The organism is Paenibacillus sp. Negev47 (assembly GCF_058313655.1).
Genome location: NZ_CM177754.1, coordinates 1,268,774 through 1,499,459 on the forward strand (window position 1 = coordinate 1,268,774; position 230,686 = coordinate 1,499,459).

The following is a 230,686-nucleotide window of genomic DNA, read 5'->3' on the forward strand; positions in this document are numbered from 1 at the left end:
TGCCGAAGTGGAGCGAGGCGAGGAGATCCCTGCTGGTGTGACACAGGAAGAGACATATCCCGCGGATGATGTGGAGTGGAAGAATCTGTTCCTGGGGACGATCGTGGATCAGACCCCATTCCGCAAGGTGAAACTGTGTATCGTTCAGCGAGAAGATACACTTGATGCCATTGCAGATCGATACCAATTGAGCACGAGGGAACTTCAGTTATATAACCGATTATCTGAACAGGTTGTGGAAGAAGGTCAGATATTGTACATTCCTTAATCCGTAGTTAAAAGCCTTCGTTAGGACCCGTGATCCCCTTGAGGATTGCGGGTTTTTGCATTATTCGTCCTAACCCTGCATTCCAGCGCTCTTTTCCGCTGCTGTCAGGTTGACTATCCCGCACGAGCAAGGTATGATGTGTGTATGTTTTTTGAAGAACAACGTGGAACGGGAGTAGTAGACAGTATGACCTATCAGAGAGTGGAATTGTAGCGCTGTGAGATTCCGCAGGAACCAACTGATCGAAGTCGCCCGGGAGTTGCCTGTTTGAATACAAGGGATGAATGAGATTTATCGTCATCATTTATTTCTGAGGTAGGATGGGCCGGTCGCAGCCGTTATCTGCTTGAAGTGTCACGTCATGTACAGAGGGTGAAGTCTATCTTGCTGTCAGCGTGAAACAAAGGTGGTACCGCGAAAGCTAACCTTTCGTCCTTTGATGGATGAAAGGTTTTTTTTGTTTTTTTTGGCGAAGATGATAAGTAACGGAGGAATGACACATGTCTGAGGAAAAAAAATCAGCTGCAACAGAAATGCCGACCACTTACGATCCAAAGGCGGCAGAGGATAAATGGTACTCCACCTGGATGGAACGTGGATATTTCAAAGCCGGTCAACGTAAAGATGCCGAGCCCTACACGATTGTTATCCCACCCCCGAATGTGACCGGGATGCTGCACATTGGGCATGCGCTCGATTTTACACTGCAGGATATACTGATCCGTACGAAACGGATGCAGGGCTATGATGCACTGTGGCTTCCGGGTTCCGACCATGCAGGCATTGCTACCCAAACCAAAGTGGAGCAGAAACTGCGTGAAGAAGGTCTGACGCGTTATGATCTGGGACGTGAGAAGTTTCTGGAGAAAGTATGGGACTGGAAAGATCAATATGCCACTACCATTCGTCAGCAATGGGGCAAAATGGGGTTGTCGCTTGACTACTCCCGTGAACGTTTTACGCTAGATGAAGGTCTGTCCCAAGCGGTTCGCAAAGTATTTGTTCAATTGTATGAAAAAGGCCTTATTTACCGAGGCAAACGGATCATTAACTGGGACCCGGTGAACCGGACAGCTCTGTCTGACATTGAGGTTGAATATAAAGAGGTTCAGGGTCACTTGTACCATCTGCGTTACCCCCTCAAAGACGGAAGTGGCTACGTTACCGTGGCAACAACGCGTCCTGAAACGATGCTGGGCGATACAGCGGTTGCTGTACATCCGAAGGATGAGCGCTATGCAGATATGATTGGTAAAGTACTTGTACTGCCTATCATTGGGCGCGAAATTCCAATTATCGCTGATGATTATGTGGATAAAGAGTTCGGAAGTGGTGCCGTTAAAATCACGCCTGCGCATGATCCGAATGACTTTGAAGTAGGTCTTCGTCATGATCTGCCTCAAATTACGGTGATGGATGAGAGCGGCACAATGAATGCAGAGGCAGGCAAGTATCAGGGACTGGATCGCAGTGACTGCCGCAAGCAGATTGTTGCTGACTTGAAAGAGCAAGGCGTATTGATCAATATCGAAGATCACACGCATCAGGTTGGACACAGTGAGCGTACTGGAGCTGTTGTTGAGCCGTATCTGTCTACCCAGTGGTTTGTTGAGATGAAGCCACTTGCAGAGAGAGCGATTAAGAAACAACAGAGCGGCGAAGGGGTTAATTTTGTTCCGGATCGTTTTGAGAAAACCTATCTGAACTGGATCGAGAACGTTCGTGACTGGTGTATTTCGCGTCAACTGTGGTGGGGACATCGTATTCCTGCCTGGTATGATGAGGAAACAGGTGAAATCATCGTATCTGCTGAAGACCCGACGACGCTGCCAGAGAATGCCGGACGCAAGCTCAGACAGGATGAGGACGTTCTGGATACATGGTTTAGCTCCGGATTATGGCCATTCTCCACATTGGGCTGGCCGGAAGATACGGAAGATCTGCAACGTTATTATCCGACAAGTGTACTTGTGACAGGGTATGACATCATATATTTCTGGGTTGCACGTATGATTTTCACTGCATTGGAATTCACCGACGAGATTCCGTTCAAGGATGTGCTGATGCATGGTCTTGTTCGTGACGCAGATGGACGCAAAATGTCCAAATCATTGGGGAACGGTGTAGACCCGCTCGATGTGATTGAGAAATACGGCGCAGATGCGATGCGTTACATGATCTCAACCAGTAGCACGCCAGGTCAGGATCTGCGTTTCCGTTGGGAACGGGTGGAGCAGGCTCGTAACTTTGCCAACAAGATCTGGAATGCTTCACGCTTTGCATTGATGAATCTGGAAGGATTCACCTATGAGGAACGTGACATTAGCGGAGAGCTTGGCACAGCGGATTATTGGATTTTACACCGTCTGAACGAAACTTCTCGTGATATTACGCGTCTAATCGAAGCGTATGAATTTGGGGAAACGGGCCGTGTGCTGTATAACTTTATCTGGGATGATCTGTGTGACTGGTACATTGAGTTTGCGAAACTGTCCTTCTACGGAGAAGATCCGATTGCCAAGAAGAAAACACAATCCGTGCTGGCTTATGTACTGGATCAGACGATGCGCCTGATTCATCCGTTTATGCCATACATCTCCGAAGAGATATGGCAGCATCTGCCTCATGAGGGAGAGACCATTACGCTGGCTTCCTGGCCGGTATATGATCCTGCACTTGAGAATCCAGAGGCTGTTGCCGAGATGAACCTGCTCATGGACACCATTCGTGCAGTTCGGAACATTCGTGCAGAAGTGAACGTGCCGATGAGCAAAAAGATCGAGTTGATGGTCAAAGCAAACAGTGCTGAGACGTCCAGTATCATTGCGCGTAACAGTCACTACATCAAACGTTTCTGTAATACGTCCGAGTTCGATAGTGGGCTGGAGCTAAGCTCACCGGATAAGGCAATGACTGCGATCATTACGGGGGCAGAGCTATACTTGCCACTGGCAGGTCTTATTGATATCGAGCAAGAAGTGGCTCGCCTGGAGAAAGAGTTGCAGAACCTTGAGGGCGAAGTACTCCGTGTGGAGAAAAAGCTGGCGAATGAAGGCTTTGTAGCCAAAGCTCCGGCCAAGGTTATTGAGGAAGAGCGCGCCAAGCAAGCAGATTATTCCGATAAACGGGATAAAGTGATTGCACGAATCAAGGAACTGAAAGGTTAATATATCTGGGTCGGATGGAGAGTTGTTATGCCATCCGGCCGCTTTTTTCAATCAAACTCGGGACCGAAGGTGAATCAGATGACGCAATTAGACGGGACAGATGCAGCAGCTCCTTTACTTACGTATAACGAGGCCGTGGACTGGATCAATGGCCTTATTCCTTTTGGCATTCGACCTGGATTGGAACGAATCGAGAGTCTGATGTCCATGTTGGGCAATCCACACCAACGTCTCAAATTTATTCATGTCGCGGGAACGAACGGCAAAGGTTCGACTTGCGCTTTTTTGACGTCAGTGCTTCTTCAGGCTGGATATGATGTGGGCACCTTTACGTCCCCTTATATCACCAAGTTTACAAACCGTTTTCAATACAACGGTGAGGATATTCCCGAAGAGATCCTGCTTAAGCTCTCGAATCGGTTGCGCCCGCTGGTCATGGAAATGGCCTCCACTCCGCTTGGATCACCAACGATGTTTGAGGTGTCCACGGCTCTCGCGCTTCTGTATTATGCAGAAGAGTGTTACCCTGACGTTGTGGTATGGGAGACGGGGCTAGGGGGAAGGATGGACGTAACGAATATTGTTGCACCTGTTGTGTCCGTCATCACCAACATTGGTATGGATCACACGGATGTGCTTGGAGATACGATTGAGCAGATTGCCTGGGAAAAGGCAGGGATTATCAAGCCGGGAGTACCCGTTGTGACCTGCGCGACTCAACCCGAGGCTGTGAAGGTAATTCAGGAGAAAGCACAGCAGTCTCAATCAACCTTGTATTTGGCTGGAGATCAATTCTCTTATCATAGACTGGATAGCAATGAGAGCGGACAATCATTTCATTTTACAGGCCCGTTTCGTGACCTGGACGTTCGCATAAGCATGCAGGGTTCACATCAATGTGACAATGCAGCGGCCGCACTAATGGTGCTTGAATTGCTCAGACAATACATGGCATTTATGCTGGATGACAACGATATTGCACTTGGACTGGAGAATGCCTTCTGGGCAGGAAGATTCGAAAAAGTCGTCGATGAACCCCGAATTGTGCTCGATGGAGCACATAATCCGGAGGGGGCAGAGTCACTGGCCAAGAGCATTATGGATGTATATCCTCACAATAAGTTAATTTTGATGATGGGTATGTTGGCGAATAAGCATCACGAAGCGTATTTGCAGCATATACTGCCACTAGTGGATACGCTGATCCTGACCGAGCCAGATTTCCGACGCAAAATGGATGCAGCCGAATTGCTGCAGATTGTCGAACGGGTACGTCCCGCCATTGCGAAGCAGGAGCTGGAAATCATCGTCGAGCCCGAATGGGCAAAGGCACTTGATCTATTGAAGTCACGGACGGAAGCGGAAGATCTGGGGGTGGTCTCCGGCACACTGTACCTGATTGCGGATGTGCGGGCAGCCCTTTTGCATCAAACCGATTCTGAAAAAGGTTGGTGAAAGTTTTGTTAAATACATCGGAACACGTTCATTTTATAGGGATTGGCGGATATGGCATGAGTGCCATCGCAAGAGTTATGCTGGAAATGGGATATACCGTTACCGGATCGGATGTCGCTTCACAGGAGTTGACCGAGAAGTTGGCAGCCAAGGGAGCGAAAATATATATCGGACATACCGCAGAGCATGTCACTGGAGCAGACCTGGTTGTCTACTCTACGGCAGCGCCTGCAGATAATGTGGAACGGGTAGCAGCTGCAGAGCTGAACATTCCGATTCTGCATCGTTCCCAGATGCTTGCACGTTTGTTGAACGAACGTAAGGGCGTGGCTGTGGCCGGAGCCCATGGTAAAACAACAACCTCATCCATGATTGCACTTGTTATGGATAAGTGTGATACGGACCCGACATATATCATTGGCGGAGAAATCATGAATGTGGGCACCAATGCGAAGGCCGGTCAAGGTGATTGGGTTGTCGCTGAGGCGGACGAGAGTGATGGTTCATTTTTGCAGTACCATCCATGGCTCGGTATTGTAACGAATATTGAGGCAGATCATCTGGAGAATTACAACAGTGATTTTGAAGAACTCAAAAAGGCTTATGTGCAGTTCCTGAGCCAGATTCGTCCGGAAGGAACAGCCATTGTGTGTTCTGACGATGAGAATGTTCAAGCGATTTTGCCAGAACTCAAGTCACGGATCACGACTTATGGTATCGACCGTTCTGCGGACTATACGGCAACGGATATTGTACTGGGCGATCGCCGGATCTCCTTTACGATGAACCATCAGGGTGTTGCTATGGGCACGGTGGAGTTATCTGTTCCTGGTAAGCATAACGTGTATAATGCGATGGCTACTGTGATTACCTGTCTGGAAGCAGGTATTCCGTTTGAGAAGATTGTGGCGGCCATCATCCAGTTCCACGGAGCCAAACGCAGATTCCAGGTATTGGGCGAGGCACGTGATATGCTGATCATCGATGATTATGCTCATCACCCTACCGAGATTGAAGCGACCATTAGTGCGGCCAAAGCAACGGGCAAGCGCATTATTGCTGTATTCCAGCCACAGCGTTATACGCGGACATTCTTCCTGCTGGATGCGTTCAGTCGTGCTTTTGCGGAAGCGGATGAAGTGCTTATTACCGATATCTACTCTCCTGCGGGCGAAAAACAGATCGAAGGGGTAACCTCAGCAAGACTGGTTGAACTGATCGTTCAAAACAGTAATGCTTCTGCGCGTTATCTCCCAACGAAAGAGGAAGTTGTAGCTGATTTGCAGCATCGTCTGCAGCCAGGAGATCTTGTGATCACGATGGGCGCAGGTGATATTTGGAAAGTCGGCGATACCCTTGCCAAAGGATTGAAATAAATCAATTCAGAAAACGCCTGTCTTCGATAAGAAGCAGGCGTTTTTTTTGCGTTGAATGGAATGTCTTCTCCCGTTTCTGCATATAGCTGATATAAATGGGACAAAGGAGAGGGTACGGGTGAGTAATGCTAGAATGACGTTTCGCTTCGGGGATCATGAGTCGGACAAGCCTGAAAGTAAGAGGATTTCCGCGTCCAGTCCATTGGTGACGTTGAGTGAAGAATTACCGCACAATCATACGCTATCGCCTAAGCAGATGGATACAACCCCGTCCTGGACGCCAGAGGATATCCCCGGAGACTGGGGAGAGACGGTGCTGACAAGCTCTACTGTACCTGAACCTGAACAACGGATGAGCCCTGATTCGAACTTCGATGAGGCCCATTATCTTGGGGACCGATCAGGTTACGGTTATCATAATCACATTGCAGATCCGGATGAAGAGCGTCGCGATCTGTCCAATACCCATGATGATCAAGGACACGACTGGCTTGCAGATTCCGAGAACTATTCCTATAAGCGGAATCGCCCTCCAAGGGGCTGGAAAATGATTGGCTCTGTTACCGGGGCACTCGTTACGGGAGCACTATTTGGCATGGTTATTCTTTCATTTTTTAATAAAGAAGGAGCCGCGAAACCAGGTGATCTTCTTCCCGTCAATCAGGCAGTTTCCTCCGTGACAGACCAGGAGGGGGTTGCAGGAACAGAGCAGCAGCTTCAGGCAGCTGCGACTGGCAGCACGTATTATGCACTTCAATACGGCGTGTTTAGTTCACCCGAACGAGCTGAACAGGCCAAGCTTGAGTTGGCTCAAGCAGGTATAGCCGCAGGTTCTGATCCTGAAGATGGTAATCGGGTATATGCGGGTATTTCAGCTGATCGTGAAGAGGCCAAGCTACTTAGCACCAGGCTTAAAGCTCAAGGAGTCGAACTGTACGTCAAGGAGATCGTAAACCCTGAGATCAATCCGGCCATATTCGGTGGCAAGCAAGAGGATGTACAGCTTTTCTTTACAAACAGTTCTGCACTAATCGAACAACTATCAACCTTGTCCATTCAGCAACTGGGACAGTCTACCCCAGTAGCAGTCCCAACAGAAATGATGACCGCAATTCAGAATAAGCACGAGTCATGGTTGACCGGTTTGAATAGTCTTTCACCCGGCCTGACCGCAGAGGTACAACCTATTATTGGCGGAATGGAGAAATCGATGAACCGTGCAATTACGGCTATCGCGGAGTACAATAAAAACCCGGATGATGTGCACATGTGGTCTGTACAGTCCGATCTGATGGAATACGTACTGCAGCAGAAAAAATGGCTCGAAGCGATAAAGCAGTAACATGCTCTTTCCCATAACAACGCTTGGAAATACCTGTCCGGCAAGGAACTGGAAATAGTTCCCCTTGCCGGATTTGTGTTTGTATTGACGTACAAAACCCCGTATAATAATGTGGGTGTCAAAAAATGGCGAGGGAAGATTACCGATGAAAAAAAACTTCGGCATGTTATTGCTGTTTCTATTGCTCGGCTGGATGGCCGGAGCGTGGATCGCCAAGGCACTGCAGCCTGTTAAGGCAGTAGCCTTTCTTACGAAAGCCACGACCATACGGTGGTCGCCACAGGCTGATCTGGATATTATCAGTTACGATATTTCACTTCAATTTCAAATGAGCCTTCTGAGTCTGATCGGTATTATTGCCGCTGTGTGGCTGTATCGCAGACTGTAGGAGAATGACGAGTTATGACGAAAAAAATAAACCAGTGACATCTATTATCGTGATAAGGACAGGATGTTGCCGTAGCATAAGGAGCCGTTCATGATGAATAACACTCAGCAGCGCCCTATTATTCTGGCCTCCACATCGCCTCGGCGCAAAGAACTGATCGCATCACTCCACCTAGCGTTTGATGTAATACCAAGTCATGCCGATGAAGATACGCCACCAGAATGGACACCTGAACAGACGGTACAGGAGCTTGCTTTGCGCAAGGCGCTTGCGGTGTATCGCGGGCTAGAAGGCCGTGAGCAGGAAGCGATTATTGTTGGTAGTGATACCGTTGTTGTTCTGGATAATGAGATTCTGGGCAAACCCGTAGACGAAGCCGATGCTGAGCGGATGTTATCCCGGCTACAGGGCCGTGTACATCGGGTGTTTACCGGTGTCGCTTGTATTGATGCGGGTAATGGACAGTCTGTAGTTCATTATCGCCAGACCGATGTAACGATGAAAGAACTTTCGGATGCGACGATCCGTGCCTATGTGCAGACTGGAGAGCCTTCGGATAAGGCAGGGTCTTATGCCATTCAGGGCATTGGCGCTACACTGATTGACCGTATTGAAGGATGTTATTTTAATGTGGTTGGCCTTCCCCTATCCTTGCTGAGTGATATGTTGGATGGGTTTGGCGTCCATGTGTTGCCGCGAACATGAATGAAGCCAATTGACGTTTTGAAATGAAAAGAGGGAACATATGGAGTCGCCTCAATACATGATGCGCGACATCCCCCAGGAAGAACGCCCGAGAGAACGCATGATGGAATACGGGGCGGGCGCCTTAAGCCATGCTGAATTGCTGGCGATTTTACTTCGAACAGGCACAAGACAGGAATCCGCAGTGCATATGGCACAGCGGATTCTGGCCGAAGCGGGTGGCATTCGCTCGTTGATGGATCTGAGTCTGGAAGAATTGACCGCAATGAAAGGGATCGGCAATGCCAAGGCTGTGCAATTGAAAGCCGGTATTGAGCTTGGGCATCGAATTGCCAAGAGCAGACGCATACAGTCGACTTCAATTCGTACACCGCGTGATGCAGCCGATATCCTAATGGAACAATTGCGTTACTTGCAGAAAGAGCATTTTGTGTGTCTCTTTTTGAATAGCAAAAATCATATTATTGCCCAGGAAACACTCTCCATGGGCAGTCTTAACGCTTCGATTGTACATCCGCGTGAAGTGTTCAGGGCTGCCATCAAATGCAGCAGCGCGTCGATTGTGTGCGCACACAACCACCCGAGTGGTGATCCTACGCCCAGTCCGGAGGATATCCAAATAACCAAGAGACTGATTGAAGCAGGTGCTATTGTCGGCATTGACGTGCTTGATCATATTATTATAGGAGATGGAACGTACGTAAGTTTGAAGGAGAAGGGCTTAGTATAATATAATGGTTGGCGTTGATGTTTTCCTATGAATGTTAACGGCGTGGTCCGTAAAAGATAGGTTCACTTTACAAATGCAAAAAAAACAAATGCGAATATTAGCTCCACGTGTTGCGTGGGAATGAAAATTGTTACGCTCTGGATTAGCATAGAGCGGCTATATGAGGCAGAAAAGGAGATTATGTTATGTTTGGTGGTTTTACGAAAGATTTGGGTATTGACTTGGGGACGGCAAATACGTTGGTTTATGTACGAGGGAAAGGAATTGTGGTGCGCGAACCTTCGGTTGTCGCTATACGGACAGATACTAAAAGCATCGAGGCAGTAGGCGAAGCCGCCAAAAAAATGATTGGACGTACACCAGGTAACATTCGTGCCATTCGTCCAATGAAAGATGGCGTTATTGCCGATTTCGATACAACGGCAACGATGATCAAATATTTCATCCGTGAGGCGCAAAAGCAACGCTCCATGTTCCAACGTCATCCGAACGTGATGGTATGTGTACCATCCGGGATTACTGCAGTAGAACAACGTGCGGTTGAAGATGCAACAAAACAGGCTGGAGCACGTGAAGCCTATACGATTGAAGAGCCTTTTGCAGCTGCAATTGGTGCAGATCTGCCTGTATGGGAACCAACGGGTAGTATGGTTGTCGATATTGGTGGCGGTACAACGGAAGTGGCTGTTATCTCTCTTGGCGGTATTGTAACGAGCCGTTCGGTTCGTGTAGCAGGTGACGAGATGGATGAATCCGTGATCCAGTACATCAAACGCCAATACAATCTGATGATCGGTGAGCGTACATCGGAGCAATTGAAGATGGACATCGGATCAGCAATGCCATTGGAGCAAGTAGAAACGATGGAAATTCGTGGACGTGACCTTGTAACAGGTCTTCCGAAGACGATTACAATTACTTCGGATGAGATCAGCGAAGCGTTGGCTGATACAGTGAATGCGATTGTTGAAGCAGTAAAAGTAACACTGGAAAAATGCCCGCCTGAACTTGCTGCCGATATCATGGATCGGGGTATCGTTCTTACAGGTGGTGGGGCGTTGCTTCGCAACCTGGACAAGCTTCTGGCTGGTGAGACAGGAATGCCTGTCATTGTGGCTGAGAATCCGCTGGATTGTGTAGCGATCGGAACAGGTAAAGCGCTAGAGAATATTCATTTGTTCAAAAGCAGAAGCAGTTCGGCAGTTCGTTCCAGACGTTAATTGGTATTAGCCTAACTTGGCATTGCGACCAAGTGGCAAGGTATCGCTATAGAGGACCCGGTTAACCCCGGGGATGAGCTATTACCCGCTTAACAGGGGAGGATCAGCTGATATTCTCGCAGGGACTACAGGTCTGACAGTCTCCCCGCCGGGCATGGCTCGGAAGAGAATAATGGATGTTAGAGGGTGTTCGAACTGTTTAAACTGCTTGGCAACAAAAGACTTTTTGTTTTGCTGGTGGGCCTTGTTACATTTATCGCGTTAATGGGCTTTACGCTCAGTCCGCGAACCACTCTATCCTGGCCGGAGAAATTCCTGAAGGATTCAGTTGGATTTGTACAATACGTATTTTACAAGCCCGCTTCCTATGTAGCGGGCTTTTTCAAAGATGTAGCGAACATGCGTACGGTATATGAAGAGAATGAAGAGCTTCGCATCGCAATGGGCCACTATACGCGGGATCGCCTGAAGTACAATGATATGGAACAGGTGAACGAGCAGCTTCAAAAAGCACTGAATTTCACGCAAGAACAGAAAAATCGGTATAATTATGGTTCACGAATTGCCCAAGTTATCAGTGCCAATTCGGATCCGAACAGCAGAACTATTAATATTGATATCGGTGAGAATGCGGGAATTAAGCCGGGTATGGCCGTTACCTCGCAGGAAGGGCTGGTTGGCGTGATCAGTCATGTCAGCTCATATACATCAACGGTTAATCTGTTAACGTCGATGGACGCCAATGATCCAACATCCAATGCCATTGCAGCAACGGCAGTAGGTAAAGAGAAAGTATTTGGTATGATTGAGAGTTATGATCCGAAGACGGGCATGCTCAAGATGACCAAGATCTCAGAGGATTCAAACATTAAAGACGGTGATGAGATTATCTCCTCCGGAATCATCAATAACTTTCCGAAGTATATGCGGATTGGGGAAGTGAAGAGTGTCGAGAAAAGTGAATATGGTTTAACAAAAACAGCTACAATTGAACCATATGCAAGCTTCCTTGACTGGAAAGAGCTAATTGTCATTATTCCACCTGAGGTAAAAGAATAATGGTGACGCGCAAGCAAGTCTTGTTCCTGTTACTATTCGTTTTATTCATTGCGGAAGGCACGATTCTGCCGCTGCTCATTCCTTCCGGCTGGCACATGCGTATTGCTGCCAATCTGGTCTATATCGCAATTTTGTTTATCGCTGTATATCACCATCGGCACACAGCTTTAGTGCTTGGCATATTATTTGGACTATTACATGACGTCGTATTCTATGGCGAGATGATTGGACCTTACGGATTTTCAATGGGTTTATCGGCATACATGATGGGACTCATTTTTCAAGCACCGCGTGCACCACTGCCGGTGATGGTGTCGGTTGTCATTTTGGGGAGTCTGCTTAATGACACCATGCTATTCTTCCTGTACAAGCTCTTCCAACTTAACCACGTGACCTTTGACTGGGCATTGCTTGAATACATGATTCCTAATTTGTTCATTCATTTTGTGTTTGCCTTGATCATTTATGTCCCGCTTCGGAAACAACTGGAACGGATCGGCAAGAGACGGAGCAAGACAGAAGAAGCTTCCTAAATACATTTATGGAGCGCAAAGCAGGAACTTGGGGCCCCGGGCACGAAATGTAATGAGATGGGAGGGACAGGCTTATGACGGTAAAATCGAATCACGTAACGATTAAAGGCATCCGAGACGGCCTGGTTTTCCTGTTGGACGATCAATGTGAATTCGAGGAATTGCTCTATGAGCTCCGCTATAAGCTGGAACACAGCCATCAAAATATTTTGACCGGACCAATTGTTCATGTGGATATCAAGTTGGGTGCCCGCGAAGTGACAGAGGACCAGAAAGAAGCAATCCTCGATATATTGAAGCAAAAAGGGAATCTGCTTATTCGATCCATTGACTCACCTGCACTCCAACCGGAGGTTAAAGGACCGCCGCCGATTGTGACCATGAGTGGTATGGTGCGTTCAGGTCAGGTGCTTCATCATGAAGGAAATCTCCTGTTTCTTGGGGATATCAATCCGGGGGGCACAGTGACGTGTACCGGAGATATATATGTGTTGGGTTCACTCAGAGGTATGGCTCATGCCGGAATTGGCGGGGACGAAGAAGCGATCATTGCCGCTTCGGTATTTGCACCGACGCAGCTGCGGATTGCGGATATCATCAGTCGTCCTCCCGATGAATGGGAGAGCCGAGAGACCGGAATGGAATTTGCTTACTTACAGGACAATCAGATGCAGATAGACAAAATGAGCAATATCGTTCGGTTACGCCGAGATTTTAATGTGTTTAAAGGAGTGTAGCTCATGGGAGAGGCGATCGTGATCACTTCGGGTAAAGGCGGCGTGGGTAAAACAACCACCTCGGCAAACATCGGGACAGCGCTGGCGCTGCTCGGCAAAAAGGTTTGTCTGGTAGATACCGATATCGGCCTTCGTAATTTGGATGTCGTGATGGGACTCGAAAACCGTATTATTTACGATCTGTGCGACGTTGCAGACGGCCGCTGCCGTCTGAATCAGGCTTTGGTCAAAGACAAGCGTTTTGAAGAATTATACATGTTGCCTGCGGCGCAGACGAGAGATAAGAACTCCGTGTCCCCTGAACAGGTAAAGGATATTATCCTTGAATTAAAAAAAGATTTTGAATACGTCATTATTGATTGCCCAGCCGGCATAGAGCAGGGCTTCAAAAATGCGGTAGCAGGAGCAGATCAGGCCATCGTGGTCACTACACCGGAAAATGCTGCAGTACGTGATGCGGATCGTGTCATCGGCCTGCTGGAGAGTTCGCACATTCAATCACCGAAGCTGGTGGTGAATCGAATTCGCAATAATATGGTTAAATCGGGTGACATGCTGGATATCGATGGTATTTTACAAGTACTTAATATTGACCTGATTGGCATCGTACCTGATGATGAACTGGTCATCAAAGCAGCCAATTCAGGAGAACCTACGGTCATGAATCCGGATTCGCTTGCGGCGATTGCGTATCGTAACATTGCACGACGCATTTTGGGAGATACGGTTCCATTGATGCAACTGGATCAGAAAAAGGGAGCTTTTACTCGTTTCAAAAAGTTCTTCGGAATGGGTTAATTCGTTTAGATGCACTTATTCATTATCTGATTACACGACAGCCGTGGCTCATAGCCCGGCTTTTTTTGTTACCTGCCGACAGGCTTGTTCATATTATCAACCGCCTCTTCATAGGATGTAGTAAACAAGCCTCGGCGGGAGGACATTCCATGAATACGAAACTCAGAATCAAGCAGAGAAGAGAAGAACGCATTCGGCGACTGATGGACGGTGCGACTGTTGAAGTCTTACAGGAGCAAAAAGTAGGTTCGCTATTGGACAAGAATGAGATCATACAACGGAAGCCGTTTGCGTCTGGTGAGGAGACACAGGAAAGAGATCCGGAATGGCTGTGGAAAAAAGAGAATGGTCATTTTGTTCCAGGGGAGCAATCGAGATTCAACTTATTTAAGTCATTTCTAAAACGGACAGTCATCAGCGCTTTGATATTTGGCGGAGTATGGGGGCTGTTTCAATTGGATACGTCATGGACGGCATCAACTAAAACGGTCATTGCTGATGCACTCCATCGGGATATGAATTTTGCCTCTGCGGCGGCATGGTATGAACGGCATTTTGGAGGGACGCCTTCGTTTCTTCCGGTTCTTGGACATACAACGGATGCTGTCAATGGTTCAGGCATTCGGCAGTTACTGGATAGACCGATCTCAGGAACAGTGGTTCAGCCATTTGCGCTGAGCATGAAAGGAATTGAGATCGTTCCAGATGATGCAGGTGCTGAACTTATCCAAGTTTCCAGTTCGGATGCAGGGCGTGTCATGGAGGTTATCGGAGATTCGACAAGCGGGTTCACGGTGGTCATTAAGCATACAGGTAATGTCACGGCAATATACGGTCGACTGAACGAAAGTGAAGTGAACGTGAATGACTGGGTGGAAACGGGGAATCCAGTGGGGAGTCTCAAGGCTACGGGTGGTGAACAACCGGCAACGCTTTATTTTGCGGTCAAAGAGGGTGAGGAGTACGTAGACCCAGCGGAAGTCGTTGCCCTTGATTAGGGTGTGGGGAGTACGTATTACGTTTCATCCGTTTTTTGTAATCATCATGTTGGCCTCACTTCTCACCGGACATTTTATTGAGCTTATTACGTTGTTCGCCATCGTATTCATTCATGAATGTGGACATGCTGCGGCTGCGGCTCTTCTGGGCTATCGTGTCTTGTCGATCCAGATGCTCCCTTTTGGAGGAGTTGCGGTTATCGAAGATGGAGGTACTATCACGGCCTACCGGGAAATCATGATTGCTCTGGCAGGCCCATTACAAAACATGCTGATGGTTGGCGTTGTTTTGCTGTTGCAGTATGGCAATCTGGGCGATCCTGTTTTTCTCAGCTATATCATTCAGGGGAACCTGCTCATTGCCCTCTTTAATCTGCTTCCTGTACTCCCACTGGACGGAGGTAAAATTGTTCAGGCACTTGTCAGTCTGTGGGCACCCTACTATACAACATTAATGTGGACTTACAGAATTAGCATCCTGTGCAGCGCAGGAGTTATTTTGTATGCGATCAGCCGATGGCTGACCGGAGACTACGGCCTGCCGCTCAACATTCTGTTAATCGGCCTTTTTTTGTTTTATTCCAACCTGACGGATTACCGAAATGTGCCCTACCGCTTTATCCGTTTTCTGATGAATCGAGAGGGCGCGTTCGCCAGGCATGCGGCTACTGGCAGTTTGGCCCAGCCAATAATCTCATTTCCGGCGAAACCTTTGGACACTATTTTGCGTCTATTAAAGAGAGAAAGATACCATATGGTATACGTGATGAACAGACAGGGTCGAATTATGGCTGTCTTGACTGAGCAACGGATTATTGGTTCCTATTTTCAACAAAATGGTGATAAATTGTAGTGTTCTGGTGGACCAGTTCTGAAATGGGTTAATACATGTACAATGAGAATTATAAAGATACTGAAATGGATGTGGATGAATTGAATTGTCTTCTAGAGGTGAAGCCATGAAACAAATGATTGTACATAATGAACATAACCTCATGCAAATGGCGCTTCTGGAAGAAGGCAAAGCTGTGGAATTCACGGCAGAGCGTACACGTGAGCGTGGACTGCTGGGTTCCTTTTTCAAGGGACGGGTAGTGAATGTGTTACCGGGTATGCAGGCTGCTTTTGTGGATATCGGTCAGAAAAAGAATGCGTTTCTGTATGTGGACGATGTGTTGCATCCCCATTTGGAGAAGCAGCCCAAGGTGAAGCCTTCCATTTCGGAGTTGCTGCGTCCGGGTCAGGAAGTCATTGTTCAGGTTCTGAAGGAACCGGTAGGAGGCAAGGGAGCCCGGGTGACGACTCATTATTCACTGCCGGGCCGCTGGCTTGTCTACATGCCTGTTGCTGACTATGTGGCGGTATCCAAGAAAATAGCCCGTGAGGGGGATCGTTCCCGCCTTAAGGCACTTGGAGAACAACTGAGACGGGATGAAGAGGGGCTTATTATCCGAACCGTATCCTCAGAAGAACAGCATGAAGCCATTCAGGCAGACTTGGAAACATTACGTGCGCAGTGGTATGTGATTCGTGAAAAAGCAGACAGTTTGCCTTCGCCAAGCCTCTTGCATCGGGATCATAGCATGGTGCAGCGAATCATCAGAGATGTCTATACACCAGGCAGTGACGAAGTCATCACCGATAGCGAAGGACAAGCCCATGAGGTAAAGGCGTTGCTGGAAGAGATTAGTCCGGGGCATCAGCCGAAGGTACAAGTATATCGGGGAGCAGAGTCTATCTTTGCTGCTTATGGTGTCCAGGAGCAGTTGAACAAAGATTTTGCCCGGAAAGTGTGGCTGCCCGGAGGCGGATATATTGTCATTGATCACACCGAAGCTCTAACTGTCGTGGATGTGAACACAGGCAAATACACGGGAGCTGGTGGTGACAGTCTGGAAGAGACCGTGACAGAGACCAACATGCAGGCAGCAGTGGAGATTGCCCGTCTGATGCGCCTGCGTGATATCGGTGGTATGATTATCGTCGACTTCATTGATATGGAGGAAGCCTCGAATCGGCATGAAGTGGCGGCAACCTTGGAGGGTGAGCTCAAGAAGGATCGGACCAAAGCCTTCGTAATGGGGTGGACCAAGCTGGGCCTGCTTGAACTGACACGCAAGAAAGTCCGGGAAGAGAGTACGTTGCCCTATGTGGAGCCGTGTTCTTCCTGTCATGGTACGGGGAAAAGATATATTTCACCTTTGCATTGATTTTTGATATACTGCGTGATATAATCTTCAAGTATGTGTTTAGCCTATTGGTCTTGCACATGCTGTAACCGCACTGGCCGGGTATAAGAACAGTTCCGCAAGGACACTGTCACCTGAGAACGGGCGAGTCTGAGACATGAGGAGGTGCAAGGCAAATGTACGCAATTATTGAAACAGGCGGCAAACAGTACAAAGTCCAAGAGGGCGATGTTCTGTTCATCGAGAAATTGACTGCGAACGATGGCGAAAGCGTAACGTTCGACCGTGTCCTGGCTGTATCTAACGATCAAGGTTTGACAGCAGGTACACCATTGATTTCCGGAGCTACTGTAACGGCTAAAGTGGAGAAACATGGCAAAGGACAAAAGGTTATCGTATACAAATACAAACCTAAAAAGAACTACCATGTGAAGCAAGGTCACCGTCAACCGTACACTAAAGTAACTATCGAAAAAATCAAAGCGTAAAGAAGGTGCGATAAGTGATTATCGTTCAAATCTTTCGTGATGAGGACGGGAACATCGAACGCTTTTCCATCGAAGGGCATGCTAATTTTGCCAAGCGGGGAGAAGATATCGTATGTGCCGGGGTATCCGCTGTTACAGTGGGTACGGTGAACTCGATTGAAACATTGACTGGTGTCGAAATGGACGCCAAGATGAAGAATGGCTTTTTAAGTGGTTCTTTACCTTTGTTAGAGAGAGGGGAAACTTGGTCCCAGGTACAATTGTTACTCGAATCCATGGTGGTTATGCTCTCTAATATTGCAGAGTCATACGGGAAGTATATTAAAATACAGCAATTCAAATAATCAAAGAAGGAGGACAACCAATCATGTTGAAATTAAATCTTCAGTTATTCGCATCGAAAAAAGGTGTAGGTTCCACGAAGAACGGACGTGACAGTAATGCTCAACGTCTGGGTGTTAAACGTGCTGATGGTCAAACTGTAACTGGTGGTAGCATTCTCGTTCGCCAACGCGGAACGAAAATTCACCCAGGAACTAACGTTGGCATCGGTAAAGATGACACTTTGTTCGCGAAAATCGACGGCGTTGTAAAATTCGAACGTTGGGGACGCGATCGTAAAAAAGTAAGCATCTACCCTGTTAATGTTGCTCCTGTAGCAGCTGCAGTAGAAGCGTAATATCGGCATTCCGCCTAAGGAGCCTTCGGCATTTTTGCCGGAGGTTTTTTGTATTCACGGTTATTCGATAATGAACTGGCAGAAAAGACATGTTATACTTGGTTACGGTGGGTTTAGACCAACCGAGTTTTGTAGAACGGGGAGAAGCCATGAAATCTTGGAAAAGAGTGCCGTGGATTGCGGCATGTTCACTTCTGATTCCTTTGGTTTTCGTTATGTTGTATCCGGCGATGATAATCTCGAGCGTCGTGTGCGCATTGTGGTCCGTCGCAGTATTGTTCATTTCTGTGAATGCGATGAAGAAACAGGCGGAGGCGGAGCGCAGAACCATCATACAATCCATGGAAAAGACAGCAATTGCTTCATTAAATCATCATCGACACGACTGGATGAACGACCTTCAGGTGTTATATGGATATCTTCGGCTGGGCAAACTTGATAAATCCCTGCAATGTGTGGAAAGAATAAAAGAGCGGGTAACGGAAGAAAGTCGAATCTCCAGATTGGGTATTCCTTCCCTCGTATTTTATCTTCAGTCTTTCCGCGCCAGTGGAATAGCGCTGGAATTGCATGTGGAAATAGAAGATGAGCTGCAGCTTAGTGCTCTGGTCTCTCCCGAGGATGGCGAGTCACTTACCGGAGCGATTGCAGATGCAATCAGGGCCTATCAATATGGCGGCGGCCGGTCGTCTTGGGGAGAGGTTCGCAAACTGACCTTAAATTTCGGACAGGATCATGGAGATGTGGTTGTCCGACTGGATGGGGATCAAACACCCGATCCGGAAACACTGCGGCAGCTTACTGCCGTACTCAAAGGAAAAAAAGTCAGAACGGAGCAACTTCCGTCTGAGGATACGTTTATACAATTCAGAATGCCGTGTGGAATATAGGAAGAAGGGGTTAGCCGATGTTTGTAGATAAAGCGAAGATTTATGTAAAAGCCGGAGACGGAGGGGACGGAATTATTTCGTTCCGTCGTGAGAAGTATGTACCAAACGGCGGACCTGCCGGGGGCGATGGTGGCAGAGGAGCTGACATCATTTTCCGCGTGGATGAAGGTTTACGGACGTTGATGGATTTCCGTTACCAGCGTCACTTCAAGGCCCCTCGTGGTGAGAAGGGACGTAATAAAAGTCAGCATGGTGCAAACGCTGAGAACATGATTGTGCGTATTCCACCAGGAACTATCATTTTGGATGAAGACAGTGGAGAAGTACTGGCGGATATGACACGTCACGGTCAACAGGTTGTTATTGCTCGTGGTGGTCGGGGCGGACGAGGTAACATCCGATTTGCCACACCGAACAATCCTGCACCTGAACTTGCCGAGAATGGTGAAGAAGGCCAGGAGCGTTACATCGTATTAGAGCTAAAGGTTATGGCAGATGTTGGTCTGGTTGGTTTCCCGAGTGTCGGGAAATCCACATTGCTTTCTGTCGTTTCGTCAGCCAAGCCAAAGATCGGTGCATACCATTTCACGACAATTACTCCTAATCTGGGTGTAGTTGGTGTAAGCGAAGGTCGTAGCTTCGTTATGGCCGATTTGCCTGGTCTAATTGAAGGTGCGCATGAAGGAATCGGACTGGGACATGAGTTTTTACGTCATGTTGAGCGTACCCGTATTATTATTCATGTCGTGGACATGTCGGGTTCCGAAGGACGCGATCCATTTGAAGACTGGCAGAAAATCAATGATGAATTGAAACTATACAATCCGCTTCTCGCTGAGAGACCGCAGGTTGTAGCAGCGAACAAAATGGACATGCCAGACTCGGAAGCGAACCTGGAGCAATTTTTGGTGCAAGTTCGTGAGGTGCAGCCGGATATTGAAGTGATGCCTATTTCATCTCTGACTCGTAAAGGGATTCAAGAGCTCTTGTATCGTGCCGCTGATCTGCTGGATCAGATTCCGGACGAGCCAGTGGTTGAAGAGGTGGCAGACGTATCCGAACGTAAAGTGTACAGCTTGGACAAAAAAGAGGACGATGGGTTCCGTATTGTACGTGAGAATGAAATGTTCATTGTTGAAAGTGCCAAGATTGATCGCATGATGAAACGGATGCAACTGAACTCGCATGAGGCTATACTGAAACTCGCACGTACACTGCGCCATATGGGTGTGGATGCTGAGTTGCGTAAGCGCGGAGCTGTAGAAGGCACCATCGTGCGCATCGGAGACTTTGAATTCGAATTTGTGGAAGGCAGCAGTTACTACTAAGTAGCCGTCTTCCGTGGAGACAGATAGATATATGAACGCAGAGAAGTGGGAAGTTGACCCGCGGCTCTGCGTTTTTTTGTTTTTTCCTGAATGGGAGAGGGATTAACTTGTATACTGTGAGGAACGTATTTCAAAAAATAGGCATGTCATGTATTGCCCTTTTGGCGTAGATCCTATATAATGTCCACTATATGAATACATGAGTCTTTGAGGAGAGGACGTTCTGTGAACGAACGCTATTACTTAGTACGGGAAGATATTTTACCAGAGGCTGTGGTGAAGACCATGCAGGTAAAAGAACTGCTGGCTTCCGGTGATGTGAAAACAGTGCATGAGGCGGTTGAACAGGTCGGATTAAGCCGGAGTGCCTTTTACAAGTACAAGGATGGAATTCATCTGATCAACCAGCTTGAGCGCGAGAGAATTGTAACGATCTCCATTGATCTGGAGCATCAGTCGGGGATCTTGTCTCGTGTGCTTGGACATGTGGCTGGTTATGGGGCCAATGTACTTACAATTAATCAGAGTATCCCGCTTCAGGGAAGAGCCAATGTTGTCATTTCAGTGGAGACGACACATCTTCACGGCGAAATTGGAGAAATGCTGGATCGGATGCAAGATATGCCTGGCGTGAGACGAACGCGTATTGTAGGCCAAGGTTAATTAGGCTTTATCATACAGGGCTGAGAAACAAGAATAGACATTAGGGGGTAGATCATTAGTGAAACCGGTAAAAATCGGGCTGTTGGGTCTGGGAACTGTCGGAACGGGAGTCGTTCGCATTGTGGAAGGGAATCAGGAGGATCTGAGCAGTCAGGTTGGATCACCGATTGTCATCGAGAAGATCGCCGTAAAAAATACAGAGAAAGAGCGTGTCATTGCTGTAGACCGCGCCAAGCTTACTGAAGATCCTTGGGAAGTCATTCGTCATCCGGATATTGATGTTATCGTTGAAGTCATGGGCGGCATTGATCAGACGAAGGAGTATATTCTTGAAGCGTTGGAGCGGGGGAAACATATCGTAACAGCGAACAAAGATCTCATGGCCCTGCATGGTTCAGAAATTTTGGCGAAGGCGCAGGAAAAACAATGCGACGTGTTCTATGAAGCGAGTGTTGCGGGAGGTATTCCGATCATTCGTACCCTGATTGAAGGTTTCTCTTCTGACCGGATTACCCGTATCATGGGGATTGTGAACGGAACAACGAACTTTATTTTGACCAAAATGAGTCAGGAAGGCGCATCCTATGAAGAAGTGCTGGCCGAGGCACAGGCGCTGGGATACGCTGAAGCGGATCCAACCTCGGATGTGGAAGGACTTGACGCAGCCCGCAAAATGGCGATCTTGAGTACGCTCGGTTTCCGCACCAATGTGGAGTTGAAGGATGTAACCGTTAGAGGGATATCCTCTGTAACCCGTGAAGACATCACGTATGCCAGAAGACTTGGCTATGAGATGAAGTTACTTGGTATTGCAGACCGTGTTGGCGATGAGATCACGATTAGCGTTCAGCCGACTATGGTTAGACAAAATCATCCGATTGCTTCAGTCAATGGTGTGTTCAACGCAGTTTATGTACACGGTGAAGCTGTAGGCGAGACCATGTTCTACGGTGCGGGTGCGGGAGAACTGCCAACGGCAACTTCTGTTGTAGCTGACATTGTGGCGGTTACCAAAAACCTTAAACTTGGCGTGAACGGTCTCAAAGCGATTGTGCCTTATAAGACGAAGCGACTGCAAAGCGACGAGCAGATCATGTCGAAAAACTTTATTTTGTTGCATGTAGATGATAAAGCCGGTGTACTGGCACAAATTACACAAATTTTCGCAGAATATGATGTCAGTCTGGCTTCGGTTGTTCAACAGCCGAATGAGCATAACCCGGATGCCGAGATCATTATCGTTACACATAATGCAAGTAAGGCAAGCATGGATAAGGTCTTAAAACATTTTGAATCACTCAGCGTTATTCGCCGCATTAAGAGTGTTTATCGGGTGGAAGGATAATTGTCCGTATTCCATACTGCATCTCAATTATTTAAGTTATAACGTACAATTTAATTATATCCGGTTCAACAGGTCATCATTTCAGATTATTAAAACATAAAGGAGTTTACCCACAATGAGATATCAAGGACTTTTGCAAACGTACAGAGAGCACCTTCCGGTTAATGAAAATACACCCCTGCTTACGCTTCAGGAAGGAAACACACCTTTGATTCATGCAGAGAATCTGTCTGAGGAACTCGGTTTGAATGTTTACTTCAAATACGAAGGTTTGAACCCTACGGGTTCTTTCAAAGACCGCGGCATGGTTATGGCTGTTGCCAAAGCGATGGAAGAGGGCAGTCGCACAATCATGTGTGCATCCACAGGTAATACATCAGCAGCTGCAGCGGCCTACGCCGCACGTGGTGGTCTCAATTGTATCGTGCTGATCCCGAATAACAACATTGCACTGGGTAAACTGGCCCAAGCCATGATCTATGGAGCTAAGGTGATTGCGATCAATGGTAACTTTGACCGTGCGCTGGAGATTGTGCGTGAGATTACAGCTAAACATCCGATCACGCTTGTGAACTCCGTGAATCCGTTCCGTATTGAAGGACAGAAGACAGCAGCGTTTGAAGTTATTGAACAACTTGGCGAAGCTCCTGACGTTCTGGCTATTCCGGTCGGTAATGCGGGCAATATCTCAGCGTATTGGAAAGGTTTCAAAGAATATAAAGAGGCAGGCAAATCCAGCACGCTGCCACGCATGGTTGGTTTTGAAGCCGAAGGTGCGATGGCTATTGTCAAAGGTGAGCCGATCCTTGAACCTGAAACGGTAGCAACAGCGATTCGAATCGGTAATCCCGCGAGCTGGAAAACGGCAGTAGCTGCAGCTGAGGAATCGGGTGGACAGATTAATTATGTAACGGATGAACAAATCCTGACAGCTTATCGTACGCTTGCTTCTCGGGAAGGCATCTTTGCTGAACCAGCATCTGCAGCTTCCCTTGCCGGTGTATACAAACTGAAGAGTGAAGGGTACTTTAAAGGCGGAGAGACTGTGGTTTGTGTACTGACAGGCAATGGCCTGAAAGATCCTAACATTGCAATTAAAACGGTAGCGACTGAGCCGCTTGTTGTTGAAGATACGGAAGAAGCGGTAATGGCGGCTATTGCACAACTGGAGCAGCAATCTGTATGAGTTTGCGAGAAAAGGTAACCGTAAAAATACCTGCAAGCACAGCCAATCTCGGTCCGGGGTTTGATACCCTGGGCATGGCATTGTCTTTGTATGCCTGGTTGGAAATGAAGCCTGCCGAGCAGACGACATTTCATCTTCACGGCAATCATTTGACAGGTCTGCCTACGGATAAAACGAATTTGATCTATGAAGTTGTACAGATGGTATTCCAAGAAGCAGGGGTATCCGTGCCTGAATTGGAGATTTCCATGTATTCCGATATTCCACTGACACGTGGGCTCGGGAGCAGCGCATCTGCCATCGTTGGTGCGCTGGCAGCAGCGAATGCATTAATCGGCTCTCCTTTATCTGATGCCAAGCTCCTGGATATGGCCACATCCCTCGAGAAGCATCCAGACAATGTAGGAGCCTCGTTATATGGTGGTATTATTGCAGCTGCTTGGGATGGTGAGCGGGTAGATCATATTCGCATTGAACCACACCAAGATTTGCAGGCTTTGGTTATTGTACCTGAATTTCAACTGTCTACTTCCAAAGCAAGAAATGTGATTCCAGAGCAATTTGGCATGTCTGATGTCGTGCATAACATTAGCAGATCCTCGCTGCTCGTTGCAGCTTTGGCAAGTGGACGACTGGACATGATTCAGAAGGCGATGTCAGATCGAATTCACCAACCATACCGGGCATCATTGGTACCGGGCATGGCTGAAATACTGGAACATGCCGTTGATCATGGAGCTTTGGGAGCTGCCCTGAGCGGAGCTGGACCGACCGTGTTGACTTTGGTCGATCGTCATGACACCCGCAAAGCGGAATTGGAACACTATTTGCTGAACACCATGGAGCAGGAGGGCATATCTGCTTCTGCACTGTGGCTCGATCCGGATCTGGACGGTGTAACCGTGCTGCCTGATCAAGACGAACGTCCTTTTTTGGACAGAATCAAAGGGGAAGTTAATGTATGAAACGAATTGCAGTATTACCTGAAGGCTCAGTCTCTCATGAGGCAATTGATTTCCTTTTCAACGGAGAACCGTTAGATTTGCTTCATTCCAAGCTGATTTCGGACGTGTTTCGAGCAACGGATAGCGGGAATGCACAATACAGTGTTATTCCGATTGAGAATACCATTGAAGGCTCCGTTAGTCTTCATATGGACTGGCTTGTGAATGAAGTGGATATTCCGATGCAAGCAGAGTGGGTATACCCATCCATCCAGAATGTTATTGGACATGGCTCGGAATTTAAGACAGAGAGTGGCGAGTATGACTTTGGTAGAATCACCAAGATTATGTCTCACCCTGTGGCTATTCCACAGTGTCAGAATTTTATTCGGCTGCATTCGCCTGGGGCAGACCTCGAAGGTGTGAACAGTACAGCTGAAGCTGTTGAAATTGTGAAAAAAAATCCGGGTAAGGGCTGGGTGGCGATCGGTACAAAGCTTGCTGCTCAGAAGCATGGCTTGGACATTATGGCTGAACGGGTTACAGATCATGACAACAACTACACCCGTTTTGTGCTCATCGGCCATGAACCTGTGAACATTCCACGTGAACCGGATCATGTAAAAACCAGCTTGCTGGTGACGTTGCCAGAAGATGCACCGGGTGCGTTGCATCAAGTATTGTCGGCTTTTGCATGGCGGAAGCTGAACTTGACCCGTCTCGAATCTCGTCCAACGAAGAAACGATTGGGGAGTTACTATTTTTACATTGATGTTGTGGAAACGGTCGATTCGGTATTGCTGACCGCAGCCATGGCAGAGATTGAAGCATTGAATTGTCAGGTGCGCGTTCTGGGTAGTTATCCTTGTTATACATATCCTTCGAGGTAATCGACCTGATGGTGGTTGGGAATGTTAGAAGGTTGTCATAAGTCGGGATAGAATGAGCGAGTAATGGCTTGTCATTTGGTGTACAATGGACGGGTTAATAGCGTTTCGGAGTTTAGGGAATGGATATTTTATGGAGGTGCAGTCATCCGTGGCAGAGCAATGGATCTATTTGGATGGTCAGTATGTGACCAAGGAGAACGCAACCGTTTCGGTATATGACCATGGATTTTTGTATGGAGACGGGATTTTCGAAGGTATTCGGATCTATAACGGAAACATTTTTAGATGTAAGGCCCATCTGGATCGTTTGTATGATTCGGCGAAATCCATCAGTTTGAATATCCCGCTGTCTATTGATGAGATGCTGGAAGTGATGGCCGAAACAGTACGACGTAATGATATGCGTAACGGCTATATTCGTCTTATTGTATCGCGTGGCCCTGGTAATCTGGGATTGGACCCGCTACGTTGCCCTAAGGCATCCGTAATCATCATCGTGGAGCAATTGGCGATCTATCCGGAAGAAGCGTATCTTACAGGGTTGAAAGCAGTGTCCGTATCCCAACGCCGGAACATTCCGGATGCATTAAATCCAAAAATTAAATCATTGAACTATCTGAATAACATCCTGGTTAAAATTCAATCCAACTATTCAGGTGCCGGTGAAGCGATTATGCTGAATTCCCAAGGGTACGTTACTGAGGGTTCAAGTGATAACATCTTCATCATCAAAAATGGTGTAGTATACACGCCTCCTTGTTATCTCGGAGCACTTGAAGGGATTACACGTCAAGCCATTATCGATCTATGTGGCGAGCTTGAGCTTGAATTAAAAGAAATTCCATTCACCCTTCATGATGTGTATATTGCAGATGAAGTCTTTTTCACCGGGACAGCTGCAGAAGTTATCGCCGCATACGAAGTGGATGGAAGAACGATTGGTACGGGTGTAGCAGGTCCGATAACGCTGAGACTGCTGGAAGCATTCCGCCAGATCGTTGACAAAGATGGCTACAAAGTGTGGGAATCTTAAGTTTGAATTGAATAGCATAGGGAATAAGAATCCTCCTTGTCCGATAAAATTCAGCATACCTGGTGTATGAGGATTTTAGAGACAGGAGGATTTTTTTTGTTTAGTTGATGTCATTAGCCCGGTTTCTGCATAGGATGTAGTAACGGTATGGGCGAATGTACTGCCCAAGTATGACGTCTAGGAGGTTAGTTCCCTGTGAAAATACACATGGTGAAAAAAGGCGACACATTATATCTGCTGTCCCAAAAATACAATGTAGCGCTGGACAAATTGATTGCGGCTAATCCGCAAATCACAAATCCCGACAAGCTGGACATTGGTATGAAGGTCAAAATTCCTGCAGAGCCAGTAACACCGAAGCCTGAAGGCGTGCTTCACAGTCACAAGGTTCAGCAAGGGGATTCGTTATGGAAGTTGTCACAAGCTTGGGGAGTTCCTTTGAAAGATATGATCAATGCCAATCCACAGTTGAAAAATCCGAACGCTCTGCTGGTGGGGGAAACAGTTTATATTCCATCTATGCACGCACAAGGAAACAACGCATCTAATTCGGGTGCCAGCAACATCGCTGCTCATGAAAAGTTGTCGCCTGAAGGTAAGGAATACACGGGAGTAAAAGAAGAGCCTGCACCACCGGTACCTGTCGCGCCAAGTCCTCCTCCGGTATCAGAGGTTCCAGTACCCGTCCCACCGCCAGCTAACCCGGTAATGCCGAATGTAATGCCAGAACTGGAGATACTGCCACAGTTGCCTGAGCTTCCTGAAGTGAAACCTGAAAAGGAAAAGCACAAAAAGGAAGAGGCTAAACCCGAAGTTCATGTAAAACCGGTAGCAGAAACCATGGAATACACAATGCCCAATCTTTCACCTGAAATTATGCCTTTGCCAGTAATGCCTAATACCAAGTCTCCGGTTGAGGTTGCACCATCAACGAAAAAGCCTTGTGGTTGTGGTAATAAATTGCATCATGCGCCAGCGGAGCACCCTTATGTTCAAATCCCGGTACCTGCACAAGAGGTGTACGTTGTTCAGCAAGACATGTACACGGCAGGAGCGAGCAACAATGCGCCATTTCCAGGTATTCCGGAAGTGAGTCCTTATGGTGGCAGTGATCTGCCGAACAGTCCGTGGACTGGGGCGGAGCAAAGCCATAACCACAACAACGTTATGCCAAATGTGTTCGCAGGCATGCAAAACAATTCATTTCCAATTGCACCAGCTGCCCATGTAAACAGTCCATTCCCAACCTATACAGCACCTAGCCATATGAATCATCAGCCACCGTTCATATCTCCGTATTCGATGCTTCCGTACCCGCCATGCGGATGTGGTTCACATACACACATGCCTCAGTATACTTATCCTACTCATGGTTATCAGGATTCGGCTTGGAATATGTACGGTCCTTCGTATGGTATGCCACCTGAAATGTCCACATCAACGATGCCGCATCAGCCCATAGAGTATGCTTATCAGAATCCATATCCTACACAGAACATGGTCCCTCCGTCCCCGCTTGGTGCTTTTGGTGATTTGTACCCTCCACAGGGCCAAGGCAAGGGTGGTAAAAAGGAGGGACGTGACGACGCTAACTTAAGTCAGGTAGCAATTGATGAGGCTGGAGCGGATTCGGAGGCAAAGTCCAAGCAAGACGGGAATAAGCCGGCAGCTGCGAAACGCAGAACAAACAACAAAGCTCCTCTGAAGAACAAATCCAAGGTATCCGTGTCCGGAAAAACATCCAGAGAAGGTGCAACATCTTCCAACCAATGGAAATCCAATAAAAAACGTCGTAATCCATGGATTCAAAACTAACCTAATGGATTGCAATTGGTGAAGTAGTAGGTACTTGTTATATCAGGCGAGAAGCCAGCTTTGTAAGAAAGAGCTGGCTTCCCGTTTACCTGGGTAGACATTGAGTTTCACATAACGGAGATAAAGTGTTCAGGACTGCTGGAGAGCATTTTGTTGCGAAAGTATTGTAAACCCTTTCAGAAGTGTGTTAGAATATTTGTACCCTATGAGCGCACCATTATGATAGGACAAGGTAGGGGATATTAGTGGCGGTTTTAGATAATGCAAAACTATTAAAGAAAAAATGAAAAATAACTGTTGCATTAGATTCAGCCATATGATATATTATTTAAGTCGCCGCTGAAACACACGGCTGACACGGGAAACACAATGAATGATGAAAAAGAAGTTTGATCTTTGAAAACTGAACAACGAGTGAGTAAACATTCTGCTTGCAGAATGAACGCGAAAGTTTGAAACAAGCCTTGGCTTGAATCGACTGGAGCAAAAATGAGATTTTTAATCTCGTCAGATTCAAAATGAGCTTATCGCTCTTTTCAAATATTTGAGATGAATTTCATAGCGTTTAACCACGCTACTGAAATTCATCTTTATTGGAGAGTTTGATCCTGGCTCAGGACGAACGCTGGCGGCATGCCTAATACATGCAAGTCGAGCGGAGTTGATAGGAAGCTTGCTTCCTGGATACTTAGCGGCGGACGGGTGAGTAACACGTAGGCAACCTGCCCTCAAGTTTGGGACAACTACCGGAAACGGTAGCTAATACCGAATAGTTGTTTTCTTCGCCTGAAGAGAACTGGAAAGACGGAGCAATCTGTCACTTGGGGATGGGCCTGCGGCGCATTAGCTAGTTGGTGAGGTAACGGCTCACCAAGGCGACGATGCGTAGCCGACCTGAGAGGGTGATCGGCCACACTGGGACTGAGACACGGCCCAGACTCCTACGGGAGGCAGCAGTAGGGAATCTTCCGCAATGGGCGAAAGCCTGACGGAGCAATGCCGCGTGAGTGATGAAGGTTTTCGGATCGTAAAGCTCTGTTGCCAGGGAAGAACGCTTGGGAGAGTAACTGCTCTCAAGGTGACGGTACCTGAGAAGAAAGCCCCGGCTAACTACGTGCCAGCAGCCGCGGTAATACGTAGGGGGCAAGCGTTGTCCGGAATTATTGGGCGTAAAGCGCGCGCAGGCGGTCATTTAAGTCTGGTGTTTAATCCCGGGGCTCAACCCCGGATCGCACTGGAAACTGGGTGACTTGAGTGCAGAAGAGGAGAGTGGAATTCCACGTGTAGCGGTGAAATGCGTAGATATGTGGAGGAACACCAGTGGCGAAGGCGACTCTCTGGGCTGTAACTGACGCTGAGGCGCGAAAGCGTGGGGAGCAAACAGGATTAGATACCCTGGTAGTCCACGCCGTAAACGATGAGTGCTAGGTGTTAGGGGTTTCGATACCCTTGGTGCCGAAGTTAACACATTAAGCACTCCGCCTGGGGAGTACGGTCGCAAGACTGAAACTCAAAGGAATTGACGGGGACCCGCACAAGCAGTGGAGTATGTGGTTTAATTCGAAGCAACGCGAAGAACCTTACCAGGTCTTGACATCCCTCTGACCGGTACAGAGATGTATCTTTCCTTCGGGACAGAGGAGACAGGTGGTGCATGGTTGTCGTCAGCTCGTGTCGTGAGATGTTGGGTTAAGTCCCGCAACGAGCGCAACCCTTATATTTAGTTGCCAGCACTTCGGGTGGGCACTCTAGATAGACTGCCGGTGACAAACCGGAGGAAGGTGGGGATGACGTCAAATCATCATGCCCCTTATGACCTGGGCTACACACGTACTACAATGGCCGGTACAACGGGCTGCGAAATCGCGAGATGGAGCCAATCCCAACAAAGCCGGTCTCAGTTCGGATTGCAGGCTGCAACTCGCCTGCATGAAGTCGGAATTGCTAGTAATCGCGGATCAGCATGCCGCGGTGAATACGTTCCCGGGTCTTGTACACACCGCCCGTCACACCACGAGAGTTTATAACACCCGAAGTCGGTGGGGTAACCGCAAGGAGCCAGCCGCCGAAGGTGGGATAGATGATTGGGGTGAAGTCGTAACAAGGTAGCCGTATCGGAAGGTGCGGCTGGATCACCTCCTTTCTATGGAGAATCGTTTCCTGTAACGGAAACATTCAAATAAGCAGGTTCACTGAACCTGCGACCGCAATTCATTTCGGTCCTTCACCTTGGTGTGGATGAAATGAATAGCGAAACCACTCACTCGTTGCTCAGTTTTGAGAGCTCAAACTCTCAAACAGCTTGCTTTTGCATGGAGCTTGTTCTTTGAAAACTAGATATCGAAACGAAAGTAAATGCGAATTAGAACATTCCTTTTTAGCTGAACTTGTGTTAAAACAAGTTTCAATAAAAACGGTAGTTAATTGCTTTTGCGATGGTATTGAATGGGAGTGACTTTTGGCTTTGCGCAAGCAAAACAAGGGAAGCGAGCAGTCAAAACCGGAGCAATATGGTTAAGCTACTAAGAGCACACGGAGGATGCCTAGGCGCTAGGAGCCGATGAAGGACGTGGCGAACAACGAAACTGCCTCGGGGAGCTGTAAGCAAGCTTTGATCCGGGGGTGTCCGAATGGGGAAACCCAGCTGGGGTAATTTCCAGTTACTCACAACTGAATACATAGGTTGTGCAGAGGCATACCAGGGGAACTGAAACATCTAAGTACCCTGAGGAAGAGAAAACAATAGTGATTCCGTCAGTAGCGGCGAGCGAACGCGGAGAAGCCCAAACCAGAGAGCTTGCTCTTTGGGGTTGTGGGACGTCTCACATGGAGTTACAAAGGAACCGGTTAAGCGAAGAGGTCTGGAAAGGCCCGCCAAAGAAGGTAAAAGCCCTGTAATTGAAAGTTGGTTCCCTCCGAGACGGATCCCGAGTAGTGCGGGGCACGTGAAACCCCGTATGAATCCGGCAGGACCATCTGCCAAGGCTAAATACTTCCTAGCGACCGATAGTGAAGCAGTACCGTGAGGGAAAGGTGAAAAGCACCCCGGAAGGGGAGTGAAATAGAACCTGAAACCGTGTGCTTACAAAAAGTCAGAGCCCGTTTTAGGGGTGATGGCGTGCCTTTTGTAGAATGAACCGGCGAGTTACGTTCCCGTGCAAGGTTAAGGTGAAGAGCCGGAGCCGCAGCGAAAGCGAGTCTGAATAGGGCGACTTAGTACGTGGACGTAGACCCGAAACCGGGTGATCTACCCCTGTCCAGGGTGAAGGTGCGGTAACACGCACTGGAGGCCCGAACCCACGCATGTTGAAAAATGCGGGGATGAGGTGGGGGTAGCGGAGAAATTCCAATCGAACTCGGAGATAGCTGGTTCTCCCCGAAATAGCTTTAGGGCTAGCCTCGGAAAACAGAGTCGTGGAGGTAGAGCACTGATTGGGTGCGGGGCCCGCAAGGGTTACCAAGCTCAGTCAAACTCCGAATGCCATAGACTTACTTCCGGGAGTCAGACAGTGAGTGCTAAGATCCATTGTCAAAAGGGAAACAGCCCAGACCATCAGCTAAGGTCCCCAAGTGTGTGTTAAGTGGGAAAGGATGTGGAGTTGCACAGACAACCAGGATGTTGGCTTAGAAGCAGCCATCATTTAAAGAGTGCGTAATAGCTCACTGGTCGAGTGACTCTGCGCCGAAAATGTAACGGGGCTAAACACACCACCGAAGCTATGGCTTGATACGATGTATCAGGGGTAGGGGAGCGTTGTATAAGGGTTGAAGGTGTACCGTAAGGAGCGCTGGACATTATACAAGTGAGAATGCCGGTATGAGTAACGAAAAGATCAGTGAGAATCTGATCCGCCGAAAGCCTAAGGGTTCCTGAGGAAGGCTCGTCCGCTCAGGGTAAGTCGGGACCTAAGGCGAGGCCGAAAGGCGTAGTCGAAGGACAACAGGTCGAAATTCCTGTACCACCGTAAGCCGTTATGAGCAATGGGGGGACGCAGTAGGGTAGTGACGCGGACTGATGGATGTCCGTCTAAGCAGTAAGGCTGATGTGTAGGCAAATCCGCACATTGTAAGGCTGAGCTGTGATGGGGAGTGAAAATTACAGTAGCGAAGGTCATGATCTCACACTGCCAAGAAAAGCCTCTAGCCAGGTGATGGTGCCCGTACCGCAAACCGACACAGGTAGGCGAGAAGAGTATTCTAAGGCGCGCGGAAGAACTCTCGTTAAGGAACTCGGCAAAATGACCCCGTAACTTCGGGAGAAGGGGTGCCCCGGTAGTGTGAATAGCACGAGGGGGCCGCAGTGAAAAGGCCCAAGCGACTGTTTAGCAAAAACACAGGTCTGTGCGAAGCCGTAAGGCGAAGTATACGGGCTGACGCCTGCCCGGTGCTGGAAGGTTAAGGGGAGTGGTTAGGGAGCAATCCCGAAGCTGTGAACCGAAGCCCCAGTAAACGGCGGCCGTAACTATAACGGTCCTAAGGTAGCGAAATTCCTTGTCAGGTAAATTCTGACCCGCACGAATGGCGTAACGACTTGGGCGCTGTCTCAACGAGAGATCCGGTGAAATTTTAATACCTGTGAAGATGCAGGTTACCCGCGACAAGACGGAAAGACCCCATGGAGCTTTACTGCAGCTTGATATTGAATTTGGGTACGATCTGTACAGGATAGGTGGGAGCCTTTGAAGCGTGAGCGCCAGCTTGCGTGGAGGCAACGTTGGGATACCACCCTGATCGTATCTAGGTTCTAACCTGGTACCGTAATCCGGTGCGGGGACAGTGTCAGGTGGGCAGTTTGACTGGGGCGGTCGCCTCCTAAAGAGTAACGGAGGCGCCCAAAGGTTCCCTCAGAATGGTTGGAAATCATTCGAAGAGTGCAAAGGCATAAGGGAGCTTGACTGCGAGACCTACAAGTCGAGCAGGGACGAAAGTCGGGCTTAGTGATCCGGTGGTACCGCATGGAAGGGCCATCGCTCAACGGATAAAAGCTACCCTGGGGATAACAGGCTTATCTCCCCCAAGAGTCCACATCGACGGGGAGGTTTGGCACCTCGATGTCGGCTCATCGCATCCTGGGGCTGAAGTAGGTCCCAAGGGTTGGGCTGTTCGCCCATTAAAGCGGTACGCGAGCTGGGTTCAGAACGTCGTGAGACAGTTCGGTCCCTATCTGTCGTGGGCGTAGGAAATTTGAGAGGAGCTGTCCTTAGTACGAGAGGACCGGGATGGACGTACCGCTGGTGTACCAGTTGTTCCGCCAGGAGCACCGCTGGGTAGCTATGTACGGAAGGGATAAACGCTGAAAGCATCTAAGCGTGAAGCCCCCCTCAAGATGAGATTTCCCAGTATGTAAGACCCCTTGAAGACGACGAGGTAGATAGGCTGGGGGTGGAAGTGCAGCAATGCATGGAGCTGACCAGTACTAATCGGTCGAGGGCTTATCCAATAGCAAGTTTGAAATCGCAACTTTCGTTTCGAATCTAGTTTTCAGAGAACAACAACTCTGAAATGTAAGCTAAGCTATGCGTTTGGTGGCGATGGCGGAGGGGTTCCACACGTACCCATCCCGAACACGACCGTTAAGCCCTCTAGCGCCGATGGTACTTGGACCGCAGGGTCCTGGGAGAGTAGGACGCCGCCAAGCGAACTCTTTCATCATACATAGAATACAGGCTCTGCATGTGGACGTTGTACGATGAGTTGCATTTGCACTGCAAATGCATATTATTCCCTGATAGCTCAGTTGGTAGAGCACTCGACTGTTAATCGAGTTGTCACAGGTTCGAGCCCTGTTCGGGGAGCCAGTAAGGCCCGTTGGTCAAGGGGTTAAGACACCTCCCTTTCACGGAGGTAACAGGGGTTCGAATCCCCTACGGGTCATATAGATGGAGGCTTAGCTCAGCTGGGAGAGCATCTGCCTTACAAGCAGAGGGTCGGGGGTTCGATCCCCTCAGCCTCCACCATATAACTTATTTTTATAACGACGCGGGGTGGAGCAGCCCGGTAGCTCGTCGGGCTCATAACCCGAAGGCCGCAGGTTCAAATCCTGCCCCCGCAATTATACTTTCCTTTGAGAAAGTGATCTGGAACCGTGGTGTAGTTGGCCTAACATGCCTGCCTGTCACGCAGGAGATCGCGGGTTCGAATCCCGTCGGTTCCGCCATTTTTATATTTATTAATACCGTATGCGGAAGTGGCTCAGCGGTAGAGCATCGCCTTGCCAAGGCGAGGGTCGCGGGTTCGATTCCCGTCTTCCGCTCCAATATTTGCGCCCTTAGCTCAGCTGGATAGAGCGTTTGACTACGAATCAAAAGGCCGGGAGTTCGAATCTCTCAGGGCGCGCCATTATAACTTCAAATTTGCCGGCGTGGCGGAATGGCAGACGCGCTCGACTCAAAATCGAGTGGGAAACCGTGGAGGTTCGAGTCCTCTCGCCGGTATATATAACGGGATGTAGCTCAGCTTGGTAGAGCACCTGGTTTGGGACCAGGGGGTCGCATGTTCAAATCGTGTCATCCCGATCTCGAAAAGTACTATCTATAATAAGATAGTACTTTTTTATATTCACTTTTATAAATCGCGATATTGCAAGTTATTTACTATCATGACAAACTCTCCAAAATAACATATCCATGGTTCCCCTTCAGACAACAGGTTAGTTTTGCATAAAGCCTCGTTTTTTAGGTCACAATAGGTTTAAAAAGTGATAGAAGGGGTTCATGTGAACACGTTTAACTTCAGAAAACAATTCAAGAGACGTTGGCGACGCTGGAAACGAACACTATGGATGACTACGGCTTTGCTTGCAGTAACGATACTGGCTTACAGCGGCTTGCCTATCTCATCTACGATTGAGCGATTACTGACGACTAATTTTAGTGAAGCAACCACTGTGATGGGACCTGTTACACAGGAAACAAGATCTGAACAGGAAATCCAAGTACTCATGGAGCAACTTGATTCTGATCCGGATCATTTAACGAGTGTGGTTTTGGAAACGCAGTACATCTGTGGAGTGGAGACCGAGCAGTTAGGGAAAATGGCTAGACCACAGTTGAAGATGCTGCTGGTTCAACATCCGGAATGGGTTGCTACCGTTGGAACATCAGACGAGCTACATTTAAAACAACGTGTAGATGACCTTTCACCGCTCTGTAGACAGCAAGCGTATATAAGTATAGATGCCGTAGGTAATCTTAATTTGTACGAGGGTAAGCCAGCAGAAGAGAAGGTCATTCGTACGTTCTTTCAGTTAGATGTTGGGACGTTGGAGAGTTCTTTGCCTGAAGGAGTACTGGAGCAATTGCAGCAGGGTATTCGGATCCAGGATAAAGACGAATATGACAGCGTGATCTCTACGTTCAGTGACTATGCAGTGGACGAAGATCATCATTTAATCCGCAATGGCGGGTAACGAGTATCTGACAACACTCAACAAAATACGTGGAGTGTGATAAGGACATCAAAGAGATGTCCTTTTTGTCGTTTGAACTAAAATACATGGAAATTCGAAATAACATGTAAAAAATTCACGAATAAAGGCGAGTAATCAGTTAGACAAAGTTTTTCCTGCCGCAGGGTCTATCTTTTGTTATAATGAAATGAACGATACATATGTTCGCTTTTGTGAGGGAGAGATGGTTTTGCGTTTTTTGGGAATTGACCCGGGGATTGCGATTGTTGGTTTTGGTTTTGTGGATAAAATCGGCAGTAAGGTGGTACCCGTACAATATGGATGTATTCAGACGGAAGCTCATACCCCTGAAGAGGAGCGGTTGCTTCACGTATATGAAGGTATGGTGCAATTAATTGATAAATACAAACCGGACGCAGTAGCGCTGGAGAAACTTTTTTTCAACCGGAACGTTACAACAGCGATGTCTGTCAGTCAGGCTAGAGGCGTCATGGTGCTCGCTGCCGCGCAGAAGGGTTTGCCTATTGCAGAGTATACGCCAATGCAGATCAAGCAGGCCGTTGTTGGGTACGGTAAAGCGGAGAAGAAGCAAGTACAGGAGATGGTCAAAATGTTCTTGCGTCTTCAGGTCGTTCCTAAACCGGATGACGTAGCGGATGCACTGGCTGTGGCCGTGTGCCACGCGCACTCTTATACATTAAATTCCAAGTTGAATGAGGTATTGCGAAAATGATTGATTTTCTAAGAGGACAGTTCATTCATGTAGAGAATGATTATATTGTGCTGGATGTTCATGGTGTGGGGTATCGCGTATTCTGTCCGAATCCATTTGCGTTTGCGAAGCAAGAAGGCGAAATTACGGTGTACACTCACCATCATGTGCGTGAGGATGCGATGTTGCTGTTTGGATTTGTTACACGGGATGAACAGCGTTTGTTCCGTAAATTGATTGAAGTATCTGGTATCGGTCCAAAAGTGGCACTGGGCATACTCGCTGGAGGTACACCAGAACATGTGGTTACGGCGATTTACCAGGAGAATCTTACGTTCTTGACCAAATTGCCAGGCATCGGCAAGAAGACTGCACAACGCATGATCCTCGATCTCAAGGATAAGCTGGACAGCTTTGGTGCGGCAGCATATGCAACAGGTTTGTTTGCTCCTCCATCGGAAGAGTCGGGAAGTGGTTCAGCCTGGGATGAGGCACGTGAAGGTCTCAAGGCACTTGGGTATACTGACAGTGAGCTTGATAAAGTATGGCTCAAATTGAAAAAGGATGTTACTACAGCGGATTCCGTTGATGTGTTGATGAAAAAGGCGCTGCAAATGCTGTTTACGGGATAAGACAATTTGCATATTATAATATAGCTGTAGCCTGCAAAAAAAGGTAGGGATGAACATGGATGATCGGATTATTTCCGCGAACCTGATGATGGAGGACCAAAATGTTGAGTTGAGCCTTCGTCCCCGGTATCTGAATGAATATATCGGGCAGAATCAGGTGAAGGAGAATTTAAAGATATATATTGAAGCTGCCAAATTTCGTAATGAGGCATTGGATCACGTTTTGTTATATGGACCACCTGGACTTGGTAAAACAACACTTGCCAATATTATTGCCAACGAATTGGGCGTTAACTTACGAACTACATCAGGTCCAGCCATTGAACGCCCGGGTGATCTTGCAGCATTGTTAACCAATCTGCAGGAAGGCGATGTCCTGTTTATTGATGAGATTCATCGTTTGCATCGTACGGTTGAAGAAGTCATGTACCCGGCTATGGAAGATTCCGCATTGGATATTATGATTGGTAAAGGTCCAAGTGCACGTTCCGTTCGGCTGGATCTGCCACCATTCACTCTAATTGGGGCTACAACGCGTGCTGGCTTGCTGTCTGCTCCACTTCGAGACCGATTTGGTGTTATCAGTCGCTTGGAATTCTACACGGTTGATGAGCTGGCCTATATCGTCTCACGCTCAACTGAAATTTTGGGTGTGGAGATCATCGGCGATGCTGCGGAAGAGATTGCATTGCGCTCGCGTGGGACACCGAGGATCGCGAACCGTTTGCTAAAACGAGTACGGGACTTTGCACAGGTGCGTGGTGATGGGATTATTACGCAGACACTGGCAGAAGAAGCGCTGCAACGTCTCCAGATTGATCCGCGTGGGCTGGATGATATTGATCATAAGATGCTCAAATCGATGATCAATAGTTTTCGAGGAGGCCCTGTAGGTCTGGATACAATTGCTGCTACGATCGGGGAAGAAAGTCAGACCATCGAGGATGTCTATGAACCGTATCTGCTTCAGATTGGAATGATTCAACGTACACCAAGGGGCAGGATCGTGACAGATCTCGCCTATCATCACTTGGGTCTGCCTGTTCCACCAAGAGACGGGAAATAATCGAGCCAGTTGAATATTCACCACAACCATTGAAATAATTACGTGTTAACCTGATATAAAATGAAAGAAATGCATGGAGAGGAGTCTGATTGTGGGAAAAGCAATACGAACGAAGAATTGGAGTCGTCGATTGAAGGTACTGGCGGCAGCTCTTTTGACAGTAGGTTGTCTACAAGTACCTGCTTATGCAGCAGGAAATGATGGACAGACGATCCGGGTAGCCATGTTTGCGAATTTGGGCAGTACGTATAAATCAACTACACCGCTCATTACGCTTGAATCGACGGGACAATGGAGTATCCAATCAGAGAGTGGCGCTAATTTAAGCCTTCCGACAGGGCAAGTCCGTTTCAGTGCTGATGGATTCCGAGTGAAGGTGTTGGAAACATCGGACTTTAAGGCAGCATCTGCAGCGGCAAAGTTGTTGCAGGCAACCGCGGATAAGCCGTTGTTGTTCACAACCTCTCTGAATGGTAATGCCATCTACCAGCTCTATACGGGCAACTATGCAACAGAGGCACTGGCTGGACAAGCTGTTACACGGGTACAAAAGGTAGCAGCAGCTCAATTGGCTGGTCAGAAGCCAGCTGTAACAGGAAGTAAGCGCCTGTCTGCTGGAACCTATGGTTCGATTCAGGAAGCAGAGGCAGCACAAGCCAACCTTTTGGCAACAGGAGTCAATGCTTATCCAGTCCTTCAATTGAATGGGGGAAGTCAAGCATATTCGGTATGGGTTGGTGAAGCTTCAACGGATGCGGAATTATCCACATTGAAGAACAGTGTGGAAGCCAAAGCTCCGGGGGTAAGCCTTACACCTGTCAAAAATAGTGCAGGGCTAATCATCCGTCAGGATGCAGGATTAAGTACGGATGCACTCAAAACAGCTCCGCATTACACGATTGCAGGTAGTGAATCCAAAGCATTGGTACAAGGAAATGGAAATGGTATCAAAGTCGTGGAACGATCCCAACGAACGTATCGTGGAGATATGGAAATCAGCATCTTGAGCGGTGACCTGGCGTTGGTCAATGTTGTTCCGCTAGAGCAATACCTTTACTCGGTCGTAGGGGCAGAGGTGTATTCCTCTTGGCCTGCGGAGGCTCTGAAAGTTCAAGCCGTAGCTGCTCGATCTTACGCCCTTCAACAGGGTGATCGCTTTAAAATTGCCAATGTGGTGGATACAACACTTAGCCAGGCCTATAACGGGATTGGTTCGGAGAATGATAAAGTATCCAGCGCAGTGGATGCAACGGCTGGAGAAGTGGTCAAGAGCGGTGGTAAAATCGTCGAGGCGGTGTTCTCCTCCAATGCGGGGGGCCAGACAGCTCATCCTTCTGAGGTATGGAACGGCGGAGCAGGTGTGTTCACCAATGTGGTTAGCTCAGGAGATACGTCAGCCCAGGCAGGATTACATACGTGGTACCATGTGCTGCTCAATTCAGGTGTTAGCGGGTATATTCGTGAGGATAACATCAAAGAATTAACGACCAAGACCGAGGCGGGACTGGCGAAAGTGACGGTAACGGCTCAGAATACCAATGTGCGTCCCATTCCGTTAATTCAATCCACTGTTGAACCTGTAGCTAAAATGAATCCAGGCAACGAAGCCGTTGTACTGGCAAAAGTCGCTCAATCCAATGACTATGCTTGGGTGAGAGGACCTTTCACGTCTGCCCAGTTGGTTAAGTCCCTTCAGGGTAAAACGACAGCATCTGTTCCTGCGTCAATCTCAACTTTGGAAGTAACCAAGCGTGGACCTTCCGGAAGAGCACTTGAAGTTACTGCCAACGGACAAGCTATGACGGTGAAATATGCCGATACATACCGCTCTGCGCTCGGTGGATTACCGAGCACTTTATTTGATATTGCAGGGACCGGAAGTTATACTGTATTAGGCGCTGACGGCAAAACAGCCAGTAAAACCGGCTCAAAAGGTGCCTCTGTACTGTCTTCCTCAGGCACAGGAACATCATCCGGTAATGCACTTGTGGTTATGAGTGGTGATGGTCAAGCGAGAGCGGTAACGCAGGGTCAGACCTACATGTTCATCGGTCAGGGCAATGGCCACGGATTGGGCTTGTCCCAATGGGGAGCCAAAGGCATGGCAGATGAAGGGTATGATTACCAGGCAATATTGAAACACTATTATCAAAATGCGACTATTGTTAAGGAATGAAACTAAAATGAATGTGAACTTATATGATTTTGAATTACCAGAGCAATTGATTGCACAGACGCCGTTGCTTGATCGCACGGCATCCCGGTTGCTTACCTTGAACAAAGATAGTGGTGAGATTAATCATCAAACGTTTCCTGATATAATCGACTTTCTGGAGTCTGGCGATACACTGATTCTGAATGATACACGTGTTCTGCCAGCCCGTCTGTTCGGTACAAAAGAAGATACCGGAGCAAAAGCTGAAGTATTATTGCTTAAAAATGTCGAAGGCGACACGTGGGAAGCTCTGGTTAAGCCAGGGAAGAAGCTGAAGGCCGGTTCGGTCATCGTATTCGGTGATGAACTGAAGGCAATCATTAATGAAGAGGGCGAAATGGGAGCCCGTACACTTACGTTTACGTATGATGGGATCTTCCAGGAGATACTGGACCGTCTGGGCGAGATGCCGTTGCCACCTTATATCAAAGAGACCTTGGATGACCGCGAAAGGTATCAGACTGTATATGCCAAGCATGAAGGATCGGCGGCTGCACCTACAGCGGGACTGCATTTTACGGATGAATTATTGGATCAGATTCGTGCCAAAGGTGTTAATGTGGCCTTCATTACGCTTCATGTAGGACTGGGAACGTTCAGACCCATGTCGGTCGACGTCGTAGAAGATCATGTCATGCATGAGGAGTATTACTCCTTGTCACAAGAAACAGCAGACCTGATTAACCGGACCAAAGAGAATGGACACCGTGTTTTTGCGGTTGGTACAACGAGCTGCCGTACTTTGGAAACGGTAGGCAGTAAATTTGAAGATGGATTACTGCAAGCAAGCAGCGGATGGACGAGCATTTTCATCTATCCAGGCTATTCCTTTAAAGTGATCGATGGGATGCTTACGAATTTTCATCTTCCGAAATCCACGTTGGTTATGTTGGTTAGTGCACTTGCAGGCAGGGAACATATAATGCAGGCATATGAGGAAGCCATCCAAGAACAATACCGTTTCTTCAGCTTCGGCGATGCTATGTTGATATATTAATATAACGATTAACTTTTAGAGGATGATTAAAACCAATGGCAGCAATTACGTATGAACATATCAAAACTTGTAAACAATCCGGTGCACGTCTGGGGCGTGTGCATACACCTCACGGTATTATTGAGACACCGACCTTTATGCCTGTAGGTACACAGGCGACCGTCAAAACAATGAGCCCTGAAGAGTTAAAAGAAATGGATGCTCAGATTATTTTGAGTAATACCTATCACCTGTTTCTCAGACCAGGACATGAAATCATTCGTGAAGCTGGCGGATTGCACAAATTCATGAACTGGGATCGTCCAATTCTGACGGACAGCGGCGGATTCCAAGTATTTTCTCTTAGTGAGATGCGCAAAATTACAGAAGAAGGCGTTAACTTCCGCTCCCATCTGAATGGAGACAAGAAGTTCCTTTCTCCTGAGGTGGCAATGGAAATCCAGAATGCACTTGGCTCCGATATTATGATGGCTTTCGATGAATGCCCACCGTATCCGGCTGAATATGAATATGTAAAAAAATCACTCGAAAGAACGAGCCGCTGGGCAGAACGTTGTCTCGAAAGTCACGCTCGTCCACATGACCAAGGTCTGTTTGCCATCGTACAGGGAGGCATGCATGAAGATCTTCGCCGTCAGAGCGCCGCAGATTTGACTTCCATGGATTTCCCGGGGTATGCTATTGGTGGACTGAGTGTTGGAGAACCGAAACATTTGATGTATGGTGTATTGGATTACACATTACCTTTGTTGCCGTCCAATAAACCACGTTATTTGATGGGAGTAGGTTCGCCCGATGCGTTGATTGAGGGATCAATTCGTGGAGTGGACATGTTCGATTGTGTTCTGCCTACTCGTATTGCCCGTAACGGAACAACGATGACCAGCCAGGGACGACTGGTAGTTCGCAATGCCAAGTTTGCAACTGATTTTGGGCCACTTGACCCTGAATGTGATTGCTATACTTGTCGCAACTATTCCAGAGCTTACCTGCGTCATTTGATCAAAGCAGATGAAACATTTGGCCTGCGTTTGACGACGATCCATAATCTTCATTTCTTGCAGAATTTGATGCGTAATGTACGTAAAGCCATTATGGAAGATCGTTTGCTTGATTTCCGGGATGAATTTTTCGATCAATATGGTCTTCATGACAATGACAAAGGTTTCTGATTGAGGTTTTAAGGAAACCTTCGTAACAAGCAATATCTGTATGTATAGTCGATAAGGGGGAGTTTGAATGTTTCAGGGAATGTCTTTAACAGCAACGGGAGCAGGCGGTGGAATTGTATCTTTGATCGTACCTTTGGTACTCATGGTTGCGATTTTCTACTTCTTGATGATTCGTCCACAGAACAAAAAGCAAAAGCAACGGAATTCCATGCTGAGCCAATTGAAAAAAGGCGATAAAATTGTAACGATTGGTGGCCTTCACGGCACGATCGCTGAGATTACGGACGATGTGGTTGTATTGCGTGTAAACGATGTAACTAAGCTTACGTTTGACCGTAATGCAATCAGTACGGCTGTAGCTCGTGACACGGCTGTTGAATAGTTACTGTAACATAGAATAACGAGGGTGCGTTTGTGGCGTATTCCGTAGTAGAGAACCAGTCTCCTTGGAGATCGGTTCTCTTTTTGTTTTTATGAGGGAAGGTCGATGTACTTCACCAGTGAATTAGGAACGATGCGTGTTAACGCCAAACATGCCACCAAGAGCTGAAATGAAGAAGGCACTGAGCAGTTGCAAACTATCTTTCCAATTAAACGAAGCATCCAGTGCGAGAAATCCGATCAACAGCACAAGGAGTCCATATACGATTCCGGTAATCCCTCCGTAGTACCATCCTTTTTCACCAGAGCGTTTGCCTGCCACAAAACCACCGACCAATAACGACAAGCCATGAACAACATAGGTATAGAGCGAGAGGTCCTGTTCCCGCATTCCGCTCATCCACAGAAACAAGGAGAGAATTAATGCTCCGATAAACATCCATACAAAAGCCTGACAGAGGCCTGACAGAATCGGATTGGACACTCGAAACGAAACCAAGCGGCGGATCAATTGCATGAAACAACCCCCTTGTACAAGTTATAAGTTAATACAGTGTATGGTCAAGCCTTCGGACTTATGAACTGAATTTCCATTAAATGAACGGATTATTTCTGCATGAGCATGTAAGGTTCAGGTCAAAATAGGGATTGCACTACAGCTAACTGTAAAAAACTCAGTTTCGAAGGAGGACCCCTGTTGTGAACTTCCCAGATGTCGGATCACATATCTTTCGAACCATTCTCATGTACTTTCTTGTGTATTGTGCTATTCGGGTTATGGGTAAACGCGAGATCGGTAAACTATCCATGTTTGATCTGGTCGTGTCGATTATGCTCGCTGAGATGGCTGCCTTTGTGATTGAAGATATAGGTAAACCTTTGTTTCATGGCATTGTACCTATGCTGACGGTTATCATCGTGCAAATCGGAATGGCCTTTGCCGGTTTGAAGAGTCGGAGACTCCGCTTGATGATTGATGGCAAACCTACTGTATTGATCTCCAAAGGCGTCCTTCATCGGGATGTGATGCGTAAACAGCGATATAACCTGGATGATCTGTTGTTACAGCTCCGTGAACAGAATGTAGACAGTATTGGTGAGGTTGATTTCGCAATATTGGAGACCACAGGTAAGCTGACCGTTTTTCCAAAAAATCAGAATGCTTCTAATGGCAGCAGTTCTTCGAACTCTGACTCAGAAGGATCTTCTTCCAGTAAACCCAAAGCAGGAAAAAATCAAATCGACGGATTTCCAAATATCAAATATGAAGGTCTGCCATTGCCTCTGATTATGGACGGTAAAGTCCAGGATCAGAATCTGGAACTCATCCAGAAAACGAGATTTTGGCTGAAAAATCAGATTCAACAGAATGGAATTCTGGATTTTAAAGATGTATTTATATGTTCCATCGACCACAATGGCAAAGTGTATGTAAGTCCAAAAGGTGATAAAAAATGAATATCATTTGCCAGACCGACGTTTGAACCATGAACCAATAAAAGGAGCACGGGACAGATCATGAAAGTCAATCATTTTGGTCCAGCCCATAACAATGAAATAAACGATAAGTCCGACTAAAGGCGCGAGAAGCATTCGCACCCAGAAAGGCAATATCATGACCGTCTCTTCGTACACAAGCAGGGTCGCTGCTCCCATAATAAACATGCCGGCACCCGTTTTAACCCAATCCAGGATCTTGAAGCGGAACTGTAGTAGTTTACGAACGCTTTGGATATGTAATAGCGTAACCACAGTAGAATTCACACAGATAGCGATAACCGCACCGAAGATGCCATACTCGGGCCGGGAAGCGAGCGTTAAAATTAACGTGACTTTGATAACAGCACCGATAAATGTATTCAGCAGTGCTTTACCTGGACGGTCAAGGGCTTGTAACGCAGCTTGAAGAGGAGCTTGAATATAAATGAATAAAGCAAAAGGAGCCATTAGCTTCAGCATGCTTCCGATCGATGCATCATTATACAGAACAAGACACATCGGTTCGGCAAGCACATACATAAATACAGAAAACGGAGCACCTGTCACAAGTGCCAAGCGTAACGCCTGATGCATTCTTTTGTGAATCAGTGCGCGATCTCCCTGAGCAGAAGCTTCGGACAGTGAAGGCACGAGTGATGTCGCAAGCGATGAGGTTAGTGCGCCTGGCAGCAGTAGCAAAGGGATAATCATGCCTTGTAGTGCACCATACTGTGCTGTGGCGAGTCCTTTGGATATGCCTGCCAGAGCAAGACTCTGGGCAGTAACGATGGTTTCAGCCAGGTAGGAGAGGGAGCCAACCAAACGACCTGCTGTAACGGGAATGGAGATCGCAAGCAAACGCCGAATGAGTCCGGTCTGCGGAGCACTCGTATCTTTTATAACAGGCGTTACTGTGGTTATAGGCTTGGCTGAGAGATTGGACATGTTCTGATGCTTGGCAAGCGGTAACTCTTTCTTCTGTCTGCTGTACTTCCACAATAAGACAAGCATACCGCCGAATTCTCCGACGAGTGCACCGAGCATGGCACCAGCAGCAGCCTGGGCAATACCGTGGGGGAGAAGAAGCCAGGCAAACCAAATGACACAGACGATGCGAATGATGGTTTCGACAATGGATGAAATGGCAGTAGGCATCATGTTTTGTTTGCCTTGGAAGTAACCTCTGTACACGGCAGATACGGCGATAATGGCAATCATGGGACTCATACTAACGAATGTATGATACACCCGCTCATCAGTGAGCACGTACTTGGTCACCCATGGGGCAAATATAATGCACAAAAACATGAATACTACGCCAAGCGTCAGGGTGAAGCTTAAGCTTATTTGCAGGATACGCTGGGGGGAATAACGATTGGCACCGGTGTCAGCTTCGGCTACGAGCTTGGCTACGGCGAGCGGAATACCACCTGTAATTAATGTCACCAGTACGATAAAAAAAGGATAGCTCAATTGGTAGATGCCAACACCTTCTGCACCGATGACTCGTGGCAGCGCTATGCGCGGGATGAAACCAAGTATTCGATTAATTATGCCTGCCGCGAGCAGGATCATGGCCCCCTGGATAAATGTCTGTTTCTTCAAGACTACCCCTCTTTCCCGGTTGAAAGTACAGGTTATCATCATAAACGGGACAAAGCCGTTGTTCTTCATCCTATGCCAGTCCTTTATCTTCTCATGACAACTTGGACACGATTAACAAAAAGAACCATAACCAGCAAGAAGGAATATGATTGGGCGAAGTCGAATGTTGTAATATTGATGCCGCATAAAGGCTTGGATGTACGAAGGGAGGCTCCCCGTTGGAAGAAATGAATGATGTGGAGTTGGAACAGTCAATAGAGATGCTCTGCCGTAGCAAGGCGGAGGAATTAAGGCTTGTCGGTTACGAATATGTCACCAGCAAAGATGTCTGGAATTGCGTCAGTCATAAATATGAAAAACAGGGCATTCCACCGCTTCACCAGCTGGTGAACGACATTTTGTCACTGAAAGCAACAAGCTTTATGAACTTTATGACCGTGTCTGCATACCGGGGGTCCTCTTTCTAGACGAAAGGGATCTTTTTTGTTGAAAATTGACTGCTTTTTACGGCATCGCTATAATAGGAATATTGAGAACGAAAGGGGATCTAGGAACGGCATGAAAAGAATTATCAGTTTCATTCTGGTCGTGCTTGTCACCACAGGAGTAATGGTGGGAACAAGCCCGGAGCTGCTCAAAAATATACGCTTGGGCCTTGATTTAAAGGGAGGCTACGAGATCTTATATGAAGCAGAGCCGCTTGATGAGGGACAACAAGTCACCAAAGCATCACTGGTGCAAACGGCCAAGAGTCTTGAAAGCCGCGCCAATGCGCTCGGAACAAGCGAACCGGAGGTAACTACTGAAGGAAGCAACCGGATTCGTTTGAAGTTGGCAGGGGTTACGGACGAGGCTGAAGTTAGAGCCAAAATGAAAGAACCAGCCGTTTTGACCTTCCGTAGTAAAGCTGAGAATGACAAGGAAGGCGAATACACGAAAATTGAGCTTCGCGGAAATGAATTTGTTGAGAATGCAGCCAAAGTTGTGTTCACTCAATTGAATGAGCCTATGATTGACATTCAAGTAAAAGACAAAGCCAAATTTTCCGAGATTACCAAACGTTTGATCGGACAACCTCTCGCTATTTATTTGGACGATGAGTTGCTCTCTGCTCCAACCGTTAGACAACAGTTGACAGATGGTTCCGCTCAGATTTCGGGTGCTTACACACGTGACGAAGCAAACCAGCTTCGTGACACCATTAACCTGGGTGCATTGCCACTGAAACTTACAGAGAAATACTCACAAAGTGTTGGGGCAACACTGGGTAAGCTTTCTCTGGATCAGACGATTAAAGCTGGATTGATTGGCTCCGTTATCATCCTAATCTTCATGATTGGGCTCTATCGTATTCCAGGTATTATTGCGAGTTTCGCCTTGATCGCACATACATGGCTGGTACTTGCGATCTTCTATATGGGAGAGTTCGTACTTACCCTTCCAGGGATTGCAGCATTTATCTTGGGTATAGGAATGGCCGTAGATGCCAATATCATCACCTACGAACGGATTAAGGAAGAGATGCGTAGTGGCAAGTCGATCTTGTCTTCGGTTAAAGCAGGTGGTAAACATTCCTTCCGTACGATCATTGATTCTAATGTCACTACCATTATTGCTGCTTCGGTTATGTTCTTCTTGGGAACAGGTGCGGTTAAAGGGTTTGCACTCGTGCTGATCTTTGACATTGTCACCAGTATTATCACGAATATTTTCTTCTCCCGCTTCCTGTTGACCCTGCTCGTACGGGGTAACGTGTTGAAGAAGCCTAAGTACTTCGGAGTGAAGGAGAGTGAAATTCGTGCGCTTTAATTGGAATTTTGATTATGTTAAAGGTAGTAAGATTGCCTATACGTTTTCCATCATCCTGACAATTGCGGGTATTATTAGTCTCTTGTCTCTGGGATTGAATTATGCGGTTGATTTCCGCGCAGGCTCCAATGTAGATATCAGTGTATCCAAGTCGATTACTGCTGAGCAGATTAATCCGATTGTCAAGGATATCGGTGTGAACGAGGGTGACGTTACGATTACTCCGGGTTCAGACAGAGTGAATGTTCGCTTCTCCAAAGAACTGGATGAGAATCAAGAAAGTAAGTTCAAGCAGGAATTTACCAAATTAGATCCGGCTGCCTCTTACGAAGTAAATACGGTTGATCCAGAGATGGCAAAGGAACTTGAGCGTAACGCCATCTATGCCGTTCTTATTGCGAGTATCGGGATCATGATCTATGTAGCGATTCGATTTGAATGGCGCTTCGCTTTAGCCGCGGTCGTTTCCATATTCCATGATGCTTTTGTCGTGATAAGTGTATTCTCTCTCTTCCGTCTCGAAGTGAATCTGACCTTTATTACTGCTGTACTTACTATTGTCGGATTCTCCATCAACGATACGATTGTTATCTTTGACCGAATTCGTGAGAATCTGCGTTTTGCCAAAAAGTCTTCTAAAGCAGACTTGCGTGCAATAGTTAATCACAGCTTGTCTCAGACGATGACCCGTTCACTGAATACAACGTTTACGGTGTTTGCTGCATCACTTTGTTTGTTTATTTTTGGTGGTGAATCCATTCGCATGTTCTCGCTTGCGATGGTCATCGGGACATTTTTCGGCGCATATTCTTCAATCTATATTGCAGCTCCACTATGGTTTACACTTAAATCTAAACAAGTCACTAAACCTAAAGTTGAAGCCAAAACATCCAACTAAACACTTTATTGTGAAGCCGCGTCTGCCAGGCGCGGTTTTGCAACTTTATGTACAGAATTAAGGGGGAATATTCATGACCAGAGAACATATCCCATCTGCTCAAGCTGCCACATGGAGCGGTATTGCTGGTAATATGGGACTTGCGGTGATCAAGGCTGGGGTCGGTTATATGGCAAACAGCAAATCGTTGCTCGCAGACGGCTTGTATTCTGCTTCTGAAGCTGGTTCTGCCCTGGCTGGTCTCTTTCCCTCCAAGTCTGTACGCCATAAGAGCAAGGCACGCAGGGAACGGTTTAAAGAACATTCACGTGTTGCTAGACCGGGACTCTCAGTATTGTTATCTGTGTTGATCCTTATGGGCGGCTTGCAGCTTGCCATCTCCGCATTGGGTAGTCTTTCCGGAAGTGAGCCTGAAGCGCCAGGGAAGTCGGTGCTTTTGGTGGCTGTAGCAGCTCTGGCTGTGAAGGAAGCGATTTTTCAATTTCAGTACAGATATTTCCGTAAACGAAACCAGTCTCAGGCGCTGGCATATGCACAGCAACATCGCCGCGCACTTTATTGCTCGCTCACCGTATTAATCGGTATTATCGGTTCGATGACGGGAGAAGAGACGGGTCTGAGCATGCTGCTCTACCTAGACCCCACGGCTGCGTTGATTGCTTCCTGTTTTGTGCTCCACAAGGGTTACAGAATGATTGTGGACACAGTCTATGGTTCACTCGTTCAGGAACTGGAGCAAGAAGAAGCGTCAGATTTCAAAGAGACCGTACAGCGGGTATATGGCATCATTACCATTGAGCACTTGGTTGCACGGGAACAGGAACATGACGTTACGATTGAGCTGGTCATTAGTGTGAATCCGAGGATTTCAATACTGGAAGCACAGGAGATTGCTAATCGGGCGAAGACACTACTGCTAACCCGTTTTAGTCATGTGAAAGAAGTACAGATTCAAGCGATACCTTATGATCCGGGCTATCCTTATAAATCCAATCATGAACTGCCCGATCACGAAGCGACATTAATTCAGTAGTGAAGCGCGGGTCCAGTAGATCAGGAAAGGAGCGTTATCATTGCTTTATTCGCAATACCGGTGGAATACACCGAATATCGATATGGAGGCGGCTGCGGGACTCTCGCAGGCGCTTTCCGTTTCACCCCTTGTGGGACGTTTGCTTGTGAGTCGAGGAGTGCACAATGAGAAGGAGGCAGAACGTTTTTTGCATCCTGATCTGAATCAGATGCATGATCCGTATCTGCTACTCGGCATGAATGAAGCTGTACCTCGAATCAAGCTGGCTTTGGAGCGGGAAGAACATATTTTAATCTATGGTGATTATGACGCCGATGGCGTATCCAGTACATCGCTGATGATCCACCTGATGCGTCATCTTGGGGCCTCGTATGATATATATATCCCTCATCGCTCGAATGAAGGGTATGGGTTGCACAACCATGCGTTGGATTGGGCCCATCAGCAAGGCGTTTCATTGATTATTACCGTGGATACCGGAATCAGTGCTGTTGAACAGATTGCCTATGCGGCAACGCTCGGCATCGAAGTCATTGTGACAGACCACCACGAGCCGCCTGAAATTTTACCGGAAGCTTATACTCTTATTAATCCGAAACTTCCGGGATGTCCGTATCCTTTTAAAGGTTTGGCAGGTGCGGGGGTAGCCTTAAAGCTGGCTCAGGCATTGATCGGGGAAGTGCCCGGTGAATGGATGGAGATTGCCGCTATCGGCACGGTTGCCGATCTGATGCCTTTGGAAGGTGAAAATCGGGTTATCGTCAGTTATGGGATAGAATCTATGCGTGGTTCACGTCTCCCTGGTGTAAGTGCATTGCTTGAAATTAGTGGTGTGGATCAGAGTCAGGTGACTTCGATTAATATTGCCTTCGCCATGGCACCACGTATTAATGCCAGTGGACGTTTGGATCATGCGGGGCGGGCGGTGTCGCTGCTCACAACCGAGAGTCTGGATGAAGCTCATACGCTTGCCGGTCAGCTTGATCTATTGAATCGGGAGCGGCAGCAAGTTGTAGAGGGGATATTACAAGAAGCAACGGCACAGTTGGAACAAAAGATAGAGCTTCGTTCAGGATCAGTTCCAGATGTGATCGTATTGGCTGGTGAGGGCTGGAATGTCGGAGTGGTTGGTATTGTGGCTTCCAAATTGCTGGACCGCTATTACAGACCTACACTTATTCTTGGGATTGATCCCGAGAGTGGCGTCTGCAAAGGCTCTGCGCGCTCCATTGAGGGCTTGGATATCTATGAGGCACTCACAGTCAATAAACACACGATGGACCATTACGGAGGGCATCCGGCTGCAGCAGGTATGACCTTGCATCGGGATCAACTGGAAGAACTTGAGGCGGGCTTGAATGAGTTTGCTGCAACCGTGTTGACCGAAGAGGATTTTGTACCTCAGCGTCTTGCGGATGATGAATGCAGCATTAGTGATGTTCCGCTGAAAGTGATCCAGGAGATCGACAGATTGCAGCCTTTCGGGATGAGCAATCCTTCGCCACGGTTTGTGTTGAGAAGCGTGACTGTGAAGGAAACCAGAACGATGGGACGAGAGAAACGCCATCTGAAACTGGTACTTGAACAGGATGGTCAGCAACTGGAAACTGTCGCATTTGGCAAGGGAGCATTAGCAGAGTTTCTTCTCCCAGGTACCGTAATTGATGTGATGGGAGAACTGTCCATCAATGAATGGAATGGGATGAGAAAACCTCAATTGATGCTTCAGGACATTCATGTTCCTCAGGTCCAAGTGTTTGATTTGCGTGGCAATACCGAGCCGTTGAATGCGATGAAACAGTTCTTGAGCTCATTAGAGGTGCATCTGCGATACAAATCAGGTTCTATAGGTGCTATTGTTCGGAAAGAAACCAATGTTTCCGAGGGAAACTCATTGTATGAACCTTGCCTTTGGGTATATGATAGAAAGGTCGGGTTATTTCCGTGTAATGCTGCTGCACAGCATTATGGACAGGAACAAGTCCGGACGTTATTTGTGTTTGATACGCCGGAAACCCCGGAACAACTTGATGCCATGCTGGTTTTGTTCAGTGGAGCAGAGAATATCATCCTTCTGCACGGATCAGGCAACCGCCGAGATCGCCTTCAGATGCCTTCCAGAGAACTCTTCAAGCGTATTTATATGCAGGTGTTGAAATGGAAAGCTGAACCCGTGGAGGAACAAGAGATTACTCCTGTGCTCAGTCGTCAGTGTGGTTGTTCGCCGCGCATGATTACGATGATGTTGGATGTATTCGAAGAGTTATCCTTCATTACCCGTGATAACGGCAAAATTGCGTTTGTGGATAACCCGCCTAAGCGTGAACTAACCGCTTCGCGTCATTATCAGGCGCTCGAAAGCATGGCCGAGACAGAACAGGTGATGCTGGATGCATCCACGCCGCAACTGACACAATGGATGATATCCCGGATGAAGGGCGTATCTTAGATGGAAGTTTGTGTATTTATTTTAGGAGGAGATTATTTTGGATTTTAAAGATTATATTCGTGTCATTCCTGACTTTCCACAACCGGGAATCAGCTTTAAGGACATTACGACATTGTTGAAAGATGGAGAAATGTACCGCAATGCGATCAATGAACTGAAAGTGATGGTTTCTGATCTCAAAATTGACGTCATTGCTGGACCTGAAGCACGTGGTTTCGTTGTGGGCGCCCCTCTGGCGTACGCTCTTGGTGTCGGCTTTGCACCGATTCGCAAAAGTGGAAAACTGCCTGGAGAGACGATTGAAGTCGGTTATGATCTCGAGTATGGCAAGGATACACTCGCAATGCACACAGATGCGATTGAGAAAGGTCAAAATGTCCTGATCGCAGATGATCTGCTCGCAACGGGTGGAACGATTGCGACTTCCATCAATTTGATTGAACAATTGGGCGGAAAAGTTGTCGGTGCTGCCTTCCTGATCGAACTGTCTGATCTGAACGGTCGTTCTAAATTGCCCGAAATCGATGTATTCACATTGATGAACTATTAAGCTTAAATCTCCACACGCACTGCTGTGATGAAACGTGAATTGCTTTCCCCGTTTCCCGGGAAATAATATACAGCATTAATGATTATCAAAAAGCCTGTTCCTTCATCCGTTAAGGTTGAAGAGAACAGGCTTTTTTTGCTATATAGTGAAAGAATTAATCGGGCGTTTTTTCAGTGATAGGCTGTTTTCTGGAGTCTTCATTCAACCAACCCAGCACTTCAAACAACTTAAACAACAAGCTCATCAGGATTCCAACGATGGTTGCGAGTGCCATCCCTTTTAGATGAACGCCGTAGAAAATAACTTCTGTACCACTCAGTCCGATGACCAGTACAAGTGTAGTGAGAAGTAGATTGGTTGGTTTGGCAAAGTCGACTTTCTGTTCAACCAGAATACGCAGACCGGATGCGGCAATTACCCCGAACAGAAGCAGGGATACGCCACCCATAACGGGTACAGGAATGTTGGCTACAAGCGCCGAGAATGTTCCTGAGAAGGAGAGTACAATTGCAATAACCGCTGCGCCTCCAATAACATATGTGGAGTACACCCGAGTCAGAGCCATAACACCGATGTTCTCACCATAGGTTGTATTCGGGGTTGATCCTACAAACCCGGACAGAATGGTAGATACGCCGTTACCAAGCAGGGAACGATGGAGGCCAGGGTCTTTGGATAGATCTTTGCCTACGATGCTGCTGGTTACAAGCAAATGTCCAATATGTTCTACGATAACCACAAGCGCTACAGGCAAAATGGTGAAGACAACAGACCAGTCAAATGTAGGTGTAGTCACGGTTGGCAGTGAGAGGAAATCAGCGTTTCCAATAGCCTGTTTATCAACCAGGCCCATAGAATAACCAAGGATATAACCCACTACAATACCGATTAGAATATGAATGATTTTGGGGAATCCACGGAATGTTACGGCACCAATGACAGTGATCCCGAGCGTGGCCATGGAGAGTATAATAGGTTTCGCCTGAGGAATCCAGTTGGGATTAGCTACAGGATCGGAATTAATTAATCCGGCCATACCAGCTGCAACAGGTACAAGTTCAAGACCAATGAGGGCAACAATGGCGCCCATAACTGCCGGTGGGAATACCACGTTAATCCAGCCTGTTCCCGCATATTTCACAATAAGAGCTACAAGGCAGAAAACAATTCCTGTTATTATAAAAGCTCCAAGAGCCATGGAGTAGCCGTTCTCTGGATGTGTTTTTAACACTGAAGTGACAGGAGCAATAAAAGCAAAGCTGGAACCCAGATAGGCGGGAATTTTTCCTTTACACATCAGTATGTACAACAGGGTTCCAATTCCGTTCATAAGCAATATCATACTAGGGTCGACACCGAACAGGTTCGGTACAAGCACCGTACTACCAAACATGGCGAACAAATGCTGAAGGCTAAGCAGTGAACCTGAGCCGAGTGGCATCTTTTGATTAACCTGAATTTCGCGTTGCAATGAATTTCATCTCCTTTTCCGAAACACAAACTTTCAATAGATTACAGAGTTTCTCCTAATTAAGCAATAACATTTTTGACGTAGCACCGCGATAGAATTTATATTTTCATGAAATTTCCTTCTATTTCAGCAAATAACGGCAATAATACATAAGAATTAAGAAACATCTTCAATCACTTGTCGCTCTTAGGGGGAAGTACTTAGAAGTAGTGCAGATCATCAATATAAAAATTGGATAAGTACTCTTATTCGTCAGTAGTTGACGGGAAACGGGCGAAGCGTCATAATTATAGGAAATTACTTTTACGGGGAACCTGTGTTGAGACATTGTCACGGGTTCCATTTGGTATAGAAAGGACACGGAACAGATCAGAATGGGCATAGAGCAATTACTCGAGAAGGCTGGGGCATATATCAAAGAACCCGATCTGGTGCGCATACGAGAAGCTTACGAATTTGCTGATCAGGCCCACCATGGACAGACGCGAAAATCGGGAGAACCGTATATTCTGCATCCGCTTGCGGTTGCCGACATTGTTGTGAACATGCAGATGGACACCATCTCCATAATAGCAGCGCTTCTTCATGATGTAGTAGAGGATACTACGGTTTCACTTGAAGAAATCCGCAATCATTTCGGCAATACGTGTGCCATGCTTGTTGACGGCTTGACGAAGCTGGAACGTATTCAGTTTCGCTCCAAGGAAGAACAGCAGAACGAGAACTACCGCAAAATGTTCATCGCCATGGCGCAGGACATCCGTGTCATCGTGATTAAATTGGCCGACCGTCTGCACAATATGCGGACACTCAAGTTTCAGTCGGAAGAAAGCCAGCGCCGTATCTCTTATGAGACGCTGGAGATTTTCTGTCCGATTGCGAACCGGTTGGGTATCTCTGCAATCAAATGGGAAATGGAGGACATCGCCCTCCGTTATTTGAATCCGCAGCAGTACTACCGCATTGCGAACCTGATGCACAAAAAGCGTGCGGAACGTGAGCAATATATTGATACGGTTATGGACGGAATTACGAACAAGCTCGATGAGATGGGAATTCAGGCAGACCTTTCAGGCCGCCCGAAACATATCTACAGCGTGTTCAAGAAAATGACCACTAAAAACAAGCAGTTTAACGAAATTTACGACCTGCTTGCCATCCGTATTATTGTGGATAATATCAAGGATTGTTATGCTACCTTGGGCATTATACACACGCTATGGAAACCGATGCCTGGACGCTTTAAGGACTATATTGCAATGCCTAAGGCGAATATGTATCAATCGTTGCATACAACGGTAGTTGGTCCCAATGGTGAACCAACGGAAGTTCAGATTCGGACATGGGATATGCACCGGACTGCCGAATTTGGTATCGCTGCTCACTGGGCCTACAAAGAAGGCGCTGCGAATGGAAATCATTTTGAAGATAAAATTACGTTCTTTCGTGAAATTCTTGAACTTCAAAACGAGGCACAGGATGCGTCAGAATTTGTAGAATCGCTTAAAATGGATTTCTTCTCTGATCTGGTATTTGTATTTACGCCAAAAGGAGAAGTTATCGAATTGCCGATTGGCTCTGTTCCTCTGGATTTTGCTTACCGAATCCATACGGAGGTTGGTAATCGCACCATTGGTGCCAAAGTGAATGGTCGAATTGTTCCGCTTGATTACCATCTGAAGACAGGCGATATCATCGAAATTTTGACGTCCAAACATTCTTACGGACCGAGCCAAGACTGGATGAAAATTGCGAAATCTTCTCATGCACGAGCGAAGATCAAGCAATGGTTCAAAAAGGAACGCCGTGAAGAAAACGTTGAAAAAGGTCGGGAGAGCTGTGAACGTGAACTGAAACGCATGGGGCTTGATCCTTCTGCGTGGATGACGGATGACAAGTTGATGGAAGCTGCCAAAAAATATGCCTTTAACGATATCGAGGATATGCTTGCGGCTGTTGGATTCGGTGGGATTACCGCTGCACAGATCGTGACCAAAGCAACCGAGAAATTGCGTAAAGAGCAGGAAGAATCCAGTTTGCTGGAATTGAATTCCGAGATGCGCGAGCTGAAGCCAGCTCCTGAACGCAAAAATCGTCCAACCAATGGCATTCGTGTCAAAGGCATTGATAACTTGCTTGTTCGTTTTGCACGGTGCTGTAATCCTGTACCTGGGGATGATATCATCGGTTATGTTACACGGGGACGTGGCGTTTCTGTGCACCGGAGTGACTGTCCGAATATCCCGTCAAGTGCAGATGGAGAAGAAGCAGCTCGTGTTATCGAGGTCGAGTGGGAAGAGAATATTGAAGCCAACTACAGTGTAGATATTGAGATTACAGGTCATGACCGCAATGGATTGCTCAATGAGGTGCTTCAGGCTGTTTCCGAAAGTAAGACAAATATTTCTGCCGTCACGGGACGGACAGATAAAAATAAATTAGCATTGGTGCACGTGACCATTCTGATTCGTAATACGGATCATCTGCAATCCGTTGTAGAACGGATCAAACGGGTGAAAGATGTCTATTCGGTGCATCGGATTATGCAGTAAGGAGCCTGTAAGATGAGGGTGCTTGTACAACGCTGTAAAGAGGCTCAGGTTACCGTGGGAGACGAGCTGACGGGTAAGATCGAATCCGGATTAATGCTGCTCGTGGGCATTACCCACGAGGACACCGAGAAGGATGCTCAGTATCTGGCTGACAAAATTAGTGGGTTACGGATTTTTGAGGATGAGCAGGAGAAGATGAACCTCAGTCTGCTTGATGTAGGCGGTGCTGTGCTGTCTGTTTCCCAGTTCACCCTGTACGGAGATTGTCGTAAAGGGAAACGTCCAAGCTTTGCGGCCGCGGCCCGACCCGAAGCGGCAGAACTGTTGTATGAAACGTTTAATCAACTGTTGCGTGAGAAAGGTATTCGGGTTGAAACAGGCCGTTTCGGAGCGATGATGGATGTGTCGTTTACCAACTGGGGACCCGTGACTTTGATGCTTGAAAGTCCGGTTCGTCAGGAACCACGTGCATAATTTCATGGAGTACAGGCCATAATAAGGGTAATTCGTTGATGACTACTTATTAATCAAAGGAGTATCCACCCTATTATGCGCCAATCTGCAAAAGAAACACGTACGCGTACTGAACCTTTGGTATTCCCTGGCAACCTGTATGAATCATTACAACTTGCCCGTGCGGCTGCTGAATGTGTTGCAACGATCTGGGCACTTCAGGATTCGGACAAAGGGAAGCAAAATCATCTTCCACGATCTTGAATGTTTACACAGATATAAAAAAAGTCCTGGTTCGTTATCGAATCAGGACTTTTTGTTGTGTGTTAATTGTTTTCTAACCTTAACTTGTGCAACTTGCATCAATGAATACAAATGGAGTTGTTATAAATGGCTCTGGTAAGGGTAATAACAAAATAAGGCACAACGGCGTGCCCATGTACTGCGAGACCCGATTCCTAAAGAAAGTTCGAACACGGAAAGGAGAACATACGTTATGAGTAAAGTTGCTTTTTTATTGGCGAATGACTTTGAAGATTCGGAGATGCAAGTTCCGTATGACGAGGTGAAGAAAGCTGGTCACGAAGTGGAGATTATCGGATTAAAAGCCGGTGAGACTCTTAAAGGTAAGGGAGGAAAGGCCTCCTATACTACAGATAAGGCGATCGCTGATGTATCCTCTTCAGATTATGATGCAGTCGTAATTCCTGGTGGATCATCCCCTGAGAATTTGCGGAGTGATGCAAACATTCTGAAATTCGTTACCGAGATCAACAGTGCGAAGAAACCAATCGCAGCGATCTGTCACGGTCCACAGATTCTGGCCAGTGCCAATCTGTTGAAAGGACGAACCATTACGTCCTATCCGCCACTTAAAGATGACATGGTGAACGCAGGAGCAGAGTTCAAAGATCATGAGGCTGTAGTGGATGGAAATTATATTACATCCCGAACGCCTGAAGATGAGCCCGCGTTTGTGCGAGAACTGCTAAAAGTTATTTAACTTAACCAAGTTTAACTGACATAGATGGATGTATCTTAACTACGTTACATCGTGAAGCTTACAAAGTTCGCGTTGCATTTTATTCCGAAAAAGGAGGGTTTGACATGACAAAACATATTCAGGCGTATTTTCGAACCGAAGACGAGGCAGAAGGAGCAAGAACTTCTCTTCAGACGTTCCGTACAGAGCATTTGGAAGTAGGTCAGCTGGATAGTGCGGTTGGCAGAGACACACGTGTGATGGTACCATTGGTGCCATATAATACAGCAGGTGGTGTAGGCACCAACGGGGCAATGGGTGTGGGTGCTGCCCCAGGTGTTCCAGCCAGCGAAAATGTGATCCCTGTGGTAGCCAATGTGGATCGTGATGCAGAACGGGATTCTCGTGACAGAGTGAATGAGGATGGTGACATGCTTGATGCTGCGGACGTGTCCTCGGCCGATTATGATGATCTGCATTATGTTCTGTCTGCCAAAGTAAGGGATGAGGATTATGACGAGATTGTTCATAAGCTTCGTTCCAACCATGCCTATGTGGAAGAGTTGAATTAACGTGTAGATACTTCTTAGTCCTTGCACTGCTTGACTATACAGTCGAGCAATGTGCAAGGGCTTTTTAAGTGTGAGTATATTAAAAAACTTAATTATAAAGCGCTATCATTTTTGTAATATTACTGTAATATTAGTTACATAAGCCTTTAACATAGTGGGCTTATAATAACACACATGACCCCCTTTTTTTATATATCCTTTGAGCCTGCACACCGTGTGCAGGCTATTTTTTTGGATGAGAATGTATATGTTTTGAGGGAAGTGAAGCGAAGTTTACCCCTTTATATAAATTTTTGCTAGAATAGAGAAATGGATTTTGAATAATCTAATGCCGATTTTATTCATAAACATCAGTATGTTCAAGAAACAATTGTAAGTTATATAGAATGCCTCGTTTGAGAAATGACACCTTCATACTATAGCAACAGTGTCCTCATTCGAATGGCTGGTGACAGATTTAAGGGGGAATTAGTTTTGAGTAAGGTTGGAAGAAATGATAGATGCCCATGCGGAAGCGGGAAAAAATATAAGAAATGCTGTCTGGGCAAGGAGGCCTCTGCGGTAGAATCCATACTGCAACTGATATCAACGGAGCAGCCTGTTCAGGAAACCTCGGCTCAGCCGGAGAGCAAGCTGACCCTGACCAAGCTGAAAAAGATGGTGGAGCGCGAACTGAAGTGGGAGCAATCGGCTCACGAACAGCTGGCCCTGCAGCTTATTGAGAACATGAAGGGCCAATATGAACAGGAGTTGATTTTGGAAGCTCTGGTGCTATGGAACGGATATTCTCGCCAGACCCGTCCTACTGTGAAGAAGACAGGCTCGTTCTGTGCCGCAATTGAGTATTTGCTGTCCGAGGAATACGGCTTCAATGTCTCAAAGGCTGAGCTGGCCTCTAAATATGAGGTAACGACAGGAACGATCTCCCGAAAGATTAAGGAGATGTTTAATTACATCGAAGAATACGGTATGGGCGGCGAAACGGACGAGCTGATGATGCTGAACGGCCCAGGCACATCGAAGGAAAAAGCGCAGGCTCTGCTGCATAAGGCGATGGAAGCCAGCTCTACCAAACGCAAAATACAGCTGGCCGAAACGGTGCTGGAGATTTATCCTGACAGCCCTGAGGCGTATCTTATTCTGGCTGAGGAATCGGACAATGAGCAGGATGCACGGGTGTACCTTAAGGCCGGAATCGCTGCTGGCGAACGCGAACTGGGCGAACTGTTCTTTGAGAAGAACAAAGGGCACTTCTGGGGGCTTCATGAGACTCGCCCCTATATCCGGATATGCAAAAGCTACGCCGAATCCTGCTGGTTTGGCGGAGATGCCAAAGAAGCGGCACAAATCCTGGAGCGTATTCTAGAGCTTAATACGGAAGATAATACCGGAGTGCGTTACCTGCTCGCTGCTGTGTATTTGTACAGCAACCAATTGGATCAGGCAGAGCAATTGCTGAAGAAGCATGGAAAAGGTGAAGCCGCTACTGCCTTTGCTTATGACCAGATCATTCTGGAGTATAAGAAGAACGGAATCACCTCCCAGCTCAAAATGCTGTACCGTGCGGCCCGGGGTGTGAACAAGCATGTGCCTGATTACTTGCTGGGTTTGAAGAGACTGCCGCATAACCTCCCTGATTTTGTCGGAAGGGGCGACTCCAACGAAGCAATTGAGTATGTCATTATGCACTCCCGTCTATGGGCGAGCGCGCCGGATCTACTGAAGTGGATGCTGAAACAATAGAGGTAAAAGAAGTCACTAAAAGTTGGAATTCATTGGAGGAATCCAGCTTCTATTAGCAGAGATTTCTGTGGACTCTCTATCCCGTAAGGCGTAGAAGTAATTTTTTTGTGCTGTCTTTTCGTGTTAACCCTTGACTTTAGTACTGCGGTTCATTACAATCAGAAAATAATACGTTGACTATAGTCAATTTAAGTCGTTTCTTGAACTATATTATTGATTTGATGACGGGACCAAGTACTCCGTGCCCACATGACCAGAGAGGAATCCCCAGGCTGTAAGGATTCTCTTGATGAGCGGACGAATGACTTCCCCGAGAACAGACAGCGAACACAGCAGACTTGATCTGTTGACAGTAGCTGGCCTGCGCAGGACGTGCGTTACACGTAGAGCGGAATATCTGCTTGATCCAGGGGAGTTTGACAATCCAGATCATCAGAAGAACCTGAACGGCTAAAGTGTCAGGGTTCCGGAATGTGGGTGGTACCACGGGTGAATGTATATTACACAATCTCTCGTCCCTTTGTTTGCTGTATACAGCGACAGGGCGAGGGATTTTTTTGTTATATAAGTTGATTTAAAAGAAATACACGAAAACGGAGAGGGCAGAAAAAACCTGTAAAAGCGAAGCGTTCGCCTAAAAGCTTTCTGAAAGAAAGCTGCTTCGGAAGCATATGCTATCACCGGATTTTCACATTTAGAATGAAAATTTAAAAAATCTGGGGATAACAGCGATTGTAAGGTTGTTCTGCCCGCGCAGTGATCACGTGTAGAATTTTTAACTTTTACAGAGAAAATCAATGCTGGAGGGATCAAGATGGCTTTTCAAAAACCGACTGGAACGCAGGACTTACTGCCTGGAGTTGTCGAGAAGTGGCAGTATGTAGAAGAAAAAGCACGAGATCTATGTCGACGGTTTAATTACCGTGAGATTCGTACACCGATCTTCGAACAGACTTCTTTATTTGTACGCGGTGTAGGAGAGACTACGGATATTGTTGAGAAAGAAATGTATACCTTTGACGACAAAGGCAATCGCAGCATGACTCTCCGTCCGGAGGGAACAGCGGGTGTTGTTCGTGCGTATGTAGAGAACAAAATCTATGGTGAACCGGATGTGAGCAAACTCTATTACATCGGTCCGATGTTCCGATATGAGCGTCCGCAGGCAGGCCGTCAGCGTCAGTTCCACCAGTTTGGTGTAGAAGCCATCGGTGCGCTGGACCCGGCGATTGATGCAGAAGTGATCGCACTGGGCTACCAGTTGTGCGTAGAGCTCGGCTTGAAGGATGTCAAAGTGGAGATCAACTCGGTTGGTAACTCAACCAGTCGTGCAGAATACCGCGAGACATTACTCGGGTTCCTCAGACCGATGAAAGACAGTCTTTGCAAGGACTGCCAGTCCCGCATGGAGCGCAATCCACTGCGTGTACTCGACTGTAAAGTCGATCAGGACAAATTCGTAGGGGCACCGTCCATACTGGATAGCCTGGATGAAGAGTCTTTGAATCACTTTGCCAAGCTGCAGGCATACCTGGATGATTTCGGAGTAGATTATGCTGTGAATAATCGTCTGGTACGTGGCTTGGATTACTACACGCTGACTGCTTTTGAATTAAAAGCCCAAGGTATTGGAGCGATTGATACGGTTGGTGGTGGCGGCCGATACAATGGTCTCGTTGGGGATATCGGCGGACCTGATCAGCCTGGCATCGGCTTCGGTATTGGCTTGGAGCGCATTCAACTGATTCTGGAACACCAAAACATTGAGGTTACTACACTGGCTCCACTGGATGTGTACTTTGTTGCTCTGGGAGAGGCAGCTGATCGTGAAGTGAACCGTCTGTTGTTCAAACTTCGTCAGTCTGGACTGTCTGGTGAACGCGATTATCTGGGCCGCAAGATGAAAGCACAGATGAAATCAGCTGACCGTTTCAAATCTCGCTATACTGCCATCCTTGGTGATGACGAACTGGAGCGTGGTGAGATTGCCCTCAAGTCGATGGATACAGGTGAACAACAAACCGTGAAGCTGGATGATCTGGTAGCGGCTATACGCGAAGGTAAATAAGCACGAAGTGTAACAATAAGTATAAAACATTCAAGTAAAACAATTGATCCGGCAAAATTGCTGAGGTTCACCGGCGATTCCGACGAATCGGAAAAGTTGGCGGGCAAGAGGCAACATGCCTTTTCGAATACATGGTCTACAAGCAACCGGACTGTTAAAGAGCAGGCACGAACTGCCCACACAGAACGGAAATTCACATAATGAGGAGTTTGGTTATGAAAAGAAGTCATCATTGCGGCGCATTAACACCCGCACACATCGGTGAAACAGTAACATTGAACGGTTGGGTTCAAACCCGCCGTGACTTGGGGGGCGTACTCTTCATCGACCTGCGTGATCGCAGCGGGATTGTACAAGTTGTCTTTAACCCGGCATACTCCGGTGAAGCTCTGCAAATTGCAGATCGCGTACGTAGCGAGTATGTTATCGCTGTAACGGGTAAAGTCGTTAAACGAGATGCAGAGACTGTTAACAAAAACCTGCCTACAGGCGAAATTGAAGTTCAAATTACAGAAATCGAAGTACTGAACGCGGCCAAAACACCGCCATTCTTCATTGAAGATGGTGTCGAAGTCGACGAATCCCTTCGTTTGAAATATCGTTACCTGGATCTGCGTCGTCCTGAAATGTTCGAAACACTGAAACTGCGTTCCAAAGCATCCAAAGTGTTCCGTGACTACCTGGACGGAGAAGAGTTCGTTGAAGTGGAAACACCGATCCTGACCAAGAGCTCCCCGGAAGGTGCGCGTGATTATCTCGTACCGAGCCGTGTGCATGAAGGTGAATTCTTCGCCTTGCCACAATCCCCACAAATCTACAAACAATTGCTGATGGTGGGTGGCGTTGAACGTTATTATCAGATCGCTCGCTGTTTCCGGGATGAGGATCTGCGTGCAGACCGTCAACCAGAATTCACTCAAGTCGACATCGAGACTTCCTTCCTGCAACAGGATGACCTGCTGCCAATGATGGAAGAACTGATGGCCAAATTGCTACGTGAAACGAAAGGTATTGAGTTGGAACTGCCTTTCCAACGGATTACGTATGCGGATGCGATGGGTAAATACGGTTCAGACAAACCAGATCTGCGTTTTGGTATGGAACTGGTTGAAATGAACGATATCGTAGCCAACAGTGGTGTAAAAGTATTTGCTTCTGTCATCGAAAAAGGTGGAGAAGTGAAAGTGCTGAACGCCAAAGGCTGTGGTACATGGAGCCGTAAAGAGATCGATGATCTCGGACCATTTGCTGCACGTTACGGTGCGAAAGGTCTGGCTTGGATTCAAGTGAAAGACGGCGAGTTCAAAGGGCCAATCGTGAAGTTCTTCACGCCTGAAGAAATCGAAGCAGTCAAAGAACGTACAGGTGCTGAAGAAGGCGACTTGCTGCTCTTCTCCGCAGACACCAAAAAAGTGGTTGCTGACGTTCTGGGCGCATTGCGTCTGAAAATCGGCCGTCAACTCGGACTGATCGATGACAGCAAATTCAAATTTGCTTGGGTTGTGGACTTCCCACTCCTTGGATATGATGAAGATGCCAAGCGTTATGTGGCAGAACACCATCCATTCACACGTCCAAAAGATGAAGATGTACATCTGTTCGACACAGATCCGGGTGCCATTCGCGCTCAAGCCTATGACCTTGTTCTCAATGGTTATGAAGTAGGTGGCGGTTCGATGCGTATCTACAAACGTGATGTTCAAGAGAAAATGTTTGCTGCCCTTGGACTCTCACCAGAAGTAGCCAATGAGAAATTCGGTTACCTGCTGGAAGCATTCGAATATGGAACTCCACCGCATGGTGGTATTGCCTTTGGTCTGGACCGTCTTGTGATGTTGCTGGCGGGTCGCACGAATCTGCGTGAAACGATTGCCTTCCCGAAAACGGCAAGTGCAACGGATCTGCTCATGAATGCACCTTCCGAAGTAGATGATTCTCAATTGGAACAACTTCACATCCGTGTAGCCCGCAAACCGGTAGCGGAAAAGAAATAAAGGAGGCATCGATTCTCAATGCTCCATCAATTTTCAAGAACAGAACTTGCGATCGGACCTGAAGGTCTGAACACATTGAAGAATAGTACAGTAGCCGTGCTCGGTATTGGCGGTGTAGGTGGTATTGCTGTAGAAGCTCTCGCCCGCAGCGGTGTAGGTCGCATCATCCTGATTGATAAAGACGTAGTGGACATCACCAACATTAACCGCCAGATTCATGCTCTGACCACAACTGTAGGGCAGAAAAAAGCGGATCTGATGGTGGAACGTGTGAAACTGATCAATCCGGAATGTGATGCGATTGCCTTGAATATGTTTTACACGGAAGAAACGTATGAAGAATTATTCAAATATGAACTGGATTATGTGCTGGATGCATCCGACACGATTATCTACAAAATCCATCTCATTAAAGAGTGCCTGAAACGTAAAATTCCGATGATTTCCAGTATGGGTGCGGCAAATAAAATGGACCCGACGAAATTCCAGGTTGCAGATATTTCGAAAACGACCATGGACCCGATTGCTCGTGTTGTACGCACGACACTTCGCAAAGACGGCATCAAAAAAGGTGTGAAAGTGGTCTTCTCAACTGAAAAGCCGATGAAACCGCGTGCTGATGTTACAGAGAAGATCGTTCCCGAGAATGCACCGGAAATTCGCAAGGCCAAACAGCCACCTGCGAGTAACGCATTCGTACCTCCGGTAGCCGGACTGATTATGGTCAGTGTTGCCGTTAAGGATTTGTTAGAAATTGCAGAGAACAAGCAGCAGTAATATGCTGCCAACAGAACAGCGTGGATGCCGACAAGGCATCTGCGCTTTTTTGTGTGATCATACTTCGAACTCAGAGCAATCGGACGTCAAACGTCCATGATAGCCGAACTACATCCCCGCATAAGTGTCAGAGCTACGTCATGTACTTCAAAGTGAAAACCGTGTATGATATTGATTGCTGCGCGAAATGATGATACATACATAAAGAATTTGCAGCCTGAGAGAGGGGAATAGAACGAAATGAAACACGGATGGATGACCAGACGTCTTGGCATGGAGCCAGGAGACCAGTGGAAAAAGGAAGTTGTGGCGGGAGCCATTTCCTATTTTGCCGTGGTCTATATCGTTATGGTCAATGCTACAATTCTTTCCGATGCCGGAATGCCCTTGCAGGCCGCCATGGTTGGAACCCTGCTAACGTCCATTGCAGGCTGTTTGCTCATGGCATTTGGCGGGAAATCACCGATTATTGTTGTGCCTGGAATGGGGATTAATGCATTTTTCACGTATACACTTGTACACTCGATGAAATTAAGCTGGCAAGAAGCGCTGGCCGTGGTAACCGTTACAGGTATACTGTTTGCCATTGTTGCGTTTACGTCACTATACAAAATGATCAGCGAAGCGATTCCAAAGAATCTGCAGCACGGGATTACGGTGGGGATTGGCTTGTTCCTCACATTCATTGGTTTGCAAAAAAGTGGAATTGTCATCGCACACCAGACCACGTTTGTCGCGATTGGGCACTTCAATGATCCGAATGTCATTACAGCTTGCGTTACGCTGGTGCTTGCCTTGATTTTATTTATACGGAATGTACAAGGTGGACTTCTCATCAGTATTCTGGTCGGGACAGGCCTTGCCTATGTACTTGGAGCAGTGAACCCGGGTGAATCCGTATCAGCGATGGATGCGCTGCGTCAATACGGCGGTTTGTTTGGCGAATTGTCTTTGATGAAGCTGGCTGATGTAGCGTTCTGGATTGCGGTATTTTTGTTATTGCTGATTGTGGTGTTCGAAAATATCGGATTAATTACAGCTCAGACACAGATGATTGGTCGTCCGGAGCGGTTCAAAGGAAGTCTGCGCGCCCTATCGATTAGTACCGTGCTGGCAGGCGTATTCGGAAGTAGTCCTCCAGTTGCCGCAGCCGAGACTACAGCCGGGATTGCGGCAGGTGGACGCACAGGGTTAACTCCGCTCGTTACTGCCGTTTTGTTTGGGGCGACCTTCTTCTTCATCCCGCTGCTCGGTTATATTCCAGACAGTGCGATTGCACCCATTTTGATCATTATTGGTGGCCTGATGGTGCAAGGTGTGAAGGATATGGACTTTGGTGACTTTACAGAGGCTTTCCCAGCATTTCTAATCATGGTCATGATTCCATTTACATATAGCATCGTGGACGGTATGGCGTTTGGATTTATTGCTTATCCACTAGCGAAGCTGGCAGCAGGTCAAGGGAAACAGGTGCCTGTGGTCATGTATGGCATTTCCATTCTCTTTTTAGCCAATTTTGTGTTGCATGGCGTTTTGTAATAAGAGAAGGCAACGTCATGTGAGTTCATACGTATGATCTCTGGTGAGCAGATGGAGAACGGGAGGAACGGGAATGGAAGAGCAGCAACAAACAGGGCAGAATGAACCGAAGGTAGGAAAAAAGGGGTTTAAGGATTTCGTCAAGCTTATCGCTTCTACGAACCCGCCAAAACTGATCCTGATTCTGGCCCTCATCTTAACCCTGATTCAAACAACAGCCGGACTGATCGTGCCATTGATGACCAAAGGTCTAATTGATGGACTTACTACTTCGGCACTAAACAAATCTGTTATTTTGTTATTGCTTGGGGCGTTTGTGATCCAGGCAATTGCCTCGGGCATTAGCATTTATATGTTAAATTACGCCGGACAACGTGTGGTCGCAACGCTTCGTACCAAGCTATGGAACAAGGTATTGTCGCTGCGAATGCCATATTTCGATCGCAATCGCACGGGCGATACCATGAGCCGGATTACGAATGATACAAGTCAGATCATGACGTTGATCGCGGATTATCTGGTTTCCTTTGTATCCAACATTGTCGCTGTTGTAGGTGGCGTGGCGTTACTATTTTACTTGGATTGGGTGATGTCGCTCATTATCCTGAGTCTTGTCCCACTTACGCTGTTGATTTTGTTGCCGGTCGGGAAGAAAATGTACAAGATCTCCAAGAAACAACAGGATGAGATGGCAGGTCTTACGTCCGTACTTAGTCAGGTTATTGGTGAGATCCGTTTGGTGAAGGCCTATGGAACGGAGAAACAGGAATCAGAAGCAGGAGATTCGCGGATTCGTAAAATGTTTGCTTTTGGCTTGCAGGAGGCACGTATCCTTGCGCTGATCGGTCCTTTGTTTACATTTGTCATGACTGCCGTGTTGGTCGTTATTCTGGGTGTGGGGGGAATGCGTGTAGCTTCTGGCATGTTGTCACCTGGTGAACTGGTAGCATTCATTCTGCTTTTATTCCAGGTCATTATGCCAATGGGACAATTCACGACGCTATACTCCCGTTTGCAAAAAGTTGTAGGTGCAACGGAGCGCATACAAGCTATCCTTGCCGATGAGGAAGAGCCGCATGACAGTACCAAGGTAGCTCCAAAAGGAAATGAGACGATTGCATTCCATGATGTACACTTTTCCTATGTTACAGGTGAGGAAGTGTTGCACGGAATAAATCTGACGGTACCTACACGCAAAGTGACGGCGATTGTCGGTCCAAGCGGTAGCGGCAAATCAACGCTGTTCTCTTTGATGGAGCAGTTCTATATGCCAGATTCAGGCTACATTTCATATGGAGGACAAGCGATAACGGATTATTCTTTGGCCTCTTGGCGAAGCAAGATCGGGTATGTATCACAGGAAAGTCCGCTTATGGCAGGCACAATCAAAGACAACATCACGTACGGATTGGATCGTGAAGTCACGATGGATGAGATCCAGCGAGCTGCTGAAATGGCCTATTCTGCCGACTTCATCGACAAACTGCCACAGGGTTATGACACGGAAGTGGGCGAGAGAGGGATCAAGTTATCCGGGGGCCAACGTCAGCGGATTGCTATTGCTCGTGCCTTACTGCGCAGCCCGGATATTCTCATGTTGGATGAAGCGACATCCAGTCTGGACAGCACCTCGGAGTATGAAGTACAACAGGCTTTGTCCAACCTGATGGAAGGCAGAACCACAATCGTGATCGCGCACCGATTGTCCACAGTTGTGGATTCCGATCAGATTGTTGTATTGGAGCATGGACATGTTACCGGAACCGGAACACATGCGGAATTAATCAGCAATCATAAGGTATACCGTGAACTGGCTCAGAAACAGTTCGTGGCTCAGGAAGGTCAAAATTGAAATTTGAGCTAGATCGATTACTCTTTTTTAAAGATAAGGTTCAAATTTGGTTCAACTTCAAACCGTTGTTCATTCGCTCAATACGAGCGAGGGCAACGGTTTTATTCTTTTGCACCCACGTTACTGTAGCTTTTTGCACATCAATATGATATAGTGGGTATCCTTTTGCGTCGTCAGTGATTGGTGATGCAGAGCAAAACATATTCTTAGGAGGTAACTGAAACATGTCAGACAGCTTTCAAAGTGCCTATCAAGAAGAAGAGTACAGGTTAGAGCGAACGATGGAGGAAGTGGACAGTCAGCTGGAACGACTGCAAAATATTCCGGTTTATACCGGCCATGACTTCACAGAACAAGTGCTGGAAGCTGGACGCGAAGAGCGCCGCACCGCCTTGTCCAAGAGCGCGCAGCAACCCTATTTCGGACGCTTGGATTTCGAAGAGCAGGGCAGTGGTGCACGGAAACCGCTGTATATTGGCAAAATCGGCGTAGACCGCGAAGAGGTGGGAGAGCATCCGCTCGTCATCGATTGGCGTGCTCCTGTCGCCAGCCTGTTTTACTCATTTACGGGAGGCGAAGCCTCCGCTACGTATGAAGCCCCGGAAGGGCTTATTGAAGGTCTGGTCTATCTGAAACGAAACGTTGTCATTCGGCAGCGGATATTGGAACGTGTAGCAGATACATATAACCGTGACAGCGACCAGCCAGCGGTATCCGATGAATTTCTCGTTTATCGTCTGGGAGAGAACAAGGATAACAAACTCCGTGACATCGTATCTACGATTCAGGCAGAGCAGGATCTGATCATTCGTGCGGCGAGAAACACCGCATTGATCATTCAGGGTGTGGCCGGATCCGGGAAAACAACGGTTGCCCTGCATCGGCTTGCCTTTTTGCTGTATCAGTACAAGGAGCAGGTATCTGCGGAGAAAATGGTTATTTTTGCACCCAACCACATGTTCCTGGATTACATCTCGGATGTGCTCCCGGAACTCGGAGTAGGGGACATTCAGCAACGGACATTCCCGGATTGGGCGATGAACCTGCTGGGGCTGGAGATGCCACTCGCGGATACGTCGGAGACATTGAACACCTGGTTTGAAACGCCTGATGCACGGCCTGAATTGAATGATGATGTACCTGGACGTTACAAAGGATCCATCCGCTTCATGGAGCTTATTCGAGAGTGGCTCTCGGGCATGGAAGAAGATTCCGTACCGGATATGGACTTCTGTCCATGGGATGGTAAGGTGCTCAGCAAGGCGGAGATCGAGAACTGGTTCGGTCAGGAATACAAGCATTATCCACTGGCCAAACGCAAAGAACGGGTCATGGCGCGTGTTCACCGCTGGATTGAGATGGAACTCAAGAAACCGATGCCAGAAGCTGTGCGCAAAGAACGCAAGAAAAAAGCATCCATCCGTGAGAAAGCCTATGCCAAAAAATGGCCTCAATATGAGCCGCTTACGCTATACAAACAGCTGTTCAAAGCTGTAAAGGGTGGTTCTGTGCCAGCGTCACTCAGCGGGCTTATTCCAAAACTAGTCATGAAACAAACGGCAGCAGATCTGAAACAGGATATCGTCCGTGAAGAGGATTTGCCTGCATTGGTATACATTCATACACTGGTTCATGATATTGAGGGTTCGGAGCGGTTCGATCATGTCGTGATCGATGAAGCACAGGACTTTTCACCTTTTCATGTGGCATTATTGGATCAGTTCGTCAAAGGGCATTCCTTCACCATACTGGGTGACTTGTCCCAAGGAATTCATGAGTACCGTGGTGTTCATGCGTGGGAAGAGATGAGTTCTCTGTTTCCTGAGGAACAGAATGCATACTTTGCGTTGACCCGAAGTTATCGTTCGACGATGGAAATTATCGACTATGCAAATACGATTCTGGAACGTGGCGTCAAGAGTGGGATTACGGCGATACCTGTTTTCCGGAGCGGTGATCCGGTTCGAACATTAGCTTATGGAGGCGAAGGGCGGACCGCGAGTCTTGAAGAGGCTTTGAAGGTGTTAACGGTCAAAGACTATCGAACGGTCTCCATCCTGACCCGTACACTGCATGAAGCAGAGGAACTTCATCGTGAACTTCAGGACGCAGGCTGGGATCTAAACCTGATCGATGGTGGGAAAAAGCAGTACACAGGTGGACACTCCATTTTACCAGTCTATCTGTCCAAAGGGTTGGAGTTTGATGCCGTTATTGTGGCAGACGCAGATCAGAAGCATTATTTGCCGAATGCGGGTGATGCAAAACTGTTGTACGTTGGTTGTACACGGGCCTTGCATGAATTGTGGTTGTTCCACGAGGGTGAACTGCCGATCTATGCGGCTGCAACACATAATCCCGACGGCGAGCCGGTAGCCATTCAGGGTTGGCCAGAGCTTGGTTAGATAAAGTTTGCTTATACAACAAAAGGCATGACGTTTATGGGATAGATCCATAAGCGCTTGCCTTTTTCTGCTTTGTGCGAGAATCCGCTTAATTTTCCGACGAAGAACGACGGGAGCTCAAGTTATGTTACGCTATTTCTCATTCTGGATGAGCGACGGTTCACCAGGAATATACCGACACCAATGAGTAATCCGCCTGCCAATGCAAACCACTGAACGTGTTCTCCCAGCAAAATCCAACTCGACAATACACCAAAGAACGGTGCCAGAAACAGATACGAACTGGTTTGGGCGGGGTCACTATGTTGCAGCAAATAAAACCAGAGTGAGAACTGGATGATGGAGCAAACAAGCGTTAACCAGAGCAGCACCATAACCGAGGTGGTATTCACCATAAAGTGAGGCTGTTCAGTCCATACGCTCAGCAGAAGCAGCGCAGCACCTCCTGCAAGCATCTGATAGGCTGTTAAGACAAAGGTATCGTAGGCATCGCCCCAACGTTTGATGAGTAATGTCGATACTGCAAAGGAGATCGCACCGCCAAATCCAATCCAGGTTCCAGGGTTAAAGCTCATATGCCATCCAAAGGTTAATATAATCCCCACGAAACCGAGCAGAACACCAATCCATTGACTGAAACGGTAGGTCACTCTATATAAGAGAGCACTGAGGATAATGACCAGCAACGGATTGGTAAACGTAATAATGGCCGATTCACCGGATGTAATCCAGTTCATGCTGTAGTAGGCGCAGCCCATCACGCCTGCGGATTGGAACAGGCCAATGAGGATTATTTTCAACCAAGACTGCCACGCGGTAGGTAAAGGACGTTTACGCAGGAACCAGGCCATCAATCCACCAGCCAGTACATAACGTATGCCCATGAGCAGGAAAGGTGGGGCATATACCATGCCGATCTTGCCAACTGGAAAAGAAGTTCCCATGATTAACGTTGTCAAAATGATCAATAGTGTATATTTCAATGGTTTGATGATCCGGGTATCCTTTTCATGACTGGAGCTCATAACGTCTGTCCACTATCTACAGTAATTAGCTGTCCAGTCATGGAGTGCTGTTCAAGCGCAGCACAGATCATGTGTGCGATATCCTCAGGCGAGGCAATTTTCTGCAATAACAGCTCTCCACCGAGACGATGCATTCGATCCTCGTTTCCAGCCCACCACCTTGTAGCAACCGCGCCAGGAACGATAGCATTCACCCGAATATGTGGTGAGAGAGCGTGCGCAAGTGATAAGGTCAGACCGTGAACTGCCGCTTTGGAGACGGCGTAAGGAAGGGAGGAGCCTGAACCCGTACTGCCTGCGATGCTACCCAGATTTACGATAGAACCACCGCCAGCCCGCTTCATATCTTCCGTCACGGCACGAGCACAATGAAACATGCCTTTCACATTTACATCAACCAGTTCATCCCAGACGTCATCTGTAACTAATTCCAGATCGTGCAGGGGGATATGATGAGTGATGCCGGCGTTATTCACAAGCGCAGTGATTGGGCCATGGGTTTCAGTTATTGTAGTGACCATCCGCCGGACATCAAGGTCATCGGCAACGTTGGCTTGAACGGCCAATGCATGACCTCCTGCATCCAAAATATGTTGAACTGTCTCGTTTGCTGCATCCCGTGAGCGGGAATAGTTGACGGCAACCCACGCTCCACGCTCAGCCAGCATCAGACTTACAGCACGACCTATACCTGTTCCACCACCAGTGATCAAAGCAACTCTATTTTTCCAGTATGTCATGCTGAACACTCCTTATCATCATCCAGTCAGCTGACTGGTTTGGGATCTATATGAATTGTAGTCCGGTTTACACATGAAGTATAATGATTGGTAATGAAGTGGATATCATTTTGAATGATGTCAGAGTGGAGGGACCATGGAGAGCGGGGATCTTAGAATATTTCAGTGTGTTGCACAGGAAGGAAACTTGACCAAAGCTGCTTCTAAACTGGGGTATGTGCAATCGAACGTAACGGCACGAATCAGGCATCTGGAAGCAGAAGTGGGTACAACGTTGTTTATTCGTCATAATCGAGGCATGACGTTATCTCCAGCTGGAGAGATGCTGCTGACCTATGCGGATAAAATCATTGGTTTGCTAAATGATGCTTCCAAGGCGCTTCGGGCGACGAGTACACCATCGGGGCCGTTGCGAATAGGGTCTACACAGACGGCCGCAGCGGTACGTTTACCTGAGCTTTTTGCAAAATACTATAAACAGTATCCCGACGTGTCCTTGTCACTGGCTACTGGCAACTCGCAGATGCTTATTGATCAAGTGATTGGGTATGAATTGGAAGGAGCGTTTATTGGCTGTGCCTGTGATCATCCTGATATCGAGTCTATCGATGTATTTGATGAAGAGCTATTTGTAGTTTCGTCGGGTGTGGGACCAGAAGATGAACTTACCCGTAAGCCGATCCTTGTCTACAGCATGGGATGCTCCTACCGACAAACGTTAGAAGAGTGGTTGCTCTCAATTGGGGTAAACCGTCCGGTGATTATGGAATTCGGTACATTGGAAGCGATTATCAGTGGAGTAGCATCGGGGATGGGGATTTCTCTGTTACCGGAGATTGTAATTCGGCAGCAAATTGAAAATGGCAGCCTTCGCAAACATTCGCTCCCCTCCGGCATAAGCCACATGATGACTCGTTTTATTACACGCAAGGATGCGTTTGTCAGCAGCGCGCTTGGTGCATTTATGGCTATGTTACCGCGGGAGTATGATATGATAGAGAGTGGAGAACCATCAGAAGCGTAATTGTACACAAGGCAAGGCAATCCGTTAAGGAAGTGATGAGCAATGGATTTATTTTCGTTTCAACAGGATTCAAAGCCACAAGCTAGATTGCTTGCGGACCGCATGCGGCCAGAGCACCTGGATGAATATATTGGACAAGAACATATCATTGGACCGGGAAAATTACTCCGGCGCGCCATCGAGGCTGATCAGATTTCGTCGATCTTGTTATACGGTCCCCCAGGATGCGGCAAGACAACCCTGGCACATATTATTTCCCAGCAAACACAAGGACAGTTCGTTCGCCTGAATGCAGTGGAAGCTTCCGTCAAGGATGTGCGTGAAGTCATTGAGCAGGCACAAACGAACAAACAGCTGTATGGAACGAAAACCATTCTGTTCCTCGATGAGGTACATCGGTTTAACAGTTCACGTCAGGACGCGTTATTGCCAGCGGTAGAGAAGGGCACGATTATTTTTATCGGCGCGACAACAGAGAATCCCTTTCATTATGTCAATGGAGCCTTGATGAGTCGCTCCACCCTGTTCCAGCTGGAATCGTTGAACAAGGAGCATTCCCTTATTGCAATGCGCAGAGCATTGAGCGATGCGGACAAAGGTCTCGGATTCATGGAACTGCAGGCGGACGATGAGGGGCTTGAGCATATTGCCACGATGGCCAATGGGGATATTCGGCGTGCGCTTAACGCGCTAGAACTGGCTGCGTTGACCACGCCACCGGAGAAGGATGGATCCATTCATATTACGCTTGATGTGGCAGAAGAGTCTATTCGGCGACCGATTGTGAAGGCGGATGAATCGACACAGTATGATGTGCTGTCTGCATTTCACAAGAGTATTCGGGGTTCCAGTGATGCTGCGCTGTTCTGGTTTCTATACGCGGTGGAGAAGCTCGGCATGGACCCGATGACCTTTATTCGGCGTCTGATTGCAGCGAGCAGTGAGGATATAGGACTTGCGAACCCGCAAGCGATGACTCAGGCGATTGGAGCACTTGATGCGTACCGGAATAACGGCTGGCCCGAAGCCAAGCTGAACATTGCACAAGCGATTCTGTTCGCAGTGGAAAGTCCAAAATCCAATGCGGTGTACACCGCCATTTCCAAAGCCATGAACGCCATGGATGAGGTGAAATCGGCAGAAGTTCCGCTTCACTTGCGAGATACGCATTACTCGGGTGCCGTAAAACTGGGACATGAGGGCTATCAATATCCACATAACTATCCAGGGCATTACGTGAAACAGGAATACTTGCCAAAGCAGCTCTCACGCAGAGTATTCTATGAGGCCACGGAGCAGGGTAACGAATCGAAGATTAGGCTGAACCAACAACGACGCAGGGAATTGTAAGATCAGATAGATCACTCGGGAGATGCACATAACATGAAAGAGATTATATATATAGGAGCAGGTGGATTTCTCGGCACATTGACCCGATATGCCATACAGTTAGGGATACCAGCTGCTCATGTTGGGTTTCCTTGGGCGGTGCTGCTAATCAATGCGATTGGCAGCCTTTTTTTGGGCTGGTTTTTTACCATCGCTGTTCCAGGCAAAATATCACCACAACTTCGACTTGCGATTGGCACGGGTTTTACTGGCGCATTTACGACATTCTCCACATTTACACTGGATATTGTTCGTTTATCTGAAGGGGGAGAATGGGCTAAGGCAGCGATTTATACACTCGTAAGTGTGTTGGCAGGGTTGTTGCTCTGTGCGCTGGGAATGAGCCTTGGACAGCGTATGTTGGGATCACGAAGCCATGAGGGTGATGCCTCATGATCCTATGGATTGGTTTTGCAGGTGTGTTGGGCGCGGTTCTGCGTTATAGTCTGGGAAAATGGGTCTCTGGCTTGCTGGGAACGGCTTTTCCGTGGGGAACATGGATTATCAATATCAGTGGTTCACTTCTGCTTGGGCTGTTATATGGGTGGCATCAATCTGCAATGGTCTCAGATGGGATCTGGGTGATCTGGGGAACCGGATTCTGTGGTGCATACACCACATTTTCCACCTTTGGCTATGAGACGGTAGGGCTTATGGGTCGACAACAATACGCCAGAGCGGCGCTCTACGTTGTAAGTTCAGTAGTAGTCGGGGTGTTGGCCTCCTTGGCAGGAGTCTGGTTGACTGCATAACGAACTATTTTTAATTTTTTTGCAAAGAAAAGCAGGAAAAAAGCCATCCTTCATGGTATACATGAAAGACGGCTTTTTTAATAGGGATACACGGTATTGTGTATAATCCGCATTTTAATGGACAAGCTCTATTACTGCATTGCGGGTACAGGTACTTTTTGCACTTGATCGATCGTACCTCCGCCGAGGCATACCTCTCCGTCGTAGAAAACAACGGCTTGTCCTGGCGTAATGGCTTTTTGTTGCTGGTCAAATTGTACATCCACACTTCCATCTTCCTGCCAAGTCAATGTAACACCTTGATCCGGCTGACGATAGCGGAATTTGGCAGTACAACGGAATGGCACATTAGGCATGTGCTCTGCACCAGCAATCCAGTTCACACCTGTTGCGGTTAGACCTGTGGAGTACAGACTCGCGTGGGCATCTCCCTGAACAACAAGCAGTTGGTTCTTCTCCAGATTCTTATCTGCAACGAACCAGGGTTCACCATTGCCGGAACCACCAATGCCAAGACCTTGCCGCTGTCCTAGTGTGTAGTACATCAGACCGTCATGACGCCCTTTGACTTCACCGGTCGCAATATCAACCATGTCTCCGCCTTTGGCAGGCAGATAGTTACTCAGGAACTCTTTGAAGTTGCGTTCGCCGATGAAGCAGACTCCTGTACTGTCTTTTTTCTTGGCGGTATACAAGCCAGCGGCTTCTGCAATTTTGCGTACTTCCGGTTTGGGCAGGTGACCAATCGGGAACATGGCTTTGGACAACTGGTTCTGATTGAGTGCATTAAGGAAATACGTCTGATCCTTGTTGCTGTCCACACCGCGCAGCAGCTTGAACGTACCATCTTCTTCAATCAGACGAGCGTAGTGTCCTGTAGCTACATAATCTGCGCCGAGATCCAGAGCTTTGTTCAGGAATTCACCAAATTTGATCTCACGATTACACATGACATCCGGATTTGGCGTGCGGCCCGACTTATATTCATCAAGGAAATAGGTAAATACTTTATCAAAATATTCTTTCTCGAAGTTGACAGTGTAGTAAGGAATGCCGATCTGTTCACATACGCGGCGTACATCCTCTGAATCTTCTTCAGCGGTACAGTGGCCGAACTCGTCGGTGTCATCCCAGTTTTTCATGAAAATGCCGATGACATCGTAACCCTGCTCTTTCAGCAGCAGTGCGGTAACGGAAGAATCGACACCCCCGGACATGCCAACGACGACCCGTGTATTTTCAATTGTTTTGGACATCGTTATCACCATTTCTATATATAAATGTGTTTCGTTTCTTATTCTAGCATAACCGGACTCAAGATACGATACACCCGGCCAATTTTGGATAGTGTCCACCACAGACGCACATTTTGGAATATCGTCAATCTTTCTTTACCATAAAGCATGCAGATATGTTAACATTAGCTGAGGGTTATGATCGGAATACGGAGGATTAGAAGGTTAAAACTTAGTTCTATGAATCTCTGCTGTGGACAGATCGTGAACCAGACGGTTATGGACCACAGGATAAAATATAAAGTTTCCAATCGTTTCTGAAAATTGAAAGAGGTGACTCCTTTGAAAATATCGACAAAAGGCCGTTACGGCCTCACGATCATGATGGAGCTGGCTGCCAGAACAGGCGAAGGCCCTACATCACTTAAAAGCATTGCTGAGCGCAATCAGCTCTCGGAACATTACCTAGAGCAATTGATCGCTCCACTGCGCAATGCAGGACTGGTTAAGAGCATTAGAGGTGCTTACGGCGGTTATATCCTTGCAGGTGATCCTGCAACCGTGACTGCAGGCGATGTGATCCGTGTACTGGAAGGGCCCATCTCTCCAGTAGACTTCACAGAGGAAGATGATCCGGCGAAGCGTGATCTGTGGTTGCGTATTCGTGACGGCATTGCCGAAGTGTTGGATTCCACAACACTGAAAGACCTGATTACCTTCCAGGATCAGGACAAAAAAGACAGCTACATGTTTTACATTTAAGGTCATTAATTCGCATCACAGAAGACATACTAAAGCCCCCAACTTGGGGGCTTTAGACATGCCAGTAGAGGTAGTTCAAAAAAGTCCACTTTTGATTGCGAACGATGCCTAGCGGCATCATCAGCATCGAAGTTGAAATTTAGCCGAAATGTCCGTTGCTCACGTAGTTTCCCTACGCTCCGCTACTCCATTTCTAGCTTCATTCCATCTTCTCGGTACTGAAAACCAGACTTTTTAAAAACGCATCAATGGGTACTTTGTTCTTCAATTTCTACAGATTATTTTAATTGAGCAGGGCTATGTATTCAGCCGCGGGATTTACAAGATGGTCAAGTGTGAACTTAACTGGATAACTTGTAAATCAGCGACTTTTTAAGGTTTCTATATCAGCTTCCATGCGTAACTGACGGCGATTCAAAATATCGATGCTGTGCTGATGGGTATTCAATTCGGTAGTTACTTTGCGTTCAGAGGCGGAGTGGGAAGCGTCAAGACGTTTCGTAACGGTCAATGTTTCCAGAACAGCTTGTTGAAGAAGCGGAATGTTTTTAGTTTGTTCCTCAATGGCATTAAGTCTGTCATCGACAGTGTCTAGTCTGCTCTCTACTGCACCGAGTCTCTCTTCCATAGCATCGAGTCGGTGGTCTATTTTTTCAAGATGTCCATCAATACTGTCGAATCGTTTGTCCATTTGTTGAAGCTGATTCAGAATCTGCCCGAGAATGGGATCACTCATGTCTCTCTCTCCTTTTTGAAATGGATATAGAACATTATACACGAAGATGTGACAATAGAGCATCCGTTTCAATTTCCAATTTTGACAGTTTGCCATGAGATAGAAATTTAACATATAACGGGGTGAAGATAAATGCAACGAATTTATTTGGATCACGCCGCATCGACACCTATGCATCCACAAGTCGCAGAAGCGATGATGAACGTCATGACAGGGCAATATGGCAACGCATCAAGTATCCATGCCTTTGGGCGTGAAGCCAAACGGACCGTCAGCGGAGCAAGGGATGTCATTGCGGCGTCTTTGGGCTGTTTCCCGGACGAGTTGGTATTTACCGGAGGCGGCACGGAGAGTGACAATCTGGCAATCTTTGGAGCAGTCTCAACAAGACAGGATAAGGGGAAACACGTTATTACGACGGCAATTGAGCACCATGCTGTTTTGCATACGTGTCAGGAATTGGAACGTCAAGGCTATGAAGTAACCTATCTATCTGTTGACCATGATGGACGAATAAGCCTGGATGAGCTGCGAGAGGCTATCCGACCGGATACGGTGCTGATTACCATGATGTATGCCAACAACGAAGTGGGCACGATTCAGCCTATACGCGAGGTGGGTGAGCTTGCCCGTCAGCATGATATTCTGTTCCATAGCGACGCGGTTCAGGCTCTGGGCAGCCAGAATATTTCCTGCAAAGAACTGCCTGTGGATCTGATCAGCTTCTCTGCCCATAAAATCAATGGACCTCAGGGCGTGGGTGCACTCTATGTACGGCGAGGGATTGTGCTGGAAGCTAGAGCTCATGGTGGGCTGCAAGAGCGTCAGCGGCGCGCAGGTACAGAGAACATAGCTGGCATCGCCGGATTCGCAGAGGCCCTCAAAATTGCTTCAGCACATACGGAGACGCATCGTCAGCATGATCTGGAATTACGGAAACTTCTGCTGGATCAGCTCAAAATTCATGTGGGGACGGAGCACTTTCATGTGAACGGGCACCCGGAGTATACGCTGCCAAACATCCTGAATATCAGTTTTCCGGAAGTGTCCACAGAGACGATGTTAATGAATCTGGATATGGAAGGGATCGCCGTTGCAAGCGGCTCGGCCTGTACTTCCGGTTCGCTTGAAGTATCTCACGTGCTCAAAGCGATGGATCTGCCTGAGACTTTTTTACACTCTGCGATTCGATTCAGCTGGGGATTGGGTAATACTACGGAAGAAATCATGATAACCGCCGAAAAAATTGGAACCATTCTTGGGCGATTGCGTAATAGACCCTGAGGGGAACTTTACACATGGAACAGAAGGAGGGAAGAAGTTCCATTTCATCGGTTGGATAGAAGCGGTTTTGATGATCGGCGTCTGATTGCCACTCATCAACTTTGGGCATACCTAGCAATAGCGCCGCGCCTATTTAATGATAAGAAGATGAGGAGGACCCAACGATGAAGCTTCAGGAAATGATCGGACTTGCCGTTTTTGATGTTGAGGACGGGAAGCAGGTCGGTAAAATCCAGGATTTCATTGTGAATGATGATTGGCAGATTGAAGGCATTGAACTTGAGAACAAAGGCCTGTTTACCAATCATGTCAAAATCGTGCAGTGGCAAGACATCGTTGCCTACGGCGAGGATGCCGTCATGATCCGTAATCAACAGGCTGTCCGCAAGACGGGAGCCGACGACATAAAATACACGTACCTCCTCGGTCGGTCTAAATTGAAGGAGATGTCCGTGCTCACCGAAGAAGGTTTGCTGCTTGGACGTGTCTCTGATGTTTATTTTGACCAAGAGTTGGGAAATACAATAATAGGGATTGAAATTACGGACGGTTTTGTGTCCGATCTGATTGAGGGCCGTAAATGGCTGCCATGTACAAGTGATATGTCCATCGGGGAAAGTGCCATTATGGTGCCGCCGCTGAGTGAACAACGCTTGGAAAATGCCATTCATTCTGTTAATGGATAGGTGAATGAATATGAAATGTCCAAACTGTAGTTCCAAAGATATCGGGAAAATTGGTTCCCACCAGTTTTATTGCTGGGGATGCTTTATTGAATTAACGGTGAACGGTGAGAAAATGTCTGTATATCAGGTGGAAGAAGACGGTACGCTGAGTTCCCTGGATGATCTCTTTTTCGGGGACGAGCTGCCGCAAGACTTCCCTCATCTTCACGCTTCTTCTTAATAAGCAGGATAACTTCCTCTATATGCGGTTTCATGACAATCTCTGTCATGGGATGCTGTCATCCATTGTTGGCAGATGTATATAGATGCAGTTACATAATGGTTCGGAAAAGATATGGTTAATTATATGCTAACCCGGACCCCAAGATGCGCTTCCTTCTCTGATGAAGGAGGCGTTTTTTTGGTTCCGGAAAAAATGTGAGGATTGCTGCTTTCCACTTCTGCGCTGTGTTAATAAATATTACCTTTCCTACATATACTGACTCTCAGAGCCAGTCCAAAAGGAGGGATGCACGTGGAGCAATTAACTAAACACAAGCTGTTCCGTTACGCGATCTGGCTGCTGCTCGGGTTGATTATTCTTTATTTTATATGGCTGCTGCGGCCTTTACTGCTTCACATATATGCTTTCCTGAAAACAGTACTGGCCCCCTTTATCGTAGCCCTTATCATATCCTATGTACTCAATCCGATTGTCAGCATGCTGGGAGGGCGCAAGGTGCCGCGTACGATCGCGGTATTGCTCATATATGCCTTTTTCCTGACCTGTATCGGTGTCATTCTGATGAATGTCATTCCGGTATTGATTGAACAGCTGGAAGAACTCAACGAACATATGCCGGAGCTGTCCATGCGTGCCCAGAGTCTGATGAACAATATGGATCACAAATTAATGCCGCCAAGTGTCCGAACAGGCATGAACAGCTGGTTCTTTCAGATGGAGGATCGACTAACTCAGGGAATTGCCGTGCTCATGGACAATATCGGGGCGACCATCAATGTGTTATTCAATGTGTTTATCGTGCCTTTCCTGATCTTTTATATGTTAAAAGATTTTGAGGTATTTGAGCGCACCATTGTGGCGTATCTTCCGCGTTCAAGGCGTAAATCAATTGTATCAGTGATGAAAGAGGTTGATACTGCGCTGGGAAACTACATACGAGGACAGTTTATTGTCTGTGTCATTGTCGGTATCTTTGCCTACATTGGTTATATCGTCATTGATATGCCTTATGCTCTGCTGCTTGCGAGTATCGTGGCTGTATTTAACATCGTGCCCTATCTTGGGCCATTCCTGGGCGCTGCCCCTGCCGTGGTCATGGCATCGACGGTATCATTTAAAATGGTGCTATTTGTTGTCATTGTGAACACACTGTGCCAAGTTCTGGAGAGCAACGTTATATCTCCTCAGGTAGTGGGACGTACGCTGCATCTGCATCCACTGTCGATTATATTTGCGCTGCTCGTCGGAGGCGAATTGGCAGGCATTGTAGGTCTGATTCTGGCAGTGCCCGTTTTTGCCGTCCTGAAGGTTATTGTGCAACACTTTTTCGCCTATTACATCAAACGAAGGACCGACTAAATAGTAGCGTTAAAACATCAAAGAGGCCGCGTTGACACCCGCTTGTGCTACCGATATAATGAGTGTGTATGTTTAGAACATGAAATCGATGATGGAATGAAGTACGCCGAGGGTTCCTTTCCTCAGAGAATAGACTTCTTCGGATCAGGGTGAGCCTGAACTGATGGCTGGAAGAGTCTTGAAAGATGAAGCGGCGGAAAGCTAATTTCGGAGTGCAGGATAACCCTGCCGGGAGCGACCGTTATTTCGCATTAACGAGGAGATTGTTTGTTGATCCGGGCAGCAAGGGATGAACAGCAATAACCAGGGTGGTACCGCGATAACATCGTCCCTGATTATTCAGGGGCGTTTTTTGTGTTTATTTTTACAAAAGCAATGTTGACCAACCGGAGCGAATACGCAACGGACTATTATAATTTAATGGGGGCATCCAGTATGAAAGCCAGTGAAATCCGGTCCAAATGGATAGAGTTTTTTGCAAGTAAAGGTCACAAAATCGAGCCTAGCGCATCGCTCGTGCCGCACAACGATCCTTCTCTTCTGTGGATCAATGCGGGTATGGCACCGCTCAAACCATACTTTGACGGACGGGAGAAACCAGAGAACCCGCGCCTTGCGAATTCCCAAAAGTGTATTCGTACCAATGATATCGAAAATGTCGGCAAAACGCGCCGTCACCATACGTTCTTCGAAATGCTCGGCAACTTCTCCATTGGTGATTACTTCAAGGAAGAGACTGTTACATGGGCATGGGAGTTCCTGACCAGCAAAGAGTGGATCGGTTTCGATCCGGAACGCCTATCCGTTACGGTATATCCGGAAGATGAAGAAGCTTTCAAACTGTGGAATGATAAAGTGGGACTGCCTGCAGAGCGTATCATCAAATTGGATGAGAACTTCTGGGATATCGGTGAAGGCCCATGTGGACCTTGTACGGAGATCTTCTATGACCGCGGCGAAGCTTACGGAAACGACATGAGTGATCCCGAGATGTATCCAGGTGGGGAAAATGAACGTTATCTGGAAGTGTGGAACCTGGTGTTCTCCCAGTTCAACCATAACAAAGATGGTAGCTACACACCGCTTCCTAACAAAAATATTGATACAGGTGCTGGTTTGGAGCGTTTTGCTTCCATTCTGCAAAATGTGGATTCCAACTTCGACACAGACCTGTTCCAACCGATGATTCAGAGAACAGCCGCTCTTGCGGGTGTGAAATATAACGACAGCGTAGAGATTGATGTGGCATTGAAAGTCATTGCGGATCATATCCGTACCGTTGCTTTTGCAGTGGGTGATGGCGTTCTGCCAAGTAATGAAGGACGTGGATATGTCATCCGTCGTTTACTCCGTCGTGCAGTTCGTTATGGAAAAGTACTTGGACTTGACCGTCCATTCCTGTATGAACTGACAACAACCGTTGGTGAAGTAATGGGCATGTACTACCCTGAAGTAGTAGACAAGCAAGAGTTCATCGCTAAAGTGATCAAAACCGAGGAAGAGCGCTTCCACGAAACACTCACAGATGGTCTGGCTATTCTGGCTGATATCAGTGGCACTGCCAAATCCGAAGGGCGCACTGTTATTAGCGGACCTGAAGCTTTCAAACTGTATGATACGTACGGTTTCCCGTTTGACCTGACAGAAGATTATGCCGCAGAGCATGGTCTGACTGTGGATCGTGAAGGTTTTGATGCATCCATGCAAAAACAACGTGAGCTTGGACGTGCTGGGCGTCAAGAGAACGAGAGCATGAAAGTTCAAGGCGGACCACTTGCCGATCTGGAGGTTAAAAGTGAGTTTGTTGGTTATACTGACCTGTTGACGGAAGCAAAAGTGGTAGCCATCGTTGCAGGTGACGCTCTTGTTGACACTGTAGGCGAAGGACAGACATGCCAGGTTGTACTGGACAAGACTCCATTCTACGCAGAAAGTGGCGGTCAAGTAAGTGACCAGGGCTTGCTGCTTGGAGCTGCTGTAACAGCGAAAGTACAAGGTTTGTTCAAAGCTCCGCAGGGACAACACGTTCATCTGGTGACGGTAGAGTCCGGTGAATTGCGTGTGGGTGAAGTTATCCGTGCTGAAGTAGATGCAGCCAAGCGTGGGGACATTATCAAAAACCATACAGCTACCCACTTGCTGCACAAAGCACTCAAAGATGTGCTCGGAACTCACGTAAACCAGGCGGGATCGCTCGTTGAGCCACAGCGTCTGCGGTTTGACTTCTCTCACTTCGGCAGCATTACGCCTGAAGAGTTGACAGAGATTGAGCGTCAGGTAAACGAACAGATCTGGAATCGTCTGAACGTGAACATCGAGCTGAAAGCTATTGATGAAGCGAAAGAAATGGGTGCGATGGCCCTGTTTGGTGAAAAATATGGAGATATTGTACGTGTCGTTCAAGTCGGAGACTACAGTTTGGAACTTTGTGGCGGCTGTCACGTAAATAATACTTCAGAGATCGGAATCTTCAAACTGGTGAGCGAGAGCGGAATTGGCTCCGGCGTACGCCGGATCGAAGCTGTAACTGGCCGTGGCGCATATCTGTATGTGGAAAGCCAGTTGGAACTGCTCAAGCAATCAGCATCGTTGCTCAAAGCGAATGTGGCTGATGTGCCTAAACGGATTGAAGGTCTGAACCAACAACTGAAAGAAGCAGCCAGAGAGACCGAATCCCTGCAAAGCAAACTCAGTGCCATGGAAGCAGGTCAACTGACCGATCAAGTGGTACAAGCAGGAAATACACAATTGCTGGCAGCACGCGTAGATGCTCCGAACATGGACGCGCTTCGCACGGTGGCAGATGAATTGAAAATCAAATTGCCTAACGCCGTACTCGTATTGGGTGCCGCAGCCGATGGCAAAGTGAATTTTGTAGTAGCTGTACCTGCTGAACAAGTAAAACAAGGTCTGCATGCAGGCAAAATCGTCAAGGAAGTCGCGGCAGTATGCGGCGGTGGCGGTGGTGGACGTCCAGATATGGCACAAGCCGGTGGTAAGGACGCGACCAAGTTGGATGAAGCGTTGAAACTGGCGGTTTCATTAGTTAGCCAGTAAAGGACAAGTAAAAAACACAATTGCCTTATCCTTTGTTTACTTGTGGCAGTCAGAATATGTTATTATATAAACAGAAATCAATTCGGCAGGACATGGTCCCCATGTTCATGCAGGAGCGAGGTGTCATCAATGGACTCCATGGATAAGACGGTTAAATTTAATGTGAAAGGTGACGAACAGGAAGCATCATCCAAAGAGATTCTTCTCACGGTTTATGATGCATTGGTCGATAAGGATTATAATCCGATCAACCAGATTGTTGGGTATCTGATTTCCGGAGACCCGGCATATATTCCTCGTCACAACAACGCACGTAGTCTGGTCCGTAAAAAGGAGCGCGATGAGCTGATTGAAGAGCTTGTACGTTCCTATCTGGCCAATCACCGGTAATGTACGCCGCTTCCGCTGTGTTGCAGCTATGCAGGCAGCGGGAAATGAACCGACAGAAGACAGCCTGAAGCTTGAGAAGGCGACTAATCATCGACCTGAGCAGGCTTGAGGATGGGAGAGCATGGATGAAAATATTAGGTTTGGACTATGGGGACCGAAGAATCGGGGTTGCCGCGAGTGACGCCTTCGGTTGGACTGCCCAGGGATTGGAAGTGCTTGAACGCCGCCGTGATGAAGGCGAGTTCGCTCGGATTGCCGATCTTGTTCGTGAGCACGAGATTAGTGAGATCGTAGTCGGACTTCCCAAAAACATGAACGGCACCGTGGGACCGCGCGGTGAGATATGTATTGCTTTTGCCGAACGCCTGCGGGGCGAACTGAATTTACCTGTTCACCTTTGGGATGAACGGCTGACAACCATGGCAGCAGAACGTACGCTGATTGAAGCGGATGTCAGTCGGAAAAAACGCAAGCAGGTTGTGGACAAAATGGCCGCAAGCTTGATTTTGCAAAATTATTTGGATGCCAATAGTAGAAGGTGAGGGGGATCAACAATGGCTGAAGATCAACTGGGTATGGAAGAAGAAGCGGAGATTATTTACATTGCGGATGACGAGGGTAATGAAGAGGAATTCGAAGTCATCATGAAGTTTGAAGTAGACGGTTCGGAGGCCAAGTACATGATGGTTGCTCCGGTTGAACCTGAAGATGGCGAAACGGATGTTTATGCATTCCGTTATGAAGAAGAGGGCGACGATATCAAACTTTTCGTCATCCAAGATGATGCCGAGTGGGATATCGTCGAGGAGACGTTTAATACATTTCTTGCTGAAGATGAAGAGGAAGCGAACTAAATGACGGAATATAGCCGCAAAGACCTGAAATGGACAGATTCACTGCGTCTGGCATTCGGTGCTCATGTGGAGCTCGAGGAAGAGAACGGTAAATCACAACCGTATGACTTGTTGGCTGAGTTCGAAGTGAACGGTCAGCAGTACGCGGTGCTCCGCAGTTCGTTGCGACCTTATGACGAGGTTGAACTTCTGCGGGTATCACCTGGAAGTGAAGACCAGATCATGCCAGAGTTAGTTACGATCGACGATGATGATGAGTGGGAGAACATCTCGGAACTGTATGATGAATGTACACTCCCCATTGACGAAGATTAATCAGCTTCAAATAGAAGAAACCGGGAGGGCGGAGAAGTCCGCTCTTTTTGGTTGTGTAAAGGAGTTGTTTCTTTTTTGAAAGGGAAAGTAATAGTAGTCATACTGCTTATCATTGTAGTTCTTGCCGGAGGCGCGGGCGGATACGTATGGAGTATGATGCGTCCCGTGGAAGCTTCTACAGAACCGGTCGTATTCGAGATTAAGAGTGGATCGGGAACTTCGAAAATCGCGGATCAGCTTCAAGAAGAAGGCCTCATTCGAAGCGGGTTAACCTTCAAAGGGTATTTAAAGTGGAAAAAACTAGGTTCTAATTTCATGGCGGGTACATATTCTATGAATCCTGGCGTGACATATGATGAGATTGTTAGCAAGCTGAGTAGTGGCGAAGTTGTACCGGAGGAAATGGTGAAATTTACGATTCCGGAGGGTTATACTGTTCTGCAAATGGCGGGTAAGCTTTCTTATGAGCATGTTTTAGATCGGGATGAATTCATTAAGCTGGCCAATGATCCTTCGGCCTTTGATGTAGATATCATCAAAGATATTCCAGTGGATGAAGAACTTCGCTACGTATTGGAAGGATATCTGTTCCCGGAAACGTATGAGCTGAAGAAGGGAAGTTCCACGCATGATGTGATGCAACGGATGCTGGAAGAATTCCAGACCAAGATTAATTCCATTCCTGATTTGGAAGCCAAGCTCCAAGAAAAGAACCTTTCCCTGCATGAACTGCTGACGATTGCGTCACTCGTGGAGAAAGAAGTTGTGGTGGATGAGGAACGTGCTCTGGTTGCAGGTGTAATCTACAATCGGATCAATGAGGATATGAAGCTGGAGATTGATGCTACCGTTCAATATCTGCTCGACAAGCCGAAGGAGCGATTGTTTTTCAAGGATCTGAAGGTGCAAAGTCCCTATAATACGTATCTGAACAAAGGCTTACCACCAGGTCCAATAGCCAGTCCAAGTCTTCCGTCCATCGAGGCAGCGCTTAATCCGGAAGCTTCGGAGTATCTGTTCTATGTGACGAAAAAGGATGGTTCGTCCGGACATTTGTTTGCCAAGACGTATAAGGAACATCAGCAAAATATAGCCAAAAGTAAGGCTGCGCAATAAGCGGAGGGGATTATATGAGTAAGAAACATGAACTGCTCGTTACAGCAGCGAATGTGAAAGAGGCAGAAGTGTTGCTTCAAGCTGGAGCAGATGCTCTGGTTATTGGAGATGATCGATTCGGCATGCGTCTCCCAGGCAACTTCAGCGTGGAAGAGACAGCAGAGGTGGTTGCCATTGCAGCCAAATACCAGGCGCGTGTGTATGTATCCATGACTAATCTGATGTCCAACGATCTGCTGAAAGAATTGCCTGAATATGTTCAGGCTTTGGGCAGAATCGGTGTTGATGGTGTGGAGTTTAATGACCCATCCGTGCTGGCTACCATGAAGGAATACGCTCCACATGTTAAGCTGCACTGGAATGCGGAGATGACTTCAACGAACTATGCGACAGCCAACTATTGGGGAACCAAGGGAGCGAGTCGTGTTGTGCTTGCCCGTGAGCTGAATATGGACGAGTTGACGGAAATGGTTCCTTTTTTGAAGGTGGAAGCTCAGGTTCAGGTGCATGGTATGACGAATATTTATCATTCCAAGCGTAGTCTGGTGCAAAGTTATATGGCCCATCAAGGACGGCCAGTCGAGGGACATCTGGGTAAAGAACGTGGATTGTTCCTGATCGAGGCTGAACGCCGGGATGAGAAATTCCCGATCTATGAGGATATTAACGGCACGCACATTATGAGCTCGGAAGACATATGTATTCTCGAAGATCTTCATCTGTTGATAGAGGCGGGCGTGCACAGTTTCAAAATTGAAGGCATGTTAAAATCGCTTGCCTACAATGAAGCGGTTGTGCGTGCTTACCGGACAGCGATTGACAGTTATGTAGCTGATGCCGATGCATATGCGTTCTCTGAAGAGTGGTTGGATGAAGTGCGGAAATTACAGGACCCTGAACGTGAATTGTCGTTTGGATTTTTCTATAAAGAACAAGTGTATTAATAGAAGAGGTGAACAGAATGGAAACAGTGGCGGTACAGCGGAAGTTCTCGGGTAAACGTAACCGTCTGGACAAACCGGAGCTGCTAGCTCCGGCGGGTAATCTGGAAAAACTGAAATTTGCGATCCATTACGGTGCAGATGCCGTATATATCGGTGGACAGGCCTATGGACTGCGTTCCAACGCGGATAACTTTAGCTTTGAAGAGATGCGTGAAGGTGTGGAGTTTGCCAAAAAGTATGGAGCCAAAGTGTTCGTAGCGACGAACATCTATGCACATAATGAGGATGTTGAAGGTATAGAAACGTACCTGAAAAACCTGTACAATGCGGGAATCTCCGCGATTATCGTAGCCGATCCAGCTATTATTGAAGTAGCTCTTCGTGCTGTGCCGGGCCTTGAGGTACATCTGAGTACCCAACAATCCACACTCAACTGGCAAGCCGTGAAGTTCTGGAAAGATGAAGGCCTTCCGCGTGTGGTTCTCGGACGTGAGACCAGCTTCGAAGAGATTGAAGAGATCAAGGCGAATGTGGATATCGAAATTGAAGCCTTCATTCACGGAGCCATGTGTTCATCGTATTCCGGACGTTGTGTGCTCTCCAATCACTTTACGGATCGGGACTCCAATCGGGGTGGCTGTTGCCAGTCTTGTCGCTGGAAGTATGATCTGTTCGAGGATGCGAGAGAGGATACCGTGTGGGTCAGTGAAGAGGACATGCAGATGCAGCAGGCACCTGCGCCATTCAAACTGGGTGAGAACCAGCTTCCCCTATTCCAGGAGCAGGATAATTCATTCTCTATGGGATCTAAGGATCTGTGTATGATTGGTCATATCCCAGAGTTAATTGATGTGGGCGTGGACAGTTTCAAGATCGAAGGCCGCATGAAATCGATTCACTACGTGGCTACCGTGGTTAACGTATATCGTCAAGCCATTGATGCCTATATGGCTGACCCGGAAAATTATGTTCTGAAACCTGAGTGGGTTGAAGAAATGAACAAAGCGGCAAATCGTCCGCTCAATACCGGATTTTTCTATGATACACCAGACCATGAAGATCATATCTATGAACCGGAAGAAAAGGCCGTACCTTTTGACTTCGCTGGGTTGGTCATGGGGTATGATGCTGAAACAGGAATGGCAACCATTCAACAGCGTAATCACTTCAAACCAGGACAGGAGATTGAATTTTTCGGTCCGGGCGGTCACTTTTTCAAACAGATCGTAGGTGAAATACAGGATGAAGAAGGCAACGTTCTCGATGCTGCCCGTCACCCGTTGCAACGGATTAAAATGAAGGTAGATCAACCGGTTTCGTACTTCGATATGATGAGAAAAAAGAAATAGGCTCAAATACCTACATTGTGTCAATATTGTATTATGATTTAACAAAATAGTGTTATAAAATTTACATTTTGGACCTCCGTCTATCGGCATTTGGGGGTCTTTTTTTTATAGAAAAATAGGAATAAAGTTGTAAAATATTTCTGGAATGTGAAAGGTGAAAGAGGAAAGCTGTCGAATACTACATATTTATAGGGGAGAGAAAGAAAAATCCAACAAGTAAATTACTGGCAGGTGAATGGGATTGGTTCAAAAGAAGCAGAAAGACAGTGGGGAACAAGTGACAAAAGCCGAGCAGGTTAATCCTGAGAAGGTTCAGAAAGTGAAGAAAGAAAAAGTAGGCAAAAGCAAAACGACAGGTAGTGGCAAAAGAGGGTTTAAGATTGACCGCAGCAAGCTCAAGCTGGGCTGGATCAAGACTGATTGGGTGAAGAAACAATTGAAAAACCGGGATTGGAAAAACTTTGGGGGGTCTTCTTTCGAACAGATTAAGAAGGCAAATCCGGTTAAATCCGTAGGGGTTAAACTGTTCTTGATCTTCTTTGCGGGAATAATGATTTTTGTAGTGAGTTTGGGTCTATTATCCTATTCGAAAGCCAAGGGTACGATTGAGACCAATGCCTCACGAGCCAATCAGGAGACGATTGATCAGACCAAACAAAAAATGGACATCATTTTGGAGAGATTTGTGGACACATCCACACAGATTTTCTTTGATCCGGAAATGCAGTCCTTGCTACAAAAAATGTCAGATCAAAATCTGACTGCGTATGATACATTCATAAACTCAAGTTCAATCAACAAGCAACTGTCCAATGTTGCATTTACAAATAAATCTATGGAAGCGATTTATTTGGTACCTACGGACGATACAAAGTCCATTATGGGTACAGGTAGCAACAGTTCATCCATGGGCAACATTCGCCAGGAAGCATGGTACAGTGAGTTGATTGAGGCGGGCGGTTATCGTTGGCTTCCAACAGAGGTCAAGGAAGATGGATCAACCCCAACGTTTAAAATTGCACGTTCAATGAAAAACCTGCAGGGAACGACCCAGTCGTATGTTCTGGTTATTGAACTGAAACTGGAAGTTCTGGAGGAACAATTGAAATCGCTTGATCTGGGGCAAGGAGCTATTCTTCAACTGATTGCTCCGGATAATAAAGTGGTTGCATCCTCCATCCCGGATCGTACGGGACAAGATACAGAGCTTGCATTTGTCAAAGAACTGACTGAACCAGAAGGTAGCACGAATACGGAGTATACGGTGGATGATAAATCTACTGAAATGCTGGCTGTATACAGCACGATGGATACATCCAATTGGAAACTGGTTGGTATGATACCTACCTCTGTTTTGGTTCAGGATGCAAAAGGTATTCTGACCCTGACACTGTGGATGGCGCTGATTGATGCAGGTATTGCAGTGTTGATCGGGATCTGGATGGTGCGTATGATTGCTCGTCCACTCGGCAAATTGAAAGATCTGATGCAGGAAGGTGCGAAAGGTAATCTTAAAGTTCGTACCCCATATAGCTCCAAAGATGAAATTGGTCAGCTCTCATCGGCATTCAATCTGATGATGGAGCAGATCACGAAGCTGGTTGAACAAACCAATCGTTCGGCGCAAGAAGTATTGGATACGGCCTCCGAACTGAGCAGTGCATCCAAGAAAACAGCCGTATCTGCTTCTGAGATCGCCGTAGCGACAGAAGAGATTGCAGGTGGTGCAGGCAGTCTGGCAACTGAAGCAGAACGTGGCAATGAATTGACAGATAATATCTCTCGTCAGATGGAGAGTGTAATCGCTGCCAATGAACAGATGGGTGATTCTGCTCGTCATGTAGAGAAGTCCAGTCAGACAGGAACACAACATCTGAATCAGTTAATGACCAAAACCCAGAAGACAGAAGAAATGATTGGTGCACTGGTGAATAAGGTTGATTCCCTGAAAGAGAGTACATCTTCTGTTCTGAAAGTGCTTGAAGTGCTGCAAAACATAACGAAACAAACCAATATCCTATCCCTCAATGCGACCATTGAGGCAGCACGTGCCGGTGCAGCCGGACGCGGATTCATGGTAGTGGCTGATGAGGTTCGTCAGTTGGCGGCTCAATCCAGACAATCCATTGAGATGGTTGGAGAGATTACAGACAAAATCATGACCGAAATGAATGAGACTGTGGATGCTTTGTCGGCAGCATACCCGTTATTCAAGGAACAAATGGATGCTGTCAAAGATACCAACGTCATATTCGCTTCCGTACAGGAGCAGATGGGTGCATTTGTGGAACGTCTAGGTATGGTGACGGGGTCGATTGGAGATTTGAACAAATCTCAAAGTACATTGTCCGAAGCCATGAGCAACGTCAGCGCAGTAGCTGAAGAATCTTCTGCAACGTCACAAGAAGTAGCTTCACTGAGCAGTGAACAGCAAAATATCAGTAACCAGCTGGTCAATCTGTCTGGCAAACTGGAGAACGTGTCCACTGAGCTGAAAGAAACATTGTCACGCTTTACGGTGTAACAAGCCAAGGCTGAAATGAGGAGAACCTGTCCCGCACATGGGACAGGTTTTCTTTATGTTTACCGGATAATTCCAAGCCTAATCAGCAATAATATGTCAAAACGAAAAAAGGTGAGATTTGGATGCATCTCCTGGCAAAACGGCGTATTTATATAGCTTGTATTATTCTAACCCTTATCTTTGGGTTGCTTATATTACGATTGGGATGGGTTCAGATCGTTCAGGTGAATCAGACCATGCCTGGATTTCACCGAACAGTACGTGAAATGTCTGTATTGCAGCGTGAGCGCGGTGTGATGCTTGATCCAGGGCGGGGACAATTTACGGATTACAACGGCGAGGCATTGACCGGGAAGCTGCAATGGGGATTGATTCTTTTTCCACAAGCAGGTCCATTAGAGAAATTACGCAAGTATGGGGCATTAGAAGGCTCCGAGATGAGACAGTTGGCCGCTATATTACATACGGATCTGGATCAATTGAAGAAGGAATGGAATCAGGAGAATATACCTCATTTCTGGACAGCAGGTTCACATCAGCCTGTTCATTTGTCCGAGGCTCAGGTGCAGCGCTTACGTGGTCTGCATCTGCAAGGCGCGGGTATATATCCGATGATGACAAGGTACCTTCATGGGCACACGGGAATGCAGTGGCTGGGTTATGTGGCAGAACAGCCTGAATCTTTCAAAGGACAACCTGGACATCAGGATGAGGTAAGACAGCCTTTTGCCATGAAATCAGGGGCAGCTGGCCTGGAGAGAACACTTGAACCCTTGTTGCGAGGAATTGGCCCTACACTTGTGTCACGTATGGTCTCGGGCGGGGGAGAGATTATACCCGAGATTCAGCCGCGCGTCATCGCACCAGCCAACAGCCATTATCCTTTACGTGTGGAAACTACTGTGGATGGCAAGTTACAGCAAGGGTTGGAGCAGCTGACAGAAGAGTCTGGATTACAAGAAGGGGCTGTTGTTGTGCTGGATGTCGCTAACGCAGATGTTCGTGCCATGATATCCCGCCCTTTCTATCAGCCGCAACATGTGGACCCCAAACAATCAGACTGGGGGAATCGTGCAGTACAGGGAGCCGTACCAGGATCCATTTTCAAAATTGTCACTGCCGCTGCCGCTTTGGAGTATCATGCGGTTTCTAACGGAGAAGAGTTCCATTGTGGTGGCGAATATGGTAAGTATGGACTGTCCTGCTGGAAGGAGCATGGGCATGGGGACTTGAATCTGGAGCACGGATTCGCCGAGTCTTGCAACATCGTATTTGCAGAAACGGCACGCAGGCTTAGTATGGAGCAACTGGAGCAGACGGCAGATCGTCTGGGACTCGCGCGTCCGATTGGCTGGGAGGGTGAGCAGATGGCAGGAATGACGGTGCTGCGACACTTTGATCATGAAGATCACGGGCGAGTCAGAACAGAAGCAGTTTCAACTACGGATGAAGGCGCCAAAATACAGACAGCAATCGGTCAGCGAGATGTCTTGGTCACACCTTTACAAGCCGCGAATCTGATCGTGACATTGTTGCATGATGGGAAGGTTAGTGCTCCGCGTCTTGTTGAGCGAATCCGGTATGCCGATGGTGGCACCATGCTGGAGATGCCTTTGCATGATTCGCCTTCAGCAGCAGGACAGATTGCTCCCGCAACGGCACATACACTGCTGTCCTGGATGGATAAGGTAGTCCGTGAGGGCACAGGAAAATCCCTGCAGCGTGCACGATGGCATGTTGCAGGGAAATCAGGTACAGCTCAGGTACAGAAAATTGGGAAGAAACGCAATCACCAATGGTTCATTGGCTACGGACCGATAGAACACCCCAAGTATGCAGTGGCTGTGCTTGTCCAAAACGTATCGCCTGATAGTCATCATCAGGCGACGGCTATCTTCAAGAAGGTCATGGACTATTTGGCTGAGTCTTCGTGATCCTTCCCAGGAACAGGAGGTTGTACCGTCGACTCGGCAGAATGTGCTGAGGCTGTGTTAACTGGTGAGTCCATGACCAATGGAGAAGACTCAAATTCATCTTTTGGCAAGTGAATCCACTTTTGCAGGTATCCTTGTTGTAACAGTTCTTTCAGAAGAATCAGGAGCACCGGGGATAACACAACACCGGCGAGGCCGAAGATCGAAAGGGAAATCAGCATAAACGAAAGCATCAAATATGCCGAAGATACACCGATCGAGTTCCCCGATATTTTCGGTTCCAACAATTGTCGTGTCAGCATCGTCACTACGAGAATGACGATCAGGCCGATGGCCAGGCTGCTATTGCCTACAATGAACAAGTAGACGATCCATGGAATGAATACAACAGGAACGCCAAGCAACGGTACCAGATCGAAGACTGCGCAGATGGCTGCAATTGTAAATGCGTTAGAAGTTCCCAAAATCAACAAACCTGCATAAATCAATATGAACGTAATGAGCATCATGATCATCTGTGCCTTCAGATACGAGCGGATCGTCTTGAACACGTGATTACGCATGAACTCAATAGCTAACTTCAATGTTTTTGGCGTTTTTGCACGCGCAAACTTGCGCCAGGATTCGATCTCGATACTTAGAAAGAATGCCAGAATTATCGCAATTCCGAAGTTCGTAATAAACGAAGAGAATGAACTGAGGAAGCCGACGACGAACTGTGCTCCGCTAGTTACCCATTTGGACAGGAAGCCGGTTAGCGTTGCAAAATATTCGTTCGCTTTTTCCATAATCCCATCAGGGAGAGCATCTGACTTGTCTTGAATGAACAGCACCAGATTGGTGAATTCACGCTGTATCATTTCAATGTACACGGGGAAATTATCTTGAAGATTGGAAATTTGTGAAATGATAATCAAGCCTACCCCAAAAAATGCAGCGACAATCAGTGCAAGAAACAAAAAGACGGAGATGGCCGCTCCAAGCGTCTTGGGTAATCCTTTGCGATGTATAAATTTGGCCAGTGGTTCGATCATCCAATATACGATGAATGAGAGAAAAACTGGCGCAGCCAATTGATATAATTGACTGAAACTGTACATTATCACATACACGGTTAATACGAGTAACGCGATATCGAAGACGGTGCGCCCGTATTTTTTGTAAAGCGGCAGCATGGACATGGCTCCTTTGCAGGCAATCATTAGAATGTATTTATTGTACACGATAGCTAACTTTTTGGGAAAACAGGATTCAAGAAAAGTCTGAATTATGATAAAATTAAAGGCGGTTTATTTTAGATAGTGTCATTGTGCACCGTAATTCAGCATGAAAAGTGGGGAGCTTGCAACATGACAACGATACTTCATAGTATTCTACTGTGGTTATTGTATCTTTCATTTTTTTACGCCTTTATTCCGAGTTTGATTAGCAGGCTTTTCGGTTTTCGTGTGTTCAGACGGGGGAGAAGTGATACACAGTTTGCCTTAACCTTTGACGATGGGCCTGATCCGTACTATACGCCGCGACTACTTGATCTGCTCCGTCAGCATCGAGCGAAAGCAACATTCTTCGTCGTTGGAGAACATGCGGCGAGTCATCCGGAACTCATTCAGCGGATACATGAGGAAGGTCATCTTATTGGCATTCATAATTATATTCACAAAACGAACTGGCTCATGCGGCCGCGTACTGTTCGTAACCAGATTCAGCGAACAGGTCAGATTATCCATGAAGTAACCGGAGTGAAGACTTGTTATTATCGTCCACCTTGGGGGATTATGAACCTGTTTGATTTTTTCAGTAAGAAAGAACGAAAGATTGTACTGTGGTCTTCCATGTTTGAGGACTGGAGAAGCCGAGTGGGTGCCCAAAGATTGACTGAACGGATGCTGAAGGAACTAAGAGGCGGCGAGGTCATGCTGCTGCATGATCGAGGAACAACCCTAGGTGCTGATGCACATGCGCCGGAGCAGATGCTTCAGGCGCTGGAAGTCGTCTTGCAGGAAGCCCAACGGTTAGGTCTGCAAAGTGTACGCGTCGATACGTTGATGGGAGGTGTTACAGTGAACGAAGCTCAGAACAAGAATAAACCACAGACACCGTTGAAGCTATGGAAGCGAATCGTTGTTGCCTTGTGGCTGGGTTGGGAGAAGTTGTTCCACTGGGTATTCCATCTACGGACGGCTTCGCCAGAAGATCCGATGCTGCACTTCCGATCTCGTGTATATCACGGAGCGCGAGTGGAGATGAATGACGGCCATGTCATTCAAAACGGAGATCAGGTAATTGAACTACATTTTGATAATCGGAAATTATTCGAACTTGGAGTGACATCACGCTCCAATATGCACTTGGCTATTCGCATGATCCGTACCATGGAAGAGCAATTGCCGGATCTGGCGCGCATGGTTGCTTTCGAACCTGATTTACGTTCTGCCAAGGCCATATACGGTGTGAGTATGATTAACAGAGGGTCAGAAAAATTTGGCTTTACCATACAAGATCTACCCCCTGGACCGTTCAGTACTGCATCCAAAGTGTATCTGAAGCTGCTGTTAAGTGTGATCCATCCGGCAGGAACCAAACGTTTGAAACAGCGCACAGAACAATTGGTACCCAAGATGATTGCCATGCCGGTGGAGATGCTGTTAGAACGTTATGGTCAGCATATGACGATGGTGGCAGCAACGGCAGAAGAGTCCATAGAAGGTGCACTTGTGATCGAAAAAGAAGTACTTCCAGAGCAGAACTAATAAAAGAAAAGGGTTGCCCTTCGCCAAATCTGGCAGAGGAGCAACCCTTTATTTATTAGTCTGTCCTTTACCTCAAGTAAAGGATAGCTTGAATTAGATACTCAGTACCCCACCGTTGCTTGCATTTGTAACCAGTTTGGAATAACGAGCCAGGTAACCGGTTTTCACTTTCGGTTCAAAGCCTTTCCAACCTGCGCGACGACGTTCAAACTCTTCGTCACTGATGTGCAATTCGATGATACGGTTGTTCAGATCCAGCTCGATGATGTCCCCTTCTTCAACAAAGGCGATTGGACCACCTTCAGCTGCTTCTGGAGAGATATGTCCGATACTGATTCCGCGGGATGCGCCAGAGAAGCGTCCATCGGTGATCAGACCCACTTTGGCACCCAATCCCATACCTACGATCTGGGAAGTTGGAGCCAGCATCTCAGGCATACCTGGTCCGCCTTTTGGTCCTTCATAACGGATAACGACAACATGTCCTTCTTTTACTTTGCCATTAGCAATGCCTTCAAGCGCTTGCTCTTGGGAGTCAAAGCAGATGGCAGGACCTTTGTGGTATCCGCCAACCGAAGCATCAACTGCACCAACTTTGATGATAGCGCCTTGTGGTGCAAGGTTACCAAACAATACAGCCAAGCCGCCTTTTTCGGAATGCGGGTTGTCCAGATGGTGGATAACGTTCGTATCCTGAATTTCTTTGCCTTCAACGTTCTCACGGATCGTTTTACCTGTTACTGTAATGCAGTCACCATGAATTGCGCCTGGTTTCTTGAGCAATTCGTTCAGCACTGCGCTTACGCCGCCTGCATTATGAACGTCTTCAATGTGAAGATCGGAAGCAGGGGCAAGTTTCGCCAGATGCGGAACGCGGTTGGCTACTTCATTGATACGCTCGATTGGATACTCGATGCCTGCTTCATGAGCCAGTGCCAGCGTGTGCAGTACCGTATTGGTAGATCCGCCCATCGCCATATCCAGTGCAAACGCGTTATCGATCGCTTCTACAGTAACGATATCACGTGGTTTCAAGTCCATTTTGATGAGTTCCATCAATTGGGTAGCGGATTGTTTAACAAACTCACGACGTTCAGGAGCAACGGCAAGGATGGTTCCGTTACCTGGCATAGCCAGTCCCATTGCCTCAGCCAGACAGTTCATGGAGTTTGCGGTAAACATACCAGAACATGAGCCACATGTTGGACAGCCGAACTGTTCCAGTTCAAGCAAGCTCTTATCATCGATTTTGCCTGCTTGGTAAGCACCCACACCTTCAAATACGGAAGTCAGGGAGAGAGCTTTACCATTACTGTCACGACCCGCTTTCATTGGTCCACCACTTACAAACAGGGTAGGGATGTTTACGCGAAGCGCACCCATCATCATGCCTGGTGTGATTTTGTCACAGTTCGGGATACATACCATGCCGTCGAACCAGTGTGCAGATACAACGGTTTCCACGGAATCAGCGATAATATCACGGCTTGGCAACGAGTAACGCATACCAATGTGTCCCATGGCAATTCCGTCATCTACACCGATGGTGTTGAATTCGAATGGAACGCCACCGGCTTCACGAATAGCATCCTTTACAATTTTACCGAATTCCTGCAGGTGAACGTGGCCGGGCACGATATCGATGTAAGAGTTACATACGGCAATAAATGGCTTGCCGAAATCCTCTTCTTTAACGCCCGCTGCGCGGAGCAAACTCCGGTGCGGTGCACGGTCAAAACCTTTTTTGATCATATCGGAACGCATCTTCTTGGCTGACATGGTGTGTTTCCCCCCAAATATATAATATTGAGCAACATGAATGGAAAAGTAAAAGGCAGTGCATCTGTCGTTTAATTTCATCCGTACTCTAAAAAAGGACCGGCTTGCCGGTGTCGAGCTCACCGTAGTTTGTGAAATTCTTTGCTGCTTTAAACCCGTGAACACCCGGTTTTTCTATTGAGTCTATCACAACCGTCGTCATATTTCTACAATCAATAGAAAGAAGCCTCAAACCATTTTCATGGAATTAGACTTCTTGATTTGCGGGAAAGCTATGATTACGTTTTTATGTGGCGAGAGAGGTTCTGTTAGTTACTTCCGCCTTTGCGTCCAATTTCACGATAGAATTCCTTATTATGTGTTTCTGAGGTTGCTTCTCCGCCCTTGCGTCCAATCTGCTTGTAAAAGTCAGTATCATGGGCATCTGAAGTCGCTTCTCCGCCTTTTTTTCCAATCATCTGATAGAAGCTTCGATCATGGTTTTTGGAAGTGGCCTTACCACCTAATCTGCCGGCTTCTTCACGACTCATCTTGCGTTCTGACGTCGGTTGACGTGCCATTACAAATCACTCCTTACAACGATAAGTTGTTTTTTGTAGCGCGTATCCCTCATTTACCACATCATTTCCAGCCTGAAACAACATCACCAGAATGGTACCGAAGGAGAAGAGATCCGTCAGCGCGTTAGACCGACCGTTTAAACACCTCATGCCGATTGAAAGAAAAGCGGGATATATCCGGTTCAATTAAGGGTTTGAACGCGTGACGTACAACTGGCAGAGCCAGTGTGACTGCAAATAGTACGGCGATGAGAAGTATGACTGGAATATACGCCGAGCTTCCCATATAACTGTAGACTCCAGACCAGATCGCGAGGCGAACGAGAAACCCATGCAGCAGGAATACATAGAGTGTGCGTCGTCCAAGGTCCGTTAGTCTGGAAGTTAAGGACGGTACCCAGGCCAAGAATAGCGCTGCCGATGCGATCTCCAGCAGGTAGACACCAAGTCGGAAGATGCCGGCATACCATTCGTGATGACCCAGTTCGGCGTACGTCATACTGCCAAGTAACCATCCTGATGAAATATTGAAACCGCCATACCCAATCCATACCAACAAGGCGGCGGAGAGGATAGCTGCAGTTCTTCGCCCCCAACCGGGTAGCAAACGAGAACGGATGGATGCTCCATAGTCATAACCGATGATAAAGAATGGTAGAAATACAAACGTACGACTAAAGCTGAGCCAGAACCCGTCGACGGGCAAATAGCCGGCAATTACACCGAGTGCAATCGATCCAATCAACCGATACATCGGTTTCCATGAAATCGTAAGACGGAGTAAAAGTCTCCAACAGAAATGACTCGCGAGAAACCATAACAGCAAGTAAGGTGCAAAGAAGGATAGCCGCATATGGGGTGTATGGAACACGGTAAAGTCCATTAATGCGTACAAGGACTGAAACAGTACATATTGTAAGGCAATCTGCTTCAGAACGTTTCGCCCAGGCGCGCCTTGGAGCGAGTGTGTCGCAAAATATCCGGTTACCCATACAAAGAGTGGCATGTGAAACGTATATATCCACAGGAACAGAGCTTCCGCTCCTGCAAAGCGTGTGATGAGTGGTTCAAGTGCATTACCTGCAAGTACACAGACGATAAGCATAAATCGCAGATTGTAAAAGAAAGATTCCTGATCATCCCGGATCAGTGTCTGATTTTTCATGGTGTATCCCCCTTATAGACCCTTATTGCAAAGGTCATTTGCATCTGTAATAAGGGTAATATGGATGTACATTCTCTATTGTGATTTAATTCACATTAGTAAGCGTTATCTTTTCATAAAGCTGTGACAACAAAATGAACGCAACGGGATTGACAACGGTTGCATAGAGGATGACAATAGTAAAAGAAGATGAGGAAATGTAAATATAAGGAGGGAAGAACTCATGTCAACGATTCCCTATCCAAGCCCGGATATTATTACATTTGGGGAAAGTATGGGTTTGCTGACTGCCAAGGATACAAGAGGGCTGGAATATGCAGCCACACTGGACAAGTCGTTCGGGGGTGCTGAGAGCAATCTGGCTATTGGCGTATCCCGCCTTGGACATACCAGTGGTTGGTTTGGACGTTTGGGTAATGATCCGATCGGCAACATGATTCTAAAGGCCATTCGTGGTGAAGGCGTAGATGTATCCCGAGTCCGGTTAAGTGAACACGAGCCCACTGGTTTGATGATTCGTGAGAACGCTTCCGGGAAAGCCTCGGTGCATTATTATAGGAAGCTATCCGCTGCAAGTGCGATCACACCAGATGACCTGGATCCCGATTATATTGCCGGGGCTAAGATATTGCACGTTACAGGTATTACCGCAGCGATAAGCGCGTCCGGACTTGCTACGGTGGAAGCCGCCATACATATTGCCAGACAGGCAGGTGTGAAAGTAAGTTTTGATCCAAATCTGCGTCTCAAACTATGGTCAGCGGATGAGGCCCGTCCAGTTATACTGCGTCTGGCTGAACTGGCAGACTACTTTTTACCGGGTCTGGACGAGATGAAACTTCTATATAACGAAGAAAATGATCAAAAAGTGCTTGAGCGTCTATCTGCCATGAAGGCCGTGTGCATCGTGAAGGGTGGCCCTGATTTGACCTACGTATTGGCGAATGGTACCCTAACGGAAGTTCCGTACTTTAAGGCGGATCATGTTCTGGATACGGTAGGGGCAGGAGATGGATTCTGCGCGGGATTTTTATCTGGTTTACTAAAAGGGTACTCCCCGCAGGAAGCAACTCGTCTCGGCAATTTGACCGGTTCCATGGTTATACAGGCTGTTGGTGATTGGGAGGCGCTCCCGACGTGGGAGCAGGTCGAGGCCAAGCTGAATAACGTTGCCCATGTTGAGCGCTAGTCGCTGCTGAAATCATATATGTCTCATCTTCGTTCTGAAATGTAAGGCTTGTATACACAACCATCACATTGATAAGGGAGAGATTGAAATGAAGAAGCTTCAGCTGTTGCAAAAAATTACAGATAATGGGGTTGTTGCAGTTCTGCGTGCAGATTCTGCTGATCAAGTCATTGCCATGGCCGAGCAAGCGATTGCGGGTGGCATTAAAGTTATCGAGATTACGATGACGGTACCCAGCGCACTCAAAGCTATTGAAAAATTAAGCCGCGTATACCATTGGAACACACAAGACCCAGAGAAATTTGCGATTATTGGTGCGGGAACAGTGCTTGAACCGCAGACGGCGAGAGCAGCGATCATGTCGGGTGCCGAGTTTGTAGTCGGACCTTCCCTGAACCCGGATACGGTTCAGATCTGCAACCTGTATCGAATTCCGATTCTGCCTGGTGTGATGACGATTGCTGACGTTCAACGCGCATTGGAGCTTGGTGTGGACATTGTGAAGTTGTTCCCAGGCAACCTGTATGATCCTTCGATTATCAAAACGATGAAGGGTCCTATGCCACAGGCAAATTTTATGCCAACTGGCGGGGTATCCTTGTCTAATCTGGGGGATTGGATCAAGGGTGGGGCGGTCGCTGTAGGGATCGGCTCTGACTTGACATCGGAAGCTGTGAAGACGGGTGACCTGAGTCATGTCCGTCGCAGAGCGGAACAATATATGGATGCTTACCGCAAGGCCAAGGCTGAATAGCACTTCAATATGGAGAAGGGAGCCTGATGAGCGAAGGCTCCCGCTTCTGTGAGCCGCGGCACCTGCGGAAGTGAAGAAAGGTGATTAACGTTGAGAAATCGGTATAATACAGGGCGCAAGAAGAGGGGCATCGGGAAATTCCTGCTCGTACTTCTGGCGCTCATTGTCATTGGTTGTGGATTTGTTGCGTGGAAATTATTCACACCATACGGTCCACAGAAAACAGCTCAAACGGCCATGGAAACAGCCAATCAGGTGACGGTGAGCGAACAAGAGAACTGGATTGATTTTGTGCCAGACAAACCGACTGGGAAAAGTATACTTTTCTACCCTGGTGGACTGGTAAAACCGGAAAGTTATGCACCACTTGCGCATGAGTTGGCCGCTGCGGGTCATCACACCATTATTGCCAAAATGCCAGTCAACCTGGCAGTGATTAAGCAAAACTTGGCAGATGAGATTCTGGCCGCATATCCAGACGAACAATTCGTTATGGGGGGACACTCTCTCGGCGGGTCGATGGCTGCACGTTATGCATCCGCACATCCTGATGCACTTCAGGGCATCTTCTTTCTGGCATCCTACCCGGATGAAAAAGGAAGTGTAAAGTCACTGGGAATCCCTGCTTTATCCATTCTGGGAACTAAAGATGAGGTCGTGAATGTCACGAAGTACCAGAATGGACGTATGTATCTTCCAGAAGACACGGTGTATTACACCATTGAAGGCGGAAACCACGCCCAGTTTGGTGATTATGGTCATCAAAAAGGGGATGGCGAGCCGGAAGTGAGTGGAGAAGAACAGCTGAATCAGACCGTCAAGACGGTTCTGGATTGGTTAAGTGCCATCAAGTAGATTTTGATTATTCTGCATTAAGGGCTGTGCGCATTTATAGCATAACTTGATGGAGGTGATACGGATGACCATGCTTAAAGTACATGGAGCGCAGATCCCCTGTAAAGCTATCCTGTTCGATAAAGATGGTACACTGCTGGAATTCCTCCAGCTATGGGGGCCGTGGGCAGAGACATTGCTGAATCAGTTACAAGCTCGTATGAATGAGCTTGGAGCTTCATTTACGGTTGAACTGGAGCATGTTCTGGGGACCATCCATAATTCAGCAGGTCATATTGTCGGCTATGATCCGCAAGGCCCTCTGGCCATTGCGACTGTTGATGAGTGCACGGGATTGCTTGCCGGGCAGCTATATGCGGCAGGCATGCCATGGAATGAAGCGATCACAACGATACGCCAATTTTCAAGTGTAGCCATGCTAGAGGTTAGGCAGAGGAAACTAGCTGAACCGATGCCAGGATTGCTAGCTTTCTTGCAGAGCTGCAAGGCAGCAGACATATCATTGGCAGTCGTCACTTCTGACAGTACAGCGGCAGCAGAAACACATCTGGACTGGATGGGGATTCGTTCCTTTTTCACATCCATTGTGGGCTGTGATCGGGTGACTCAGGGCAAACCGGATGGAGAAGCAGCACTTTTGGCTTGCCGTGAATTACAGATCGACCCTGCGGAGGCCGTTGTTATTGGAGACAGCAATGGGGATATGCAGATGGGGCGGCACGCAGGCGTATCCTATACGCTCGGTTACTGTCCACAGTCAGATCAAGGATCTCATCTGGTTGATGCCCATGCCATTATTCGTCATTATAATGAGATAAGCGTGATTTTATAAGTCACCCTGGCTTGGTTGAACGATATAAATTGAACTCAACATTTACACAAAACGGAGAGGGCAGAAATAACCTGAAGAAACGGAGTGTTCGCCTTTATCCTCGGATTTTTCCCTTTAGAAAGGAATCAAAAAAAATCTGTGGATAACAGCGATCGGAAGGTTGTTCTGTCATCGGAGTGGCCAGTGTAAATATTCTTTAGTTCAATTTATATAGTAGACAAAAGGAGGAGAGAGGATGAACGCAACAGAACAACTGGCTGCCTGGATTCAGGAAAGCTCCCGTATTGTTTTTTTCGGAGGGGCCGGGACTTCAACGGAAAGCGGGATTCCCGACTTCCGCTCGGCTGCGGGTCTGTATCAGACGGAACAGCATTCGCCTTATCCACCGGAAGAATTGTTAAGCCGACATTTTTTTGATCAACATGCCGATATTTTTTATGATTTTTATCGAGGCAAAATGCTTCATCCGGGTGCGGAACCTAATGGGTGCCATCGACTGTTAGCTCGTTTGGAGCAGGAGGGAAAACTTCATGCGGTCATCACGCAAAATATCGATGGACTGCACCAAAAGGCAGGCAACAGCAATGTTTTTGAGCTTCACGGCTCGGTTCATCGTAATGGCTGCATGGATTGCAAACAGTTTTATACGCTGAATGATATTATGCAATCCCAAGATACCGTACCTCGCTGTACCGCATGTGGTGGTGTGATCAAGCCGGATGTGGTGCTGTACGAAGAGGAGCTGGATCAGACGACATTGTATCGCTCCATTGATGCACTGTCTTCTGCAGATCTGTTACTCGTGGGAGGCACGTCACTGACGGTATATCCAGCCGCCCAGTTAATTACGTATTTTCAGGGAAAACACACTGTTCTGCTGAACGCTACACCTACCGCTTACGACCGCAGGGCGGATTTGCTGATTACAGAGCCGATTGGTGAGGTAATGAATAATGTGGACCAGCTTCTTGGTTGAACGTATGGACTGAATAACCGCCTTCTCCGGCACAGGCCGGACACAAGAGGCGGAACCTGGGGAAAGAAGGGATTCATAATGGTCTACGTAGCAAGCGATACTCGCTATGAAACGATGAAATATAACCGCGTTGGACGTTCAGGTTTGAAGCTGCCAGCGATTTCACTGGGGCTGTGGCATAATTTTGGCGGTATTAATAACGCTGAGAATGGCCGTAATATGATTACCCGTTCATTTGATCTGGGCATTACCCATTTTGACCTTGCCAACAATTATGGTCCACCGGCAGGTTCGGCAGAGCAGCTATTTGGACAAGTACTGGCCCAGGATCTGAAACCTTATCGTGATGAACTGGTGATCTCCACTAAAGCGGGATACTATATGTGGCCCGGGCCGTATGGCGAGTGGGGCTCACGCAAAAATCTGGTATCCAGTCTGAATCAGAGCTTGAAACGTATGGGCTTGGATTATGTGGATATTTTCTATTCTCATCGTTATGATCCTGAAACGCCTTTGGAAGAAACAATGATGGCACTGGATCATATTGTTCGTTCGGGCAAAGCGCTCTATGTAGGGATCTCTAACTATCCCGCAGAGCAGACGAGACAGGCTGCCGAAATACTGAAAAGTCTGGGAACACCGCTGCTAATCCATCAACCGAAATACTCGCTGTTGGAGCGCTGGATCGAAGACGGTTTGCAGGACGTGCTGGATGAGTATGGAACAGGCAGTATTGCGTTCTGTCCATTGGCACAGGGTGTGCTCACGAACAAATATTTGAATGGCATCCCGGAAGATTCACGCGCCAAAGGGCCGTCGGTATTCCTGAATGAGAACAACATCTCTCCAGAGACGCTCCGCAAAGTGCGTGCGCTGAACCAGATTGCTGCGGCCCGCGGTCAGAGTTTGGCCCAATTTGCACTCTCCTGGGTTCTGCGCAATGGCAGGGTAACTTCTGCGCTGATTGGGGCAAGCCGTCCTTCCCAGATTGAAGAGAATGTGGCTGCACTTAGCCAGTTGGAATTCTCTACAGAGGAATTGGAACGTATTGAATCCATTCTGTCTCCGGAGCCTGATGACAAATAAATAAAGTGTAAAAGGTGCATCTTAGCCATAATGGCGGAATGCACCTTTTTTCGTTGTAATATGTAGTTCACCGTTTATTTTGTAGAGTGTTCTTCTGTAACCCCTGGTGTGACGGACGGGACAGTATTTTCTCTCGATACAAGCTGGGCGCTTCACCATGAAATCGTTTGAACTGTTTGGAGAAATACAGTGCGTCAGGTAGTCCAACCGATGCAGAAACCTGTTCAATGGACAGATCCGGGCGTTCACGGAGCAGTTGACGCGACTTGTCGATCCGCAGTTTTAGCAGATAAGTAACTGGCGAAAGCCCGGTTTCCTGTTTGAAAATACGGGATAGATATGCACGGTTGTATCCAAGACTCGCAGACATTTGTTCAATGGAGACAGGATAGGCATACTGGGTGGACATATATTGAATCATCTGTTTCACCGTACGCCGGATGGAGGATTCACCTGGAATTAAGGTTTGGCCCTGCGAAAGGTGATTCTGTGCTTCAGCTAGAATCATATATAACGTACCCAGTGATGTGAAATGGGAGCTCTCTTTGCGCTCGGCAAAAGCATCCTGCATCACGGATAGCCAATCGGATATTCCGCAGGATGGCCCGGCATGAAAAACGGACTTTTCCGGGCGGAATCCGGCTTCTTCGGTATGTTGGGCAGCCTGGCTGCCTGTGAAGGCAATCCAGCGGTATTGCCATGGGTTGCGGGCATGAGACTGATAACTTACCAGTTGCCCGGGATGAATGAGGAAACAATCCCCTGCGGATAACTCGTAGGTATGCAGTTCGGTACGGAACGTACCCGCCCCTTTTTCTACATAATGCAGTAGATAATAATCATACAGTTTGGGTCCGAGGGCATGACCCGGAAGTGTCTGGCTTGCCCCGGCAAACAGGACATGCAGTGGTCCTTGTTCATAATAGACGGGATTGGAGGCAACCGAATAACTGAGTGCTCCGCTTTTACCGGAAGGTGGTTCCTGAATTTTCTCTATAGAAGATGCAAGGGAGTCTTTCTTGGAGTTTGAGAGATCTGCCATGGTCGTTTCCTTCTTTCTGGGATGCTCCGATCATTATACGCCTTAAGGTCACATTTATCCATATGAAACACACATGGTTGCATTACAAGAGGCACCGCTTTCTTATATAATAACATTAAGAAAACCACAACAACGAGGCGAGGTGCACCAGCAGTGAACGTAACTGAATTGAAACAAAAGTTTATTGAGAAATACGGAGAGAGTGGAGCGGACATCCGTGTGTTTCATGCCCCGGGGCGTGTGAATCTGATCGGTGAGCACATTGACTATAACGGTGGATACGTGCTTCCGGCAGCACTGGAATTCGGGACAACATTGATTATTCGTGAGCGTCAGGACAATCAATTGCAACTGGCTTCCACGAACATGTCCTATGAAGGGGCACTGGATACCTCCACAATAGGTAAGGAGAAAACCGGAGAATGGATCGACTATCCAGTTGGCGTCATAGTTGAACTGCAAGGCAAAGGCGTGAATGTAACAAAAGGGTACGACTTCCTGTACCATGGGGAGATTCCAAACGGGGCAGGACTTTCATCGTCTGCATCTCTGGAGGTACTTACCGGATTCGCGATTCAGTCTCTGGAGGGTGTATCGGATATTGATACGGTTCAACTGGCGCTTCTGTCCCAAAAGGCAGAGAATGAGTTCGTCGGCGTCAACTGTGGAATCATGGATCAGTTCGCTGTCGCAAACGGTGCTCAGGATCACGCGATCCTGCTGATGTGTGACACACTGGAGTATGAAAAGGTTCCTTTCCGTACAGGCTCCTACAAATTAGTCATCGGGAACACGAACAAACGTCGCGGTCTGGTGGATTCAGCTTACAATGAACGTCGCTCCCAATGCGAGCAGGCACTTGCCATCTTGAAGGAACAGCTGCCTGCACTGAATTACCTGGCTCAATTGAAGCCAGAGCAGTTCGTAACACTACAGGATCAGATCAAAGATGAGAAAGTAAGACAGCGTGCACAACATGTCGTGGAAGAGAACGCACGTGTTCTCGCATCAGTGGAGGCATTGCGGATCAATGATCTGGAATCCTTCGGCAAGCTGATGAATGCTTCACATGAATCGCTTCGCGACTTGTACGAAGTAAGCTGTGATGAGCTGGATGTTATGGTTGAGGAAGCTCAGCGGATTCCAGGCACGCTCGGTGCTCGGATGACTGGCGCAGGATTTGGCGGTTGTACCGTATCCCTTGTGCATGAAGACGATGTTGAGCGTTTTGTGAGCGAAGTGGGCGCGGCGTATGAAGCGCGTACCGGTCTCAAAGGTGATTTTTATGTATGCGGTGTAGGCGACGGTGTTAAAGAATTGAAGGAGGCGAAGTAAAATGGCAATTTTGGTGACAGGTGGAGCAGGGTATATTGGATCTCATACGGTAGCAGCATTGTTGGAACGTGGGGAAGAGGTTGTGGTACTGGATAACTTGCAGACAGGGCATCGTGAGGCGTTGCTCGGCGGTAAGTTGTATGAAGGGGATCTGCGTGACAAAGAAATTCTGGCGAAGCTGTTCGCTGAGAATTCAATCGATGCAGTCATTCACTTTGCAGCCAACTCACTCGTAGGCGAGAGTATGAAAGACCCGGTTAAATATTATGACAACAACGTGTTTGGTACACTCTGTCTGTTGGAAGCGATGAATGCAGCGAACGTACGCCGGATCGTCTTCTCCTCTACAGCAGCTACCTACGGCGAGCCGGAGAAAGTGCCGATCGAAGAAAGTGACCGTACAGAGCCAACGAACGTATACGGCGAAACGAAGCTGATGATGGAACGCATGATGTCATGGTTCGATAAAGTTCAGGATATCAAATACGTTTCCCTGCGTTACTTCAATGCAGCCGGTGCTCATGACAGTGGCAAAATCGGTGAAGATCACCAGCCAGAGAGTCACTTAATTCCACTCGTACTGCAAACAGCTTTGAAACAACGCCCGCACATCGCAGTATTTGGTGACGACTATGCAACAGAAGATGGAACATGTATCCGTGACTATATCCATGTGAGCGACTTGGCTGATGCGCATCTACGTGCAGTAGATTATCTTCGCAAAGGTGAGAACAGCAATGTATTTAACCTGGGTAACGGTACAGGATTCTCGGTGAAACAAGTCATTGAGACAGCTAAAAAAGTGACTGGCCTCGATATCCCGGTTGTACAGGAACCACGTCGTGCAGGTGACCCGGCTGTGCTGGTAGCTTCCTCTGCGAAAGCGAGATCCGTCCTGGGCTGGAATCCGAAGTGGACCAATCTTGAAGATGTCATTCAAAGCGCTTGGGGCTGGCACCAATCACGTCCTGACGGCTACGGAAAAAACTAGGAGGCGAATACCTTATGTCACAGACTCATATTGCAGCAGGTGCCACAGAGCGGACACCGGAGCAGCAGGAAGCACTGCATGCCATTGAACGTCTGGTTGCATTTGCCTTGCAGAAACAATTAATCGAGGAAGCGGATTGGGATTATAGCCGCAACCTATTGCTTGAACAATTCGGATTCTCAGAGCCTTATGCCGGAGAGTTGGACACAACTGTGCCCGATGGTCCACAAGCTATGCTGGATACGTTGATTGATTATGGATTCACTATTGGACTCATTCCTGAAAATAGCGATACGTTCCGTGATTTGCTGGATGCCAAAATCATGGGCCATCTAATGGCTCGCCCATCCGAAGTGGTACGCGCATTCCGTCACACGGAGCAAACGGAAGGCATTGAGGCAGCCACCTCTCAGTTCTATGACTTGTCGATTAACTCCAACTATATCCGGATGGATCGGATCTCGAAGAATGTCTACTGGACACAGGACACGGCCTATGGAGACATGGAGATAACCATCAACCTGTCGAAGCCGGAGAAAAGTCCAAAGGAAATTGCCATGGCGAAATTGCTTCCGCCTCCGGTATATCCAAAATGCCAACTGTGTCGTGAAAATGTAGGCTACGCTGGTCGGGTGAATCACCCGGCTCGCCAAAATCTGCGTGTCATTCCGCTTGAGCTAAACAACGAGCCTTGGTTGTTCCAATACTCGCCGTATGTGTACTACAACGAGCACTGCATCATTTTCCATCACGATCATGTGCCGATGAAACTGACGAAGGATACGCTGCGCAGACTGCTTGCCTTTGTCGGGGAGTACCCGCATTACTTTATCGGATCTAACGCGGATTTGCCGATCGTAGGCGGATCGATTCTGACACATGACCATTTCCAGGGTGGACGTCATACATTCGCGATTCAAAATGCACAGCCTGAGGCCGTCTTCCGCCATGCGGATGCACCTGGACTTACACTGAGTCTCGTAAAATGGCCGATGTCAGTAATGCGTCTGGCTTCACACGATCCTGCAGAGTTGCTTGAAGCAGGTAATGCTGTATATGAAGCGTGGAAGCTCTACAGTGATTCTGCTGCGGATATCGAGGCATTCAGTGAAGTAGATGGGGAACAGGTACCGCACAATACGGTAACACCAATCGTTCGTCGCAGTGCAGACGGTGGGTATGAGATGGATCTCGTCTTGCGTAACAACCGCACGAATGATGTGCATCCTGAAGGGATTTTCCATCCGCACCGTGAGATGCACCATTTGAAAAAAGAGAACATTGGTCTGATCGAAGTGATGGGACTTGCCATTCTGCCAGGTCGCTTGAAAGAAGAACTGGACAGTATCGCGGATATCCTCGCTGGAGATGCCAAGCTTGCTGAAGCGGCCAAAGCTTCCGATCATGTCTTGAACAAGCATCTGGGCTGGGCGGAAGAATTGATTGGACGTTTCGGTCCTAAGTTGGACAAAGAACAAGCCGTTGCTATTGTACAGCAGGAAGTCGGTTTGAAATTTGCCGAGATTCTGGAGCATGCAGGTGTCTACAAACATGATGAAGCAGGACGTCAGGCTTTCCGTCGTTTTGTGAGCAGCATGGGATACACTGAATAATAATCAACATAATCAACAAATCAAGAACACCCGCCCAATCAGGAGCGGGTGTTCTTGTCATGAGTACGCATTGGAATGAACTTCCGAGCCAGTTATAATGGAGAGAAGTCCTAGGTAACACAATGAATTGAGGGAATGGGGTTAATGAATTGGAAAAGAAGGCATTGAATATTCCATTGATTACAGATGCAGAGGAACTGCAAAGCATGGTGGGGGAACCCCATGAACATGTGCGTAACAAGGCAATCTCATTTGTGGATTCACATGTTCAGAATTTTCTAACCATGTCGCCTTTATTTTTCCTCTCTACGTCCGATCGGGATGGAAATAGCGATGTATCGCCACGGGGCGATGGAGCGGGATTTGTGAAAGTATATGAACCATATCGGCTCGTTTATCCCGAGCGCCCAGGCAATCGGCGGATAGACTCGTTGTTGAACATGTTGTCTAACCCTGGTATCGGTATGCTTTTTTTGATTCCGGGACTGAATGAAGTGCTGCGTATCAATGGTACAGCATCCATTACCAAGGATGAGGAATTCATCGCCAGTATGGGCTGGAGTGGTAAAACCATAGGTGCAGCTGTCATTGTGGATGTGGAAGAGTGCTTTATTCATTGTCCTCGGGCATTCAAACAGGCTGGGTTATGGGCCACCGAAACATGGGCGAACGCTGAGGATTTACCTTCAACGAGCGAGATGTTTCGAGCACATTTGGAGATTAACGGGTTGTTATAAAGTGAGTGACTATCGATTTGTTTTTCTATAAACAGGGTACTATAATTGGAGTTGCACAAAAATTCTAAACTCCATTGGAGGCGACAATAGATATGAGATCTTTCCAATTCTATAATCCAACCCGGCTGATTTTCGGCAAAGGACAACTGGAAGCATTGAAAACAGAAGTGCCGAAATACGGTAAACGGGTTCTGCTTGTATATGGTGGCGGCAGTATCAAACGCAGTGGGCTGTATGATCAAGTGATCGGTTTGCTTAAGGAAGCTGGAGCAGAAGTGACTGAACTGGCTGGCGTGGAACCTAACCCGCGTCTTTCTACGGTCCATAAAGGGGTAGACCTCTGCAAAACAAATAACATCGACCTGATCCTCGCTGTAGGTGGCGGTAGTGTACTGGATTGTTCCAAAGCGATTGCTGTAGGTGCCAAGTATGATGGCGATATGTGGGATTTTGCTCAGCGCAAAGCCGTTGCACAAGACGCTCTTCCACTCGGTACGGTACTGACTATGGCAGCAACTGGTTCGGAGATGAACTCCGGTTCGGTTATTACGAATCAGGATACCCAAGAAAAACTGGGTTGGGGCAGTGCATACTCTTTCCCTGCATTCTCTATCCTGGATCCAGTGAATACATACACTGTTCCACTGGACCAAACGGTATACGGCATGGTGGATATGATGTCTCACGTATTGGAGCATTACTTCCATCTGGACGCCAACACACCGGTTCAACTCGGCTTCTGTGAGACGATTCTGCGTACCGTAATGGAAGCAGCACCTCGTCTGGTTGAAGATTTGGAGAACTATGAGCTGCGCGAAACAATTCTGTATTGCGGAACGATGGCATTGAATGGCGTGCTGAATATGGGTCTCGCAGGAGACTGGGCAACACATAATATCGAACACGCGGTATCCGCAGTGTATGATATCCCGCATGGCGGTGGACTCGCGATCTTGTTCCCACACTGGATGAAACATAATCTGGATGTCAATGTGGATCGATTCAAACGTCTGGCAATCAATGTGTTTGAAGTGAATCCTGAAGGCAAGTCGGACAGACAGGTTGCTGAAGAAGGTATCGATGCGCTCAGCAAATTCTGGACATCTATTGGTGCACCTAACCGTTTGGCAGATTACGATATCGATGACAGTCAGATCGACGTAATGGCTGACAAAGCGATGCTGTTTGGTCCATTCGGTAACTTCAAGAAACTGCAACGGGAAGATGTTGTATCCATCTACAAGGCTTCTCTGTAATTCTATAATCCCTGACAAGTGAACGGACACATGCTGTTGTCCGATAGCCGCAAGTCTCCTTCATGGGGGCTTGCGGTTTTTTTCATGTATTCGGGGCTGTACACGTGAATAACGAAGGAACATGAAGCAAGAAGAACAGAATGTCGTGATAATACCCATTATCGGCTCCAGAATACATTTGAGGAAAGAATTTGAAACATTTTGATGTTAGCTACGTATTTATTTACATGTGGAATGCTCAGTTAGAATGAATTTGCGGCAGAGGAGAGGAGGAACAGGGGATGGAGACAATTTATTGGGGGTGTCTAATCGGAGGAGCAATATTTGCGGTTGTCAGCCTTGTGCTGGGTGACTTGATTGATGGCTTGCTGGACGGAGCTTTCGAAATGCCAGGTCTTGATTTTTTCAAACCCGTTGTGTTAGCTGGTTCCATTACAACCTTTGGTGGGGCAGGCATTATGCTGACACGTTATAGTTCATTAAGTGCGATGTCCGGTCTAATATTATCCCTGCTTATAGGTATTGCTGCAGCCATGCTGGTATTCTTCGCATATATCAAACCGATGCGTAACAGCGATGTCTCCATTGCATTTTCAATGAAAGAGTTATCAGGCAAAATTGGGGAAATTACCATTCCGGTGCCGGAAAAAGGTTTTGGTGAAGTGATGATCCGCTTTGCATCCGGTAGTACGATTCAGACAGCATCCAGCTTTGAACACCTTCCCATTGCGGCGGGAGCACGTGTTGTCGTGGTGGATGTCGTAGATGGTGTACTGCGAGTGTCGGAATGGGATGAAAATGTACTTAAAGATTTATAAACTAGTCTAATCACCTAATTAGTTTAAGCACTCATCATGAATGAATAAGGGGAGAGATGTGGAATGGATTTAAATTGGGATGTGTTGTTGATTCCTGCAGTTGTTGTTGGTGTGATTCTGATTTTGGGTTTGGCTTTCTGGGCGAGATACAAAACGGTTGGACCGGATGAAGCGATGATCGTTACGGGGTCATTCCTGGGTAGCAAAAATATATCCGATGATGATTCTGGCCGGAAAATTAAAATTGTTCGTGGTGGCGGTGCATTTATCCTGCCGGTATTCCAGCAATCCGAGTTTATCTCCTTATTGTCCCACAAGCTGGATGTCTCCACACCTGAAGTGTACACGGAGCAAGGTGTTCCAGTTATTGCTGACGGTGTCGCTATTATCAAGGTTGGGGGCGCTGTAGAGGACGTTGCTACGGCAGCTGAGCAATTCATCGGTAAACCTGTAGAAGCGCTGAGAAGCGAAGCACAGGAGGTACTGGAGGGGCATTTGCGGGCCATCCTCGGTACGATGACGGTGGAAGAAGTGTATCGGAACCGGGATCGATTTGCTCAAGAGGTTCAAGGAGTAGCAGCTAGAGACCTGAAAAAAATGGGACTGCAAATTGTCTCATTTACCATCAAGGATGTTCGTGATAAACAGGGCTACCTGGACGCTCTCGGTAAACCGAGAATTGCGGCAGTGAAGCGTGATGCCGAGATTGCTGAAGCGGAAGCAATGCGTGATGCGCGTATTCAGAAGGCTAATGCGGAAGAACAGGGCCAAAAAGCAGAGTTGCTGCGGGATACCAATATCGCCGAGGCAGCCAAAGAGAAGGAACTGAAAGTAGCCACGTTTAAGCGGGATCAGGATACAGCAAAAGCGGAAGCCGATCAGGCATACCATATCCATGAAGCGCGTGCGAGACAGACCGTGGTAGAAGAAGAAATGAAGGTTGAACTCGTTCGTAAAGAACGTGAGATCGATCTGCAAGAAAAAGAAATCGTCGTACGTGAGAAGCAATATGATGCCGAAGTGAAGAAAAAGGCAGAAGCGGATCGTTATGCGGTGGAGCAGGCTGCCGAAGCGGATAAAGCCAAAAGAATGCGTGAAGCCGATGCAGTACAGTACTCCATCGAAACACACGCCAAAGCAACAGCTGAACAGAAGCGGCTTGAAGGTCAGGCCATGGCGGATGCGGAACTTGCCAAAGGTACAGCGGATGCAGAAGTTATTCGTTTGCGTGGTCTTGCCGAAGCAGAAGCGAAGGAAAAATTGGCCGAGGCGTTCCAGAAGTTTGGCGAAGCGGCTGTACTCGATATTATCGTCAAAATGCTGCCTGAGCTGGCTGGCAAAATTGCCGAGCCGATTGCATCCATTGATAAACTGACTGTGGTAGATACAGGTAAAGGAGAAGGTGCAGCGCGTGTAAGTAACTATGTTACGGAACTTATGGCGACGGCTCCAGAGATGCTTAAAAGCGTATCCGGCATCGATGTAGAGCAGCTGATTAAAGGCCTTACCAAGTCCAAAACACCTGCGCCGGTTGCCATTCAACAGAGCGAGGCTGTGACAACCCCTTCCATAATCGACAAGATTGTGGAAAGAGCTGGGGTTGACGAGTAACAACCACTTCCAATGTTGCGGTATACTCTATTGACCTTAAGGCGAATTTTTGTTACTTTTTAAGCGAGACGTCCGGCGCGGTTTGCCCGCTCCGGATGTCTTTTCGTTCGTAACAGGGTGTGACTTATCACACCTAAGATGGTGTGAAAAATGAGGTGCAAACAATGAGCAGCCTGCATGTAGATAAAGCGCTAAATAATAATGTAATCATTGCACAGCATCCTGATCATGGGGAAGTCGTTGTCATTGGTAAGGGCATTGGTTTTAACCGAAAACCGAGTGATCACATTCCACTGATGGCTGTGGAGAAAATGTTCATTTTGAAAAACCAGCAGGAGCAGGAGCAGTACAAGCAGCTTCTTCCACAGGTGGATGAAGCCTTGATCGAGATTATTAACGAAGTCATTACGTATATCGCAGAGCGTACGGACGTTCCTCTGAATGAACATATCCATATTGCATTAACCGATCATATTTCTTTCGCGTTAAAACGCAAGGAACAGGGAATTGTCATACAAAATCCATTTCTATATGAGACCCGCGAGATTTATCCTGAAGAATATCGGATGGGAGAATACGCTGTTCGTCTGATCAAGGAGAGAATGGGAGTAGACTTGGGGATGGACGAGATTGGTTTTATTGCCCTTCATATCTATAGCGCAATGACCAACCAAAATATATCCCAGGTACGTGAACATTCACAATTGATCACTGATCTGGTGAACGTGGTGTCTGACCAACTTGATTATTCGTTTGAAACGGAATCGCTGGACTACTCCCGTTTGCTCACTCATCTTCGTTTCGCCCTTGAGCGTGTACGCCGGGGGGACAAAGTCGAAGAACTTCATAAATTGGATTCGCTGCTCAAGTTGGAGTATCCGGAAATGTACTCGCTTGCATGGAAGCTGACCAAAGTGATGGAGAAAAGGCTGAAACTGCCAGTTTATCCCGCGGAAGTAGGGTATCTGACCATTCATCTGCAACGGCTGAATCAACGGAAGGAAGAAGAGAATAAGTGAAATCATTCCAGTGATGGAATGCGGGAAAATTTTTTTGGTGTAAAGGCTTGCAATGGATTAAAACTGGTGCTACAATGGTCTCCGTAATCAAGCAACTGAATTAACATAAGCGACGTGTTACTGACTCGATCAGGCATGAGTTAATAAGAGTGTGATTGTTCTTACCTTATACAGGGTATGCTATACCCCAAGGTTGGCACAGTTCACTTTATTAATTCATGCCTTTTTTTGTGTTCCCTTGCTTGCATAACAACATATAAACTTAGACGAAAGGGTGTAAGCGAAGCGATGTTTAAGAAGCTTTTTGGTGTATTACAAAGAGTAGGTAAAGCGCTCATGTTACCTGTAGCCATTCTGCCAGCGGCAGGTTTGCTGCTCGGAATCGGAAACATGCTGGTTAATCCAGACTTTTTGCAATATGTAACTGCGCTCGACACCCCTTGGGTGAACTCGATCGCCACAATTATGATGAACGCAGGTCAGATCGTATTTGATAATCTGGCATTGCTGTTCGCCGTCGGTGTAGCCGTTGGATTGGCCGGTGGCGAAGGGGTTGCGGGTCTAGCAGCCATCATCGGTTATCTGGTCATGAACGTCACACTGGGTACCGCAGTAGGCGTTACCCCGGCAATGATCGGCGAAGTACCGGGTTATGCCAGCATCCTGGGTATCCCGACATTGAGTACAGGCGTGTTCGGAGGTATTATCATAGGTATTGCCGCCGCGCTGTGTTACAATCGATTTTTCAAAATCGAACTGCCGTCTTACCTGGGTTTCTTTGCAGGTAAACGCTTTGTTCCGATTATCACTTCGGTTGTTTCCCTCTTAATCGGGTTGCTTCTCGTGATTATCTGGCCACCGATTCAAAATGGATTGAATGCTGTGTCTCACTTCATGGTAGATACAAGCCCGACATTGTCGGCATTTATCTTCGGTGTCGTGGAACGGTCATTGATTCCGTTCGGTCTTCACCACATTTTCTACTCCCCATTCTGGTTTGAGTTCGGTGAGTACGTGAACAAAGCTGGAGACGTCATTCGTGGTGACCAGCAGATCTTCTTCAATCAATTGCGTGATGGTGCAAACCTCACAGCGGGAACGTTCCAAGTTGGTAAATTCCCGTTCATGATGTTCGGTTTGCCAGCGGCCGCTCTTGCGATGTACCATGAAGCAAGACCGGAACACAAAAAGTATGTTGCAGGCATTATGGGTTCGGCTGCGCTGACCTCGTTCCTGACAGGGATCACAGAACCACTTGAATTCTCGTTCCTGTTTGTAGCGCCAATCCTGTTTGCAGTACACTGTATCTTTGCAGGTTTGTCTTTCATGACCATGCAAATTCTGGGTGTCAAGATCGGTATGACCTTCTCCGGTGGGTTCATTGACTTCCTGATCTTCGGTATTATTCCGAACCGTACACCATGGTGGAACGTTGTTATCGTCGGCTTGATTCTTGCGGTAATCTACTACTTCGGATTCCGATTAATCATTCGCAAATTCAATCTCAAAACACCAGGACGTGAAGAGGCAACGCCTGAAACTGCGTCTGGCGGAAGCTCCGGTTCAACGGATGAGCTGCCGCATAACATTCTCGAAGCTTTTGGTGGTAAGGAGAATATCAAACATCTGGACGCTTGTATTACTCGTTTGCGGATTGAAGTCAATGAGAAATCCAATGTGAAAAAAGATCGTTTGAAGCAATTGGGTGCATCTGGTGTGCTTGAAGTGGGTAATAATGTTCAAGCCATCTTCGGAACACGTTCCGATACGATTAAAACTCAAATGCAGGATATCATTGCAGGGCGAACACCAGCACCAACGCCAGCAGCTGCTAAACCGACTCCAGAAGAGGAGAAGGCTCAAGGTGAACAAGGCGAGCGTATCGTTGCTGAGGATATCGTAATGCCAGTTAATGGTGAGTTGCTGGACATTTCGAACGTACCTGATCCGGTCTTTGCTGAAAAAATGACAGGTGACGGATTCGCTATTTTGCCACATGATGGCACAATAACATCTCCTGTGTATGGTAAAGTGTTTAATGTATTTCCAAGCAAACACGCCGTGGGCATCATGTCCGACGGAGGCAAGGAAGTGCTTGTTCATATAGGTGTCAATACGGTGAAGCTGAAAGGTCAAGGCTTTAACGTACTCGTGCAGGAAGGTGATCTGGTATCGGCGGGTCAGCCGATTATGGAAGTGGATCTGGAGTATGTCAAAGCAAACGCTCCATCGATCATTTCACCAGTTATTTTCACCAACCTGCCAGAAGGCTCCACAGTGACCTTGAAGAAGAGTGGAGTGCTCAAAGTTGGCGATCAGCCAATCATTGAGATAAAATAAGAAGTGTTACGACGATGGCAAGCAAGTGTAAATATATGCAATGCCTAAACCAAATTACTGAAAGTGAGATGATTGTAATGCAACAAACATTTAGAATTACAGACGAAGATGGTATCCACGCACGTCCGGCGACAGCCCTGGTTAATACAGCTAACAAATTCAAAGGTGCAGAATCCTTTGCAGAAGCTAACGGTAAAAAAGTAACTTTGAAATCCATCCTGGGTGTTCTTTCCCTCGGTTTGGAACAAGGCGACACCATCAGCATCATCGTTGAAGGCGAAGGAGAAGCTGAAGCTCTTCAAGCTTTGACTGACGTTATGGTTAACGAAGGGTTGGGCGAAATTAATGCTTAATGTCTCCGGGATCGCGGCTTCGGCGGGTATTGCTATCGCCAAGGCGTTTATCTTGGAGCATCCTGATTACTCTGTAGAAAAACGCCAAATTAACGACGTTGACGCAGAGATCGCGAAACTCGACTCAGCTCTGGGCAAGTCCCAGACTGAGCTTGAGGCGATCAAAGAGCGCACTTTACAAGAGCTTGGCGAGAAAAAAGCAGAGATTTTTGCTTCGCATTTGCTCATTTTGAATGACCCGGAACTGATTGATCCGGTTAAAGCTAGAATTGCGGATGACATGATCAATGCAGAATTTGCTTTGAACGAAACGGCATCGCAATTTATCTCCATGTTTGAGAACATGAAGAGTGCTTACCTGCAGGAACGTGCTGCAGATATGCGTGACGTAACCAAACGTGTGCTAAATCACTTGCTTGGTATCGACTTCATGAGTCCAGCTGAGATCAATGAAGAAGTGATCGTGCTTGCGGAGGATCTGACGCCTTCCGACACGGCTCAACTGAACCGTCAATTTGTTAAAGGTTTTGCAACCAACATTGGTGGTCGTACTTCTCACTCGGCGATTATGGCTCGCTCTCTTGAAATTCCGGCTGTCGTTGGAACCAAGGACATCTTGGCTCAAGCGAAACAAGGCGATATGATTATTGTTGACGGTCTGGATGGTCACGTACTGGTTAACCCTACTGATGAAGTTATTGCTGAATACCGTGCCAAACAGGAACAGTATGATGCACAACGTGCAGAGTGGAGAAAACTTCGTGATGAGCCAACGGTAACGGTGGACAACGTTCATGTTGAACTTGCAGCCAACATCGGTACACCGAATGATGTAACGGGTGTTCTGGAGAACGGCGGCGAGGCTGTAGGCCTGTACCGTACCGAGTTCCTGTACATGGGCAGAGACAAGCTTCCTTCCGAAGACATTCAGTATAATGCTTACAAAGCGGTACTGGAAAAAATGGAAGGTAAACCTGTCGTTGTTCGTACACTCGACATCGGTGGAGACAAAGAGCTTCCATACCTGGATCTGCCAAAAGAAATGAATCCATTCCTCGGCTTCCGCGCAGTTCGTCTGTGTCTGGACCGTCTGGATATCTTCCGTACACAATTGCGTGCATTGCTGCGTGCAAGCGTACATGGCAACCTGCGTGTGATGTTCCCAATGATCGCAACACTGGGTGAATTCCGTGAAGCAAAAGCTGTCTTGCTCGAAGAGAAAGAGAAGCTGGTTGCTGAAGGTATTGCTGTTTCTGACAGCATTCAACTCGGAATCATGGTCGAGATTCCATCGACTGCAGTTCTGGCGGATCAATTTGCCAAAGAAGTGGATTTCTTCAGTATCGGAACGAACGATCTGATTCAATACACCATGGCTGCTGACCGTATGAACGAACGAGTGGCGTATCTGTACCAACCGTATAACCCGGCCATTTTGCGTTTGGTTAAAATGGTTATCGATGCAGCGCATCGTGAAGGCAAATGGGTTGGCATGTGTGGTGAGATGGCAGGAGACGAAACAGCAATTCCATTGCTGCTCGGTCTTGGATTGGATGAGTTCAGCATGAGCGCAACATCCATTCTGCCAGCTCGTAGTCAGATCACCAAGCTGTCCCGTGCGGATATGCAGGAACTGGCTGCCAAAGCTTTGGATATGCAAACGGCTGAACAAGTCGTTGAATTGGTTCAAAGCATTCAAGCGTAATTTTGCCGGGGTATCCTCCGGATTTGAGGTTTTTCTTTTTCCGATAATGAGCTGCGTTCATGCAGCGATTTTGCCGGTATCCGTGAATCATGTGGATATCGGCTTTTTTTGTTGCGCGAATGTATAGGGAATAAAGGGGGAGTACGAGGAGAGAGACCCTGTAATGTCTAACCAAAAAATGCTCTTACTGGTGTAGTTAACATCAGCAAGAGCATGGATTAGAAACTCACTTAGTTTTTAACTGCAAGCGCAGTTCAGAACAGGTTTGCGGGCTGCGGTAGTCTCATCGAGTCGAGTAACCGGTGTGCCATAAGGTGCGTTCAGTACCAATTCAGGTGTCTCTTCTGCTTCTCTGGCAATCCGTATCATCGTATCAATGAATCCATCCAACGTTTCTTTACTTTCGGTTTCTGTCGGCTCGATCATAATGCATTCTTCGACGTTAAGCGGGAAGTACACGGTTGGTGGATGGTATCCAAAATCAAGCAATCGTTTGGCAACATCCAGTGTACGCACACCATACTGCTTCAGTCCCCGTCCAGACATGACGAATTCATGTTTACATACGCCTGGATATGGAATCTCGTAGTAAGGGGCGAGACGGGCCATCATATAGTTGGCATTCAGTACCGCACATTCAGAGACACGGCGTAAGCCTTCTGGTCCATAGGTGCGAATGTAGGCATAGGCACGAACCAATATACCGAAGTTACCGTAGTAGGCTTTCACCCGGCCAATGGATTGATCGCCTTCACGATCGAATACAAACCTACCATCAGCATTCTTGATTACCATCGGCTTAGGCAGGAATGGAATCAGACGGCTCTTCACGCCGACTGGTCCGGCGCCAGGTCCACCACCGCCATGAGGCGTACTCATCGTTTTGTGCAAGTTCAGATGCACCACGTCAAAGCCCATATCACCTGGACGGGTAATGCCCATAATAGCATTGGAGTTCGCCCCATCGTAGTACAGCAAGCCACCAGCCTGGTGTACGATGGATGCAATCTCCTGTATGTCTTTCTCGAACAAACCAAGTGTATTCGGGTTGGTCAGCATCAATGCTGCTGTATCCGAACCGACGGCTGCACGGAGTGCGTCCAAATCAACCAGTCCGTCTGCCCGGGATGGAATCGTCACAGTCTCAAATCCTGCTACGGTTGCGCTTGCCGGGTTGGTACCATGAGAAGAATCGGGCACGATGACTTTGGTACGTTGTTCGCCACGACCTTCATGGTAGGCACGAATCATCATAAGTCCCGTCCATTCTCCATGGGCACCCGCGGCGGGTTGCAGGGTCACCGCATCCATACCTGTCAGACCTGCTAGGTCGTTTTGCAACGTATATAACAGTTCAAGTGCACCTTGAATGCTGGATTCATGCTGGTACGGATGAATTTTGGCGAAACCATTATAACGTGCAACATCCTCATTAATCTTTGGATTGTATTTCATCGTACAAGAGCCCAGTGGATAGAAGCCGTTATCTACGCCGAAGTTGCGGCGGGACAGAGCGGTATAGTGTCGAATAACATCTACCTCGAACACTTCTGGCAGTGCCGCTGCTTCTGAACGGAGCATTTCCCGGGGAATCAACGTATCGGCAGCCTGACGAGGAACGTCACATTCTGGCAGGGAATAAGCTACACGTCCAGGGCTGCTGAGTTCAAAGATCAATGCTTGCTCCGGTGCAGGGGATAAGGTCTGTGCGTTGAATTTTTCTGTCACAGATTGAGCCGAAGTGGAGACAGAGGTACCCGTTTCCGATTGTCCTTGTGCCGGTGTTGTCGTTGTCGTCGTTTCCTGAGTCACAGCGATCCCTCCAATGCTCGTGCGAATTCGTCAATCTCTTCCTTACTGCGTCGTTCGGTAACAGCAATCAGCATATGTCCGGCAAGCTCCGGATAATCACGTCCGAGTTCGTAGCCACCAATGAAGCCCGCATCCAGCAGTTTCAACTGAAGTGTATCCACGTCTGTTCCTTCAGGAAGCTTAATCACAAACTCATTGAATGTTGGTGCATTAAACGTCAGGCTAACTCCAGGAACCGCAGTTAATGTATTCAGGGTGTAATGACTCTTTTGCAGATTCAGATCGGCTACATCGATCATTCCTTGTTTCCCCATGATGGACATATAGACAGATGCGCTGAGTGCAAGTAAAGCCTGGTTGGAACAGATGTTGGATGTCGCCTTTTCGCGGCGGATATGCTGTTCACGTGCTTGCAGTGTCAGTACAAAACCGCGCTTGCCGTTGCGATCCGTGGTCTGGCCTACAATTCGGCCAGGAATTCGGCGCATATGAGGCTGGGATACGGCGAAATATCCGCATGTCGGGCCGCCGAGTGAAGCGGCGATCCCGAGGGGCTGCGCATCGCCTACTACGATGTCGGCACCCAGCTTGCCTGGAGCTTCCAGCAGACCTAGCGATAGCGGGTTAGCACTTACGACGAGCAGACCCTTGTGCGCATGCACGAGGTCAGCGGCTTGTTTTACATTTTCCACGGCACCGAAGAAGTTCGGGCTCTGGATCAGGACAGCAGCGGTATCGTCCGATATGGCGGCTTGCAGGGCATCCCAGTCAGTGACGCCATCCTTATAGCCAATCTCAACAATCTCTAGACTCAGTCCGTGCGCATAAGCCTGCAATACCTGACGGGCTTCCGGATGAACGGTACGGGATACGATGAGCTGTTTGCGACGAGTTGCCGCTGCGGCCAGATTACCTGCTTCCGCAAAGGCCGTTGCACCGTCATACATGCTGGCATTGGCTACAGCCATACCGGTTAATTCACAGATGTAGGACTGGAATTCGAAAATGGCCTGTAGTTCACCTTGGCTGATCTCAGGCTGATAAGGTGTGTAGGCAGTGTAGAACTCGGAACGGGATATGACATGATTGATGACGGAAGGAACATGATGATCATATATGCCTGCGCCGAGGAAGCTGGCATGAGTTTCGAAATTGGCGTTGCCGCCAGCCTGTTTGGACATGTGACGTGTAAGCGCATATTCATCAAGTTTGGAGGATACGGGCAGCTCGCCCTGATAACGAATCTCCTGTGGAATGTCCTGAAACAGATCATCCAGCGTATCCACACCAATGGTTGCGAGCATGGCGCTCTGATCCTGCTCGGTCATGGGAATATAACGGTGCTTGCTCATACTTGATCAACTCCTTGGGTAGGTGTCTTTGACGTACGTATCCGTTTATGAAAAGGGGTCTTCACGACCACGGCTTTCAGCTTCTTGCCGCGGATCTCAATCTCAAGCGGGGTTCCGAGCGCAGCGTATTTGCTGTCGATGAGGGCAAGCCCCAGATTACGTTTCAATGTTGGTGATTGCGTGCCTGTCGTCACTTCACCAATCTGTACGCCTTCGGCGTAAATCGGATAGTGGGGGCGGGGGATGCCACGCTCCAGCACTTCGATGCCGACCAGTTTGCGGGCGGGACCATCATTTTTTTGTTGTAACAAGGCTTCGTGTCCGATAAAGGGTCCAGCATTCAGCTTCACAAACATACCTACGCCAGCTTCGAGTGGAGAGATGGTTGCCGACAATTCCTGTCCATACAGAGGGAGCCTTGCTTCAAAGCGCAGCGTATCCCGGGCACCGAGGCCTGCTGGTACAAGTCCGTGACCTTCTCCAGCTTGCATTAATCCATTCCAGACCGCAGAGGCTTGATCCGCAGATATATATAGTTCAAATCCATCTTCACCGGTATAACCAGTACGGGATAACAGCAATTTTACTCCACAGACTTCGGCATTCTGCACAAAACGAAATGGTTCAATGGTGGATACATCCGTATCTGTAACTTTTCCGATAATATCTACAGCCAGTGGACCTTGCAGGGCGAGCAGCGCCGTCTGCTCCGAATCGTTGGTCATGCTTACACCAGGGATCAAGTGCTCTTGCAGCCATGCCCAATCCTTGTCGATGTTGGAGGCGTTAACCACGAGCATATACTGCTGATCTTCCAGCTTATACACGAGCAGATCATCCACCACACCGCCATTCGGATAACACATCAGGGTATACTGGGCTTGACCGGGAACCAGCGTGGTCACATCATTGGTCATCATTTGTTGCAAAAATGCTTCAGCCTGCTCACCCTGTACTGTGAATTCGCCCATATGGGATACATCGAACAGTCCAGCGCGCTCGCGTACCGCTTCATGTTCTTTCTGGATTCCGCTAAATTGTACCGGAAGCTCCCAGCCTCCAAAATCAATGCACCGTACGCCTTCATATTGCTGATATAGTGGGAAGAGTGGTGTTCTAAGCAAATCGGACATCAAATCACCTCGTCATGGGCCGTCAGCCGGCCGAATATGCAATCGTGGATCAATGAACCAGGGTATTTTTAAATTTTCATCTAGAGACCTTTAGTGGGTAAGTATGATAAGGCAGCTATGACAGCGCCGATCTGAATCCTGTTTTTCGTTTTTTGGGAAAAAGGAAAAGGACAGGCCAAAGAACCGGCATGCCAAGTAGCACGCTGTATTCTAAGGCTCTGTCCCTTGTACCTGAGAGTTACCCCGCCGCGTCGTACAGCAGGTTTCCCCTTGGGTGATCATAACGCCCGCACAGGGCGAATAGATGCTCTCCAGAGTTGCGTCCCGTAAAAGTCCTTTTGCCTGAGAGATTCACCTCCGCTTATCGGTGGTTTACTCCTTCGGCGTTACCTCATGTACATCCCGAGTCGGGTGTCGCGGGTAATCTCTCCCTTTACATTCATCCGCGGGTATAACATAGTCCAATAAACACGTTTACTCCTCTCATTAAAACGTGAATCCACTATCGATGTCAAGAACGATATCATAGAAAGTGATTAAAAACCGAATATTTAGTATAGTTTTAATATAATTGTTCGTGTATTTAAAAAGACTACGCTTACTATTCTAATATTCACCAGTATATGTAGAAAGAGTGTATTCAGGTTACGGTTTGAGGAGGGGATCAGCAAATAAATTGTAAGGTATCTTGACATTTGATTCATAAATATCATACGCTATGTTCTGGGAAAAAGGTTAAGGTCAAAGATCGCATGCACTCATTAATGAAAAGCGAGGCGGATATCGATGAGCGAATTGAAAAGTGATTTCCTGTACAGTGAAGAGCACGAATGGGTGCAAACCGTAGGGGAGGATACTGTACGTATTGGCATTACCGAGTTCGCGCAGCATCAGCTGGGTGACATTGTGTTTGTGGAATTGCCTGACCTTGAATCCAATGTAAAAGCAGAAGACAGCATTGGAACGATCGAATCGGTCAAAACGGTGTCGGACTTGTTTTCTCCAGTCACTGGTTCAATCATTGCGGTGAATGATTCGTTGCAGGACTCACCTGAACTGGTAAACAGCTCTCCTTACGAGGAAGGCTGGATGATCGAGATTCGTGTTGAGGGAGATCTGTCTGCAGCGTTGTCCACATTGATGAATGCAGATGCGTATCGCAAACATACCGAAGAATAGAATCAATGAACTTGTACTTATTAACATATGTTATTACAAAAATGAGATGTGCTTCATGTTATTGCGACCTGTGTGAGCTTGATGCTTGCACAGGTTTTTTTGTGTTTTCCAAGGAACGTTGTGAATACTGATTTAAGCAGATTGTGGATGCAAATTGTCTGATTAGATCAAGCTATAGGGTAGAAAATGATTTTGGAAATGATAAAAGTCATAGGCAAGAAAAGCCTTATGTACCAATGAGTTCAGCCATTATGCATAGATAAAAACGATTACATAACCTAATGTTGTCATCATTGTTCATGACGAAAGTACGCTTTCATTTCATTGAACAGGAGAGCATTCTCGCTTAGGATTACAGCAGGGGAGAAATGATACCCCTTTCATAATCATAATCACTTGATCCAAGGAGGATAATACAATGAGTAATTTGGACCAATCGTCCAATTCCAAAGGTGGGCTACGGGTTGGTGTTCAGCGTTTTGGCCGATTCCTGAGTGGTATGGTCATGCCAAATATGGGAGCGTTCATCGCCTGGGGATTAATTACGGCTCTGTTCATTCCAACAGGCTGGTTCCCTAACGAGACGCTTGCACAGCTAGTCGATCCGATGATCAAATATTTGCTGCCACTGTTAATCGGTTATACCGGGGGTACGATGATGCATGGTCAGCGTGGTGGTGTCGTGGGTGCCATTATGACCATTGGGGTCATCGTGGGTAGCGATATTCCGATGTTCCTCGGGGCCATGATCGCTGGACCTCTGGCAGCATGGATCATCAAAAAATTCGATAAATCGATCGAAGGTAAAATTAGAGCCGGATTTGAAATGCTGGTTAACAACTTTTCAGCCGGTATTATTGGCGGAATCTTGGGCATATTTGCGCTACTGGGCATCGGGCCTGCTGTAGAAGCGATTAGCAAAGTATTGTCTGCCGGAGTGCAAGGCTTAATGAATCTGGGTTTGCTGCCGCTGGTCAACCTGATTATCGAACCGGGTAAAGTATTGTTCCTGAACAATGCAATCAACCACGGTATTCTTACACCCATTGCAACAGATCAAGCGAGAGAATTAGGGCAATCCGTATTATACATGCTTGAATCCAACCCGGGTCCGGGACTTGGTATCTTGCTTGCTTATTGCTTCTTCGGACGCGGAATGGCCAAATCTTCTGCACCAGGTGCCGTTATCATTCATTTCTTCGGGGGAATTCATGAGATCTACTTCCCTTACATTCTGATGAGACCGATTCTGATTCTTGCCGCAATTGCAGGCGGTGTTGCAGGTACATTAACATTCATGCTTACAGGCGCAGGGCTTGTCTCAGCACCATCACCGGGTAGTATTATCGCTTATTCCCTTTTAACACCAAGAGGTGGATACCTCCCAATGCTCGCTGGGGTGCTTGTAGCAGCGGTTGTTTCCTTCCTTGTAGCAGCATTGTTGCTGAAAACGGGTAAACAAAAGGACGAAGATCTGGAGTCCGCATCCAGTCGGATGAAAGACATGAAGAGTCAAGGAACCGTGCCAAACGCTGGCATTACGGCTAACCAACGTGAAGCAGACAGAGCTGCGGATATGGCTTTTTCTACAGTGAAAACAGATGTGAAGAAGATTGTCTTCTCCTGTGATGCAGGTATGGGATCGAGTGCCATGGGCGCTTCCATTCTACGCAAGAAGATGAAGGCCGAGGGGATTGACGTTACGGTGACCAATACGGCCATCAGTGATATCCCGCCGGATGCAGATGTGGTGATCACACAACAAGTATTAACAGATCGTGCCCGCTCTGTGGCACCGAATGCAGAACATATATCCATCGACAACTTCCTAAAAAGCCCGGAATATGATGCGCTCGTTGAACGTCTGAAGTAATTGCACGAATTCGTTTTCCCTGAGCCGGAGGCTGAGATATGAGTATTACCAAAAGACAACGTGAAATCGTGGAGTTTCTGCTGGAGCATCCACATGAGGTCACTGCCGGCGAAATTGCCGTTGAAGTAAAAGTCAGTACCCGAACCGTTCACCGCGAGCTGCAAATGATTGAACAATGGCTTGAACCTTTGGGGATGAGACTGGAAAAAAAATCAGGAACCGGAATCCGAATTGAGTCCGGTTCGGATGATCTGACTGCATTGCGACAGCAACTGGAGGGTAAAGAATATGTAGAGTTTACGCCAGAAGAGCGTAAGCTCTTCATGCTTTGCATCCTGCTTGATGAGTCGGAGCCTGTGAAATTGCTTGCTCTTGCTTCGGATCTGAAGGTGACTGTATCCACGGTAACCACTGATCTGGACGATCTGGAGTCACGGATTCTTCAGGCTGGACTGAAGCTGGTTCGCAGGCGTGGATATGGTGTCAAAATTAACGGAAGTGAGACGTTTCATCGCACAGCCATAGCTGCACTTGCCCTCGAATTTCTGGATGAGTCCGACCTGTTCGGAAGACAGCCAGAACAAGGAGGCTCCATCGTAAACCAAAAACTGCTGGATATGATTGGACATGGTGATGTGCTAACGGTCGAAAATGCGTTATGGCAGCCGGATATCGAATGGCTGGAGAACATCCCGGAACGGCAATACATGAAGCTGCTGATTCAATTATCTGTTGCGGTCGTACGTATTCGTAAAGGCTTTGGCATTGGCCGTATATCTCCTCGGGAGAAGAAGGGAGATGACATTGCAGAGCAGGGTGAGATAAAGGTTCCACCGTATCTGGCTTCCCGCTTGTGCAGTGTTCTATCTACCCAGCTGGGGCTGACATTCTCCCAGGATGAGCAAGCTTATTTTCACAGACTATTAATTGAGACAGAACAACGCATTCACTCTTCACGGCTGTTGCCAATAGACGACTTGATTTTACTGGACAGGGTACATTCGCTGATTGATCAGATGCAGGCTAGAACTCATTATGCCTTTCATGAGGATCGTTTGCTTCGTGAGGGTCTGATTGGTCATATGCAACCTGTAATGGAGCGAATTGAAGAACAGCAGATCATTCGTAATCCGTTGCTGCAGCAGATTCGCAAGGATTATGATTCACTCTTCGAAGATGTCAAAAAATCCGTGCATCAAGCTTGGCCGGGTGTGGAAGTTCCGGATGAGGAAATTGGTTTCTTGGTCATGCATTTTGGAGCTTCCATTGAGAGGTTACGTGCATTGAAACGGGAAATCAGGGCGATCATTGTGTGTACAAGCGGAATCGGATCATCAAGCATGCTTTCCAGCCGACTGACAAAGGAGATTCCCGAGATTCGGATCATGGACAGCGTGTCCTGGTATGAAGCTACCCGAATCCCTACAGATGAATATGACCTGGTGTTATCCACTGTCGATCTGCCGATGGATGAGCATCAGTATTACAAAGTGAGTCCACTGCTCACGGCAGAAGAGAGTGAGCGGCTGCGCCATTTTATCAGAACAACAACGTTACAACGCCAGCATAACAAGCCGCTTGAAACAGAGATTCAGACGACAAGTCGTTACTCGGACCCTGACGGAATGGAAGCTCTTCTGGTTGAAATTGTTCGGATTATTGGAAAGTTTCAGGTGTACCCGCTGGATAATCGAGATATCGGTTTCTATAAAACCTTATATGCGATGTGCAACGTACTCCATGGATCTGGTGTGTTGAAGGAACCGGAGGAGATTGCGAAACGGTTGGAGGCACGTGAAGCAGTGGGGAGTCAGAAGATTCCCGGCACAAGACTTGCGCTGTTTCATACACGCAGTGAGGGCATCTACAGGCCGTCTATCAGCCTATTTCAGCTCACTGAGCCACTCCTTCGTACGCCGGATGATCCGGCAGGAGTTACCCATATCCTCGTGATGCTCGGCCCCAGGGAATTATCCAAGGAAAGCCTGGAGGTTCTCAGTGAGATCAGTGCCCTGTTATTGCAGGAAGAAATGATTACATTGCTGGAAAAGGGAATCAGGGATGAGCTCATTCATTACCTATCCCAGGAACTCGTTGGATTTTATCGCAGTAAAACTGAAATTGGAGGTCAAAAATTATGAGTATGTTAACAACAGATAAAGTCATCATGAATGCGACGGCTCAGGACAAATATGAAGCGATTCGTATGGCAGGACAGATTCTGAAGGATGCGGGACATATTACCGCTGATTACATTGAGAAGATGATTGAACGTGAAGAGATTGTCTCGACCTATGTAGGGAACGGCCTTGCGATCCCGCACGGTACGAAGGAATCCAAATCTTTCATTTTATCCACAGGTATCTCTGTCATTCAGTATCCACAGGGTGTTGATTTTGGCGAAGAAAAAGCCTATATGGTGATTGGTATCGCGGCTCAAGGCGGGGAGCATATGGAGATCTTGACTAGCATCGCGGTGATCTGTGCTGAAGATGAGAATATGGAGGCCCTGCGACTGGCCAAAACTGCTGAAGAAGTTATTGCTATTCTGGAAAGTGAAATGGAGCTATGAAGGCCCTACACTTTGGCGCAGGCAACATTGGACGTGGGTTCATCGGATTGATTCTGTCCCGTGCAGGATATGAGGTGATTTTCTCCGACGTGAATCAGGAATTGGTAACGGCTCTCCAGCAACGGGGAGAGTATACCGTAGAACTGGCTAACGAAAGTAAGGATCAGGAGACCGTCAAGGGTGTAAATGCAATCGATGGGACCCAGTTAGAAATGGTTGCCCAAACTGTGGTGGAAGCTGACCTGATTACAACCGCAGTGGGTGTGGGAGTGCTGAAACATATCGCACCAGGCATTGCGAAGGGCCTTGAGATTAGACTGAATTCCGGTCTTGCTCAGAATCCTCTCCACATTATTGCTTGCGAGAACGCAATTGGAGCCAGTACGCAATTGAAAGAGCAGGTATATACTTTGCTCAATGAAGAGGTACGTTCCCTTGCGGATCAGTACATTTATTTCCCCGATTCGGCCGTAGACCGGATTGTGCCTATTCAACATCATGAAGATCCTCTGCATGTACAGGTAGAGCCTTTTTACGAATGGGTGGTGGATCGCTCCCAGATGGCTCCTGCATTCAAACCGGTTGAGGGCATCGTATATGTCGATGACCTGGAGCCGTATATCGAACGGAAGCTGTTCACTGTAAATACAGGGCATTGTGTTGCAGCATATATCGGTAATGTGCACGGGTATGACACGATTCAGAAGGCTATTACTGACGAAAAGGTGAAATCCATTGTATATGGCGCTTTGCAGGAAACCGGGGCTGTTCTGGTGAAACGGTTTGGATTTAATCCTGACGAGCATGAGCAGTATATTGTCAAAATATTGGGAAGGTTCGTCAACCCGTATCTCACCGATGAGGTTACTCGTGTTGGTCGTTCCCCGCTGCGCAAGCTGTCTCCGAATGATCGTCTGGTTCGCCCGGCTCTTCAGGCCTATGCGGATGGAACTGAAACGACCTATCTGGCTATGGGCATGGCAGCTGCCTGCAAATTCGATGTCTCCGATGATCCGGAAGCAGTCGAACTGCAGGACATGATCCGCCAGAAGGGGATTGCGGCTGCACTCCATCATTATACGTCCATGGATGAGCATCATCCGGTGCTTCAACAGGCTGTTGCTCAGTATAACCAAATGTAAGAGCAGTGTTCGTAAGCTAATAGTATAGACAATGCATCATAAAAGAAGAGCCATACAGTCGTTAACTGTATGACTCTTCTTTTTGTTTGAGCACCTCGGCGTAGTCATCCAAACAGCGTTGACATATGCACGACTTTCGGCGCTGCTCTGGCGGAATGCGGTCAAATATACCTTCGGGGAAAGTAGCCCGGTTACACCAGCATTCCGAATGAGTATGTCCTGCGGCATAGGAACAGCTATTAGCTTCCCCGCATAAAGGGCAGACAAGAACATCGATGTTCAAGCGCTCCTGATTGTCTTGTTCTGCAGACATTCGGTTCTTCCTTCCTTGTGGAATAGCTATGAGTTGAAGATAAACATACTGATCTCAGTATAACAGAAACGTGTGGGTGATCATGGAATTCACTGTACTTAAATGTACATATGAATTCCACTTCACTATATTTGTTTTTCTCACTTAACTATTCTTCAGGCGGTAATTCGATCTGTAGACCTTCTACATGCTTGCGTCCCATTAGTTTGCGTTTCTTCCGGTTTTCTTTTGTCTCAAACACGATGTCCAGATCGTAGTCGTCGCCCGGATATAGTTCATCGGCAGATATATGGAGGGTCAGGCGTTTTTTATGGATTTTGACTTTGCGCCCTCTCAGTATGACTCCGATATTTCCCCGGCTATCCTCCACATCACAGACGATGCCCGACTGGTTGAGATAGGCCGCATACACCCGATCCCCTTTGCGAAAAGGTTTGGCAGGAGCAGGAGAATCAGACTCTCTGGTTGTTGTCTTTTTGTGGAGACTGACGGAATCCTTTGATTGCTTAGACTTATTCCGCCTGGTCAACTCTGCTGGGTCCTCTGCTCCTGTAACGGAACGATCAGGCGTCAGGACCGGATTCTCCAAAGGAGGTGACGTGAACACGAATGTACGATCTCTCGAGCTACTTTGATCCGATAGGGACTTGGAACGCTCGATAATTCGCTGTGGCATGCCTAGCTTCAATGCGATGGAATAAGCATAGCTCTCACCAGCTTCTCCTATACGCAATCGATAAAGAGGCTGGAGTGAGATCGTATCAAATTCCATGCGCGCATTTTCAAATCCTGGGGTGGCAGCTGCAAAATGTTTGATTTCCCCAAAATGCGTTGTCGCCACAACGGTTGCTCCGCGGCTGTGCAGTTCCTCCAGCATGGCGATGGAAAGTCCGACGCCTTCACCGGGATCTGTGCCGGATGCCATCTCATCAATGAGCACCAGAGTCGATGTATTGGCCTGTTCCAGTATGCCGATCATATTGCGAATGTGTGCAGAGAATGTACTGAGTGCTTGTTCCATACTCTGTCCGTCACCAATATCGACCGCTACTTCGTGATAAACGGCCATCTCGCCACCTTCCTCCACCGGAATAAGCAAACCGGATTGCATCATCAGGGTGAGCAAACCTAGCGTTTTGAGTGCTACCGTTTTACCACCGGTATTCGGTCCGGTAATAATGAGCGACGAGTACGTTCTGCCGATTGCAAAATCAAGTGGGACCATGGAAGAACCCATGAATGGATGACGTGCACGTTGAACACTGATGTGGCCTTGTGTATTGACTTGAACCGTACGTCCGTCCATGGTGGCCGCATATTTGGCTTTGGCAAACAGGAAGTCCAGCACGCCTACCGTTTCAGTGTTCAGTGCAATTTCACGGCTATAGGATTCAGCCAGGGAGGTTAAATCACCGAGAATTCTCATCTCCTCTCGGGACTCCTCAGCCTGTAGAGCGGCCAATTCCATCTGCAGGCCTACTAACTCAACGGGTTCAATATATACAGTTTGCCCGCTCCCCGATTCATCCAGCACACTGCCTTTCACCTGTTTACGGAATTCTTTCTTAATGGGAAGAACCGTTCTTCCTCCGCGTTGACTGATGACATGTTCCTGCATAATGGAGCGATGTTTGCTCACCAGAGAATCAAGCTTTCTTTTCATTCGTTCCTCATTCACGGTCATTTTTTTACGGATTCGAATCAGTTCCTTGCTTGCCTGATCCTGAATGCGTCCACTATGGATGCAACGCTCGATCTCACTCAGCAAAGGTTCGATCATAATCATGGACGCTGCATAACGACTGACGGTGGGGGAGGCCCCAGATTTGCCCTCCATGTATTTCATAAGTTGTGCACAGCTCCGCAGGAACTGTGCGAGATGACTGAAGTCACGTTCACTGAATAGATAACCGGTACCGAGCAGATCCATAATGGTTTCCATTCCATCCAGTGAAGGGAGGGGGATACTGGCGCCAAAACGAATCAATGCAGCCGCTTCAGCAGTTTCCTCCAAGCGAATCTGAATCAACTGAGCGTCAACCATTGGTTTCAGTTCTCTGGCATAACGCTTCCCTAGATAAGACAGGGCGCAGTCTGCAACGTTTTTTTGAATTTGTGGATAGCCCAGACTGTTTAAGGTGTTTTCATTCATGTGTAATCTCTCCTTGGATTTCAAATGGTATTTCAGTTAAAGTAGTGAAACGTATTCCTGAAAACGCAAAAAGGGCGGAGAATGAACAAACGTCATTCTCCGCCCTAAACGTATGGGAAAGCAGAGTCCACTACAGGTCTATAATAAAAAAATCCGCGCTGAACACAGCGCGGAAATAGACCCGGACAACTACAATCCCGGAGGCGATTTATGATATCCGCTGTTCTTAACTAAGTACAGGGATCTGGCGCATCATGAAATACACGTATGCCATAAGGGCACAAGCGCAATGAAAAGCCAAACTCCTGAATATGAAACTTGGTTAGTTAAGAACATTCACCGACATTAAAAATCTCTCCTTTGATTGAGGAATATGCAACCAATATAAACTGGAAATTGGTTTGAAGTCAACCTTTAGAATAAATGAGTGGACTTGAATAAGAATGGGTTTTAAAATAACAATAGTAAAATAATCCAATGAAAGCGATTTTATGAGAAGGAGGATGCTCTTCTTGCCTAAATATTTATTGCGTTTGCTTTGCTTTACCCTGATCCTCGGAGCCCTTCCGGTTATTGTTATTGGTTCCGTATCGTATACGATTGCTTCGCGTGACATTGAACAGAAAGTGCGTGAGAGTAATCTTCAGATATTGCATCAGACCCAAATGCGGGTAGAGCAAGTACTACGTAGTCTGCAATTGTCATCCATCCAGTATGTGAATTCGCCTTTGGTATTACAAGCGATGAAGAAACCACTGGACAGTAGTGAGTTTCAGGAGATTCGTGATCTGACATCCGGCTTCAACAACTTGCAAGCGGTCACGAATATTGACCAAGCCTATCTGGTTAATCTGGACGAAGATTGGGTTGTCTCGATGCGTTCTTTTGGCAAATTGGATGATTTCAGCATTCGAGACCGGATTGGTTCGTACCTGACCTATACGAACAGCCTGTTCTGGGTCACCCAGAATGCCAGTTCAGCCAAAGAAAGTGTACCCGTTTCAGCTGGCATGGGTGAACTAACACCCGAACAGGCGCCTACCCTTATATCATCCGATAATGTGGTCAGCATGGTATTCAAGATTCCGATGGTACCAACGAATGTGAAACCCAAAGGTTTTCTGGTTATCGATATTGCCGATACGGAACTAAGTACATTTCTGAGTCGCAATCCGAATTCAGGTGACCTGTACGTTCTGGATCGGGAACAGAAATATTTCTTGAATGATACAAGACAGAGTGCGAAATATGACACTTTAAATAAGGAAATCCACGAGATCGTCCAGACGACGGGGAAGCCAGAGGGCTTCTTTAGCGCGGAGGTGGAAGGTAACCAAGTAGCAGTCAGCTACAGACAGTCTCCGCTCAATGGCTGGTTGTATGTGTCCGTCGTATCTCTAGGGCAGATCACGGCCCAGTCGCAGAAAATAGCCCTTGTTACCGGCGTTGCTACACTGGTCATGTTATGTGTAACGGGACTTGTCGCCATATACGGCAGTCGGCGGATGTATTCACCGATCTCAAGATTGCTGCAGTTTACAAAGGGGCTGGATGCTCCAGTTGCTTCGTCAGGACGTCGTCAGGATGAATTTATCTATATCGAGGAACAGTTGTCAACGTTGTTCAGTTCAGAGAAAACGATGCGTGAGCAGATGAAGGGGCAGCATGTGCACCTCCAGGAATTTTTTATGACCAAGCTGCTAACAGGCAAAATCTCGGAAGAAGATTTCAGATATCAGGGAGAATTGTACGATTTTCCGACGGGGTGGGCCAGTCTTGGTGTGCTTATGCTCCAGATCGATACATTGGAAGGGACCAGATATGAGGAACAGGATCGGGACCTGCTGCTGTTTGCTGTCAACAATATGGTAGGTGAGCTTCTTCCTTCGGCAGTTCGGTTCACCCCTGTCATGCTGGATGATGCTCAGGTCACTGTACTTGCCTCCGAACTGACGGATGAGGTGAAGCTGAAGGAATGGATGCATACACAGGCAGACTGGATTCGGGAACGTGTCGTGACTTATCTGAATCTGCCCGTAAGCATCGGCATCAGTCGTTCATATTCCTGCATTGGAGATACTCCAAGAGCGTATCAGGAGAGTAGGGAGGCTCTGCAAGGTCGGGTAAGTCTGGGCAGCCGTATTATCTTGCATTACGAGGATATTCAGCCACGTGGTCAGATGGAGGCCGCGTTGTATACCCAACTGCGGATGATTGAAGATCAGCTCGCTTCTGCCCTCAAGCAAGGAGATGAGGAGAAGACGGATGCGTACTTCAAGCAATATTTGGGGCTGCTTGCAGACAAGAAGCTTCATTTCAGTGAATATCCTGTCATTATGGTTCAGTTATTGTCTCGTGTATATCAGCTTGTGCAGGAGCAAGGGGGAGATGTGGCTGAAGTATTGGGTGAAAAAGCATCCATGGCACATTTGCTGAAGTTGTCCACATTGGATGAAATGACCACTTGGTTCCGCAAGCGGCTGTTCCTGCCCGTCATCCGTTTCTGGCGAGAACAGGAAGAATCCCAATACATGAACATTGCAAGGCGCATGATTCGATTAATTGAGGAACGCTATGATCGTGAATTGTCGCTGGAAGCCTGTGCAGCAGAGCTTAATTTCCATCCTGTCTACCTAAGTCGGGTATTCAAGAAGGAAGCGGGAGTTAATTTTACTGAATATCTCGCAGAGTACCGTATGGAAAAAGCCAAAACATGGCTGCAAACGACGAATCTTAAAATATCGGAGATTGCCGAGAAATTAAACTACACCAACCCAACCGCATTTATCCGTACATTTCGCAAAATCACAGGAACGACCCCCGGTAAATACCGGGAGCAGCAGCGATAAAACAAACCTGCTCTGCCTGCCATGGCGGGCAGGCTTTTTCATGTCCGGATGAAGGAAGCAGTCCGATTCTGCCATGGAGTTAAGACAGGAATATCGAGGTTGAAAGCAGTTCATTGCTCCTTTTAATTCTGTGAAAGAAATGGCCTGATCCCTTGCTACATAAGGGAAAACAAGAGGCTAAAAGGAGACGATAGCCAGTCATTCGTTTATCCGCCACAATGAAGACATGAATTCAGGAAGTGATATTTTGTAATCGTTTCCAATGTGGGGAGGAAGACAATATGAAAGCCGAAACGGCGGCTCGGACACGGCCCGCTACCCGCAGTGACAAAAACCTGCTGTGGAGGGACATTATCAAAAACCGGTGGCTGTATATCATGTTAATACCGGGTGTGCTTTACTTTGTTATTTTCAAATACATACCCATGTATGGCATCACGATGGCTTTTCAGGATTACACGCCTTACAAGGGCATCTTGGGGAGTGAGTGGGTAGGGTTCAAACATTTCCAGCGTTTCTTCGGAGAACCGCAGTTCTGGACATTATTTCGAAATACGTTTTTGCTTGCCATCTATAACATCGTTTTCTTTTTCCCACTGCCGATTGTATTGGCACTCATGATGAATGAGGTTCGGCGTGAACGCTTCAAACGATTTGTACAAACGCTAGTCTATGTTCCACACTTTGTTTCCTGGGTTGTTGTTGTCGGTGTGTTCTACATGTTGTTCACAACCGAGGGCGGAGCCATTAACGAATTGCTCTATAACCTGACGGGGCAAAAGGTGGCTTTCTTGCTTGAACCGGGATGGTTTCGAACCATGATCGTCGGACAATCCATCTGGAAAGAGGTTGGTTGGGGCACGATTATCTTCCTGGCGGCACTTTCGGGTGTAGATACACAACTCTACGAAGCTGCACGGATTGATGGTGCCAACCGCTGGCGTCAAACCTGGCATATTACGTTGCCGGCCATTCGCAGTACCATCGTCATTTTGCTCATTCTGCGTCTGGGCAATTTCCTGGATACAGGCTTTGAACAGATCTTCCTGATGCTGACTCCGACGAACCGGGATGTGGGCGAGGTATTTGATACCTACGTGTACACGAAGGGTCTTACCCAGGCACAGTACAGTTATAGTGCTGCTGTCGGGTTGTTCAAATCGGTTGTCGGGCTGGCGCTTGTCCTTGGTGCCAATACGCTGGCCAAAAAATTCGGGGAGGAAGGCGTCTACTAACCTTCGGGAGCAGACGTTCTTCACCAGACAGGAGTGAACATTAAGATGCAACAGGATAAAACGTGGGGCAACCGGATCTTTGATTTTATCAATCATGGCTTGCTGCTGTTAATTGGAATTGTGACCGTCATTCCGTTCATTTATATTTTGGCGGTCTCGTTTACCAGTCCGCATGAAGTGGCTAAGGGAGGATTCATTCTTTTTCCTAAAGAGTTCTCTCTGGCTGCGTATCGTTACATTTTCTCGACAGATACCTTGATTCGCAGTCTGGGCGTATCGATCTATATTACGGTGATTGGTACCTTCATTAACCTGCTGTTTACGTCACTTATGGCGTATCCGCTCTCCAGAAGATATTTGCGTGGACGCCAGCCCATTTTGCTGGGTGTATTGTTCACGATGCTCTTCAGTGGCGGGATGATTCCAACATACTTTGTCGTGAAATCCTTGCATCTGACGGATACATTGTGGTCACTGATGCTACCTACCGCTATTAGTGCATTTAACTTGATCGTACTCAAAAACTTCTTCCAGGCTATTCCCGACGAGTTGGAGGATGCAGCTAAAATTGATGGATGTAACGATGTCAGCGTATTGTTCCGGATTGTACTACCGTTGTCCATGCCAGCCATGGCAACATTTTCACTCTTTTATGCGGTGGCCCACTGGAACAGTTTCTTCAGCGCTGTTATCTATATCAACGATAGTGAGAAGTGGCCTGTCCAGGTCTGGCTACGTGAGATTGTCATTCTGGCACAGAGCCGAATCGGAGACACGAGTATTGAAGAGACCGAGATCCAGCCGCTGACCATTCGCATGGCGGTCATCGTATTCTCCACGATCCCGATTATGCTGGTGTACCCATTCCTGCAAAAGCACTTTGCCAAAGGAGTGATGCTGGGTTCGGTGAAAGGTTGAGTCGGCAGATGGTTCAAAGTCAGTTCAGTATGACTGCATAAAAAAAGGGAGGTTTTCATGTTATGAAAGCAACAAAAAAGAAAGCCGTAGCTGTCTTGAGCACACTGGCACTGGTGACAGGTTTGCTGGCAGGATGCGGATCAGACGAGGGTCAGGCTGCCGAGGGCGGCGTACAGAATGTTTCTATAGCCATTGCACAGGTGGGTGATGTGCCAAGCAAAGGCAATGAGGTTCAGCAAAAGATTGAAGCGTATACCAATACCAAACTGGATATCCAGTGGATTCCGGCTTCGGCCTACAATGACAAAATTAACGTGATGATCGCTTCAAGCGATATGCCGAAAATTGTGAAGGTGCAATATAATCCAACAGTGACCAGCGCAATGCGTAATGACGTGTTCTGGGAAGTGGGGCCTTTGCTGAAAGATTACAAAAATCTGTCGGCACAGAATGAGCGTTTCTTTGACAATATCAAGGTAGAGGGCAAAATCTATGGGGTTCCCGTATTCTCGGATATTGCGCGGGCTACAGTGATCTATCGCAAGGACTGGTTCGAGAAGCTGAATCTGAAGGTGCCAACGACACCGGATGAATGGTACGAAACGATCAAAACACTGGCAACCTCCGATCCGGATGGAGATAGTCAGGATAATACGTTTGGACTGATGCTTTTCAAAAAATACAATGAGGACCAATATTCCTTCACGACGCGGCTTGGTGTAAGTTTTGGTGCACCTAACAAGTGGAAGGTCGAGGATGATGGCAGCTTCACGCCGGAATTCATGACACCGGAATATATGCAGGTGCTCGATCTGCTGAAACGCTTGTATGATGAGAAACTTTTGAATCAGGACTTTGCCGTATTCGACTCTACGGAAGCGGAGAAAAAGTATGATTCCGGTGTTGTTGGTATGCGTGTTGGTGTTGCTCAGAACGGGAAGAGTCAGCAAGAGCGGTTGTCCAAAAACAATCCGGATGGTGTGGTAGACATCGCTGGTTTGCTTGGACCGAACGGAGATCGTGTTGCAGGACAGACGGGTAACTCCGGAATTCTGGCATTCCCTAAATCAACGGTGAAATCGGAAGAAGAACTCAAGAATCTGCTCTCCTTCCTGGATAAATTGATGGACCCTGAGATGGCTACCCTGTTGATGCGTGGTATGGAAGACAAACATCACACCAAAGTGGGCGAAGATCAAGTGGAGATGAGTGACTTCGATGCATTCCAGCGTGAAGTGAAACCTTACCGTGACAACCTTCCTTATGTGGAAGGATATAACGTACCGAAATTGAAGGATACCGAACTGGGTGAAAAAGGTACGACACTTGCCAAGGAACTGGCGGAGCACGCTGTGCCAAACCCTGCGCTGACGTTATATTCTCCAACGTATGGTGACCGTGGGGCGGATCTGGATCAGGTGATTGCCGATGCGCAGACCAAATACATCATGGGCAAGATCGATCAAAGTGGCTGGGAAAAGGAAATCGAGAATTGGGGTAATGCTGGTGGAAACAAGATTCGTGAGGAATATGCCGAAGATTACAAAAAACAGGCTCAATAAAGAGCCGGAAGCGGAGGCTTGATCATGAAGGAAACATTGCAATTCACTTCGGTGCGCATGGCACAGCAGTTCATGGAAAGTTATCGCAACCATGAGCTGTACTCCACTTGGCATTATGAGAACGGCTGCTTCCTGAAAGCACTGGAGGAGCTGTACACGCACACGGGGGAGCAGAAGTATTTTGACTACATCCGTGAGCTGATGGATCATTTCGTTCAGGAAGATGGCTCCATTCGCTCCTATACGATCGAGGAATATAATCTGGATCAGATCAATCAGGGAAAATCGCTGTTCCTGTTGCTCGAGAAAACGGGGGAAGAGAAATACCGCAAAGCTGCGGAGTTGCTTATAACTCAGCTTAAGGGACAGCCACATACGAGTGAAGGCGGGTTCTGGCACAAGAAGATTTACCCCTTCCAGATGTGGCTGGATGGATTGTACATGGCGACTCCGTACCTGACCCAGTATGGCGCAGTGACAGGGGAAGAGAAGTGGTTCGACAAGGCTGCCCTGCAGCTCTTGCTGGTGGAACAGCGCACACGTGATCCACGAAGCGGTCTCTTGTACCATGCCTGGGATGAGAGCAAAGAGCAGCGCTGGAGTTCGGGAGAAACGGGATGTTCTCCGCATGTGTGGAGCCGGGCAATGGGCTGGTATGTGATGGCGGTTGTGGACACATTGGATCACCTGCCGGTAGATCATCCACAACGCGGACAGATTGTAGGGATCTTCGAACGGGTGGCGAATGCGCTTGTACATGTGCAGGATCAACAGACTGGACTATGGCCACATCTGCTGGATCAGCCGGGGCGTGAGCGGAACTATTTGGAAGCTTCCGGTACCTCGATGTTTGTCTATGCATTGGCCAAGGGGGTGCGTAAAGGATATCTGAGTGGCAAGTTCAAAGCGGTTGCAGAAAAAGGGTATCAGGGTCTGCTGCAGCATCTGCTGCAAACGGATCGTGAAGGCGTACTGTCCCTGACGCAGTGTAACGGTGGAGCCGGCCTCGGAGGAAGCCCGTATCGTGACGGGTCGTACGAGTATTATGTAACTGAATCCATTCGAATCAATGATCCGAAATCGGTTGCTCCGTTCATTTTGGCAGGAGTGGAGATTGAACTTTACAAGTCCAACTAACATGTACATGAGAACGGAGAGGGCAGAAATAATCTGAGGAAGCGAAGCGTTCGCCTTTATCCCCGGATTTTCCCCTTTTTAGAAGGGAACCAAAAAATCTGGGGATAACAGCGATCGGAAGGTTGTTCTGTCATCGGAGTGATCTGTGTACATAACCTTATCCAAAGGAGAGATGGTTCATGAGTCCAAAAGGTCCAATGTCCCGTTTAGGCGGAATCGTTGTAATTGGTGCAATGTCCGCTGGGCTGCTTGCAGGTTGCGGGGGAGAGAAAGCACCTGCTGCAGGGGAAGGTAAACTTCCCATTTCCATCTCTTTAATGCAGGTAGGTGATATACCCGCCAAGGAGAATGGGATTGAACAGAAGATTGAAGAATACACGAATACGGATGTCAACGTACAGTGGATTCCGCAGTCTGCTTTTGATGATAAAGTGAACGTTATGGTTGCTTCAGGCGAGATGCCTACCATTATGCGTGTGAATTATGTACCAACAACGTTTAATGCCGCCAAAACGGGACTGTTCTGGGAACTGGGGCCATACCTGAAGGATTATAAGAACTTGTCTGCCCAATCCGAGGCTTATTTTAACAATATCAAAATTGAAGGTAAGGTCTACGGCATTCCCAACTTCAGGGATATTGGACGAACTGCTATCGTATATCGCAAGGACTGGTTTGATACGTTAAAGCTGGATATACCCAAAACTCTGGATGACTGGTATGAAGTGATGCGCTCCATACGCAAGGACGACCCGGACGGGAATGGCAAAGAGGATACGTATGGTGCACTGTTATTCAAAAAATATAACGAAGGCGTCTCATCCCCTCTGACTCGGATCGCTGTAAGTATCGGTGGCGTTAATAAATGGGGAGTGGACGATGCCGGGAAATTGACCCCGGAATTCCTGACCACTGAATATGTGGATACGATGAAGCTTTTCAAGCGTCTGTTTAGCGAGGGACTGATTAACAGTGATTTCCCAGCTCTTGACCCTTCCGATGCGGACAAAAAAATGGATTCAGGCCTGGTTGGCATGAAGCTTAACGGTGTGGCTCAGAACGGAAAGTCGTCTCAGCAGCGGCTTACACCTAACGCTCCAGATGGAGAGATTGACGTTGCTCCGTTCCAGGGAACCGATGGCATTCGAATCGCCGGGGAGCCAGGGAACTACGGAATGTTGGTCATCCCGAAGGCGTCCGTACCGGATGAGGAGCAATTGAAACAGGTTCTCACATTCCTGGATCAGTTAATGGATGAGGAATTGAGTACGTTGCAGCTCCGTGGATTGCTTGATGTGCACTACACCAAGACTGCGGATGGCAAAACCGAACTTAAGGATTTTGACGCCTATCAGCGTGAAGTGAAGCCATATCGTGATAATCTGTTAAGTATTGAAGGGTATAACGTAGCTGAACTGGTCGATGTTCCGATCGGCATGAAAGGAACGAAAATGGCTCGTGAGAATGAGCAGTATGCCATTGCCAATCCGGCACTCACCTTGTCTTCGGCAATCTATACCGAGCGTGGTCAGGAGCTGGATCAGATGATATGGGATGCGCAGACCAAGTACATTATGGGTAAAATCGATGATGCTGGTTGGGAGCAGGAAATAGCGAGTTGGAGAAAAGCCGGTGGCGATCAATTGATCACGGAACTGGAAGCATCCTACAAGGAACTCAACGGAAAATAAAGAGGTCTTGAGTAAAAAAAGTGGTTGATTAAATGGAATGATATGGTTTACTCTAGGAGTAGATTTATTTTTCCAATATCATAAGAAAGACCACACCCTTAAAGCATAAGGCTATGAATCTGCGGATTCATGGCCTTTTTTTGTGTTTTGAGCGAATGCAGTGGGTCTATGGGAGGAGGGTTGCACACCTTGAAGTGATGGGGATGGACAAAAAATAATACCAATAGCCTAGTACGACATGGTAGAATATTGATTATTATGGCAAATTTAGGTTTTGGTTATGAAGAGAAGTAATCTAGGCTGACCAAGCAAAGCACCCCCATACTAAGGTACATAGGAGCGTGAGTAGATTGAAGAAGCAGATCAAAGGACACGAGAAGAAGAAAAAACGGAACGTTTGGATCGTCGGGTTGCTAACGACAGCTGTATTAGCAGGAACAATATTACCTGTTGGGCCAATCCATTTGACGTCAACAGCGAGTGCTGCATCGGGGACGAGTGACACTGCCCTTAGCAAGTTCAAGGATATTAAAGGCCACTGGGCTCAAGCAACGATTGCCAAAGCTTACGAAAAAAAACTGATCTCCGGTTACCAGGACGGAACGTTTCGTCCCAATGGCAAAATCACGCGTGGGGAATATGCGACCATACTTGCCCGGGCGACTGGACTAGACAAGGTAGAGGGGCAGAATCCGTTTTCCGATCTCAAGGGACATTGGTCTGAAGCGGCGGTTAGTCAGCTTGTGGGACAAGGATTCATTAACGCTGGCGATTACGCCAAAGGGTTCAATCCGAATGCAGAACTGACGCGCTACGAGATGATGAAATGGATTGCCAATGGACTGATCAAGTCCGGGAGCAGCTTCCAGGATGCTTTTAACGATACGAAAAACACGTTGCTTCCCACACCGGAAGTGAACAAGGGTACCATTCGTGCCGAGCAGATTCCGTATCTTGCTCTCGTTCGTGGGACAGGCATTGTCGGTGGATTTCAGGATGGCACATTGAAACCAGCGGACTCCACCACTCGTGCAGAAGTGTCAGCCATTTTGCTGCGTTATATGGACGTGGAGGGCACGGATGCCGCGAAGTATAGTGACCTGAATGAAATGAGAGAGGTCGGCACGACAGGGACGAATTTAACGACCATTAGTAATTATAGGTATAGTAATAACTCCGCTAAAGTAAGTGACTTAGCAAGAGAAGAATTTAAATTATCCAATAATTCTGGTGTAGTTACACTGCATAGATATATAGTCGTGGATATTACTCAAGGTAAGGCAAAAGGTCTCTATGCAACATTATTCATTGGTCCAGAGACACATCTTTTCAAAGGTAATTATATGGCTTTTGCAGATATTTCTTTTACATCAAAAATTGAGAGATCCAATCCAATTACCTTTAATGGAGGGCTATATAGTGGTTTTTTACAATTTAATCGTTTGGATCTTAAGCAAGCATCCAAAAATGGCCTATTGACTATCCCTGAGAGTTCGAGTGATTTGATTAAGAAGGATGTTAAGAAGAGATTTTGGATCACATCCGTTTTGGATGGTAAAAGTGGGGCATATACCTTTAATGAAAAAAGTGGAAATATACTAAAAATTCAGAATATGTAAGTCGAATTTAATGGTGGTGGAATATTTTTGTGTGCCTATGTTGAGAAGAAAACCTTAATATTTATCTCGATTTTTCTTATTAATATACTATGTTTGAATTTAACATCCTCAATAGAAGCTGCAAGTTCAGATCCGTATGGACCTAAGAAGCAAAAAATATCAAATACGGTACAGTCTACAAAAAGGATAGCAAACCCAGGTGTTTACTGGTATCAACTTGATAATGGAAATTTCAAAGCAGACCACACTACTGGACCAACTTATTCGGATAACCTAAATCCTAATTCATGTTCTAGTCCATACCCAGATGAGAAGGAAATCCCTAATGAGGTCGATTTTTCTGAATGGCCTGCAATATCTTGGCCAGATTTTCAATCTCAGACTGTTACACAGAGAATGCTAGATAAAATCCGCATTAAAAGTGTAGATTATCAATCAAGCACACTACAGTCGTCTTATACTGGTGTTGGTAATACGATTTTAAGAGAAGGAAGTACAATCGTAAAAATTATTACCAAAACAGGAGGCTCACACACAGTTACTAATCGAAGGGATTTTGAGAATGGTGGTAAAACAATTCGAAACTGTGTGAAGCAAATCGTTGCCTACCATACACCAATGGACATCATCTGGGAAGGTGATCTGGTTGAAGAAAAAGAAATCGATGTAACACCAGATGCTAGTTTAACAATCGGTCAAACTCAGCAGATGATAGCCAAGGTGAAGACCAAAAACTATGGCGAAACCAATTTTAATGAGGGCATTGACGTATCCCGCAGGGAAACGGAGATCAAATGGTTTTCTTCTGACGAGACGATCGCGAGCATTGAACTGAAAACAGGAATGTTAAAGGCCGAAAGTCCAGGCACGGTCACTGTGCGTGCGATCTGGAACAATGGTACATATCTCATCTCAGATACAGCCACCATAACTGTTACGTCTGAGCCAGGACTCGTGGTGAATCTGCCGAATGCTTGTAAAGCCAATACAACACCACTACAGGCAGAAGCAGTTCTAACCAAACCTGATCGCTCTGTTCATAAACTGACGGCTCATCGCAAATTGACGTGGCAGAGCTCGAATCCGGCTGTGGCAACGATCGGCGCAGATGGCAAAATCACGACCAAAGGTCTCGTGGGTAGCACGACCATAAAAGCTCATTTTCTTGATCCAACCCAGCAGTTGGATGAACAAGGGACTCAGGTGCTGGAAGTGAAGGACTGTACGAATCCTGAGGGAGGCGGTAATGGTGGCGATCCGGGTGGAGACCCTGCGAACGCGTGCCCTGTGACCATCAGCCCGCCTAGTAGAGGTACAGTTATTGAAGCAGCGGTCATGGACCCATCTGTTCAAGGCGTGCTGAAGGCAGACGATCGAGGAGCTGAGAAATTTGATGTCACTCGCGGCATTCCAACTTCAGAAGACCTTTATGCCAATGTCCTAGCCAAAGGATATCTGTTCCAGCACCGGTGGGTTAACATGACTGGAACGGTGACTTATACCGTGAATGTGAAGAAGGTTTATCATAAAACATGGACAATCCCGGGAAGACCCTCTAGTGGTGAGGGGGATCCAGGAACACCTCCTGAGCCCAGAGAACTTGATGTGCCTGGGGATAAAACCATGCAAGTAACACGGACATATAGCTATTGGCAGATCGATAACCTGGAGGTTTATCAGTTAAATGAAGCCAAGGTATCTAACTATGCGCTAGGTGGTTATGGTGACACCGTGACCCTGACGCCCAATGCATATACACCACCGACTTTGCAATCGGCTATGGATCCTGCGGTTACCACTCATGTGAAACCTGCGCCATGCCGAGAGATTGATCTTGGTACCGAAACGGTTCCAGGTGGTTCGGCTGAACCTTCTACGCCCAATGAAACGTCATTGTTTCAATCGAAAGCTGAAGCTGAGGTTAAAGAGAATACCGTCAATAATGACAAGGTAACCTTTAATGGAGCGACGATTATGGACCCTGCTCCCGTAGAGAAAACTGCTCCAAGACCTGGGATGATCCCCCAGCCTGACATGATCGGAGACGATATTCTATACCAGAACCGACTGACAATCAAGAACACATTGATGAACAAAGCTAACCAGCCAACCACAGGTGAGATTACGTATGGACTGCTCCCTGGCAATATTAACGGAGGCCAGGATCAGAAGTTCCCCATTCCGGGCATCAACTCGGTGACAGTACATACTCCGGTTGTGAACTATGCCTGGGTGTCAGATGATCAGCCACATAACCAGAAGACAACACCTGATCCGACCAGAGCTGCACTTATTTTAGAGCGTCCATTCCTTGTGCGGATACCCACCTCAGGTCAACATCTGGATGTAGCGAGTTACCCTGGTTATGGAGACCGTGATTATGCGAAATATTTTCGGATCAAACAGGTTCGTTTCCCATTCGATGTCTATAACGGTGCCAGAAGCCAATTTATTCCGGCTCTGACATGGGTGGATATTCCGGTAAATCAGCTGGACACCCCTTTTTATCTCCCTGTATGGGTAGATGAAGGGAATTACCAGATCGAGTTCCGTAATATTGCCGAAAATGCTCCTGCAAACTTCACGGAGCAACAGGATGCCAATACAAATCTGACCCATCATGTCGCAGCAGATACCGTTGCTGTGGAGGTCATCGGACGATTGTATGATTTTCACATCACCGATATTTCAGACTACAACTGGGAGAATGTATTCCGCAGGCGGATGGGCAGCCCGGAACCAACGGGTGTGAGCTATTGGACCGGGGGAAACAGTATAGACGGAGATCCCCGAGGTAATCTGGCACCCTATGTACTGCCTATACGTCCCGGCAGTCATCCGGTACAGGGTTTCCGAAATGCAGCGGTGAAAACAGGGTACCATTTCAAGTTCGACCTCAAGACCAAGGGCAATATGTTTGGGAAACAGGATGGTATCCGAATCACCCCGACGTTCTCTTTTGTGAGTAAAGATGGCACCACCCGGCAAGAAGTGGATTTATATTACCACCGAGGACAGGAACGACTCATTCGGATTGGATCGGCACAGGATCTAGAAAAACGCTTTGTTGTCCTGAACTCACGATTGAGGAATGTACCCGGTACGGAATTAGGTGATACAGCGCGTTATCAGTACACTTATGAACTTTCTGAGGAGGAACGCGATCAGGGTACACTGGCGGAACATATGGTTCGTTACGTGGATCAGACTTCTCACCATAAAACGTGGGTAGGTCGGTATGACTGGATGATTCTCCCTTCACAGATCCGTACACTCATTGGTCCAAAAACAGATATTCCGTCCGGTGTTAATGTAGATCGGGCAAATGCAGCGATTCAGCGCTGGTATGGCGAATATAGCTTGCCAGCGGATGTATATGCTGTGTCCAAGGGAACCGATCTCGAATCGCTTGCCAGACAAAACCGGTTGGATGAGAAGGCAGCGGTATTCCTGAGGGACGGTTACATCGTGGTAAACTTCGATATCGAAACATTGCGCAACGGCAATACAAATGCACCACATCTGCAATATATTCATGCCCCGTTGATGAACCAATGGCAGATGGAAGGTTTTGATAATAACCCGGTAGATGGTCAGGGTAGAAGTTGGACGATGCAAGATGGAGATGTGGTTTTCTACCACGCCGATCAATCCAGCCGTAATGATTTTCAATCCCAGGTACCGCATTAGATAGACATCGTTTTACCCTTAAAGAAGGCAGGCGTGATGTGAATCCACATGGCGTTTGTCTTCTTTTACTTAATTCGGATTATGGTTGGTCAACAGAACGGGTATAAAGGGTAAGGGGTACTCGTTCCATCCATATTCATTAATTTCTCAACGAGAGGGGAACAACACACATGATTGAAGAGGATAAGCAGGGGCTATTAATTTCAGAAGATACATACGAAGGAAGAGATCTGGGTGTCATAGTAGAAGCACAAGCCTGTCACTTCAAAGTCTGGTCACCGTTAGCCGTTCAGATGGAACTACTCCTGTACCCGCCTTTGACAGGTGGGGGCCCGGAGGAAGAGCCCAATCAACTGAAACAGAGGGCGTTACCTATGCACAAGAAAGAACAAGGCATTTGGGCTCTGGAGCTGGAAGGGAATTTAGATAACTATCGATACATGTACAAGCCCACTTTTGAAGACGGACATTCTACCGAAGCTGTAGATCCCTACGCACGAGCGGTCACCATGAACGGAGAAATGGGTGTAATCATCAGCCTGGAGCAGACGCATCCGTATGGGTGGAGTGAGGATATTCGCCCTGAATTGACCAGTCCTGTAGATGCCGTTTTGTACGAACTGCATGTGCGTGATTTCTCCATACACCCGTCATCTGGAATCACGCATAAAGGAAAATACATGGCTTTTACGGAGACGGGGCTCCGGGATGCAGAGGGCAACACGCTGGGAATCGATCATTTGGTTGAACTGGGAATTACCCATGTGCATCTGCTGCCTGTATTTGATTTTGCGACAGTGGATGAATCCAGGGTGGATGGTGATACGTCTGATGCCTCCAACTATAACTGGGGATATGACCCACTTCATTACAATGTCCCGGAAGGTTCTTATGCCTCACGTGCGGATGAACCGAAGACACGAATTCGTGAATTCAAATCGATGGTACTTGCTCTCCATAACAAGGGCATAGGTGTCATAATGGATGTGGTATATAATCATACGTTTGATACGGCGGGCAGCTCGTTTGAAAAAATGGTACCCGGGTACTACTATCGCCAGAATGCCGATGGGACTTACAGCAATGGTTCAGGTACAGGCAATGAGGTGGCTACCGAACGCGCCATGGTACGCAAGTTTATTATCGATTCGGTTCGATACTGGGCAGAGCAGTATCATGTGGATGGTTTTCGATTTGACCTGATGGGCCTAATCGACACAACTACGATGAAGCAGCTTGCAGTGGAGTTGCACGCCGAAATATCCCCATCCATATTGCTATATGGTGAACCATGGGGGGCACTGGATTCACCACTTGGGGATGATATGACCCTAAAAGGAGCACAGCGCGGAGCGGGGATTGCCGTCTTTAACGATAATTTCCGTGGGGTGATTAAGGGAGACAGTGATGGTGTGGGTACGGGTTTTGCGACGGGCGCGGATGGAAAAGAAGACGAATTGTGGACAGGCGTACGGGGAGCCATTCATGATTTTACGGATGGCCCAACCGAAACCATTAATTATGTGACGGTGCATGATAATCTCAACCTGTGGGACAAAGTCGCACGGACACAAGGACTGCACGATACGCTGAATTTCCTGACCTATAACGAGGATGGAAGCATTCGGGGATGCCAAAGTGTGAAAGAGGCTGTAGAGAAGGCTAAGCCTTACCTACAGATTGATCCGAATCATATTCTGGAGAACGAGACGGTTAGGCGTTGTCTGCTTGCCAATGGTATCGTTCTCACCTCCCAGGGTGTCCCCCTGATTGCGGCTGGAGATGAAATGCTTCGCAGCAAATATGGGGATGCCAACAGCCATCAGAGTGGAGACGTGGTCAATGCCATTCATTGGGGGCAAAAGCAGCGGTTCAAGCCGGTGTTTGACTATTATTGCGGGCTGATCCGTCTTCGGCGAGAGCATCCGGCCTTTCGGCTCCGTACACGGGAAGAGATCGAGAAGCATATTCGTCTTCTTGAAAAAGGTAATGGTATACTGGCCTATGAATTGGAAGGTGCGGCCGTCAACGATTCATGGGAACGCATTGTCGTCATCTATAATGCGGCAAAAGAAACTTGTATCGTCTCTGTTCCCGCAGGGACATGGAATGTGGTCGTAGAGGAAGAGAAAGCCGGTGTTGATGCGATCCGTGTCGTACAGGACGGACAGGTAACTGTGAATGCTCTATCCATGACGGTGATGTATTCGAAGTTCTGATTGCCACAAAATATAAAACTAATCCCCCTTTCCGTCCGGAAAGGGGATTTTGTGTCGAGTTAAAGAGCAGGGGACTGGGCGAAGAGGTCTTCGTCATGCTCGACCTTTAATATAACGTCCGCCAGTTTAGTGCGTAGTTTAGTATAGTTTTCGTTCTAACCACGTGAGTCCTACAATGTATTCTTACATATTTCAAACTTTTTTGTCAGGACAGGTACAAATGCTGTCAATCTATGGCGCTTGTTTTCATATCTATATTTTGAAAGCGATTGCTAATTGAATGCTCGAATCGAACCGATATGTTGAGTACAGACAACCCCGGGTTGACAAACAACGTCCCGCTCCGTAACATCGGGACAACACGAAATCAATGGATATAAAGGCGGTGGGAACGATGCCGGAATGGACTTCTTTTCGTTACGAAGGCAACGATCTTGGCTTAACATATACTCGTGCAGCAAGTACTTTTAAATTGTGGGCACCTACGGCACAACAGGTTTATATATTGGTTTTTGAAGATGAAGGGCATTACAACGATAGTGGCAAAGTACAAGATCATGAAGGTGGGCAGGAATATTCTCTGACGCGCGATGCGGACGGAATATGGAGTCTGAAGCTTAACGGTGATTGGGCAGGACATTTTTATATGTACCGAATTATTCATGATGAACAGCGAATGGAAGTGGTTGCTGACCCTTATGCCAGAGCGGTAACAGCTAATGGGCAACGAACGGCCATTATAGATCCTGAAACGACCAATCCGGTCGATTGGGACCTGGATGTCAAACCTGCTTTTCTGCGTCCAGTGGATGCTGTCCTATATGAGCTGCATGTACGTGATTTCTCCTCCGATCCCCATGCGGACATTCCATATAAGGGGAAATACTTGGCATTCACAGCATCTGGACTCACCGATAGAGCGGGGAATAGCATTGGGGTAGACCATCTTGCCGAACTGGGAGTTACGCATGTCCATCTTTTGCCTGTGGCGGATTATCAGACGGTGAATGAACTCGCTACGGCGGATGTGGGTTCGAATGCCAGAGCACCATACAACTGGGGGTATGATCCCCAACATTATAACGTTCCAGAGGGTTCGTATGCGACCGATCCGTGTGATCCTGCGGTTCGTATTCGGGAGTTCAAATCACTTGTTCAATCACTGCACAGACAAGGTATTCGCGTTGTGCTTGACGTTGTCTATAATCATACGTATAGCGTGGAAGAAGGACCTTTTGATCGAATTGTACCAGGGTATTATTACCGTTATCGGGAGGATGGCACCCTCAGTAATGGTTCTGGTGTAGGCAATGAATTGGCGACAGAACGCCCAATGGTGCGAAAGTATATTCTCGATTCTCTCCGATACTGGGCAGAAGAATATCATGTGGACGGATTTCGATTTGACCTCATGGCTCTGATTGATACGGAAACGATGAATGAATTAACGCGCGAACTACGGGAACAGATCGATCCGGCATTTCTGGTCTATGGGGAACCCTGGACGGGTGGAGATTCGCCATTGGACCGCAAAACGTTAAAAGGAACACAGCGAGGTCAGGGATTTGCTGTATTTAATGATCATTTTCGCAGTGCAATCAAGGGAGACAGTGATGGTGGTGGAAAAGGGTTTGTCACAGGTGCCGGGGGGCGGGAATATGAGCTCTGTAGGGGATTAGCCGGGGCACTGGATGATTTTACATCTTCACCTGTGGAAACCGTCAATTATGTAACTGCCCATGACAATCTCAATCTGTGGGATAAAATCGCAACAACGATGAACATCAGACATGAATTAGGTTTTCCCGTATGGAAGGACGGACAGCCGGTGGGAGGCGGAAGTGCTGAGTCGGCTGTAAAAGCAGCAGATCCATATCGATATGTGGATGCAGATGATGTACTGGATCATGAGATGGTTCGACGTTCGTTACTGTCTTCCGGCATTCTGCTTACCTCTCAGGGCATTCCGTTTCTGCATGCAGGAGATGAGATGCTCAGATCCAAAGCCGGTGATCATAACAGCTATCGGAGCGGAGATGCGGTGAATACCATCACGTGGGCCAACAAATCGCGGTTCAGAACGGTGTTTGACTATTATCGTGGTCTTATCCATCTGCGGCGCACACATCCCGCCTTTCGTATGATAGATGCCGAACAGGTACGGAATCACCTTCGTATCATTCGTGCCGACGGCAATGTAGTTGTATTTATGCTTCAGGATAGAGCGAATCAGGACACCTGGAATCAGATTATGGTGATCTATAACGGAACGGAACATCAGCAGCATGTGGACCTGGGGGAAGGTGACTGGCATGTCGTAGTCAATGATCATCAGGCAGGTACAGACCTGATTGAGACCGTTCGTGGCACTGTTTGGGTAGAACGGTGGTCATTGATGGTTTTGTACGACACAGAGCGTGCTGGAGGCGCTGATCCCGCTACACTGGAGATTAGTTTTCCAAGACAGGTATATAGTCCAACAGAGACCGTTCAACTGCGAGCGATCGTAAGGGACAACATTGGCAATGTAGTAGAGAATGCCCCTGTTACCTGGACTTCTTCTGAGCCGGAGATTATTCGGATACAGCCTGATGGAACTATCCATGCACTGGAACGCGGAGAAACTTCAATTACAGTCCACTGTGGGGACATAACGGCAACTTGCATGTTACAGGTGGATCATCGTCATGCCGAGCGAATTGAAATTGTGGGCGAACCTGTCATGTACATGACTCGAATCAGCCGTTTCCGTGCATTGGTTCTGGATCAATTCGGTCAGCCGCTTCAGGATTCTACTATACGTTGGAGCTCGTCTCATTCGGAAATGGCAGCCGTAAGTTCAGCGGGGATCGTGCGGGCGATATCACCTGGAACAACGCAGATCATTGCTGAAGCTGGAGGAATCCGGGCAACACTTGGGGTAACCATTCTTAAACAGGTTTCGCGAACCGTCACGCTTCGATATGAACGGGAGGATCAGCACTATGAGGGCTGGGATGTCTGGGTCTGGGGCACTGGTATGGAGGATGGAGCAGTCCCGCTGGAACAAGTCGGAAATGCCGCTGAAGCCCGCTTCCGTGTTGCTCCGGGTCTGCATCACTTGGGATTGATCATTCGATTGAACGAGTGGGAAGCCAAAGACACATGCGGAGACCGTTACGTGGATATAGTACCTGAAGACGGTGATGTGCACATTATTGTTCGCAGTGGGTCGGATGAGATGCAGGTCATTCGCGAAAGCGATCTGAGAGAGGATCGTAACAGCGCATAATTTCTTTTTTTATAATCTCATATAGTCGTTCGGTAAAAGCTTGATAAACCAGCAGTTGGAAGAGATTCCGACTGCTTTTTTGGGTCTGATTACATGAAGCACTGGTTGATTCAAAAAAGAATTATCCTGTTGAGTGTTTGAGATCCTCTATCATTGGGGTAAATATAGATATGGCCCACGATTCGGCCACAGGAAAAAGACCATCGTGGTCTATGAGAGAAGCCTTAGCGCTTTCCAACAAATATAATGTAGTGATCCCTTGAAGGAGGATGTTCAATCATGAAATCCAACGGAAAAATGGCTCAACTTACAGCAACGCCCAGAACGGAAAAGAAAGGTGCAGCACTGCGCCTGTTAAGACAAGGTGGACGAGTTCCCGCTGTCGTTTACGGCCCGGGACAAGAAGGTGCCTCCATACATGTAGATGAAAAAGAAATGCTGAAAGTGGCACGCACAGGCCGCTCCGAAATGTTCAACCTGAATGTTGAGGGCGGTAAAACAGTTCCTGTGCTGATCAAGGATCAGCAAGAGCGTAACGGACGTTTGCTGCATGTAGACTTCCTGCAAATATCCAAGAACAAGCCGATCAGCGTAAGTGTTTCGATCGACTTCCAGGGAACAGCAGCCGGCTCGAAAGCTGGCGGTGTGTTCCAGACACAAGAAACACAATTGGAAGTAGAAGGATTGCCTGCGGATCTGCCAACTTCCATTGAAGTCGATGTCAGCGGGTTGGACATTGGTGATCGCTTGACTGCTGCGGATATCAAACTGGATAAAGGTTTGACACTCATAACATCACCTGAATCCATCATCGCTTCCGTTATGCCGCCACAAGCGGTTGAGGAAGAGCCAACAGCATCTGCTGAGGAAGCTGAACCGGCAGCTGAGGGAAAAGCTGCAGAAGAATAAGCCATGCTAAGGGATCTCGCGAGATCCGATGCAAACCCGAGCCCAGTCCTAAGGACTGGGCTTTTTTTATTTTCCGAGCAAGTTCAATAGTCACATCGTTCGCATGAATGTGGAGAATGTACTACAATTCATGTTAAAGGAAAAGAAGGTGGGTTTATTCAATGTTTGATCCAACGGTATATGACAATCTGAAAGTTGGCTTTGAAAATGTTCTATATGATATGGATAACCTGGATGAACGTATTCAGATTACGGGACGTAAAGATCGGCTGGAGATGGCAGTGATGTCCAGAGAGTTCATGTTACAATTCTGTCTCAGGGATCGTCCGGAAGTAAGAGGGGAAGTCGTGTTAAGCAGTTCCCTTGAGGAGCTCGCAGCGGAGATTCTGGAGACGCCTGGCGCTCATCCAGGTTGCCGTTTGGAAATCCGGTTTGGCATGGTTATGAAGGAGCCTGAGAGGCAGTGCCCAGCTATTCGTTCGATATTGCAACAAAGCTGGCCTGAGCAGCGGATCTGCCAGACTATCCAGTATATCTTCGATGAACAGCCAATCACGTATAACGTTACGGCACACGTACATTTTGACCGCAGTGTGAATGAAGACCAGATGGGAGATATTCCTGAACTCTGTGAGCATATGGCGAATGTGATGAAGCAATTGAATACCATTTCATAACCAGTAATTCCTAGAAATAGCCTTGTCTCTTTGAAGAGATTAGGCTTTTTTTGTATTAATTTTAGAAGTTTGTATAGGCTTTCAGACTTAGGTATAAGGAGTTTATGGTAAATAATTTACGCAAGCAAGTAAGAGAATGTATATTAAAAGAGGGAAAAAGTGCAATTGAACTATATACAGACGGTGAAATTGCGAAAATAATATTGGGACTAAAGATTTAGTTCTGTACTAAAGGAACTAGTTTTCCTTGCCGATAAAATATCGAAGGGGAGAAACTACATGACAGAGAAATTAATTCGTCTGCTGCGTATACTTCAAGCTATACAAGCAAATCCTGGAATTTCGGCCAAGGAGTTGGCGATGAAATGCGGTACGACAGTACGCACGATCTATCGTGATCTTCGGATTTTGGACAGGGTCGCCCCTATTATGAACGAAGGATATGGCAAGGGTTACCGATTTATTGGTGAGTTTGCGATGTATCCGTTAGACTTTACTGAACAGGAAGCCATGGTCTTCTCCATGCTTCCATCCGTAGTCGATACTTCTAAGTTACCTGCTGAATTTGATTCAGCTTTTGACAAGGTCATGTCGGCTCATACCAAATTAAAATCAAGAAACAGTGACATTGTAGAAAATATTGCGGGAATTATTCGAATGGGTACTCCGGCTTATCGGGAGGAAGGAAAAGACCCCAATTTGCTCATTCCCATCATCGAAGCGATCCTAAGCCGGCAAACGATTCGTACTCATTATCATACGCTGACCAGAAATGAGATCACGGTCCGGGATATTGATCCTTATTATCTTATTCCGAGAGATCAACGTTTTTATCTGATTGGATACTGTCATTTGCTGCAAAAAGTCCGATTGTTTCGAATTAGCCGCTTTCTGGATGTGGAGAGAACACATGTTGAATTCGACAAGGGTGATTTCAACATAACGCAGTACATGAAGAACACATGGTCCATTGACCGTGGCGATGAAAATATCCATTTCAAAGTAAGATTCTCTGAGAAAGTGGCCCCCTACATAAAAGAAGAAGAGATGTTTGTTCGCCCGCGAATGACAGATATGTCGGATGGGGGATTGTTATTTGAAGTGACACTGAATAGCGGCCGAGAATTTTTGAAATGGTTGTATCAATTTGGGCCCGAGGCAGAAGTACTTGAACCTCTTGAATTTCGTAGAGAGATACGGAAGCAACTCGTGGCGTGGTTGGAGCATTATGAGAACAATGAATCTTTGTAATGTTAATCATGAAGAATGCAGGAAAAGGAGCAGGTGATATGAGTACCAAATTATTCGCAGCTATGTATGGGATGGACCATTACCATGGCGTACAGGTTTTACATGTGGGGGATACCGTGTACCTCGTCAAAGATCCAGATAATCGCTTGGATCACCAAGCCATTAAGGTTGTCATTCCCCCAATTGGAGCCGTAGGTTATATCGTTAATGATCCGGTTGTTGTTCCTCATGGATGTTGGACCGGGGCTGCATTCTACGATGTATTTCATCAACTAACGTGTGCCAAAGTACGATTCATGATGAAAGATATGGTTATTATGGAGTTGATTGAAATGAGCCATATTCCCATTCCTCAGATGGATTCTTTTATTACCGGATGGCAATCTCGTGAAAAAGCTTGATCTTCTTAAATAATATCTCCCACTATTTGGGGTCAAGATGATTATCAAAACAGAAGGAGGCTCATTCACGGATGAGCCTGGTATAGGTGGCTTCCAGATGCATGGCTGTTCGGGTCCAACTGAATTGTGCGACTGCGCTATCTCGACCAGCCTTCCCCAATATTTCGGCAGAATTCGGACTGCTTGCAAGTTTATACAGGCAAGAGGCAAAACGTTGAGGACGCTTATAAGACGTCACTAGGTACCCATTGATACCTGATTCAATAATCTCACGAATACCTCCGTTATCAGAAGCAATAACAGGCAATCCCGAAGCCATGGCCTCCACATTAACCAGGCCAAAGGCTTCATGTTCTTGGGATGGACAGACGAGACAATCGACTGCCCGGTATAACTGATCGATATGCTCATGGTTTATCTGGCCTCGAAAAGAGATGTGGACTTTTTGTTTCCGGGCAAGCTCGCGAAGTTTACGCACGTAGAGCGGAGGCCCTTTGCCTGCCACAACCAGTTGAACAGGCGTCTGTTGCTGAAGAAGAGCAGTTGCCCGAATTAATATGTCTACGCCTTTGCCGGGGATGAGCCTACCGACATATAGAATAGAGAATGGTTTAGTGATTCCAAATTGCGTACGCAGGCGAAGATGTTCTTCACTGGACTCAGCAGGCCGGAAGCGACTTAGATCTGCACCAAGTGGAACAACGCTCATCCGGCGTTTTACAAATGGAAATCTGCGGCCCAGCCTTTGTCTCAAGGATTGGCTGTTGACGGCGATCCAATCGGCTTTTTTCATTAATGCATGTCTGGAAGCTCCAGGCTGCGCGAACGTTAGCGAGTGGAGATAGAGTACAACGGGGGTGTGTGGAAAAGCTTGTTTAATGGCAGCCATGCTTCTAGGCCTGTTATCCACTTGAATCACATCGAAGGGTTGTTTGGATAACAGTCGTATGGCTGCTTTGGTGTACCCGACAGGACTTGATGCAGACACGCGCAGAATGGTTATGCCGTCGATCTGCTCCGTGGCGGCGAGACCTGCCATTTGACGACTTATGATGGTCACCTGATGGCGATGGGCAAGTTCGCGAGCGATGCCCAGAATGCAGATTTCCACTGAACCATTACCGGGCAAAGGCAATTTCTCGGGTGCAACCATAGCGATTTTCATGATCAGGCTCCTCCTTGTCCGACATCTGTAACAATCTTCGTCATATATCCTATGAGCATCAGAAGCATTTGGCTCCTGTAAACAGGCAGGTGAACCACCCATATGAGTGTGCAGGAATAATCTGCTGCATGTATTGGAGCGGAAATCTGCGGCTTTTGTGATATACTGTACGGGAACATTGAGTTCGTTACATGTATAGAAGCAGGAGGAAAATAATGTTACATTCTATGCTGGGGCGCTTCCGGCTGATGTTGTGGTTGCAGGGGATTTCGTATGTGTTGCTGCTGTTTGTTGCTTTTCCATTGAGGGATGCCGGGATTATGCCGCAGGCTGTCACATGGTTTGGAAATTTGTACGGTTTTTTGTTTTTAATGTATTTGTTGTTTATGGTGAGTTTGTACACTTCACAGAAATGGCGTTTGCGCCGTCCAATTGCTCTGTTCTTCGTTTCCTTCATTCCACTGGGGAACATGATCTACGATATTGTTGTATTCCGTAAGTTGTCTCGTCAATTAAATAAAGCTTGACTTTATTTAACGTTATGAAATATGATGAGTACAGGTTAAACAACCCGTTCCAACTAAAACTACATATTCCTGTTAAAGGGGAGTAGCTTTTACAGTAAAGTCGTCAATTCGGGATCATATCCCCGGCTTTATTGGCAGCAATTTTGTTGTTAGCGAGACCTTTACCAAGTTTTCATGCTCGGTAAAGGTCTCTTTTTGTGGATATAAAAGGACCTTACCAGTGATGGTAAAGGTCCTTTTTTTTGTACATCATAAGAATATTAAGGAGGAGTCAATTTTGGATGTTTCATTATTATTAGAATATGGGTGGGTGCTTGCTGTCTTAGTGGTCCTTGAAGGATTACTCGCAGCAGATAATGCATTGGTACTCGCAATTATGGTTAAACACTTGCCTGAAGATAAGCGCAAAAAAGCGTTGTTCTATGGTCTGATGGGTGCATTTGTTTTCCGTTTAGGTTCGTTGTTCCTGATCTCTTTCCTGGTCGATGTATGGCAGGTACAAGCGATCGGTGCCCTGTATCTCCTGTACATTTCGATTAACCACATCGTTAAAAAGATACTTGGCAGTCGCAATAAAACAGATGAAGCAGCTGATTCAACTCCGAAGAAGCCGAAAAAACAATCCGGTTTCTGGATGACGGTATTCAAAGTCGAAGTAGCCGATATCGCATTTGCAGTCGATTCCATTCTGGCTGCTGTTGCTCTGGCCGTGGCGTTGCCACCAAGTGGATTGCCTCCAATTGGGGGACTTGACGGTGGACAGTTTATCGTTATCTTCCTCGGTGGATTCATCGGGCTTGTGATCATGCGTTTTGCAGCCACATACTTCGTGAAATTGCTTCATTCCCGTCCAGGGCTTGAAGTTGCGGCTTTTGTCATCGTAGGTTGGGTAGGGGTTAAACTGGCAGTTATAACACTTGCACACCCTTCGTTGGGTGTTCTGGATGAGCATTTCCCGGAAAATAAAATTTGGAAATTCGGATTCTATATTGTACTGATCACCATTGCGGTATGTGGTTGGTTCCTGTCTTCCAAAGCTCCTGAAAAAGAAGACGAAAATCCGGTTGAAGAGTTGGAAAAACAAGCAGGATTGTAATAATAATGTTACGCTAACAACATCATTATTAGCTGCAAAACAGGAGGCTGTCCTAGGACAGTCTCCTGTTTTTGTTTGCATATGAAATATGCGCATGGTCCATTTTCCAAGAAAAGGGTTGACACATGAATTCTAGTCCCCTTAATATAAGACTAACATTAACGAAGGGAGGCCGAGAGACATGATGCTTGGTTATGATTTGATTCAAACAGGGCGCAACGTAGACACAATAGCATATCCGGCTCATCGTTTCATTGGCCTCATACGGTCGACATAGGAGATAGGCATATCGCTTAACAGGTGTATAAACGATATGCGTTCTTCGCGCTTATATTATAGCGATGGATGACAGCCACAGCATATTCATGCTGCTCTGTTCTCCGTTATTGTCATTCAGTAGAAGTCATGGGCGAATAGCCTATGGCTTTTTTATGTTTATTTTATACAAGGAATCAGCAAACCGAATTTGCTGAACGTACAGGAAGGAATAAAACACATTTATGAATACAGAGTTTAATTTATTTACCAAGCAGAACGAATGCGCAGGTGACTATCGGCATGAAGTGAAATTGCCTGCAGGCGATCTGACCGTATATGCGGCGCAACAGCTCTTCTCTTCGCTCGATTACAAGGTGTTCGAGATGGCGAACAATAATCTTCAGATTCCGGGAATCTCTTATATGAGTTACACACCAGACGTACATGTCGGTGTAGGTACCTGCATTGGAACGACAGCTGTGTGGGATGCACAGAGCGGATACGTATCTCCCTCCATCGTGGGCAGTGATATTGGGTGTGGCATGCGAGTGCATATGACGAACCTGCACAAGGACGAATTGAAAGATATCAAACTCCGCCGCAAACTCGTTAAGGCCATTGAGAAAGTATTGCCGATGGAGGCGAACCAGCGAGGCCATTACTCAGATATAAGACTGGAACATATTGTTCGTAAAGGGCTGCATGGGTTACCGAAAAAGTATATTCCGGACAGCTATACCCCAAAAAAATCAACCTCGATGACGCATGTGGAAAGTAGTAAGTTCGTTTACGATGAGGATGTATTAAACCACATTCCAGATATGACGTGGCATCGTTCGCATCGTCAGCTTGGTACACTGGGTGGGGGGAATCATTTTGCCGAAATCCAGGCGATTGAAATTGCAGAAGAGAATCGTGAAATCGCCGAAGCTTGGGGATTGTACGATGGACAGGTTGTGGTCATGATTCATTCCGGCTCGCGTGCATGGGGTGGTTATGTAAGTCAGACGAGTTCGTCGGCCATTGCCAAAGTCATGCAGCGCCTTAACCTGGGAACATCCGATCCGAGACTGGTCTTTGCCCCGCTTGAGCATGCGGAAGGTCGTCATTATGTGAATATGATGTATTCTGCTTTGAATTACGCCGTTGTCAATCGTCATCTGATTGCGTATGCTATTCGCGAGGCTTTCCGGGATGTGTTTGGCTCCAAATGTGAATTTCGTACATTGTACGATCTGATGCACAACTATGCTTGGGAGGAATCCCACGCAGACCAGGGTTCCGTTTTTGTACATCGGAAAGGTGCGACACGTGCGTTGCCAGCAGGGCACCCTGATAATCCGAAGCCTTATCTGGCAACAGGACATCCCGCGCTTATTCCCGGTTCCATGGGAACTGCTTCGTATATCATGGTGGGTCAGCCACAAGGCGCCGATAATTATTATTCAATATGTCACGGTGCGGGTCGGATCCGTTCACGGACGGCAACGAAGCGACTGGTTTCCGTGGAAGATTTTGCTTCGGCACTGGGTGTGGGTACAGAAGATGAGATTGTGGTAAACCAGCGCTCGCTTGAATCCATTATTGATGAGTCACCTCAGGCTTATAAAAATGTAGATGAAATTATAGACAGTGTTACCGGCGCAGGCCTGGCTCAAGTTGTAGCCAAATGCAAACCGCTTGTAGCGGTAAAGGGAGCGAAATAATGACAATAAACGAAAAACAAACCGATCCAACGCAAGCGATTTATACCTATGACGAACAACATGATACCCGAATTCGAGTGGAAGGGTACGCTATCTATTCAAGGCTCATCCGTGGAATCAGTGAGGCACTCAATCAGCGTTATGGGGTCGAATACAAGCTCTATGCCAGTTCTGACCCGAACAATGAATATTGGGAGTTACTCCGGGAAGACTTGCAGAATGGTAGTGCCGAAGTGGAATTGGTAGCCCGCATATTCGAGGATCTGGAGCTTCAGACGTTGCATTACGACGATGATGGAGATGTGCCCACCTATGGTGTGCATTACTCCATTCGTAATAACGTATTTGCCTATCCGAAATGGGGCGTTGCGCTTGTGCGTGTTCCATTTTTCCGAGAGAACGGAATCTACAGTGAAGACTTTGTCTTTGCTGTCGGTGATGAGGAGATGAAGCAATTTCTGGGAAGTGTCCGCGAACGGGAACGTCAGCAAAATATGAAAAAAGTGACGGTTTACACCGATGCCCGGAATGGCAGCGATCGCCATGTCGAATCCATCACTCGTTCCGTGGGAAGGGAAGATGTCGTTCTCTCGGCCCAGATCAAACAGGATATTTTCCGCTCGCTGGATCAATTCTTTGAAGCGGATCGTTCTTTTTACCGAGATTATGATATCCCGTACAAACGGGGAATTCTATTGTATGGACACCCTGGAAACGGCAAGACCACATTGGTGAAATCCATTGCTGGAAGTATCCCGGGACCGGCTGCGTATTGGCAGATTACGGAGTATACCAATAGTGAATCGGTGCGAGAAGTGTTCGAGGCTGCCAAACGGTTGGCACCGATGGTGCTGATTATTGAGGACATCGATTCGATGCCGGATGAAGTCCGTTCCTTTTTCCTGAATACACTGGATGGAGCAACTTCGAAAGAAGGCATTTTCCTGATCGGGACAACGAATTATCCGGAGAAAATAGACCCAGGCCTGATGAACCGTGCTGGACGGTTCGACCGAGCTTATGAAATTCCGTTGCCAGATGAAGAGCTTCGCCTGCAATATTTGCGGCAACGAGGCTTCACCATATTCGCGGGTGAAGCAGGCACGGTAGAGGCAGCCCGCCTGACCGACACCTTCTCTCTTGCGCAGTTGGGTGAGTTGTATGTCAGCGTTGCGCTGGAATGGCATCAGAATGGACAGACAGACATTGTGAAAGTCATTCAGTCGATGCGTGGCGAATTGGACAAGAGCCACAAACATACCTGGCTAGCGCAGCCGGGTAAGGAACGTGCAGGATTTTATTGATTGGTAGGATCGATTCATAATCGGAACATGGCCACTGTGACGTATATGAACTTTTAGTATGGGACTATAAATAATCCTACCTCAATTGGTGATACTAACCTTGTCTGCTCTAACATACAATGACTTTCGGGAGGTACATAACGCAGCCCTGAGCTGGTGAGATGCCGGAAAGTGACGCGATCTGTTTCCGTACTGGGCCGAGGCCTGTTTTGCAGAGAAGGATGCATCGGGACAAAAGGTAATATGCAAAAAAAATTATGCCAATTGTTTAAATGCTTCTGTAGCGGTTAATAGTAGACAGACAACAACAAAAACTTTAATTAGAGGTGAATGATATGGGTTGGTTATGGTCATTAATTATCGGTGGTATCATTGGTTGGTTGGCAGGTCTGATCGTTGGTCGTGACATCCCGGGTGGTGTAATTGGTAACATCATTGCTGGTTTCATCGGTGGATGGTTAGGTGGAGTAATCTTGGGAGATATGGGTCCTGAGATGGGCGGATTCCACATTGTACCTGCATTGATTGGTGCAATCGTTCTTGTAGCGATCGTAAGCTTGATCTTCCGTTCGATGGGACGTAGTCGCGGGTAACGAATTCAAGATAACTTCTTGAATAAGTTGTCAGCCATATGTAGTACAAAATGAAGAGGTTGATTGAGAGCCATAACCATGGCTTTCAATCAACCTCTTGTTGTTTTAAAATATAAGAATGTATGCGCACATTAGCATCAGTATTCTATAGGTAGTTTCGATAAGAAGGGATGAACGGAATGGAAAAAGCTACATTCGCCGGCGGATGTTTCTGGTGTATGGTTACACCGTTTGAAGAACAACCGGGCATTCATGGCATAATATCCGGCTATGCCGGTGGTCACGTCGAGAATCCAACATATGAGCAGGTCAAAACTGGAGAGACCGGTCATGTCGAAGTGGTTGAAATAACATTCGATCCAGATGTGTTCCCTTATGAACGACTGCTGGAGCTGTACTGGCCCCAGATTGATCCGACGGATGACGGAGGCCAGTTCCAGGATCGGGGTACACAGTATCGTACAGCGATCTTTGTGCATAATGAACGTCAGCGTGAGCTTGCTGAACAGTCCAAGCAGGAACTTGCAGCTAGTGTAAGATTCGATCAACCCATTGTTACGGAAATTCGTGATGCTGTCGTATTTTATCCGGCTGAAGACTATCATCAGAATTACCACAAGAAAAACGAGAAACACTATAAGGAAGACCGTGCGTTATCCGGACGGGACGAGTTTATAGAAGAAAATTGGAAATAGAATAAGGATATCCTGACAGTGAAAAGCCGGAGAGTTCTTTAATAGAACTTTTCCGGCTTTTTTTGGCTAGTATATGGAACTAGAATCACTGGCATACGATAAAGATCCTGATAGACTCTTTTTTATTTTGCAGGAGTGGACTTCAGTACATATTTGGACAATGACTCATTGTTCATGGAATAGATGAAATCATCCATATAAGTAGAGATACCTTCTAATGAAGGAACTGAAGCACTGGTGGTGTAGACATGTACGTCCTCCAGTTTCTGTGGATCAAGAATGTATCCTGTTTTGGCAAAATCAAGCTGGTACTGTCCATCCTGCGTCTGGTCCACACGCATAAGTGCAGGTTGTGCGTCCTTGAATGTACGCTCGGTCACTTTGCCTTTCATCGTGTACAGTTCCAGCTTCTGCCCTGTCAAGACTGTATAGCCGTTGCCAGCTGTCTGAATGTAGGCATCACCAGCAATGGCACGTCCCCAAGCGAGCTTGCCATCGATGCCAAAGCCCATCAGTCGGTTACCCGTGTTCTCGAAATTGGCGCGCATAAGAATGGAACCATCGCCCAGAATAGCCAGTGATTCACCGCCGCCATCTCCTAGTGTATTCGCACTGGCGGGGAATTGGTAGAAGGACAGACGATTCAACGTACGATCATAGATCTCCACTTTGGGATTCGCGGCTTGTTGCCAGAAGTTGCCTACCTTGGTTTGTTTACTGGCATCCACTACAATTCGACCATGATCAGCTTTAAGCACAGCACCGTTAATCGTCTTTTCGGTAATCAGCTTGCCCTTTTTGTCATATAACGAGATGGCTGAGCGAACTGAACCATTCGATTGTACGCCCTGACTTGTAGCAACCATCAGCGTATCGTTATCCAGTAGGGAAATACTTGCAGGTGAATTCACCGTTTTGACCCAGTTGGTTTTGCCAGATGTATTGAATGAGTACAATTTTTTGGTTTTGTCCGAATACTCCATATACACATATGCTGTACCGTTGCTTGCATATACCGAATCGGAGTAGGTTGTGTAAGGGCCACTTTTCTCATGGAATATCGTATTCCACTTCAATTGTCCAGTTGTCGCATCGAATGCCTGAAGGGAGTCCAGTTGCCAGTCCAGTGTTGTTTTGCTGCTTGTTTTGGTGACGGGCTGGGAAGCATGCACATATACGAGATTTTTCGAAGGCACGGCATAGATTTCCTTGATCAGGACATCTTTCTCTGTATTGGCCTCAGACAGCAACAGAGAAGATGATGTCCACGCCGGTTTGGGCATGGATTCGGGTGAGGCGGCAGCGTAACTCGTTGTATGCATGGTGAAGAGGAGCATGCCGCTAAGAATGAGGGCAGCCCATGTTTTGGACTTGTGTTTGGTCAATGTATGCAAGTGATAAACCACCTTTCTTCTTCGGTTCAAAATAGAACCGATTGTTGAATTTTACCATTGAAGTCAAGTTGAATTCAACCGAACATACTGTAACCTTTTATCATTCGTATATCGTATTATCTCTGTTTAATGAAGTGGGGCGGTTACAGGGATTTCATCTTCTTTCGATGAAGGGGGAAGTCTGATATATTTAGTGCGGTGACAAGCCATATCTGCATAAGACGTTGGATACAACATAGGAATGAACAAGGAGAAGAGCTATGAATTGGAGTGAAAATGTGACCCTATGGGTCATTGGATGTATCATCATATTGTTGATATTGACCTGGATTATTCGGCGTGTTATCGGGCGCGGGCAGCGGATCCGAAGTGAAGCCAATCCTCGTAAGATTACGATAAAGGACATCGACAAGATGGAGGACGGTTCGGAATTTGAATTATATCTCTATCATCTATTTGAAGAGCTCGGGTACGATGAGGTTCATAAAACGACAAGCAGCCGGGACTTCGGGGCTGATCTTGTATTTGTTGATCGACTCGGTAGACGAAGTGTTGTACAAGCGAAGCGATATGGTGCGAACCATCCCGTAGGGTTGAGTGCTGTGCAGGAAATCTATACATCCATGCGTTATTATGAAGCCGACCGATCGATTGTATTGACGTCTGCCCGTTACACCGAAGCCTGCAGGACACTTGCAGCGGTCAATGGAGTGAAGTTGCTGGATCGGGAAGACCTGATGGAGTTAATTCTGTTATTCAAAGCGAAAAGAATGGTAGAAGCACTGGAACTGATTGAGGAAGATGATCACGAACCGATTGAGACGTGGCAGTCCAGGCGAAAGCGGCAATCCCGCTAAGTACTTGGGTTGGGTGGAACCCTTTTAATGATGTATATGCCTATTCCAGTAGGAGCACCTTCACTTGCGTAGCTGCACATGATATATTGAGTGTATATCAACCAAAGGAGAGTGTAATCCATTATGGCACGTACACAAACACAAAAAGCATTACGCAAAGCAGAGCGGTCAAGTAAGTGGTGCTCGGAACAGAGCCGGAGAGTCAACGGTGATTATGGTGCGCTATCCCAGCATGTACGCCTCATGCCTACAAAGCAGGAAAAATTGCAAAAGGTCAAACACAAGAAGCAGATCATCCAGGATGGTGGTGCTTCTTTTTATTTTAGGAAGAACCTATACATATGACAACAGCGCTGCACATGAATAAGAAAATCGTTCGGCGTTTTTTGCTGCAAACACAAGCTTTACTGGGACGTTGGCCCGCAGTTTCCTTACCTTCGGGACCCGACCAAGTTTTGAGTCTGATCCGCTCCCTTGGCTGTGTGCAGATCGATCCTGTGGCTGCTGTAACCGGAAACCAGCATTTGGTGCTGGGTGCTCGTGACCCTGGTTATACTTCTAACAGTTTAAATGCGCTGCTGAGTGATCACAAGGTGTTTGAATATTTTGCAAATGCCGCCTGTGTCATTCCAATCGAAGTCTATGCTCTTTTTGAACCTGTGCGTGCTCGGTTAAGGGAGCGTCTGGCTCCGTCCTTACAAGGTCTGGAGAAAACAGTGCAGCATGTGTTACAGCGTTTGAAGGAAGAAGGGCCTTTACCTTCGAGAGCTTTCCGTGCTGTTGAACGGGTAAGTGGTTATTGGGACAGTGCGGATGTGCCGAAGACCAAGGATACAACACTTGCTCTGAATCTACTGTTGGACTCCGCTGTGATTCGAGTGGTGGCGAGGCAGGGGAATGAACGTTATTTTGATATTACCGAATCCGAATTGCAGCAACAGGGGCTTCCGATGAAAGAAGACATGGATGTGTTTGCCCAGAGACAGGCTCTACTGGATAAATACATTCATGCATATCGGGTTGTAGATGCCCGTGATCCCCGTCTGGGTTGGCTCAAATCTACAGCGGCTGAACGTCGCGCCGATATTGCTGCTCGTGTGTCAGATGGACGAATGATCCCGCTTGAGGTGGAGGACGTGGCGACACCTTATTATATTCGTGCTGAAGATGAGGATTTGCTACTACGTATGGAAAGGGAAGAGCCACACTATGATCCGTCAGGTCCGGTACGTTTCTTGCCGCCGCTGGACAACTTGTTATGGAGAAGAGAACGTATTGTGGATTTATTTGATTTTCATTATAAATGGGAGATTTATACGCCAGAGGTGAAAAGAACCTACGGGTATTATGCCATGCCTATTCTTCACGGTGATCGGCTGATTGGACGGATGGACCCCAGACTGGATCGCAAAACAGGAGTACTTACGGTCCGCTTGTTATCCATGGAGGAGACAGCTCCACCTGTGGAGGAATGGATCACGGATTTCAGAGAGGGGCTGCAATTCTTTGCATCCATGCATGGAGCGCGTTCCATCACCATGGATAAGACGGTACCGAAAGGGTTGAAAAAGCTGCTAAAATCGATTTGATTAGGGAATATGCGAGGAGTATACGGGTACGGGAATTGGAATTAATGAAAGGATCTAAAAGGACAAAAAAAAGGGGGAGCCCAAAATGGCTCCTCCTTCATTGATTTTAAAATTATAACTTTAGCAATACATCCGCAGTGCTAACGAAAACCTAAGCTCACGTCCACACAAAGAATTCTTTAGTTCACCAGATGGGGCATTTCAACGTTCGGATCAACATCTGCTTCATAATCCACGCCATCTGTCTCAAAACCAAACAGTTGGAAGAATTCGCGACGATAACCTTCCAGATCGGACAGATCGTAGATGTTCTCTGTGGTCAATTCATTCCAGAGGTTCGCTACTTCTTCCTGAACGTCAGCTCTCATCTCCCAATCGTCAATGCGAATACGGCCTTCGGCATCGGTTGGAACTTCTCCTCCAGCATACAGGCGATCAGCGAACAGACGTTGCAATTGCTCGATGCAGCCTTCATGCAGGCCTTTTTCTTTCATGACTTTGTACAATGCTGAGATGTACAGCGGCACCACTGGAATGGCGGAGCTGGATTGGGTCACCAGCGCTTTGGCTACTGTTACGTACGCACGTCCACCTTTTGCACTTAGACGATCATTCAGCTTGCGTGCAGTGGTTTCCAGATGATTCTTGGCCTGACCGATGGAACCATCACGATAAATGGCATGGGTAAGTTCAGGGCCGATGTAGGAGAAAGCGATCGTTGTTGCATCATCAGCAAGCACACCACCTTGTTGAAGGGCATCCATCCACAGTTCCCAATCGTCTCCGCCCATAACGGTTACCGTTTGACGAATTTCTTCCTCAGTTGCCGGTTCAAGAGTAACGGAACTGATCTCGCCTGTATGGAAATTCACTGTTTTGTTCGTGTAGGATTGTCCGATGGGCTTCAACACAGAGTTGTATACTTCTCCCGTGTTCGGATCAATACGACGTGCGGAGGCTACGCTGTATACAACCAGATCCACTTGACCGAGTTCACTGCGAATCAGTTCAACGGCTTTGTCTCTTGTTTCGTTTGCGAAGGCATCACCTGTGATGCTGTACGATTTCAGGCCTGCTTCTTCAGCGGCTTTTTCGAATGCAGCGGAGTTGTACCAACCTGCTGAAGCTGTACGTTTTTCTGTAGAACTGCTCGGACGGTAAATGCCGATCGTATTCGCTCCTGCTCCAAAAGCAGAAACAACGCGTGACGCTAGTCCGTATCCGGTGGAAGCACCGATGACGAGCACATTTTTGGGGCCTTTCAGTTCCGGCTGGGATTTTACATAATCAATCTGTTCCTGCACTTGCGCAGCGCAACCTACAGGATGGGAAGTGGTACAAATAAAACCACGTGTTCTTGGTTTAATAATCATTTATTTGCATCCTTTCATATTCAGCTCATGTTTTCAGCATTTCGATAAAATGCTCTTACACATACTCTCTTATTGTAAAACAATTATCTGGGAAACGGAAACCGTTTCGGTTGATTTTGCCGGAAGGTTGGTGTTATAACTTTATTTACTCACAGGTAATGTTATAGCCTTCCTCTGATTCGGTAATGCTTTTTGTAGAAATTCAACTTCTTCATTGTCGAAGTAATCGATCTTGGTTTTGCCTTAGACTGATTAAGGGCGTGTTGTGGCTGCGTGCTGATCATCTGCACGTTTGGGATACTGATGATATAAATCAGAAGTCCAATTCAAAGCGGGCTATTTCGGCAATCGTATTGGCTACCCTCTTTTTTTGTGAAGCGGAGTCTGCTTGACTACTACATGCAATCATAACACCCCAATTGGATTATGAAATTGTTTAATAGATTTGCATAGTGTATGGTTGCCATTATTGATGTCTTGGGCCCAGAAAACATAATGCCTCTTAAAGTCGCTAAAATAGCGACTTTTTTGGTTTTTCGCCCCGAGTCGAGTATAAGGACTGGTACCGATTAAGATTAGAACAGTACATTTCCGACCACCTTTCGTTAAGCTATTGAACATGCTTCTATCACGACTGTGATGAGAACTTGTTCAAATTAAGGACGGTCGTAAGGCAAGTCTATAAAAATCCGCCCAACCATAAGCGTTTGTTTGCATTCCTATTAGTCGATTGTCGTAGTATGTGGTCTGGTTTAGGTGGTACAAAAAGAATACAGCCCGTGTATTTCTGAGCCATTGTTCCGTTTCCTGGGTCTTTTGGATCCGTTTGTTCACATCGGGCTCGCTTTCGATCATACGTAATCTAATGTGTAGATGCTCATAAATCTCAGGGGATAGGTGCCTACGTACGACGTGACGATCATCAAACATAAGACGTAAGAAAGAAATAACTGAATTATCATCAACAACAGCGTTAGCTAATACAAGGTCTGCGGCATCGATTATCTCTGGCCGTATAAACTCTTCATAATCTCGAACCTCTACGTTGATTTTTATTCCATATTCAGCGCATTGTTCGCTAAACCAGCGAGCATTACGCTCCAAGGAATCCCCCAAGATATGATAGGTCAGAAGCGATAGTGATTGTTCTGGTTGAAAGGGAGGTGGCACTAGAAAAGTAGGTTCTGTTTTCAAGTAGCTATGATCATCATTCATACATTCATGCTCTTGCATTCGGTCCGCTATTAGGCTCCATTCTGGGAGAAAACTGTATGCTGCACTATAGGTATGATCGTTGAGACCAGCATTCATGCGTTGCGGATTAGCTGCAAGACAAAGCCAGCGACGAAAATCGCTAGATTTGAGAGGTCCTGGCTTGTTCAACTGAAATGTCATATACGTGCATCCCGCTTCAACTTTTTCAATGTCAGGTGGACGATTGTTTCGTGTGTGAAGTTGAAAAGGATGAATATAAGGGAGCGTATCCCCTGCCATTTCCTTTATCGGCAATGGACGATAACGAGTTTCCGGTATGATCCACAGTTCCACTCGGTCGAGCTGAGCTCGTCCCGAAAAATAAGCAGGGAAGGCCTCAAGGACAATCTGGAAGTTATCGTTCTCAATCACCCGGAACGGGCCACTTCCAATAGGAAAACGTGCAAATTCCCCAGGCGATAGTTTTGAGGAAGAAAGGGGAAGGATTGAAGCACGCGGAGAAGCAAACAGTTGGGGAAGAAGATGATAAGGTCGTTTAAGCTTAATCTCTACACAGTAAGGGCCTAATGCTCGAATACGATCCAATGGAAGCTCAGTCCATTCCGTTCGTCCAAAATCAGTAGATGTTAAACGCTTAAGGGTATAGACAACATCCTTCGCATGCAATTCGGAATTATCGTGAAAGAGTATCCCTTTTCGTATGTAAAAAGTCCATGTGGTTTCCATGTTATCCGTTTCCCAGTAATAAGCCACATGAGGAATGATTTCGTTGTTGTCATCACTCATAGTAAGAAGCGTATCAAAGAGTTGCCTAGCCATATGCCACTCTGTGCGTCGAAGGGTAAATATAGGATCTAGATTAGGCATACTTCGGTAAAAGGGCAGACGCAGGGTGTCTAGTTGATAATTCTCAGTCTTATCGACTCGGTAACCATACTGTCCCTCTAGCCAATGTACAAAACGACCACGTGTTATATCATCCACGTCATGCTCTTCAAGTAATCTTATTCCATCATGAAACCTTCCTTTACTCGTTGCTTCCTGGGCTAGTGTAAGCACTACCTCCGCTTCAGAAGTTAATATCGTCAGTGTTGAACGATTACCTCTTCCGCGCCCTGGGGACCAAGCAATCCACCCAATCGTAGACAAACGACGTACGATCCACTTTACATTACGTGGTGTACAGTTCCATACTGTGCCCAGCTCTTGTAAAGTCGTCTTCTGTGAAATCTGTGGTTCTAGCTTGCCAAATAATTTTTTGAGATTGAAGAAATGCTCCGATAACTGCAGAAGATTCACCTCCAAATAAAAGGGGAAGTTTTAAATCGAAAAGTATACTCTTTTTATATCCCTTTTTTCAACTACAATCATAGCATACGAACCATAAACTTAGCTGGATGGGAGGCTCATATTATGGAAATTATTTTTGCCACTTGGAATCCAAGAAAAACTCAATGGATAAAGGAAGGACTATTGAAATTACCGATTCCAATAAGGGCGTTGTTTGCAGGTGAAGTGGACGAAGTTGATGAGAATGGAAATACCTTTGAGGAAAATGCACTTTTAAAAGCCAACGCAGTTCAGATAGCATTAAATAGGATAATCGTTGCGGAAGACTCAGGATTATGTGTACATGTTTTAGACGGAGACCCAGGTGTTCGTACTGCCCGGTGGGCTCCAGGTACGGATGATGATCGAAGTTTAAAATTGCTTAAGGAGTTAAAACATGTAACCAACCCTTTACATCGTGCAGCACGATTTAAAAGTGTAATCGCAATCCGTTTTCCGGATGGTAGTAGTTCTTTTACATATGGAGAGTTAGAAGGAAGAATTGCGTTCAGTCAACGTGGTAAACTAGCGAGCGGGTATTCTCGCATCTTTGAGTTACCCAACGGGCTAACCATCGCTGAAAATGGATTACCTACCGTTGAAGTCAATGATCATCATTCGCAGGCTTTAGCAATGGCAACGGAGCGTATTAAAGAATGGATCATTGCTCACGAAGCAAGAGGTGATTCTCTTGACTAAGGATAGAGTAAGTCATTTTGGTAAAGTCAAAGATCATTATTTCCTCGCCATTGGTGCAGCCGTATTAGTCACCTTGCTGTGGTCGACTTCTTACATCCTAAACAAGATTGCATTTCAACATCATATTGGACCTTTTACACTAGCTGGATTACGATACAGCGTTTCAGCAGTAACATTGGTGCTCGTTCGGTTGATTCTGGTAAATCGAAATAGTATAGCACCAAACAAGCATGTTCAGAAGGAAAGAGTACGTATCCAATTACGACCATATTATATAATTGTTCTAGGATTATCTGGGTATCTAATGGCACAGGGACTGCAGTACGCAGGACAGATACTAATTACACCAACACAAACGAGCATGATGCTCTCCGTTGGTAACACTGCAGCTTTAATTGTACTAGACGTTTGTTGGCTTAGAGAGTTACGTTGTCGCTCATCATTTTTAGGGATATTGGCAGCAATGGCTGGTGTTATCATTTTCTATTTCCCTTGGGATTTTGGGGGAAGCCATTTTACTGGAATTGTTCTAATACTCGCTTCTTGTGCTGGATATGCTATCCATCTGGGACTAACAAGGCACTTACTTAAAAACGGAAAAGCAAGTCCAGGTGATTTAGTTCTCATGCCCATGGCGATTGGTGCCTTTGGGATGTTAGCAATCGGTCTGATTTTTGAAGGTTTACCAAGCTTCTCTTGGCCACTTGTCGGGATCATACTTTGGTTAGGGATCATTAATGGTTCATTTGCATTCTCCTTATGGACTTGGAGTCAAAAGCACTTGCGAGCCTATGAAAACAGTCTAATCAACAATTTGATGCTATTGGAGGTAGCTGCATTGGATATTCTCATTTTACATCGTAATTTTTCGGTTGTTGAAGTTTTGGGACTACTGATTGTAGGATTCGCTGTAGTATTCGTACAAATATACTCTTATTTTAAAAGACCTACTCATCAGCCAGATGATGATTGCTTAAACAACTAGACCCCAATTAGTGGAATTCCAGTAGAAATGAAGCCCTGAACCTGTGAACCCGAAAGCCTTGTATTTTGAGGAAGTTAACTCTAAAGAAGCCGATTCCTGCAGGAGTCGGCTTCTTGGGGGCGTTAGCAAGCAATCAGACAATGCCTAGGCGCATTCGGTAAGAAAAGAGTACTGTTCTGGATTGTCCATCGAATATTCGGTTTGCGAGTGCTCTGAAATCGTCTGCCATCTTATTAAATTCCGTTGCTCCGAGCTTCAACGCCGTTTGCAAGCCGCCTTGACTCAAGGCTAGATTGACGTAACGATCGGCCGTGAATGTCTCGTGGTGATGAAACACAATTTCCCGAACATATCGGAACAAGCCAGATTGCTGGATCTGCTGCAGATGTCCATCCTTGCTCCACTTATGTGCCTGATTCTCTTGGCTAGAAAGTTGGGAAGCGCGGTCATCTGCTGTATAGACTAATTGTTGGTACGCTTGTTCAAGCTGCCAATTCAGCATTGGAGGCCAGTCACAGTCATAAGCGGCGAAGATGCCTCCTGGTCGCAACACGCGGGCGAACTCGCGTAGTGTGGGTTGCGGCTCCATCCAGTGAAACGATTGGGAGCAGGTCAACACATCGACACTACCATCCGGAAGCCCCAGGTCATGAGACAAGCCGGACACGAACCGGAGGTTATCCGGCTTGCCCGCAGATTCCCACTTGGACTCCGCTACAGACCTCATGTCATCGCTGGGTTCGAAGCCAATAATGCGTTCTGCCTTATTAAGCCAGATCCACGAGGATAAGCCGGTCCCACAGCCAACATCTGCGACCATACGTGGCGTGCTGCCAAGATATGTCGTTAGAATATCCACTACTTCAGTGGGAGCAGCAGGTCGATTCTGATCGTATAACGTACCGAAACCTTTGAAACGTTCCACATTGTTGCGTCTGATGTCCTGCATGGATAAACCTCCTTCGGTCAGATGTAGAATGAGAGTCACCTGTAATCAAAAGTTGTATAGGCCTATATTATATCATTCATTGTCGGGTTATTTGTACATGACGTTCTGCAAATGTTCAACGGCTTTGATGTGGCGCCTGAGCAACTCTTGTCCAACATGAGCGGGCTCGATTACGGTCAACTCGGAACCAAACGATAGCAGGAAGGAGTAGAGCCATTCCCCTACATTTAGATCGAGAGAAACACGGAGCCTGCCATCCGGCTCCTTTGTAATGAGAGACGGTTCAAAAAAATCATGAACTCGGTATGCGATAGTGCTAGAGAATGAGAGTGTCAGAGACGTCAGGGCGGTGGCAGCCTCTGATTCAGGATGGGTTGATTCTGCAGTGACGGGATGATCATGTTTTCGCGTCAGAAAAGTCAACTGGGTGATCCGTTTCATCTTGAATGTCTCGAATTCTCTCCGATCAGGATCATCATGAATATATCCTTTGAAGTACCATGTACTATTTTTGAATATAAGCTTCTGTGGCTCCACGGTTGGAATACTCTTCTCACCATCCGAATTAATGTAGTGAAACGTAATCAGTTGATTCGTTAATATGGCTTGTTTCACTTGATTGAACACTTCTCTCTCCTGCAGGGGGATACTGCCCCAGGGTGAAAAATTGAATTCGATCCAGTCCAGCTTATGATCAAACAAGGCGGTTAACCGTTGAAGCATATGGGCGCTGTTCAGATGGGGAATCGCACTGACGCTATAGAGACCCATCAAAATTTCATTTTGGTCTTCTTCCGACAGCAGCGACTTGTCCATGACATAGTTGTCCATCAGATGTATACCCCCATGCTTGCCGGTCGTGGTATAGACGGGAATGCCCGCAGCGCTCAGCCGGTCGATATCACGGTACACCGTGCGTACAGAAATCTCGAACAAACGGGCGAGTTCGGGAGCAGTAGCTTTCTTTTTCTCCAATAACAAAAGCAACATTCGAAATAATCGGTTATTTTCCATGCCATAATTATACCATGACAATAGGTGTCAGGGTATGGATGGTACACTGGTCATATAGTCTTGTTGAGATATGAAGGAGGAACTGATCATGACAATGAAAGAAGGATTCTACTGGGGTGGCGCAACGGCTGCCAATCAATTCGAGGGTGGATGGAATCAAGGTGGCAAAGGACCGAGCACGTCTGACATGATGACAGGGGGAACCCACACGATCCCACGCCGGATTACGCCTGTATTGGAAGAAGGCACGTATTATCCGAGCCATGAAGCGGTTGATTTTTACGGACATTACAAAGAAGATATTGCCATGATGGCAGAGATGGGCTTCAAAATGTTCCGCATGTCCATCAACTGGTCCCGGATCTATCCAAATGGTTACGATCTGGAGCCAAACGAAGAGGGATTACAGTTCTACGACAACGTCTTTGCCGAGTTGAAAAAGTACAATATTGAGCCGCTCGTAACGATCTCCCATTACGAAACGCCATTTGGTCTGACACAGAAGTATAACGGTTGGGCTTCCCGTGAAGTCATCGACTGTTATATCCGTTATTGTACAACGCTCTTCAACCGGTACAAGGATCAAGTGAAATACTGGTTGACATTCAACGAGATTAACTGTCTGACGATGCCGATGGGTGCTTATATGGCTGCAGGTATTTTGTTTGAAGGCAAAGAGACGCTGGTCGACGGAGTGGATGATCCACAGACTCGTTTCCAGGCATTACATCATCAATTCGTCGCGAGTGCCAAAGCAGTGAAGCTGGGACATGAGATCAACCCTGATTTCCAGATCGGCTGTATGGTCGCTTTCATGACAACCTATCCAAACACATGTAACCCGGACGACATGTTGCTTGCACAGAAGAAAGACCAAATCTCCAATATGATCTGCGGCGATGTTCAGGTTCGTGGTGCATACCCTGGATTCGCCAAACGGTTCTTCGCGGAGCAGGGCATCCAGATCGAGATGCAACCGGGAGACGAGCAGACTTTGCGTGAAGGTTGCGTAGACTTCTATTCCTTCAGTTATTACATGTCTTTGGTTGAAAGTGCAGACGAGTCACTCGAGAGAGCAGAAGGTAATCTGCTTGGCGGTATCAAAAATCCATATCTCGAAGCCTCTGACTGGGGTTGGCAGATCGATCCGAAAGGACTGCGTTACACGTTGAATCATCTGTATGATCGTTATCAGATTCCATTGATGGTGGTTGAGAACGGTCTGGGCGCTGTTGATGTGGTAGAAGAAGACGGCTCCATTCAGGATGACTATCGCATTGATTATCTGAAAGGTCACATTGAACAGATGAAAGAAGCGGTAGCTGACGGCGTAGATCTCATTGCCTACACGATGTGGGGATGTATCGACCTGGTTAGTGCTTCAACTGGAGAGATGAAGAAGCGTTATGGCTTCATTCATGTCAATAAGGACAACGACGGTAATGGGGACCTTAGCAGAACACCGAAGAAGAGTTTCCACTGGTACAAAAAAGTCATTGAATCCAATGGTGAAGAATTATAATTTGGCGTAAAAATACAAGACATGCCTGTTCCCTTAAATGGGACAGGCGGGTTCATATGGTCCTGAACGAGTTCAGAACTACTGTACATGAATGTAGAAATACCCGGCGATCCTTCAGTTAAGGAAAGCCGGGTATTTCTTTGTGCAGTACAATAGCTATTCTATGCCAGTCTTCTGGAATGTAATTGGGACATGCGCTCCAAATGACGCTGATAAAACCATATGCATGTGGAAAGCCAGCAACCACTTAAGAAGTATCCGCCAACGATATCACTTGGATAGTGCACACCCAAGTAGATACGACTTATCCCGATGGTCAGTATAAAGACGGCACTGGCAATGATCATCAGCACACGTCCGGTGACGGTAGGTACATGTTTCCAGATCAGAAAGGCCAGTCCACCATATAGGCTGAACGCCGCCATGGAATGTCCGCTGGGGAAACTGTATCCACTCACTTCAATAATACGGTTAATGGTAGGTCTGGCACGTTGGAATACCAGCTTGAGCAATGCATTTAACAGGGTTGAACCGACGAGTACGCAAGCCAGGAAAAGCAGTTCGCGTTTGTGTCGAAGGCACACGTATAACACAATCATGGCGATGATTGTAATGATGACCACGGGCTTCCCGCCGCCAATCCAGGTGAACAACTGCATGAATTGCGTCATACTGGCGGATTCCAACCCCTGAATCCATCCAATTAGGGTATCATCAAATCGATGAATCTGGTTGTCACTGATGGACAGGGCGATGCTTACAAAAGCAATCATGCATAACGCTGCAACGAGCAGCGGGAATGTGATGTTCCTTTTCCAGTTTTGCATCAAATGTTCAGTTCCTCCGCGATGTTTGATTTCGTATGTTGTGTCTGCGAAATGCGATCATAGACATATTGGTATTATGCTATAATTTTACAATAAATATTGCAGCAATAAAAATATGTAACCTTAACACGGTTGTTTGAGCAGAGAATCTAATAGGGGAGTGGGCGGAATGAAACGACGGTTGGTGATGTGCATGTTGGTCTTACTGTTGGTTATGTCAGGGTTAGCTCTATTTCCCGGAGAGAAAGTGTATGCTTGCAGTTGTGTCGAGAGTGATGTTCAAGAGAGATTGAAGACGAACACAACGGTGTTTACAGGAGAAGTGGTGAAGAAGGGACGTTCTCAACAATCGAAGCATGATGGCTTATTAAGAGAGTATACCTTTGATGTAGAAACTGCATGGAAGGGGGTTAAGGCCAAAAAGATGAAGATCCTGGGGAGTGACGGAGGATCTTCGTCGTGTGGTATTCAATTTGAAAAGAATCAATCCTATCTGATCTTTGCTTATCAATCTGAAGTGGATCAAAAGCTGCATACGAATCTGTGCAGTGGCAATGTTCCTATGGAACAAGCGGGAGACGACTTGAAATTGCTGGGCGCGGGAAAGGTTGTAAGTAAAGAAGATTTTGGAGAACCCAACGAAGGGCGAAGTGGGCCTTTCTATCTCATCATATACGGTGCAATCATTTTATTGGCAGCGTTGACAGTAGTGTGGGTCTGGAGACGAAAGAAAAGAATCTGATCGCAGGTCTGATGTAAAAGTTGGATTGTATAACATGAGGTTTGTATGACGGAAAAAGAAACTAATCCCCGTACAGAATGTTAAGGTTCATTAACTTTCTATACGGGGATTTTCAGGAGTAGCGTCAAAATTATATCCATTTGGGGTCGGGACTATCGATCCGATGGAACTATATAAATTGAACTAAACATTTACACAAAACGGAGAGGACAGAAAAAACTTGAAGAAGCGGAGCGTTCGCCTTTATCACCGGATTTTCCCTTTATAAAAGGGATCAGAAAAATCTGGGGATAACAGCGATCAGAAGGTTATTCTGTCATCGGAGTGGCCAGTGTAAATATTCTTTAGTTCACTTTGTATAGTTTAACTGCAACATGTATTCATAAGCCGTGATACCGAATACCCGTTTGAAATGTCGGTTCAGATGGGTCAGATCGACAAATCCGCAATCGGCAACAGCTGCATAGACGTCTTTCTGCATTTCAATGGCTTGACGGGCACGCTCAACCTTGCAGTTCAAGAAAAACTGGTAGGGGGATATGCCCGCGTGTGACTTGAATTCGCGGATAAATTGAAACTTGGACATGCCAAATTCGGAGCTCAGGTTGTCCAGCTTGAGCACATCTTCGGTACTGCAAAACATGATTTCCTTCGCTTTTCTAACCAGGCTGTCCTGAGGCAACCAAAGCTTGGTATCCATCTCCTTCTGAGCCAGAAGGTGAACCAGATCGAAGAGCCGTTCGCTGCACTCGGCTTCGTCCTGTCTGAGTTGAACAGCGTCGTTCAACATTAGGATGTTACGTGCAAGCTCGGGATCATAGACGATGGGGTTTACAAAACGCAATTCCTTTTTACCTATAATCTCCTCTACCAATTCCGGCTTCAAATACAGCATCACATAGTCAATGCCAGCCTTATCATAAGAGCTTCCATCATGAGACTGTTCACGGTTGAACAACATGACACCATTTTGGTGAGAAGCCTGATATTGTCCGTCCAGGTTGTATTGTTGAATGCCGCGCAGGGTTACGCCCACCGCATACTCTTCGTGGCAATGTTTTTTGTATGCAAAATCAGTAAAGCTGGCGGATAGTGCCAGCACGTCTTGCGACTTTTTATAGTTAAACCGTTCCATGCAGCACACCTCCCAAGCTTTAGATTAATCCGGATACTATAATGGCTGAGTATAACAAAAAAAGGGCCATGAGAATACTTAGTAATTTTTGGTGTCGATTCAGTAATGTCTTGAAGACCGTACCGAACACAACCCAACTGGAATAGGCCAGAAAACCGATGAAGGTAATGAGCAGCACGAACAGGAACGAAGAAAATGAATTTTGATAAAAGGGCAATACATAGCTTGGAATGACAGTGAAAGTAAACAAGACGACCTTTGGGTTCACAAATTGCATGATGAAACCGTTCCAGAATCCGGTAACTTGTTTCGGTGCATCCTCGGTGGTACCCATCTTGTAGATCTGGTACGCCAGATAAACCATGTACATGCCGCCGACGATCTGCATCACCTTCAGGATTCCGGGCAATACTCCGGCAAGAAGTTGATTGAGAAAAGCTGATGCGGTAAGCAGCAGACCAAATGCCAGCGTAGCTCCCCACACATATTGCATCGTTTGACGCGCCCCAACCTGCTGCACGGAAGAAAGAATTACGATATTGCTGGGGCCGGGGGTGAATGTAACGACGATGCAGTAGATTAAAAAAGATGCAAGATTCATGTTGATGCTCTCCTCAGGTTGTAGTTTAGTTCCATGATCATCATACGTCCAGAGGGAGAAACCATATAGTACATTATTGCAGCAGGTACATGGTTAGCAACAGGAGCTTCCTTTTTAAAAGAAGAGGGGGAGTTTTCTTTTTGAATGATTGCGTTTACAATTTATACGAAGTACAAGGTGATCAGACTACTTGAGGAAGTGAACAGAATGAAAAAAATGCTGCTGGTTTATATTTTGCTAATCTCAGCATTTGCGCTGTATGTATTGAGATTCGAATACACCAGTCAGGTAAACAGTTCATGGGAGGACCGGGGGTTGCGCGGCGATATCGGGGAGACGTATATCATGATTACATTCCAGTCCGGGCTAGAGTATTGGAAGAGCCCGCTCAAAGGCTTCGAAGATGCCGCGGATGCGCTTGGCGTGACCGTAGAATATCGCGGGGCTACCCGGTATGATGCGAAAGAGCAGACCATGGTGATTGAGCAGGCCATCGCTCGTAAACCCGCAGGCATTGCCATATCTGCGATCGATCCGCAATCGCTAATTCCAGCCATTAACAAGGCAATCGACGCAGATATCCCTGTTGTATTATTCGACGCGGATGCACCTGGTAGCCAGGCCTATTCTTTTCTTGGGACAGATAATTATAAGTCGGGTGTAATGGCTGCCGATAAAATGGCTGAACTGCTGGGTCGTGAGGGAGAGGTCGCGGTATTAACCCTGCCTGGACAACAAAATCATGAAGAACGCACGAAGGGCTTCCGCGATACGATTGAGGAGAGATACCCAACCATGCAGGTCGTTGAAGTTGCAGACGGACATGGTGATGCGATGGTATCCAGAGATGAAACACTGAGAATGATGATGGAACGTCCGGAGCTGGCGGGTATTTTTGTAACTGAAGCCACTGGAGGAGCAGGAGCGGGTGAAGCCGTTCAAACTGCCGGGGACAGACATCCAGTGCAGATTATTTCGTTTGATACGAATAAGGCTACATTGGATATGATCAAGAACGGTACGATCTCGGCTACGATTGCACAGGGAACCTGGAACATGGGATATTGGTCACTCCAATATTTGTTCCATCTGCATCACCAGTTAACGGTTCCTGCCCCATCCTCATCTGGTGAAAATGCACCGCTCCCCGTGATGGTGGACACAGGTATCTCTGTGGTGACTCGATCAGATGTGGATGATTATTATGCCAAATAACAAGAAGTATTCCAAGAGGTCGAGGCGCTGGAGCATGAGAGATTTTCTCTCAACTTTCAGGAACTGGATTCGGCGTTTACGCTTGCGTAATATGCCCCTTCGCTACCAGCTGATGCTGCTTTTTCTGCTATTCGCCATTGTACCTTCCGTAGGACTCGGGTTGCTTGTGAACTGGACGGTGGAGCGGGTAGTGGAGCGACAGGTTGAAGGGCATACCATGCAACTGATTGGCAAAGTGAATGAAGCTCTGAACAGCAAGATGGAGAATTTGCAAAACATGACGTATCTGATTGCGTTTGACCCGGAAGTTGATGCTTTTATGGACGACAAAATGCCACCGAATGATGATGCAGGCATCGAACCGATGAACATGGACACAGATGCCGAAACGGAGCAAAATCGGTTATATGGCATCAAGCAAACCTTGCAGGGGTTCACAACGTTGTATCCTGAAATCGCCGGAATTGTTCTCGTCAATGGAAGTGGTGATTATATTAGCAACGAGATGTATCCCCGAGATGAGCAGAGCCTGACCCAGGAAAGTTGGTACCAAAAAGCTTCGGCCAATCCGGGCATTTTCATGGTATTGGGTCAGCCAAAAGAGCGTAATCTCACGACACATGTACGGTACAAGGATGATGAGATTGTAACGGTTGCGCGTTCCATAACGGATGAAGCGACAGGACGTGTGCGTGGCGTTATTATGATTGATCTTAAACTAAGGTCCGTCTCTCAGGCTGCCCGTAATGTAACCTTGGGGAAATCCGGTTATGTGATGGTGACGGATGGAGAGGGTCAAAGTGTGTACAAGCCGGAACATCCGCTAATAGAACACATCCCTACAGACTGGTTCCCCTCCGGGGAGAGTGGAACGTTTACCGCCGAAACAAAGGGTGGAGCGTTATTATTCATGTACCAATCGTCTACTTTTACGGGTTGGAGAACGGTCGGGGTATTTCCTACAAGAGAATCGATATCCGAAGTACGCCAAATCCAGTTTTACGTGGTTAGCTTTGTATTTGTGGTGTGCTTGTTCGGCCTGAGTGCCTCTTTATGGTTCTCGCGTTCCATTGCTCAGCCCATTTTCCGGCTCATGTCCTATATGCGCAGGGCGGAGACCGGTAATCTCAGAGCAGGCCGATGGAGTGATCGCGCTGATGAGATTGGCATGCTTGGCAACAGTTATAACCGAATGCTGGCACAGATTCGACAACTGATATCGCTAAATGAATTGCGGGAGCGGCAGAAGCGCGACGCTGAAATGCGAAGTTTGCAGGAGCATATCAAACCTCACTTTTTGTACAATACCCTGGATACGATTCATTGGATGGCACGCAAAGAGGGTGCAGCAGATGTATCCGGCATGGTTAGTGCGTTATCTCGATTATTTCGCATAGGGCTTAGTAAAGGACAGGATTATATTCCGCTACACTCCGAGATTGAGCATATGACCAGCTATCTGCAAATTCAGCAGACACGATACCGTGATCGTCTTCAGTATACATTGAATATTCCAGAGGAGCTGCGGGATCTTTTCGTGTTAAAGCTGCTTCTTCAGCCTCTGGTAGAGAATGCAATCTATCATGGAATCAAGGGCAGGCGTGGGCCGGGACACATTCGTGTGGAGGCCAGATTAGAACATAGCAGACTGCTGCTGACCGTTCAGGATGATGGAGCGGGGATGTCCAAAGAACGGCTTGCCGAGATGCAGCATCTGCTCAAAGCTCCTTTGGCAAGTTTGGAAGCGTCTTCGCCTGGTATAACGGGCAAAAGCTATGGAATGTTGAATGTACAGGCACGTATCCGACTGTCCTTTGGCGATGAGTACGGTATTGTGCTGGAGAGCGAGGAAGGTGAAGGAACTAGTGTGACCGTCATTCATCCGTTGATGCGAGAGCTTCCACCAACGCAGCAATTCAATAACGAAGAGAGGCAGGAGAGTGAATGGAAAAATTCATAAAACCGACAGCGATGACTTTCACTGAAACAGATGATATATACGCATCAACCAACGTAATTGAAAATTCTCCGGATAGCCACATGGCGAAGAAGTACCGCGTACTCATCGCCGATGATGAGCCGATCATTCGTGAGGGAATTCGGGATGCAATCGACTGGGAGGCTCTCGGAATGGAGGTTGCGGGTGAAGCAGAGGATGGTGAAGAAGCACTGGAACGGGCTGCTGACTTGGGTGTGGATATTGTTCTCGTCGATATGAATATGCCATTCCTGAACGGAATTGAACTAATTCGTGCTCTGCAGCAGAAGTGCCCGGGCTGTCGTTACCTGATCATTTCGGGACATGATGAATTTGCATATGCGCAGGAGGCGGTTCGTCTTGGCGTAGAGGATTACATCTTAAAGCCTGTACAAGCAGATCAATTATATGCTGCGCTTGAGCGATTGCATCAGCGGCTTACTGAAGAGCATCAGAGGACGTCATATGTACAACAGGCAGCCCATCAGATTGAACGCAATATCCCCTTGCTTCGCCAGCGATTTATGCTGGAATGGCTGGAAGGGCAGGCTGAGGGGAAAAATCTGACCGAGCAGCTTGTGTTTTTGCGTTTGCCCGCCATCCCACCTGTGCAGATCGGGATCGTGCGCTGGCCTGCAGCTGAAGCACGTCAGACGATTATGAGAGAGAATGATCGTCAGTTATTTCTGTTTGCAGTGGAAAATATAATCAGTGAACTGCTGGGAGACCTGCATCATGTCCTGTTTCGGGACGCAAGCGGATTGATTGGCATGTGTCTGTGGCAGGAAGCCCCTGAAGAAATAAAGTCCCTTCTGGAACAGCAGATCAGTTCTTGCCTCAATATTGCCATTCATGCTCATGTGGAGACACATGCAGGAACACTGGAGGAAACGCCGGAAACGTACCGTCATTGCCGTGAACTGGTATACGGGGAAGTGCAGTTGTCCCCTCTGGTTCGGCGGGCAAGACAACTTATTCATGAAGACTATGCCGAACGGGAACTGACCTTGGAATCGCTTGCTTCCCGTCTACAAGTCTCTGCCGTATACCTTAGTCGTGTACTGAAGAAAGAGCTGAACGATTCCTTCGTCACGCTCGTCACACATGCTCGCATTCGAAAGGCTATACAGTTGCTGGACTCAACAACACTGCCAATTCACACCATATCCGAGCGTGTAGGTTATGACACCCAGCATTATTTCAGCACCGCGTTCAAAAAAACAATGGGCATTTCGCCTGCGCAGTATCGAAAGAACGGAGGGACGGCTCATCGTCCTTCAGCGAATCGAATATAGTACTACAGTTGTTCATTCCGACGTGTGATGAATGAGATGGATATGTTCTACTTCGTGTGAGGCGAAGTGGAGCATGTCCTTTTTTTGATCCTGAAATGATCCTTCATGGATTACACTCGCAATTGACGTTTTCATCAAAAGTTAAATTTTTATAAAAAAGGTTCAAAACGTGCAAAGACCTTGCGGCATCTCGGATGCTACCATTGGTCTCAGATAGGAACGGCAAGCAACAGGATGCACCACATGCATTGTAAGCGTTATCTTAAAACTCATTCAGAACCGTATGACGTGAGGAAAGGGGAACTTCATATGAAAAAAGGAGCAATGCTCATCTTGTTTCTGGTGATGACTTTGATGCTCTCGGCCTGCAATCTGGCAGAGAGTGGTCCAGGCAGCAAGGAGAAGGGATATGTCGGTATATCGATGCCAACCAAATCATCAGAGCGATGGGTGGGAGACGGGGAGAACATGGTCCGTCTGTTTCAGGAGCAGGGGTACAAAACCGATCTTCAGTATGCTGAGGATGTGGTCGAAAATCAGATTTCCCAGATTGAGAACATGATCACCAAAGGCGTGGATGTGATGGTCATTGCGTCCGTGGATGGCAACACACTAACGGATGTAATCCAGAAGGCGCATGATGAAGGGATACAAGTGATCTCGTATGATCGGCTCATTCGCAATACTCCCTATTTGACCTATTACGCCACGTTCGACAACTTTAAGGTGGGTGTGCTTCAAGCTTCCTACATTGAACAAAAGCTCGGACTTAAGGAAGGAAAGGGACCATATAACATTGAGCTGTTTGGCGGGTCTCCGGATGATAATAACGCCTATTTCTTCTTCGATGGTGCGATGTCTGTCCTGAAGCCGTACATCGATTCCGGCAAGCTGGTTGTACGCAGCAAGCAGATGACGATGGCCCAGATTGCAACCTTGCGCTGGGATGGTGCACTGGCCCAGTCACGGATGGATAACCTGCTTAGTGCCTACTACTCGGGTGATAATCTGGATGCAGTTTTATCTCCTTATGATGGAATCAGCATTGGTATTATCTCATCCTTGAAAGGGATCGGTTATGGTACTTCGAACAAGCCGCTGCCTGTCATTACGGGTCAAGATGCCGAACTTGCCTCGATCAAGTCGATTGTTGCCGGGGAACAGACGCAAACCGTGTTCAAGGATACGCGGAAGCTAGCCGAGCAGACGGTAGAGATGGCCAATAGTATTTTGCAAGGAAAACAGGCGGAAGTTAATGATGCAACATCATATAACAATGGGATTAAGGTTGTCCCGGCGTATCTCTTGGATCCGATCTCCGTGGACCGTACGAATGTGGAGCAGGATATCGTTGGTACCCAGTATTACACGAAGGAAGAAATCGGACTGAAATAATGAATGAAAGGAGCACATCTCATGGCTGGAATCATTCTGGAAATGAAGAACATCACCAAAACCTTTCCTGGCGTCAAAGCGCTGGAAAATGTCAATCTGAAAGTCCGGGAAGGCGAAATTCATTCCATATGTGGTGAAAATGGCGCAGGTAAATCTACGTTGATGAAGGTGCTGAGCGGTGTATATCCACATGGCACGTATGAAGGCGATATTTTATTTCAGGGCAAAAAGTGTGAGTTCAAGGATATCAAGCAAAGCGAGGATCTGGGAATCGTCATTATCCATCAAGAGCTGGCTTTGATTCCCTACCTTTCGATCGCGGAAAATATATATCTGGGAAATGAACGTTCCAGCAGAGGAATCATCGACTGGAAGGAAACTTTTGTGGGTACACGGGAGCTGCTCTTGAAGGTGGGGCTGAGCGAAAATCCAAACACGCTGGTATCCAGCATCGGCGTAGGCAAGCAGCAACTGGTCGAAATTGCGAAAGCGCTCTCCAAAAAGGTGCGGCTGCTTATTCTGGATGAACCAACTGCTGCGCTGAATGAGGACGACAGTGAAAATTTGCTGCAATTAATGCTGGAATTCAAGAAACAGGGCATCGCCTGTATCCTGATCTCGCACAAGCTGAATGAGGTATCCAAGGTATCCGATTCCGTGACCATTTTACGGGACGGCAAAACGATTGAGACGTTGGATATGAAAAAGGAAAAAGTGACGGAGGACCGGATTATTAGCGGGATGGTAGGACGTGATCTCACCAGCCGATATCCGGAGCGTCATGCCACCATAGGGGAAATCATCCTTGAGGTAAAGGACTGGACGGTATATCACGAACATCATGCCGAGCGAAAAGTACTGGATCAGATCCATATGAATATCAGACGTGGTGAGATTGTAGGGATTGCCGGGCTGATGGGCGCTGGGCGTACCGAGCTTGCCATGAGTATCTTTGGCAAATCCTATGGCCGGAATATTTCGGGACAGCTCATCAAGGATGGTAAACCGATCCACAACAATACCGTCACAGAGGCCATTCAGAATGGGTTTGCTTATGTGACAGAAGACCGCAAGGAATACGGACTCATTTTGATGGATGACATCAAGCGCAATATTTCCTTAACGGGTCTGAGCAAGTTGACGCGAAACGCGGTAGTGAACGAGCGCGAAGAAGTACTGGTAGCGGAAGAGATGAAGAAAAGCATGAATATCAAAGCACCAAGTATTTTGCAGAAGACCGGCAATCTGAGTGGTGGTAACCAGCAAAAAGTGGTGCTCAGCAAATGGATTTTTGCCGGACCGGATATTCTTATCCTGGATGAACCCACCCGCGGTATTGATGTGGGAGCGAAATTCGAAATCTATACCATCATTCATCGGCTTGCTGCTGAGGGCAAGGGCGTACTGGTAATCTCATCCGAGCTTCCGGAGGTTCTTGGCCTGTGTGACCGGATCTATGTGATGAATGCCGGGCGAATCACCGGTGAAGTCAGCCGGGAGCAAGCATCGCAGGAAACGTTGATGAGATATATGACCAAGTCTGGAGGCGGCAAGCATGGAAATGATAACAAAACTGTTCAAAAATAATATCCGTCAATACGGCATGATTATTGCCCTGGTAGTGATTATGCTCTTGTTCGAGGTACTGACAGGCGGGCTGTTGCTCAAGCCGATTAATATTACGAATCTGATCTTGCAGAACAGCTACATTTTGGTGCTGGCGATCGGAATGGTGCTGGTCATCATTACCGGGCATATTGACCTGTCTGTCGGTTCCATTGCAGCCTTTGTCGGTGCCGTTGCCGCGATTATGATGGTTGATTGGCAGCTTCCGGCTTGGCTTGCAGTCATCGCTTCCTTGCTGGTTGGCGCTTTGATCGGTGCATGGCAAGGCTTCTGGATCGCCTATGTGCGAATTCCGGCATTTATCGTGACGCTGGCAGGTATGTTGCTGTTCCGCGGCTTGACGATGATCGTGCTGGAGGGGCAGTCGATCTCTCCTTTTCCGGGTGGATTCCAGAAAATAAGCTCGGGCTTCCTGGCGGACATTCAATTCTCAGGTTTCGGTCTGGTATCCATTATTGTGGGTCTTGTGCTCACCGTCTGGTACATCGTTAATGAATTGCGGGAACGCCGCTCCCAGCGAAAATATGGATTTGAGGTCGTTTCACAGGGACTGTTTCTGCTCAAGCTGATTGTAGTGGCTGTCGTGACGAATCTGTTTACGTTTGTCCTCGCAAGTTATGCGGGTATTCCGAATATCCTGGTCCTGCTGTTTGTCTTGATCGTCGTGTACTCCTTCGTGATGAATCGTACCGTCATGGGACGTCATGTGTATGCGCTTGGAGGTAATGAGAAGGCCGCAGGTCTGTCCGGAGTCAAAACGAAAAAGGTAACCTTCTGGGTTTTCGTGAACATGGGTACACTTGCCGCAGTATCCGGTTTGATCTTCGCCGCACGTCTGAATGCTGCTACGCCAAGGGCGGGTACCAACTTCGAGCTGGATGCCATTGCGGCCTGTTTCATCGGTGGTGCTTCCGCTTCAGGGGGTATAGGTACGGTATTTGGTGCCATTATCGGTGGTTTGGTAATGGGTGTGCTGAATAACGGGATGTCCTTGATTGGTCTCGGCATTGACTGGCAGCAGGGGATTAAGGGATTGGTCCTGCTGCTGGCCGTAGCGTTTGATATTTATAATAAAAATAAAAGATCGGCGTAGCACTTGATAAAATGAAAAAACAGACCATGATCTCAGGATCAGGTCTGTTTTGCTGTATGCCCAACTTATTTACATCAAGGCATCGAGGAAACGTGTGGCGATTCCAAAGTAGATAAACAGGGACAAGATATCATTCAATGTGGTGATTAACGGGCCAGAGGCGACAGCAGGGTCGACTTTGAAACGACTAAGTAGAAGCGGGATGCATGTACCGGTCAGTGTACCAATGACCAGAGTGAGGAACAGAGACACCCCGATAATGGCGCCCAGTAGCCAGTCCCCTTGCCAGAAATAAGCAATGACGGTGATCAGTAATCCGCATACCAAGCCAATCATCGTGCCTACTTTGATCTCCCGACCAATCAGTGCGAGTACGGTGGCTTTGTCGAGCTTGCGTCCGATCAGTCCACGTACCACAACAGCCAGAGATTGCGTTCCTGTGTTCCCCGTCATACCGGCAATCATCGGCATGAAGAATGCCAGTGCCACAACCTGATTCAGTGTATCCTCGAAGAAATCCACGATACTTCCCGAGATTAGTCCAATCAAGAGAAGCAATATGAGCCAGGGAAGCCTGCGTCTGACGGCAACGAGTGGTTTGGTATCAAAGTCGATATCTTTACCACCACCACCCATCTTGGCCAAATCTTCACTGGCTTCATCCATAATAATATCAATGACATCATCCATCTGAATGATACCGCATAGCCTGTGATTCTCATCCACCACCGGAAGCGCATTGAACTCATAACGCTGCAGAAGCTGTGCCGCTTCTTCCTGGTCCATATCCACTGTTGCATGAATTACCCGCCGGGTCATCAGTTCTTCAACCTGGGTCTTGTCGTCAGCCAAGGCAAGAGATCGATAACTCACGACACCAACCAGTTTACCTTCATCATCGGTCACATAGAGGTAACTGGAGGCGGAGATATGCATGGTACCTTGGGATTGCCGTAGGGCTTCCTTCGCTGTCTCATGAGAGAGCAGGGTCCGGTACCGATCTGTCATGATGCGTCCTGCTGTCTCCGGCGGATAACTAAGCACGGATCGGATAATGGCAGAGTGATCCAGGTTCATGTTGGACAGCAATTCTTCTCTGCGTTTGGCAGGCAAATCGTGCATGAACCGGATCAGATCACTTTTGTCCATCTGCTGCATGACTTCAAGCGTTCGTTCCGGCCCGAGTCGTTCAAACAGCTGAATCTGTTCGTGCAGCTTCAAGGTCTCGGCGAGATCCGCAAGGGCATCGGGTTTGAACAGGAGCAGAAACCGATTGATTTCTTCTTCAGGGAACTTTTTATATACAAGTGATAGGTCGTAGGGATGCAGTTCTTTCACCAATGTATAGAAATCGGGCAGGTTCCCAGATTGCACATATTGTACGAGTTGTCCGGTGATCTCTTCAACAGAAAAATCTTTCCTGGAATCAGATTCTTTCATATCGACACTCCTTTCTAAACGGTTAGCTTCATATTTTTAAACGGAATGGGTTAGCGGTTAAACAATGAATGGAAAATGAGAGTACCAAAATGATATTGTAATCTTGCTCAAACATTCGATATGGGCTTACAAACAGTCGCTGCAAGGATATACTTGTTGTACAGCAACAAACGAGGAGGACATGTGCGAGTGGAAGCAGATATCAGAACACAATTGCTCAGCCTGGCTGAGCCGGAATATCAGAAATTCTCAGCTGCGCTCATTCCTAATATCACCAATGTACTAGGTGTGAGATTGCCAGCTTTACGGAAGATTGCCAAACAGATTGCTGCCGGGGACTGGCGCACGTATCTGGAGACGGCAGACGATGAATACTTTGAAGAAGTGATGCTGCAAGCGATGGTGATTGGACATGTACAGGCCGATCTGGACGAGCTGCTGAAGGCCATTGAAGCATTTGTACCGAAGATCGACAATTGGTCGGTGTGCGACAGCTTCTGTGCAGGACTGAAATATACGAAGGTGCATTCGGAGCCAATGTGGTCGTTTTTGCAGCCCTATCTGAGATCAGATCAGGAATATGAAATCCGGTTTGGCGTGGTGATGCTGTTGAATTTTTATCTGGATGAGCGATATATCGATCAGGTTCTAACTGCATTGGATCAGATCCGGCACGAGGCGTATTATGTGAAAATGGCAGTCGCCTGGGCCATCTCGATGGCTTATGTGAAACAACCTGAAGTGACCATGCGTTATCTGAAGCATAATACCCTGGACGATTTTACGTATAATAAGGCACTTCAGAAAATCACGGAATCTTATCGCGTGGATCCGGAGAGCAAGCAGATCATCCGCAGTATGAAACGAAAGGTGAAGAAGCAGGTTACCTCCTAGCATTAAGCATTCCACCGGGAAGAGGGCGATAAACGGATGAGAAAAAAGTTGATGTACACCACGATGCAGTTGGACGGTCGTCCATGGGTGCTGCTGGCTACGGAACATGGATTGTGCCGAGTGGTTATGCCCAATGAAACACTGGAGGACTGGGGCGGCTGGGTACAAAAAGTTGCACCTGGTGTGGAACTGGAAGAGAACGAGGATGCTCTGAAACGAACAGGTATGACGGACTGGCTGCAGTCCTATTTTGCAGGGAAAACCATGGCTTATACAGATGCAATCCCACTGGACTTGATCGGAACGAACTTCCAGCAGGAGGTATGGAGAGAGCTAGGGCGTGTGCCTTACGGAGAAATTCGGACCTATGGTGACATCGCCGCTGCGATTGGAAGACCTTCGGCTGTGCGAGCAGTTGGTGCTGCAAATGGAGCCAATCCAATTCCGGTTCTGTTACCATGTCACCGTATTATCGGGGCGAATCGCAAGCTGACCGGATTCCGTGGAGGCCTGGAGATGAAGCGCAGACTACTGGATATCGAACAGATTGAAGGCGTGACCGATGGAGGGCATGCGCGGTTTCATTTTTAATGCAGGCACTTCATTGTGCCTGTTTTTTGCATTTATTAAAGTAGAGTAATGTAAACGATCCGCGTATGGAACACCAACGTTTTACATATTTTTGTACGGTGAAACCGTATGGTACCATATGGATCATAGATCAATTGGTATCCGGGAGACGTAATGCCGGGTGAGAAAAGAGGGATGACACATGAAGCAGGCCTACTGGTTAACCAATGTGACTTTGGAACGGAGTTATGTTCGAGAAGGGGACCAGGTGACGGGGACACGGACAAGCCCTGCTCATCTACGGATTGAAGATGGAGTGATCGCGGAGATTGTGGAAGGAAACGACCCGCTGTCTAGCGATCTACGACAAGTAAATGGCAAGGGACTTTTGCTGCTGCCTTCGTTCGAGGAGGCACATATTCATCTGGATAAAACGTACTACGACGGGCCGTGGACAGCAGTAAAGCGGATCTCTAGCATTTTCGAACGTATCGAAGAAGAGAAGGTTCTGTTGCCCAAGTTGCTACCAGATGCGAAGCGCCAAGCGGAGAGTATTCTGACCTTGATCCAGGGGTATGGCTCCACTCATGTACGTAGTCATTGTAATATAGAACCGGTCAGTGGATTGAAAAGACTGGAAGCGACGCGGCAGGCACTGGAATCATTTTCGGGTAAAATCTCTTCGGAAATCGTGGCTTTTCCGCAACATGGACTGTTTCGCTCCAATTCAGTGGAGCTTATGGGCCAAGCTATGAAGGAAGGTGCAACGCATGTGGGTGGACTTGATCCTCATACTGTGGACGAGCAGATCGAGAAATCACTGAACACCATGGTTGAACTGGCCGTTCAGCACCAGGCGGGCATAGATATTCATCTGCATGATGGCGGACAGGCGGGCAAACAAACGTTGCTGGAACTCGCGAATCTGACCGAAACAGCAGGGCTTCAGGGCAAAGTTACGGTAAGTCATGCATTCTGGTTCGCCCGCGCAGAGCAGCAGGAAGCAGAAGACATGGCGCAGCGAATGGCCTCGCTCGGGATGGGCATTGCTTCCACGGTGCCCATTGGCAGAACGATGATGCCTCTTCCCATGCTCCACCGTATGGGTGTGAACGTGAAGCTGGCCACAGACAGCCTGACGGATCATTGGTCTCCTTTTGGCAATGGGGATCTGCTTGAGAAAGCGGGACGCTTTGCAGAACTGTATGGATACAGTGACGAACTGTCCTTGTCTCAATCTTTGGCATTCGTAACAGGCGGTATTACACCGCTTGATTCACAAGGGGAACAAGTCTGGCCGAAGGTAGGCGACACCGCGAGTTTTGTATTGGTGCATGCGAGTTGTTCGGCGGAAGCCGTTGCGAGACGATCTGCGCGGCAGGCCGTATGGTACAAGGGCCAATTGGTGAGCGGATCGACAGCGGATTGAGGAAAATAGAGCGTCTAGAGCCACGGGAAACCGTGGCTTTTTTCCATGGGAGAAAAAGAGGAAGGAACTGTTCGCATATACCACATTTTGGGTTATGATGGACGTAGTTAATGAAGGGGCAATTCCAATGAAGATTGAATATGCAACGGAAGCCGACTACGAATATATTATTGAGAGAGATCGGCATGTCCATCAGCCACTTGTGAAAACGAAGATTATATTGATCAAGAAAATCTAGTAAATAAGCTGCAAGGAGAGATGATTGTGGATGTAAAGCAAGAGAGAAGTGATTGCCAGCAAATCAGGCTATCGCATGTTCCGCATAACATTGCGGCTAACTCGTTATATAAGCATTGCGGATTTCAGGACACGGGTGAATTTGAGGACAACGGTGATATCATTTTAAGTTATCAGATGAGGTAATGGGAGGGGAAGTTTGATGATAAGAGAGGCAGAAGCTAGAGATGCAGCAGTTATTGAAAGGTTATATAAAGAATTATTGCCGAACAACTTAAACACAAAGGTACTGGCAGAACGGATCGAAGAAGTTCGGAATAATCCAGACAGTTTCTTGTTCGTTTATGAGATGGGAAATCAGGTGATCGGCACGGCTCATTTGCATATTTGTCTGGATGCTCTGGTGGAGAATAGACCCTTTGGCGTAGTTGAGCGGGTTATGATTACGGAACATGTGCAGAGCAAGGGATATGGATCTGAATTGATGAAACATATAGAGCATGTGTGTGTGCAGAAAAATTGTATAAAGGTGTTTCTAACCAGTGGATCATCCAGAAAAGAAGCACATCACTTTTATACGAAACTGGGATACAACGGAGATTCCAGCAAGGCCTTTAAAAAGTATTTATAACATTCATCAGGGAAAAGGAAGTAGAAAGAGCAAAATGAAAGATAACAAACATCCGGTTCAAGATCTCCGACTTATCGTTACCTTGCTCGTGGCTACTTTATGTTGTCTAGGTGTTGTTATGTATTTACGTGCTCAAACAGATACGAATATGTATCACTTTTTAAGCTGGGATATGTTCCTGGCATGGGTACCATTCATCATCTCATCTTGCATTAGATACATATTCAATAAGAAATTAACAACAACGAGCGTTATATGTATCGGGCTGATGTGTGCAGTTTGGCTATTTTTGCTACCGAATTCGGCCTATCTTTTTACAGAGATCCTGCACTCATTCAGATATTTCGATGCTCAAGGGGAAACCAGATTCTGGGTCAATATTGATTTTTGGTATAGTCTTACTCTGACGTTTGCTGTAGCTATAATAGGATTGCTTCTCTCGACTTGTTCGATTATTCAAATCCATGGCATGTTAAACAAATTAGTCAATAAGTACATTAGCATGATGGTTATAGGCGTTATTTTGCTCTTAAGCAGTATAGGAGTCTACATTGGAAGATTTAATCGGTGGAATTCGTGGGATGTGTTGTCGAGGCCTGGGGAGATCTTTGTGGATCTTGTAAATGATTTCTATGCAGCGAATAGCATGATGGTTGAGTTTGTGGCTATCGTATTTACAGTTCAAGTTTTTGGATACGTTATTGTGTCCTTGCTAACCGCAAGGTCTGGCAACTAATCTCCATTTGATTACAATTTTATAAAAACAACGCCAGAGCTTGCATACCTGACTTTCGTATTTTGAGAATCCGTTTAAGGACATGTTGGATTTGTTCGAACATTTGGAGGCACAGAAAGTGTTAATTCATGTTCACGGGGTGGAATATCTAAAGGTTCTTTAATTGGTACAATTAATTAAAATTGAGGAGGAATGACGTATGGGTTTAACCGAGTGGTCCACAGATATTCTTCAATATGATCTTTCGGATGAATATTCGCTTCGAATGGCTGAGCCTGCGGAGTGGGGCGTATATTGTTCCGTTTATTATAATATGCGTTATGTTGGCTTTTTTAGGGAAGAAGAATTCAGTTCCTCGAAGAGTAACGCTTATTGGATCTACAAGGAAGAATGCAAAATAGGCGGGGTACGAATGGAGCCTAACTAGATTTATCATTTGTTCTTTATACCACCATTCCAACATTCATTTGAGGTACTCAAGCTTCTAAGAAATATGTTAATGCAATGGTCAGATCGTACAAAACGTATACAGACATTTGAAGTTCTTCCAGACCAAGTGGATCTATACGCAAGAGCTGGATTCTGGCCAGTGGAGTTCAGATGTCGCTGGATGCAGCGGCCTACAGATCATTTTGAGATCGAGTGGGACAGCAGAGTAACTGTAAAGAGTCTGGAAATTATCGAAGATGAATCGGGTACCCGAAAGTATATGAATGAGGCTGAAATTGCTCAATGTGATCTGGATAGTTTTGCAGGAAGTCTTGAAGCTACACGAAGAAATAAGACCTCCCTTGCGGATTTTATACCTGACGAAGATCCCAATTATACGAATGAGATTCTTACTCAGGCATCTACACTTGTATACGATAAGGAAACGGGGCAGCTTATTGCCAACTGTCGCCTTTGTCTGCAAGACAATCAGGCTGCCGTATATAGCATAGGGGTTCGTCCGGCATTTAGAGGAAGAGGGCTTGCTACACAGATGTTACAGAGAGCATTGAATGCGCTTAAGGGTGAGTATCCCGTTCTGCGATTGTATGTAATGCAGGGAAATGATGCCGAGTCCGTATATCTGAATATGGGATTTATTCCGGGCGTACAGGAGATTCAGACAATGTATATTCCAGAGGAGGAATCACAATGAAGGTTGCCATCTTAACCGATATTCATGGGAATGTTCCTGCGCTTCAAGCGGTATTAGCTGATATCGATTCCAGAGTGGATGTTGAGCATACATTTTGTTTGGGAGATATGATTGGCATCGGCCCTTACTCCAATGAAGTGATTGAGATGTTATACAGTCGTGAAAATATGATAGCGATCTCAGGGAATCACGAAGAGGCCGTATTGAGTTTGCTTCAAACTAAGGGTCCATTAGAAGGGCACAAAGGCATGGCTGAGCATCATGAATGGATTGGTCAGCATTTGAGTGCAGAATCGATCAAGAGAATACAAGCTCTACCGAAATTCGTTGAAAAAGAGGTCGAAGGACATCGGTTTCTTTTGACTCACTATCATATGAACAACGACAAGCTGGATGTCATCGATAAAGAATCATCCGGAACCAAATTGGACACAAAGTATCAGAATACGGCCTATGATTTGGTTTGTTTTGGTCATCATCACATTCTTCATTATTATAAGACAGATCAACGAATCTATATGAATCCGGGAGCTTTAGGCTGTAACGATCTTGCCATTGCCAGATACGGGATCGTGGATCTCCAAGTGGGCAAACTGGATGTGAAATTCATTGGCGTTCCATATGACAACAGGGAGTATCTGCAATCGTATGAACGGTTGAACGTTCCAGATCGGGCTTTTATTTTGAAAGCATTCCATGGGAATCAGTTGGAGAGAGAGGGTATATAGGGGACAGTAAACGTTCGTAGTAATGAGTTGCTTCTGAAAGGAGAGATGTATGTGGGGATGATCATTATGTTGGTGGTGTATCTGTTTCTCGGTATTTATGTCGTGAAAATTGGAATAGATAACTCAAAAAGTAGCCAACACACAAAAGAAATATTATCAGAGTTAAGGGAAATTAAGGACCTGTTGAAAGAGCAAAGGTGAAGATTGATTAGGTATGTGCTTCAAATTATCTGAGGAACAGCATTTTCCGATGTATCCCTCTCCTGCAGGTCAGGAAAGGGATGATTCCTGTGCAGTGAGCCGAATTAACTCAATACACGAATAACAATATCCTGATCATGATTACCAAAACCGGAACCATAGATCGTTAAACCACCCACGTTGGGGCTTTCCTCGTCAACTGTGAAACGTAGCGTCCAGAACGGCTCGCTAAGCTTAATATCCGCGAGTGTGATGTCCGACATCCGCTCACCATCCATATAGGTACCAGAGGCATCAATGCGAATGGTCTTCAATAATCCATACTGATTCACATTGCGATGCCACCATTCTGGTGTATATTTGCCTCGCGCTGCTCTGCCAAAGTCGGCAGGGCTTGTCCACGTTCCGAGAGAAACACTATTGAAGGTGAATCGAATATCCGAAGGCCAATGATCCCGTAATCCCGGAGCTTCAGACGCCAGTTCCATCGAAATCTCAATAGCATCGGTTGTCTGGTCAGGAAGGACAAAGTTTGGAGTTTTATATTCGACATAGCCCTTCCCAAACCACAAGATAGCGGCGTGTACACGTTCGGGATCAAGAAAGTAGCGCGGATCGTCCCATACGCCGATTTCCTTCTCAAGAGTTCCTAGCCCACAGGTTGGATGAATATCAAAAGCAGTGTAGTGCCCGACGGCTATCGTCTGCTCTTTGGTTCGTGAAGTTCGGCTTGCGGATGGCAGCTCGATCTCAATCTGATTTTGCTTGAGGTAACATAATTTGTGTGTTCCTCCGTTGATCCGAACTCGTCTGCTTCCAATTAGCCCCGCATCCTCCAGTTTGCGAATATGCATCGTGACAATGGAGGGGCTAAGCTCTAATGCTGCCGCAATATCCTTCACATTCTTCTCGCGATCTGCAATCATATCCATGATTCTCCATCTGACTTCGCTTGCCAGCGCCTCATATAAAGGAAGGGACTGGGGCTCTCCATTTGCTTTGATCATCGGTACAACTCCCTACCCTTAATCTATAAAATCACATATATATTAATTTAATAAAATTAGCTCCAAGATGCAATCCAGATTCATTGCAAGTTTACACCCAATAGTGTTTAATTTTTTTAGTTGCTACGAAGTTGAATTCTTATATTTATGAATTTTATTATTAGAGGTGGAGTGTAATGAAATACAATAATCCTGTTATTAAAGGTTTCTATCCAGATCCTAGTGTGATCAAAGCCAACGATACGTACTATATGGTGTGCAGTTCTTTTCAATACTTTCCGGGCGTACCGCTCTTTGAGAGCAAGGATTTGCTGAATTGGAAGCAGATTGGTCATTGTCTCACTCGTAAAAGTCAGATTCAGTTGGAAACTGTGAACAGTTCCGGGGGTGTATTTGCCCCAACCATCAGGCACAATGACGGGCGTTTCTACATGGTGACAACGAATGATACGACGCATCAGAATTTCTATGTATGGACGGACGATATCTACGGAGAATGGTCTGAGCCTATCTATGTGGATCAAGGCGGGATTGATCCGGATTTGTATTTTGAAGATGGGAAGACCTTGTTTATGAGTAACGGGGTAGATGATGAGGGTGTTGGTGGAATCGTCCAGTGTGAGCTTGAGATTGAAACTGGCCGCAAACTGACCCCGAGTCGTTCGATATGGAACGGAACAGGTGGGCGATATCTGGAAAGCCCGCATCTGTATAAAATAAATGGATACTACTACCTGCTTGCAGCTGAGGGCGGCACGGAGTATGGTCACATGGTTACGTATGCTCGGGGAACTTCTTCTTCGGGACCGTTCGAAGCCTATGCGCACAATCCGGTTTTAACTAACCGCAATCTAGGTGGATATGAGTTACAGGGTGTGGGTCATGGTGACCTGGTTGAGGATGATCTGGGGAACTGGTGGCTCTTTCACTTGGGATTCCGGCAGATTGGCAGATGGGCTACGTACCATCATCTGGGCCGGGAGGTGTTCCTGACTCCGGTTACGTTTGGTGAAGACGGATGGTTTACAGCTGGGCATGAAGGTACGACGCTGACGAGTTTTGAGACCAATCGTATTCCGGGCACGGTGATCCAGCAGGATAAGAAGAATTATACGTTTGAAAATACCGACTGGAACCTCGACTGGTGTTATCTTCGTCATCCGAATACAGAGCATTATCAACTTGAGTCAGACAAACTTACGCTAAGAGGAACTGAAGTGACGCTGGACGTTCCGGCATCGCCGACGTTCATTGGGTTACGTCAAAAAGACTTTAATGCTACAATCTCTGTCGATGTCAGTCTAACGAACGGCGAAGCTGGTATCACGATTTACATGGATGAGAATCATCATTATGAAGTGGCAATTCGTCAGGAGCAGAACGGCTATAAGGTGATCGAGCGTCTGAATATCGGTGATATCAAATCGATTGAACATGAAGTGGATCTGGGAAATAAACAGCATGCAACGCTAGTTATCCGTTCAAGTCAGGAACGATACAGCTTCCTGCTTCAAGCAGATGGTAAAGAGATTCTGCTAGGCGCGTCACAGACGAGATACCTTTCCTCGGAGGTGGCAGGAGGTTTTACAGGCGTACTTATTGGTTTGTACGCGAGTGGACAAGATGCTTCGGCTGAGTTTACAAATTTCAAATGTGAATATCATTAAGAAGTGAAGGGGAGGGCTTAAGGGTCCTTCTCTTTTTTTTAATGTGTGTCAAAATATAGATATATTAATACACGCCAATAGAGAAGAGGTGTTTAGACTAGGAAGAAGCTTCTGTTATCTTTATCGCATCCTTTAAATAATCTAAATGTAACAAAAGGTCAAAAGAACTTGTTATTTAATTATATAGCTTGATTGAATATCTAAGGAGGAGTTGCATGGAGGATCAATGGAGAATTGCAAAGTATGATCCGGCATGGCGTGATTTGTTTCTCGAAACGGGTTCGAAATTAAGAAAATCCAGATAAGACTAAACGATACTTTCGGGAAGTGCCCGGAAGCAGAAGGATACATATACATGTTAGACAGGATGGGAGTTTCTCTGAGCAGATGACCTTGCTGTTCAGAGACTATTTGAGGGAACATCAAGAAGATCGTCTGAAATATGCGGAAGAAAAGCACAGACTCATGTCATTGTATAAGGATCAGCGTCCCAAGTATGTTGAAGGAAAAGGACCGACGGTGTGGAGCATATTACAGAGAGCGCATAGTTGGTCTCAAGAAATCGGTTGGCAACCGGCAAAATCTGACGCATAAGAACATCCAATGAATAGAGAAACCTTTATTGGAGTGATGAGATGAATATGGGAAGAAAGCTGATGACGACCGTTTTAACCATTATTTGTTTTACTTTGGCTGCAAGTATCCTATCGATAAATAAGTCCTACAGTTTTGATTTTTATATTGTTGTTTATCTGGTATACGCGACTCCCCTGATCATATTGATCGGGCTACCTTTTGATATAGGATTGGAAGTCTTATTAAAAATGCGAGGAAGAAAGATTTGAATTAAATTGATTCGTCAGGAGGAAAGCAAGATGACAACGCATTGTGCACTTCTAATTATTGACGTACAGGTAGCGATGTTTGATGAGGCAGATCCTGTATATCAGGGGGAACAATTGCTTCAGAAGATCCAGATGTTAATTGCCAAGGCCCGTGAAGCAGGCCATTCCATCATATATATCCAGCACAGCGAAGAAGCAGGCAGTCCACTGGAACGAGGAACTCCGGGGTGGGCCATACATCCGTCCATCACACCGATTGCTGGTGACCTCGTGATTGAAAAGGAGACACCGGATTCGTTTCACGAAACCGATCTGCATCTGAAATTGCAAGAAAATGGTGTGACGGAGTTGATCCTCACGGGTATGCAGACCGAAGTATGTGTAGATACAACTTGCCGCAGAGCGTTCAGTCTGGGATATACAGTCAATCTGGTTCTAGATGCGCACAGTACATGGCATTCAAACACGCTTAAAGCGGATCAGATTATACAGCATCACAATACGGTGCTGGGATTGTTTTCCAAAGTGGTGGATACGGAGAATGTGTTGTAATGATCCAAAATTCGAAACGAATCTGGGTAGTTGTAGGGGCGGTCGTCGTGCTCCTGATTATCCTGTATATATCTAAACCGAATATGAATACACTCATTTCAAGGGATCAAGTGGCAAGCTCAGAGATGAGCATCACTGTGTATACGAAGGTAAGAGACGGAGCCAAAATTAGTAATGAGGTTGTTGCGTTAAGCAGAGGAGACATTAATCGTATTGTCGGTTGGATAAACTCAGCCCTGGAATCAGCCCGAACATCAGTGGATAACGTTAGCGAAAGTATCATTGCAGGCATCGCTTTGAAGTTAAAGTATAACGCTGAGGTTAGAATACAATACGATCTTAAAGATATCTATATTACCCAAACACGTATGTTTAATAGAGATTCGAGATATATACTTGATCAAAAGGACTTAAGAGACTTTATGGATCAAAAGCTGGAGGGAACATACTTTGGAGAAGATCCCGTCAGTGATGAGTAAGGGGGAGAGGTATTGACGATTAACAGAAGAATAATGAATCTATCAGCCTGGCTTGCTGTGTTAGCTGTCATTATTATTCCCGGAAAAGCATACACGGAAGGGGCACCTCGAACAGAATATGGTTTCCCATTCCGGTTCTTCACGGATTATCACTATGCGAAGCCAGACGATACGATATGGTTTGTGTTTACAGTAAACATCAATATTCTTGAATACTTGTTGAATGTCCTGATTATTTATAACGTCATTTTATTTATGAAAAAGAGGATAAATCATTCAAGAGAGTAGACTAATCCTGATCCAATCGTTCTTGAAGCACAAATGAAAAGGGGGTTTCAAATGGAAACATTTTTTCGTTATAACTGGATGGTACGTGAGCAATGGTATGTGTGGTGTGAAGATGTATCGCTTGAAGAATTGCTTCGGCCCCGCACAGGCGGAGTAGGCAACATATTACAAACGTTTTTTCATATCATTGATGTAGAGTGGAGCTGGCTTCAGTTGCTTCAGGGCAAACCGGATGATGCAGAAGATTTTGCAAACTACCAGAATCTTGAGGCGGTAAGGCGATTGGATCGCAAGTTACGTCCTGATGTGGAGGTATTTGTTACAGCTTGGGAGCCGAGTATGGAAAAAAGAGCTTATATTGATCAGCGCTCAGCTGGCAAGGTCGGTACAGATTCATGGGGAGAAGTCATGCGACATGTGATCGCCCATGAGATTCACCATATGGGACAGCTGTCCGTATGGTCCAGAGAATTGGGCAAGCAGCCGGTATCCGCCAATGTAATCGGCAAAGGCCTGATTATACCTGACTAACAGGGAGAGAGCGGTATGACATGAATGAATGGAGGAGAACGATGACCATTCAACTTAACCAGATAGATTGGATGCAACTGGATGAACGTGTCCAGCAGGTGATCGAACAGGAGCATCGGATCATTCCCTTGGTACCTGGACTGGAAGCGAGTGTGATGACAAACTGACACGGTTGGCTGAGCGATTAATGGAGGTCCACCATTATCCGGTGAATAAAGTGGGTGATGGAGAAGATAGAGAATATATATCGAGAACCGATTTTGTTGAATACTTTTTTCCTCAAGTTGAATTACATAAAGATATTCATGAGCATCTCGTAAACCTGATCCAGCTTGTTCAGATCAGACAGGACCATTTGATTCATGGCGATTATAATCTGGGAAATATTCTTGAGAGGGACGACTATTACACCATTATCGATTGGACCAATGGGCAATACGGCGATCCGAGGTACGATATGGCATGGTCTGTTTTTCTGATCACCATCTATAATGGGGAAAGTAACGGCGAGATGTATCGCGCTCAATTTGCACGTTCTGCAAGTCATACGTACACGCTGGAAGAGGAGCAGGTTTTTGAAGCTGTAGCTTGTCTTCGCTGTGGATTCTGTTAAAGCGCGTTGGGGATGTACCTATGGGGCCAAAAGTAGTGGGACGAGTTCACAGCATGGCTGACCATAATCCATATTTGAATGAACACCTGCTGTGATTAGGAATAGTAAGACGACATTTTTGCAAATAAAATAAACAGCCTGTCCTAAACCAGCGTTCCTTGCATACCTATGGTAGTAGAGGAGCGTGATCGATATGGAGCAGAAAGTGCAAACCTACTTTGAATTAAAGCAACAGCAAAAAAATATTGAGCAACAGTTGTCTGTGCTACGAGATGAGATTGTCGCGTATTGCACGGAACAAGGTGTCTATGAGACACAGGTTGGGAATTACACGGTGAAGACGGTGCTTCAGCAACGTAAAGAATACGATGATCAGAAGTTGTATGCTGCTCTGCCTGACCCAGATATCTGGCGATTGTTGTCCAAGGTGGACAGCCATAAGCTGAAAAGTCTGATCAAGCTTAACATTCTGTCCGAGGAGCAGATTAATCCGGCATGTACACTGAAACAGGTGACTTTATTACAGGTCGACAAGCTATAACGCTTAATACCATTTCCAAACCTGAGTTGAATCAACGGAATATCACTATTACAAAGCACCTTCCATGAAAATAGTTCTGTTGCCCTGGGCAGTGGAACATGGGGGTGTTTTTGTTTTACGAACAGGGATAGGGATCAATAATAGTTAAATATGAGGGGAAAGATGTTTAATCTGTTCATGGTAAGCGCATTCATAAAGCGGTATGATGGATAAAAACAGGCAGGGAGGAATTGTAAATGTCATCAGAAATTCCATCACTACATGCTGCTTATGCCAACAAGTTCAAAATAGGTGCTGCTGTACATACCCGAATGTTGCAGTCCGAAGGGGAGTTTATCGCCAAGCACTTCAATAGCATCACCGCTGAAAATCAGATGAAATTCGAAGAAATTCACCCGGGGGAGGATCGTTATACATTTGAGGCAGCGGATCAAATTGTTGATTTTGCCGTCAGTAAAGGAATAGCTGTTCGCGGACATACACTGGTATGGCATAATCAAACATCGAAATGGGTCTTTGAGGATACCTCAGGTGCTCCTGCTTCCAGAGAGCTGCTATTATCTCGCTTGAAGCAACATATTGATACGGTAGTAGGTCGGTATAAGGGGCAAATATATGCGTGGGATGTCGTCAATGAAGCTATTGAAGATAAGACGGACTTATTCATGCGGGATACGAAGTGGCTAGAGCTGGTCGGGGAAGATTACTTGCTGCAAGCGTTCAATATGGCTCATGAGGCTGATCCGAATGCCCTGCTTTTCTATAATGACTACAATGAGACGGATCCGGTCAAACGGGAGAAGATCTACAATCTGGTTCGGTCTTTGCTGGATAAGGGAGCGCCTGTACACGGGATTGGTATGCAGGGGCATTGGAATATTCATGGTCCTTCGATTGAGGATATCCGAATGGCTATTGAGCGTTATGCTTCTCTGGATGTGCAGTTGCATGTTACCGAGCTGGACATGTCGGTGTTCCGTTATGAGGATCGCCGTACGGATCTCACTGCGCCCACTTCGGAAATGGCTGAGCTACAGGAGCGTCGATATGATGAGATTTTCAATTTGTTCCGTGAATATCAATCCTCGATTACCTCTGTGACATTCTGGGGAGTGGCTGATAATTATACCTGGTTGGACCATTTCCCGGTACGTGGACGCAAAAATTGGCCTTTTGTGTTTGATCAACAGTTACAGCCAAAGGAATCATTTTGGCGTATAATTAAAGATAACGAAAAATGAAGATGTAGGGGTATCGAATCAAATTTCTGTCCGAAATGAGATGAGTATATGGATCGCATCCGCAATTACCTGATGATATATGCAGGAAACTTGGTGGCGACCTACTTCATTTTTGAAGAGGGTACTCTTGCCAAGCCGATGATGTTTGCCACATTCATACTGTTACTGGTCATGCTGATCGATTACATGAAGAGCAGAAACAAATATTTATTGGAGTAGCATACCTCCATGGTTTTAAGCGATCCTGTGACACAGGGTCGTTTTTTTATAAAATGAAAAATGAATGTTAGAATAACAGCAAGGAGGGCATGTTTTGCTACGGAATCGATTCAAACAGCGGGCTGAAGCCCTGACCTGAATCGGTAGGATTCTCCCCGCAATGATTCGGACAACGGCTTCCATTTACATCATGACCATTGTTCATTACACTTGATTAGTAGTACCTCGTTAACTCAATTCAGATCATCAGGAGGATATCATTATGCATCAATCCGCACATATTCAGGAAGCAAGAGATTACATATTAAGCCGAATCCATACCAAGCCTGCCGTAGGTATGATTCTGGGTTCGGGGCTGGGAGCACTCGCGGACGAGATCGAGAATGCGACCGTTATTCCCTACACAGAAATTCCGTATTTCGCTCAATCCGAGGCCATCGGCCATGCCAATGAACTGGTCATTGGCGAACTGATGGGCAAAACGGTGGTGGCAATGAAGGGACGTCTTCATTATTATGAAGGTTTCACACTGGATGAAGTGACGTTCCCGGTTCGTATTATGAAAGCGCTGGGTGTTGAACAATTGCTCATCACGAATGCCTGCGGAGCCATCAATACAAGCTTTGAGCCGGGGCAACTGATGCTCATTACTGATCATATTAACCTGGTAGGCAATAATCCGTTGATGGGACCGAATAACGCTGAACTGGGTGTACGATTCCCTGATGTGTCCCAGGTGTACAATCGCGAACTGCGCAGCATTGCTCTGAAGGTTGCAGAAGAGCAGAATGTTGGCCTGCAGCAAGGTGTCTACGCGTGGTGGAGTGGTCCGGCATATGAGACACCAGCCGAGATTCGCATGATTCGTACGATGGGTGCGGATGCTGTGGGCATGTCCACGGTACCTGAAGCCATTGTCGCCATTCATGGCGGGATGAAGGTGCTGGGTATTTCCTGTCTGACTAACATGGCCTGTGGCATTCTGGATCAGCCGTTAAGTCATGATGAAGTCATTGAAGTGGCTGCCCAAGTGAAAACAACCTTTATCGGTCTAGTAAAAGGCATCTTGAAAGAGATCTAATCGCGAGATTGTTTTTACTAGGCCGCGATGGATAGTATAGATTTCCATACAGTCGAGTCGAAATCTGAAAAAACCGTATGCTTCACGAGCTGTTACTCGTGAGACATACGGTTTTTTTATTTTACAGAACTATGAACCATCTGAGAACTAGCAGGCATGATTGCTGGCGTGGACTCCCTGATGATAGGTTTGGTCACAATATGCGAGATCTGATACGGCTGTGTCGGGTTTTTAATTCGGGATAATAGCATCTCTGCAGCCTTAATGCCCATTTCATTGCTGTAAATATGAACCGTCGTTAGCGGAGGTTCAATAATTCGCGATTGGGGTGCGTTATCGAATCCGCATATCGCAACATCCTGTGGAACAGCGACATTTCTGGCTTTCAAAGCCCGCATCAGATCGACCGCAATAAAATCATTGGCACATACGTAAGCGGAAGGTAAGGATGCCATCTCTGCCACTCGCTGGTTCAACCATCCGGGCTTGGAGAAACACAGGCGATCATTATCTACGATGCAATGGGACAGATCGACCTGTAGGCCCGCTTCCAGCATAGCACGGTGATATCCAGTCCATCGTTCATTAAAGCTCTTGCAGTGATTGTAATCTCCGGCAAATCCGATACTTGTGTAGCCGCTCTCAATTAACTTTTTGGTTAACTGGTAGATGCTATGTTCATTCTCCATAAGTAACAAATCTGCTTGGAATTCGGGATAACATATGTTGGAAGCGCAATCGATAAAGATCGTGGGGATGCCGAGATCCGTAATAAGCTGAGTGTATTCCAGATCAAATAATTCAATGCAAATGATTCCGTCTACTTTGGCGATATCAAAATTGTTGGGCAGTGTAAGCGCATCTTGATCGTCTTCACGCACGATATGAATCGAGAGATTGTATCCCTCCGCACTGATTCTTTTCTCCAAACCACTAATCAACAATGACCCAAAGTGGGATGTATTAGGCAGATTTTCAGTTAACAGGGCGATATTGCTCGGAGCCTTGGTTAGAACATGCTCATTTTCCATATAGGCGAATTGTTTATATTTAAGTTCAATTGCTTTTTTAATTACACGGTTTCTAGTCTCATCCGGAATGTTTCCGCTATCGTTTAATGCTTTGGAAGCCGTATTCCTGGAGATTCCCAAAGCATCGGCGATGTCTTGTATCGTGACTTTTTCCTTTGCCATCTAATGCCTCACCTCTAATAATCAATAGTCATCCATATTCTTCTCTACGTCAAATGTATAATAGAACGGGACAAATAGCAATCTTGAATTTACAAATGCACAATTTTGTTTACATTCTGAAATGAGTGCATGTTTTTTGGTTTGATCATAAGGTTCTTTTTTCATTAGTAACAATGATAGACCAATTATGGTGATAACGTGGGGATTCCTGGGTTTGATTTATAAAAATAAATACTGTCTATATGCAAATTCAGTAATGTTTAGTCACATTGATGCACAAAAATATATTTCAAATGCACAAATTATTTTTACAAAACATATTGACTAAATCCTCTGATACCTGATAAATTGTAAATTATTAAATAGGCAATTGTAAATATTGAAAGCCCTTACCGAAATCAATTGTCAACTTCAAGAATGAAACGGGGGTAGCATGTTGGATAACATAGCAGACAGCAAAAAGGGCAGAGGAAGGGTACTGAAAGTGAGGACGACCAGCGGTCATAAGTTGCAGCAGCTCAAAAAGAATTACTTTTTATATATGTTGCTCGCACCAGCCTTAATCTTGACCCTTATCTTCAAGTATATCCCAATGTACGGAGCCATCATTGCATTTAAGGATTTCAGTCCGATCAAAGGCATCATGGGCAGTGATTGGGTAGGTCTGAAGCATTTTGAGAAATTTATAGCTTCACCCAATTTCGATATCATTCTAATGAATACGCTTAAACTCAGCTTTTTGGGATTGATATTCAGTTTCCCGGTGCCCATTATATTGGCACTCATGCTGAATCAGGTACGCAAAGCTGGCATCAAGAAAAATATTCAATTGTTTCTGTACGCACCCAACTTCATATCCGTTGTTGTCGTTGTGGGAATGCTGTTCATCTTCCTCTCACCGACAGGGCCAATTAATCAATTCGCCACTTGGATTACAGGTCAGCCGATCATGTTCATGTCTGAACCGGAATATTTCCGCTGGATCTACATTTTGTCCGATATCTGGACCGGAGCGGGTTGGGCTTCCATCATATACGTTGCGGCTTTGGCCAATGTTGATCCAGAGCTTCACAATGCGGCCAATCTGGATGGAGCGAACCTCCTTCAACGTATTCGGCACATCGACCTTCCAACCATTCGTCCGATTATGGCTATCGTCTTTATCCTGGCAGCTGGGGGGATTATGTCCATTGGATTTGAGAAGGCCTATCTGATGCAGACATCCATGAACCTGCCTTCCTCCGAGATCATTGCCACATATGTCTACAAGGTGGGACTGCAATCGGGAGATTACGCTTATTCAGCGGCAGTGGGATTGTTCAACTCGGTTATTAATGTGATTCTGCTGGTGACGGTGAATCTGATCGTGAAGAAATTGAATGAAGGCGAAGGCCTCTACTAGGAAAGGAGATTATCCATGGTTGTAAAACATACGGGAATGGATCGATTGATCCTCACACTCAATGCCATCTTTCTCACCTGCGCTGTACTGGTTGTCGTTGTTCCCTTGATTTACATTGTTATCGCCTCATTCATGGACCCCACAGTGCTATTGAACCGTGGACTATCTTTCAATGTATCCGACTGGAGTCTGGACGGTTATCAGATGATATTATCCAATCCAGCCATGATCCGAGGTTTTGCGAATGCGGTATTGTACTCGGTTTCCTTTGCACTGATCACCGTGACCGTATCCATATTTGCAGGCTATGCATTGTCAGATGAAAGGCTAGCGGGACGCGGATTTTTCATGATTATCTTTATCATCACGATGTTCTTCGGCGGGGGATTAATCCCTACGTATCTACTCATACGTAATCTCGGCATGCTGGATACGGTGTGGGCGATCATCATTCCTGGAGCCGTCAACGTCTGGAACATTATTCTCTCCAGAACCTTCTTCAAAGGAGTCCCTCGGGAACTGAAGGAAGCCGCGAATGTGGATGGCGCCTCCGAGATGAAGATTTTCTTCCAGATCGTCATTCCGTTGTCAAAACCGATCATTTTTGTACTCGCACTCTATGCGTTCGTTGGGCAATGGAATTCCTATTTTGATGCAATGATCTATCTCGATAATCCGAATCTGCATCCGTTACAGCTCGTTCTGCGTTCCATTTTGATTCAGAATCAGGCTGCTCCGGGCATGATCAGTGATCAGCTAGCGATGGCAGAACTGAAACGGCTCTCCGAGATGATTAAATACTCAGCGATTGTCATTTCGAGTCTGCCACTTATCATCATGTACCCGTTCTTCCAGAAGTATTTCGAAAAAGGTGTCATGGTCGGTTCCCTCAAATAGTGAACAGCCTGCAATACAGCAAGTTCGATCCAATCCAACCCATGGAGGTCATGATTATGAAAAAAGTGAACAAGTCCAGAAAAGCCGTTACAACGGCATCCATTTCCATGCTGTCTGCGGTGATCCTTTTAACCGCTTGTGGAGGGGGTGGAGGCGGAGCTGCAAGTGAGGCGCAATCACCTGATGGTAAAGTGACATTGAATTTTATCACACAGAGCTCCCCTCTGGCTCCTGCTGATCCGAACGACAAGCTGATCAACAAGCGACTCGAAGAGAAAACCAATGTGCATATCAACTGGAAAAACTATACGAGTGACGTGTTTGCGGAAAAAAGGAATCTGGCGGTAGCTAGCGGTGATTTACCGGATGCCATTTTTGATGCAGGTTACGGGGATTATGATCTTCTGAAACTGGCGAAGGATGGGGCAATCATTCCGCTCGAAGACATGATTGAACAGTACATGCCCAATCTGCAAAAGGTGCTGGAGGAAGCTCCTGAATACAAGAGCATGATCACTGCACCGGACGGACATATATATTCTTTCCCATGGATTGAAGAACTCGGCAGTGGCAAACAACGCATTCAGGCAGTGGATAATTTGCCCTGGATTAATGTGGAATGGTTGAACAAGCTTGGACTGAAGATGCCGACGACAACCGAAGAACTCAAAGAAGTGCTGATCGCGTTCAAAACCCAAGACCCGAACGGTAACGGCAAGGCTGACGAAATTCCGCTTTCTTTCATTAACAAGCCGGGCGGAGAAGATCTGACATTTCTCTTTGCGGCATTTGGACTCGGGGAGAACTGGGATCATACCGTGGTAACGGATGAAGGAAAAGTGGTCTTTACAGCAGCCGATAATGGTTACAAGGAAGCGGTTAAATACATTCATGAACTGGTTCAGGAAGGTCTCGTGGATGTGGAATCGTATCAGCAGGATTGGAACACGTATCTTGCGAAAGGCAAGGATAATAAGTACGGCATGTACTTCACCTGGGATAAGGCTAACATTACAGGCATGAATGATACGTATGATGTTCTGCCTCCAGTTGCTGGACCTGACGGAGAGGTCAATGTCACAAGAACGAATGGTATCGGTCTTGATCGTGGCCGCATGGTCATTACCAGCAGCAATAAAAACCTGGAATCCACAGCGAAGTGGGTTGACCAATTGTACGATCCACTCCAATCCGTACAGAACAACTGGGGCACCTATGGAGATGAGAGTCAGCAAAATATTTTTGAATTCGATGAAGCCAAGGGCATGCTGAAGCATCTTCCACTGGAAGGCTCTGCACCTGTGGAACTCAGACAAAAAACGAGTATCGCGGGACCATTGGCCATTCTCGACAGTTACTATGACAAGTACACAACCAAACCGGAAGATGCAGCTTGGCGCATGGAACTTCTCGATAAGGTTATGGTTCCGCATATGAAAGCGGAGAACGTATATCCAAGTGTGTTCTTCTCCATTGATGAACTGGATCGATTGTCCACCATTGAGACCGATCTATTCGCCTACGTGCTGCGTCTGCGTACGGAATGGTATCAGAACGGGAAGGTTGATCAGGAATGGGATGCTTATCTGAAAGAGCTGGATCGTCTTGGACTGCAGGAATGGCTTCAGATTAAACAAGCGGGATATGACCGTAATACTAAATAAGACAAATGAGGGAGAGAACATCATGTCAACCATACTTAATCAGGATCACAGAGGCGCCTATCATTTCACACCAAAAGAAAATTGGATCAACGATCCGAATGGCATGGTATTTTTCAAAGATGAGTATCACTTGTTCTATCAGCATCATCCACATGGAACCACATGGGGCCCCATGCATTGGGGCCATGCAGTGAGCAGGGACCTGATCTCCTGGGAGGAACTTCCGATAGCCTTACTCCCTGATGAGAATGGCACTATATTCTCCGGAAGCGCCATAGTGGATTGGAATAATACGACCGGATTCTTTGAGGATGAGCCAGGATTGGTTGCAATTTTCACCCACCATCTTGAAGTTGAAAACCATGATGCCATACAAACCCAGAGTCTGGCGTATAGCAAAGACAGCGGCAGAACCTGGACTAAATACGAGGGTAATCCGGTATTAAAGCATGAGTCCTTTGTCGATTTCCGTGATCCCAAAGTGTTCTGGCATGAGCAGACCAAGGAGTGGATTATGATTATCGCTTGTGGTCAAACAGTATGTCTGTACCGTTCTCCCAATCTGAAGGATTGGACGCTAGGTAGTGAATTCGGCGCCGGGATTGGTTCACACGATGGCGTGTGGGAATGCCCCGACCTATTCCCCCTTGCAGTGGATGGAGATTCAGGGCAGGAGAAATGGGTGATGCTCGTTAGCATCGGTGCAGATCCTGCTTTTATTGAAGGCTCCAGAACACAATATTTTACCGGAGATTTTGATGGGACTACATTTGTCCCAGACGAGGCATCCCATACGATTCGCTGGATTGACCATGGCCGGGATAACTACGCGGGCGTTAGTTGGTCTGACGTTCCTGAGGAAGATGGAAGACGCCTCATTATCGGCTGGATGAGCAACTGGATGTATGCCAACCAGACGCCAACCAATGATTACCGTGGAGCAATGACCATTGCCCGGGAGTTGACACTGGAGACAAGAGCGGGAGAAGTTATACTGATTCAACGTCCTGCACGTGAACTTGAGCAAGCTCGTACGCCGATAGTGTCCCTACAGAATGCTTCGATTCGGCAAGTGAGTGAGCAGTTGAACGCTTTGCAACTAGTGAACTATGAGATTCATGCAGAGTGGGCTCAGGATCAGTCGTTCCATTTTGCGCTAAGAAGCGGCGCAGATCACGAGACGGTCGTTGGCGTAGATTCGATCCGAAGTGAAGTGTATCTCGATCGTAGTCGATCGGGCATCGGCCATTTTCATGAACATTTCCTGAGCCGTCATACAGCTGAGTTAAAAGAGGTGAATGGGAATCAACGATTGCATATCTTTGTAGATCATTCATCTGTGGAGGTATTTGCGAATGATGGTCAGGCCGTTATTACGGATCTGATCTATCCGGATGCGGATTGCCAGGGCATCTCTGTTCATGCTGAAAATACGGATTTGGCATTCTCTTCACTTCATATCTATGAGATATCACCGACCAATGCTAACGGTCAATTGTAATGAAGGGAAGGAGTGCAGAACGATGCGTATTGGAGCCATTGAAGCGGGCGGAACGAAGTTTGTATGTGGTGTAGGTAACGAGCATGGACAGATTGAAGATCGGATCAGTTTTCCAACAGAGCATCCTGAGACAACACTTGCCAAGGTGATCGACTATTTCAAGGATAAAGGTGTGGAAGCCATGGGGATTGGCTCCTTTGGTCCGATTGATCTGCAACCGGATAGTCCCACGTATGGCTATATTACGACCACGCCTAAGCCTGGGTGGGAAAACTGTAATGTGATTGGAACTTTGAAGCATGAATATCCGGTTCCCTTTGGATGGGATACGGATGTGAATGCTGCTGCGCTCGGTGAAGTGACGTGGGGAGCAGCGCAAGGACTGGACAACTGTGTATATTACACGATTGGCACAGGCGTTGGTGTTGGGCTCGTGGCAGGGGGCCAACGAGTACACGGATTGTTGCATCCCGAGGGTGGACATATTCGCACAAGACGCCATCCGGACGATCACTTTGCCGGATTATGCCCGTATCATGGTGATTGCTTGGAGGGGATGGCTGCAGGGCCAGCCATTGAAGCACGGTGGCAGAGCCCTGGCAGTGAACTGCCGGCAGACCATCTGGCGTGGGAGATCGAATCCTTTTACATTGCGGAGTCGATCACCACGGCTATCCTGCTTCATTCGCCGCAGAAGATCATCTTGGGCGGTGGTGTGATGCAGCAAGATCATCTGTTTCCTATGATCCGGGAGCAGGTAGTGCGGAATCTCAATGGTTATGTGAATGCAGCTTCAATTACGCAACATATCGATCAATATATTGTCCAGCCCGGATTGGGCCAGCATGCAGGCCTGTGTGGTGCACTCGCTTTGGGTCTGGAAGCATTGCAACAAGCAGCACAAGCTTCACATGCTTCGTAATTCTCTAAAATAATATACATCCCAGAAGGGACGGCCGCGGGTTCGCTTGTTTAGTTAAGCAACTGCACCGTCCTTTGTGGGCTTTTTTATTTTTTTGAAGAGTTAAGTAGTTTGAAAAATATAGTACGTTCTAAAATTCGATGTTGCTCAAGTGAGCTGCCAAAGGTATATTTTTAGTGTCCTATCCCTATCGTGCGATAAGACATTCCAAATTTAAATTTAACGTGTCTCAAAATGAAAGGAATCCAACCAATGAACCAAATAACAATGCGTCAAGCTGTACAGACAGACCAAGAGCAACTGGCCGATTTGCGAGCGTTGGTATTATACGATGATTTAACCAGACTGGGAAGGTACGATGATGTGAAGGTACGTGAACGTTTCCGGAATACATTCGACCCTGCCCACACCCATATTATTGAAGTGGAGGGTTCAATGGTAGGTTGTGTCGCCTTGAAGCCCAAGTCTGAGGCATTTCTATTGGAACATTTCTACATACATCCCGATTATCAGGGCCAGAAAATAGGAACTCAGGTACTGAAATTGTTGCTGGAACAGGATGAAGTTCAGGGGAAACGGGTTATTTTAAATGTGTTGCAGGGAAGTCCTGCTCGACGATTGTATGAACGATTTGGGTTTATCCTGGACACTGAAGATGAGGTCGATGTGTTTATGTCGGTTCAAGTGCAGTAATTTTTACTGTACATCTATATAAGTTGAACTATTCTTTTACACAGAAACGGAGAGGGCAGAAAAAACCTGGAAAAGCGAAGCGTTCGCCTGAAAGCTTTCTGAAAGAAAGCTACGTCGTAAGCATAGGCTTATCAGCGGATTTTACCCTTGAGAAAAGGGAATCAAAAAAATCTGGGGATAACAGCGATTGGAAGGTTGTTCTGTCATCGGAGTGTTCAGTGTAAAATCTTTAGCTCAAGTTATATAATAGACCCATTCATTTGATTCTTGAATGGGTCTATTGAATTTTTCTATTATACTTTCCAGTGGTCGTACCCTAATATGGGTAATAACCTACTTTTTATATAGGAATTATATAGTATGGAGAAGCCAAGATGCCACAATGGAAGCGAAATCTGTATATTCTGTGGTTCGGCCTGTTTTTCAATCATATGGCGTACTCACTATCCGTTCCGTTCTTTCCTCTATTTCTGCAAAATGATCTTGGTATCCAAACCGGGCTGGAAGCCTGGTCCGGTATTTCCATCTCGATCAGTTTTCTGATCAGTGGATTATGCGCACCCTTCTGGGGATCGCTGGCTGATCGATATGGAAGCAAATTGATGCTGGTCCGTTCAGGCGTTGGGCTAGGCATAGCGCATCTGGCTAACTTTTTTGTTTACGATCCGTATACGTTTATCGCGGTAAGGGTCTTTCAGGGGCTCATGGCTGGTTTTCATCCCGCCTCAATTACACTGATCGGCACCAATACTCCAGAGAAACATGTGGGTTATGCACTTGGCGTGATCTCCACGGCCAGCGCCGCGGGCGGGATACTGGGTCCTCTTGGCGGAGGGGTGTTAAGTCACTGGATTGGACTGCGGGGATGCTTCATTGCATCGGCTGTGATTACGTTGCTCGCGGCGCTGATGGTTCTGGGTGTTAAGGAGTCACGGCTAACTCGTACGGTGGTTCCAACAAGGATCATGGGGGATTTGAAGAGAGCCGCTTCTACTCCCGGATTGATGCGCATCTACGGTTTGATTTTGCTGGTTTCAACGTCAGTGCTCATTATCGAACCGGTGCTGACGCTCTATGTCGTACAGATTGGCGGAGATATCGGCAGTGCAACACTTAGTGCTGGTATTGTCTTCTCAGCCATTGGTGTGGCAACAGTTATTATGGGGCCCCGGTGGGGGAAGATTGGTGGCAGGATCGGATACGAGAAAACATTGTTTATTGGACTGATTGGTGGTGGAATTGGCAGTCTGCTGCAGATGACAGCAACGAATCTGATTTATTTTGGCAGCCTGCGATTTGTCTATGGTCTGTTCTTTGCCGCGGTCTATCCGGCGCTCAATGCGTTGATCATCAAGTATGCTGATCACGATTTCCGCGGGAGGGCTGTCAGTCTGAGTCAGACGGCGAGTCAGTTCGGCATTGTACTGGGACCGTTAATCGGCGGTTTTCTTGGTGGATGGATCGGCATTCCGTTTATTTTTCTATTTACAGGGATTGTACTCCTGGGAGCGGCTTGGGCAGTCCGCGTAAGTGATGTGAAACAGGCGGGTAAACCGGGTTTGCGTATGACAGTAGACTCTGGCACAACACATATGAAGAAGTGAACGTTCACAATGAAATAGGGAGGAATATATATGTCACAACGACGATTGAAACTGGGAGCCAATCTGAACGGCGTAGGGAACAGCATTTCCTTCTGGCGTCACCCCGACATTCCCGTTAACGCGAGTGTTAGTCTGGAATTCTACCAGAAGCAGGCACGTATCGCGGAGAAAGGGAAGTTCGATCTGCTTTTTATTGCAGATGGTCTCTTCATTAACGAGAAGTCCAATCCTCATTTTCTCAATCGCTTCGAACCTCTGACGCTTCTGTCCGCACTCGCCGGTGTAACTTCTCACATTGGGTTGGTTGCTACATTGTCTACTTCATATAGTGAACCCTTCACGGTTGCGCGGCAATTTGCCTCCCTGGATCAATTAAGCGGTGGGAGGGCCGGGTGGAATGTGGTCACTTCACCTCTGGAAGGCTCGGCACTGAACTTTGGCAAAGGCGAACATCCGAACCATGCTCTGCGCTACGAAATAGCGGAAGAACATCTGAATGTGGTCAAAGGCCTGTGGGACTCCTGGGAGGACGATGCCTTTATCGGAGATAAGAAGCAGGGCATATTCTTCGATCCTGCGAAGATGCATACGCTGAATCACAAGGGGGCGCACTTCTCCGTACAGGGGCCTCTTAATGTGGGACGTTCGAAGCAGGGTCATCCGGTGATTTTCCAGGCGGGTTCATCCGAATCTGGTAAAGATCTGGCTGCCCGATCGGCGGATGCCGTATACACAGGACATGAGACGCTGGAGGAAGCAAGGGAGTTCTACCGGGATGTGAAGGCAAGAGCAGTGGCATATGGACGTCAGGCAGAGGATATTCTGATCTTCCCAGGCATCGGTCCCATTATGGGTAGAACAGCGGAAGAGGCTGAGCGGAAGTATCAGGAGATTGCTGAATTGGTCAGTATTGACCAAGCGCTGAATTATCTGGGACGGTACTTCGATCATTATGACTTTTCCCAGTTCCCGCTGGACGAACCTTTTCCCGAGATAGGGGAGATCGGCAGCAACAGCTTCCGCAGTACAACAGATAAGATTAAGCAGCAGGCACGGGAACAGGGGCTGACCCTGCGCCAAGTGGCGTTGCTGGCATCGACTCCACGCACATCGTTTATCGGTACACCGGATCAGATCGCAGATCAGATTCAGGAATGGTATGAAGGCGAAGCGGCAGACGGATTCAATGTTCGTACCGTGGTGCCCCATGGACTGGAAGATTTCGTGGAACTGGTTGTCCCGGTTCTGCAAGAACGAGGGTTGTTCCGGACTGAATATGAACAGGATACGCTCCGTGGTAATCTGGGTCTTGAAATTCCGCGTAATCGATATACGTTAGAGCGAGTGAGATAGATATATTTTAATTGTGAACCTTATAAAATAAAACAAAACGGTAATCACATCCATGGATAGGACGTGATTACCGTTTTTCTGATGCAGAGCATTTCTGAGCATACTCCAATCAGAAGAAGATATCTTAAAATGCCTGAAACGCGGCCCAGATGGCTACGATCATGCAAGCTATACCGCCAATTTTGCACATGAGGTAATAAAATTCGCTAGGTTCGGGATCTTTTAACCATATCCAGCGGAGGGAGAGCAGGAATTGAAACTTTTGAAACCTTGGATAATAGAAGCTGCACCATCCATAGATGAGTCCGGCAAGTGCAATGAACAGGAGAACAGGCGTACCTGGCGTATGATGATAAACCGGATAGGCAGCGGTCACGAGCGTGGCAGGAGTATAGCGCTCTTCGGCATCCTCCATGACTCGTTGGTTGTCTACATACATGTTGACCCGAGAGAGCATCTTCCCAGTTTCATCGTAGCTTAATAATTGCTCGGATTGCTGTTCAACTGTATATTTGCGGTCGTTAGGGTATACCACGTTATACGTTGCAATAGGGGTGGATGCGATATGGGTAATGACATAGTTCTGCTGATCGATGCTGACCGTACGCTTCTGCTGATTGACGGTGACCTGAATGGGGTCTGCTGTACTGCTCTCATACGTAATTTGATTGCCTTGCTCGTGATCGTAAGTGTATTTATGCTGATCTACATAAAATATGGGCTCAGTAAAATAGGGTCTGGATAATGCCCCGACAAGTAAGGATACAACGACAACGCATACCAGAAAAACAAGGGTAGGGACATGCTTTGTGGGTATGGAGAGCATTTTCTGATTACCATTCCCTTCCTTAATTAGATGTTGGTTTTAATACGTGATAATTGGACATAAGTTGCAATGACTTGTTATGGTATTTCAAGAATGGGACATTATGGTTTCTTTTTTAGAGAGTGCTGTTATTATAAAATTATGCCCTGTTCAAACCAGAGTGTTGGTTAAGGGGACAAAAGAGTGTTGGACAATCTGTAATTCCAGACGAGTCACAGGAGGAGATTGGGATGATTAGAGGGTTAACAAATGCGGGTTTGGGAAACATCGAGTCTGATGAACAATATATCACAGATGCGGCCAAGCACGGATTCGGGTCTGTAGATTTGAATCCGCTCTCATTGATTGAAACGTATGGCAAGGAACAGGCACAACATCTGCTAGAGAGCAACCAGGTGATCATCGGTTCATCGGGTCTGACGGTGGAGTGGCGGACGACAGATGAACAATTCCGTGAGGGATTGCAATCGTTGGTCGCTATGGCAGAAGCTTCTGCTTCGCTGGACTGTTACAGCTGTTGCACGTATATTTTACCCTCAACGGATCAACCGGCAGCGCAATTTATGGCAGCGGCTACGAAACGTTTGAGACTTTGCGCAGATATCTTGGACGCTTACGGGATTAAGTTGGGTCTGGAGTTTGTGGGCTGCCATCACTTGCGAACGCAATGGAAGAATCCGTTTATCTGGCGTGTGGAGGATACGCTGGACTGGATCGAGACGATCCATGCGCCTAACGTAGGTTTATTGGTGGATTCCTATCACTGGCATACGAATGGTCTACCGATGGAAGATCTATTGAAGCTGAAGAAAGAACAGGTTGTTCATGTTCACATTAATGATGCTTATGATCTACCCGTTGAAGAATTGCTGGATTATGAGCGTTTGTACCCCGGCGAAGGGGTCATTGATCTGGGTGGGTTTCTGAGAAATCTGCAGGCTATTGGCTACAATGGTGTGGTGGCTCAGGAAGTACTGGCTCCAGCGTCGACTCTAAGTTCGAGTGAAATATTAGCCAAGTCGAAAGCGGGTTTCGACAAGGTATTTGCGACAATCTGAGTTACTGAGAAAAAGGAGGGGTTGTTCCTAGCTGTGTTTATGGCTTATGGAACACCCCTGTTCTTTTTCGATTAGTCCAGCAAGCCGTGATCTTTCATCAGTTGTGTCGTAACGATCCACAGTCTGCTTTGCATGGCCTCATCTCCGCCAGGATGTATAGGAACAATAGATGCTCCAGTGCCCACTTTGAAATATCCTCCCGAAACCTCACCATATCTCGGTTCCACAGCCAACCGAGTAATGATATCCGCACCCCGGCGCGGGTCGCCGATGTGCAAAAAGGTTAACATGCGTTCAAGCACACTTGCAAACCATAGCTCTCGTCCAAGACCCGTAACATTAAAGCCAGGATTCAAGGCATTTACGCGAATTCCGGCTCCGCGCCATTGTCTGGCTAGTTCACCAGTAAACATAATATTGAGCAGTTTGGTTTTGCCATAGATTGGAGAGGAACCGCGTGCAGTAAAAGGAGTGATATCCGTTAAGTCATCTGGCAACACCAGTGTGCCGTGATTCCGCGAAGCTTCAGATGCAACATTGACGACACGGGCATGGCCCGACTGAATCAGGGAAGATTGCAAGGTGTGCGTTAACAGCCAAGGCGCCAAATAGTTGACGGCAATCATCTCGGCATATCCTTCGGACGTGACTCTCTGTTCAAAAGCATGAAGTCCGGCATTATTCAAAAGTACGTCTATACGCGGATAAGCGGCTGCAATCTCTAACCCAATACGTTTTACATCACTCAGTAAGGACAAGTCTCCATAGAAAAATTCGATTTTGGCAGAAGGCATGATTTCCTTGATTTTGTACCTGGTAGCCTCTGCACGTTCCTTGCTTCGGGCTGTGAGTATAAGATGTGCCCCGCGTTTGGCGAGTTCGATGGCAGCAAGCTGCCCTAAACCGCTTGTTGCTCCGGTAATTACAATAATGGGATGTTTAGTTTTCATGAGTAGATCTCCTTTTGACACGAATAGATTCGGAATTATATAATGGACATAAATCAACTATAAATATTAATTGATATTTGTCAACTATATTTCCGGAAGTCTACTTTCATGTATTGAGGAGAGGGAGTTAACAATAATGAGTGAAAATCCAGTCAAAACCAAAGACAGAGCAACCCTGGAGCTAGCGCTGGGTGAGCAAATTCATGCACTGATCAGTGCTTCGCATGCGCTTAACGTTCGATCTGCCGAGCGTTTTGATGCGAACCTGCAACCTGCCGCTTTTCACCTGGTTCGGTGGCTGTACTCTTATGGTCCTGCAAGCGCGGCTGCTTTGGCAGAAGCGACGGCAATGGACCGCAGCTCGGTCAGCCGATTAATCAAACAACTCGAAAAGTCGGGATATGTTAGCAAAGAGCCAGACCCCGAAGATCGGCGCGGGGTGTTACTGTCTCTTACGGAACTTGGTCAACAATCGACGGTTGGTGCGCTCAAGGAGAAGGAGTCAGCTTTTTATGACCGTATATCCAGGTGGGATGATAAGGAACTGGAACGTTTCACCGCCATGCTAAGGCAGTTTAACGGATTGGAAGGTAAGTGAGAGGTCCTATATTGTGGATTGTATTCGATACACGAACCATAGGACATGACCATTGAGCGAGGTAGACTACAAATTCATAGCAAAAGCGGACATCTGGTGATGTCCGCTCGTGATGTTCCCAGATCATTTTATAGTTTCCAGGGAAGCTGCGGGATTTTATAACGGAAACCCTGATGGTTTCCTTTTCTCACATATATCCAAGGTGGTGGGACAGGGGTGCCTAGTGCTTTATACAAGACCGTTCCTTCATCGCTTGCGGAATATTCTTCGATACTACTTTGGATATCCTCCCAATGAACCTTACCTTGGTAAGACAGTGTCTGCCCTTGAACGATAACATGAGGTGCACCTGAGATAACTCTCTGCGTTATGTTGAGAACTCCAACCTTTCCTGAGGACAACATCATCAATTCGCTCATGAAAAGTATAATAATCAAAATGACTATGCTCACAATCCATCGCTTTTTTCTCATTTTGTGACCTCCACTACCTAGGGAATCATTTCCTCATACTTAATGTCTTTTAATGACATAATCTCGTCAGAGATGATATTGATTTTGACTGAATAGGGCTTAATAGCTTGAAGGAATTCATGAATGATTTTCTTGCGATCCTTATCAAAGACGGCAGATGTTATGTGATTCTCTTTTAATACGTTATCCTTCATTATGACTTGTTTAGAATAACTAACTGAATTACTATAATCGATTAGATGCGTGACCCCCGTGAATTTGCCACTAGTTAATGTACCTTTGGAGAATTCGGATGGTTTAATCCCAATATATTTTTCAGAAGAACCGTGTTTCTTTTTATAATTGATAATCGTGTCAAAAAAGTCCTGATCTCCAGTTAACTTTTCGTTGAAATAATCATTTTTGAGAGCAATCGTAGTTGTATGATCAGTATATCCTAGTGAGACAGTATCTGAAGAGTGGATTGCGTAATATCCCTGAGACATCTTGCCCTGATTGAATGTTCCATCGTTAATGGTGTTGTTGTAACGGTCATGTACAGGGTAAACCTTGCCATCAGAAGTAAGATACTGTACTTCTAACCATTGCGTAATTTCTTTTCCTTTACCATGATATGTATCATTAATCCATGATCCGGTGTAGGTTTTTGTAGTGAATTCACCTGTTCCATGGCCCATATTAGATTCATTGTAATCCTCAAAGGGGACACCTCCACCTTCAACTAATGTATATGTATACTTGCCTTTTCCTTGCCGCTTACCACTCACCCAATCTCCAGAGTAAACTTCGGTTTCTCCCCATCTTGCGGTTCCTTTACCATGAGGTTTCCCGTTTAAAACTTCACCATAGTACGTCGCTCCATCTGACAATTTTAAGTTTACTTTCTTCGATGCTGCTTCTGTTGGAGTAGAGCTTGATAATAGTCCAATGATAATAGTGATCGTTAATCCAAAACCTAGATAGAATCTTTTCAAAAGTGTGCAACTCCTTCAATGAATATGATCTTTGCGTTGTTCGTCATCTTCAACATTATCGGTTTATATATCGTATTTTTCCAGTATGAATATAAAGTGGAGATAGGTCGGATTTCACAAACAACTCGTCCCCAGTTCACAAAAGATTTTCTTCAGATGGTATGTAAGACGGTCCATTGCTGTAATTCACGAAACAAAAGGGCAAGTTACTGTGATAGAATGAGTTAGGTTTGGATGATGAAACGGTGGGGGCTTGGAAAATGAACAAAACGGAGCGGCAGCTTGCGATTACGCTTGAATTGCAGCGAAGAAAGATGCTAAGAGCAGAAGATTTAGCTGCTCAATTTGAGACAAGTGTACGGACGATATATCGAGATATTCAGGCCTTAAGTGAAGCTGGCGTTCCAATTATGGGAGCTCCGGGTCATGGTTATTCCCTCATGGAAGGATATTTCCTGCCCCCGGTAAGCTTCACAGCAGAAGAAGCCGTTTCCCTGCTCATGGGAGCTGATTTTATCGAACAGAGAATGGATACAGAATACGCGATGCAGGCTAAGTCGGCTCAACGAAAAATTGAAGCGATTTTACCAGAATCCGTTCGTAATGAATCCACGCGTGTTCGGGAAACGATGAGGCTGCTTCATACGGTTGAGCCCTTAACCAGAGCGAGAGTGAAAACATACCTTAACCAAATACGTAATGCCATTTTGGAACAACGTAAAATCAGCTTTATGTACCTGAAAAAAATGCCAGGAACGGATGGCAATCGGTATAACATGCGTGAGGTTTCACCATATGGACTCTCACTTGTTCAGGAGAATTGGGTGTTGATCGCACGTTGTGATATGCGGCAAGATATTCGCCATTTTCGTTTGTCACGCATGACTGAACTTTCCGTGCTGGAGGATCATTTCCTGTTGTCGCCGGATTTTGATCTGAACAGTTATCGACCTCCTGAAGACCGTAACGAACAGGTGTTAATTAGGGCGAAACCCGAAATTGCTGACAAAATTATGGAGGCCCTTCATTTTTACATGGATGCATTTGAGGAGCAAGAGGAAGGTGTCATTTTTCATTTTCGTGTCCGCTATCTGGAGGAAATATTGCATTATTTACTTGGCTGGGGTGGAGGTATCGAGGTATTGGAGCCAGAGCCTTTACGCTTCCGAATGCAGGAAGTAGCCAAAAATATCTTAAAACACTACTGACATACTCTTGTCAGTAGTGTTTTTTTATACTTTGGTATATTACTAAAGGCATCATCCGGAACTTATTAGCGCTGTAAATTAAGAATAACATTACTGTTTATAGAACGAAACAGTTCTATAATGATTGTGTCTCCAGCTATGATCCTGAACTGTAACGGAACGGGAGGTTGTCTGATGAAAAGCCAGAAGAAATTAAGCGGGGGAGACCTCTATACAGGCTGAAATATTTCCCCTCATAAAAAATAGAAGGATCACGGCTGATACTTGCTGCTTCTACCCGAATACGTACCTCGCCTGTTCCTAATTCTGCTGTTTGGAGCTGATAATTCGAATATGTTCTGGGCCTCCAAACGCATGGAGTTGTGCAATTTTTACCACTAATTCCCCCTATAATGTAGAAACTAATTATTTAACCTTTACATATACAGAACTGCTCGGTTCCGTTTTAAAAGGATATCATTCTGAATTAAAGAACGATATAGTACCGTATTTATAACTAGATTTTCTTTCCGAAGTTTTCACTTGTTAAATCACTCATTTGTAAGTTAGTGATTGGTTTACTTGAGGATACTATGCAACTTATAGGTAAGTATCTGTAAATAAAGTGCGTACTTACCAAAATGAAACAGGCCTTCTATACTAAGAAATGTAATCAAGACACCAGCAAGGGGAGGAACTTAACATGAACAGATTTACAATTCCGCGAGATATTTATTACGGAGAGAATGCATTAGATATTTTGAGAACGTTAAAGGGCCGTAAGGCCGCTTTGGTTGTTGGTGGAGGTTCCATTAAGAAGCAAGGTCATTTGGATAAAATAACACAATTACTTGGAGAAGCAGGCATGGAAACACTGCTTATAGAAGGGATTAATACTGAACCTACTGTGGCTATGGTCCAATCTGGAGCTGCACAAATGAGAACATTCCAACCGGATTGGGTGATTGGTATAGGTGGTGGATCACCAATGGATGCTGCAAAAGCGATGTGGATCTTCTATGAGTACCCAGAATTGACCTTTGAACAAGCTGCTGTTCCTTTTTCTTTACCAGAGCTTCGAATCAAAGCTAAATTTATTGGAATTCCTACTACCAGTGGTACGGCTGCGGAAATCTCCAATCTTTCGGTGATTACGGATGAGCAAACAGGCATTAAATATCCCTTGGCAGATTTTGGGCTCACACCGGATATGGCTGTTATAGATCCTGCTTTGGTTAGTCATATGCCTCAACATATGATTGCTTACAGTGGTATGGATGCAGTAACGCATAGCATTGAAGCTTATGTGGCTAAACCACGTACGATTTTTACCGATGCACTTGCGATTGAAGCCGCTGAGGTACTAAAAGATCGTTTGCTGACTTCGTTCCAAGGGGATATTGCTTCAAGAGAGGAAGTTCATTATGCTCAGGCCATGGCAGGTATGTCATTTGCTAATGCAGTCTTGGGGAATGTTCACAGTTTGGCACACAAGAGCGGTCCGATTTTCAATATTCCTCATGGATTAGCAAATGCCATCTATTTGCCGTACGTAATTCAGTTTAATCGCAAAGTCGTGGAAGATCGTTACGCTAATCTCGCGGCTCGTCTAAATTTAAAAGGGGACACTCCTCAGGAATTAACGGATTCCTTAGTGGAATGGGTACGTCATATTAACCGTGAAATGGGGCTTCCCGCTACATTACAAGAGTTTGGTATTAAAGAAGCTGACTTCTTCCAGCATGTAGCAACCATGGCTGTCAATGCAATGAAAGATCCATGTACAGGCACAAATCCTAGAGAAACGTCCACTGAACAAATGAGAAAATTATATGAAGCTGCATTCTATGGCATCGACGTAAATTTTTAAGATAAAGACTATCTCAAATGCTAAATTAAGGGATTTTAGCGTAAGCCAGAAAGGATAACCAAACCAAAAGGCCCATAGATTGTCTATGGGCCTTTTTGCTTTAAGGATAATCATATCCTCCACCGTTGATATTACATTTTCGAAGACGATGAATCCCTAGGGAAAGACCTTTGACCGCCCCGTATTTCTCAATAACTTGAATCATATACATAGAACAACTTGGCTCAAAACGACATTTGTTTCTCACTTCAATGGGGGCAAAACGTTGATAAATTCTAATACTCCATATCAGGATCACTCTAGCACGTCGTAGAACGATGAAGAACATACTTGCTATAAAAACAATCTGGGCACTCAGCAAAGCATACACTGGAATGAATGGATTCAAGAGATAGAAACATATCATAGAGATGATTAGCCCTGTGAATAATGCAAGTGTAAGGTTAAGCAAAGACTTCAACCAATCGATTTCTGGAATAACATGAGTTCTTATATAGAAACTGCTTCGAGGATCGTTTTCTTCATGATGTGTATGTAAGAGTCTAATAAGTTCTTCTTCGGATGGCATGTTATTATATATCAGTTCCTCAGATTCTGAGTTTCTCATGATTGTTAAACTATTACTGAATCTCTCTGTAGAAAATAAGCATATAATGATGCGTTGTAACGGGTTGCTGGAGACAACCGGGCTTCTCGGTGACAGCTAGCGACTCCATGGATTGATAGATCCACCCGGATTGTGCTTTGTGATTGATGATATCAGAAAATAAATTAATAGCAGCCTGAGTATCACCTCGGTTTACTTGAACATTTTTGGGACCTGGAACGACTGTATACTCTCTCATTTAAAACATCCTTTCATTATGTTGGAATTATGATAATAGACATTCCATTATTTTACTATGGGTATGGTTAACTGTCGATTGAAACTTATTATACGAGATTGGATTAAATTAAATTATAGGCCATCTAATAGGATGGTCTTTGTTGCTATTAAGGTTTAAATTCATTTGGAAAAGTCAATAAAAGCTTTGTAAGCAAACGCTGTACAATCCACAGAAAACCAGTACAATTGAACCTATAAAACCATGAGATAAAGAGAGGTATTTCTCCATGACCGATACAAGTGGGAATCGCAAAGTTGACGGCTATCTAAAGAAACTCAAAACGTGGAAGGAAGAGTCCACAAAGCTGAGAGAGATTATTCGGGATTTTGAACTGACCGAAGATATGAAATGGATGCACCCTTGTTACATGCTGGATGGAAAAAACATCGTCTTAATCCATGGATTCAAAGAGTACGTGGCCATTCTGTTTTTCAAAGGTGCTCTGTTTAAGGACACGCATGGCATTTTGGTCCAGCAAACGGAGAATGTACAGGCAGAGCGCCAGCTTCGCTTCACCAGTCTGGAGCAGATTGTGGAGCAGGAGGCTATGATCAAAGCCTATATCCAGCAAGCGATTGAAGTGGAACAGGCTGGATTGCAAGTGGAAATGAAAAAAACTGCCGAATATAGCGTTCCCGAGGAACTTCAGCAGCAGTTCAATGAAAATCCTGCCTTCCAGGCCGCATTTGAAGCACTGACACCCGGACGGCAGCGGGCATATCTCTATTATTTCTCACAACCAAAGCAATCCAAAACGAAAGTATCACGAATAGAGAAGTACATGCAGCCGATCCTGGAGGGTAAAGGTTTGAATGATTAATCTTATAACAATATATTTGAGGGAAATTAAGAGTGAAAACGAGTTGAAAGCCTTTCAGATATAATCCGAAAGGCTTTTTGCTGTTTTTTCTAAAAGTGTAGATAACAGGAGAGTGTCCCATATAATTCGAACTTACCAATACTACGCAGTTTTTAATCTTGCCGAAGATAGAATTAATGTTACATTTCCTGATTTGCCTGGATGTATCACCTGTGGGGATTCAGTTGAAGAAGCCTTATTCATGGCGAAAGAAGCACTTGAATTATTTTTGGATGGAGAACCTGTTGAAGATATTCCGCCTCCTCAAAGGATAATGCCTGAATTATTGAACTCTAAAGATAAAGCATATTTAATTGAAGCAAGTATTACGTACTGTTGATGAACTCTATATTTACATATCTGAATTCACCAAACTGAATTTAGTACATCGTCGACTTCTTTGAATCACGACCCTTGAGGCTGCCTGAATTCTTTAGGGGTCATCCCACATTTTTCTTTAAATATCCGATAAAAGTACTTCATATCCTGTATTCCTACCTCTCGGGCAATGGTTTGCACACTCCAATCGGTTTCGGATAACAGTTCGCAACTTCGTTGTATACGTTTATTTTGTAACATCTGCGTTAGGGTGAACCCGGTAACCTGTTTGAATGTTCTTTGGAAATGGCGAGGGCTTATGGCAAATCGCTCGCACAAACGAGTAAGAATGGCGGATTCATTATAATGATTGGATATATAGTTCACTGCAAGTTGAATGTGGTTGGTCATGTCCCCTTGAGTAGACTGAAGATCACTTGGCTCGGTATGCCGTATGCGAGTTAACAAGTCCATCAGATGAAGATACAGTCGGTATCGATATCCTGATTCCTTACATTGAAGTTCAAGGTGTAAAGAGTACATGATCTTTCCGAATTCTTTCTTGTGCTCAGATACTTTGAAGCCGTTCCCCAAAGTACGGAATGTATGAGTGAGCTCATCAATATCATCATAGATCATACGATCACCGATAGCTTGAGGCCCCGATAATATGTGCTTCTCCACTAGGCAATTCATGAGCGTGACAGGCTGATTCAATGTGGTCTGAAACACATGTCTCGTATCTGTAGGAATGAACAACAGGTCTCCACGAGTGATTGGGATACAGCTGTCATCAATCGAGAGTGTTCCTTGACCTGCCGATACATAAGACAATTCATAGAAGGAATGCGCATGCTTTTGACATTGGTTATTTCGTATTTCTACCGGATGCATGGAAATGGGAGTGTCATGGAAAGGGTGCTCCATGTAATAGGTTGAATCGTTAAAATTCATAAACAGGAGGCCCCTCCCTCTTCAATTTTTTATTATTTAATTTTAATGGATCAAGCGAATGACTTCAATCAATCAGATGTCGCATTTGCCCATAGGCTGGTCGCCCTAGACCATTTTTTATATAGGGTGAAGTCCTTAAAATGAACATGAATAAAGGATTGGAGGAGAGAATCAAGTGACATCAACATTAATGAGTACATTGCCTCAGACAAGAAAGCCTTATTTACTTCGTAAAGGAGAGGGCACGAGTTATACGTTTGGTAAACAGATAGTTACGATCATGGCGGATGCTGACAGCACAGGAGGACAGTTCGAAATGTTCACCATCGCTGGGAGTAAGGGAGAGGCGTTTCCCCTCCATTTTCATAACAGCAGTTACGAATCATTAATGGTTCTGGAGGGAAGAGTCGAGTTGGTAATCGAAGGGAAATATTATCTTCTGACTTCTGGAGACTATGCACATATACCGCCAGGGACAAGACATGCCTATCGGTTTGCAGGTCATCGAAATCGTATAGTTTCCTATTCGCTACCGGGAAATATCACGTCTATCTTTCCTGTAATTGGTTTGGCGTATTCCTTCAAGGATTACCCGCCGCAGCCCCTACACGAATGGACGAAAGAGGATTTGATCCAAGCCTCCAAGGTAGCCGATATTTGTTTTGAAGATGGAGAGTTACAGTGGGGTACATCCCAGCTAGTTGAGACAGGAGTAGTGCACGGTGGAGTCGTTCCTTATGTATTGGAGAGTGGGGAAGGGGATCGTCTCTTGACCGGAGATCAATTGC

At 46.7% G+C, this 230,686-nt stretch carries 201 protein-coding genes, 9 tRNA genes, 3 rRNA genes, 1 pseudogene, 2 riboswitches and 2 other annotated features (2 of these 218 cut by a window edge); of the genes and pseudogenes, 178 read left to right on the forward strand and 36 right to left on the reverse strand.

Annotated elements, in window-relative coordinates; translation table 11 throughout:
• The 48 genes from AC4G47_RS05875 to yajC all read left to right on the forward strand — a co-directional run.
• On the forward strand, positions 1 to 268 hold the 3' end of the coding sequence (locus AC4G47_RS05875; protein WP_491105243.1) for a LysM peptidoglycan-binding domain-containing protein. 1,319 nt of this gene lie to the left of the window's left edge; 268 of the gene's 1,587 nt are visible here — the last part of the coding sequence; its start codon lies beyond the left edge, outside the window; it ends in the stop codon at positions 266 to 268.
• Positions 269 to 423: 155 nt separating this feature from the next.
• Positions 424 to 708: a binding site (T-box leader), on the forward strand.
• Positions 709 to 768: 60 nt separating this feature from the next.
• Entirely contained in the window at positions 769 to 3,435 is a 2,667-nt protein-coding gene (locus tag AC4G47_RS05880) for a valine--tRNA ligase (RefSeq protein ID WP_491105244.1), read from the forward strand.
• 78 nt (positions 3,436 to 3,513) lie between these two features.
• Positions 3,514 to 4,890 carry a bifunctional folylpolyglutamate synthase/dihydrofolate synthase gene (locus AC4G47_RS05885; RefSeq protein WP_458123835.1) on the forward strand — a complete coding sequence of 459 codons (1,377 nt, stop codon included), beginning with the start codon at positions 3,514 to 3,516 and terminating at the stop codon, positions 4,888 to 4,890.
• 5 nt (positions 4,891 to 4,895) lie between these two features.
• Positions 4,896 to 6,266, forward strand: a complete 1,371-nt coding sequence (murC, locus tag AC4G47_RS05890; protein WP_491105246.1) for a UDP-N-acetylmuramate--L-alanine ligase — start codon at positions 4,896 to 4,898, stop codon at positions 6,264 to 6,266.
• A 118-nt stretch (positions 6,267 to 6,384) separates the two neighbouring features.
• The gene (locus tag AC4G47_RS05895; RefSeq protein ID WP_491105248.1) at positions 6,385 to 7,608 is read left to right on the forward strand and encodes an SPOR domain-containing protein; all 1,224 of its coding nucleotides are present in this window, start codon (positions 6,385 to 6,387) and stop codon (positions 7,606 to 7,608) included.
• A 145-nt stretch (positions 7,609 to 7,753) separates the two neighbouring features.
• A complete protein-coding gene (locus tag AC4G47_RS05900) occupies positions 7,754 to 7,996 on the forward strand; it encodes a DUF4321 domain-containing protein (RefSeq protein WP_105410708.1) in 243 nt (80 codons plus the stop codon).
• A 93-nt stretch (positions 7,997 to 8,089) separates the two neighbouring features.
• The gene (locus AC4G47_RS05905; protein WP_458127332.1) at positions 8,090 to 8,701 is read left to right on the forward strand and encodes a Maf family protein; all 612 of its coding nucleotides are present in this window, start codon (positions 8,090 to 8,092) and stop codon (positions 8,699 to 8,701) included.
• A 40-nt stretch (positions 8,702 to 8,741) separates the two neighbouring features.
• Positions 8,742 to 9,431, forward strand: coding sequence for a RadC family protein (gene radC, locus AC4G47_RS05910; protein ID WP_458123832.1), 690 nt, complete (start codon positions 8,742 to 8,744; stop codon positions 9,429 to 9,431).
• 185 nt (positions 9,432 to 9,616) lie between these two features.
• Complete coding sequence (locus tag AC4G47_RS05915; RefSeq protein ID WP_458123831.1) at positions 9,617 to 10,651, forward strand: rod shape-determining protein; 1,035 nt, start codon at positions 9,617 to 9,619, stop codon at positions 10,649 to 10,651.
• A gap of 186 nt (positions 10,652 to 10,837) precedes the next feature.
• Positions 10,838 to 11,710: a rod shape-determining protein MreC gene (mreC, locus tag AC4G47_RS05920; protein WP_491105250.1), complete on the forward strand. Its 873-nt coding sequence runs from the start codon at positions 10,838 to 10,840 to the stop codon at positions 11,708 to 11,710.
• Positions 11,710 to 12,243, forward strand: coding sequence for a rod shape-determining protein MreD (gene mreD, locus AC4G47_RS05925; protein WP_491105252.1), 534 nt, complete (start codon positions 11,710 to 11,712; stop codon positions 12,241 to 12,243). The genes mreC and mreD overlap by 1 nt, the downstream gene beginning before the upstream one ends.
• 74 nt (positions 12,244 to 12,317) lie before the next feature.
• A complete protein-coding gene (gene minC / locus AC4G47_RS05930) occupies positions 12,318 to 12,980 on the forward strand; it encodes a septum site-determining protein MinC (RefSeq protein ID WP_491105254.1) in 663 nt (220 codons plus the stop codon).
• A gap of 3 nt (positions 12,981 to 12,983) precedes the next feature.
• Entirely contained in the window at positions 12,984 to 13,778 is a 795-nt protein-coding gene (minD, locus tag AC4G47_RS05935) for a septum site-determining protein MinD (RefSeq protein WP_458123828.1), read from the forward strand.
• A 149-nt stretch (positions 13,779 to 13,927) separates the two neighbouring features.
• Positions 13,928 to 14,776: a peptidoglycan DD-metalloendopeptidase family protein gene (locus AC4G47_RS05940; protein WP_491105255.1), complete on the forward strand. Its 849-nt coding sequence runs from the start codon at positions 13,928 to 13,930 to the stop codon at positions 14,774 to 14,776.
• Positions 14,769 to 15,629: a M50 family metallopeptidase gene (locus tag AC4G47_RS05945; RefSeq protein ID WP_491105256.1), complete on the forward strand. Its 861-nt coding sequence runs from the start codon at positions 14,769 to 14,771 to the stop codon at positions 15,627 to 15,629. The genes AC4G47_RS05940 and AC4G47_RS05945 overlap by 8 nt, the downstream gene beginning before the upstream one ends.
• Positions 15,630 to 15,735: 106 nt before the next feature.
• Positions 15,736 to 16,986 carry an Rne/Rng family ribonuclease gene (locus tag AC4G47_RS05950; protein ID WP_491105258.1) on the forward strand — a complete coding sequence of 417 codons (1,251 nt, stop codon included), beginning with the start codon at positions 15,736 to 15,738 and terminating at the stop codon, positions 16,984 to 16,986.
• A gap of 56 nt (positions 16,987 to 17,042) precedes the next feature.
• Positions 17,043 to 17,127: a sequence feature (ribosomal protein L21 leader region), on the forward strand.
• Between the two features lie 14 nt (positions 17,128 to 17,141).
• Positions 17,142 to 17,453, forward strand: a complete 312-nt coding sequence (gene rplU, locus AC4G47_RS05955) for a 50S ribosomal protein L21 (RefSeq protein WP_091037543.1) — start codon at positions 17,142 to 17,144, stop codon at positions 17,451 to 17,453.
• Between the two features lie 14 nt (positions 17,454 to 17,467).
• Positions 17,468 to 17,797 carry a ribosomal-processing cysteine protease Prp gene (locus tag AC4G47_RS05960; RefSeq protein ID WP_036605912.1) on the forward strand — a complete coding sequence of 110 codons (330 nt, stop codon included), beginning with the start codon at positions 17,468 to 17,470 and terminating at the stop codon, positions 17,795 to 17,797.
• A gap of 23 nt (positions 17,798 to 17,820) precedes the next feature.
• Positions 17,821 to 18,132: a 50S ribosomal protein L27 gene (gene rpmA / locus AC4G47_RS05965; protein ID WP_017692622.1), complete on the forward strand. Its 312-nt coding sequence runs from the start codon at positions 17,821 to 17,823 to the stop codon at positions 18,130 to 18,132.
• A gap of 149 nt (positions 18,133 to 18,281) precedes the next feature.
• Positions 18,282 to 19,022, forward strand: coding sequence for a Spo0B domain-containing protein (locus tag AC4G47_RS05970; protein WP_458123824.1), 741 nt, complete (start codon positions 18,282 to 18,284; stop codon positions 19,020 to 19,022).
• Between the two features lie 17 nt (positions 19,023 to 19,039).
• Positions 19,040 to 20,350, forward strand: coding sequence for a GTPase ObgE (gene obgE / locus AC4G47_RS05975; RefSeq protein ID WP_491105260.1), 1,311 nt, complete (start codon positions 19,040 to 19,042; stop codon positions 20,348 to 20,350).
• A gap of 225 nt (positions 20,351 to 20,575) precedes the next feature.
• The gene (locus AC4G47_RS05980) at positions 20,576 to 21,013 is read left to right on the forward strand and encodes an ACT domain-containing protein (protein WP_017692625.1); all 438 of its coding nucleotides are present in this window, start codon (positions 20,576 to 20,578) and stop codon (positions 21,011 to 21,013) included.
• A gap of 58 nt (positions 21,014 to 21,071) precedes the next feature.
• Positions 21,072 to 22,358: a homoserine dehydrogenase gene (locus AC4G47_RS05985; protein WP_491105262.1), complete on the forward strand. Its 1,287-nt coding sequence runs from the start codon at positions 21,072 to 21,074 to the stop codon at positions 22,356 to 22,358.
• 115 nt (positions 22,359 to 22,473) lie between these two features.
• On the forward strand, positions 22,474 to 23,544 hold the full coding sequence (thrC, locus tag AC4G47_RS05990; protein WP_036673546.1) for a threonine synthase: 1,071 nt from the start codon (positions 22,474 to 22,476) through the stop codon (positions 23,542 to 23,544).
• Positions 23,541 to 24,509, forward strand: coding sequence for a homoserine kinase (gene thrB / locus AC4G47_RS05995; RefSeq protein ID WP_491105263.1), 969 nt, complete (start codon positions 23,541 to 23,543; stop codon positions 24,507 to 24,509). Before thrC ends, thrB begins: the two co-directional genes overlap by 4 nt.
• Positions 24,506 to 25,378, forward strand: coding sequence for a prephenate dehydratase (pheA, locus tag AC4G47_RS06000; protein ID WP_074096239.1), 873 nt, complete (start codon positions 24,506 to 24,508; stop codon positions 25,376 to 25,378). Before thrB ends, pheA begins: the two co-directional genes overlap by 4 nt.
• A gap of 148 nt (positions 25,379 to 25,526) precedes the next feature.
• Complete coding sequence (gene ilvE / locus AC4G47_RS06005; RefSeq protein ID WP_458123819.1) at positions 25,527 to 26,411, forward strand: branched-chain-amino-acid transaminase; 885 nt, start codon at positions 25,527 to 25,529, stop codon at positions 26,409 to 26,411.
• Between the two features lie 195 nt (positions 26,412 to 26,606).
• Positions 26,607 to 28,226, forward strand: coding sequence for a LysM peptidoglycan-binding domain-containing protein (locus AC4G47_RS06010; protein ID WP_491105265.1), 1,620 nt, complete (start codon positions 26,607 to 26,609; stop codon positions 28,224 to 28,226).
• Positions 28,227 to 28,816: 590 nt separating this feature from the next.
• A 16S ribosomal RNA gene (locus AC4G47_RS06015) occupies positions 28,817 to 30,369 on the forward strand.
• Between the two features lie 369 nt (positions 30,370 to 30,738).
• Positions 30,739 to 33,666: ribosomal RNA gene (locus AC4G47_RS06020) — 23S ribosomal RNA — on the forward strand.
• Between the two features lie 81 nt (positions 33,667 to 33,747).
• Positions 33,748 to 33,864, forward strand: a 5S ribosomal RNA gene (gene rrf, locus AC4G47_RS06025).
• Together the 16S, 23S and 5S rRNA genes with 9 tRNA genes alongside form the textbook arrangement of a ribosomal RNA operon.
• Before the next feature lie 84 nt (positions 33,865 to 33,948).
• Positions 33,949 to 34,024: transfer RNA gene (locus AC4G47_RS06030), tRNA-Asn, on the forward strand.
• Positions 34,025 to 34,028: 4 nt separating this feature from the next.
• Positions 34,029 to 34,100: transfer RNA gene (locus AC4G47_RS06035), tRNA-Glu, on the forward strand.
• Between the two features lie 7 nt (positions 34,101 to 34,107).
• A tRNA-Val gene (locus AC4G47_RS06040) sits at positions 34,108 to 34,183 on the forward strand.
• A 21-nt stretch (positions 34,184 to 34,204) separates the two neighbouring features.
• A tRNA-Met gene (locus AC4G47_RS06045) sits at positions 34,205 to 34,278 on the forward strand.
• 27 nt (positions 34,279 to 34,305) lie between these two features.
• Positions 34,306 to 34,383, forward strand: a tRNA-Asp gene (locus AC4G47_RS06050).
• 24 nt (positions 34,384 to 34,407) lie between these two features.
• A tRNA-Gly gene (locus AC4G47_RS06055) sits at positions 34,408 to 34,482 on the forward strand.
• Positions 34,483 to 34,488: 6 nt separating this feature from the next.
• Positions 34,489 to 34,565 (forward strand) — tRNA-Arg (locus tag AC4G47_RS06060).
• 16 nt (positions 34,566 to 34,581) lie between these two features.
• Positions 34,582 to 34,660: transfer RNA gene (locus AC4G47_RS06065), tRNA-Leu, on the forward strand.
• 7 nt (positions 34,661 to 34,667) lie between these two features.
• A tRNA-Pro gene (locus AC4G47_RS06070) sits at positions 34,668 to 34,741 on the forward strand.
• A gap of 200 nt (positions 34,742 to 34,941) precedes the next feature.
• The gene (locus AC4G47_RS06075) at positions 34,942 to 35,634 is read left to right on the forward strand and encodes a BofC C-terminal domain-containing protein (protein WP_491105266.1); all 693 of its coding nucleotides are present in this window, start codon (positions 34,942 to 34,944) and stop codon (positions 35,632 to 35,634) included.
• 229 nt (positions 35,635 to 35,863) lie between these two features.
• Positions 35,864 to 36,367, forward strand: coding sequence for a crossover junction endodeoxyribonuclease RuvC (gene ruvC / locus AC4G47_RS06080; RefSeq protein ID WP_017686765.1), 504 nt, complete (start codon positions 35,864 to 35,866; stop codon positions 36,365 to 36,367).
• Complete coding sequence (gene ruvA, locus AC4G47_RS06085; RefSeq protein WP_036616866.1) at positions 36,364 to 36,978, forward strand: Holliday junction branch migration protein RuvA; 615 nt, start codon at positions 36,364 to 36,366, stop codon at positions 36,976 to 36,978. Before ruvC ends, ruvA begins: the two co-directional genes overlap by 4 nt.
• Positions 36,979 to 37,033: 55 nt before the next feature.
• Positions 37,034 to 38,044, forward strand: a complete 1,011-nt coding sequence (gene ruvB, locus AC4G47_RS06090; RefSeq protein ID WP_458123816.1) for a Holliday junction branch migration DNA helicase RuvB — start codon at positions 37,034 to 37,036, stop codon at positions 38,042 to 38,044.
• 73 nt (positions 38,045 to 38,117) lie between these two features.
• The gene (locus AC4G47_RS06095) at positions 38,118 to 40,220 is read left to right on the forward strand and encodes a SpoIID/LytB domain-containing protein (RefSeq protein ID WP_491105269.1); all 2,103 of its coding nucleotides are present in this window, start codon (positions 38,118 to 38,120) and stop codon (positions 40,218 to 40,220) included.
• Between the two features lie 7 nt (positions 40,221 to 40,227).
• Positions 40,228 to 41,256 (forward strand): tRNA preQ1(34) S-adenosylmethionine ribosyltransferase-isomerase QueA, encoded by a 1,029-nt coding sequence (queA, locus tag AC4G47_RS06100; RefSeq protein ID WP_491105271.1) that lies wholly within the window; start codon positions 40,228 to 40,230, stop codon positions 41,254 to 41,256.
• A 35-nt stretch (positions 41,257 to 41,291) separates the two neighbouring features.
• Complete coding sequence (gene tgt / locus AC4G47_RS06105; RefSeq protein ID WP_036616872.1) at positions 41,292 to 42,428, forward strand: tRNA guanosine(34) transglycosylase Tgt; 1,137 nt, start codon at positions 41,292 to 41,294, stop codon at positions 42,426 to 42,428.
• Positions 42,429 to 42,495: 67 nt separating this feature from the next.
• Positions 42,496 to 42,810 (forward strand): preprotein translocase subunit YajC, encoded by a 315-nt coding sequence (yajC, locus tag AC4G47_RS06110; protein ID WP_458123813.1) that lies wholly within the window; start codon positions 42,496 to 42,498, stop codon positions 42,808 to 42,810.
• A 123-nt stretch (positions 42,811 to 42,933) separates the two neighbouring features.
• Here the strand turns inward: yajC and AC4G47_RS06115 are convergent, their stop codons facing one another.
• Entirely contained in the window at positions 42,934 to 43,326 is a 393-nt protein-coding gene (locus AC4G47_RS06115) for a TIGR04086 family membrane protein (protein WP_017686772.1), read from the reverse strand.
• 227 nt (positions 43,327 to 43,553) lie between these two features.
• Between AC4G47_RS06115 and AC4G47_RS06120 the strand changes: the two genes are divergently transcribed.
• Entirely contained in the window at positions 43,554 to 44,267 is a 714-nt protein-coding gene (locus AC4G47_RS06120) for a YetF domain-containing protein (RefSeq protein ID WP_491106652.1), read from the forward strand.
• A gap of 3 nt (positions 44,268 to 44,270) precedes the next feature.
• On the opposite strand, the gene spoVB is transcribed toward AC4G47_RS06120, so the two are convergent.
• Positions 44,271 to 45,893 carry a stage V sporulation protein B gene (gene spoVB, locus AC4G47_RS06125; protein WP_491105274.1) on the reverse strand — a complete coding sequence of 541 codons (1,623 nt, stop codon included), beginning with the start codon at positions 45,891 to 45,893 and terminating at the stop codon, positions 44,271 to 44,273.
• 227 nt (positions 45,894 to 46,120) lie between these two features.
• On the opposite strand from spoVB, the gene AC4G47_RS06130 reads away from it, so the two are divergent.
• From AC4G47_RS06130 to AC4G47_RS06155, 6 genes are all read left to right on the forward strand, one after another.
• Complete coding sequence (locus AC4G47_RS06130; RefSeq protein WP_036617497.1) at positions 46,121 to 46,360, forward strand: post-transcriptional regulator; 240 nt, start codon at positions 46,121 to 46,123, stop codon at positions 46,358 to 46,360.
• 91 nt (positions 46,361 to 46,451) lie between these two features.
• A complete protein-coding gene (gene secD / locus AC4G47_RS06135) occupies positions 46,452 to 47,702 on the forward strand; it encodes a protein translocase subunit SecD (protein ID WP_458123811.1) in 1,251 nt (416 codons plus the stop codon).
• The gene (secF, locus tag AC4G47_RS06140) at positions 47,692 to 48,600 is read left to right on the forward strand and encodes a protein translocase subunit SecF (protein ID WP_458123810.1); all 909 of its coding nucleotides are present in this window, start codon (positions 47,692 to 47,694) and stop codon (positions 48,598 to 48,600) included. The genes secD and secF overlap by 11 nt, the downstream gene beginning before the upstream one ends.
• A gap of 73 nt (positions 48,601 to 48,673) precedes the next feature.
• Positions 48,674 to 49,633: a cation diffusion facilitator family transporter gene (locus tag AC4G47_RS06145; RefSeq protein WP_458123809.1), complete on the forward strand. Its 960-nt coding sequence runs from the start codon at positions 48,674 to 48,676 to the stop codon at positions 49,631 to 49,633.
• 40 nt (positions 49,634 to 49,673) lie between these two features.
• Positions 49,674 to 52,082, forward strand: coding sequence for a single-stranded-DNA-specific exonuclease RecJ (gene recJ / locus AC4G47_RS06150; RefSeq protein ID WP_491105276.1), 2,409 nt, complete (start codon positions 49,674 to 49,676; stop codon positions 52,080 to 52,082).
• A 37-nt stretch (positions 52,083 to 52,119) separates the two neighbouring features.
• Positions 52,120 to 52,632 (forward strand): adenine phosphoribosyltransferase, encoded by a 513-nt coding sequence (locus tag AC4G47_RS06155; protein ID WP_145324024.1) that lies wholly within the window; start codon positions 52,120 to 52,122, stop codon positions 52,630 to 52,632.
• A 154-nt stretch (positions 52,633 to 52,786) separates the two neighbouring features.
• Here AC4G47_RS06155 and uraA read toward each other — a convergent pair whose 3' ends face one another.
• Positions 52,787 to 54,103 carry a uracil permease gene (gene uraA / locus AC4G47_RS06160; protein ID WP_458123807.1) on the reverse strand — a complete coding sequence of 439 codons (1,317 nt, stop codon included), beginning with the start codon at positions 54,101 to 54,103 and terminating at the stop codon, positions 52,787 to 52,789.
• Positions 54,104 to 54,477: 374 nt separating this feature from the next.
• On the opposite strand from uraA, the gene AC4G47_RS06165 reads away from it, so the two are divergent.
• The 13 genes from AC4G47_RS06165 (at position 54,478) to AC4G47_RS06225 (ending at position 71,040) form a co-directional block, all read left to right on the forward strand.
• Complete coding sequence (locus AC4G47_RS06165; protein ID WP_145324020.1) at positions 54,478 to 56,655, forward strand: RelA/SpoT family protein; 2,178 nt, start codon at positions 54,478 to 54,480, stop codon at positions 56,653 to 56,655.
• Positions 56,656 to 56,667: 12 nt separating this feature from the next.
• Entirely contained in the window at positions 56,668 to 57,129 is a 462-nt protein-coding gene (gene dtd / locus AC4G47_RS06170) for a D-aminoacyl-tRNA deacylase (RefSeq protein WP_491105279.1), read from the forward strand.
• 75 nt (positions 57,130 to 57,204) lie between these two features.
• On the forward strand, positions 57,205 to 57,372 hold the full coding sequence (locus AC4G47_RS06175) for a hypothetical protein (protein ID WP_491105281.1): 168 nt from the start codon (positions 57,205 to 57,207) through the stop codon (positions 57,370 to 57,372).
• 232 nt (positions 57,373 to 57,604) lie between these two features.
• Complete coding sequence (locus AC4G47_RS06180; RefSeq protein ID WP_491105282.1) at positions 57,605 to 58,111, forward strand: type 1 glutamine amidotransferase domain-containing protein; 507 nt, start codon at positions 57,605 to 57,607, stop codon at positions 58,109 to 58,111.
• 104 nt (positions 58,112 to 58,215) lie between these two features.
• Positions 58,216 to 58,662: a hypothetical protein gene (locus tag AC4G47_RS06185; protein ID WP_145324014.1), complete on the forward strand. Its 447-nt coding sequence runs from the start codon at positions 58,216 to 58,218 to the stop codon at positions 58,660 to 58,662.
• Positions 58,663 to 59,136: 474 nt separating this feature from the next.
• The gene (locus AC4G47_RS06190) at positions 59,137 to 60,405 is read left to right on the forward strand and encodes a tetratricopeptide repeat protein (protein ID WP_491105284.1); all 1,269 of its coding nucleotides are present in this window, start codon (positions 59,137 to 59,139) and stop codon (positions 60,403 to 60,405) included.
• 289 nt (positions 60,406 to 60,694) lie between these two features.
• Complete coding sequence (locus tag AC4G47_RS06195) at positions 60,695 to 60,859, forward strand: hypothetical protein (RefSeq protein WP_491105286.1); 165 nt, start codon at positions 60,695 to 60,697, stop codon at positions 60,857 to 60,859.
• Between the two features lie 360 nt (positions 60,860 to 61,219).
• Entirely contained in the window at positions 61,220 to 62,473 is a 1,254-nt protein-coding gene (gene hisS / locus AC4G47_RS06200) for a histidine--tRNA ligase (RefSeq protein ID WP_017686789.1), read from the forward strand.
• A 215-nt stretch (positions 62,474 to 62,688) separates the two neighbouring features.
• Positions 62,689 to 64,467 carry an aspartate--tRNA ligase gene (gene aspS, locus AC4G47_RS06205; RefSeq protein WP_458123800.1) on the forward strand — a complete coding sequence of 593 codons (1,779 nt, stop codon included), beginning with the start codon at positions 62,689 to 62,691 and terminating at the stop codon, positions 64,465 to 64,467.
• A gap of 18 nt (positions 64,468 to 64,485) precedes the next feature.
• Complete coding sequence (locus AC4G47_RS06210; protein ID WP_336765245.1) at positions 64,486 to 65,244, forward strand: tRNA threonylcarbamoyladenosine dehydratase; 759 nt, start codon at positions 64,486 to 64,488, stop codon at positions 65,242 to 65,244.
• Between the two features lie 240 nt (positions 65,245 to 65,484).
• Positions 65,485 to 66,783 (forward strand): NCS2 family permease, encoded by a 1,299-nt coding sequence (locus AC4G47_RS06215; RefSeq protein ID WP_036616916.1) that lies wholly within the window; start codon positions 65,485 to 65,487, stop codon positions 66,781 to 66,783.
• A 73-nt stretch (positions 66,784 to 66,856) separates the two neighbouring features.
• A complete protein-coding gene (locus tag AC4G47_RS06220) occupies positions 66,857 to 68,635 on the forward strand; it encodes an ABC transporter ATP-binding protein (protein ID WP_491105290.1) in 1,779 nt (592 codons plus the stop codon).
• 224 nt (positions 68,636 to 68,859) lie between these two features.
• Positions 68,860 to 71,040: a HelD family protein gene (locus tag AC4G47_RS06225; protein ID WP_491105292.1), complete on the forward strand. Its 2,181-nt coding sequence runs from the start codon at positions 68,860 to 68,862 to the stop codon at positions 71,038 to 71,040.
• A 122-nt stretch (positions 71,041 to 71,162) separates the two neighbouring features.
• On the opposite strand, the gene AC4G47_RS06230 is transcribed toward AC4G47_RS06225, so the two are convergent.
• Together AC4G47_RS06230 and AC4G47_RS06235 are read right to left on the reverse strand one after the other, a co-directional pair.
• A complete protein-coding gene (locus AC4G47_RS06230; RefSeq protein WP_491105294.1) occupies positions 71,163 to 72,065 on the reverse strand; it encodes a DMT family transporter in 903 nt (300 codons plus the stop codon).
• Positions 72,062 to 72,805 (reverse strand): SDR family NAD(P)-dependent oxidoreductase, encoded by a 744-nt coding sequence (locus AC4G47_RS06235; RefSeq protein WP_491105295.1) that lies wholly within the window; start codon positions 72,803 to 72,805, stop codon positions 72,062 to 72,064. Before AC4G47_RS06235 ends, AC4G47_RS06230 begins: the two co-directional genes overlap by 4 nt.
• Before the next feature lie 136 nt (positions 72,806 to 72,941).
• On the opposite strand from AC4G47_RS06235, the gene AC4G47_RS06240 reads away from it, so the two are divergent.
• Genes AC4G47_RS06240 through crcB (AC4G47_RS06255) form a run of 4 tightly spaced genes read left to right on the forward strand, consistent with a single transcriptional unit; the run spans position 72,942 to position 75,970 of the window.
• Positions 72,942 to 73,829, forward strand: a complete 888-nt coding sequence (locus AC4G47_RS06240; protein ID WP_491105296.1) for a LysR family transcriptional regulator — start codon at positions 72,942 to 72,944, stop codon at positions 73,827 to 73,829.
• Between the two features lie 42 nt (positions 73,830 to 73,871).
• Positions 73,872 to 75,179, forward strand: coding sequence for a replication-associated recombination protein A (locus tag AC4G47_RS06245; RefSeq protein ID WP_491105297.1), 1,308 nt, complete (start codon positions 73,872 to 73,874; stop codon positions 75,177 to 75,179).
• A gap of 33 nt (positions 75,180 to 75,212) precedes the next feature.
• A complete protein-coding gene (crcB, locus tag AC4G47_RS06250; protein ID WP_491105298.1) occupies positions 75,213 to 75,614 on the forward strand; it encodes a fluoride efflux transporter CrcB in 402 nt (133 codons plus the stop codon).
• The gene (gene crcB / locus AC4G47_RS06255) at positions 75,611 to 75,970 is read left to right on the forward strand and encodes a fluoride efflux transporter CrcB (RefSeq protein WP_491105300.1); all 360 of its coding nucleotides are present in this window, start codon (positions 75,611 to 75,613) and stop codon (positions 75,968 to 75,970) included. Before crcB (AC4G47_RS06250) ends, crcB (AC4G47_RS06255) begins: the two co-directional genes overlap by 4 nt.
• Positions 75,971 to 76,101: 131 nt before the next feature.
• On the opposite strand, the gene mnmA is transcribed toward crcB (AC4G47_RS06255), so the two are convergent.
• The gene (gene mnmA, locus AC4G47_RS06260) at positions 76,102 to 77,226 is read right to left on the reverse strand and encodes a tRNA 2-thiouridine(34) synthase MnmA (RefSeq protein WP_145323983.1); all 1,125 of its coding nucleotides are present in this window, start codon (positions 77,224 to 77,226) and stop codon (positions 76,102 to 76,104) included.
• A 321-nt stretch (positions 77,227 to 77,547) separates the two neighbouring features.
• Between mnmA and cymR the strand changes: the two genes are divergently transcribed.
• Positions 77,548 to 77,967: a cysteine metabolism transcriptional regulator CymR gene (gene cymR, locus AC4G47_RS06265; RefSeq protein ID WP_076212458.1), complete on the forward strand. Its 420-nt coding sequence runs from the start codon at positions 77,548 to 77,550 to the stop codon at positions 77,965 to 77,967.
• Between the two features lie 361 nt (positions 77,968 to 78,328).
• Here cymR and AC4G47_RS06270 read toward each other — a convergent pair whose 3' ends face one another.
• On the reverse strand, positions 78,329 to 78,703 hold the full coding sequence (locus tag AC4G47_RS06270) for a hypothetical protein (protein WP_458123787.1): 375 nt from the start codon (positions 78,701 to 78,703) through the stop codon (positions 78,329 to 78,331).
• A 132-nt stretch (positions 78,704 to 78,835) separates the two neighbouring features.
• Between AC4G47_RS06270 and AC4G47_RS06275 the strand changes: the two genes are divergently transcribed.
• The 14 genes from AC4G47_RS06275 (at position 78,836) to AC4G47_RS06340 (ending at position 94,738) form a co-directional block, all read left to right on the forward strand.
• Complete coding sequence (locus AC4G47_RS06275; protein ID WP_491105301.1) at positions 78,836 to 79,987, forward strand: cysteine desulfurase family protein; 1,152 nt, start codon at positions 78,836 to 78,838, stop codon at positions 79,985 to 79,987.
• A 164-nt stretch (positions 79,988 to 80,151) separates the two neighbouring features.
• Positions 80,152 to 80,673 carry a PRC-barrel domain-containing protein gene (locus AC4G47_RS06280; RefSeq protein ID WP_145323979.1) on the forward strand — a complete coding sequence of 174 codons (522 nt, stop codon included), beginning with the start codon at positions 80,152 to 80,154 and terminating at the stop codon, positions 80,671 to 80,673.
• Positions 80,674 to 80,683: 10 nt separating this feature from the next.
• Entirely contained in the window at positions 80,684 to 80,893 is a 210-nt protein-coding gene (locus AC4G47_RS06285; RefSeq protein ID WP_017686815.1) for a YrzR-like zinc ribbon domain, read from the forward strand.
• A 294-nt stretch (positions 80,894 to 81,187) separates the two neighbouring features.
• Entirely contained in the window at positions 81,188 to 82,255 is a 1,068-nt protein-coding gene (locus AC4G47_RS06290; protein ID WP_491105304.1) for an AI-2E family transporter, read from the forward strand.
• A 435-nt stretch (positions 82,256 to 82,690) separates the two neighbouring features.
• Positions 82,691 to 85,312: an alanine--tRNA ligase gene (gene alaS / locus AC4G47_RS06295; RefSeq protein WP_491106653.1), complete on the forward strand. Its 2,622-nt coding sequence runs from the start codon at positions 82,691 to 82,693 to the stop codon at positions 85,310 to 85,312.
• 129 nt (positions 85,313 to 85,441) lie between these two features.
• Positions 85,442 to 85,702: an IreB family regulatory phosphoprotein gene (locus AC4G47_RS06300; RefSeq protein WP_017686818.1), complete on the forward strand. Its 261-nt coding sequence runs from the start codon at positions 85,442 to 85,444 to the stop codon at positions 85,700 to 85,702.
• Between the two features lie 125 nt (positions 85,703 to 85,827).
• Complete coding sequence (gene ruvX / locus AC4G47_RS06305) at positions 85,828 to 86,244, forward strand: Holliday junction resolvase RuvX (protein WP_145323974.1); 417 nt, start codon at positions 85,828 to 85,830, stop codon at positions 86,242 to 86,244.
• A gap of 12 nt (positions 86,245 to 86,256) precedes the next feature.
• A complete protein-coding gene (locus AC4G47_RS06310) occupies positions 86,257 to 86,556 on the forward strand; it encodes a DUF1292 domain-containing protein (protein WP_017686820.1) in 300 nt (99 codons plus the stop codon).
• Positions 86,557 to 86,871 (forward strand): DUF1292 domain-containing protein, encoded by a 315-nt coding sequence (locus AC4G47_RS06315; RefSeq protein ID WP_047844066.1) that lies wholly within the window; start codon positions 86,557 to 86,559, stop codon positions 86,869 to 86,871.
• Positions 86,872 to 86,946: 75 nt separating this feature from the next.
• Entirely contained in the window at positions 86,947 to 87,987 is a 1,041-nt protein-coding gene (gene mltG / locus AC4G47_RS06320) for an endolytic transglycosylase MltG (RefSeq protein WP_491105305.1), read from the forward strand.
• A gap of 14 nt (positions 87,988 to 88,001) precedes the next feature.
• The gene (locus AC4G47_RS06325; protein ID WP_491105306.1) at positions 88,002 to 88,931 is read left to right on the forward strand and encodes a peptidase U32 family protein; all 930 of its coding nucleotides are present in this window, start codon (positions 88,002 to 88,004) and stop codon (positions 88,929 to 88,931) included.
• Positions 88,932 to 88,948: 17 nt separating this feature from the next.
• On the forward strand, positions 88,949 to 90,280 hold the full coding sequence (locus AC4G47_RS06330; RefSeq protein WP_491105307.1) for a peptidase U32 family protein: 1,332 nt from the start codon (positions 88,949 to 88,951) through the stop codon (positions 90,278 to 90,280).
• Positions 90,281 to 90,515: 235 nt separating this feature from the next.
• Entirely contained in the window at positions 90,516 to 92,804 is a 2,289-nt protein-coding gene (locus AC4G47_RS06335) for a methyl-accepting chemotaxis protein (protein ID WP_491105308.1), read from the forward strand.
• Positions 92,805 to 93,040: 236 nt separating this feature from the next.
• Positions 93,041 to 94,738 (forward strand): peptidoglycan D,D-transpeptidase FtsI family protein, encoded by a 1,698-nt coding sequence (locus AC4G47_RS06340; protein WP_491105309.1) that lies wholly within the window; start codon positions 93,041 to 93,043, stop codon positions 94,736 to 94,738.
• Here the strand turns inward: AC4G47_RS06340 and AC4G47_RS06345 are convergent.
• A complete protein-coding gene (locus AC4G47_RS06345) occupies positions 94,717 to 95,913 on the reverse strand; it encodes an AI-2E family transporter (RefSeq protein ID WP_491105310.1) in 1,197 nt (398 codons plus the stop codon). The genes AC4G47_RS06340 and AC4G47_RS06345 overlap by 22 nt on opposite strands.
• 174 nt (positions 95,914 to 96,087) lie before the next feature.
• Here AC4G47_RS06345 and AC4G47_RS06350 point away from each other — a divergent pair, with 174 nt between their 5' ends.
• A complete protein-coding gene (locus AC4G47_RS06350) occupies positions 96,088 to 97,491 on the forward strand; it encodes a polysaccharide deacetylase family protein (protein ID WP_491105311.1) in 1,404 nt (467 codons plus the stop codon).
• A gap of 93 nt (positions 97,492 to 97,584) precedes the next feature.
• Here AC4G47_RS06350 and ilvD read toward each other — a convergent pair whose 3' ends face one another.
• The 3 genes and pseudogenes from ilvD to AC4G47_RS06365 all read right to left on the reverse strand — a co-directional run bounded on the left by ilvD (position 97,585) and on the right by AC4G47_RS06365 (position 100,995).
• Entirely contained in the window at positions 97,585 to 99,270 is a 1,686-nt protein-coding gene (gene ilvD, locus AC4G47_RS06355; RefSeq protein ID WP_036616973.1) for a dihydroxy-acid dehydratase, read from the reverse strand.
• A 317-nt stretch (positions 99,271 to 99,587) separates the two neighbouring features.
• A pseudogene (locus AC4G47_RS06360) lies at positions 99,588 to 99,830 on the reverse strand (KGG domain-containing protein); the annotation flags it as partial.
• A 124-nt stretch (positions 99,831 to 99,954) separates the two neighbouring features.
• Positions 99,955 to 100,995: an acyltransferase family protein gene (locus AC4G47_RS06365; RefSeq protein WP_491105313.1), complete on the reverse strand. Its 1,041-nt coding sequence runs from the start codon at positions 100,993 to 100,995 to the stop codon at positions 99,955 to 99,957.
• 223 nt (positions 100,996 to 101,218) lie between these two features.
• Between AC4G47_RS06365 and AC4G47_RS06370 the strand changes: the two genes are divergently transcribed.
• The 6 genes from AC4G47_RS06370 to mgrA all read left to right on the forward strand — a co-directional run bounded on the left by AC4G47_RS06370 (position 101,219) and on the right by mgrA (position 106,687).
• The gene (locus tag AC4G47_RS06370) at positions 101,219 to 102,184 is read left to right on the forward strand and encodes a sugar kinase (RefSeq protein WP_491105314.1); all 966 of its coding nucleotides are present in this window, start codon (positions 101,219 to 101,221) and stop codon (positions 102,182 to 102,184) included.
• Positions 102,185 to 102,272: 88 nt separating this feature from the next.
• Positions 102,273 to 102,938: a bifunctional 2-keto-4-hydroxyglutarate aldolase/2-keto-3-deoxy-6-phosphogluconate aldolase gene (locus tag AC4G47_RS06375; protein ID WP_105407210.1), complete on the forward strand. Its 666-nt coding sequence runs from the start codon at positions 102,273 to 102,275 to the stop codon at positions 102,936 to 102,938.
• 90 nt (positions 102,939 to 103,028) lie between these two features.
• Positions 103,029 to 103,793 (forward strand): alpha/beta fold hydrolase, encoded by a 765-nt coding sequence (locus AC4G47_RS06380; RefSeq protein WP_491105316.1) that lies wholly within the window; start codon positions 103,029 to 103,031, stop codon positions 103,791 to 103,793.
• Positions 103,794 to 103,857: 64 nt separating this feature from the next.
• Positions 103,858 to 104,625 (forward strand): HAD family hydrolase, encoded by a 768-nt coding sequence (locus tag AC4G47_RS06385; RefSeq protein ID WP_491105317.1) that lies wholly within the window; start codon positions 103,858 to 103,860, stop codon positions 104,623 to 104,625.
• Between the two features lie 235 nt (positions 104,626 to 104,860).
• On the forward strand, positions 104,861 to 105,601 hold the full coding sequence (locus tag AC4G47_RS06390; RefSeq protein WP_491105319.1) for an NAD-dependent protein deacylase: 741 nt from the start codon (positions 104,861 to 104,863) through the stop codon (positions 105,599 to 105,601).
• Positions 105,602 to 105,679: 78 nt separating this feature from the next.
• Positions 105,680 to 106,687: an L-glyceraldehyde 3-phosphate reductase gene (mgrA, locus tag AC4G47_RS06395; RefSeq protein WP_458123769.1), complete on the forward strand. Its 1,008-nt coding sequence runs from the start codon at positions 105,680 to 105,682 to the stop codon at positions 106,685 to 106,687.
• 67 nt (positions 106,688 to 106,754) lie between these two features.
• Here mgrA and AC4G47_RS06400 read toward each other — a convergent pair whose 3' ends face one another.
• Entirely contained in the window at positions 106,755 to 107,729 is a 975-nt protein-coding gene (locus tag AC4G47_RS06400; protein WP_491105321.1) for an AraC family transcriptional regulator, read from the reverse strand.
• 153 nt (positions 107,730 to 107,882) lie between these two features.
• Between AC4G47_RS06400 and AC4G47_RS06405 the strand changes: the two genes are divergently transcribed.
• From AC4G47_RS06405 to ptsP, 11 genes are all read left to right on the forward strand, one after another.
• Positions 107,883 to 109,064, forward strand: coding sequence for a galactokinase (locus AC4G47_RS06405; protein WP_491105323.1), 1,182 nt, complete (start codon positions 107,883 to 107,885; stop codon positions 109,062 to 109,064).
• 1 nt (position 109,065) lies between these two features.
• Positions 109,066 to 110,055: a UDP-glucose 4-epimerase GalE gene (gene galE, locus AC4G47_RS06410; protein ID WP_491105325.1), complete on the forward strand. Its 990-nt coding sequence runs from the start codon at positions 109,066 to 109,068 to the stop codon at positions 110,053 to 110,055.
• A gap of 14 nt (positions 110,056 to 110,069) precedes the next feature.
• On the forward strand, positions 110,070 to 111,668 hold the full coding sequence (locus AC4G47_RS06415) for a UDP-glucose--hexose-1-phosphate uridylyltransferase (protein ID WP_458123765.1): 1,599 nt from the start codon (positions 110,070 to 110,072) through the stop codon (positions 111,666 to 111,668).
• A 149-nt stretch (positions 111,669 to 111,817) separates the two neighbouring features.
• Complete coding sequence (locus AC4G47_RS06420) at positions 111,818 to 112,405, forward strand: MSMEG_1061 family FMN-dependent PPOX-type flavoprotein (protein WP_458123764.1); 588 nt, start codon at positions 111,818 to 111,820, stop codon at positions 112,403 to 112,405.
• A 92-nt stretch (positions 112,406 to 112,497) separates the two neighbouring features.
• Entirely contained in the window at positions 112,498 to 113,661 is a 1,164-nt protein-coding gene (locus tag AC4G47_RS06425; protein ID WP_124115633.1) for an iron-containing alcohol dehydrogenase, read from the forward strand.
• 281 nt (positions 113,662 to 113,942) lie between these two features.
• Positions 113,943 to 114,479: an NfeD family membrane protein gene (locus AC4G47_RS06430; protein WP_017686844.1), complete on the forward strand. Its 537-nt coding sequence runs from the start codon at positions 113,943 to 113,945 to the stop codon at positions 114,477 to 114,479.
• Between the two features lie 63 nt (positions 114,480 to 114,542).
• Entirely contained in the window at positions 114,543 to 116,090 is a 1,548-nt protein-coding gene (gene floT / locus AC4G47_RS06435; protein ID WP_249911906.1) for a flotillin lipid rafts scaffold protein FloT, read from the forward strand.
• 164 nt (positions 116,091 to 116,254) lie between these two features.
• Positions 116,255 to 117,109: a glucose PTS transporter transcription antiterminator GlcT gene (gene glcT / locus AC4G47_RS06440; RefSeq protein WP_458123761.1), complete on the forward strand. Its 855-nt coding sequence runs from the start codon at positions 116,255 to 116,257 to the stop codon at positions 117,107 to 117,109.
• 288 nt (positions 117,110 to 117,397) lie between these two features.
• Positions 117,398 to 119,449 carry a glucose-specific PTS transporter subunit IIBC gene (ptsG, locus tag AC4G47_RS06445; protein ID WP_491105329.1) on the forward strand — a complete coding sequence of 684 codons (2,052 nt, stop codon included), beginning with the start codon at positions 117,398 to 117,400 and terminating at the stop codon, positions 119,447 to 119,449.
• A 77-nt stretch (positions 119,450 to 119,526) separates the two neighbouring features.
• A complete protein-coding gene (locus AC4G47_RS06450) occupies positions 119,527 to 119,802 on the forward strand; it encodes an HPr family phosphocarrier protein (RefSeq protein ID WP_036617010.1) in 276 nt (91 codons plus the stop codon).
• Positions 119,795 to 121,507 (forward strand): phosphoenolpyruvate--protein phosphotransferase, encoded by a 1,713-nt coding sequence (ptsP, locus tag AC4G47_RS06455; protein ID WP_491105331.1) that lies wholly within the window; start codon positions 119,795 to 119,797, stop codon positions 121,505 to 121,507. Before AC4G47_RS06450 ends, ptsP begins: the two co-directional genes overlap by 8 nt.
• A 237-nt stretch (positions 121,508 to 121,744) precedes the next feature.
• Here the strand turns inward: ptsP and gcvPB are convergent, their stop codons facing one another.
• The 3 genes from gcvPB to gcvT form a co-directional block, all read right to left on the reverse strand.
• Positions 121,745 to 123,235, reverse strand: coding sequence for an aminomethyl-transferring glycine dehydrogenase subunit GcvPB (gene gcvPB / locus AC4G47_RS06460; protein ID WP_491106654.1), 1,491 nt, complete (start codon positions 123,233 to 123,235; stop codon positions 121,745 to 121,747).
• 80 nt (positions 123,236 to 123,315) lie between these two features.
• The gene (gene gcvPA / locus AC4G47_RS06465; RefSeq protein WP_491105332.1) at positions 123,316 to 124,671 is read right to left on the reverse strand and encodes an aminomethyl-transferring glycine dehydrogenase subunit GcvPA; all 1,356 of its coding nucleotides are present in this window, start codon (positions 124,669 to 124,671) and stop codon (positions 123,316 to 123,318) included.
• On the reverse strand, positions 124,668 to 125,804 hold the full coding sequence (gcvT, locus tag AC4G47_RS06470) for a glycine cleavage system aminomethyltransferase GcvT (protein ID WP_491105333.1): 1,137 nt from the start codon (positions 125,802 to 125,804) through the stop codon (positions 124,668 to 124,670). The genes gcvPA and gcvT overlap by 4 nt, the downstream gene beginning before the upstream one ends.
• Positions 125,805 to 126,020: 216 nt before the next feature.
• A riboswitch (glycine riboswitch) is annotated at positions 126,021 to 126,121 on the reverse strand.
• A gap of 3 nt (positions 126,122 to 126,124) precedes the next feature.
• Positions 126,125 to 126,247, reverse strand: a riboswitch (glycine riboswitch).
• A gap of 343 nt (positions 126,248 to 126,590) precedes the next feature.
• Here gcvT and gcvH point away from each other — a divergent pair.
• From gcvH to AC4G47_RS06495, 5 genes are all read left to right on the forward strand, one after another.
• Positions 126,591 to 126,983 (forward strand): glycine cleavage system protein GcvH, encoded by a 393-nt coding sequence (gene gcvH / locus AC4G47_RS06475; protein ID WP_458123756.1) that lies wholly within the window; start codon positions 126,591 to 126,593, stop codon positions 126,981 to 126,983.
• A 418-nt stretch (positions 126,984 to 127,401) separates the two neighbouring features.
• Complete coding sequence (locus AC4G47_RS06480) at positions 127,402 to 128,856, forward strand: PTS mannitol transporter subunit IIBC (protein WP_491105335.1); 1,455 nt, start codon at positions 127,402 to 127,404, stop codon at positions 128,854 to 128,856.
• A gap of 38 nt (positions 128,857 to 128,894) precedes the next feature.
• On the forward strand, positions 128,895 to 130,997 hold the full coding sequence (locus AC4G47_RS06485) for a BglG family transcription antiterminator (protein ID WP_491105336.1): 2,103 nt from the start codon (positions 128,895 to 128,897) through the stop codon (positions 130,995 to 130,997).
• On the forward strand, positions 130,994 to 131,428 hold the full coding sequence (locus AC4G47_RS06490) for a PTS mannitol transporter subunit IIA (protein WP_427432352.1): 435 nt from the start codon (positions 130,994 to 130,996) through the stop codon (positions 131,426 to 131,428). The genes AC4G47_RS06485 and AC4G47_RS06490 overlap by 4 nt, the downstream gene beginning before the upstream one ends.
• Complete coding sequence (locus tag AC4G47_RS06495) at positions 131,425 to 132,570, forward strand: mannitol-1-phosphate 5-dehydrogenase (protein WP_491105338.1); 1,146 nt, start codon at positions 131,425 to 131,427, stop codon at positions 132,568 to 132,570. Before AC4G47_RS06490 ends, AC4G47_RS06495 begins: the two co-directional genes overlap by 4 nt.
• A 61-nt stretch (positions 132,571 to 132,631) precedes the next feature.
• Here AC4G47_RS06495 and AC4G47_RS06500 read toward each other — a convergent pair whose 3' ends face one another.
• Both AC4G47_RS06500 and AC4G47_RS06505 read right to left on the reverse strand, forming a co-directional pair.
• Positions 132,632 to 132,883 (reverse strand): cysteine-rich CWC family protein, encoded by a 252-nt coding sequence (locus tag AC4G47_RS06500; protein WP_491105339.1) that lies wholly within the window; start codon positions 132,881 to 132,883, stop codon positions 132,632 to 132,634.
• 148 nt (positions 132,884 to 133,031) lie between these two features.
• Positions 133,032 to 135,035, reverse strand: coding sequence for an endonuclease MutS2 (locus tag AC4G47_RS06505; RefSeq protein ID WP_491105341.1), 2,004 nt, complete (start codon positions 135,033 to 135,035; stop codon positions 133,032 to 133,034).
• Positions 135,036 to 135,547: 512 nt separating this feature from the next.
• Here AC4G47_RS06505 and AC4G47_RS06510 point away from each other — a divergent pair.
• The 14 genes from AC4G47_RS06510 (at position 135,548) to AC4G47_RS06575 (ending at position 158,464) form a co-directional block, all read left to right on the forward strand.
• On the forward strand, positions 135,548 to 137,884 hold the full coding sequence (locus AC4G47_RS06510) for a helix-turn-helix domain-containing protein (protein ID WP_491105342.1): 2,337 nt from the start codon (positions 135,548 to 135,550) through the stop codon (positions 137,882 to 137,884).
• A 281-nt stretch (positions 137,885 to 138,165) separates the two neighbouring features.
• Entirely contained in the window at positions 138,166 to 139,119 is a 954-nt protein-coding gene (locus AC4G47_RS06515) for an ABC transporter permease (protein WP_340399190.1), read from the forward strand.
• A gap of 45 nt (positions 139,120 to 139,164) precedes the next feature.
• Positions 139,165 to 140,037, forward strand: coding sequence for a carbohydrate ABC transporter permease (locus AC4G47_RS06520; RefSeq protein ID WP_145323913.1), 873 nt, complete (start codon positions 139,165 to 139,167; stop codon positions 140,035 to 140,037).
• 62 nt (positions 140,038 to 140,099) lie between these two features.
• Positions 140,100 to 141,599 (forward strand): extracellular solute-binding protein, encoded by a 1,500-nt coding sequence (locus AC4G47_RS06525; protein ID WP_491105344.1) that lies wholly within the window; start codon positions 140,100 to 140,102, stop codon positions 141,597 to 141,599.
• A gap of 24 nt (positions 141,600 to 141,623) precedes the next feature.
• Positions 141,624 to 142,736 carry a glycoside hydrolase family 88/105 protein gene (locus AC4G47_RS06530; protein WP_491105345.1) on the forward strand — a complete coding sequence of 371 codons (1,113 nt, stop codon included), beginning with the start codon at positions 141,624 to 141,626 and terminating at the stop codon, positions 142,734 to 142,736.
• A 179-nt stretch (positions 142,737 to 142,915) separates the two neighbouring features.
• Complete coding sequence (locus tag AC4G47_RS06535) at positions 142,916 to 144,427, forward strand: extracellular solute-binding protein (RefSeq protein WP_336765195.1); 1,512 nt, start codon at positions 142,916 to 142,918, stop codon at positions 144,425 to 144,427.
• 350 nt (positions 144,428 to 144,777) lie between these two features.
• Positions 144,778 to 146,046, forward strand: coding sequence for an S-layer homology domain-containing protein (locus AC4G47_RS06540; protein WP_491105347.1), 1,269 nt, complete (start codon positions 144,778 to 144,780; stop codon positions 146,044 to 146,046).
• A 396-nt stretch (positions 146,047 to 146,442) separates the two neighbouring features.
• Positions 146,443 to 149,736, forward strand: a complete 3,294-nt coding sequence (locus AC4G47_RS06545; protein WP_491105349.1) for a DUF5704 domain-containing protein — start codon at positions 146,443 to 146,445, stop codon at positions 149,734 to 149,736.
• Between the two features lie 170 nt (positions 149,737 to 149,906).
• Positions 149,907 to 151,955 (forward strand): type I pullulanase, encoded by a 2,049-nt coding sequence (pulA, locus tag AC4G47_RS06550; RefSeq protein ID WP_491105351.1) that lies wholly within the window; start codon positions 149,907 to 149,909, stop codon positions 151,953 to 151,955.
• Between the two features lie 394 nt (positions 151,956 to 152,349).
• Positions 152,350 to 155,226, forward strand: a complete 2,877-nt coding sequence (gene pulA / locus AC4G47_RS06555; RefSeq protein WP_491105353.1) for a type I pullulanase — start codon at positions 152,350 to 152,352, stop codon at positions 155,224 to 155,226.
• A 279-nt stretch (positions 155,227 to 155,505) separates the two neighbouring features.
• Positions 155,506 to 156,135 (forward strand): 50S ribosomal protein L25, encoded by a 630-nt coding sequence (locus tag AC4G47_RS06560; RefSeq protein WP_458123743.1) that lies wholly within the window; start codon positions 155,506 to 155,508, stop codon positions 156,133 to 156,135.
• Positions 156,136 to 156,296: 161 nt separating this feature from the next.
• Complete coding sequence (locus tag AC4G47_RS06565; protein ID WP_491105355.1) at positions 156,297 to 156,812, forward strand: hypothetical protein; 516 nt, start codon at positions 156,297 to 156,299, stop codon at positions 156,810 to 156,812.
• Between the two features lie 279 nt (positions 156,813 to 157,091).
• Entirely contained in the window at positions 157,092 to 158,063 is a 972-nt protein-coding gene (locus AC4G47_RS06570) for a helix-turn-helix transcriptional regulator (RefSeq protein WP_458123741.1), read from the forward strand.
• A gap of 38 nt (positions 158,064 to 158,101) precedes the next feature.
• Positions 158,102 to 158,464: an HIRAN domain-containing protein gene (locus AC4G47_RS06575; protein WP_491105357.1), complete on the forward strand. Its 363-nt coding sequence runs from the start codon at positions 158,102 to 158,104 to the stop codon at positions 158,462 to 158,464.
• 61 nt (positions 158,465 to 158,525) lie between these two features.
• Here the strand turns inward: AC4G47_RS06575 and AC4G47_RS06580 are convergent, their stop codons facing one another.
• Positions 158,526 to 159,629 carry a glycosyltransferase family 4 protein gene (locus tag AC4G47_RS06580; protein ID WP_491105359.1) on the reverse strand — a complete coding sequence of 368 codons (1,104 nt, stop codon included), beginning with the start codon at positions 159,627 to 159,629 and terminating at the stop codon, positions 158,526 to 158,528.
• 215 nt (positions 159,630 to 159,844) lie between these two features.
• Between AC4G47_RS06580 and AC4G47_RS06585 the strand changes: the two genes are divergently transcribed.
• The 6 genes from AC4G47_RS06585 to msrA all read left to right on the forward strand — a co-directional run bounded on the left by AC4G47_RS06585 (position 159,845) and on the right by msrA (position 165,808).
• Positions 159,845 to 160,156 carry a DUF3817 domain-containing protein gene (locus AC4G47_RS06585; RefSeq protein ID WP_491105360.1) on the forward strand — a complete coding sequence of 104 codons (312 nt, stop codon included), beginning with the start codon at positions 159,845 to 159,847 and terminating at the stop codon, positions 160,154 to 160,156.
• Between the two features lie 277 nt (positions 160,157 to 160,433).
• Positions 160,434 to 161,252 (forward strand): TerC family protein, encoded by an 819-nt coding sequence (locus tag AC4G47_RS06590; RefSeq protein ID WP_458123737.1) that lies wholly within the window; start codon positions 160,434 to 160,436, stop codon positions 161,250 to 161,252.
• A 500-nt stretch (positions 161,253 to 161,752) separates the two neighbouring features.
• Complete coding sequence (locus AC4G47_RS06595; RefSeq protein WP_491105362.1) at positions 161,753 to 163,216, forward strand: RtcB family protein; 1,464 nt, start codon at positions 161,753 to 161,755, stop codon at positions 163,214 to 163,216.
• Positions 163,216 to 164,520, forward strand: coding sequence for an ATP-binding protein (locus tag AC4G47_RS06600; RefSeq protein WP_458123735.1), 1,305 nt, complete (start codon positions 163,216 to 163,218; stop codon positions 164,518 to 164,520). The genes AC4G47_RS06595 and AC4G47_RS06600 overlap by 1 nt, the downstream gene beginning before the upstream one ends.
• Positions 164,521 to 164,855: 335 nt before the next feature.
• Positions 164,856 to 165,113: a GlsB/YeaQ/YmgE family stress response membrane protein gene (locus AC4G47_RS06605; protein WP_062835823.1), complete on the forward strand. Its 258-nt coding sequence runs from the start codon at positions 164,856 to 164,858 to the stop codon at positions 165,111 to 165,113.
• Positions 165,114 to 165,292: 179 nt separating this feature from the next.
• Positions 165,293 to 165,808 carry a peptide-methionine (S)-S-oxide reductase MsrA gene (gene msrA, locus AC4G47_RS06610; RefSeq protein WP_491105364.1) on the forward strand — a complete coding sequence of 172 codons (516 nt, stop codon included), beginning with the start codon at positions 165,293 to 165,295 and terminating at the stop codon, positions 165,806 to 165,808.
• A 122-nt stretch (positions 165,809 to 165,930) separates the two neighbouring features.
• Here the strand turns inward: msrA and AC4G47_RS06615 are convergent, their stop codons facing one another.
• Positions 165,931 to 167,202 carry a hypothetical protein gene (locus AC4G47_RS06615; protein ID WP_491105366.1) on the reverse strand — a complete coding sequence of 424 codons (1,272 nt, stop codon included), beginning with the start codon at positions 167,200 to 167,202 and terminating at the stop codon, positions 165,931 to 165,933.
• A 260-nt stretch (positions 167,203 to 167,462) separates the two neighbouring features.
• Between AC4G47_RS06615 and AC4G47_RS06620 the strand changes: the two genes are divergently transcribed.
• From AC4G47_RS06620 to AC4G47_RS06630, 3 genes are all read left to right on the forward strand, one after another.
• Positions 167,463 to 168,059, forward strand: a complete 597-nt coding sequence (locus tag AC4G47_RS06620) for a restriction endonuclease (protein ID WP_491105368.1) — start codon at positions 167,463 to 167,465, stop codon at positions 168,057 to 168,059.
• 123 nt (positions 168,060 to 168,182) lie between these two features.
• Positions 168,183 to 168,404 carry a ribosome rescue factor BrfA gene (gene brfA / locus AC4G47_RS06625; protein ID WP_491105370.1) on the forward strand — a complete coding sequence of 74 codons (222 nt, stop codon included), beginning with the start codon at positions 168,183 to 168,185 and terminating at the stop codon, positions 168,402 to 168,404.
• Positions 168,401 to 169,648 (forward strand): DNA glycosylase AlkZ-like family protein, encoded by a 1,248-nt coding sequence (locus tag AC4G47_RS06630; RefSeq protein WP_491105371.1) that lies wholly within the window; start codon positions 168,401 to 168,403, stop codon positions 169,646 to 169,648. Before brfA ends, AC4G47_RS06630 begins: the two co-directional genes overlap by 4 nt.
• Positions 169,649 to 169,827: 179 nt before the next feature.
• Here the strand turns inward: AC4G47_RS06630 and fabV are convergent, their stop codons facing one another.
• Both fabV and AC4G47_RS06640 read right to left on the reverse strand, forming a co-directional pair.
• Positions 169,828 to 171,021, reverse strand: coding sequence for an enoyl-ACP reductase FabV (gene fabV / locus AC4G47_RS06635; RefSeq protein ID WP_458123730.1), 1,194 nt, complete (start codon positions 171,019 to 171,021; stop codon positions 169,828 to 169,830).
• A gap of 651 nt (positions 171,022 to 171,672) precedes the next feature.
• On the reverse strand, positions 171,673 to 173,535 hold the full coding sequence (locus AC4G47_RS06640; RefSeq protein WP_491105373.1) for an ABC transporter substrate-binding protein: 1,863 nt from the start codon (positions 173,533 to 173,535) through the stop codon (positions 171,673 to 171,675).
• A gap of 114 nt (positions 173,536 to 173,649) precedes the next feature.
• On the opposite strand from AC4G47_RS06640, the gene AC4G47_RS06645 reads away from it, so the two are divergent.
• Positions 173,650 to 174,264, forward strand: coding sequence for a non-canonical purine NTP pyrophosphatase (locus AC4G47_RS06645; protein ID WP_491105375.1), 615 nt, complete (start codon positions 173,650 to 173,652; stop codon positions 174,262 to 174,264).
• Positions 174,257 to 175,249 carry a DMT family transporter gene (locus AC4G47_RS06650; RefSeq protein ID WP_491105377.1) on the forward strand — a complete coding sequence of 331 codons (993 nt, stop codon included), beginning with the start codon at positions 174,257 to 174,259 and terminating at the stop codon, positions 175,247 to 175,249. Before AC4G47_RS06645 ends, AC4G47_RS06650 begins: the two co-directional genes overlap by 8 nt.
• A gap of 133 nt (positions 175,250 to 175,382) precedes the next feature.
• Here AC4G47_RS06650 and AC4G47_RS06655 read toward each other — a convergent pair whose 3' ends face one another.
• Positions 175,383 to 176,198 (reverse strand): class I SAM-dependent methyltransferase, encoded by an 816-nt coding sequence (locus tag AC4G47_RS06655; protein WP_491105379.1) that lies wholly within the window; start codon positions 176,196 to 176,198, stop codon positions 175,383 to 175,385.
• Positions 176,199 to 176,285: 87 nt separating this feature from the next.
• Entirely contained in the window at positions 176,286 to 177,212 is a 927-nt protein-coding gene (locus AC4G47_RS06660; protein WP_491105380.1) for a helix-turn-helix transcriptional regulator, read from the reverse strand.
• An 88-nt stretch (positions 177,213 to 177,300) separates the two neighbouring features.
• Here AC4G47_RS06660 and AC4G47_RS06665 point away from each other — a divergent pair, with 88 nt between their 5' ends.
• On the forward strand, positions 177,301 to 178,734 hold the full coding sequence (locus AC4G47_RS06665) for a glycoside hydrolase family 1 protein (RefSeq protein WP_458123724.1): 1,434 nt from the start codon (positions 177,301 to 177,303) through the stop codon (positions 178,732 to 178,734).
• A 161-nt stretch (positions 178,735 to 178,895) separates the two neighbouring features.
• Here the strand turns inward: AC4G47_RS06665 and AC4G47_RS06670 are convergent, their stop codons facing one another.
• Entirely contained in the window at positions 178,896 to 179,561 is a 666-nt protein-coding gene (locus tag AC4G47_RS06670) for a phosphatase PAP2 family protein (RefSeq protein ID WP_491106655.1), read from the reverse strand.
• Between the two features lie 169 nt (positions 179,562 to 179,730).
• Between AC4G47_RS06670 and AC4G47_RS06675 the strand changes: the two genes are divergently transcribed.
• A complete protein-coding gene (locus tag AC4G47_RS06675) occupies positions 179,731 to 180,303 on the forward strand; it encodes a hypothetical protein (RefSeq protein ID WP_491105382.1) in 573 nt (190 codons plus the stop codon).
• 349 nt (positions 180,304 to 180,652) lie between these two features.
• Here AC4G47_RS06675 and AC4G47_RS06680 read toward each other — a convergent pair whose 3' ends face one another.
• Positions 180,653 to 181,438 (reverse strand): AraC family transcriptional regulator, encoded by a 786-nt coding sequence (locus AC4G47_RS06680; RefSeq protein ID WP_491105384.1) that lies wholly within the window; start codon positions 181,436 to 181,438, stop codon positions 180,653 to 180,655.
• A 19-nt stretch (positions 181,439 to 181,457) separates the two neighbouring features.
• Positions 181,458 to 182,039 carry a LysE family translocator gene (locus tag AC4G47_RS06685; RefSeq protein ID WP_491105385.1) on the reverse strand — a complete coding sequence of 194 codons (582 nt, stop codon included), beginning with the start codon at positions 182,037 to 182,039 and terminating at the stop codon, positions 181,458 to 181,460.
• Between the two features lie 207 nt (positions 182,040 to 182,246).
• Here AC4G47_RS06685 and AC4G47_RS06690 point away from each other — a divergent pair, with 207 nt between their 5' ends.
• The 6 genes from AC4G47_RS06690 (at position 182,247) to mmsB (ending at position 190,641) form a co-directional block, all read left to right on the forward strand.
• A complete protein-coding gene (locus AC4G47_RS06690; protein WP_491105387.1) occupies positions 182,247 to 183,254 on the forward strand; it encodes a substrate-binding domain-containing protein in 1,008 nt (335 codons plus the stop codon).
• Positions 183,255 to 183,288: 34 nt separating this feature from the next.
• Positions 183,289 to 185,214: a cache domain-containing sensor histidine kinase gene (locus AC4G47_RS06695; protein WP_491105388.1), complete on the forward strand. Its 1,926-nt coding sequence runs from the start codon at positions 183,289 to 183,291 to the stop codon at positions 185,212 to 185,214.
• 80 nt (positions 185,215 to 185,294) lie between these two features.
• Positions 185,295 to 186,527, forward strand: a complete 1,233-nt coding sequence (locus AC4G47_RS06700) for a response regulator transcription factor (RefSeq protein WP_458127327.1) — start codon at positions 185,295 to 185,297, stop codon at positions 186,525 to 186,527.
• Positions 186,528 to 186,836: 309 nt separating this feature from the next.
• Positions 186,837 to 187,922, forward strand: coding sequence for a multiple monosaccharide ABC transporter substrate-binding protein (gene chvE, locus AC4G47_RS06705; RefSeq protein WP_491105390.1), 1,086 nt, complete (start codon positions 186,837 to 186,839; stop codon positions 187,920 to 187,922).
• Positions 187,923 to 187,943: 21 nt separating this feature from the next.
• Positions 187,944 to 189,509, forward strand: a complete 1,566-nt coding sequence (gene mmsA, locus AC4G47_RS06710; protein ID WP_491105391.1) for a multiple monosaccharide ABC transporter ATP-binding protein — start codon at positions 187,944 to 187,946, stop codon at positions 189,507 to 189,509.
• Positions 189,478 to 190,641, forward strand: a complete 1,164-nt coding sequence (mmsB, locus tag AC4G47_RS06715; RefSeq protein ID WP_036674453.1) for a multiple monosaccharide ABC transporter permease — start codon at positions 189,478 to 189,480, stop codon at positions 190,639 to 190,641. The genes mmsA and mmsB overlap by 32 nt, the downstream gene beginning before the upstream one ends.
• 69 nt (positions 190,642 to 190,710) lie before the next feature.
• Here the strand turns inward: mmsB and mgtE are convergent, their stop codons facing one another.
• On the reverse strand, positions 190,711 to 192,081 hold the full coding sequence (gene mgtE, locus AC4G47_RS06720; RefSeq protein ID WP_491105393.1) for a magnesium transporter: 1,371 nt from the start codon (positions 192,079 to 192,081) through the stop codon (positions 190,711 to 190,713).
• Between the two features lie 189 nt (positions 192,082 to 192,270).
• Between mgtE and AC4G47_RS06725 the strand changes: the two genes are divergently transcribed.
• The 8 genes from AC4G47_RS06725 to AC4G47_RS06760 all read left to right on the forward strand — a co-directional run bounded on the left by AC4G47_RS06725 (position 192,271) and on the right by AC4G47_RS06760 (position 198,450).
• Entirely contained in the window at positions 192,271 to 192,975 is a 705-nt protein-coding gene (locus tag AC4G47_RS06725) for a DNA alkylation repair protein (protein WP_491105394.1), read from the forward strand.
• Between the two features lie 36 nt (positions 192,976 to 193,011).
• The gene (locus AC4G47_RS06730) at positions 193,012 to 193,566 is read left to right on the forward strand and encodes a methylated-DNA--[protein]-cysteine S-methyltransferase (RefSeq protein WP_491105395.1); all 555 of its coding nucleotides are present in this window, start codon (positions 193,012 to 193,014) and stop codon (positions 193,564 to 193,566) included.
• A gap of 181 nt (positions 193,567 to 193,747) precedes the next feature.
• A complete protein-coding gene (locus AC4G47_RS06735; protein WP_491105397.1) occupies positions 193,748 to 194,974 on the forward strand; it encodes an amidohydrolase in 1,227 nt (408 codons plus the stop codon).
• Positions 194,975 to 195,413: 439 nt separating this feature from the next.
• Positions 195,414 to 195,842 carry a GNAT family N-acetyltransferase gene (locus AC4G47_RS06740; protein ID WP_491105398.1) on the forward strand — a complete coding sequence of 143 codons (429 nt, stop codon included), beginning with the start codon at positions 195,414 to 195,416 and terminating at the stop codon, positions 195,840 to 195,842.
• A 172-nt stretch (positions 195,843 to 196,014) separates the two neighbouring features.
• Entirely contained in the window at positions 196,015 to 196,578 is a 564-nt protein-coding gene (locus AC4G47_RS06745; protein WP_491106656.1) for a DUF1361 domain-containing protein, read from the forward strand.
• A gap of 199 nt (positions 196,579 to 196,777) precedes the next feature.
• The gene (locus AC4G47_RS06750; RefSeq protein ID WP_491105399.1) at positions 196,778 to 197,005 is read left to right on the forward strand and encodes a hypothetical protein; all 228 of its coding nucleotides are present in this window, start codon (positions 196,778 to 196,780) and stop codon (positions 197,003 to 197,005) included.
• Positions 197,006 to 197,077: 72 nt separating this feature from the next.
• Positions 197,078 to 197,722, forward strand: a complete 645-nt coding sequence (locus AC4G47_RS06755) for a GNAT family N-acetyltransferase (protein ID WP_491105401.1) — start codon at positions 197,078 to 197,080, stop codon at positions 197,720 to 197,722.
• Positions 197,719 to 198,450: a metallophosphoesterase family protein gene (locus AC4G47_RS06760; protein ID WP_491105402.1), complete on the forward strand. Its 732-nt coding sequence runs from the start codon at positions 197,719 to 197,721 to the stop codon at positions 198,448 to 198,450. Before AC4G47_RS06755 ends, AC4G47_RS06760 begins: the two co-directional genes overlap by 4 nt.
• Positions 198,451 to 198,755: 305 nt before the next feature.
• On the opposite strand, the gene AC4G47_RS06765 is transcribed toward AC4G47_RS06760, so the two are convergent.
• Positions 198,756 to 199,658 (reverse strand): ArsR/SmtB family transcription factor, encoded by a 903-nt coding sequence (locus tag AC4G47_RS06765; protein WP_491105403.1) that lies wholly within the window; start codon positions 199,656 to 199,658, stop codon positions 198,756 to 198,758.
• A 176-nt stretch (positions 199,659 to 199,834) separates the two neighbouring features.
• Here AC4G47_RS06765 and AC4G47_RS06770 point away from each other — a divergent pair, with 176 nt between their 5' ends.
• From AC4G47_RS06770 to AC4G47_RS06825, 12 genes are all read left to right on the forward strand, one after another.
• Positions 199,835 to 201,325 carry a glycoside hydrolase family 43 protein gene (locus tag AC4G47_RS06770; RefSeq protein ID WP_491105405.1) on the forward strand — a complete coding sequence of 497 codons (1,491 nt, stop codon included), beginning with the start codon at positions 199,835 to 199,837 and terminating at the stop codon, positions 201,323 to 201,325.
• 327 nt (positions 201,326 to 201,652) lie between these two features.
• A complete protein-coding gene (locus tag AC4G47_RS06775) occupies positions 201,653 to 201,919 on the forward strand; it encodes a GrpB family protein (protein ID WP_491105406.1) in 267 nt (88 codons plus the stop codon).
• 281 nt (positions 201,920 to 202,200) lie between these two features.
• The gene (locus AC4G47_RS06780; protein ID WP_491105408.1) at positions 202,201 to 202,722 is read left to right on the forward strand and encodes a cysteine hydrolase family protein; all 522 of its coding nucleotides are present in this window, start codon (positions 202,201 to 202,203) and stop codon (positions 202,720 to 202,722) included.
• Positions 202,722 to 203,201 carry a hypothetical protein gene (locus tag AC4G47_RS06785; RefSeq protein WP_491105409.1) on the forward strand — a complete coding sequence of 160 codons (480 nt, stop codon included), beginning with the start codon at positions 202,722 to 202,724 and terminating at the stop codon, positions 203,199 to 203,201. The genes AC4G47_RS06780 and AC4G47_RS06785 overlap by 1 nt, the downstream gene beginning before the upstream one ends.
• A gap of 12 nt (positions 203,202 to 203,213) precedes the next feature.
• Positions 203,214 to 203,489, forward strand: a complete 276-nt coding sequence (locus AC4G47_RS06790) for a hypothetical protein (RefSeq protein WP_491105411.1) — start codon at positions 203,214 to 203,216, stop codon at positions 203,487 to 203,489.
• A 51-nt stretch (positions 203,490 to 203,540) separates the two neighbouring features.
• Positions 203,541 to 204,020 carry a DinB family protein gene (locus AC4G47_RS06795; protein WP_458123701.1) on the forward strand — a complete coding sequence of 160 codons (480 nt, stop codon included), beginning with the start codon at positions 203,541 to 203,543 and terminating at the stop codon, positions 204,018 to 204,020.
• Positions 204,021 to 204,061: 41 nt separating this feature from the next.
• Positions 204,062 to 204,187 (forward strand): hypothetical protein, encoded by a 126-nt coding sequence (locus AC4G47_RS06800; protein WP_458123700.1) that lies wholly within the window; start codon positions 204,062 to 204,064, stop codon positions 204,185 to 204,187.
• Between the two features lie 5 nt (positions 204,188 to 204,192).
• A complete protein-coding gene (locus AC4G47_RS06805; protein WP_491105413.1) occupies positions 204,193 to 204,633 on the forward strand; it encodes a phosphotransferase in 441 nt (146 codons plus the stop codon).
• 193 nt (positions 204,634 to 204,826) lie between these two features.
• On the forward strand, positions 204,827 to 205,174 hold the full coding sequence (locus AC4G47_RS06810; RefSeq protein WP_491105414.1) for a hypothetical protein: 348 nt from the start codon (positions 204,827 to 204,829) through the stop codon (positions 205,172 to 205,174).
• A gap of 236 nt (positions 205,175 to 205,410) precedes the next feature.
• A complete protein-coding gene (locus AC4G47_RS06815) occupies positions 205,411 to 206,415 on the forward strand; it encodes an endo-1,4-beta-xylanase (RefSeq protein ID WP_491105415.1) in 1,005 nt (334 codons plus the stop codon).
• Between the two features lie 48 nt (positions 206,416 to 206,463).
• Positions 206,464 to 206,634 (forward strand): hypothetical protein, encoded by a 171-nt coding sequence (locus AC4G47_RS06820; protein ID WP_491105417.1) that lies wholly within the window; start codon positions 206,464 to 206,466, stop codon positions 206,632 to 206,634.
• Between the two features lie 262 nt (positions 206,635 to 206,896).
• The gene (locus AC4G47_RS06825; RefSeq protein ID WP_491105419.1) at positions 206,897 to 207,715 is read left to right on the forward strand and encodes a purine-nucleoside phosphorylase; all 819 of its coding nucleotides are present in this window, start codon (positions 206,897 to 206,899) and stop codon (positions 207,713 to 207,715) included.
• 116 nt (positions 207,716 to 207,831) lie between these two features.
• Here AC4G47_RS06825 and AC4G47_RS06830 read toward each other — a convergent pair whose 3' ends face one another.
• Positions 207,832 to 208,908: a LacI family DNA-binding transcriptional regulator gene (locus tag AC4G47_RS06830; protein WP_491105420.1), complete on the reverse strand. Its 1,077-nt coding sequence runs from the start codon at positions 208,906 to 208,908 to the stop codon at positions 207,832 to 207,834.
• A 541-nt stretch (positions 208,909 to 209,449) separates the two neighbouring features.
• On the opposite strand from AC4G47_RS06830, the gene AC4G47_RS06835 reads away from it, so the two are divergent.
• The 8 genes from AC4G47_RS06835 (at position 209,450) to AC4G47_RS06870 (ending at position 218,944) form a co-directional block, all read left to right on the forward strand.
• Positions 209,450 to 210,310, forward strand: coding sequence for an ABC transporter permease (locus AC4G47_RS06835; protein WP_458127326.1), 861 nt, complete (start codon positions 209,450 to 209,452; stop codon positions 210,308 to 210,310).
• 15 nt (positions 210,311 to 210,325) lie between these two features.
• Positions 210,326 to 211,207 (forward strand): carbohydrate ABC transporter permease, encoded by an 882-nt coding sequence (locus AC4G47_RS06840; RefSeq protein WP_215076232.1) that lies wholly within the window; start codon positions 210,326 to 210,328, stop codon positions 211,205 to 211,207.
• Positions 211,208 to 211,263: 56 nt separating this feature from the next.
• The gene (locus AC4G47_RS06845; RefSeq protein ID WP_491105423.1) at positions 211,264 to 212,871 is read left to right on the forward strand and encodes an ABC transporter substrate-binding protein; all 1,608 of its coding nucleotides are present in this window, start codon (positions 211,264 to 211,266) and stop codon (positions 212,869 to 212,871) included.
• Between the two features lie 22 nt (positions 212,872 to 212,893).
• On the forward strand, positions 212,894 to 214,372 hold the full coding sequence (locus tag AC4G47_RS06850; protein ID WP_491105424.1) for a glycoside hydrolase family 32 protein: 1,479 nt from the start codon (positions 212,894 to 212,896) through the stop codon (positions 214,370 to 214,372).
• A 22-nt stretch (positions 214,373 to 214,394) separates the two neighbouring features.
• Positions 214,395 to 215,294, forward strand: coding sequence for an ROK family protein (locus AC4G47_RS06855; protein WP_491105426.1), 900 nt, complete (start codon positions 214,395 to 214,397; stop codon positions 215,292 to 215,294).
• 252 nt (positions 215,295 to 215,546) lie between these two features.
• A complete protein-coding gene (locus AC4G47_RS06860) occupies positions 215,547 to 215,987 on the forward strand; it encodes a GNAT family N-acetyltransferase (protein WP_491105428.1) in 441 nt (146 codons plus the stop codon).
• Between the two features lie 374 nt (positions 215,988 to 216,361).
• Positions 216,362 to 217,591, forward strand: coding sequence for an MFS transporter (locus AC4G47_RS06865; RefSeq protein ID WP_491105430.1), 1,230 nt, complete (start codon positions 216,362 to 216,364; stop codon positions 217,589 to 217,591).
• A gap of 30 nt (positions 217,592 to 217,621) precedes the next feature.
• Entirely contained in the window at positions 217,622 to 218,944 is a 1,323-nt protein-coding gene (locus AC4G47_RS06870; protein WP_491105432.1) for an LLM class flavin-dependent oxidoreductase, read from the forward strand.
• 124 nt (positions 218,945 to 219,068) lie between these two features.
• On the opposite strand, the gene AC4G47_RS06875 is transcribed toward AC4G47_RS06870, so the two are convergent.
• Positions 219,069 to 219,770, reverse strand: coding sequence for a DUF6199 family natural product biosynthesis protein (locus AC4G47_RS06875; protein WP_491105433.1), 702 nt, complete (start codon positions 219,768 to 219,770; stop codon positions 219,069 to 219,071).
• 230 nt (positions 219,771 to 220,000) lie between these two features.
• On the opposite strand from AC4G47_RS06875, the gene AC4G47_RS06880 reads away from it, so the two are divergent.
• On the forward strand, positions 220,001 to 220,828 hold the full coding sequence (locus AC4G47_RS06880) for a sugar phosphate isomerase/epimerase family protein (RefSeq protein ID WP_491105435.1): 828 nt from the start codon (positions 220,001 to 220,003) through the stop codon (positions 220,826 to 220,828).
• Positions 220,829 to 220,899: 71 nt separating this feature from the next.
• Here the strand turns inward: AC4G47_RS06880 and AC4G47_RS06885 are convergent, their stop codons facing one another.
• Positions 220,900 to 221,778 (reverse strand): SDR family NAD(P)-dependent oxidoreductase, encoded by an 879-nt coding sequence (locus tag AC4G47_RS06885; protein WP_491105437.1) that lies wholly within the window; start codon positions 221,776 to 221,778, stop codon positions 220,900 to 220,902.
• 136 nt (positions 221,779 to 221,914) lie between these two features.
• Here AC4G47_RS06885 and AC4G47_RS06890 point away from each other — a divergent pair, with 136 nt between their 5' ends.
• A complete protein-coding gene (locus tag AC4G47_RS06890) occupies positions 221,915 to 222,376 on the forward strand; it encodes a MarR family winged helix-turn-helix transcriptional regulator (protein ID WP_491105438.1) in 462 nt (153 codons plus the stop codon).
• Between the two features lie 128 nt (positions 222,377 to 222,504).
• Here the strand turns inward: AC4G47_RS06890 and AC4G47_RS06895 are convergent, their stop codons facing one another.
• The gene (locus tag AC4G47_RS06895) at positions 222,505 to 222,849 is read right to left on the reverse strand and encodes a hypothetical protein (RefSeq protein ID WP_491105440.1); all 345 of its coding nucleotides are present in this window, start codon (positions 222,847 to 222,849) and stop codon (positions 222,505 to 222,507) included.
• 17 nt (positions 222,850 to 222,866) lie between these two features.
• On the reverse strand, positions 222,867 to 223,823 hold the full coding sequence (locus AC4G47_RS06900) for an MORN repeat-containing protein (RefSeq protein ID WP_491105442.1): 957 nt from the start codon (positions 223,821 to 223,823) through the stop codon (positions 222,867 to 222,869).
• Positions 223,824 to 224,083: 260 nt separating this feature from the next.
• Between AC4G47_RS06900 and AC4G47_RS06905 the strand changes: the two genes are divergently transcribed.
• Positions 224,084 to 225,031 (forward strand): helix-turn-helix transcriptional regulator, encoded by a 948-nt coding sequence (locus tag AC4G47_RS06905; RefSeq protein ID WP_491105444.1) that lies wholly within the window; start codon positions 224,084 to 224,086, stop codon positions 225,029 to 225,031.
• 682 nt (positions 225,032 to 225,713) lie between these two features.
• Positions 225,714 to 226,880 (forward strand): iron-containing alcohol dehydrogenase, encoded by a 1,167-nt coding sequence (locus tag AC4G47_RS06910; RefSeq protein ID WP_491105446.1) that lies wholly within the window; start codon positions 225,714 to 225,716, stop codon positions 226,878 to 226,880.
• 100 nt (positions 226,881 to 226,980) lie between these two features.
• Here the strand turns inward: AC4G47_RS06910 and yidD are convergent, their stop codons facing one another.
• Both yidD and AC4G47_RS06920 read right to left on the reverse strand, forming a co-directional pair.
• Entirely contained in the window at positions 226,981 to 227,487 is a 507-nt protein-coding gene (yidD, locus tag AC4G47_RS06915; RefSeq protein WP_491105448.1) for a membrane protein insertion efficiency factor YidD, read from the reverse strand.
• Between the two features lie 13 nt (positions 227,488 to 227,500).
• Complete coding sequence (locus tag AC4G47_RS06920; protein WP_491105449.1) at positions 227,501 to 227,725, reverse strand: hypothetical protein; 225 nt, start codon at positions 227,723 to 227,725, stop codon at positions 227,501 to 227,503.
• Between the two features lie 268 nt (positions 227,726 to 227,993).
• On the opposite strand from AC4G47_RS06920, the gene AC4G47_RS06925 reads away from it, so the two are divergent.
• Both AC4G47_RS06925 and AC4G47_RS06930 read left to right on the forward strand, forming a co-directional pair.
• Entirely contained in the window at positions 227,994 to 228,587 is a 594-nt protein-coding gene (locus AC4G47_RS06925; RefSeq protein WP_491105450.1) for a YdeI/OmpD-associated family protein, read from the forward strand.
• A 112-nt stretch (positions 228,588 to 228,699) separates the two neighbouring features.
• The gene (locus tag AC4G47_RS06930) at positions 228,700 to 228,966 is read left to right on the forward strand and encodes a type II toxin-antitoxin system HicB family antitoxin (protein WP_491105452.1); all 267 of its coding nucleotides are present in this window, start codon (positions 228,700 to 228,702) and stop codon (positions 228,964 to 228,966) included.
• 65 nt (positions 228,967 to 229,031) lie between these two features.
• On the opposite strand, the gene AC4G47_RS06935 is transcribed toward AC4G47_RS06930, so the two are convergent.
• On the reverse strand, positions 229,032 to 229,898 hold the full coding sequence (locus AC4G47_RS06935; protein ID WP_491105454.1) for an AraC family transcriptional regulator: 867 nt from the start codon (positions 229,896 to 229,898) through the stop codon (positions 229,032 to 229,034).
• A 190-nt stretch (positions 229,899 to 230,088) separates the two neighbouring features.
• Between AC4G47_RS06935 and AC4G47_RS06940 the strand changes: the two genes are divergently transcribed.
• Positions 230,089 to 230,686: the 5' portion of a quercetin 2,3-dioxygenase gene (locus tag AC4G47_RS06940; RefSeq protein ID WP_491106657.1), read on the forward strand. It continues 419 nt past the right edge of the window; only the first 598 of its 1,017 coding nucleotides appear in the window; it begins with the start codon at positions 230,089 to 230,091; its stop codon lies beyond the right edge, outside the window.

Bases quoted from the DNA above. Each gene is read 5' to 3' on its own strand.
- dtd (WP_491105279.1), top strand. From the start codon at position 56,668: ATGAGGGTGCTTGTACAACGCTGTAAAGAGGCTCAGGTTACCGTGGGA.
- mgtE (WP_491105393.1), bottom strand. From the start codon at position 192,081: ATGAAAGAATCTGATTCCAGGAAAGATTTTTCTGTTGAAGAGATCACC.
- msrA (WP_491105364.1), top strand. From the start codon at position 165,293: ATGGAAAAAGCTACATTCGCCGGCGGATGTTTCTGGTGTATGGTTACA.
- minC (WP_491105254.1), top strand. From the start codon at position 12,318: ATGACGGTAAAATCGAATCACGTAACGATTAAAGGCATCCGAGACGGC.
- AC4G47_RS06795 (WP_458123701.1), top strand. From the start codon at position 203,541: ATGGAAACATTTTTTCGTTATAACTGGATGGTACGTGAGCAATGGTAT.
- AC4G47_RS06695 (WP_491105388.1), top strand. From the start codon at position 183,289: ATGAGAGATTTTCTCTCAACTTTCAGGAACTGGATTCGGCGTTTACGC.
- AC4G47_RS06180 (WP_491105282.1), top strand. From the start codon at position 57,605: ATGAGTAAAGTTGCTTTTTTATTGGCGAATGACTTTGAAGATTCGGAG.
- fabV (WP_458123730.1), bottom strand. From the start codon at position 171,021: ATGATTATTAAACCAAGAACACGTGGTTTTATTTGTACCACTTCCCAT.
- AC4G47_RS06665 (WP_458123724.1), top strand. From the start codon at position 177,301: ATGACAATGAAAGAAGGATTCTACTGGGGTGGCGCAACGGCTGCCAAT.
- AC4G47_RS06215 (WP_036616916.1), top strand. From the start codon at position 65,485: ATGAAACACGGATGGATGACCAGACGTCTTGGCATGGAGCCAGGAGAC.
- AC4G47_RS06285 (WP_017686815.1), top strand. From the start codon at position 80,684: ATGAAATGTCCAAACTGTAGTTCCAAAGATATCGGGAAAATTGGTTCC.
- glcT (WP_458123761.1), top strand. From the start codon at position 116,255: ATGAGCAGCCTGCATGTAGATAAAGCGCTAAATAATAATGTAATCATT.
- pheA (WP_074096239.1), top strand. From the start codon at position 24,506: ATGAAACGAATTGCAGTATTACCTGAAGGCTCAGTCTCTCATGAGGCA.
- AC4G47_RS06880 (WP_491105435.1), top strand. From the start codon at position 220,001: ATGATTAGAGGGTTAACAAATGCGGGTTTGGGAAACATCGAGTCTGAT.
- AC4G47_RS06240 (WP_491105296.1), top strand. From the start codon at position 72,942: ATGGAGAGCGGGGATCTTAGAATATTTCAGTGTGTTGCACAGGAAGGA.
- hisS (WP_017686789.1), top strand. From the start codon at position 61,220: ATGGCTTTTCAAAAACCGACTGGAACGCAGGACTTACTGCCTGGAGTT.
- AC4G47_RS06785 (WP_491105409.1), top strand. From the start codon at position 202,722: ATGATCCAAAATTCGAAACGAATCTGGGTAGTTGTAGGGGCGGTCGTC.
- AC4G47_RS06120 (WP_491106652.1), top strand. From the start codon at position 43,554: ATGTACTTTCTTGTGTATTGTGCTATTCGGGTTATGGGTAAACGCGAG.
- AC4G47_RS06345 (WP_491105310.1), bottom strand. From the start codon at position 95,913: ATGCTGCCGCTTTACAAAAAATACGGGCGCACCGTCTTCGATATCGCG.
- obgE (WP_491105260.1), top strand. From the start codon at position 19,040: ATGTTTGTAGATAAAGCGAAGATTTATGTAAAAGCCGGAGACGGAGGG.
- AC4G47_RS06770 (WP_491105405.1), top strand. From the start codon at position 199,835: ATGAAATACAATAATCCTGTTATTAAAGGTTTCTATCCAGATCCTAGT.
- AC4G47_RS06855 (WP_491105426.1), top strand. From the start codon at position 214,395: ATGCGTATTGGAGCCATTGAAGCGGGCGGAACGAAGTTTGTATGTGGT.
- AC4G47_RS06735 (WP_491105397.1), top strand. From the start codon at position 193,748: ATGAAGCAGGCCTACTGGTTAACCAATGTGACTTTGGAACGGAGTTAT.
- AC4G47_RS06745 (WP_491106656.1), top strand. From the start codon at position 196,015: ATGTTCCTGGCATGGGTACCATTCATCATCTCATCTTGCATTAGATAC.
- AC4G47_RS06675 (WP_491105382.1), top strand. From the start codon at position 179,731: ATGAAACGACGGTTGGTGATGTGCATGTTGGTCTTACTGTTGGTTATG.
- AC4G47_RS06275 (WP_491105301.1), top strand. From the start codon at position 78,836: ATGCAACGAATTTATTTGGATCACGCCGCATCGACACCTATGCATCCA.
- pulA (WP_491105353.1), top strand. From the start codon at position 152,350: ATGCCGGAATGGACTTCTTTTCGTTACGAAGGCAACGATCTTGGCTTA.
- AC4G47_RS06605 (WP_062835823.1), top strand. From the start codon at position 164,856: ATGGGTTGGTTATGGTCATTAATTATCGGTGGTATCATTGGTTGGTTG.
- AC4G47_RS05880 (WP_491105244.1), top strand. From the start codon at position 769: ATGTCTGAGGAAAAAAAATCAGCTGCAACAGAAATGCCGACCACTTAC.
- AC4G47_RS06500 (WP_491105339.1), bottom strand. From the start codon at position 132,883: ATGTCTGCAGAACAAGACAATCAGGAGCGCTTGAACATCGATGTTCTT.
- minD (WP_458123828.1), top strand. From the start codon at position 12,984: ATGGGAGAGGCGATCGTGATCACTTCGGGTAAAGGCGGCGTGGGTAAA.
- AC4G47_RS06185 (WP_145324014.1), top strand. From the start codon at position 58,216: ATGACAAAACATATTCAGGCGTATTTTCGAACCGAAGACGAGGCAGAA.
- AC4G47_RS05900 (WP_105410708.1), top strand. From the start codon at position 7,754: ATGAAAAAAAACTTCGGCATGTTATTGCTGTTTCTATTGCTCGGCTGG.
- floT (WP_249911906.1), top strand. From the start codon at position 114,543: ATGGATTTAAATTGGGATGTGTTGTTGATTCCTGCAGTTGTTGTTGGT.
- AC4G47_RS06935 (WP_491105454.1), bottom strand. From the start codon at position 229,898: ATGAATTTTAACGATTCAACCTATTACATGGAGCACCCTTTCCATGAC.
- AC4G47_RS06595 (WP_491105362.1), top strand. From the start codon at position 161,753: ATGAATACAGAGTTTAATTTATTTACCAAGCAGAACGAATGCGCAGGT.
- AC4G47_RS06560 (WP_458123743.1), top strand. From the start codon at position 155,506: ATGAAATCCAACGGAAAAATGGCTCAACTTACAGCAACGCCCAGAACG.
- AC4G47_RS06525 (WP_491105344.1), top strand. From the start codon at position 140,100: ATGAAAGCAACAAAAAAGAAAGCCGTAGCTGTCTTGAGCACACTGGCA.
- AC4G47_RS06585 (WP_491105360.1), top strand. From the start codon at position 159,845: ATGTTACATTCTATGCTGGGGCGCTTCCGGCTGATGTTGTGGTTGCAG.
- AC4G47_RS05885 (WP_458123835.1), top strand. From the start codon at position 3,514: ATGACGCAATTAGACGGGACAGATGCAGCAGCTCCTTTACTTACGTAT.
- AC4G47_RS06520 (WP_145323913.1), top strand. From the start codon at position 139,165: ATGCAACAGGATAAAACGTGGGGCAACCGGATCTTTGATTTTATCAAT.
- AC4G47_RS06545 (WP_491105349.1), top strand. From the start codon at position 146,443: ATGCTAGATAAAATCCGCATTAAAAGTGTAGATTATCAATCAAGCACA.
- ptsG (WP_491105329.1), top strand. From the start codon at position 117,398: ATGTTTAAGAAGCTTTTTGGTGTATTACAAAGAGTAGGTAAAGCGCTC.
- AC4G47_RS06400 (WP_491105321.1), bottom strand. From the start codon at position 107,729: ATGGCAGATCTCTCAAACTCCAAGAAAGACTCCCTTGCATCTTCTATA.
- thrB (WP_491105263.1), top strand. From the start codon at position 23,541: ATGAGTTTGCGAGAAAAGGTAACCGTAAAAATACCTGCAAGCACAGCC.
- AC4G47_RS05905 (WP_458127332.1), top strand. From the start codon at position 8,090: ATGAATAACACTCAGCAGCGCCCTATTATTCTGGCCTCCACATCGCCT.
- AC4G47_RS06655 (WP_491105379.1), bottom strand. From the start codon at position 176,198: ATGCAGGACATCAGACGCAACAATGTGGAACGTTTCAAAGGTTTCGGT.
- ruvX (WP_145323974.1), top strand. From the start codon at position 85,828: ATGAAAATATTAGGTTTGGACTATGGGGACCGAAGAATCGGGGTTGCC.
- AC4G47_RS06850 (WP_491105424.1), top strand. From the start codon at position 212,894: ATGTCAACCATACTTAATCAGGATCACAGAGGCGCCTATCATTTCACA.
- AC4G47_RS06670 (WP_491106655.1), bottom strand. From the start codon at position 179,561: ATGCAAAACTGGAAAAGGAACATCACATTCCCGCTGCTCGTTGCAGCG.
- ruvB (WP_458123816.1), top strand. From the start codon at position 37,034: ATGGATGATCGGATTATTTCCGCGAACCTGATGATGGAGGACCAAAAT.
- AC4G47_RS06095 (WP_491105269.1), top strand. From the start codon at position 38,118: ATGGAGAGGAGTCTGATTGTGGGAAAAGCAATACGAACGAAGAATTGG.
- gcvH (WP_458123756.1), top strand. From the start codon at position 126,591: ATGAGCGAATTGAAAAGTGATTTCCTGTACAGTGAAGAGCACGAATGG.
- AC4G47_RS06840 (WP_215076232.1), top strand. From the start codon at position 210,326: ATGGTTGTAAAACATACGGGAATGGATCGATTGATCCTCACACTCAAT.
- AC4G47_RS05915 (WP_458123831.1), top strand. From the start codon at position 9,617: ATGTTTGGTGGTTTTACGAAAGATTTGGGTATTGACTTGGGGACGGCA.
- AC4G47_RS06825 (WP_491105419.1), top strand. From the start codon at position 206,897: ATGCATCAATCCGCACATATTCAGGAAGCAAGAGATTACATATTAAGC.
- AC4G47_RS06515 (WP_340399190.1), top strand. From the start codon at position 138,166: ATGAAAGCCGAAACGGCGGCTCGGACACGGCCCGCTACCCGCAGTGAC.
- AC4G47_RS06600 (WP_458123735.1), top strand. From the start codon at position 163,216: ATGACAATAAACGAAAAACAAACCGATCCAACGCAAGCGATTTATACC.
- AC4G47_RS05940 (WP_491105255.1), top strand. From the start codon at position 13,928: ATGAATACGAAACTCAGAATCAAGCAGAGAAGAGAAGAACGCATTCGG.
- AC4G47_RS06350 (WP_491105311.1), top strand. From the start codon at position 96,088: ATGACAACGATACTTCATAGTATTCTACTGTGGTTATTGTATCTTTCA.
- AC4G47_RS06760 (WP_491105402.1), top strand. From the start codon at position 197,719: ATGAAGGTTGCCATCTTAACCGATATTCATGGGAATGTTCCTGCGCTT.
- AC4G47_RS06645 (WP_491105375.1), top strand. From the start codon at position 173,650: ATGGAAATTATTTTTGCCACTTGGAATCCAAGAAAAACTCAATGGATA.
- AC4G47_RS06280 (WP_145323979.1), top strand. From the start codon at position 80,152: ATGAAGCTTCAGGAAATGATCGGACTTGCCGTTTTTGATGTTGAGGAC.
- AC4G47_RS06800 (WP_458123700.1), top strand. From the start codon at position 204,062: ATGACCATTCAACTTAACCAGATAGATTGGATGCAACTGGATGAACGT.
- radC (WP_458123832.1), top strand. From the start codon at position 8,742: ATGGAGTCGCCTCAATACATGATGCGCGACATCCCCCAGGAAGAACGC.
- AC4G47_RS06810 (WP_491105414.1), top strand. From the start codon at position 204,827: ATGGAGCAGAAAGTGCAAACCTACTTTGAATTAAAGCAACAGCAAAAA.
- AC4G47_RS06820 (WP_491105417.1), top strand. From the start codon at position 206,464: ATGGATCGCATCCGCAATTACCTGATGATATATGCAGGAAACTTGGTG.
- mmsB (WP_036674453.1), top strand. From the start codon at position 189,478: ATGGAAATGATAACAAAACTGTTCAAAAATAATATCCGTCAATACGGC.
- queA (WP_491105271.1), top strand. From the start codon at position 40,228: ATGAATGTGAACTTATATGATTTTGAATTACCAGAGCAATTGATTGCA.
- pulA (WP_491105351.1), top strand. From the start codon at position 149,907: ATGATTGAAGAGGATAAGCAGGGGCTATTAATTTCAGAAGATACATAC.
- mreD (WP_491105252.1), top strand. From the start codon at position 11,710: ATGGTGACGCGCAAGCAAGTCTTGTTCCTGTTACTATTCGTTTTATTC.
- AC4G47_RS06630 (WP_491105371.1), top strand. From the start codon at position 168,401: ATGACAACAGCGCTGCACATGAATAAGAAAATCGTTCGGCGTTTTTTG.
- AC4G47_RS06620 (WP_491105368.1), top strand. From the start codon at position 167,463: ATGAATTGGAGTGAAAATGTGACCCTATGGGTCATTGGATGTATCATC.
- AC4G47_RS06570 (WP_458123741.1), top strand. From the start codon at position 157,092: ATGACAGAGAAATTAATTCGTCTGCTGCGTATACTTCAAGCTATACAA.
- AC4G47_RS06485 (WP_491105336.1), top strand. From the start codon at position 128,895: ATGAGTATTACCAAAAGACAACGTGAAATCGTGGAGTTTCTGCTGGAG.
- AC4G47_RS06575 (WP_491105357.1), top strand. From the start codon at position 158,102: ATGAGTACCAAATTATTCGCAGCTATGTATGGGATGGACCATTACCAT.
- AC4G47_RS06895 (WP_491105440.1), bottom strand. From the start codon at position 222,849: ATGAGAAAAAAGCGATGGATTGTGAGCATAGTCATTTTGATTATTATA.
- AC4G47_RS06885 (WP_491105437.1), bottom strand. From the start codon at position 221,778: ATGAAAACTAAACATCCCATTATTGTAATTACCGGAGCAACAAGCGGT.
- AC4G47_RS06165 (WP_145324020.1), top strand. From the start codon at position 54,478: ATGGGCATAGAGCAATTACTCGAGAAGGCTGGGGCATATATCAAAGAA.
- gcvT (WP_491105333.1), bottom strand. From the start codon at position 125,804: ATGTCCGATTTGCTTAGAACACCACTCTTCCCACTATATCAGCAATAT.
- AC4G47_RS06175 (WP_491105281.1), top strand. From the start codon at position 57,205: ATGCGCCAATCTGCAAAAGAAACACGTACGCGTACTGAACCTTTGGTA.
- ptsP (WP_491105331.1), top strand. From the start codon at position 119,795: ATGCTTAATGTCTCCGGGATCGCGGCTTCGGCGGGTATTGCTATCGCC.
- thrC (WP_036673546.1), top strand. From the start codon at position 22,474: ATGAGATATCAAGGACTTTTGCAAACGTACAGAGAGCACCTTCCGGTT.
- AC4G47_RS06325 (WP_491105306.1), top strand. From the start codon at position 88,002: ATGAGTAAGAAACATGAACTGCTCGTTACAGCAGCGAATGTGAAAGAG.
- AC4G47_RS06875 (WP_491105433.1), bottom strand. From the start codon at position 219,770: ATGCTCTCCATACCCACAAAGCATGTCCCTACCCTTGTTTTTCTGGTA.
- AC4G47_RS06505 (WP_491105341.1), bottom strand. From the start codon at position 135,035: ATGAATGAAAACACCTTAAACAGTCTGGGCTATCCACAAATTCAAAAA.
- mgrA (WP_458123769.1), top strand. From the start codon at position 105,680: ATGGTCTACGTAGCAAGCGATACTCGCTATGAAACGATGAAATATAAC.
- AC4G47_RS06700 (WP_458127327.1), top strand. From the start codon at position 185,295: ATGGCGAAGAAGTACCGCGTACTCATCGCCGATGATGAGCCGATCATT.
- AC4G47_RS06245 (WP_491105297.1), top strand. From the start codon at position 73,872: ATGGATTTATTTTCGTTTCAACAGGATTCAAAGCCACAAGCTAGATTG.
- alaS (WP_491106653.1), top strand. From the start codon at position 82,691: ATGAAAGCCAGTGAAATCCGGTCCAAATGGATAGAGTTTTTTGCAAGT.
- AC4G47_RS06415 (WP_458123765.1), top strand. From the start codon at position 110,070: ATGTCACAGACTCATATTGCAGCAGGTGCCACAGAGCGGACACCGGAG.
- AC4G47_RS06330 (WP_491105307.1), top strand. From the start codon at position 88,949: ATGGAAACAGTGGCGGTACAGCGGAAGTTCTCGGGTAAACGTAACCGT.
- AC4G47_RS06430 (WP_017686844.1), top strand. From the start codon at position 113,943: ATGGAGACAATTTATTGGGGGTGTCTAATCGGAGGAGCAATATTTGCG.
- AC4G47_RS06225 (WP_491105292.1), top strand. From the start codon at position 68,860: ATGTCAGACAGCTTTCAAAGTGCCTATCAAGAAGAAGAGTACAGGTTA.
- AC4G47_RS06300 (WP_017686818.1), top strand. From the start codon at position 85,442: ATGGACTCCATGGATAAGACGGTTAAATTTAATGTGAAAGGTGACGAA.
- crcB (WP_491105300.1), top strand. From the start codon at position 75,611: ATGATCCTATGGATTGGTTTTGCAGGTGTGTTGGGCGCGGTTCTGCGT.
- AC4G47_RS06660 (WP_491105380.1), bottom strand. From the start codon at position 177,212: ATGGAAAATAACCGATTATTTCGAATGTTGCTTTTGTTATTGGAGAAA.
- AC4G47_RS06385 (WP_491105317.1), top strand. From the start codon at position 103,858: ATGACCATGCTTAAAGTACATGGAGCGCAGATCCCCTGTAAAGCTATC.
- aspS (WP_458123800.1), top strand. From the start codon at position 62,689: ATGAAAAGAAGTCATCATTGCGGCGCATTAACACCCGCACACATCGGT.
- AC4G47_RS06815 (WP_491105415.1), top strand. From the start codon at position 205,411: ATGTCATCAGAAATTCCATCACTACATGCTGCTTATGCCAACAAGTTC.
- AC4G47_RS06195 (WP_491105286.1), top strand. From the start codon at position 60,695: ATGAGCGGACGAATGACTTCCCCGAGAACAGACAGCGAACACAGCAGA.
- AC4G47_RS06860 (WP_491105428.1), top strand. From the start codon at position 215,547: ATGAACCAAATAACAATGCGTCAAGCTGTACAGACAGACCAAGAGCAA.
- AC4G47_RS06925 (WP_491105450.1), top strand. From the start codon at position 227,994: ATGACCGATACAAGTGGGAATCGCAAAGTTGACGGCTATCTAAAGAAA.
- AC4G47_RS06315 (WP_047844066.1), top strand. From the start codon at position 86,557: ATGACGGAATATAGCCGCAAAGACCTGAAATGGACAGATTCACTGCGT.
- AC4G47_RS06690 (WP_491105387.1), top strand. From the start codon at position 182,247: ATGAAAAAAATGCTGCTGGTTTATATTTTGCTAATCTCAGCATTTGCG.
- AC4G47_RS06450 (WP_036617010.1), top strand. From the start codon at position 119,527: ATGCAACAAACATTTAGAATTACAGACGAAGATGGTATCCACGCACGT.
- AC4G47_RS06835 (WP_458127326.1), top strand. From the start codon at position 209,450: ATGTTGCTCGCACCAGCCTTAATCTTGACCCTTATCTTCAAGTATATC.
- AC4G47_RS05950 (WP_491105258.1), top strand. From the start codon at position 15,736: ATGAAACAAATGATTGTACATAATGAACATAACCTCATGCAAATGGCG.
- AC4G47_RS06425 (WP_124115633.1), top strand. From the start codon at position 112,498: ATGAGATCTTTCCAATTCTATAATCCAACCCGGCTGATTTTCGGCAAA.
- AC4G47_RS06530 (WP_491105345.1), top strand. From the start codon at position 141,624: ATGAAGGAAACATTGCAATTCACTTCGGTGCGCATGGCACAGCAGTTC.
- mmsA (WP_491105391.1), top strand. From the start codon at position 187,944: ATGGCTGGAATCATTCTGGAAATGAAGAACATCACCAAAACCTTTCCT.
- ruvA (WP_036616866.1), top strand. From the start codon at position 36,364: ATGATTGATTTTCTAAGAGGACAGTTCATTCATGTAGAGAATGATTAT.
- AC4G47_RS06750 (WP_491105399.1), top strand. From the start codon at position 196,778: ATGGGTTTAACCGAGTGGTCCACAGATATTCTTCAATATGATCTTTCG.
- AC4G47_RS06310 (WP_017686820.1), top strand. From the start codon at position 86,257: ATGGCTGAAGATCAACTGGGTATGGAAGAAGAAGCGGAGATTATTTAC.
- secD (WP_458123811.1), top strand. From the start codon at position 46,452: ATGAAAAGAATTATCAGTTTCATTCTGGTCGTGCTTGTCACCACAGGA.
- rplU (WP_091037543.1), top strand. From the start codon at position 17,142: ATGTACGCAATTATTGAAACAGGCGGCAAACAGTACAAAGTCCAAGAG.
- AC4G47_RS06755 (WP_491105401.1), top strand. From the start codon at position 197,078: ATGCAATGGTCAGATCGTACAAAACGTATACAGACATTTGAAGTTCTT.
- galE (WP_491105325.1), top strand. From the start codon at position 109,066: ATGGCAATTTTGGTGACAGGTGGAGCAGGGTATATTGGATCTCATACG.
- AC4G47_RS06890 (WP_491105438.1), top strand. From the start codon at position 221,915: ATGAGTGAAAATCCAGTCAAAACCAAAGACAGAGCAACCCTGGAGCTA.
- AC4G47_RS06730 (WP_491105395.1), top strand. From the start codon at position 193,012: ATGAGAAAAAAGTTGATGTACACCACGATGCAGTTGGACGGTCGTCCA.
- AC4G47_RS06495 (WP_491105338.1), top strand. From the start codon at position 131,425: ATGAAGGCCCTACACTTTGGCGCAGGCAACATTGGACGTGGGTTCATC.
- AC4G47_RS06340 (WP_491105309.1), top strand. From the start codon at position 93,041: ATGCCTGGATTTCACCGAACAGTACGTGAAATGTCTGTATTGCAGCGT.
- AC4G47_RS06910 (WP_491105446.1), top strand. From the start codon at position 225,714: ATGAACAGATTTACAATTCCGCGAGATATTTATTACGGAGAGAATGCA.
- AC4G47_RS06905 (WP_491105444.1), top strand. From the start codon at position 224,084: ATGAACAAAACGGAGCGGCAGCTTGCGATTACGCTTGAATTGCAGCGA.
- tgt (WP_036616872.1), top strand. From the start codon at position 41,292: ATGGCAGCAATTACGTATGAACATATCAAAACTTGTAAACAATCCGGT.
- AC4G47_RS06535 (WP_336765195.1), top strand. From the start codon at position 142,916: ATGAGTCCAAAAGGTCCAATGTCCCGTTTAGGCGGAATCGTTGTAATT.
- yajC (WP_458123813.1), top strand. From the start codon at position 42,496: ATGTTTCAGGGAATGTCTTTAACAGCAACGGGAGCAGGCGGTGGAATT.
- AC4G47_RS06335 (WP_491105308.1), top strand. From the start codon at position 90,516: ATGGGATTGGTTCAAAAGAAGCAGAAAGACAGTGGGGAACAAGTGACA.
- AC4G47_RS05970 (WP_458123824.1), top strand. From the start codon at position 18,282: ATGAAATCTTGGAAAAGAGTGCCGTGGATTGCGGCATGTTCACTTCTG.
- AC4G47_RS06565 (WP_491105355.1), top strand. From the start codon at position 156,297: ATGTTTGATCCAACGGTATATGACAATCTGAAAGTTGGCTTTGAAAAT.
- crcB (WP_491105298.1), top strand. From the start codon at position 75,213: ATGAAAGAGATTATATATATAGGAGCAGGTGGATTTCTCGGCACATTG.
- AC4G47_RS06870 (WP_491105432.1), top strand. From the start codon at position 217,622: ATGTCACAACGACGATTGAAACTGGGAGCCAATCTGAACGGCGTAGGG.
- AC4G47_RS06740 (WP_491105398.1), top strand. From the start codon at position 195,414: ATGATAAGAGAGGCAGAAGCTAGAGATGCAGCAGTTATTGAAAGGTTA.
- AC4G47_RS06580 (WP_491105359.1), bottom strand. From the start codon at position 159,629: ATGAAAATCGCTATGGTTGCACCCGAGAAATTGCCTTTGCCCGGTAAT.
- AC4G47_RS06390 (WP_491105319.1), top strand. From the start codon at position 104,861: ATGAACGCAACAGAACAACTGGCTGCCTGGATTCAGGAAAGCTCCCGT.
- AC4G47_RS06920 (WP_491105449.1), bottom strand. From the start codon at position 227,725: ATGAGAGAGTATACAGTCGTTCCAGGTCCCAAAAATGTTCAAGTAAAC.
- AC4G47_RS06115 (WP_017686772.1), bottom strand. From the start codon at position 43,326: ATGCAATTGATCCGCCGCTTGGTTTCGTTTCGAGTGTCCAATCCGATT.
- AC4G47_RS06680 (WP_491105384.1), bottom strand. From the start codon at position 181,438: ATGGAACGGTTTAACTATAAAAAGTCGCAAGACGTGCTGGCACTATCC.
- ilvD (WP_036616973.1), bottom strand. From the start codon at position 99,270: ATGTCAGCCAAGAAGATGCGTTCCGATATGATCAAAAAAGGTTTTGAC.
- gcvPA (WP_491105332.1), bottom strand. From the start codon at position 124,671: ATGAGCAAGCACCGTTATATTCCCATGACCGAGCAGGATCAGAGCGCC.
- AC4G47_RS06375 (WP_105407210.1), top strand. From the start codon at position 102,273: ATGAAGAAGCTTCAGCTGTTGCAAAAAATTACAGATAATGGGGTTGTT.
- AC4G47_RS06130 (WP_036617497.1), top strand. From the start codon at position 46,121: ATGAATGATGTGGAGTTGGAACAGTCAATAGAGATGCTCTGCCGTAGC.
- AC4G47_RS06230 (WP_491105294.1), bottom strand. From the start codon at position 72,065: ATGAGCTCCAGTCATGAAAAGGATACCCGGATCATCAAACCATTGAAA.
- brfA (WP_491105370.1), top strand. From the start codon at position 168,183: ATGGCACGTACACAAACACAAAAAGCATTACGCAAAGCAGAGCGGTCA.
- AC4G47_RS06145 (WP_458123809.1), top strand. From the start codon at position 48,674: ATGACCAGAGAACATATCCCATCTGCTCAAGCTGCCACATGGAGCGGT.
- AC4G47_RS06370 (WP_491105314.1), top strand. From the start codon at position 101,219: ATGTCAACGATTCCCTATCCAAGCCCGGATATTATTACATTTGGGGAA.
- AC4G47_RS06780 (WP_491105408.1), top strand. From the start codon at position 202,201: ATGACAACGCATTGTGCACTTCTAATTATTGACGTACAGGTAGCGATG.
- mnmA (WP_145323983.1), bottom strand. From the start codon at position 77,226: ATGTCCAAAACAATTGAAAATACACGGGTCGTCGTTGGCATGTCCGGG.
- AC4G47_RS06480 (WP_491105335.1), top strand. From the start codon at position 127,402: ATGAGTAATTTGGACCAATCGTCCAATTCCAAAGGTGGGCTACGGGTT.
- AC4G47_RS06220 (WP_491105290.1), top strand. From the start codon at position 66,857: ATGGAAGAGCAGCAACAAACAGGGCAGAATGAACCGAAGGTAGGAAAA.
- AC4G47_RS06490 (WP_427432352.1), top strand. From the start codon at position 130,994: ATGAGTATGTTAACAACAGATAAAGTCATCATGAATGCGACGGCTCAG.
- rpmA (WP_017692622.1), top strand. From the start codon at position 17,821: ATGTTGAAATTAAATCTTCAGTTATTCGCATCGAAAAAAGGTGTAGGT.
- yidD (WP_491105448.1), bottom strand. From the start codon at position 227,487: ATGAGAAACTCAGAATCTGAGGAACTGATATATAATAACATGCCATCC.
- chvE (WP_491105390.1), top strand. From the start codon at position 186,837: ATGAAAAAAGGAGCAATGCTCATCTTGTTTCTGGTGATGACTTTGATG.
- AC4G47_RS06365 (WP_491105313.1), bottom strand. From the start codon at position 100,995: ATGAAAAATCAGACACTGATCCGGGATGATCAGGAATCTTTCTTTTAC.
- AC4G47_RS06865 (WP_491105430.1), top strand. From the start codon at position 216,362: ATGCCACAATGGAAGCGAAATCTGTATATTCTGTGGTTCGGCCTGTTT.
- AC4G47_RS06765 (WP_491105403.1), bottom strand. From the start codon at position 199,658: ATGATCAAAGCAAATGGAGAGCCCCAGTCCCTTCCTTTATATGAGGCG.
- AC4G47_RS06830 (WP_491105420.1), bottom strand. From the start codon at position 208,908: ATGGCAAAGGAAAAAGTCACGATACAAGACATCGCCGATGCTTTGGGA.
- AC4G47_RS06235 (WP_491105295.1), bottom strand. From the start codon at position 72,805: ATGACATACTGGAAAAATAGAGTTGCTTTGATCACTGGTGGTGGAACA.
- AC4G47_RS06270 (WP_458123787.1), bottom strand. From the start codon at position 78,703: ATGAGTGATCCCATTCTCGGGCAGATTCTGAATCAGCTTCAACAAATG.
- AC4G47_RS06845 (WP_491105423.1), top strand. From the start codon at position 211,264: ATGAAAAAAGTGAACAAGTCCAGAAAAGCCGTTACAACGGCATCCATT.
- AC4G47_RS06210 (WP_336765245.1), top strand. From the start codon at position 64,486: ATGCTCCATCAATTTTCAAGAACAGAACTTGCGATCGGACCTGAAGGT.
- AC4G47_RS06685 (WP_491105385.1), bottom strand. From the start codon at position 182,039: ATGAATCTTGCATCTTTTTTAATCTACTGCATCGTCGTTACATTCACC.